The 226,259-nt window shown below is 63.7% G+C and carries 213 protein-coding genes, 1 other RNA gene and 5 pseudogenes (1 of these 219 running past the window's edge); 91 read left to right on the top strand and 128 right to left on the bottom strand.

Features of this window, described 5'->3' with window-relative positions; genetic code table 11:
* Positions 1-753 carry the 5' portion of a sodium:solute symporter family protein gene (locus HNO52_RS01080; protein WP_232090470.1) on the bottom strand. Its footprint begins 702 nt before the window's first position, so only the first 753 of its 1,455 coding nucleotides appear in the window; its start codon is at positions 751-753; its stop codon lies off the left edge, out of view.
* A 269-nt stretch (positions 754-1,022) separates the two neighbouring features.
* On the opposite strand from HNO52_RS01080, the gene HNO52_RS01075 reads away from it, so the two are divergent.
* Positions 1,023-1,907, top strand: coding sequence for a LysR family transcriptional regulator (locus HNO52_RS01075; protein WP_197567251.1), 885 nt, complete (start codon positions 1,023-1,025; stop codon positions 1,905-1,907).
* A gap of 13 nt (positions 1,908-1,920) precedes the next feature.
* On the opposite strand, the gene HNO52_RS01070 is transcribed toward HNO52_RS01075, so the two are convergent.
* From HNO52_RS01070 to HNO52_RS01010, 13 genes are all read right to left on the bottom strand, one after another.
* A complete protein-coding gene (locus HNO52_RS01070; protein ID WP_197567250.1) occupies positions 1,921-3,129 on the bottom strand; it encodes a M24 family metallopeptidase in 1,209 nt (402 codons plus the stop codon).
* Positions 3,130-3,149: 20 nt separating this feature from the next.
* Entirely contained in the window at positions 3,150-3,461 is a 312-nt protein-coding gene (locus HNO52_RS01065; protein ID WP_197567249.1) for a hypothetical protein, read from the bottom strand.
* 222 nt (positions 3,462-3,683) lie between these two features.
* Positions 3,684-4,670 (bottom strand): GTP 3',8-cyclase MoaA, encoded by a 987-nt coding sequence (gene moaA, locus HNO52_RS01060; protein WP_197567248.1) that lies wholly within the window; start codon positions 4,668-4,670, stop codon positions 3,684-3,686.
* Positions 4,667-5,062, bottom strand: a complete 396-nt coding sequence (locus tag HNO52_RS01055) for a putative zinc-binding protein (protein ID WP_197567247.1) — start codon at positions 5,060-5,062, stop codon at positions 4,667-4,669. Before HNO52_RS01055 ends, moaA begins: the two co-directional genes overlap by 4 nt.
* Before the next feature lie 43 nt (positions 5,063-5,105).
* On the bottom strand, positions 5,106-5,849 hold the full coding sequence (locus HNO52_RS01050; RefSeq protein ID WP_197567246.1) for a Crp/Fnr family transcriptional regulator: 744 nt from the start codon (positions 5,847-5,849) through the stop codon (positions 5,106-5,108).
* Positions 5,809-7,050 (bottom strand): molybdopterin molybdotransferase MoeA, encoded by a 1,242-nt coding sequence (locus HNO52_RS01045; RefSeq protein ID WP_197567245.1) that lies wholly within the window; start codon positions 7,048-7,050, stop codon positions 5,809-5,811. Before HNO52_RS01045 ends, HNO52_RS01050 begins: the two co-directional genes overlap by 41 nt.
* Entirely contained in the window at positions 7,047-7,628 is a 582-nt protein-coding gene (gene moaB / locus HNO52_RS01040) for a molybdenum cofactor biosynthesis protein B (protein WP_197567244.1), read from the bottom strand. The genes HNO52_RS01045 and moaB overlap by 4 nt, the downstream gene beginning before the upstream one ends.
* Before the next feature lie 14 nt (positions 7,629-7,642).
* Positions 7,643-8,461: a peptidylprolyl isomerase gene (locus tag HNO52_RS01035; RefSeq protein WP_197567243.1), complete on the bottom strand. Its 819-nt coding sequence runs from the start codon at positions 8,459-8,461 to the stop codon at positions 7,643-7,645.
* Positions 8,462-8,669: 208 nt separating this feature from the next.
* Positions 8,670-9,347 carry a respiratory nitrate reductase subunit gamma gene (narI, locus tag HNO52_RS01030; RefSeq protein ID WP_197567242.1) on the bottom strand — a complete coding sequence of 226 codons (678 nt, stop codon included), beginning with the start codon at positions 9,345-9,347 and terminating at the stop codon, positions 8,670-8,672.
* Between the two features lie 12 nt (positions 9,348-9,359).
* Positions 9,360-10,130 (bottom strand): nitrate reductase molybdenum cofactor assembly chaperone, encoded by a 771-nt coding sequence (narJ, locus tag HNO52_RS01025; RefSeq protein ID WP_197567241.1) that lies wholly within the window; start codon positions 10,128-10,130, stop codon positions 9,360-9,362.
* Complete coding sequence (narH, locus tag HNO52_RS01020) at positions 10,123-11,709, bottom strand: nitrate reductase subunit beta (RefSeq protein WP_197567240.1); 1,587 nt, start codon at positions 11,707-11,709, stop codon at positions 10,123-10,125. Before narH ends, narJ begins: the two co-directional genes overlap by 8 nt.
* Positions 11,706-15,461 (bottom strand): nitrate reductase subunit alpha, encoded by a 3,756-nt coding sequence (locus tag HNO52_RS01015; protein ID WP_197567239.1) that lies wholly within the window; start codon positions 15,459-15,461, stop codon positions 11,706-11,708. The genes narH and HNO52_RS01015 overlap by 4 nt, the downstream gene beginning before the upstream one ends.
* Positions 15,462-15,658: 197 nt before the next feature.
* Positions 15,659-16,942, bottom strand: a complete 1,284-nt coding sequence (locus HNO52_RS01010) for an MFS transporter (RefSeq protein WP_197567238.1) — start codon at positions 16,940-16,942, stop codon at positions 15,659-15,661.
* Between the two features lie 199 nt (positions 16,943-17,141).
* Here HNO52_RS01010 and HNO52_RS01005 point away from each other — a divergent pair, with 199 nt between their 5' ends.
* From HNO52_RS01005 to fnr, 6 genes are all read left to right on the top strand, one after another.
* Positions 17,142-19,034, top strand: coding sequence for a histidine kinase (locus tag HNO52_RS01005; protein ID WP_197567237.1), 1,893 nt, complete (start codon positions 17,142-17,144; stop codon positions 19,032-19,034).
* A 6-nt stretch (positions 19,035-19,040) separates the two neighbouring features.
* Complete coding sequence (narL, locus tag HNO52_RS01000) at positions 19,041-19,709, top strand: two-component system response regulator NarL (RefSeq protein WP_197567236.1); 669 nt, start codon at positions 19,041-19,043, stop codon at positions 19,707-19,709.
* 284 nt (positions 19,710-19,993) lie between these two features.
* Positions 19,994-21,625: an MFS transporter gene (locus HNO52_RS00995; RefSeq protein ID WP_197567235.1), complete on the top strand. Its 1,632-nt coding sequence runs from the start codon at positions 19,994-19,996 to the stop codon at positions 21,623-21,625.
* Positions 21,626-21,694: 69 nt separating this feature from the next.
* A complete protein-coding gene (locus HNO52_RS00990; protein WP_197567234.1) occupies positions 21,695-22,153 on the top strand; it encodes a universal stress protein in 459 nt (152 codons plus the stop codon).
* A gap of 55 nt (positions 22,154-22,208) precedes the next feature.
* The gene (locus tag HNO52_RS00985; RefSeq protein WP_197567233.1) at positions 22,209-23,708 is read left to right on the top strand and encodes an MFS transporter; all 1,500 of its coding nucleotides are present in this window, start codon (positions 22,209-22,211) and stop codon (positions 23,706-23,708) included.
* A 258-nt stretch (positions 23,709-23,966) separates the two neighbouring features.
* Positions 23,967-24,749, top strand: coding sequence for a fumarate/nitrate reduction transcriptional regulator Fnr (gene fnr / locus HNO52_RS00980; protein WP_232090465.1), 783 nt, complete (start codon positions 23,967-23,969; stop codon positions 24,747-24,749).
* Between the two features lie 56 nt (positions 24,750-24,805).
* On the opposite strand, the gene HNO52_RS00975 is transcribed toward fnr, so the two are convergent.
* Together HNO52_RS00975 and groL are read right to left on the bottom strand one after the other, a co-directional pair.
* Positions 24,806-25,315 carry an Hsp20/alpha crystallin family protein gene (locus HNO52_RS00975; protein WP_197567232.1) on the bottom strand — a complete coding sequence of 170 codons (510 nt, stop codon included), beginning with the start codon at positions 25,313-25,315 and terminating at the stop codon, positions 24,806-24,808.
* A gap of 192 nt (positions 25,316-25,507) precedes the next feature.
* On the bottom strand, positions 25,508-27,130 hold the full coding sequence (gene groL, locus HNO52_RS00970) for a chaperonin GroEL (protein WP_197567231.1): 1,623 nt from the start codon (positions 27,128-27,130) through the stop codon (positions 25,508-25,510).
* Between the two features lie 311 nt (positions 27,131-27,441).
* Here groL and HNO52_RS00965 point away from each other — a divergent pair, with 311 nt between their 5' ends.
* The 3 genes from HNO52_RS00965 to HNO52_RS00955 are packed head-to-tail and all read left to right on the top strand — an operon-like array spanning position 27,442 to position 28,746.
* A complete protein-coding gene (locus HNO52_RS00965; protein WP_197567230.1) occupies positions 27,442-27,879 on the top strand; it encodes a DUF4870 family protein in 438 nt (145 codons plus the stop codon).
* Entirely contained in the window at positions 27,872-28,453 is a 582-nt protein-coding gene (locus tag HNO52_RS00960) for a cytochrome c oxidase subunit 3 family protein (RefSeq protein ID WP_197567229.1), read from the top strand. The genes HNO52_RS00965 and HNO52_RS00960 overlap by 8 nt, the downstream gene beginning before the upstream one ends.
* 2 nt (positions 28,454-28,455) lie before the next feature.
* The gene (locus HNO52_RS00955; RefSeq protein WP_197567228.1) at positions 28,456-28,746 is read left to right on the top strand and encodes a hypothetical protein; all 291 of its coding nucleotides are present in this window, start codon (positions 28,456-28,458) and stop codon (positions 28,744-28,746) included.
* Positions 28,747-28,816: 70 nt separating this feature from the next.
* Here HNO52_RS00955 and HNO52_RS00950 read toward each other — a convergent pair whose 3' ends face one another.
* The 16 genes from HNO52_RS00950 to HNO52_RS00875 form a co-directional block, all read right to left on the bottom strand.
* The gene (locus tag HNO52_RS00950; protein ID WP_197567227.1) at positions 28,817-29,047 is read right to left on the bottom strand and encodes a hypothetical protein; all 231 of its coding nucleotides are present in this window, start codon (positions 29,045-29,047) and stop codon (positions 28,817-28,819) included.
* A gap of 12 nt (positions 29,048-29,059) precedes the next feature.
* Positions 29,060-31,003 (bottom strand): nitric oxide reductase activation protein NorD, encoded by a 1,944-nt coding sequence (locus HNO52_RS00945; RefSeq protein WP_197567226.1) that lies wholly within the window; start codon positions 31,001-31,003, stop codon positions 29,060-29,062.
* A gap of 14 nt (positions 31,004-31,017) precedes the next feature.
* Positions 31,018-31,833, bottom strand: a complete 816-nt coding sequence (locus HNO52_RS00940) for a CbbQ/NirQ/NorQ/GpvN family protein (protein WP_197567225.1) — start codon at positions 31,831-31,833, stop codon at positions 31,018-31,020.
* Positions 31,834-31,888: 55 nt separating this feature from the next.
* Positions 31,889-33,235, bottom strand: a complete 1,347-nt coding sequence (locus HNO52_RS00935; RefSeq protein WP_197567224.1) for a cbb3-type cytochrome c oxidase subunit I — start codon at positions 33,233-33,235, stop codon at positions 31,889-31,891.
* Between the two features lie 38 nt (positions 33,236-33,273).
* A complete protein-coding gene (locus tag HNO52_RS00930) occupies positions 33,274-33,726 on the bottom strand; it encodes a c-type cytochrome (RefSeq protein ID WP_197567223.1) in 453 nt (150 codons plus the stop codon).
* Between the two features lie 254 nt (positions 33,727-33,980).
* Complete coding sequence (locus tag HNO52_RS00925; protein WP_197567222.1) at positions 33,981-34,304, bottom strand: carboxymuconolactone decarboxylase family protein; 324 nt, start codon at positions 34,302-34,304, stop codon at positions 33,981-33,983.
* Between the two features lie 100 nt (positions 34,305-34,404).
* Complete coding sequence (locus HNO52_RS00920) at positions 34,405-34,797, bottom strand: SirB2 family protein (RefSeq protein ID WP_197567221.1); 393 nt, start codon at positions 34,795-34,797, stop codon at positions 34,405-34,407.
* Between the two features lie 30 nt (positions 34,798-34,827).
* A complete protein-coding gene (locus HNO52_RS00915; protein ID WP_197567220.1) occupies positions 34,828-36,030 on the bottom strand; it encodes an NnrS family protein in 1,203 nt (400 codons plus the stop codon).
* 88 nt (positions 36,031-36,118) lie between these two features.
* On the bottom strand, positions 36,119-37,633 hold the full coding sequence (locus HNO52_RS00910) for a nitrite reductase (RefSeq protein WP_197567219.1): 1,515 nt from the start codon (positions 37,631-37,633) through the stop codon (positions 36,119-36,121).
* Positions 37,633-38,484 (bottom strand): uroporphyrinogen-III C-methyltransferase, encoded by an 852-nt coding sequence (cobA, locus tag HNO52_RS00905; RefSeq protein ID WP_197567218.1) that lies wholly within the window; start codon positions 38,482-38,484, stop codon positions 37,633-37,635. Before cobA ends, HNO52_RS00910 begins: the two co-directional genes overlap by 1 nt.
* Before the next feature lie 79 nt (positions 38,485-38,563).
* The gene (gene nirJ / locus HNO52_RS00900) at positions 38,564-39,775 is read right to left on the bottom strand and encodes a heme d1 biosynthesis radical SAM protein NirJ (protein ID WP_197567217.1); all 1,212 of its coding nucleotides are present in this window, start codon (positions 39,773-39,775) and stop codon (positions 38,564-38,566) included.
* Between the two features lie 29 nt (positions 39,776-39,804).
* A complete protein-coding gene (ahbB, locus tag HNO52_RS00895; RefSeq protein ID WP_197567216.1) occupies positions 39,805-40,353 on the bottom strand; it encodes a siroheme decarboxylase subunit beta in 549 nt (182 codons plus the stop codon).
* A complete protein-coding gene (locus HNO52_RS00890) occupies positions 40,328-40,810 on the bottom strand; it encodes an Lrp/AsnC family transcriptional regulator (RefSeq protein ID WP_197567215.1) in 483 nt (160 codons plus the stop codon). The genes ahbB (HNO52_RS00895) and HNO52_RS00890 overlap by 26 nt, the downstream gene beginning before the upstream one ends.
* On the bottom strand, positions 40,807-41,325 hold the full coding sequence (ahbB, locus tag HNO52_RS00885; protein WP_197567214.1) for a siroheme decarboxylase subunit beta: 519 nt from the start codon (positions 41,323-41,325) through the stop codon (positions 40,807-40,809). The genes HNO52_RS00890 and ahbB (HNO52_RS00885) overlap by 4 nt, the downstream gene beginning before the upstream one ends.
* Positions 41,322-41,807, bottom strand: coding sequence for an Lrp/AsnC family transcriptional regulator (locus HNO52_RS00880; RefSeq protein WP_197567213.1), 486 nt, complete (start codon positions 41,805-41,807; stop codon positions 41,322-41,324). Before HNO52_RS00880 ends, ahbB (HNO52_RS00885) begins: the two co-directional genes overlap by 4 nt.
* 60 nt (positions 41,808-41,867) lie before the next feature.
* On the bottom strand, positions 41,868-43,598 hold the full coding sequence (locus HNO52_RS00875; protein WP_269476071.1) for a nitrite reductase: 1,731 nt from the start codon (positions 43,596-43,598) through the stop codon (positions 41,868-41,870).
* Positions 43,599-43,960: 362 nt separating this feature from the next.
* Here HNO52_RS00875 and HNO52_RS00870 point away from each other — a divergent pair, with 362 nt between their 5' ends.
* Both HNO52_RS00870 and HNO52_RS00865 read left to right on the top strand, forming a co-directional pair.
* Positions 43,961-44,332, top strand: a complete 372-nt coding sequence (locus HNO52_RS00870) for a c-type cytochrome (RefSeq protein ID WP_197567212.1) — start codon at positions 43,961-43,963, stop codon at positions 44,330-44,332.
* 4 nt (positions 44,333-44,336) lie between these two features.
* Entirely contained in the window at positions 44,337-45,539 is a 1,203-nt protein-coding gene (locus tag HNO52_RS00865) for a cytochrome D1 domain-containing protein (protein ID WP_197567211.1), read from the top strand.
* Positions 45,540-45,579: 40 nt separating this feature from the next.
* On the opposite strand, the gene HNO52_RS20955 is transcribed toward HNO52_RS00865, so the two are convergent.
* From HNO52_RS20955 to HNO52_RS00855, 3 genes are read right to left on the bottom strand one after another with little or no spacing between them, the layout of a single operon-like run.
* Positions 45,580-45,846 (bottom strand): cytochrome P450, encoded by a 267-nt coding sequence (locus HNO52_RS20955; RefSeq protein WP_232090722.1) that lies wholly within the window; start codon positions 45,844-45,846, stop codon positions 45,580-45,582.
* Between the two features lie 5 nt (positions 45,847-45,851).
* The gene (locus HNO52_RS20950; RefSeq protein ID WP_232090462.1) at positions 45,852-46,139 is read right to left on the bottom strand and encodes a cytochrome P450 family protein; all 288 of its coding nucleotides are present in this window, start codon (positions 46,137-46,139) and stop codon (positions 45,852-45,854) included.
* A 26-nt stretch (positions 46,140-46,165) separates the two neighbouring features.
* Positions 46,166-46,609, bottom strand: coding sequence for a MarR family winged helix-turn-helix transcriptional regulator (locus HNO52_RS00855; protein WP_197567210.1), 444 nt, complete (start codon positions 46,607-46,609; stop codon positions 46,166-46,168).
* A 99-nt stretch (positions 46,610-46,708) separates the two neighbouring features.
* Between HNO52_RS00855 and HNO52_RS00850 the strand changes: the two genes are divergently transcribed.
* Both HNO52_RS00850 and HNO52_RS00845 read left to right on the top strand, forming a co-directional pair.
* Positions 46,709-47,272: a Yip1 family protein gene (locus HNO52_RS00850; RefSeq protein WP_197567209.1), complete on the top strand. Its 564-nt coding sequence runs from the start codon at positions 46,709-46,711 to the stop codon at positions 47,270-47,272.
* A gap of 69 nt (positions 47,273-47,341) precedes the next feature.
* Positions 47,342-47,905: a YIP1 family protein gene (locus HNO52_RS00845; RefSeq protein ID WP_197567208.1), complete on the top strand. Its 564-nt coding sequence runs from the start codon at positions 47,342-47,344 to the stop codon at positions 47,903-47,905.
* 38 nt (positions 47,906-47,943) lie between these two features.
* Here HNO52_RS00845 and HNO52_RS00840 read toward each other — a convergent pair whose 3' ends face one another.
* The gene (locus HNO52_RS00840) at positions 47,944-48,651 is read right to left on the bottom strand and encodes a succinate dehydrogenase iron-sulfur subunit (RefSeq protein WP_197567207.1); all 708 of its coding nucleotides are present in this window, start codon (positions 48,649-48,651) and stop codon (positions 47,944-47,946) included.
* A gap of 32 nt (positions 48,652-48,683) precedes the next feature.
* Complete coding sequence (locus HNO52_RS00835) at positions 48,684-48,917, bottom strand: transmembrane sensor/regulator PpyR (RefSeq protein ID WP_197567206.1); 234 nt, start codon at positions 48,915-48,917, stop codon at positions 48,684-48,686.
* A gap of 303 nt (positions 48,918-49,220) precedes the next feature.
* On the opposite strand from HNO52_RS00835, the gene hmpA reads away from it, so the two are divergent.
* Complete coding sequence (gene hmpA / locus HNO52_RS00830) at positions 49,221-50,393, top strand: NO-inducible flavohemoprotein (RefSeq protein ID WP_197567205.1); 1,173 nt, start codon at positions 49,221-49,223, stop codon at positions 50,391-50,393.
* A gap of 155 nt (positions 50,394-50,548) precedes the next feature.
* Here the strand turns inward: hmpA and HNO52_RS00825 are convergent, their stop codons facing one another.
* From HNO52_RS00825 to HNO52_RS00810, 4 genes are read right to left on the bottom strand one after another with little or no spacing between them, the layout of a single operon-like run.
* A complete protein-coding gene (locus tag HNO52_RS00825) occupies positions 50,549-51,028 on the bottom strand; it encodes a cytochrome c (RefSeq protein WP_197567204.1) in 480 nt (159 codons plus the stop codon).
* Between the two features lie 25 nt (positions 51,029-51,053).
* Positions 51,054-54,182, bottom strand: a complete 3,129-nt coding sequence (locus HNO52_RS00820; protein WP_197567203.1) for an efflux RND transporter permease subunit — start codon at positions 54,180-54,182, stop codon at positions 51,054-51,056.
* A complete protein-coding gene (locus HNO52_RS00815) occupies positions 54,179-55,519 on the bottom strand; it encodes an efflux RND transporter periplasmic adaptor subunit (protein ID WP_197567202.1) in 1,341 nt (446 codons plus the stop codon). Before HNO52_RS00815 ends, HNO52_RS00820 begins: the two co-directional genes overlap by 4 nt.
* The gene (locus HNO52_RS00810; RefSeq protein WP_197567201.1) at positions 55,516-56,133 is read right to left on the bottom strand and encodes a TetR/AcrR family transcriptional regulator; all 618 of its coding nucleotides are present in this window, start codon (positions 56,131-56,133) and stop codon (positions 55,516-55,518) included. Before HNO52_RS00810 ends, HNO52_RS00815 begins: the two co-directional genes overlap by 4 nt.
* A gap of 154 nt (positions 56,134-56,287) precedes the next feature.
* On the opposite strand from HNO52_RS00810, the gene ubiU reads away from it, so the two are divergent.
* The 9 genes from ubiU to HNO52_RS00765 all read left to right on the top strand — a co-directional run bounded on the left by ubiU (position 56,288) and on the right by HNO52_RS00765 (position 64,414).
* Complete coding sequence (gene ubiU, locus HNO52_RS00805; RefSeq protein ID WP_197567200.1) at positions 56,288-57,283, top strand: ubiquinone anaerobic biosynthesis protein UbiU; 996 nt, start codon at positions 56,288-56,290, stop codon at positions 57,281-57,283.
* 8 nt (positions 57,284-57,291) lie between these two features.
* Positions 57,292-58,206: a U32 family peptidase gene (locus HNO52_RS00800; protein WP_197567199.1), complete on the top strand. Its 915-nt coding sequence runs from the start codon at positions 57,292-57,294 to the stop codon at positions 58,204-58,206.
* Positions 58,207-58,235: 29 nt separating this feature from the next.
* Positions 58,236-58,988: an anaerobic ribonucleoside-triphosphate reductase activating protein gene (locus tag HNO52_RS00795; RefSeq protein ID WP_197567198.1), complete on the top strand. Its 753-nt coding sequence runs from the start codon at positions 58,236-58,238 to the stop codon at positions 58,986-58,988.
* 18 nt (positions 58,989-59,006) lie between these two features.
* On the top strand, positions 59,007-60,152 hold the full coding sequence (locus HNO52_RS00790) for an AraC family transcriptional regulator (RefSeq protein ID WP_197567197.1): 1,146 nt from the start codon (positions 59,007-59,009) through the stop codon (positions 60,150-60,152).
* A gap of 203 nt (positions 60,153-60,355) precedes the next feature.
* Complete coding sequence (locus tag HNO52_RS00785; protein WP_197567196.1) at positions 60,356-60,955, top strand: DUF6448 family protein; 600 nt, start codon at positions 60,356-60,358, stop codon at positions 60,953-60,955.
* A gap of 253 nt (positions 60,956-61,208) precedes the next feature.
* Positions 61,209-62,939, top strand: coding sequence for a ribonucleoside triphosphate reductase (locus HNO52_RS00780; RefSeq protein ID WP_197567195.1), 1,731 nt, complete (start codon positions 61,209-61,211; stop codon positions 62,937-62,939).
* A gap of 58 nt (positions 62,940-62,997) precedes the next feature.
* Positions 62,998-63,159 (top strand): anaerobic ribonucleoside-triphosphate reductase, encoded by a 162-nt coding sequence (gene nrdD / locus HNO52_RS00775; protein ID WP_197567194.1) that lies wholly within the window; start codon positions 62,998-63,000, stop codon positions 63,157-63,159.
* A gap of 132 nt (positions 63,160-63,291) precedes the next feature.
* Positions 63,292-64,041: an anaerobic ribonucleoside-triphosphate reductase activating protein gene (locus tag HNO52_RS00770; protein ID WP_197567193.1), complete on the top strand. Its 750-nt coding sequence runs from the start codon at positions 63,292-63,294 to the stop codon at positions 64,039-64,041.
* A gap of 127 nt (positions 64,042-64,168) precedes the next feature.
* A complete protein-coding gene (locus tag HNO52_RS00765) occupies positions 64,169-64,414 on the top strand; it encodes a hypothetical protein (RefSeq protein ID WP_197567192.1) in 246 nt (81 codons plus the stop codon).
* 3 nt (positions 64,415-64,417) lie between these two features.
* Here the strand turns inward: HNO52_RS00765 and cdd are convergent, their stop codons facing one another.
* From cdd to HNO52_RS00730, 7 genes are all read right to left on the bottom strand, one after another.
* Complete coding sequence (gene cdd / locus HNO52_RS00760; RefSeq protein ID WP_197567191.1) at positions 64,418-64,846, bottom strand: cytidine deaminase; 429 nt, start codon at positions 64,844-64,846, stop codon at positions 64,418-64,420.
* Positions 64,843-65,571, bottom strand: coding sequence for a purine-nucleoside phosphorylase (gene deoD / locus HNO52_RS00755; RefSeq protein ID WP_197567190.1), 729 nt, complete (start codon positions 65,569-65,571; stop codon positions 64,843-64,845). The genes cdd and deoD overlap by 4 nt, the downstream gene beginning before the upstream one ends.
* A 10-nt stretch (positions 65,572-65,581) precedes the next feature.
* A complete protein-coding gene (locus HNO52_RS00750) occupies positions 65,582-66,847 on the bottom strand; it encodes a phosphopentomutase (RefSeq protein ID WP_197567189.1) in 1,266 nt (421 codons plus the stop codon).
* Positions 66,844-68,217: a thymidine phosphorylase gene (gene deoA / locus HNO52_RS00745; RefSeq protein ID WP_197567188.1), complete on the bottom strand. Its 1,374-nt coding sequence runs from the start codon at positions 68,215-68,217 to the stop codon at positions 66,844-66,846. Before deoA ends, HNO52_RS00750 begins: the two co-directional genes overlap by 4 nt.
* A complete protein-coding gene (gene deoC / locus HNO52_RS00740; protein WP_197567187.1) occupies positions 68,217-68,990 on the bottom strand; it encodes a deoxyribose-phosphate aldolase in 774 nt (257 codons plus the stop codon). Before deoC ends, deoA begins: the two co-directional genes overlap by 1 nt.
* A 40-nt stretch (positions 68,991-69,030) precedes the next feature.
* The gene (locus tag HNO52_RS00735; RefSeq protein ID WP_197567186.1) at positions 69,031-70,302 is read right to left on the bottom strand and encodes a NupC/NupG family nucleoside CNT transporter; all 1,272 of its coding nucleotides are present in this window, start codon (positions 70,300-70,302) and stop codon (positions 69,031-69,033) included.
* A 228-nt stretch (positions 70,303-70,530) separates the two neighbouring features.
* Positions 70,531-71,439, bottom strand: coding sequence for a glycosyltransferase family 2 protein (locus tag HNO52_RS00730; RefSeq protein ID WP_197567185.1), 909 nt, complete (start codon positions 71,437-71,439; stop codon positions 70,531-70,533).
* Between the two features lie 395 nt (positions 71,440-71,834).
* Between HNO52_RS00730 and HNO52_RS00725 the strand changes: the two genes are divergently transcribed.
* Positions 71,835-72,590, top strand: coding sequence for a DeoR/GlpR family DNA-binding transcription regulator (locus HNO52_RS00725; RefSeq protein WP_197567184.1), 756 nt, complete (start codon positions 71,835-71,837; stop codon positions 72,588-72,590).
* Between the two features lie 77 nt (positions 72,591-72,667).
* On the opposite strand, the gene HNO52_RS00720 is transcribed toward HNO52_RS00725, so the two are convergent.
* From HNO52_RS00720 to norR, 7 genes are all read right to left on the bottom strand, one after another.
* Positions 72,668-73,426 (bottom strand): ribonucleoside-diphosphate reductase, encoded by a 759-nt coding sequence (locus HNO52_RS00720; RefSeq protein WP_197567183.1) that lies wholly within the window; start codon positions 73,424-73,426, stop codon positions 72,668-72,670.
* Between the two features lie 51 nt (positions 73,427-73,477).
* Positions 73,478-75,589, bottom strand: a complete 2,112-nt coding sequence (locus HNO52_RS00715) for an adenosylcobalamin-dependent ribonucleoside-diphosphate reductase (RefSeq protein WP_197567182.1) — start codon at positions 75,587-75,589, stop codon at positions 73,478-73,480.
* A gap of 38 nt (positions 75,590-75,627) precedes the next feature.
* Positions 75,628-76,110, bottom strand: a complete 483-nt coding sequence (gene ubiT, locus HNO52_RS00710; RefSeq protein ID WP_197567181.1) for a ubiquinone anaerobic biosynthesis accessory factor UbiT — start codon at positions 76,108-76,110, stop codon at positions 75,628-75,630.
* A 409-nt stretch (positions 76,111-76,519) separates the two neighbouring features.
* Positions 76,520-77,287, bottom strand: coding sequence for an ABC transporter permease (locus tag HNO52_RS00705; protein WP_197567180.1), 768 nt, complete (start codon positions 77,285-77,287; stop codon positions 76,520-76,522).
* A 2-nt stretch (positions 77,288-77,289) separates the two neighbouring features.
* A complete protein-coding gene (locus tag HNO52_RS00700; protein ID WP_197567179.1) occupies positions 77,290-78,270 on the bottom strand; it encodes an ABC transporter substrate-binding protein in 981 nt (326 codons plus the stop codon).
* Positions 78,267-79,043 (bottom strand): ABC transporter ATP-binding protein, encoded by a 777-nt coding sequence (locus tag HNO52_RS00695; RefSeq protein ID WP_197567178.1) that lies wholly within the window; start codon positions 79,041-79,043, stop codon positions 78,267-78,269. Before HNO52_RS00695 ends, HNO52_RS00700 begins: the two co-directional genes overlap by 4 nt.
* Positions 79,044-79,131: 88 nt before the next feature.
* Positions 79,132-80,655: a nitric oxide reductase transcriptional regulator NorR gene (norR, locus tag HNO52_RS00690; RefSeq protein WP_197567177.1), complete on the bottom strand. Its 1,524-nt coding sequence runs from the start codon at positions 80,653-80,655 to the stop codon at positions 79,132-79,134.
* 142 nt (positions 80,656-80,797) lie between these two features.
* Here norR and ytfE point away from each other — a divergent pair, with 142 nt between their 5' ends.
* Both ytfE and HNO52_RS21200 read left to right on the top strand, forming a co-directional pair.
* Positions 80,798-81,454: an iron-sulfur cluster repair protein YtfE gene (ytfE, locus tag HNO52_RS00685; RefSeq protein WP_197567176.1), complete on the top strand. Its 657-nt coding sequence runs from the start codon at positions 80,798-80,800 to the stop codon at positions 81,452-81,454.
* 75 nt (positions 81,455-81,529) lie between these two features.
* Positions 81,530-82,651: a methyl-accepting chemotaxis protein gene (locus HNO52_RS21200; protein ID WP_197567175.1), complete on the top strand. Its 1,122-nt coding sequence runs from the start codon at positions 81,530-81,532 to the stop codon at positions 82,649-82,651.
* A gap of 69 nt (positions 82,652-82,720) precedes the next feature.
* Here HNO52_RS21200 and hemN read toward each other — a convergent pair whose 3' ends face one another.
* Entirely contained in the window at positions 82,721-84,106 is a 1,386-nt protein-coding gene (gene hemN, locus HNO52_RS00675) for an oxygen-independent coproporphyrinogen III oxidase (RefSeq protein WP_197567174.1), read from the bottom strand.
* A gap of 111 nt (positions 84,107-84,217) precedes the next feature.
* A complete protein-coding gene (locus HNO52_RS00670; protein ID WP_197567173.1) occupies positions 84,218-85,429 on the bottom strand; it encodes an NnrS family protein in 1,212 nt (403 codons plus the stop codon).
* A gap of 51 nt (positions 85,430-85,480) precedes the next feature.
* Between HNO52_RS00670 and HNO52_RS00665 the strand changes: the two genes are divergently transcribed.
* The 11 genes from HNO52_RS00665 (at position 85,481) to HNO52_RS00615 (ending at position 95,867) form a co-directional block, all read left to right on the top strand.
* Positions 85,481-85,921, top strand: coding sequence for a YbaN family protein (locus tag HNO52_RS00665; protein WP_197567172.1), 441 nt, complete (start codon positions 85,481-85,483; stop codon positions 85,919-85,921).
* A gap of 42 nt (positions 85,922-85,963) precedes the next feature.
* Positions 85,964-86,410, top strand: coding sequence for an Rrf2 family transcriptional regulator (locus tag HNO52_RS00660; protein ID WP_197567171.1), 447 nt, complete (start codon positions 85,964-85,966; stop codon positions 86,408-86,410).
* Between the two features lie 103 nt (positions 86,411-86,513).
* Entirely contained in the window at positions 86,514-86,825 is a 312-nt protein-coding gene (locus HNO52_RS00655; RefSeq protein WP_197567170.1) for a c-type cytochrome, read from the top strand.
* A gap of 304 nt (positions 86,826-87,129) precedes the next feature.
* Complete coding sequence (gene nosR / locus HNO52_RS00650) at positions 87,130-89,277, top strand: transcriptional regulator NosR (RefSeq protein ID WP_232090459.1); 2,148 nt, start codon at positions 87,130-87,132, stop codon at positions 89,275-89,277.
* Positions 89,278-89,280: 3 nt separating this feature from the next.
* A complete protein-coding gene (nosZ, locus tag HNO52_RS00645) occupies positions 89,281-91,155 on the top strand; it encodes a TAT-dependent nitrous-oxide reductase (RefSeq protein ID WP_197567169.1) in 1,875 nt (624 codons plus the stop codon).
* A 48-nt stretch (positions 91,156-91,203) separates the two neighbouring features.
* Entirely contained in the window at positions 91,204-92,514 is a 1,311-nt protein-coding gene (locus HNO52_RS00640) for a nitrous oxide reductase family maturation protein NosD (protein WP_232090457.1), read from the top strand.
* Positions 92,511-93,446 (top strand): ABC transporter ATP-binding protein, encoded by a 936-nt coding sequence (locus HNO52_RS00635; protein WP_197567168.1) that lies wholly within the window; start codon positions 92,511-92,513, stop codon positions 93,444-93,446. Before HNO52_RS00640 ends, HNO52_RS00635 begins: the two co-directional genes overlap by 4 nt.
* Positions 93,443-94,267: an ABC transporter permease gene (locus HNO52_RS00630; protein ID WP_167115694.1), complete on the top strand. Its 825-nt coding sequence runs from the start codon at positions 93,443-93,445 to the stop codon at positions 94,265-94,267. The genes HNO52_RS00635 and HNO52_RS00630 overlap by 4 nt, the downstream gene beginning before the upstream one ends.
* A gap of 27 nt (positions 94,268-94,294) precedes the next feature.
* On the top strand, positions 94,295-94,879 hold the full coding sequence (locus HNO52_RS00625) for a nitrous oxide reductase accessory protein NosL (RefSeq protein WP_197567167.1): 585 nt from the start codon (positions 94,295-94,297) through the stop codon (positions 94,877-94,879).
* 65 nt (positions 94,880-94,944) lie between these two features.
* Complete coding sequence (locus HNO52_RS00620) at positions 94,945-95,487, top strand: hypothetical protein (RefSeq protein ID WP_197567166.1); 543 nt, start codon at positions 94,945-94,947, stop codon at positions 95,485-95,487.
* Positions 95,487-95,867, top strand: a complete 381-nt coding sequence (locus HNO52_RS00615; RefSeq protein ID WP_197567165.1) for a DUF6164 family protein — start codon at positions 95,487-95,489, stop codon at positions 95,865-95,867. The genes HNO52_RS00620 and HNO52_RS00615 overlap by 1 nt, the downstream gene beginning before the upstream one ends.
* A 59-nt stretch (positions 95,868-95,926) precedes the next feature.
* Here HNO52_RS00615 and HNO52_RS00610 read toward each other — a convergent pair whose 3' ends face one another.
* The 9 genes from HNO52_RS00610 to HNO52_RS00570 form a co-directional block, all read right to left on the bottom strand.
* On the bottom strand, positions 95,927-96,463 hold the full coding sequence (locus tag HNO52_RS00610; protein WP_197567164.1) for a hypothetical protein: 537 nt from the start codon (positions 96,461-96,463) through the stop codon (positions 95,927-95,929).
* A gap of 86 nt (positions 96,464-96,549) precedes the next feature.
* Complete coding sequence (locus tag HNO52_RS00605; protein ID WP_197567163.1) at positions 96,550-96,897, bottom strand: cupredoxin domain-containing protein; 348 nt, start codon at positions 96,895-96,897, stop codon at positions 96,550-96,552.
* Between the two features lie 25 nt (positions 96,898-96,922).
* On the bottom strand, positions 96,923-98,596 hold the full coding sequence (locus HNO52_RS00600) for a NapC/NirT family cytochrome c (protein WP_232090455.1): 1,674 nt from the start codon (positions 98,594-98,596) through the stop codon (positions 96,923-96,925).
* Between the two features lie 163 nt (positions 98,597-98,759).
* Positions 98,760-100,370: a cytochrome D1 domain-containing protein gene (locus HNO52_RS00595; RefSeq protein WP_197567162.1), complete on the bottom strand. Its 1,611-nt coding sequence runs from the start codon at positions 100,368-100,370 to the stop codon at positions 98,760-98,762.
* A gap of 263 nt (positions 100,371-100,633) precedes the next feature.
* Positions 100,634-101,398, bottom strand: coding sequence for a Crp/Fnr family transcriptional regulator (locus tag HNO52_RS00590; protein ID WP_197567161.1), 765 nt, complete (start codon positions 101,396-101,398; stop codon positions 100,634-100,636).
* Positions 101,395-102,318: a c-type cytochrome biogenesis protein CcmI gene (gene ccmI, locus HNO52_RS00585; RefSeq protein ID WP_197567160.1), complete on the bottom strand. Its 924-nt coding sequence runs from the start codon at positions 102,316-102,318 to the stop codon at positions 101,395-101,397. The genes HNO52_RS00590 and ccmI overlap by 4 nt, the downstream gene beginning before the upstream one ends.
* On the bottom strand, positions 102,315-102,800 hold the full coding sequence (locus HNO52_RS00580; RefSeq protein WP_232090447.1) for a cytochrome c-type biogenesis protein: 486 nt from the start codon (positions 102,798-102,800) through the stop codon (positions 102,315-102,317). The genes ccmI and HNO52_RS00580 overlap by 4 nt, the downstream gene beginning before the upstream one ends.
* Positions 102,797-103,360, bottom strand: a complete 564-nt coding sequence (locus HNO52_RS00575) for a DsbE family thiol:disulfide interchange protein (protein WP_197567159.1) — start codon at positions 103,358-103,360, stop codon at positions 102,797-102,799. Before HNO52_RS00575 ends, HNO52_RS00580 begins: the two co-directional genes overlap by 4 nt.
* Positions 103,357-105,357: a heme lyase CcmF/NrfE family subunit gene (locus tag HNO52_RS00570; protein WP_197567158.1), complete on the bottom strand. Its 2,001-nt coding sequence runs from the start codon at positions 105,355-105,357 to the stop codon at positions 103,357-103,359. The genes HNO52_RS00575 and HNO52_RS00570 overlap by 4 nt, the downstream gene beginning before the upstream one ends.
* A gap of 389 nt (positions 105,358-105,746) precedes the next feature.
* Here HNO52_RS00570 and HNO52_RS00565 point away from each other — a divergent pair, with 389 nt between their 5' ends.
* On the top strand, positions 105,747-106,268 hold the full coding sequence (locus HNO52_RS00565) for a peptidylprolyl isomerase (protein ID WP_269476084.1): 522 nt from the start codon (positions 105,747-105,749) through the stop codon (positions 106,266-106,268).
* An 82-nt stretch (positions 106,269-106,350) separates the two neighbouring features.
* Here HNO52_RS00565 and dsbG read toward each other — a convergent pair whose 3' ends face one another.
* The 4 genes from dsbG to hemE all read right to left on the bottom strand — a co-directional run bounded on the left by dsbG (position 106,351) and on the right by hemE (position 110,857).
* Entirely contained in the window at positions 106,351-107,139 is a 789-nt protein-coding gene (dsbG, locus tag HNO52_RS00560; RefSeq protein ID WP_232090445.1) for a thiol:disulfide interchange protein DsbG, read from the bottom strand.
* A 92-nt stretch (positions 107,140-107,231) separates the two neighbouring features.
* On the bottom strand, positions 107,232-109,124 hold the full coding sequence (gene dsbD, locus HNO52_RS00555) for a protein-disulfide reductase DsbD (protein ID WP_197567156.1): 1,893 nt from the start codon (positions 109,122-109,124) through the stop codon (positions 107,232-107,234).
* 265 nt (positions 109,125-109,389) lie between these two features.
* Positions 109,390-109,782: a VanZ family protein gene (locus tag HNO52_RS00550; protein WP_197567155.1), complete on the bottom strand. Its 393-nt coding sequence runs from the start codon at positions 109,780-109,782 to the stop codon at positions 109,390-109,392.
* Positions 109,775-110,857, bottom strand: a complete 1,083-nt coding sequence (hemE, locus tag HNO52_RS00545; RefSeq protein WP_197567154.1) for a uroporphyrinogen decarboxylase — start codon at positions 110,855-110,857, stop codon at positions 109,775-109,777. Before hemE ends, HNO52_RS00550 begins: the two co-directional genes overlap by 8 nt.
* Positions 110,858-111,024: 167 nt before the next feature.
* Between hemE and ribA the strand changes: the two genes are divergently transcribed.
* The 3 genes from ribA (at position 111,025) to HNO52_RS00530 (ending at position 113,783) form a co-directional block, all read left to right on the top strand.
* Positions 111,025-111,660, top strand: a complete 636-nt coding sequence (gene ribA / locus HNO52_RS00540) for a GTP cyclohydrolase II (RefSeq protein ID WP_197567153.1) — start codon at positions 111,025-111,027, stop codon at positions 111,658-111,660.
* A gap of 36 nt (positions 111,661-111,696) precedes the next feature.
* Positions 111,697-112,368 (top strand): PAQR family membrane homeostasis protein TrhA, encoded by a 672-nt coding sequence (gene trhA / locus HNO52_RS00535; protein WP_197567152.1) that lies wholly within the window; start codon positions 111,697-111,699, stop codon positions 112,366-112,368.
* Between the two features lie 554 nt (positions 112,369-112,922).
* Positions 112,923-113,783 carry a dienelactone hydrolase family protein gene (locus HNO52_RS00530; protein WP_197567151.1) on the top strand — a complete coding sequence of 287 codons (861 nt, stop codon included), beginning with the start codon at positions 112,923-112,925 and terminating at the stop codon, positions 113,781-113,783.
* Between the two features lie 1,416 nt (positions 113,784-115,199).
* Here HNO52_RS00530 and HNO52_RS00525 read toward each other — a convergent pair.
* Positions 115,200-116,099 (bottom strand): LysR family transcriptional regulator, encoded by a 900-nt coding sequence (locus HNO52_RS00525; RefSeq protein WP_197567150.1) that lies wholly within the window; start codon positions 116,097-116,099, stop codon positions 115,200-115,202.
* A 146-nt stretch (positions 116,100-116,245) separates the two neighbouring features.
* Here HNO52_RS00525 and HNO52_RS00520 point away from each other — a divergent pair, with 146 nt between their 5' ends.
* The 10 genes and pseudogenes from HNO52_RS00520 (at position 116,246) to HNO52_RS00480 (ending at position 128,171) form a co-directional block, all read left to right on the top strand.
* Positions 116,246-117,307 (top strand): tartrate dehydrogenase, encoded by a 1,062-nt coding sequence (locus HNO52_RS00520; protein ID WP_197567149.1) that lies wholly within the window; start codon positions 116,246-116,248, stop codon positions 117,305-117,307.
* Between the two features lie 161 nt (positions 117,308-117,468).
* On the top strand, positions 117,469-118,596 hold the full coding sequence (locus tag HNO52_RS00515; protein WP_197567148.1) for a glycerate kinase: 1,128 nt from the start codon (positions 117,469-117,471) through the stop codon (positions 118,594-118,596).
* 225 nt (positions 118,597-118,821) lie between these two features.
* On the top strand, positions 118,822-119,841 hold the full coding sequence (locus tag HNO52_RS00510) for an IS30 family transposase (protein WP_197565507.1): 1,020 nt from the start codon (positions 118,822-118,824) through the stop codon (positions 119,839-119,841).
* A 15-nt stretch (positions 119,842-119,856) separates the two neighbouring features.
* Positions 119,857-120,753 carry a TAXI family TRAP transporter solute-binding subunit gene (locus HNO52_RS00505; protein WP_232090441.1) on the top strand — a complete coding sequence of 299 codons (897 nt, stop codon included), beginning with the start codon at positions 119,857-119,859 and terminating at the stop codon, positions 120,751-120,753.
* Between the two features lie 86 nt (positions 120,754-120,839).
* Complete coding sequence (locus HNO52_RS00500) at positions 120,840-123,002, top strand: TRAP transporter permease (RefSeq protein WP_197567147.1); 2,163 nt, start codon at positions 120,840-120,842, stop codon at positions 123,000-123,002.
* A gap of 93 nt (positions 123,003-123,095) precedes the next feature.
* Complete coding sequence (gene eno / locus HNO52_RS00495; RefSeq protein ID WP_197567146.1) at positions 123,096-124,397, top strand: phosphopyruvate hydratase; 1,302 nt, start codon at positions 123,096-123,098, stop codon at positions 124,395-124,397.
* Positions 124,394-125,851, top strand: a complete 1,458-nt coding sequence (gene pyk, locus HNO52_RS00490; RefSeq protein WP_197567145.1) for a pyruvate kinase — start codon at positions 124,394-124,396, stop codon at positions 125,849-125,851. Before eno ends, pyk begins: the two co-directional genes overlap by 4 nt.
* Before the next feature lie 21 nt (positions 125,852-125,872).
* Positions 125,873-126,730, top strand: a pseudogene (locus HNO52_RS21380) (NAD(P)-binding domain-containing protein).
* A 3-nt stretch (positions 126,731-126,733) separates the two neighbouring features.
* A pseudogene (locus tag HNO52_RS21375) lies at positions 126,734-126,871 on the top strand (transposase domain-containing protein); the annotation flags it as partial.
* Between the two features lie 247 nt (positions 126,872-127,118).
* Positions 127,119-128,171, top strand: a complete 1,053-nt coding sequence (locus tag HNO52_RS00480; RefSeq protein ID WP_197567144.1) for an IS481 family transposase — start codon at positions 127,119-127,121, stop codon at positions 128,169-128,171.
* Positions 128,172-128,276: 105 nt separating this feature from the next.
* Here the strand turns inward: HNO52_RS00480 and HNO52_RS00475 are convergent, their stop codons facing one another.
* On the bottom strand, positions 128,277-128,768 hold the full coding sequence (locus HNO52_RS00475; RefSeq protein ID WP_197567143.1) for a hypothetical protein: 492 nt from the start codon (positions 128,766-128,768) through the stop codon (positions 128,277-128,279).
* The gene (locus HNO52_RS00470; protein ID WP_197567142.1) at positions 128,765-129,145 is read right to left on the bottom strand and encodes a hypothetical protein; all 381 of its coding nucleotides are present in this window, start codon (positions 129,143-129,145) and stop codon (positions 128,765-128,767) included. The genes HNO52_RS00475 and HNO52_RS00470 overlap by 4 nt, the downstream gene beginning before the upstream one ends.
* Here HNO52_RS00470 and HNO52_RS00465 point away from each other — a divergent pair.
* Positions 129,144-130,163 (top strand): IS30 family transposase, encoded by a 1,020-nt coding sequence (locus HNO52_RS00465; RefSeq protein ID WP_197565507.1) that lies wholly within the window; start codon positions 129,144-129,146, stop codon positions 130,161-130,163. The genes HNO52_RS00470 and HNO52_RS00465 overlap by 2 nt on opposite strands.
* Here HNO52_RS00465 and HNO52_RS00460 read toward each other — a convergent pair.
* The 4 genes from HNO52_RS00460 to HNO52_RS00445 form a co-directional block, all read right to left on the bottom strand.
* Positions 130,157-130,846: a hypothetical protein gene (locus tag HNO52_RS00460; RefSeq protein ID WP_197567141.1), complete on the bottom strand. Its 690-nt coding sequence runs from the start codon at positions 130,844-130,846 to the stop codon at positions 130,157-130,159. The two genes, HNO52_RS00465 and HNO52_RS00460, sit on opposite strands and share 7 nt — an antisense overlap.
* 278 nt (positions 130,847-131,124) lie before the next feature.
* On the bottom strand, positions 131,125-133,032 hold the full coding sequence (gene dxs, locus HNO52_RS00455) for a 1-deoxy-D-xylulose-5-phosphate synthase (RefSeq protein WP_197567140.1): 1,908 nt from the start codon (positions 133,030-133,032) through the stop codon (positions 131,125-131,127).
* Between the two features lie 36 nt (positions 133,033-133,068).
* Entirely contained in the window at positions 133,069-133,959 is an 891-nt protein-coding gene (gene ispA / locus HNO52_RS00450) for a (2E,6E)-farnesyl diphosphate synthase (RefSeq protein WP_197567139.1), read from the bottom strand.
* Positions 133,943-134,239, bottom strand: a complete 297-nt coding sequence (locus tag HNO52_RS00445; RefSeq protein ID WP_197567138.1) for an exodeoxyribonuclease VII small subunit — start codon at positions 134,237-134,239, stop codon at positions 133,943-133,945. The genes ispA and HNO52_RS00445 overlap by 17 nt, the downstream gene beginning before the upstream one ends.
* A 198-nt stretch (positions 134,240-134,437) precedes the next feature.
* On the opposite strand from HNO52_RS00445, the gene serA reads away from it, so the two are divergent.
* Entirely contained in the window at positions 134,438-135,688 is a 1,251-nt protein-coding gene (gene serA, locus HNO52_RS00440; protein ID WP_197567137.1) for a phosphoglycerate dehydrogenase, read from the top strand.
* A gap of 60 nt (positions 135,689-135,748) precedes the next feature.
* Here serA and HNO52_RS00435 read toward each other — a convergent pair whose 3' ends face one another.
* Positions 135,749-136,423, bottom strand: coding sequence for a Fe2+-dependent dioxygenase (locus HNO52_RS00435; protein WP_197567136.1), 675 nt, complete (start codon positions 136,421-136,423; stop codon positions 135,749-135,751).
* Positions 136,424-136,572: 149 nt separating this feature from the next.
* Between HNO52_RS00435 and HNO52_RS00430 the strand changes: the two genes are divergently transcribed.
* A complete protein-coding gene (locus HNO52_RS00430) occupies positions 136,573-137,721 on the top strand; it encodes a 4-helix bundle domain-containing protein (protein WP_197567135.1) in 1,149 nt (382 codons plus the stop codon).
* Between the two features lie 154 nt (positions 137,722-137,875).
* Here HNO52_RS00430 and HNO52_RS00425 read toward each other — a convergent pair whose 3' ends face one another.
* Positions 137,876-138,214: a hypothetical protein gene (locus tag HNO52_RS00425; RefSeq protein ID WP_197567134.1), complete on the bottom strand. Its 339-nt coding sequence runs from the start codon at positions 138,212-138,214 to the stop codon at positions 137,876-137,878.
* Between the two features lie 75 nt (positions 138,215-138,289).
* Positions 138,290-139,027, bottom strand: a complete 738-nt coding sequence (locus HNO52_RS00420; protein WP_197567133.1) for a maleate cis-trans isomerase family protein — start codon at positions 139,025-139,027, stop codon at positions 138,290-138,292.
* Between the two features lie 151 nt (positions 139,028-139,178).
* Between HNO52_RS00420 and HNO52_RS00415 the strand changes: the two genes are divergently transcribed.
* Positions 139,179-140,087, top strand: coding sequence for a DMT family transporter (locus HNO52_RS00415; protein ID WP_197567132.1), 909 nt, complete (start codon positions 139,179-139,181; stop codon positions 140,085-140,087).
* 225 nt (positions 140,088-140,312) lie between these two features.
* Here the strand turns inward: HNO52_RS00415 and HNO52_RS00410 are convergent, their stop codons facing one another.
* Positions 140,313-141,551 carry an amino acid deaminase gene (locus HNO52_RS00410; protein ID WP_197567131.1) on the bottom strand — a complete coding sequence of 413 codons (1,239 nt, stop codon included), beginning with the start codon at positions 141,549-141,551 and terminating at the stop codon, positions 140,313-140,315.
* A gap of 120 nt (positions 141,552-141,671) precedes the next feature.
* Between HNO52_RS00410 and HNO52_RS00405 the strand changes: the two genes are divergently transcribed.
* The 3 genes from HNO52_RS00405 to HNO52_RS00395 all read left to right on the top strand — a co-directional run bounded on the left by HNO52_RS00405 (position 141,672) and on the right by HNO52_RS00395 (position 143,960).
* The gene (locus HNO52_RS00405; protein WP_197567130.1) at positions 141,672-142,463 is read left to right on the top strand and encodes an enoyl-CoA hydratase; all 792 of its coding nucleotides are present in this window, start codon (positions 141,672-141,674) and stop codon (positions 142,461-142,463) included.
* Positions 142,464-142,614: 151 nt separating this feature from the next.
* A complete protein-coding gene (locus tag HNO52_RS00400; RefSeq protein ID WP_197567129.1) occupies positions 142,615-143,460 on the top strand; it encodes an IclR family transcriptional regulator in 846 nt (281 codons plus the stop codon).
* Positions 143,457-143,960 carry an Lcl C-terminal domain-containing protein gene (locus HNO52_RS00395; protein WP_197567128.1) on the top strand — a complete coding sequence of 168 codons (504 nt, stop codon included), beginning with the start codon at positions 143,457-143,459 and terminating at the stop codon, positions 143,958-143,960. The genes HNO52_RS00400 and HNO52_RS00395 overlap by 4 nt, the downstream gene beginning before the upstream one ends.
* A gap of 35 nt (positions 143,961-143,995) precedes the next feature.
* Here the strand turns inward: HNO52_RS00395 and HNO52_RS00390 are convergent, their stop codons facing one another.
* From HNO52_RS00390 to HNO52_RS00375, 4 genes are read right to left on the bottom strand one after another with little or no spacing between them, the layout of a single operon-like run.
* Entirely contained in the window at positions 143,996-144,505 is a 510-nt protein-coding gene (locus tag HNO52_RS00390) for a MarR family winged helix-turn-helix transcriptional regulator (RefSeq protein WP_232090435.1), read from the bottom strand.
* Between the two features lie 34 nt (positions 144,506-144,539).
* Positions 144,540-145,835, bottom strand: coding sequence for a TRAP transporter large permease (locus tag HNO52_RS00385; protein WP_197567127.1), 1,296 nt, complete (start codon positions 145,833-145,835; stop codon positions 144,540-144,542).
* Complete coding sequence (locus HNO52_RS00380) at positions 145,832-146,383, bottom strand: TRAP transporter small permease (RefSeq protein ID WP_197567126.1); 552 nt, start codon at positions 146,381-146,383, stop codon at positions 145,832-145,834. Before HNO52_RS00380 ends, HNO52_RS00385 begins: the two co-directional genes overlap by 4 nt.
* An 18-nt stretch (positions 146,384-146,401) precedes the next feature.
* Entirely contained in the window at positions 146,402-147,457 is a 1,056-nt protein-coding gene (locus HNO52_RS00375) for a TRAP transporter substrate-binding protein (protein WP_197567125.1), read from the bottom strand.
* A gap of 400 nt (positions 147,458-147,857) precedes the next feature.
* Here HNO52_RS00375 and HNO52_RS00370 point away from each other — a divergent pair, with 400 nt between their 5' ends.
* The 10 genes from HNO52_RS00370 (at position 147,858) to HNO52_RS00325 (ending at position 158,460) form a co-directional block, all read left to right on the top strand.
* Complete coding sequence (locus HNO52_RS00370; RefSeq protein ID WP_197567124.1) at positions 147,858-148,826, top strand: MBL fold metallo-hydrolase; 969 nt, start codon at positions 147,858-147,860, stop codon at positions 148,824-148,826.
* 93 nt (positions 148,827-148,919) lie between these two features.
* Positions 148,920-150,632 carry an FAD-dependent oxidoreductase gene (locus HNO52_RS00365; RefSeq protein WP_197567123.1) on the top strand — a complete coding sequence of 571 codons (1,713 nt, stop codon included), beginning with the start codon at positions 148,920-148,922 and terminating at the stop codon, positions 150,630-150,632.
* A complete protein-coding gene (locus tag HNO52_RS00360; protein ID WP_197567122.1) occupies positions 150,619-150,840 on the top strand; it encodes a DUF2783 domain-containing protein in 222 nt (73 codons plus the stop codon). The genes HNO52_RS00365 and HNO52_RS00360 overlap by 14 nt, the downstream gene beginning before the upstream one ends.
* Positions 150,841-150,856: 16 nt before the next feature.
* Complete coding sequence (hmgA, locus tag HNO52_RS00355) at positions 150,857-152,164, top strand: homogentisate 1,2-dioxygenase (protein ID WP_197567121.1); 1,308 nt, start codon at positions 150,857-150,859, stop codon at positions 152,162-152,164.
* 84 nt (positions 152,165-152,248) lie between these two features.
* Positions 152,249-153,268 carry a fumarylacetoacetate hydrolase family protein gene (locus tag HNO52_RS00350; RefSeq protein WP_197567120.1) on the top strand — a complete coding sequence of 340 codons (1,020 nt, stop codon included), beginning with the start codon at positions 152,249-152,251 and terminating at the stop codon, positions 153,266-153,268.
* Between the two features lie 32 nt (positions 153,269-153,300).
* Complete coding sequence (gene maiA / locus HNO52_RS00345; RefSeq protein WP_197567119.1) at positions 153,301-153,945, top strand: maleylacetoacetate isomerase; 645 nt, start codon at positions 153,301-153,303, stop codon at positions 153,943-153,945.
* Between the two features lie 309 nt (positions 153,946-154,254).
* Positions 154,255-154,893 carry a hypothetical protein gene (locus HNO52_RS00340; protein ID WP_197567118.1) on the top strand — a complete coding sequence of 213 codons (639 nt, stop codon included), beginning with the start codon at positions 154,255-154,257 and terminating at the stop codon, positions 154,891-154,893.
* A 162-nt stretch (positions 154,894-155,055) separates the two neighbouring features.
* Positions 155,056-155,739, top strand: coding sequence for a FliH/SctL family protein (locus tag HNO52_RS00335; protein WP_197567117.1), 684 nt, complete (start codon positions 155,056-155,058; stop codon positions 155,737-155,739).
* A gap of 295 nt (positions 155,740-156,034) precedes the next feature.
* Positions 156,035-157,249, top strand: coding sequence for a multidrug effflux MFS transporter (locus tag HNO52_RS00330; RefSeq protein WP_197567116.1), 1,215 nt, complete (start codon positions 156,035-156,037; stop codon positions 157,247-157,249).
* Between the two features lie 2 nt (positions 157,250-157,251).
* The gene (locus HNO52_RS00325) at positions 157,252-158,460 is read left to right on the top strand and encodes an MFS transporter (RefSeq protein WP_197567115.1); all 1,209 of its coding nucleotides are present in this window, start codon (positions 157,252-157,254) and stop codon (positions 158,458-158,460) included.
* Here the strand turns inward: HNO52_RS00325 and HNO52_RS00320 are convergent.
* The gene (locus HNO52_RS00320) at positions 158,455-158,850 is read right to left on the bottom strand and encodes a SpoIIAA family protein (RefSeq protein WP_197567114.1); all 396 of its coding nucleotides are present in this window, start codon (positions 158,848-158,850) and stop codon (positions 158,455-158,457) included. The genes HNO52_RS00325 and HNO52_RS00320 overlap by 6 nt on opposite strands.
* An 83-nt stretch (positions 158,851-158,933) precedes the next feature.
* On the bottom strand, positions 158,934-159,116 hold the full coding sequence (locus HNO52_RS00315; protein ID WP_197567113.1) for a DUF1127 domain-containing protein: 183 nt from the start codon (positions 159,114-159,116) through the stop codon (positions 158,934-158,936).
* Between HNO52_RS00315 and HNO52_RS00310 the strand changes: the two are divergent.
* Positions 159,109-159,759: pseudogene (locus HNO52_RS00310) on the top strand (aminotransferase-like domain-containing protein); the annotation flags it as partial. The gene HNO52_RS00315 and the pseudogene HNO52_RS00310 overlap by 8 nt on opposite strands.
* Before the next feature lie 72 nt (positions 159,760-159,831).
* On the opposite strand, the gene HNO52_RS00305 reads toward HNO52_RS00310, so the two are convergent.
* The 3 genes from HNO52_RS00305 to HNO52_RS00295 form a co-directional block, all read right to left on the bottom strand.
* Positions 159,832-160,278: a hypothetical protein gene (locus HNO52_RS00305; protein WP_197567112.1), complete on the bottom strand. Its 447-nt coding sequence runs from the start codon at positions 160,276-160,278 to the stop codon at positions 159,832-159,834.
* A 116-nt stretch (positions 160,279-160,394) separates the two neighbouring features.
* A complete protein-coding gene (locus tag HNO52_RS00300; protein ID WP_197567111.1) occupies positions 160,395-160,613 on the bottom strand; it encodes a DUF2783 domain-containing protein in 219 nt (72 codons plus the stop codon).
* 1 nt (position 160,614) lies between these two features.
* The gene (locus tag HNO52_RS00295) at positions 160,615-162,309 is read right to left on the bottom strand and encodes an FAD-dependent monooxygenase (protein WP_197567110.1); all 1,695 of its coding nucleotides are present in this window, start codon (positions 162,307-162,309) and stop codon (positions 160,615-160,617) included.
* Between the two features lie 105 nt (positions 162,310-162,414).
* Here HNO52_RS00295 and HNO52_RS00290 point away from each other — a divergent pair, with 105 nt between their 5' ends.
* Complete coding sequence (locus tag HNO52_RS00290) at positions 162,415-163,200, top strand: LuxR C-terminal-related transcriptional regulator (protein ID WP_197567109.1); 786 nt, start codon at positions 162,415-162,417, stop codon at positions 163,198-163,200.
* A 97-nt stretch (positions 163,201-163,297) separates the two neighbouring features.
* The gene (chrA, locus tag HNO52_RS00285) at positions 163,298-164,650 is read left to right on the top strand and encodes a chromate efflux transporter (RefSeq protein ID WP_232090433.1); all 1,353 of its coding nucleotides are present in this window, start codon (positions 163,298-163,300) and stop codon (positions 164,648-164,650) included.
* A gap of 4 nt (positions 164,651-164,654) precedes the next feature.
* Here the strand turns inward: chrA and HNO52_RS00280 are convergent, their stop codons facing one another.
* From HNO52_RS00280 to HNO52_RS00270, 3 genes are all read right to left on the bottom strand, one after another.
* Complete coding sequence (locus HNO52_RS00280) at positions 164,655-165,080, bottom strand: hypothetical protein (protein ID WP_197567108.1); 426 nt, start codon at positions 165,078-165,080, stop codon at positions 164,655-164,657.
* Positions 165,081-165,244: 164 nt separating this feature from the next.
* Positions 165,245-166,300: a TRAP transporter substrate-binding protein gene (locus HNO52_RS00275; protein WP_197567107.1), complete on the bottom strand. Its 1,056-nt coding sequence runs from the start codon at positions 166,298-166,300 to the stop codon at positions 165,245-165,247.
* A gap of 80 nt (positions 166,301-166,380) precedes the next feature.
* On the bottom strand, positions 166,381-168,726 hold the full coding sequence (locus HNO52_RS00270) for a cytochrome P450/oxidoreductase (RefSeq protein WP_197567106.1): 2,346 nt from the start codon (positions 168,724-168,726) through the stop codon (positions 166,381-166,383).
* A 192-nt stretch (positions 168,727-168,918) separates the two neighbouring features.
* Here HNO52_RS00270 and HNO52_RS00265 point away from each other — a divergent pair, with 192 nt between their 5' ends.
* From HNO52_RS00265 to HNO52_RS00255, 3 genes are all read left to right on the top strand, one after another.
* The gene (locus tag HNO52_RS00265) at positions 168,919-169,596 is read left to right on the top strand and encodes an IclR family transcriptional regulator (RefSeq protein WP_197567105.1); all 678 of its coding nucleotides are present in this window, start codon (positions 168,919-168,921) and stop codon (positions 169,594-169,596) included.
* Between the two features lie 82 nt (positions 169,597-169,678).
* Entirely contained in the window at positions 169,679-170,707 is a 1,029-nt protein-coding gene (gene pyrB / locus HNO52_RS00260; protein ID WP_197567104.1) for an aspartate carbamoyltransferase, read from the top strand.
* 179 nt (positions 170,708-170,886) lie between these two features.
* On the top strand, positions 170,887-171,534 hold the full coding sequence (locus HNO52_RS00255) for a hypothetical protein (RefSeq protein ID WP_197567103.1): 648 nt from the start codon (positions 170,887-170,889) through the stop codon (positions 171,532-171,534).
* A 54-nt stretch (positions 171,535-171,588) separates the two neighbouring features.
* Here the strand turns inward: HNO52_RS00255 and ruvX are convergent, their stop codons facing one another.
* The 4 genes from ruvX to gshB are packed head-to-tail and all read right to left on the bottom strand — an operon-like array spanning position 171,589 to position 174,570.
* The gene (ruvX, locus tag HNO52_RS00250; protein WP_197567102.1) at positions 171,589-172,047 is read right to left on the bottom strand and encodes a Holliday junction resolvase RuvX; all 459 of its coding nucleotides are present in this window, start codon (positions 172,045-172,047) and stop codon (positions 171,589-171,591) included.
* Positions 172,047-172,619 carry a YqgE/AlgH family protein gene (locus tag HNO52_RS00245; protein WP_197567101.1) on the bottom strand — a complete coding sequence of 191 codons (573 nt, stop codon included), beginning with the start codon at positions 172,617-172,619 and terminating at the stop codon, positions 172,047-172,049. Before HNO52_RS00245 ends, ruvX begins: the two co-directional genes overlap by 1 nt.
* Before the next feature lie 28 nt (positions 172,620-172,647).
* Entirely contained in the window at positions 172,648-173,559 is a 912-nt protein-coding gene (locus HNO52_RS00240) for an energy transducer TonB (protein ID WP_197567100.1), read from the bottom strand.
* A 33-nt stretch (positions 173,560-173,592) separates the two neighbouring features.
* Positions 173,593-174,570, bottom strand: a complete 978-nt coding sequence (gshB, locus tag HNO52_RS00235) for a glutathione synthase (RefSeq protein WP_197567099.1) — start codon at positions 174,568-174,570, stop codon at positions 173,593-173,595.
* Positions 174,571-174,755: 185 nt separating this feature from the next.
* Here gshB and HNO52_RS00230 point away from each other — a divergent pair, with 185 nt between their 5' ends.
* A complete protein-coding gene (locus tag HNO52_RS00230) occupies positions 174,756-175,301 on the top strand; it encodes a VOC family protein (RefSeq protein ID WP_197567098.1) in 546 nt (181 codons plus the stop codon).
* Between the two features lie 24 nt (positions 175,302-175,325).
* Here the strand turns inward: HNO52_RS00230 and HNO52_RS00225 are convergent, their stop codons facing one another.
* The 15 genes from HNO52_RS00225 to HNO52_RS00155 all read right to left on the bottom strand — a co-directional run bounded on the left by HNO52_RS00225 (position 175,326) and on the right by HNO52_RS00155 (position 189,066).
* Positions 175,326-176,072, bottom strand: a complete 747-nt coding sequence (locus HNO52_RS00225; protein ID WP_197567097.1) for a CvfB family protein — start codon at positions 176,070-176,072, stop codon at positions 175,326-175,328.
* A 102-nt stretch (positions 176,073-176,174) separates the two neighbouring features.
* On the bottom strand, positions 176,175-177,752 hold the full coding sequence (locus HNO52_RS00220) for an aldehyde dehydrogenase (NADP(+)) (RefSeq protein ID WP_197567096.1): 1,578 nt from the start codon (positions 177,750-177,752) through the stop codon (positions 176,175-176,177).
* A gap of 84 nt (positions 177,753-177,836) precedes the next feature.
* On the bottom strand, positions 177,837-178,592 hold the full coding sequence (locus tag HNO52_RS00215) for a FadR/GntR family transcriptional regulator (RefSeq protein ID WP_232090432.1): 756 nt from the start codon (positions 178,590-178,592) through the stop codon (positions 177,837-177,839).
* A gap of 60 nt (positions 178,593-178,652) precedes the next feature.
* Positions 178,653-179,450 carry an NAD-dependent epimerase/dehydratase family protein gene (locus HNO52_RS00210; protein WP_197567094.1) on the bottom strand — a complete coding sequence of 266 codons (798 nt, stop codon included), beginning with the start codon at positions 179,448-179,450 and terminating at the stop codon, positions 178,653-178,655.
* A gap of 28 nt (positions 179,451-179,478) precedes the next feature.
* Positions 179,479-180,342 (bottom strand): amidohydrolase family protein, encoded by an 864-nt coding sequence (locus HNO52_RS00205; RefSeq protein WP_197567093.1) that lies wholly within the window; start codon positions 180,340-180,342, stop codon positions 179,479-179,481.
* A 4-nt stretch (positions 180,343-180,346) separates the two neighbouring features.
* Positions 180,347-181,483 (bottom strand): mandelate racemase/muconate lactonizing enzyme family protein, encoded by a 1,137-nt coding sequence (locus tag HNO52_RS00200; protein WP_197567092.1) that lies wholly within the window; start codon positions 181,481-181,483, stop codon positions 180,347-180,349.
* Between the two features lie 36 nt (positions 181,484-181,519).
* A complete protein-coding gene (locus HNO52_RS00195; RefSeq protein WP_197567091.1) occupies positions 181,520-182,800 on the bottom strand; it encodes a TRAP transporter large permease in 1,281 nt (426 codons plus the stop codon).
* A 2-nt stretch (positions 182,801-182,802) separates the two neighbouring features.
* On the bottom strand, positions 182,803-183,342 hold the full coding sequence (locus tag HNO52_RS00190) for a TRAP transporter small permease (RefSeq protein ID WP_197567090.1): 540 nt from the start codon (positions 183,340-183,342) through the stop codon (positions 182,803-182,805).
* Positions 183,343-183,402: 60 nt separating this feature from the next.
* Entirely contained in the window at positions 183,403-184,398 is a 996-nt protein-coding gene (locus HNO52_RS00185) for a TRAP transporter substrate-binding protein (RefSeq protein WP_197567089.1), read from the bottom strand.
* Positions 184,399-184,457: 59 nt separating this feature from the next.
* On the bottom strand, positions 184,458-185,375 hold the full coding sequence (kdgD, locus tag HNO52_RS00180; RefSeq protein ID WP_197567088.1) for a 5-dehydro-4-deoxyglucarate dehydratase: 918 nt from the start codon (positions 185,373-185,375) through the stop codon (positions 184,458-184,460).
* A 221-nt stretch (positions 185,376-185,596) separates the two neighbouring features.
* Positions 185,597-186,922, bottom strand: coding sequence for an enolase C-terminal domain-like protein (locus HNO52_RS00175; protein WP_197567087.1), 1,326 nt, complete (start codon positions 186,920-186,922; stop codon positions 185,597-185,599).
* A 46-nt stretch (positions 186,923-186,968) separates the two neighbouring features.
* Positions 186,969-187,133, bottom strand: coding sequence for a hypothetical protein (locus HNO52_RS00170; protein ID WP_197567086.1), 165 nt, complete (start codon positions 187,131-187,133; stop codon positions 186,969-186,971).
* Positions 187,134-187,335: 202 nt separating this feature from the next.
* Positions 187,336-188,064 (bottom strand): 16S rRNA (uracil(1498)-N(3))-methyltransferase, encoded by a 729-nt coding sequence (locus tag HNO52_RS00165; RefSeq protein WP_197567085.1) that lies wholly within the window; start codon positions 188,062-188,064, stop codon positions 187,336-187,338.
* A gap of 11 nt (positions 188,065-188,075) precedes the next feature.
* On the bottom strand, positions 188,076-188,603 hold the full coding sequence (gene secB, locus HNO52_RS00160) for a protein-export chaperone SecB (protein WP_167113074.1): 528 nt from the start codon (positions 188,601-188,603) through the stop codon (positions 188,076-188,078).
* Positions 188,604-188,643: 40 nt separating this feature from the next.
* A complete protein-coding gene (locus HNO52_RS00155; RefSeq protein WP_197567084.1) occupies positions 188,644-189,066 on the bottom strand; it encodes a rhodanese-like domain-containing protein in 423 nt (140 codons plus the stop codon).
* 323 nt (positions 189,067-189,389) lie between these two features.
* On the opposite strand from HNO52_RS00155, the gene gpmI reads away from it, so the two are divergent.
* From gpmI to HNO52_RS00140, 3 genes are all read left to right on the top strand, one after another.
* Positions 189,390-190,958, top strand: coding sequence for a 2,3-bisphosphoglycerate-independent phosphoglycerate mutase (gpmI, locus tag HNO52_RS00150; protein ID WP_197567083.1), 1,569 nt, complete (start codon positions 189,390-189,392; stop codon positions 190,956-190,958).
* A gap of 22 nt (positions 190,959-190,980) precedes the next feature.
* The gene (locus HNO52_RS00145; protein ID WP_197567082.1) at positions 190,981-192,132 is read left to right on the top strand and encodes a murein hydrolase activator EnvC family protein; all 1,152 of its coding nucleotides are present in this window, start codon (positions 190,981-190,983) and stop codon (positions 192,130-192,132) included.
* 71 nt (positions 192,133-192,203) lie between these two features.
* Complete coding sequence (locus tag HNO52_RS00140; RefSeq protein WP_197567081.1) at positions 192,204-193,511, top strand: S41 family peptidase; 1,308 nt, start codon at positions 192,204-192,206, stop codon at positions 193,509-193,511.
* Between the two features lie 9 nt (positions 193,512-193,520).
* Here HNO52_RS00140 and HNO52_RS00135 read toward each other — a convergent pair whose 3' ends face one another.
* From HNO52_RS00135 to HNO52_RS00120, 4 genes are all read right to left on the bottom strand, one after another.
* The gene (locus HNO52_RS00135; protein ID WP_197567080.1) at positions 193,521-194,768 is read right to left on the bottom strand and encodes a UbiH/UbiF/VisC/COQ6 family ubiquinone biosynthesis hydroxylase; all 1,248 of its coding nucleotides are present in this window, start codon (positions 194,766-194,768) and stop codon (positions 193,521-193,523) included.
* A 65-nt stretch (positions 194,769-194,833) separates the two neighbouring features.
* Positions 194,834-196,045, bottom strand: coding sequence for a 2-octaprenyl-6-methoxyphenyl hydroxylase (ubiH, locus tag HNO52_RS00130; protein WP_197567079.1), 1,212 nt, complete (start codon positions 196,043-196,045; stop codon positions 194,834-194,836).
* A 78-nt stretch (positions 196,046-196,123) separates the two neighbouring features.
* A complete protein-coding gene (gene pepP, locus HNO52_RS00125) occupies positions 196,124-197,461 on the bottom strand; it encodes a Xaa-Pro aminopeptidase (RefSeq protein ID WP_197567078.1) in 1,338 nt (445 codons plus the stop codon).
* A gap of 194 nt (positions 197,462-197,655) precedes the next feature.
* Entirely contained in the window at positions 197,656-198,231 is a 576-nt protein-coding gene (locus HNO52_RS00120) for a UPF0149 family protein (protein WP_197567077.1), read from the bottom strand.
* 159 nt (positions 198,232-198,390) lie between these two features.
* Here HNO52_RS00120 and HNO52_RS00115 point away from each other — a divergent pair, with 159 nt between their 5' ends.
* The 3 genes from HNO52_RS00115 to HNO52_RS00105 all read left to right on the top strand — a co-directional run bounded on the left by HNO52_RS00115 (position 198,391) and on the right by HNO52_RS00105 (position 199,571).
* On the top strand, positions 198,391-198,711 hold the full coding sequence (locus tag HNO52_RS00115; RefSeq protein WP_197567076.1) for a cell division protein ZapA: 321 nt from the start codon (positions 198,391-198,393) through the stop codon (positions 198,709-198,711).
* Between the two features lie 36 nt (positions 198,712-198,747).
* Positions 198,748-198,932, top strand: a non-coding RNA gene (gene ssrS, locus HNO52_RS00110) — 6S RNA.
* Between the two features lie 9 nt (positions 198,933-198,941).
* The gene (locus HNO52_RS00105) at positions 198,942-199,571 is read left to right on the top strand and encodes a 5-formyltetrahydrofolate cyclo-ligase (RefSeq protein ID WP_197567075.1); all 630 of its coding nucleotides are present in this window, start codon (positions 198,942-198,944) and stop codon (positions 199,569-199,571) included.
* A 393-nt stretch (positions 199,572-199,964) separates the two neighbouring features.
* Here HNO52_RS00105 and ilvA read toward each other — a convergent pair whose 3' ends face one another.
* On the bottom strand, positions 199,965-201,479 hold the full coding sequence (gene ilvA / locus HNO52_RS00100; RefSeq protein ID WP_197567074.1) for a threonine ammonia-lyase, biosynthetic: 1,515 nt from the start codon (positions 201,477-201,479) through the stop codon (positions 199,965-199,967).
* A 170-nt stretch (positions 201,480-201,649) separates the two neighbouring features.
* Between ilvA and rpiA the strand changes: the two genes are divergently transcribed.
* Positions 201,650-202,324, top strand: coding sequence for a ribose-5-phosphate isomerase RpiA (rpiA, locus tag HNO52_RS00095; protein ID WP_197567073.1), 675 nt, complete (start codon positions 201,650-201,652; stop codon positions 202,322-202,324).
* A gap of 25 nt (positions 202,325-202,349) precedes the next feature.
* On the opposite strand, the gene waaA is transcribed toward rpiA, so the two are convergent.
* From waaA to HNO52_RS00080, 3 genes are read right to left on the bottom strand one after another with little or no spacing between them, the layout of a single operon-like run.
* A complete protein-coding gene (gene waaA, locus HNO52_RS00090; RefSeq protein WP_197567072.1) occupies positions 202,350-203,654 on the bottom strand; it encodes a lipid IV(A) 3-deoxy-D-manno-octulosonic acid transferase in 1,305 nt (434 codons plus the stop codon).
* Complete coding sequence (gene hldE, locus HNO52_RS00085) at positions 203,654-205,084, bottom strand: bifunctional D-glycero-beta-D-manno-heptose-7-phosphate kinase/D-glycero-beta-D-manno-heptose 1-phosphate adenylyltransferase HldE (RefSeq protein WP_197567071.1); 1,431 nt, start codon at positions 205,082-205,084, stop codon at positions 203,654-203,656. The genes waaA and hldE overlap by 1 nt, the downstream gene beginning before the upstream one ends.
* A complete protein-coding gene (locus HNO52_RS00080; protein WP_197567070.1) occupies positions 205,074-206,171 on the bottom strand; it encodes a glycosyltransferase family 9 protein in 1,098 nt (365 codons plus the stop codon). The genes hldE and HNO52_RS00080 overlap by 11 nt, the downstream gene beginning before the upstream one ends.
* Here HNO52_RS00080 and HNO52_RS00075 point away from each other — a divergent pair.
* On the top strand, positions 206,170-206,874 hold the full coding sequence (locus HNO52_RS00075) for a 3-deoxy-D-manno-octulosonic acid kinase (protein WP_197567069.1): 705 nt from the start codon (positions 206,170-206,172) through the stop codon (positions 206,872-206,874). The genes HNO52_RS00080 and HNO52_RS00075 overlap by 2 nt on opposite strands.
* 138 nt (positions 206,875-207,012) lie before the next feature.
* Here the strand turns inward: HNO52_RS00075 and HNO52_RS00070 are convergent, their stop codons facing one another.
* On the bottom strand, positions 207,013-207,738 hold the full coding sequence (locus tag HNO52_RS00070; RefSeq protein WP_232090431.1) for a glycosyltransferase: 726 nt from the start codon (positions 207,736-207,738) through the stop codon (positions 207,013-207,015).
* A gap of 42 nt (positions 207,739-207,780) precedes the next feature.
* On the opposite strand from HNO52_RS00070, the gene HNO52_RS00065 reads away from it, so the two are divergent.
* The 3 genes from HNO52_RS00065 to HNO52_RS00055 all read left to right on the top strand — a co-directional run bounded on the left by HNO52_RS00065 (position 207,781) and on the right by HNO52_RS00055 (position 211,564).
* A complete protein-coding gene (locus tag HNO52_RS00065; protein WP_197567068.1) occupies positions 207,781-208,890 on the top strand; it encodes a glycosyltransferase family 9 protein in 1,110 nt (369 codons plus the stop codon).
* On the top strand, positions 208,887-209,642 hold the full coding sequence (locus HNO52_RS00060; RefSeq protein ID WP_197567067.1) for a glycosyltransferase family 2 protein: 756 nt from the start codon (positions 208,887-208,889) through the stop codon (positions 209,640-209,642). The genes HNO52_RS00065 and HNO52_RS00060 overlap by 4 nt, the downstream gene beginning before the upstream one ends.
* Before the next feature lie 242 nt (positions 209,643-209,884).
* The gene (locus HNO52_RS00055) at positions 209,885-211,564 is read left to right on the top strand and encodes a sulfatase-like hydrolase/transferase (RefSeq protein WP_197567066.1); all 1,680 of its coding nucleotides are present in this window, start codon (positions 209,885-209,887) and stop codon (positions 211,562-211,564) included.
* Positions 211,565-211,582: 18 nt separating this feature from the next.
* On the opposite strand, the gene waaF is transcribed toward HNO52_RS00055, so the two are convergent.
* Positions 211,583-212,626 (bottom strand): lipopolysaccharide heptosyltransferase II, encoded by a 1,044-nt coding sequence (gene waaF, locus HNO52_RS00050; RefSeq protein WP_197567065.1) that lies wholly within the window; start codon positions 212,624-212,626, stop codon positions 211,583-211,585.
* The gene (rfaD, locus tag HNO52_RS00045; protein WP_197567064.1) at positions 212,623-213,588 is read right to left on the bottom strand and encodes an ADP-glyceromanno-heptose 6-epimerase; all 966 of its coding nucleotides are present in this window, start codon (positions 213,586-213,588) and stop codon (positions 212,623-212,625) included. Before rfaD ends, waaF begins: the two co-directional genes overlap by 4 nt.
* A gap of 99 nt (positions 213,589-213,687) precedes the next feature.
* Here rfaD and glyQ point away from each other — a divergent pair, with 99 nt between their 5' ends.
* The 4 genes and pseudogenes from glyQ to HNO52_RS20920 form a co-directional block, all read left to right on the top strand.
* Positions 213,688-214,704, top strand: coding sequence for a glycine--tRNA ligase subunit alpha (gene glyQ / locus HNO52_RS00040; RefSeq protein WP_442907087.1), 1,017 nt, complete (start codon positions 213,688-213,690; stop codon positions 214,702-214,704).
* Positions 214,704-216,770 carry a glycine--tRNA ligase subunit beta gene (gene glyS / locus HNO52_RS00035; protein WP_197569045.1) on the top strand — a complete coding sequence of 689 codons (2,067 nt, stop codon included), beginning with the start codon at positions 214,704-214,706 and terminating at the stop codon, positions 216,768-216,770. Before glyQ ends, glyS begins: the two co-directional genes overlap by 1 nt.
* 164 nt (positions 216,771-216,934) lie before the next feature.
* On the top strand, positions 216,935-217,486 hold the full coding sequence (gene gmhB / locus HNO52_RS00030; protein ID WP_197567063.1) for a D-glycero-beta-D-manno-heptose 1,7-bisphosphate 7-phosphatase: 552 nt from the start codon (positions 216,935-216,937) through the stop codon (positions 217,484-217,486).
* A gap of 144 nt (positions 217,487-217,630) precedes the next feature.
* Positions 217,631-218,446: pseudogene (locus HNO52_RS20920) on the top strand (IS110 family RNA-guided transposase); the annotation flags it as partial.
* A 51-nt stretch (positions 218,447-218,497) separates the two neighbouring features.
* Here the strand turns inward: HNO52_RS20920 and HNO52_RS20915 are convergent.
* The 5 genes and pseudogenes from HNO52_RS20915 to dnaA form a co-directional block, all read right to left on the bottom strand.
* Positions 218,498-218,959 (bottom strand): annotated as a pseudogene (locus HNO52_RS20915) (reverse transcriptase domain-containing protein); the annotation flags it as partial.
* A gap of 771 nt (positions 218,960-219,730) precedes the next feature.
* Complete coding sequence (gene gyrB / locus HNO52_RS00020) at positions 219,731-222,151, bottom strand: DNA topoisomerase (ATP-hydrolyzing) subunit B (RefSeq protein WP_197567061.1); 2,421 nt, start codon at positions 222,149-222,151, stop codon at positions 219,731-219,733.
* A gap of 3 nt (positions 222,152-222,154) precedes the next feature.
* Positions 222,155-223,279 (bottom strand): DNA replication/repair protein RecF, encoded by a 1,125-nt coding sequence (gene recF, locus HNO52_RS00015; RefSeq protein WP_197567060.1) that lies wholly within the window; start codon positions 223,277-223,279, stop codon positions 222,155-222,157.
* Positions 223,280-223,366: 87 nt separating this feature from the next.
* A complete protein-coding gene (dnaN, locus tag HNO52_RS00010) occupies positions 223,367-224,470 on the bottom strand; it encodes a DNA polymerase III subunit beta (RefSeq protein ID WP_197567059.1) in 1,104 nt (367 codons plus the stop codon).
* Positions 224,471-224,539: 69 nt separating this feature from the next.
* On the bottom strand, positions 224,540-226,015 hold the full coding sequence (dnaA, locus tag HNO52_RS00005) for a chromosomal replication initiator protein DnaA (protein ID WP_197567058.1): 1,476 nt from the start codon (positions 226,013-226,015) through the stop codon (positions 224,540-224,542).
* Between the last annotated feature and the right edge of the window lie 244 nt (positions 226,016-226,259).

Here is a 226,259-nt window from a genome sequence, read left to right as displayed (position 1 = left end):
GTAAGGCAGCACCAAGAAGACAGTACCGATAGAGTCACCATAATGTGCCCCCGTCGTGGGATTGAGCAGCTCGGGATCGATGGCATTAAGTGATGCCTCCCAAGTACCGAGATCCACGGAGGTAAGTATTTGCGCCATAATAATGATCGCAGCCAAGGCCATACCGCAGACCATGACCGTATCGGTCCAAGCAACTGCGGCAAGCCCCCCTAGCATGGTATAGATAATGATCACCGAGACCATCAAAAAGGCACTTTGGTTGAGCTCGATGCCCAGCCAGCTTGCTCCGAGAAGACCTACAGCCTTGATCTGGCTGGTCAAAAAGACAAGCAGCAGCAAGATGGTAATAAAGGCAGCCACACCTTGCAAAACCCGCCCCATAGCACAGCCACCATGGATCTGGGCAATATACTCTGGGATAGTATTACTCCCCATCTCGATGGCACGCTGCTGCAGGAAGCGGGCGAAGTAGAGCACGGCGATCATCATCGCTGGCGCAAAAAAGAAATTCCCCAGCACCTCGATGGCACCGAACTGGTAGGTTACCCCTGGGGAGCCCATAAAACCCCAGCCACTGAAGCCAGTGGCTACAATGGTGCCGGCCGCCACAAAGGCGCCCAGTGACCGCCCCGCTACCAGAAAGCCCCCTTCATCGCTCTTGTTCATGTAGCGTGAGGAGAGATAGCCCAGATAGATCAGCAGACCGAATGTCAGCAATAACAGGCTCCAATTGAACAGCTTATAGGCGTCCATGGTCATCTCCTCATTGAGCCATTGCTTGATTTTCGCTTGAGCTCCCTTCGGAGATAGGCGGCGCCTGAATGAAGCAGCATATAGCAGGTTAGCATCAGAAAGGTGGTCAATACCCAGGAATTCATTTATACACCTCTTGTTCTTGGTCGACAGGAATGGCTCCCTGCCCATGCGTTGCCATCCATGATGTTCTCAAGGTATTTTAGGCTCTCAAAAGCTGCCAATTTGTAACGCAAATACCCCCATTAATCACAGCAATGGCTCATGGCATGAAGAACATACCGACAGATCTGCTACGCACCTTTGTGACCATAAGGGACCTTGGCGGTTTTACTAGTGCCGGCGAATTTCTTGGCCGCTCACAACCTGCCATAAGCCTGCAAATTAAAAAATTGGAATCACTGCTGGATACCAAGATTTTCCTGCGAGGAACAAGCTTGGATCTCACAGAAGATGGAGAGTATCTCTATCAGGCAGCCAAGCAGATCCTGGAGATCAATGACAAGGCCATAACCAAGCTCAGCGGAGAGAACGTGTCAGGCCGGGTCAGACTTGGCATACCGAATGATTTCGAGCTTGCCTTCTTGCCAAAAGCCCTGCGTAATCTGGCGAGAACATACCCAAACATAGCTGTCGAGGTCGACTGTGACATCAGCAAGGTGATATTTCAGCGTTACCAGAAGCACCTCTATGATGTATGTCTGGTCATGGAGCCGGAGAGGAAGGATGAAAATAGGGATATCCGTGATTACAGGATCGACCAGTTAGCCTGGGTAATGAGCCATGGCAACCTGACCGATTCGGAATTTCTTCCGCTGGTCACCTACCCTCAAGGCTGCATCTACCGGGCGATGCTGGAGAGTTCACTGACGCAGGCAGGTACGCCCTACCGCATTGCCTATACCAGCCCCAGCTTGCTGGGGATCATGTCGGCGGTCGAGGAAGGGCTGGGACTGACGGCAATGGCTTCATCTGTGGTGCCTTCTCACCTTTCGAAGGCGACTGAAATGGAGCGCCTGCCACGCCTCGGCTCCGTTAGCATTGGGCTTTACTATCGCGAGCGGGAACTAAGCGTGGCAACCCGGCACGTTCTTGACTTCCTACGTGCCGGGTTAGCCAATCTGGCACCGCCTCCCATGCTAGGGAGTCGATAACCTTGCTCTGCGGTTATCTGACGATATTGTGCTCCGGCCCATATGGAAACCCGGTGATGTTCTCGGCTCCGTGCTCGTTCACCACCAGGATGTCGTGCTCACGATAACCCCCGGCTCCCGCACGGCCTTCCGGCACCATGATCATCGGTTCCATGGAGACCACCATGTTAGGTTCGAGCACGGTCTCGATGTCTTCACGCAGTTCCAGGCCCGCCTCCCGGCCATAATAGTGGCTCAGAGTGCCGAAGGAGTGGCCATAGCCGAAGGTGCGGTACTGGAGCAGGTCATGCTTGGCAAATATCGCGTTGAGCTCGTGGGCGATGTCACAGCAACGAACACCGGGCTTGATCAGCTCCTGCCCTCGCCGGTGAACCTCGCAGTTGGCCTCCCAGAGTCGCAGGTGCTCGTCGGAAGCGTGCTCGCAGAACAGGGTGCGCTCGAGGGCCGTGTAGTAACCGGAAATCATCGGGAAGGTGTTCAGGCTCAGGATATCCCCGGACCGTACGCGACGGCTGGTCACCGGGTTGTGGGCACCATCGGTGTTGATCCCCGACTGGAACCAGACCCAGGTATCCATCAGTTCGCTGTTCGGGTAGGTCTTGGCAATCTCCCGCACCATGGCCTGCTGGCCGGCCAGCGCCACCTCGTACTCCGGGATCCCAGCAGTAATGGCGTCACGCACGGCCACACCACCCACGTCGGCGATGCGAGCGCCCTGGCGAATCAGTGCAATCTCTTCGGCCGACTTGATCATGCGCATCTTCATGGTGGGCACGCCGATGTCGACCAGCTCCACCTCGCCAAGCGCAGCCAGCAGCTTCTGCTGGTTCTGCAGGGTCAGATGATCGAACTCGACGCCGACACGCTGCTTGCCCTCACACAGTTGCCTGACGGCCTTGAAGAAGTTGTCCTTCTGCCAATCGGTGTAGACGATGTTGTCGCCCAGGCGGTTGCGCCGATAGGGCTGGCCACCATCGATATTGGCGGTTACGGTGGTAAAACGATCCTGGGTCACGATCAACCCATAATCACGGCCGAACTTGCAATAAACGAAGTCACTGAAGTAGTTGATGTTGTGATAGGAAGTGAGCACCACGGCATCGACTTGATTTGCCGCCATGTACTCCCTTAGCCGAGAAAGACGCGCCTGCATCTCGGCATCGGAAAACGTCGGCACGACCTTGTCGCCGTTGGGAATTTCGATCAATGATGGGAGTTGCATCTTGTTGTCTCCTTCGTATTTCAAGCGACATGTGTCGCAGGTTTTGAACCGACTCTTATCGTCATTCCGGTCTCGCTTTCCTCACGCAGTTCGCCGAACTGCATGATGGAAAACCGATATCTCTCTTTTAGGATCTTGACCATGCTCATGACATGGTTGAATTCTTCATCTTCGGCAAGAAAGTCAATGCCGAAAATTCTCATGCCAAGGCAGGTCACCTCATAGGTTTCCACCACGCGCAAAAAAAGGGTGACACTGCGCTTCAATTCACTGGCGTCTTTTGAATCCTCGGAATCAGACACCACTCTCAGTACCAATCGCCAATGTTTCATTCGCGCTCTCCATCCGTCATTGAGGAATATGGCCAGCCGGGGTCGACATCACCAATGACTAGTGCAAATAGAGGTATTGGCGAAGGTAATGCCCGCGACAGCATGGGCAGAGCTGCCTGATGAGATGACATAAAGGCCGGGCGAAGGAAGGCCCGAACAGTTCATGATTAGACTGTCCGGGCCAGAAGCAGCAGGTGGACGGCCAAGGGGGGAGCTGGCCTTTCAGCCCCCGGTCATGTTCATGAAGCGGACGACCTGGACGTCGCCGTCGGTGGTGAAGTGGTGGCGCTCGGGCTTTTTCTGCATGGCGGCGACGATGGCGGCCTTGAGCCGTTCGAGGTCGCCGGGGTGGCGCCGCATCACGGCGCGCAGGTCGACAGAGTGTTCGTTGCCCAGGCACAGCAGCAGGCGGCCCTCGGCGGTCACTCGTACGCGGTTGCAGGCGGCGCAGAAATTGTGGCTGTGCGGCGAGATGAAGCCGATGCGCGAGCCGCTGTCGGGCATGCGAAAGTAGCGCGACGGCCCCAGGGTAGTCTCGGTGGTGGGCAGCAGCGCGTGGCGCGCTTCGATCATGGCGCGTACTTCGTCGCTGGAACAGAAGGTCTCGGCGCGGTCATGGCCGATGTTCTGGCCCAGTGGCATCTCCTCGATGAAGCTGATGTCCACTCGCTCCTTGCGGGCGAAGTCGACCAGGTCGAGGATCTCATCGTCGTTGCGCCCCTTGAGGATCACCGCGTTGAGCTTGATGCGCTCGAACCCGGCGGCGCGAGCGGCGCGAATGCCGTCGATGACACTGGCCAGGTCGCCGGTACGGGTCAGGGCGCGAAAGCGCTCGGGCACCAGCGAATCGAGGCTGACGTTAAGGCGCCTGAGCCCGCCCTCATACAGCGCACGGGCGTGCTTGGCGAGCCCGGCGCCGTTGGTGGTCATGCCAAAGTCGCGCAGCCCCGGCAGCGCGCCGAGTTCGGCCACCAGTTCCTCGATGCCGCGGCGCACCAGCGGCTCGCCGCCGGTCAGGCGGATCTTTTCCACACCCAGCTCGACGAAGGCCCGCGACAGAGTCGCCATTTCCTCCAGCGTGAGCAGCCTGGCGCGAGGCAGGAAGGTCATCTCCTCGGCCATGCAGTAGACGCAGCGAAAGTCGCAGCGGTCGGTGACCGACAGGCGAACGTAGCGCACGGTGCGGCCGAAGCCGTCGATCAGGCTCATGCGTTTTCCTCGGCATCCATGGGCAGCCGGGCGATCAGCTCGCCGACCTGCTCGGCCACCTCATGGACGGCTTCGTCGTCGTAGCTCTGGCCGCGGCGTTTGCGAAAGCCCTGCTCGTAGAGCTTTACGTGTTCGGTGGCGACTACGCCCGCCTTGTCCAGGCAGTGCTTGACGCAGTGCATCTGGCAGCCATCGATGGCGACGATGGGGCGCCCGGAACGTGCGATGCGAACCAGCCCCGGCACGCCGCCGCCTACGCCGGCGATGCAGGACATCTCGGCGATGCCCGCATGATCGAGCCGCACCGCCACGTTGTTGGCCAGCTGCGCCACGTCTGAGCAGCCGGAGCAGGAGTAGAGCAGGGTACGCGGTTTGTTCACGGTTCGGGACATGGAGCCTCCCTATGTACGACTTGCGGAGCGACGTGTCATTGGCTCAATCGTCGACCAGCATGGCGTCGCGTAGCTTCTGTTCGTCGAGCACCGTCAGGCGCTGGCGATCGATACCGATCACGCCGCCGTCGCGCAGTTTGGCCAGCAGCCGCGACAGTGTTTCCGGTGTCATGGCCAGTTGAGCGGCCAACCAGCGCTTGGGAATTGACAGGCGAACCACTCGCGGGCTCTTGCTACGCCCCGCCGGTAGCTGGCGCAGGATGTAGCTGACCAGCCGCGACATGGCATCGGCCTGGGTCAGCAGCGCCAGGTCCTCGAGGCGCTCGGTGAGTTCCAGCGCCAGGCGGCTCATGAACTCGGCGCGGCAGGCCGGCTGACGGTCCATGATCTCGCGGCAGCGCTTGGCGGGAATTGCCAGCACGTGAGTGCGGCGCAGCGCCTCGGCAGAATAGAGATAAACGCCGGCGCTGGAGACCATGCTCAGCTCGCCCAGGGTGCCGCCGCGCTCGACGCAGCGAATGGTGGCCAGGCGACCGTCGCCGGCACCGCGCGCCAGGCGCACCGCGCCGTTGATGACGATGTAGAGCCAGTGGGCCGGGGAATCCTGGCGGAACAGCCACTCTCGGGTCTTGAGCGACTTGAGTTCGGAATCCTCGAGCAGCTCAGTGACTTCATCGTCGTTCAGTTCGCCCAGCCAAGGCACACCGTGAACCAGCTCGCGGAGTTGCTTGGGCTTGAACAGCAGGTCAGTCGTCGAACTGTCCGGCGGGCAGATAGGGGTATTCATGACCTTCCTCTACGTCGGTATCGGCGGCTATCATCAGGTAGCCGTGCGCTTGGCTGGCGGCATGCAGCATGTGGGAGCCCTGCCCGCCGGACAGCAGGGCCAGCGGTTGGCCAGCCTGCCAATCGATGACGACACGCAGCAGCTCACGCCGCCCCGGACTACCCCGCCGCGAGAAACCGGCGCGGACGCGATACTGCTGCAAGGGCCCGACGTTGCGGCCTTGGCAACCTTGCACAAAGGGCCTGGCCAGCAGGTGCCATCCCACCAGCGAGGCCACGGGGTTGCCCGGCAGGCCGATCAGCGGCACGCCCTCGGGCGAGCCGTCGTCCAGGTAGCCGAAGGCGAACGGCTTGCCAGGCTTGATCGCCACGCCATGGAACCAGAGCCCACCCAGCTCATCGAGCACGGGCCGCACATGATCCTCTTCACCCACCGAGACGCCGCCGGTGCACATCACCAGGTCGGCGCCGTCGCGGGCGGCGCTGAACGCCTCGCGCAAAGCTGCGGGGTCGTCGGCGATCACCCCCAGGTCGAGCACGTCGCAGTCGGCCTGCTCAAGCAGCGCCTTCAGCATCACCCGGTTGCTGTCGTACACCAGCCCCGATGCAAACGGCTCACCCGGTTCGATCAGTTCATCGCCGGTGGAGATCAACGCCACCTTGAGGCGCGGCAGAGCCGGCACCTCGGCGATACCCTGGCTCGCCAGCAGCGCCAAGGCCGCAGCATTCAGGGTCCAGCCCGCCGGCAGCAGGGGATCGCCTTCGCGGTACTCCTCGCCGCGGCGGCGTATGTTGGCACCCAATCGAGCCTCGCCGATGATATGCACCCGCCCGGCCTCGTCCAGCCGAACCCGCTCCTGGGGCACCACGCAGTCGGCCCCTTCGGGTACCGGCGCACCGGTGAATATCCGCGCACAGCCGCCCTCGGGCAGCGTTTGCACGCCGGCTCCCGCCGGCACTCTCGCGACGACGGGCAGGCCGGCATCGCCGAGTTCCGCCAGCCGCAGGGCGTAGCCGTCCATCGCGCTGTTGTCGACGCCGGGCATATCGAGCCGTGCCGCCACGTCGCGTACGAGCACCCGGCCGGCGGCCTGCTCCAGCGCTATCAGTTCTTCCCCCCGCACCGGCTCGGCCGCGGCGATCATGCGCGCCCGGGCCACCTCGAGATCGAGCAGGCCCTTGGCAAGGGTGCCACAGCTCATGCATGCACTCCTTGACCGTGATCAGGTAATGGCGCTTCGCGCGAGCCGCACGCCTGGTGCTCGGGCATGACCATGGCAACGAAGTTGCACGGCCGGGTGCGCGCGTCGAGCTGGCTTTCGAGAATGCCGTCCCAGGCAGTGGCACACGCCTTGGGCGAGCCGGGCATGGCGAAGATCAGGGTGCGGTTGGCCACACCGCCCACCGCCCGCGACTGCACGGTGGAGGTGCCGATGCTGTCGAAGGAGAGCTGGCGGAACAGCTCACCGTAGCCGTCGATTGCCCGATCGAATAGCGGCAACAACGCCTCGGGCGTGGTGTCGCGTACGGTAAAGCCGGTACCGCCATTGACCAGGATCACCTGGATGTCGTCGCGCACCACCCACTTGGAGACCACCGCCCGGATGCGGTAGATGTCGTCGGGCACGATGCGACGCTCGACCAGGACATGGCCGGCCTCGGAGAGACGCTCGCTGAGCAGATCACCGCTGCCGTCGCGGTCGAAGCCGCGGGTATCGGAAACGGTCAGCACGGCAATACCGAGCGACACGAAGCGGGCGTTGGCGTGAACATGGGACATGCGTGGGCTCCTGTTTATTGCATCAACGAGCTGGCGCTATCGTCGTCGAGCGTAACTCCCTCGACACCGATCTCCTCTTCCAGCGCCAGCAGGTAGTGACGCAAGGCGCGTCGAGTCGCCTGCTCGCGCAGGGTATGTAACACGCGCTCGGCCACCTGCTCGAACGGCAGGCGCTGGCCGCCGCTGCGCTCATCGATGCTGACCAGGTGCCAGCCGTAGCGCGAGGCCAGCGGACGGTCATGCAGGCCTTGCGGCAGGTGCTGCAAGGCACGGTCGAGCTCGGCCACGGTCTGCCCTTGAGCCAGCCAGCCCAGCTCGCCGCCTTCGCTCTTCGACGGGCAGGCGGAGTGGCGCATGGCGAACTCGGTGAAGCGCTCGGGAATGTTCTGTAGCTCCTCGATCAGCGTCTCGCCCAGGCGGTACTGGGCGTCACGCGCTTCGGCATCGTCGGGCGCGGCGGCCAGCAGGATATGGCGCACGGCAATGCGGGTCGGCTCGCTGAAGCGCTCGGGCTCGGCGTCGAAGAAGCGGCGACAGGCCGCCTCCTCCGGCTCCGGCACATCCAGCTCCTGCTCCAGCAGGGCGGCGATGGCGGCATCGTTGTCGCCTTCGTCGTCGGTATCGGCCACCAGACCGAGCTCGACGGCGCGCTGGCGCAGCAGCTCGCGAACCACCAGGGCGCGCGCGGCCGAAAGCTGTGCCTCTGAGGCGGTCGCCGCCGGGTGGTACTGCATCTCGCGGGCGATGCTGTCCTCGTCGATGGCCTTGCCGCCGACCTTGATGGGCGGCGGAACGGCGCGGCCCGGCAGCTGTTCGATCTCGATCATTTGCATGGTGCGGATCCTCTAATACATGACATAAGCGGCTGTATAAGCTCGGGGCTGTTCCGTCGGCAGGCCTGTGAGGAGGCGCTGTGAACCCATCCCTGGGCGCTACTTTTGCCATCCATGGCAAAAGACCTCCTCTTCGGCCGGCCCCCGGCGCCCCTCACGGCTGGCGCCGAGGTTATGAAGCTGAGCGAGCGCAGCCAGCTTTATCCACCTAAGCCCGGCGGCGGACGATCTGGTAACGCCTAGTGACATAGCCCATCGGCGCGCTCCACACGTGCACCAGGCGAGTGAAGGGGAATACCAGCACGATGGTCAGGCCGACCAGGATGTGCAGCTTGTAGATCCAGCTGACGCCCTCAAGGTGCGCGGCGGCACCGCCCTGGAAGTAGACGATCGATTGCGCCCAGCCGGAGAACTTGAGCATGGCGCTGCCGTCCAGGTGCCCCAGGGTGGGCAGGATGGTGAGCAGCCCCAGCGCCACCTGCAGTACCAGTAGGCCGATGATCACGGTGTCCATGGTGGTCGAAGAGGCACGCACGCGCGGGTTGGTCAGGCGGCGATGGAACAGCATGGCCCCGCCCACCAGGCACATCACGCCGGCGATGCCGCCGATCACCACCGCCATGACCTGCTTGGCGCCGGGGGTGATGAAGGGCTCGTAGACCCAGTGCGGGGTCAGCAGGCCGACCAGGTGACCGAAGAAGATCACGATGATGCCCACATGGAACAGGTTGCTGGCCATGCGCATGTTCTTCGACGACAGCATCTGGCTGGAGCCGGTCTTCCAGGTGTACTGGCCATGGTCGTAGCGCATCAGGCTGGCGATCAGGAAGACACTGCCGGCCAGGTAGGGGTAGAGCCCGAACAGCAAGGAGTTGATGTAGTTCATGACAGGTCTCCGTTAACGTTTCTTGGCGGCATCGACAGGGTCGAGGATGCGAACCGCCTCACCTTGGATCGCCCGCTTGCGCTCGGCCAGGCGCCGTCCCTCGGCGGACTGCAGAGCGCAGTCCTCGTCGGACTTGGCAGAGAAGCGCACTGCCTCCTCTTCCCATACCGCGTCCAGCGCCTCGGGAGTGTCGTCGCGTGTCTCGCCGACCACGGTTTCTCGCTTGGTCTCGACGTCATCCTCGGCGCCGATCAGTGCCAGCAGCGCACGGGTAACCAGGGCCTGGTCGGCGCCGCGCTCTTCCAGGCGCGCGGTGAGCAGCGCTAGGATGTGGCGGATCTCGCCCAGCCAACGACCGATCTCCTCCTCGCTGCGAGTGGAGAGGTACTCCAGGAACAGCGGCAGGTAGTCGGGCAGTTCGCGGGCATCGAGTTCGAAGCCCGCAGCCTTGTACTCTTCGATCAGGTCGACCATGGCCTGGCCGCGGTCGCGCGATTCACCGTGCACGTGTTCGAACAGCAGCAGCGAGTGGGCACGGCCCTTGTCGAACAGCGCCACGTAGTCGGACTGCAGCTCGAGCAGGTCGGCCTCACTGATGCGCTGGCACCAACTCATCAGGTCGGCCCGGAGCGCCGCCGGCAGGCGGCGCTCGGCGTCGAGCGCCTCGATCAGATCGCCCGCGGCTTGCTGCAGCGCCTCGGTGGGGTAGTCGAGCAGCCGGGCCAGCACGCGCAGGCTGCGCATGCCGACGACGGGTTCGATTCTCAGCGCTGCATCAGCCATGGTGAGTCTCCTTGCCTTGTTCATCGCGCCGCCCCCCGCTCTGTGTCTTCGGGTCGAAGACGTCGACCGGTTTGACCAGCGCGCTGGTCTGCTTGCGGCCGTTGAACAGGCTCGGCTTGCTCTCGCCGTGGCAGCCGTCACCGAAGCTGAAGCCGCAGCCGCCGCGCTCGGGGAAGGCTTCGGTAGCCATCTCGCGATGGCTGGTGGGCACCACGAAGCGGTCCTCGTAGTTGGCGATGGCGAGATAGCGGTACATCTCCTCCACCTGGGCTTCGGTGAGCCCCACGGCATCGAGCACCTCGGTGTCGTGCTTGCCTTCGACGTGCTTGTTGCGCATGAAGACGCGCATCGCCATCAGCCGCTTGAGCGCCAGTACCACGGGCTCCTCCTCACCGGCGGTGAGCATGTTGGCGAGGTAGCGCACCGGGATGCGCAGCGACTCGATCTTGGGCAGCACGCCGTCGTACTCGACCTTGCCGGCCTCGGCGGCCGACTGGATCGGCGACAGCGGCGGCACGTACCAGACCATCGGTAGGGTGCGGTACTCGGGGTGCAGCGGCAGCGCCAGCCCCCAATCCATGGCCATCTTGTAGACCGGCGAGGCCTGGGCCGCGGCGATCACGTTATCGGCAATGCCGTCACGCTTGGCCTGGGCGATCACCTCGGGGTCGTGCGGGTCGAGGAAGATCTCGCACTGGCGGTGGTAGAGGTCGCGCACGTCCGGCGAGCTCGCCACTTCCTCGATGCGATCGGCATCGTAGAGCAGCACGCCGAGGTAGCGGATGCGGCCCACACAGGTCTCGGAGCACACGGTCGGCATGCCCGCCTCGATGCGCGGGTAGCAGAAGATGCACTTCTCGGACTTGCCGGTCTTCCAGTTGTAGTAGATCTTCTTGTACGGGCAGCCGGAGATGCACATCCGCCAGCCGCGGCACTTGTCCTGGTCGATCAGGACGATGCCGTCCTCCTCGCGCTTGTAGATCGCACCGCTGGGGCACGAGGCCACGCAGGTAGGGTTCAAGCAGTGCTCGCACAGGCGCGGCAGGTACATCATGAAGGTGTTCTCGAACTGGCCGTAGATGTCGGCCTGCACCTGCTCGAAGTTCTTGTCCTTGCGGCGCTTGGCGAACTCGGTGCCGAGGATCTCCTCCCAGTTCGGACCCCATTCGATCTTCTTCATTCGCTGGCCGGAGACCAGCGAGCGCGGCCGTGCCACCGGCTGGTGGTCGCCCTGCTTGGCGGTGTGCAGGTGCTGGTAGTCGAAGTCGAACGGCTCGTAGTAGTCGTCGATCTCGGGCAGGTCGGGGTTGGCAAAGATGTTCGCCAATACCCGCCACTTGCCGCCGATGCGCGGCTCGATCTTGCCGTCCTTGCGACGCATCCAGCCGCCCTTCCACTTGTCCTGGTTCTCCCACTCCTTCGGATAGCCGATACCGGGCTTGGTCTCGACGTTGTTGAACCAGGCGTACTCCAGACCTTCACGGCTGGTCCAGACGTTCTTGCAGGTGACCGAGCAGGTGTGGCACCCGATGCACTTGTCGAGGTTGAGGACCATGCCTACCTGGGAACGAATCTTCATTTCACGGCCTCCTGAACGCTGTCGTTGCCCTCGCCGTCCAGCCAGTCGATTCTCTTCATCTTGCGGATCAGGACGAATTCATCGCGGTTGGAGCCAACGGTTCCGTAGTAGTTGAAGCTGTAAGAGAGCTGGGCGTAGCCGCCGATCATGTGGGTCGGCTTGGGGCACACCCGGGTCACGGAGTTGTGCATGCCGCCGCGGGTCTTGGTGACCTCGGAGCCCGGCACGTTCACCTGGCGCTCCTGGGCGTGATACATCATCACCATGCCGGCCTTGACCCGCTGGCTGACGATGGCCCGCGCAGTGATGGCACCGTTGGCGTTGAACAGCTCGATCCAGTCGTTGTCCTCGATGCCGATCTCCTGGGCGTCGGTCTCCGACATCCAGACCACCGGGCCGCCGCGGTTGAGCGTCAGCATCAGCAGGTTGTCGCTGTAAGTGGAGTGGATGCCCCACTTCTGGTGCGGCGTGATCCAGTTCAGCGCCTTGGTCGGGTTGCCGTTGTCCTCCGGCATGGTGAAGCCGGTGATCGTCTTGGTGTTGATCGGCGGACGGTAGACCAGCAGGCTCTCGCCGAAGGCGCGCATCCAGGGGTGATCCTGGTAGAACTGCTGGCGGCCGCTCACGGTGCGCCAAGGAATCAGCTCGTGGACGTTGGTGTAGCCGGCGTTGTAGGAGACGTGCTCGTCCTCCAGGCCGGACCAGGTCGGGCTCGAGATGATCTTGCGCGGCTGGGCGACGATGTCGCGGAAGCGGATCTTCTCCTCTTCCTTGTTGATCGCCAGGTGGGTGTGGTCGCGCCCGGTGATCTTGGACAGCGCGCCCCACGCCTTGACCGCCACCTGGCCGTTGGTTTCCGGCGCCAGGGTCAGGATCATCTCGGCGGCGTCGATGGCCGTCTCGATCTTCGGCCGACCCTTGTGCGGCCCTTCGGTCTTGCGGTAGTTGAGCTTGCCGAGCAGCTCGACCTCGGACTCGGTGTTCCAGGCGATGCCCTTGCCGCCGTTGCCGACGGTCTCGAGCAGCGGCCCAATGGAGGTGAAGCGCTCGTAGGTTTCCGGGTAGTTGCGCTTGACCTCGATCAAAGCCGGCATGGTCTTGCCGGGGATCGGTTCACACTCACCCTTCTTCCAGTCCTTGACCTCGGGCTGGGCCAGCTCGGCGGGGGAGTCGTGCTGGTGCGGCAGGGTGACCAGATCGGTCTCCTCGCCCAGGTGCCCCACGCACACCTCGGAGAACGCCTTGGCGATGCCCTTGTAGATGTCCCAGTCGCTGCGCGACTCCCATGCCGGGTCGGTGGCCGCGGTCAGCGGGTGGATGAAGGGGTGCATGTCCGAGGTATTGAGGTCGTTCTTCTCGTACCAGGTCGCCGTCGGCAGCACCACGTCGGAGTAGAGGCAGGTGGATGACATGCGGAAGTCGAGCGTGACCACCAGGTCGAGCTTGCCTTCCGGCGCTTCGTCGTGCCACTTCACCTCTTCCGGCTTCTGGCCGCCGAACTCGCCCAGGTCCTTGCCCTGGATGCCGTGGCGGGTACCCAGCAGGTACTTGAGCATGTACTCGTGGCCCTTGCCCGAGCTGCCCAGCAGGTTGGAGCGCCACACGAAGAGGTTGCGCGGGAAGTTCTGCTCGTTGTCCGGGTCCTCGGCGGCAAACGCCAGCTCGCCGCTCTTGAGCTGCTGCACGGCGTAGTCCTTGGTCGACATGCCGGCGGCCTCGGCCTTTTCGGCCAGGCGCAGCGGGTTGGCGTTGAGCTGCGGCGCGGAGGGCAGCCAGCCCATGCGCTCGGAGCGCACGTTGAAGTCGATCAGGCTGCCGCTGTAGTCGGCCGGGTTGGCCAGCGGCGAGAGGATCTCCTTGATCTCGAGCTTCTCGTAGCGCCACTGCGAGGAGTGGTTGTAGAAGAACGAGGTGGAGTTCATGTGACGCGGCGGACGCTGCCAGTCGAGGCCGAAGGCCAGCGGGGTCCAGCCGGTCTGCGGGCGCAGTTTCTCCTGGCCGACATAGTGGGCCCAGCCGCCGCCGCTCTGGCCGATACAGCCGCACATGACCAGCATGTTGATCAGGCCGCGGTAGTTCATGTCCATGTGGTACCAGTGGTTCATCGCGGCACCCACGATGACCATGGAGCGACCCCGGGTCTTGTCGGCGTTGTCGGCGAACTCACGGGCGATACGGGCGACCTGCTCGGCGGGCACGCCGGTGATCTTCTCCTGCCAGGCCGGGGTGTAGGGGCGGACCTGGTCGTAGGAGGTGGCACCGTCGTCCTCACCAAACCCGCGGTCGATGCCGTAGTTGGCACACATCAGGTCGAACACGGTGACGGCCAGCACGTCAGTGCCGTCAGCCTTCTTCAGGCGCTTGGCGGGCAGGCTGTGGAACAGCAGCTCGTTGCCGGCCACGTGGTCGAAGTGCTCGTGGGCAATGCCGCCGAAGTAGGGGAACGCCACCTTGGCCACGTCGTCGTGATGCTCGGCCAGGGTCAGCAGCGGCTTGATTTCCGAGCCGTCGGCATCGCGCTCCTCGAGGTTCCACTTGCCCTGGATCTCTTCCTTCTCACCCCAGCGGAAACCGATGGAGCCGTTCGGCACGACGAGGCGGTCGGACAGTTCGTCCCACGCCACGGTCTTCCATTCGGGATTGTTGTCCTGGCCCAGATTGCCTTCGAAGTCGCTGGTGCGCAGCTGCTTGCCGGGCACGAAGCTGCCGTCTTCACGGGCTTCCAGCTCGACCAGGAAGGGCATGTCGGAGTACTTGCGCACGTACTCGGTGAAGTAGGTGCTGGGCTTGTCGAGGTGGAACTCCTTGAGGATGACGTGGCCCATGGCCATGCCCAGCGCGGCGTCGGTGCCCTGCTTGACCGACAGCCACTCGTCGGTGAGCTTGGAGACCTCGGCGTAGTCCGGGGTAATGGAGACGGTCTTGGTGCCCTTGTAGCGCACTTCGGTGAAGAAGTGGGCGTCCGGGGTACGGGTCTGGGGCACGTTGGAGCCCCAGGCAATGATGTAGCCGGAGTTGTACCAGTCGGCCGATTCCGGCACGTCGGTCTGCTCGCCCCAGGTCTGGGGGCTGGCCGGCGGCAGGTCGCAGTACCAGTCGTAGAAGCTCATGCACACGCCGCCGATCAGCGACAGGTAGCGGCTACCCGCAGCGTAGCTGACCATCGACATGGCGGGGATCGGCGAGAAGCCGATGATGCGGTCGGGGCCATACTGCTTGGCGGTGTAGACGTTGGAGGCGGCGATCAGCTCGTTGAGCTCGTCCCAGTCGGCGCGTACGAAGCCGCCCATCCCGCGGGCGCGCTTGTACTGCTTGGTCTTGGCCGGGTCGGAAACGATGGAGGCCCAGGCGTCGACCGGGTCGCCGTGCTGCTGCTTGGCCTCGCGCCATAGCTTGAGCAGCGGCTTGCGGATCAGCGGGTACTTGAGGCGATTGGCGCTGTACATGTACCAGGAGTAGCTGGCGCCGCGCGGGCAGCCCCGCGGCTCGTGGTTGGGCAGGTCCGGGCGGGTGCGCGGATAGTCGGTCTGCTGGGTCTCCCAGGTGACCAGGCCGTTCTTGACGTAGATCTTCCAGCTGCAGGAGCCGGTGCAGTTCACGCCGTGGGTGGAGCGCACGATCTTGTCGTGCTGCCAGCGCTGACGGTAACCGTCCTCCCAGCCACGGGACTCCTCGCGGGTCTCGCCATGGCCGTTGGCGAAAGGTTCACGCGCCTTGCGGAAGAAATTCAGCCGATCTAAGAAGTGACTCATGGTCGATCTCCAGGCTCCTTGATGTGATGCGTGGCCGCCCGGGCCACCCCGCCTGCCGTGTCGCGCGACGTGTTCGACACGATCGTCAGGCAGGTACTTGAAAAGGATTCTGGGGTATCGAAACGCGGATTACTGCCCGGTTACCTCCATATACACCCCGTCTACCCACAAGGTGATAGGCGGCCCGGAGAAAGGGGTTAATCCCCTCTGGCAAGGCGCCGGGAGCGGGCGCGACTGCTCACTTCCCAGAGCATCACCAGCATGCACACCGCCAGCGCGGCGTAGAGGAACATGAAGCCGGCGGTGCGCACGCCGACCCACTCGTTGCCGAGCACGAACATCAGCGGCAGCAGCGCGGCGAACAGCCCGCCGAGGGCCAGCGCCAGCCCGCCCGAGCGCACCATGTCGTCGCCGTGGTCGCGGTGGATCAAGCACATCAGGCTGCCCTTGGCGATGCCCATGGCCAGGCCCATGACCGCGAGCAGCGCGGCGAAACCGGCCAGCGGCATGGAGAAGTCCAGTGTCAGATCGCCGTGCACGCCGTGGATCTGCATGGTGAAGTCGGGATAGGAGAGCAGGAACAGGCAGGCCATCACGCAGGCGCTGACCCACCAGCGCAGCTCGCGGAAGTCGCGCCGGTCGGCCAGTGCGCCGCCGAGGATCTGCCCCAGCCCGCCGGGCAAGGTGAAGACCAGCGCCCACAGCGCGGCCGCCATCAGCGAGAGACCGTACTGCGCCATGAGATAGGCGGGCAGCCATAAGGCCAGCGCCACGAAGGCGCCATAGAAGAAGCTGTAGTAGAGCGCCAGGCGACACACCGCGGCCGACGGCAATCCGCCGGAGCGCATCACCAGCTTGGCAGGCACGTCGCGCAGCCCACCGCCCCGGAGCGGATCGTCTTCGGCAAACAGCCACAGCAGCAACGCCACCAGCAGGATCGGCAGCAGGTAGAGCTTGGGCGCCATGGGCCAGCCGTAGGCCTGGCTGATCAGCGGCAGCAGGAAATAAGTGAGCCCCGCGCCGAGCATGCCGGCGCCGTAGAGCCCCAGCGCCAGGCCGGCGTGACGCCGCGGACACAGCGCCGCCACGTAGACCAGCCCTGCGGCCAGCGAGCCGGCGCCCACCCCCAGGCCGGCGCCGGCGAGCAGAAACTCCCAATAATCGCTGGAGTGAGCGATGGCCCACAGCAGAGGACAGATCCAAAGCAGGCAGCCGATCATCACCCGCCGGCCGCCCACCAGGCGTGCCAGCGCCGCCAGCGGCAGCGCCGCCAGTGCACCGGTGAACATCGGCATGGCCAGCAGCACGGCGAACTGCACTTCGCCGAAGCCCAGCCCCTGCTTCAGCTCGATGCCGAGCACGGCAAAAATGGTCCAACTGGCGAACACCAGGGCGAAGGCCAGTGGCGACAGCAGTACGACCACCAGCGAACGATAGTCGACCTGCAGGTCCGCGGCCGGGACGGATTCGGCGGACGTCATGACGGCGGGTCTCGTGGCGTAGTCAAAAGTGATTCTCGATTAGCCATCGACCAGCGTCAAAAGGGCATACGAGGTACCTCTTTGGTAGCAGCCTGGCGAATCTCCCGGTAGGATGCGCCACCGCCCGCTGGGGTATAGTGTCGACGAGGGTATATAGTGTCGACATGCCCCGCCTTCCTGCTGGAGTTGCCCACCGCCGATGAAACTGCTGCAACGCTCACTCGTGGCCCGCATTGTCGCCTCGCTGCTGGCGATCAGCGCTATGGCCCTGATCAGCATCGTGGTGACCATGGCGGTGGCCGGCGGCAGCCGTGGCGATGCCGCGGCGATCAACGTGGCCGGCTCGCTGCGCATGAATACCTACCAGATCGTCGCCGCCCTGCAGCGCTATGAACGCGTCCCTTCGATGGAGCATCAGGCGGCGGTGCACGTGCTCAAGCGCCGCTTCGAGGAGCGCCTGGGAAGCGAGGAACTGACCGGCGCCATCCCCGTTTCCGAGGCCCACGACCTGCGGCGCCAGTACCGCCTGGTGCTGTCGCGCTGGCACAACGAACTGGCGCCCGAGATCAACGAGGCCGTCGACACCCGTTCGGTCAACATCGAGTCGCTCAACCGCACGCTGGACGGCCTGGTGGCCGACATCGACACCATGGTCAAGCAGCTCGAGCAGAACAGTGAGGCCAAGATTCGCCTGCTCAGCGCGCTGCAGATCCTGTTCCTGGGCCTGACCGCGGTGGTGGTGGCCATTGCGCTCTACGACATCCGCCACAACCTGGTGGCGCCGCTGCGCCAGTTGATGGTGCTCGCCGGCGAAGCGGCGCGGCACAACTTCACCGTTCGCACCCGGCTCAAGGGAGAGGACGAGCTGGCCCTGCTCGGCCACACCTTCGACACCATGGCCGAGGAGCTCGGCTCCAGCTATGCGGACCTGGAACAGCGGGTCAAGCGCAAGACCCGGGAGCTCGAGCGCAGCAGCCAGGTGATGCAGGTGCTCCACGACGGTAGCCGTTCGCTCTACGGCGGTGGCAACGACCTGTGCACCAGCGCCGCGCCCATGCTGCGCCGCGTTGCCGAGCTGCTGGACATCGGCCCCATCCGGCTGTCGCTCAACGACCCTCACGCTGATCGCCAGGTACCGATACTCGCCACCCACTCGGCCCGCCGGCCCGACTACTGCCGCGACCACGACTGCCACGCCTGCCTGATCGCCCCCCGCCCCTTGCGCCTCTCCGACACCGAGGATGGCGACTGCGTGCTGCTGCCGGTGAGTGTGGGCGACGAGATGCTGGGCACGCTGGAAGTCTGGCACCCCAAGGAGGAGCGCCTCTCCGACAGCGTGCGGCGCCTGCTCAACGCCCTGGCCGACCAGCTGGCCACCGCGGTCTACCTGCAGCAGCGTATCGAGGAGGAGCAGCAGGTCTCGCTGATGAACGAGCGCACCATCATCGCCCGCGAGCTGCACGACTCACTGGCGCAGTCGCTCTCCTACCTCAAGATGCAGGTGGCGCGCCTGGAGCGCATGCAGGCCAAGGAAGCGCCCCGCGAGATGCAGGCGGCGGTGTTCGACGAGCTGCGCACCGGGCTCAACAGCGCCTATCGCCAGCTGCGCGAACTCCTGACCACCTTCCGCCTCAAGCTCGAGGGTCCTGGCCTGCAGACCGCCCTGCTGCAAACCGCCGAGGAATTCTCCGAGCGCATGGGCGCGCCGGTGGAACTGCACTACGACGTGCCGCCCCACCTGCTCAACCCCAACGAGGAGATCCATGTCCTGCAGATCGCCCGCGAGGCGTTGAGCAATATTCACAAGCATGCCGAAGCGCACTGGGCCGCCGTCACCGTAAAGTTTCAGGAGGCGCGGCTCGTGCTGCGCATCGAGGACGACGGCGTGGGGCTGGAGAATGACGACTCGCCGCCGATGCACTACGGGCTGATCATCATGCGCGACCGGGCGCATACCCTGGGCGGCGAGCTGCGCCTGGCCAACCGCTCCGCGGGCGGCACCTGCGTAGAGGTGGTCTTCACGCCGCAGACGGCGCGCCTGATCACCCGCCAGCCGGCCATCGAATCCACCCTTCACGACCAAGGAAACTGAGACACCATGGGCCAGTCAGTCAACGAGACCCCCGCCAGTATCCTGATCATCGACGACCACCCGCTGCTGCGCCGCGGCGTGGCCCAACTGCTCGAACTGGAGGACGACCTCCAGCTCGTCGGCGATACCGGCGAACCGGAGCAGGGCGTGCGCTTGGCCGCCGAGCTCGACCCGGACATGATCCTGCTCGACCTCAACATGCCCGGCATGGACGGCATCCAGACGCTGAAGGCGCTGCGCGAGTCGGGTTACGCCGGGCGCATCGTGATGTTCACGGTATCGGATCACGAGGAAGACCTGCTGGCGGCCCTGCGCGGCGGCGCCGACGGCTACCTGCTAAAGGACATGGAGCCCGAGGAGATGGTGCGCCAGTTGCGCCAGGCGGCACTGGGACGAATGGTGGTCAGCGAGAACCTCACCGCGCTGCTCGCCGAGGCGCTGCGCAACCAGCGTACGGCGCCAGCCACCCCCGACATCCACAGCCTGACCCAGCGCGAGCGCGAGATCCTGCGCGAGCTGGCCGCCGGCCTCTCCAACAAGCTGATCGCGCGCAAGCTAGACATCTCCGAAGGCACGGTGAAAGTGCACGTCAAGCATCTGCTCAAGAAGCTCAACCTGCGCTCGCGGGTCGAGGCCGCGGTATGGGCCGTGCAGGAAGGTATCGAGGGCAGATAACGAGCGATGGGTAGTGGAGGTTCTGTGTGGATACCTCCAAAGACTCGAAGGCGCCGGCAAGGCGCCTTTTTGTTTGCCCCCATCTTCACCAGCGTTATTTAAAACAAAGAGTTACACAAATACCCCTGCTACCCCTCAAGTGGTATTTCACTGTTTTTTCGGCATTTTCGTCCAGTTTCCCCGGTTACCTGCCCGACGTATCTTTGCTGCAACGAAGCTGAATTGATCCCGGTCAGGACGGATGTCGCAAGGCGGGATCGGTGTAACCACAGAGGGGAAACGTCATGGCTAAATCGAGTGCCGATATCGGCAAGCTCGGCGCCGGCAGACCAAAGAATGCCGACATCGAGCACTGGGACGTCGAAGACGACCAATTCTGGCAACAAACGGGCAAGCGCATCGCCTCGCGCAATCTGTGGATCTCGATCCCCAGCCTGCTGATGGGCTTCGCGGTGTGGCTGATGTGGGGCATGATCACCACGCAGATGCAAAACCTGGGCTTTCCGTTCACGGTCAGCCAGCTCTTCACCCTGACCGCCATTGCCGGTCTTTCCGGCGCCACCCTGCGCATTCCCGCCTCGTTCATGATCCGCATCGCCGGCGGGCGCAATACCATCTTCCTGACCACCGCGCTGCTTATGCTACCGGCCGCAGGTACCGGCGTGGCGCTGATGAACCCGGAAACGCCCTTCTGGGTCTTCCAGGCGCTGGCGCTGGTCTCGGGCATCGGCGGCGGCAACTTCGCCTGCTCGATGAGCAATATTTCCACCTTCTACCCGAAGAAGCAGCAGGGCTACGCGCTGGGCATGAATGCCGGCCTGGGCAACTTCGGCGTCACCACCATGCAGATCCTGATTCCGCTGGTGATGACCATAGGCATCTTCGGCGCCATCGCGGGGAGCCCCATGGAACTGCAGAGTTCCAGCGGTACCCTGATCGGCCGCATCGAGGCAGGCACCGATACCTGGATCCAGAACGCCGGCTTCATCTGGCTGGTATTCCTGGTTCCGCTGGCCTTCCTGGGCTGGTTCGGCATGAACAACATCCGCGACATCACCCCGAACCCCGGCAATCCAGCCGCCGCCTTCGGCAAGATCCTCGGCCTGTACGGCGTGGGCATTCTCACCTCGATCATCGGCGTGGTCGCCCTCGGCTGGCTGAACATGTGGCTCGCCCTGCCGCTGACCATCGGCCTGACCCTGGCCCTGCTGCGCATGATGCCCGGCCAGATTCGCACCAACATCCAGAAGCAGTTCGCGATCTTCTCCAACAAGCACACCTGGTCGATGACGGTGCTCTACATCGCCACCTTCGGCTCGTTCATCGGCTTCTCTGCCGCCCTGCCGCTTTCCATCTCGGTCATCTTCGGCAACATGATGGAAGTGGCCGCCGACGGCAGCATCACTCGCGTGGCCAACCCCGACGGCCCCAGCGCCCTGACCTGGGCCTGGATGGGACCGTTCGTCGGCGCCTTGATCCGCCCGCTCGGCGGCTGGATCTCCGACAAGCTCGGCGGCTCCATCGTCACCCAGGCCATCTCGGTGATCATGGTCATCGCCTCGGCCGCCGTGGGCTACGTGATGATGCTGGCCTACAACTCCACCGACCCCAACCAGTACTTCTGGATGTTCCTGCTGCTGTTCATCGTGCTGTTCGCCGCCAGCGGCATCGGCAACGGCTCCACCTTCCGCACCATCGGTGTGATCTTCGATCAGCAGCAGAAAGGGCCGGTGCTGGGCTGGACCTCCGCCGTGGCTGCCTACGGTGCCTTCATCGCCCCGCGGGTGATGGGTGAGCAGATCAAGATGGGCACCCCGGAACTCGCCATGTACGGCTTCGCGATCTTCTACGCGGTGTGCCTGGTGGTGAACTGGTGGTTCTACCTGCGCCCCAACGCCTACGTCAAAAACCCCTGATGCCGTCGACCGTGCTCCGGTGAAACACCGGAGCACGCCCCCTTACCTTGCCTTCTTCGGAGGGATGTCATGAAAGTCATGATCGCTTATGACGGCTCGCGAAACGCCAAGCTGGCCCTGGCCCAGACCGTCAGCCTGTTTCGCTGCAACGCCCCCACGCTGATCCTGGTCGGCGTGGCCGAGAACCCCGGAGACGCCACCGACGCCAACGAGACGCTGTTCCAGCAGGAGTACGAGGAGATGAAGGCCGCTCTCAAGGAGGGCGCCGATTTCGCCCACCAGGAGGGCTTCGAGGTGGACTGGGTAGTGGCCGAGGGCGACGCGCGCAAGATGCTGCTGCACGCCACCCAGAAGCACCAGCCGGACGTGCTGGTCATCGCCCGCCACAGCAGCAAGCCCGACGGCGGCATCATCGCCCAGTCGCTGAGCTACTTCGTCGACGAACTCGACTACATGACCTTCGGCAAGGTCAGCTCCTTCCTGGCCCGGCGCGTCGAGTGCCCGCTGCTGATCCTGCCAAGCCCATGAACGGGGATCCCGTTTCCCGTGGCTGCCCCAGTTCTTCCTTCAGGATGATACGACCATGAAAGTCGCCGACCTATTCAAGTTCCGCACTCCCGAGGTCCGGGCGCTGCACCTGACCTGGATCGCGTTCTTCATCACCTTCTACGTCTGGTTCAACATGGCGCCGCTCGCCTCGAGCATGCTCAAGAGCGTCGACTGGCTGAAACCGGAAGATCTCAAGTTGTTCGCCATCTGCAACGTGGCGTTGACCATTCCCGCGCGCATCATCGTGGGCATGGCACTCGACCGCTTCGGCCCGCGCCGGGTGTTCTCGGTGCTGATGGTCACCATGTCGATCCCCGCCCTGGTGTTCGCCTTCGGCGACTCCATGACCCAGTTGCTGGTCGCCCGCCTGGTGCTCAGCTCCGTGGGCGCGAGCTTCGTGGTGGGCATCCACATGACCGCGCTGTGGTTCAAGCCCAAGCACATCGGCTTTGCCGAGGGCTTCTACGCCGGCTGGGGCAACTTCGGTTCCGCCGCTGCCGCCATGACACTGCCGACCATCGCCCTCACCTGGTACGGCGGCGCCGACGGCTGGCGCTGGGCCATCGCCCAGAGCGCCATCGTCATGGCCGCCTACGGTGTGTACTACTGGTTCGCCATCACCGACGGCCCCGATGCCAAGGCGCACCGCAAGGCGCGCAAGGCAATGGCCATGGAAGTCAGCAGCTGGGCGGATATGGTCAAGCTGATCATTTGGACCATCCCGCTGGTCGGCGTGCTGGGCATCCTGGTGTGGCGCATCCAGAACCTGGGCTACCTCTCCACCACCGGCGCCATGATTGCCTACCTGGTCATCGCCGCCGTAGTGATCTACCAGGTCGTGCAGATCCTGCGGGTCAACGTGCCGATCCTGAAGAAGGGCGTGCCGGAGGACGACAAGTACTCGTTCAACAGCGTGGCCGCGCTCAACAGCACCTACTTCGCCAACTTCGGTGCCGAGCTGGCCGTGGTCTCCATGCTGCCGATGTTCTTCGAGCAGACCTGGGGGCTCACCGCCGCCGCCGCGGGCCTGATCGCCTCCTCGTTCGCCTTCGTCAACCTGGTGGCACGCCCCATGGGCGGCCTGGTCTCGGACCGCATGGGCAACCGCCGCTTCGTGATGCTCAGCTACATGTTCGGCATCGGCATCGGCTTCGTGCTGATGGGCATGCTCAACTCCAACTGGCCGCTGATCATCGCCATCGCCATCACCATCTTCACCTCCTTCTTCGTGCAGGGGGCGGAAGGCGCGACCTTCGGCATCATTCCCTCGATCAAGCGCCGCATCACCGGCCAGATCTCGGGCATGGCGGGCGCCTACGGCAACGTGGGGGCGGTGGTCTACCTGACCATCTTCACCTTCGTCACTCCGACCCAGTTCTTCTACATCATCGCCACCGGCGCCTTCATCAGCTGGCTGGTCTGCCTGGTGTGGCTGAAGGAACCGGAAGGAGCGTTCGACGAGGAGTACTACGTCTCCTCCGTCGACCGGGCAATCGAGGAACAGGAGGGGTTGAAGGCGCAAGGCCAGTCGTGACTCCCATCGCTGCAGCACCTATACCCGGGCTTATCAGCCCGGGTATTTTTATTCCTTCCAGGGGAACGTAGTTGCCTGCTTCAGGCCATGATACTGTACGATTTGAAGCCTCCTGCTACTGGGTTTGCGTTTTAATGGCAAGGTACAACATTGCGAACCCTAGAATGACTAAAATGATGTAAAAGTTGGGGAATCCAGGCAATGCCTATCTTAGCCCTGAGTATTGCTTATTCTTAGATGATCATAACGAGACACGGATTGGAGCTGGCGATGCATACGGGCGGCGATTCTCGCACACCCCTGCAACTTTATGAATTTCGCAAGGCGTGCAGCTCATGCAGCCTGCGAGAACTCTGCTTGCCGGTAGCCTTATCGGGACTAGACATCGATGCGTTAGATAAAATCGTCAAGCGCAAAGGGCCCTTGCAAAAAGGCGACAAGCTAATCCGCCCAGGTCAACCCATGACCGCTCTTCATGCCGTGCTTAGCGGAAGCCTGAAAAGCAGCACACAAGACATGAATGATGAAGAGCAGATCATCGCTTTCCACCTACCAGGCGAACTAATTGGGCTGGACGCTATCGGCTCTGGCAAGCACTCTTCCACCACCGAAGCGCTAGAGACTACCAGCGTTTGCAGCATCCCTTTCGCAGAACTGGAGGCCCTTGCTCACAAGATTCCAAGTCTCCAGCATCAATTGCTGCGTATCATGAGCAGGGAAATTTTCGATGACCATGAATTGTTGCAAGTGTCACGACGCCCAGCCGAGCAGCGCCTAGCCGTGCTGTTACTCAATTTCAGTCAACGCTTCGGCCGGCGTGGTATGTCGCGGACCCGTTTCCGTCTCCCCATGTCGCGCCAGGATTTGGGCAACTATCTGGGTCTGGCGCCGGAAACCACGAGTCGAATCTTTCGTCGCTTTGTAATTCAAGGTTTGCTGAGTGCAACCGGCAAGGAGATCGAACTGCTTGACCTCCAGGCGCTGCATGGCCTGAAGGAGGAGTCCGGCGGCAATACCGACCTGCATGCCAAGCGTTCCTGATCGTTTTGGCCCGGGGCAGACCGAACGGCGTGGCCCGCCCCGTGCTCGTGCACTCACTATTTGATCTCTAGTTTGCGCCGAGGTGCCTCCTTGACCTTTGGCAGGGTCAGTTCCAGCAGCCCGTTATTGAACGAGGCCTGGGCCTTTTCGGCGTCGACTTCGCAAGGCAGGGCAACCGTGCGCTCCACACTGCCATGCGAGATTTCACACCGATAGTACTCCCCGCTCTCCTCCTTGGACTCCTTGTGGCTTTCACCCTTGATTGTCACAGTACTGTCGGTCACCGAGACATCCAGATCCTCCCGCACCATACCGGGCAGCTCGGCCCGGATCACGACCTCCGCATCCCGGTTGATGACATCGACCTTTGGAATCCGGGGCCCAGCGGCCAGCCGCTCGAGAACCGGTAGATCCCAGCGCAGCGGATGGGCCCAGCCTCGATCGAAGAATCGATCGAACATACGATCCAGCTCGCGAAAAGGCGCCATCTCCTGAGAACGCGTGGAAGACGGTGTGGCAGCATCGCTGGCGGTTGGGGTAATTTCCCTTACTTTTTGCTTGGCCATGGCAGTCGCTCCTCTCAAGGCGTGTGAACACCTCGAACACGGTAAATAGTCGGCAGCAATTGCGACCTTGCTTCCTGCCGTTACCTCCCGGAGGAATAGGCCACGATTGAAGGCTAGGACGGAAACGGCTCGCCGAAGTTGATGCGCATCAACAATCGGTCTTTCTATTTTTGCTCATCCCTGACGCGCAGCTCACCTGTCCAACTCGCCCCTCTCTGGCGGATGGTCTTCCTTCCCTGGCACCTCAGTCATGATGGCTTCCGTGAGCAGCAGGACACTGGCCACCGAGATGGCATTTTCCAGCGCAATTCGCACGACCTTGGTGGGGTCAACGATGCCCGCCTGTACGAGATCGACGTACTGCTTACCCGCGGCATCGAACCCCAGGCTGCCATCGCCTTCAAGCATGCGGCTGACCACCACGCCGCCATCCACCGCGGAGTTTTCCGCGATCTGGCGTGCGGGTGCTTCCAGCGCGCGTTGCAATATGTTGAAGCCGGTCCGCTCATCGCCCTCGCAGCCCTTCGCCTCGGCCAACACCGCTGCCGAGCAGCGCAGCAGCGCCAGGCCGCCCCCAGGCACGATGCCCTCGGCCACCGCTGCCTTGGTGGCGCTGATGGCGTCATCCAGCGCCTCCTTGCGTGAGGCCATCTCGGCCTCGGTAGGCGCCCCCACCCGGATCACGGCGACGCCACCGCTCAGCTTCGCCAAGCGCTCCTGCAACTTCTCGCGATCGTAGTCGCTGGATGTCTGCTCGATCTCGCGGCGTATTTGCTGCATGCGTCCCTCGATGGAGGCTCGCTCACCTGCCCCGCCAATCAATGTGGTGCTGTCCTTGTCCACCACGACACGCTCGGCCCTGCCCAGTTGCTCCAGGGTGAGCTCCTCCAGACGTATTCCAAGCTCTTCCGAGATCACCTGGCCGCCGGTGAGCGCAGCCATGTCCTGGAGCATGGCCTTGCGGCGATCACCGAAGCCCGGCGCCTTGATGGCGACACAGCGCAGCACGCCGCGCAACTGATTGACGATGAGCGTAGCCAGCGCTTCGCCTGAGAGGTCTTCGGCAATCAACGCGATCGGTCGATCCGCCTTGGCGATCTGCTCGAGTAGTGGCACCAGATCCTTGAGCGAAGCGATCTTGCGGTCTGTGAGTAGGACGAAGGCATCCTCCTGCACGGCCTTCATCTTCTCGGCATCGGTGACGAAGTAGGGAGAGAGGTAACCGCGATCGAACTGCATCCCCTCGACCACTTCGAGCAGGGTCTCGGTTGTCTTGGACTCCTCAACGGTGATGACCCCCTCATCGCCGACCTTCTCCATGGCCTCCGCCACTAGTTCCCCAATGAAAGGGTCGTTATGGGCCGCGATGGTCGCGACCTGACTCCTGGCCATGCCGGTTTCTACCGGACGCGACATACTCCGCAGCGCCTCGATGGCCGCTTTGAGTCCCCGTTCCAGGCCTCGCTTGATGTCGATGGCACTGGCACCGGCCACCACGTTGCGCAGACCGTCGGCAAAGATGGCATGCGCCAGAATGGTGGAGGTGCTGGTCCCGTCCCCTACCGTGTCGCCTGTCTTCACCGCGGCCTGGCGTAGCATCTGCACACCCAGGTTCTCCTCGGGATCCTCCAGATCGAACTCCTTGGCGATAGTGACCCCGTCATTACAGACGAGGGGCGCACCCCACGGCTTCTGAATGAGCACGGACTTGGATTTGGGCCCGAGCGTGATGCGTACCGCATCGGTGAGTTGCGTTGCCCCGCGCAGAATCTTCTCGCGCGCCGGCGAGCGAAACAGGATCTGCTTGTGTGCCATGATGATCGCTCCCTCAGGGCGACGGTCGCCCTGATCACGATTTCACAGAGTGCGCCGGCCGTATCGAAGCGCAAGCGCCCGAGTTTCCCCCTAGATCACATGGGTGTTATGGGTTGAATTCATTCAGGCACAGCTTTCAAGACGGCAAGTTGCTCAAGATCAAGAGGGCGACATTCCGCCGCTCCCATTCCCTACTGAAACGGTCGGGCATTGATCTACGACAAGGATGTTTTCGCCAGGGTGCGGCACAGTGGGACAGACCCGGCGGGCGAAGCGATACGCCGGCCATCCAATCACACCAGGAGGTGGCCATGACCTCGAATACCGCGACCTTCCCCCCGAGCGCAGCACAGAGCGACGAGCGCGGCACCAAGCTCGCCGCGGTGATCTACGTTCTCTTCCTCGGCAGCATCATGGCGGTGGTCACGGCCCCGGCCGGCGTGCTGGTGGCGCACCTGCGCCGGCGCCACGTGGCCGACTGGGTCGCCACTCACCTGCAGTTCCAGATCCGCACCTTCTGGCTCGGCATCGTCGGCGCGGGAATCTGCCTGGCGGCGTGGCAACTGCTGGGCGTGGTGGGCGCGCCCACCTGGGCGCCGTGGACGCTGGGCTACGTCTTCTTCACCGCCTGCCTGATCTGGATGGTGGGTCGCTGCGGGGTGGGCATTCACCGGCTGATGGCGGGTCGCGCCATCGACGCCCCGCGTAGCCTGTGGCTCGGTGGCGCCCACGTGAGCCTGCATGACTGAAGGCAACCCGTCGCGCCCCCTGCCCAACCCGGGCTGGGGGCCGCTCTCCGCGCTTCCCGGCAACCCGCTGATGTGGGTGCTGATCCTGAGTGAGATGGTGGTGTTCACCGCCTTCTTCGCCCTCTATGCCTGGCATCGGGCCGGCGACGTCGCCGGCTTCAACGCCGCCCAGCAAGAACTCGACCCGCTGATGGGCGGGCTCAACACCCTGGTACTGCTCACCAGCGGGCTGTGCGTGGCGCTCGCCGTGGAGGCGATCAGCGCTTGCCGTCGCCGCCGGGCGCGCCAGTGGCTGGCGATGAGCATGGGACTCGGGGTGCTATTCTGCGTCATCAAGGTCGTCGAGTATGGCGGCAAGTTCGCCGTGGGCATCACGCCGGAGACCCATCTCTTCTTCGGCTACTACTACGGCCTGACCGCCTTTCACTTCGCCCACGTGCTGTTCGGCCTGGGGCTGCTGGCGCTGGTCACCTGGCGCACCTCGACCGAGAACGTCGAGACGGCGGCGGCCTTCTGGCACATGGTCGACCTGATCTGGATCTTGCTCTACCCCTTGATCTATCTCCTGAGGTAACCATGACCGCACTCCCCGGCACCCGCCGCCTGGTGATCACCTGGTTGACGCTGATGGCGCTGACGCTGGTGGCGATGTTCTCCGCACGGCTGGACCAGGCCAGTTGGGAGCCGCTGCCGCTGGCCTCGGCACTGCTGGTGCTCGTCGCCACCGGGTTCAAGGCCCAGCGGCTGTTGATGATCTATCTCAACCTGCGCGCGGCGACGCCGGCCTGGAAGGGCACCTTCGTGGGGCTGGTGCTGTTGACGCTGGCGCTGATCGGCGCCGGTTATGCAGCGCCGCGGCTGATCTGAGCCGCAGTGGAGCTGAACGACATCGCCCGGCCATTCGGCCGGGCGATGCGTTACTGGCTTTCGCTTGCAGCTAGCGGGGAGGTCGGTCGCGGGTCGACGAGTGCGGAAGCGGCGGCGGGTTGCGTGCCCAGGCTTCCAGCACCCGGGCCAGGCGCATCATGCCGTAGACGATGAAGGGCACGAGCAGCATCAGCCCTACCCCCCAGTCGCGGTTGTTGATCAGCCAGGCGACCGGCAGCACTACCGCCAGGCCGATGGCGAGCCCAATGGTGACAGCGATGGCGAGACGCGGGTTGGTCATGGCCTAGACTCCTCAGGAACCGATGATCTGGCGATAGATACCCGGCAGCGCCAGCGACAGATGCTCGGGCCGGTTGACGATGGCATAGCTGCCGCGACCGAACAGGTGCGGCACGTAGCGGTGGCCCTCGCTGTCGACGGTGACGCCGAATACCCGAACTTCCTGTTGACGCGCCTCGAGCACGGCCCGGCGGGTGTCCTCGATGCCGTAGCGGCCCTCGTAGTAGTCGGTATCGTTGGGCTTGCCGTCGGTCAGCACCAGCAGCAGGCGGTGACGGTTGGGGCGCTTGGCGAGTTCCTGGGTCACATGGCGGATCGCCGGCCCCATGCGTGTGTAGTGGCCCGGCTTGAGCGCGGCGATGCGCCGCCCCACCCGATCTCCCATGGGTTCGTCGAAGCTCTTCAGCGTATTGACCCACACCTTGTGGCGGCGGTGCGAGGTGAAGCAGTGGATGGCGTAGTCGTCGCCGCAGCCGGCCAGGCCATGCCCCAGCACCAGTAGCGCTTCTTTCTCGACGTCGAGGACGCGCCGGTCCTCAAGCCAGGCCTCGGTGGAGAGCGAGACATCGATCAGGATCGATACCGCCAGATCGCGGGCCTGCTGGCGCGCCGCCATGTAGAGCCGGTCGCTGGATTCGCCGGTGGCCGCCAGATCGCAGCGCGAGCGGATCACCGCGTCCATGTCGAGTTCGGTGCCGTCGAGCTGGCCACGCAGGATTTCGCGCCGCGGGCGCAGCGCCTCGAATTCGCGGCGCACCTTGCGGATGCGACGCCGCGTGGCCTCGTCGGGCTCCCACTGCTCGCCCTCCTCGCTCTGCACGTCGCTCAGCACCACGCAGTGGTCAGGCAGGTAGATCTGCTTGCGGTGGTGCCACTCGGGATAGGTGTAGCGCCCGCTCAGGCGTCCGCCGCAGGCCTCGTCGGGCGCCAGGTCGAGGTCGAGCTTGAGCCGCGAGGCGGCCTGCTTGCGGTTGGGGCTGAGCACGATCTCTTCCATCTGATCGGCGGCCTCCTTGGCCGTCTCCTCCTCCTCGTCCTCGACGTGACGGTTGAGGTTCACCATCTCGGCCCAGGAGAGCATCTTCTCCGAGGCGTTGAGCATCAGCGGGTCGTCGCGGTCGGCCTGGTCCTGCTCGCGGCGTTCGGCCTTGCGCTTGCCGCCGTCGTCGGCCTGCTGGTCGCGCCGTACGGCGATGTCGGAGTCGTCGTCGATGGCCTCGCGCTCACCCTCACGCGTGCCCAGCGCCACCACATCGCCCCACAGCGGCACCGGCAGCGGCGGGCGATAGCCGCGCGGCGCGTGAAAGTCGTCCAGCGGCAGGCTGGGGTCGAGAATGGCGTCGTGCATGGCGAGGGCCCAGCCCGCCTGGGGCGTCGGGCCGCCGAGCTCGGCGAGCAGGGCCGCTTCGAGCGCGGCCTCCATGGGCGGCAGGCGCTTGCGCGATGGGCGCACCGCGAGCAGTGCCCGGCACAGGCGTGCATAGCGTTCGATCAGACCCGGAAAGCGCTCGAGTACCGCCTGGGTGGTGCGGCGGGCTACGCGCAGTACCTGCAGGTCGCGCTGCAGCGGGTCGTCTCGCCTGCTCGGAAGCTGGCCCAGGGCGAGGTACGCGGTCAACCACAGGTAGAGGTCGCGGTTGAGTTCGGCACTGGGGAACAGGGCGATACGCGGCGGCAGCAGCAGATGCTCCTCGTCGCGGCGGGCTTGATCTAACGGCTCCTCGTCCAGGCCGAGGCGCTGGCGCAGCGACAGGCGGTGGCTGGAGTTGCGCCGGGCGATGGCCGCCACTTCGACGCCGGCCTCGCCACCCCCGCAGCGGAAGAACACGCCGAGCAGGGCACGCAGGTCGTCGAGGCGTACTGCGGCCTCGGGGTGGTCCGGGTAGCTGACTGCACTGGAGGCCCAGCGGTGCCAGCGGCGACCGACGAACTCCTCGACCTCAAGAAAGTCCAGCATACATTGTCTCCCCTTTACCCGAACGTGGCCTTGATCGCTTCCATCAGACCCTGCTGCACGTACTGGTCGTCCGATAGCGGCTCGACCAAAGTGGCGCAGGCGGCATCGAGGATCGGCATGCCGGCGTTGATCAGCGTGGCGCAGTAGACCAGCAGGCGCGTAGAGACGCCCTCCTCCAGATCCTGCCCCTTCATGGCGCGCAGGCTGGCGGCGAGGTTGACCAGCGCGGCGCAGCGGTCGTAGGCCAGGCCGCTTTCGCGGGCGACGATCTCGCACTCCACCTTGGGCGGCGGGAAGTCGAACGACATCGCCACGAAGCGTTGGCGGGTGCTCGGTTTGAGCGACTTGAGAATGTGCTGATAGCCGGGGTTGTAGGAGACCACCAGCATGAAATCGTCGGGTGCCTCGAGCAGCTCGCCGGTACGCTCCAGCGGCAGCAGCCGGCGGTCGTCTGTCAGCGGGTGCAGCACCACGGTCACGTCCTTGCGCGCCTCGACCACTTCGTCGAGGTAGCAGATGCCGCCCTCGCGCACGGCGCGGGTCAGCGGGCCGTCGACCCAGCGGGTCTCGCCACCCTGAAGCAGATAGCGGCCGGTGAGGTCGGCGGCGGTCAGATCGTCGTGGCACGACACGGTGAACAGCGGCCGGCCGAGCTTCGCCGCCATGTGGCTGACGAAGCGCGTCTTGCCGCAGCCGGTCGGTCCCTTGAGCAGCAGCGGCAGGCGCTGCTGGTAGGCCTGCTCGAACAGGGCGCATTCATTGCCGACCGGCTCGTAGTAGGGCAGCTCCTGCTCGAATTGTTGGGCGGAAGCGGTAGCGATATGGGACATGGGCGTCACTCCGGGAAGGCTCGATGGGGCGTTTGTGCGCCCCATCGAGTAACGGTCACTCGGTGGCGGCCAGGGGCCGGCTGGAAGCAGGCACTTGCTCGCGCACGGGACCGAAGAACGAGTAGATCAGCATGATGGCAGCAACGGTCACGGCCACGCCGGTACCCAAACGCATTATGTAGAACAGGTCGAGCTGGCTCTGCACCTGCATGAAGTTCATGCCCAGTACCCGCTGAAGGTGCGTCTGCACGACACCGGCGAAGGTCAGGGTAAAGGTCATGAAGCACATGGCTGAGGTCATGATCCAGAAGCCCCACATGTTCAGCACCTGGTTGTAGGGCTGGCTGCGGCGGATCTGCGGCATGGCATAAGTGATGATACCGAGGACCAGCATCACGTAAGCGCCATAGAAGGCCAGGTGGCCGTGGGCGGCGGTGAGCTGGGTGCCGTGGGTGTAGTAGTTGATGAACGACAGGGTGTGCATGAAGCCCCACACGCCGGCGCCGAAGAAGGCGATGGTCGGGCAGCCCAGTGCCCACAGCATGGCAGCCTTGTTGGGATGGTTACGGCTGCCCTTCCAGAACATGTAGAAGGCGAACACCACCATGGCGAAGAACGGGATTACCTCGAGCGTCGAGAAGATGCTGCCGATGGGCTGCCAGTAGCTCGGCGCGCCGATCCAGTAGTAGTGGTGGCCAGTGCCCAGCAGGCCGGAGAACAGCGACAGACCGACGATCACGTAGAGCCACTTCTCGATGACCTCGCGGTCGACACCGGACATCTTGATCAGCAGGTAGCCGAGCAGCGAGGCCATGATCAGCTCCCACACGCCCTCGACCCACAGGTGCACGACCCACCACCAGTAGAGCTTGTCCACCGCCAGGTTGGTTGGGTTGTAGAAGGCGAACAGCCAGAACACCGCCGCCAGCCACAGGCCCAGCATCAGCACCAGGTTGATGGCCGTCTTGCGACCCTTGAGCAGGGTCATGCTGGTGTTGAACAGGAACATCAGGAACGAAATGGTAATCAGCACCTTGACCCAGAACGGCTGCTCGAGGAATTCGCGGCCCTCGTGAATGCCGAACTGGTAGCCCACCAGTGCCGCTGCGCCAGCGAAGGCAAAGATCGCCAGTTGCACGTAGGCGAGCCCGGGGCTGTGAATCTCCCGTTCGGCCTCTTCCGGCATCAGGTAGTAGGTGCTGCCCATAAAGCCGATCAACAGCCACACGATCAGCAGGTTGGTATGGCTGACGCGCATGATGTTGAATGGCATCAGCTCGGCCATGAAGTGGGGGGCTATGTAGACAGTCGCCGCCAGCAGGCCGAAGACGATCTGCAGTGCGAACAGTGCCATGGCCACGGCGAAGAATGGCAGGGCCACCTTCTGGGTTTCGTATTTCATCGGTATCGTTCTCCTTGCCTCAACCCGGGTTCACCGCATCAGCCGGCGGGGTGCGGGGGCCAGTTCTGGTCGTCGATGGAATCGGTCCACTCGAGGAAATCGATCAATCCGGTCATCTCCTCGTCAGTAAGATCGAAGTACGGCATCTGGCGACGCCCCGGTGCTCCGGTGGGCTGGGCACGCATCCAGGCAGTTATTGCCATGCGTGCGCCTTCCGGGTTGTTGTGGCCGCCATAGCGCTCCCAGACGTTGGCCAGTTCGGGAGCGAAATAGGCGCCCTCGCCCATGATGCTGTGGCAGTTGATGCACATGTTCTCTTCCCACACGTGCTTGCCGAGTTCGACGGACTCGGTGAGCCCCCCTTTGTCGGTGGATTTGGTCACCATGTACCAGTGGCTGTGTGCCGTCAGTGCGGTGAACAACAGGAAGAAGAACAGCGAACCGCCATAGAAGATATTACGGGCCGCCGCCTTGGTGAGGCCTTCGGTCATGGCCATCCCCCCTTGCTAGTTTTGGCTTGCCTACGGGACCTGCGACCGAGGTCGGCGTCCCACCCTTTATTAAAGATGTATTTCCAATGCATGTTTAGGTTATCAGCTACGAGTGCCTCCAGACATTGACGTCGGTCAATGCGAGGATGAAGAAGCGCGAAAGCAGCGCAAATAGCGGGCTCAGGCAGCCTGCGTCCGAATGACGCAGGCGGGCGAGGCATCCTCCGAACGGCTAGGCGTATTGCCTGCGCTCCCTAGCGCCTGGCGTCAGTGATGTCCTCGATCCAAGTCAACGCCGCCACCCCGGCCGGCAGTCCCAGGGTCGGGATCGCCAGCATGGCCACCTGTTTCAAGGCTTCGGGCTCGATGCCCTCCTCCATGGCGCGACGCATGTGAGAGTGCACGGCCCCCTCGGAGCCGCCGCCCACGGCCAGTGCCAGCTTGATCAAGCGCCGCGTGCGGGCATCCAGCGGACCGGACTCGGCGCAGGCCTTGCCCAGCGAGGCGAATGCGCGCCACACCTCGGGATAGTCATCGGCCACCTTGCCGGCGCCGGAGGGAAGATCGTGGTTGGACATGCTGCCGTTCCTCGTTCTTATTGCTGAATTTCTACACGTGCGCCTCAGTATAGAAGTTCATTACCGCAAGGAAAGGGAGCATTCCGTTTCATGAGAGACGCTAAGTCGGCAAAAAGAAAAGAGGATCCTTTGTGAGCGCCGTTCCCAGCATGTAGCAAAAGACGACAACTGCAGCCAAGGCCGCCAGAGCGCGGGTGAAAGGCGTATGCCCGCGCTTGATCGCCACCGTGCCCAGCAGGATGTAGCCGAACAGGGCCAGCAGCTTGGCGGCTAGCCAGGGGTGCTGGTGCGGCCACATCGACAGCATCACCATCAGCGTGAGGCCCAGCACCAACAGCAGGGTGTCGTTGACGTGGGGCAATATCCTCACCCAGCGCCGCTGCAGCAATGTGATCTCGCGCACCGACCACCAGGCCCGGACGAGGAAGAAGGCAATGCTCAGCACCGCGGTGGTCATGTGCAGGTGCTTGATCAATGCATAGTGTTCGATCATCGACTGGCTCCGGTTATCCCTTTCGCCCGTTTAGCCCTCTTGGCCATCCACACGAGCGCTCAATAGCGGCAGCGTATAGTGAAACAGGAAGATGAGATAGGCGATACACCAGAACAGGATGCTCAGGTTGTAGATCCAATGGGAGATCTGCGGGAAGGCGGCGAGTATCGGCGAGCGCAGCAGGGCAGCAGCGAACATCAAGCCGAGGCCCACTCCGATGCCCGGCAGGGTACGAATCACGCGCCCCGTATGGCCGAGCGACACTCGCGCCATCATCGCCAGCATCATGGAGCCGATGCCGCCGATGGCCAGCGCATGCACGGCGAGTTCGACGCGGAAGGCACCCAGCAGCGCCATCGACCACATCGCCAATCCGACCGGGACGAAGGCGTAGCTGAGGTGCAGCCCCCAAAGCAGCGGCTCGTGCAGCGTACGGTGCCCTTCCCAGCGCGCCAGCCGCACCGCGCTTGCCAGCGCCGCCACCAGCATCACCGATGCGTGCAGTGCAGCGGGCAGCGCCACGCCGGCGAGCGTCAGCAATTGCAGGAGTACCACCGCCAGTACCGAAGCAAGAGTCAGCTTCTCCAGCTTCGGGATAGGCGCCAGCTGCGGCCGCCCCAGCTTGCGCGAGGTGAAGAAAGGGATCACCCGGCCGCCCAGCAGCACCATCAACACAGCGATCAACAGCACGGCCAGGTAGGCCCCTTCGCGGATCAGCTCGACCTTGCCCAGGGCAACGCCGAGATGCATGGCCAGGTTGGCCGTGGCCAGCAGCAGCAGTACCGGCACGAACATCAGGTTGCGCCACAGCTTGGCGGCTACTACCAGGCGCGCCATGATCAGCGCAGCCAGCGGCAAGAACGCCAGGTCGATCGTCGCCAATAGCCAGGTCGGCAGGCCCGAGGGATACGCCAGCAGCAGCCGCGCCGCCAGCCACAGCGCTACCAGGCCGAGCAGCGGCGCACCACTCACACTCTTGCGACCGGTCCAGTTCTGCACCGCGGTCAACAGGAAGCCGACCACCACGGCGGCGCCGAAGCCGAAGATCATCTCGTGCTGGTGCCACCACATCAGCCCGCCGTGGGGTCGCAGCAGGATATCGCCGTGCCAGAACGCGAACCACACTACCATCGCCAGCACGCTGAACAGCGAGGCCAACAGGAAGAACGGGCGAAAGGCCAGCTGCGCGATGGGCAGGCGCGGCTGGCGGTCGACGGGAGGAGAAGTGTTCATGGCGTATACCCGACTTGAATGCTAGGACAAAGCCATTATGCGGGCACACACCGGGTGCCGTCATGACAAGTATCAAGAATGCTTCTTTTTAATGACTCGTGCCTTCCTCGTACTGGGTCTTGTTCCACACATTGTACTTGCCTGAGGGCTTGTTCATCGGCATGCGTCCCAGCTCTTCCAACGTATTGGCATCGAGCCACAGCAGGTAGCCGTCTTCGTCCCAGATACTCAGCAGCAGCGTCTCGCCGCGACGGTCGAACTCGACGTGAGCGGCGGTCTTGCCCGGCTCGGGCACCAGCGTCTCGACGATCTTCAGGGTCCGCTTGTCGATCACATGGATGCGGTCGTGGTTGGGGCCGAAGAAGACGTCCACCCAGGCGTAGGGCGAGTTGGCGTGGCTGCGCATGAAGAAGCCCGGGCCATCGGTCTCGATCTGGGCGATCGGCGACCAGTCGGTCATGTCGAACACCGACACCTGGCCGCGATCGATGTGCGGCATCGCCATTACCCGGCGCCCGTCGAGCTCCCAGGTGATCCCGGCACCCAGGTGCGGCATGCCTTCCAGCGGCAGGTCGGCGACCTTGGCTTCACTGTCCAGGTCGAACACCTGACCGCCCTGGCCGCCGCGGGCCGCGCCCACCAGATAGCGGTACTCGGGATCGAAGAAGAAGTCGTCGAGGTAGTCGGGCGCGGCCATGCGGTGCAGGGCGAAATCGCCGACCAGCGGCTCGTCGCCCTCGGCCAGCTCCTCGGGCCAGCGGATCTCCCACACTTCGGGGATATCCTTGAGCGCGACGACGAAACTGTTGCGCGGCGGTGCGGTGTAGACGGCGCTGACCCGCGAAGTGTCGCCGTCGAGTCCCTCCACCGGAATGGATGCGATCAGCTCGAGGTTGCGTGCGTCGAGCAACACAACGGAGTGTGGCAGGTAGTTGCCGGCCAGCACGTAGCGTCCGTCGGCGGAGACGGCGATGTTGCGCATGTTGATACCGGCGCGCACCTCGGCGGTGACCTCCAGGTTGTAGATGTCGTACTTGGTCACCCAGCCGTCGCGGGAGCCGAAGTAGACGTAGCGGCCGTCGGGCGAGTACTTGGGTCCACCGTGCAGGGCGTAGCGGCTGGGGAAGCGAGCGATGCGCTCGAAGCGATCGCCGTCGATCAGGCTGACATGATGGTCGCCGATCTCCACCACCAGGAACAGGTTCATGAGGTCCTCCACCTCGAACACCGGTTCGTCGGGCAGCGTACCGTAGTAGTGATTGACCACGTGGCTGGCCAGGATGTCCTCAGCGGTCCAGTTCGGTGCGACCTCGGGCGGCTCGTAGATCCACTCGGCAAGTGCCTCGACCTCGGCCAGGCCGAGCAGTTCGCCGTAGGCCGGCATCTGCGTGGCCGGCCTCCCTTCGCGAATCACCTCAACGGCCTCGGCCGGCTTGAGCCGGGAGAGGTTGTCGGGCAGCAGCGCGGGGCCGATGCCACCCAGCCGGCCGACGCCATGGCACGCCGAACAGTGCTGGTTGTAGAGCATGGCGGGGTCAGCTGCGTCGGCCCAGGCCGGCAGGGCAAATCCCAGCAGGGCACAGAGCAACAGTGTGGGCCGCATCACAGTGCCAGCCTCCTCGCATCGAGGCTATCGGCAGCGAGGCGGGTGAGCCGCGTCATGCCCGGCGCCAGGGTGTCGGCCAGGCGAACTACCTCGCCCACCACGATCAACGTCGGCGGCTTGAGCGCTTCGCGCTCGATCGCTTCCTCCAGGTCGCCCAGTGTGGTCAGCACGTGGCGCTGCTCGGGGGTCGTGCCGCGTTCCACCAGGGCGACCGGATGGTCCGCCGGCAGACCGTGGCGCTGCAGTTCTCGGCTGATCAGGGCGGCATTGGCCAGGCCCATGTAGAACACCGCGGTGTGATGCGGCACCGCCAGCGCGGACCAGTTCAATGCCAGTTCTCCGTCGGCCTTGGCATGGCCGGTAACGAAGGTCACGCTCTGGGCGTGGTCGCGATGGGTCAGCGGAAAGCCCGCGTAGCTCGAGCAGCCCGAGGCCGAGGTGATACCAGGCACCACGCGAAAGCTGATACCGCACTCGATCAGGTGCTCGGCCTCCTCCCCGCCGCGGCCGAAGATGTAGGGGTCACCGCCCTTGAGCCGCAGCACACGCCTGCCTTCCCGGGCCAGCTTGACCAGCAGGGCGTTGGTCTCCTCCTGGGGCAGCGAGTGATGGCTGGAGGCCTTGCCCACGTAGTAGCGCTTCGCCTGCGAACGCGCCATGGCCAGCACTTCCTGCGACACCAGCCGGTCGAAGACCAGGCAGTCGGCCTGCTGCAGCAGCGACAGGGCGCGCAGGGTCAGCAGGCCCGGGTCGCCCGGCCCCGCGCCGACGATGGCGACCTCGCCGGGCGCCAGCGGTGCCTCGTCGAGGGCAAAGCCCAGGTGTCGCGAATGGCTATGTATGGTCATGGTCGGCCTCTCCCCGAAGCGTCAACGCGGTCTTGCAATCTTTTTTGTGGCAACACTCTTTCATGTCGGCGCTTTTCCATCAGAGCTCAACGGCCTGGATGGCGGAGGGCGCGGTCACGCGACGCTCTCGGCCTGCTTCGACGCCGATCTCTTCGTTGCTGAGGTAGCAGCCGGGGTCCTCTTCCCAGGGATCGCCGGTGACCTTCCATGCCCGCACGCGGGTGTTGCCGTTGCAGATGGAAAGAAAGCGGCACTCCGCGCAGCGACCCTTCAGCGGCCTGGGGCGCTGACGGAAGCCCTGCATCAGTTCATCCTGGGTATCGCGCCATATCTCCGAGAATGGGCGATTGCGCACGTTGCCGAGGTCGTGATCCCACCAGAAGGTATCCGGGTGCACCGTGCCCAGGTTGTCGATATTGGCAATATGCTCGCCCGAGGCATTGCCGCCCCAGTTGATCAGACGCCGTTCCAGCGCATCGGCGCGGTCGGGGAAATGCTCGCGGGCCCACATCAGCAGGAAGGGGCCGTCGGCGTCGTTGTTGCCGGTGACGTACTCGCGCTCGATGCCGCTTTCCAGCTCGGCCCGGCAGTGGTCGAACAGCCGGGTCATGGCGTCGCGGGTCATCTGGTACCAGGCGTCCTGCTTGCGGTGGCGGTGGCCGCGCCCGCCGTAGTTGAGGTGCGAGAGGTAGAACTTGTCGACGTCGTGCTCGGCGATCAGCGCCAGGATGTCGTCGAGCTGCTCGTAGTTCTGCTGGGTCAGGGTGAAGCGCAGCCCCACCTTGATGCCGTGCTGCTTGCACAGCTTGACGGCGTGCATAGATTCGCGGAACGCGCCCTGGCGGCGGCGGAACTCGTCATGGGTCGCTTCGAGGCCGTCGATGCTGATCCCCACGTAGTCATAGCCGCACTCGGCAATGCGCGCGATGTTGCTCTCGTCGATCAGGGTGCCGTTGGTGGAGAGACCGGTGTAGATGCCGAGCTGCTTGGCGCGCCGGGAAATCTCGAAGATGTCCGGACGCATCAGCGGCTCGCCGCCGGAGAGGATCAGCGCCGGCACCCGAAACCTCTTGAGGTCGTCGAGGACGCGGAAGACCTCCTCGGTGGAAAGCTCGCCCTTGAAGTCGATGTCCGCCGACACCGTATAGCAGTGCTTGCAGGTCAGGTTGCAGCGTCGGATCAGGTTCCAGATCACCACCGGACCGGGGGGCTTGCGGGCGGGCCCCAGCGTTTCAAGACCGGGAGGGTTAGGCTCGAGCAGCGACTTGACGTAGCGGGTGACACGGAACATGGAAACCTCCTCTGGGCGCGGCGTCAGCCTCAGCGCGGCCGGCCGGACGAGCGGGCAAGCCGCAGGCCGGTCTTCTTGAGAATGCGTGAGCTGTACAGGATGCGATGGTCGCGGCAGGCATCGCCGAGCCGCTCGCGCAGCGCCTCGGCCTGCTGCTCCACTTCGCCCTGGCTGCGCCCGTGCAGCATGGCGAACAGGTTATAGGGCCACTCGGGCAGGTGACGCGGGCGCCGGTAGCAGTGGCTCACGCCGGGGATCCCGGCCACCTCTCGCCCCAGGCGCTCGACATGGGCATCGTCGACATCCCATACGGTCATGCCATTGGCCACGTAGCCCAGGCGGTAGTGGTTGGGCACCGCGGCGATGCGCCGAATCACGCCGCTGTCGATCATGCGCTGCATGCGTGCGCGTACCTCGTTTCCGGCAAGGCCAAGCGGTTTACCCACTGCGCTCCAAGGGTCCGGCACCAGCGGCAGACCGCCTTGTGTGGCCAGTACGATGTCGCGGTCGAGTGGGTCCAGGCCATCCACGAAGCCTGCAGCGGGTGCCGGTTCAGACGGGCAGGTGGAGACGGACATGGAATTCCTCCTGCTTGGGCATGTTGAAGACGGCCAGACCGGTGGCGGCCTCGATCGCTTCGATCACTTCGGCGATGCGCTGCGGCGTTTCGGTGGCCAGCACGAACCACATGTTGAGGCGATGCTCGCGGCGGTAGTTGTGGGCCACCTCGGGGAAAGCGTTGACCTTCTCGGCCACTCGTTCGAAATCGTCTTCCGGCACCTCGAGGGCCGCCAGCGTCAGGCCGCCGCCCAGGCGTTCGGCGTGATACATGGGTCCGAAGCGGCTGAGCACCCCGGCCTCCAGCAGCCGCTCCAGGCGGTAGAGCAGTTCCCCTTCGGAGAGCGAGAGCTCGGCGGCAACGGCGGCATAGGGCGACGGCACCAGCGGCAGCCCCTCCTGCAGGCGGTTGACGATGCGGCGGTCGGCTGCGTCCAACTCGGCCGGTTCGGGCCGGTGGGCACGGGCAACGTTCATGGCTGATCCTCGCGGGTATAGCGGCCACCGCACTGCTTGTAGGCCTTGAGACTGAACAGCACGCGGTGAGGGATGTCCTGCAGCTCTTGGCGCTCGATAATGTCGCCCAGCACCGCCAGCACACGTTCACGCCGGGTTCCATGGATCATGCAGAACAGGTTGTAGGGCCACTCGGGCGAGCAACGCCGACGGCGATAGCAGAGCGTCACCGCAGGTTCCGCTGCCAGGCGGCGCCCTACCTCGGCCACGGCAGCATCGGGCAGGTCCCACACCACCATGGCGTTGGCGCGGATGCCCAGGGCGTGATGGCGAACGACCAATCCCATCCGCTTGATCAACCCCTCCCGCTGCCAGCGCTCGACCCAGGCCAGTACTTCGGCCTCGCTCATGCCGCACTGCTCGGCCAGCGCTTGCCACGGTCGTTCGGTCAGCGGCAGGCCACCTTCTAGCAGAGCCCGCAGCCGCTGCGGGTCGACCTCACCATGGGTATCGCGATGCGGTGACGTCAGGCTCATGGCGCCTCCAACTCGGCCCAGGGAATGGGGAAGCCGAGATCGATGTGATAACCCTCGACCATCGGCAGGCGCAGCAGCGGCTGGCCCAGTTCCTCTTCCAGTGCCTCCAGGCGCGCCTCGAGCTGCATTACATCGGCGGCCGTCATCACGAACCAGAGGTTGTAGTCGTGCTCTCTTGCGTAGTTGTGATTGACACCCGGCGAGCGATTGATCGCCGCCGCTACCGCATCACGCTCGGCATCGGGCACCGCTACTGCCGCCAGCAGGCTGGCGCCGGCCCGAGCATGATCGAATACCGGCCCCACCCGGCTGAGCACTGCGCGCTGCTGCAGGGACTGGAGACGTTCGACGACCTGGGCCTCGCTCGCGCCCAGGCGTTCGGCCATGGCGGCAAAGGGGCGCTCGCATAGCGGCAAATCGCGCTGGTAGGCATCGATGAGGCGGCGGTCCAACTCATCGAAATCGGGAATTTGACAAGGCATTGGCCCAGCTCACTTGCTAACGGCGAATGGCGGCGGACCAGGGCCCGCCGCCGGTTCAGGTCAGTAGATATCGTGCTGCGTGTTGTAGACGTTAAACTTGCCGGTCGGAGTGACCAGACGCTCGTCCTTGATCACCGCCTCCAGCTCGCGGGTCTCATCGTCGATGACCACAATCGCGGATGTTTGATTCATGGTGTTCCACACCGAGAACCAAACCTCGTCGCCGGCCCTGTTGTACTCGGGTTGGACTACCCGTTTTGGCCCTTCACCCAGGTCCGCCCACTCGGCGATCGGTAACACCTCGTAGCCGGCGTTCAGGTCGTTGATGTCATAGACCGCGACACTCTGACTGATCGCCTCGTTGGGATTGAGAGCAGTGTCGACGTAGAGGTTCTCGGATTCCGGGTGGGTCTTGACGAAAAGCGAACCGCCGCCCTGGCCTTCCAGTGTGCGCACCACTCTCCAGGCGTTATCTGGATGTCCTTCCGGGTCGGTGCCAATTAGCGAGATGGTGTTATCACCTAGATGGCTGGTGACCCACACCGGCCCGAAATCGGGGTCGACGAAGTTGGCTCCGCGTCCCGGGTGTGGGGTCTGGCCCACATCAACGATCTGCTCAAGCTCACGCTCCTTAGCGTCGATGACCACGATCTGATTGGACTCGTTGGCAGCGGTGAGGAAGTAACGGCCCGAAGCATCCCAGCCGCCGTCATGCAAGAACCGAGAAGTGGCAATCTCTACTATGGAGAGGGCATTAAGATCCTCATAGTTGACTAGCTGGACCTTGCCGGTTTCCTTGATGTTGACGATGAATTCGGGGTGCTGCTCAGACCCCACGATGGCCGCTACGCGTGGCTCCGGGTGATACTCCTGTTCACCCACCGTCATGCCACGAGTACTGACGATCTTCAACGGCTCCAAGGTCTGGCCATCCATTATCACGTACTGCGGAGGCCAGTAGGCACCGGCAATGGCGTATACGTCTTCATATCCTTCATATTTGGAAGTCTCTACGGAGCGCGCTTCCATGCCAATCTTGAGAGTGGCTACGATATCCGGCTCTTCCATCCACAAGTCGATCATGTCGATCTTGGCGTCACGACCGATGACGAAGATGTAACGACCTGAGGCGGACATGCGAGAGATGTGCACTGCATAGCCGGTATCGAGCACCTTGACGATTTCCTTGGTCCCACCGTCAATCAAGGCGACCTGACCGGCGTCACGCAGGGTGACAGAGAACAAGTTGTCGAGGTCCAGCTGATTCATCTTCTCGGTGGGGCGATCCTCTGGTGGAACGATCACCTGCCAAGTATCCATCATCTGGGCCAAGCCGAACTCCGGCGGCACCGGCGGCTCATGCATAACGTACTTGGCCATCAGCTCGACCTCTTCCTCGGTGAGATCACCCGAGGTTCCCCAGTTGGGCATGCCAGCCGGAGAACCATAGTTTATGAAGACCTTGAGATACTCAAGGCCACGCTCCTGGGTGATGTCGATGGTCAGTGGCTTGCCGGTGGCGCCCTTGCGCAGCACACCATGGCAGCCAGCGCAGCGCTGGAAGTAGATCTGCTTGGCCTGCTCGAACTCGGCCTCGGTCAGGTCCGGCGCCCCGGGGGTGCGAACCACCCTGGCGGAAGCTGGGTCAACAGTTGAGGGCGTACCTTGATAGGCACTCTTGGCCTCATCGATATCCTCATGGCCATCCTGAGCTTTAGCCGCGCCGATGCCCAACGCACCTATGCTCACCGCCACCGCCAGAGATTTGAGATAACAGTTCTCGCTCATCATCGTTCTACCTCTGTCATGATCCTTGAGTGGGCTGTCGCCAGGTCATGGTCGAGTCGTTGCTGACTTTGGCCGGATGGCTACCCCAAATGGGACTGCCGGATGCTTGATGCCCCAAAGATTGGCTTATTAACACGTATAATTCATGCATATTTAACGAGCTTTGCGCTGCTTTCCTTTGCAAGGTTGACCTGTGTCAAAGGGCCTCCGACTTACCTCCAAAGAGACATTGCGAGCCTGTCAAGATCATGCTTCTCGGGCCATTCATGCCAACGCTTTGACCCCCGTCAAGGCACGCCCGAGTGCCAGCAGAGACACTGATATCAGCCACAACACTTGGTACCGCCACGCCCCGAGGAGATTGCATGCCTATGCCCGCCTTCAACCTTTTGCTGATGCTGGCGTTCTGCTGGTTCCCGGTGGCAGTTTTGGCGGACGGCACGCTCTCCACCGAGCGCAAGGAGGAACTCGAGACGCTTCTCTACCAGGATTGCGGTTCCTGCCACGGCATGACCCTGCGCGGCGGCCTCGGCCCGTCGTTGCCGCGCGACCGTATGGCGACCTTCAGCCGCGAGGCGCTGGCCCACATCATCCTGCAGGGCATCCCCGGCAGTGCCATGCCGGGCTGGAAGGCGCTGATCAGCGACGCGGACGCACGCTGGCTGGCCGAACATCTGCAGACCGACAACCCCCTCGAGACGCTGGCCGCCCCGCCGCGCCCCGGCGAACAGGAGTGATCCTATGCCGCTTCTCCCTTTCAAACCCTTGCTCGTCGCCGCTGCCCTGGCCCTGCTGAGCGTTCAGGCCAGCGCCGAGCCAGCGCCCGAACTGCGCGGCACCGGCGACCTGGGCGTAGTGATCGAGCGCGCCACCGGCAGCGTGGCACTGGTCGACACCACCCGCCGCGAGGTGCTGCGCCACGTCGAAGGCTTCGGCGATCTCTCCCACGCCTCGGTGAAATTCACCCGCGATGCGCGCCACGCCTTCGTCTTCGGCCGCGACGGCGGATTGACCAAGCTCGACCTGCTCACCGGCGAGATCGACGCTCGCATCATCCAGTCGGGCAACAGCATCGGCGGCGCCATCTCGCAGGATGGCCGTTTCGTGGCGGTGGGCAACTATGAGCCGGGCGGGGTGAAGGTCTTCGACACCCAGACGCTGGAGCTGGTGGCCGACGTGCCGGCCGACTACGCGACGCCGGACGGCACCACCGCCCAAGCCAAGGTCGTGGGCCTGGTCGATGCCCCCGGCAATCGCTTCGTCTTCAGCCTGTTCGAGGCCGGCGAGATCTGGACCCTGGACATGAGCGGCGACGAGCCGGTGCTCGACAAGTACCGCGACGTGGGCAAGGAGCCGTACGACGCCCTGATTACCGCCAACGGGCGCTACTACATTGCCGGGCTGTTCGGCGAGGATGGCATGGCGCTGCTCGACCTGTGGCACCCCGAGAATGGCGTACAGCGCATCCTGCCCGACTACGGCCGCGGCGAGGAGCGCCTGCCGGTCTACAAGATGCCCCACCTGGAGGGTTGGGCGATGGCCGGCGATCTCGCCTTCTTCCCCGCGGTGGGGCGTCACGAGGTACTGGTCGCCGACAGCGACGACTGGTCGCTGGTGGGGCGCATCCCGGTGCAGGGCCAGCCAATCTTCGTCATGAGCCGCCCCGATGAGCGCCAGGTGTGGGTCACCTTCGCCCACCCCGACAACGGCCGGGTTCAGGTGATCGATACTCAGAGCCTCGAAGTGGTCGAGACCCTGGCGCCGGGGGAATCGATCCTGCACAAGGAGTTTACCCCGCGCGGCGAGCACATCTGGATCTCGGCGCGGGACAGCGACCAGGTCGTGGTCTACGACACGCACACCTTCGAGGAGCTGGCGCGTCTAACCGCCGAATCGCCCAGCGGGATATTCTTTACCCATCGGGCTCACCAGATCGGGCTATGAACGATGCCGATCGGCCGGCCACAGAGGGCCGGCCGATGGTTCAGCGTGTCACCCTGACGGGTACCGATGAGTAACCACCGGCAGGAAATTTGTTCCGAACCGCCGGTTTGTCGGCTATCAAGGCCAGGTGGAGGGTATCGGCGAGCAGCGCCTCCATGATCAGGCGCAACTCCATGCGCGCCAAGGGTGCACCGGGACAGACATGGATGCCGGCGCCGTAGAGCAGGTTGGTCTGGGGGTCCCGATCCAACCGAAGCTCATCCGGATCGCCAAAGACCGCCTCGTCTCTGTTCGCCGAGCCCCACAGAATCGTCAGTCGCTCTCCGGCGGTATCTGCCGCCCGCCAATCTCTACCGGCTGCCTGGTCACGCGCCGATTGGATATCAGCGGTGCATCCAATCTTAATATCTCGTCGATGGCCGTTGGTAACAGCTCCGGCTCTCCGCGCAGCCTGGCCTGCAACGTTGAATGCTCAGCCAGGTAGCGCACCAGTATTCCCACACTTGCAGCGATGGTACCCAACTCACCCACCGTCCAATCGCGAATGATACTGACGATCTCTGCATCGGCGAGCGGTCGGCCCTGTACCGTCTCGTTCATGATGCGAGTGGTGACATCAGTCGGTACTATTCATCCTGCAGCTCGGGCCAGCCCGGTAACGTGAATTCTTCCTGCAGGTGACGCAGTTCGGGCTGGTGTTCCTGGGCAATCCGCTCCGCCAGCTGCGCCCCCTTCGGCAGTAGGTGTACCTCGCTGCGTCGCCGGTCGTTGCGTCCGGGGCTACGCTGCACAAGGCCGAGCTGCTCGCAGCGATCGACCAGCATCACGGTGCCGTGATGCTTGGCCTGGAGCCGTTCGGCGAGCTCCCCCACCGTGGCCCACTCCCGCCCTGTAAACCCCTTTAGATGCAGAAGCAGCTGATACTGCAGCGAGGTGAGACCATGCTGCTGGCAAATATCTTCGCTGAACCGCAAGAAACAGCGCAGCTGGTGGCGAAAGTGGGAAAGTCGCTCGAAATCCTGCTTGGTCAAGTGGCTGGATACCGCTTCAGATGAATCATGCTCGGACATCGAGCCGCTCTCCGTTACAAGGTGGGTCTTGACATATCCCGATTTGGCGCATAAACAATATCATAACATGATATAAAAATCTCGACTGGGGTGTCCGCCATGAATCTCGCGATAATTCTGCAGCTCCCCTTCACCCGCGCAGGCGGTTGGCAGCAACTGCGTCAAGGACGCCCCTCCATTCCGAAGTTGGTCTGGCTGGTGGTATTGCCCATGTCACTGCTTCCTCCCGTGCTGCTCTATTACGCCGGCACGCACTATGGAGACACCTTCATTGCTGGGTTCGGTGAGCGTCCATGGCGTTACATCACCACGATCCTGTTTCTCGCCGAGCTGCTCACTTTCTTCGTGATGGGATGGCTGATTCATGCAGTGGTCAATAGCGATGACATGTCAATCGACTACCACGATGCTTACTTGCTTGCGGCCCTGGCGCCGTTGCCGCTGTGGTCCGCCTCGCTGGCCCTGCTAATTCCTAGCGTGCTGCTCAATACGTTGGTGGCAATAGCGGCATTGGGGATTTCCTGCAGCCTGATTTACCACGGCCTGCAGGCCCTGTGCCATCGCGAGGATAGCGATGTCGTGGCAATGTCTGCGACCTATACCGTCATGGCTGGCGGTGTTCTGGCCTGGGGGCTGCTAATGGCCATTGTCTGGGCGTATTAATCCCTCTTCAGCGAATGAGCAGCACTGCATGTAAAAACGACACGACATAACACTGGCATAGGCATAACCATGAACATTTCCCTGATTCTGCAGCTTCCCTTCACGCGAGAGGGAGGCTGGCAGCAGTTGCGACGCGAGCGTCCTCCACTCAATGCCTTGATCCTGCGCGTGGTACTACCGCTGTCGCTGCTGCCGCCGGTCATGCTGCACTACGCCATCTACCGGCACGGCGATGCCCTGCTGTCCGGCCTGGCCGATCGCCCCTGGGCAATTATCGCCCCGGCACTGTTCACCGCCGAGCTGCTCACCTTCGTGGTGATGAGCTGGCTGATCCACGGCGTGGCAAATGCCCACCGCCTGCGGCTCAGCTATCGCGATGCCTTCTTCCTGGCTGCCATGGTGCCGCTGCCGCTGTGGTTCTCCTCGCTGACGCTGTTCGTTCCCGACATGGTCTTCATCGTTTGCGGCGTTCTATTGGCTATGATGCTGTCATGCGGGCTGGTCTACCATGGCCTGCAGGCGCTCGCGGAGCGCGAGGATGACGATGTCATGGTGATGTCGGCCACCTACACGGTGATGGCCTTCGGACTGATGGCATGGGGAATACTGTTGGCGCTGGTCTGGGCGCTCTAGACACTAGTTACCGTAATTCGCATCAGGCAGCGTCTTCCTCAGGTTCCGTGTTTCAGCAACATGGCTTTGATTTGACCGATCGCCTTCAACGGGTTGAGCCCTTTGGGGCACACCCAGGTGCAGTTGGCGATCTGTCGACAGCGGAACACGCTGAAGGGGTCATCGAGGTCGGCCAGGCGCTCGCTGGTTGCGGTATCGCGGCTATCGATCAGAAAGCGGTAGGCTTGCAACAAACCCGCAGGACCGATGTATTTAACCGGGTTCCACCACCAGGACGGACAGGCCGAGCTGCAACAGGCACAGAGAATGCATTCATAGAGCCCGTCGAGTTTCTCGCGCTCCTCGGGGCTCTGCAGGCGCTCCCGGGCGATAGCTGGCTCGTTGTTGATCAACCAGGGGCGGATCTTCTCGAACTGGCGCATGAACTGTGCTTGATCGACTACCAGGTCGCGAATGACCGGCATACCAGGCAAGGGACGCAGGATCAGGATGTCGGTGCCGCTCAGTGCCTCGGCGACCGGCGTAATACAGGCCAGGCCATTCTTGCCGTTGATGTTCAAGCCATCCGAGCCGCACACCCCCTCACGACAGGAGCGTCGATAGGTCAGAGTCGTGTCCTGATGCTTCAGGTATTCGAGCACATCAAGCACCATCGCTTGGCGGAATCGCTCCTCGACCTCATAGGTTTCCATATGCGGCGCTGCGTCGTGTTCGGGATGGTAGCGATAGAGATGGACGCTAAACATGGCTGTTTTCCCTGTCGCCAGGCGAACGCAAATCAATAGGTGAGATGTAGGCGATGTCGGGCATTAATCCGCAGTATGTATCCGATCTTCACCAACGTAGGTCCGAGAATGACCAGTACGTGAGCCAGAACTTGAGCGATCAGCGACAGGCGGCCGTCGATAAGGTAGCCTCCCGCCACACCGACACTCAGCAATACCAGCCCTAGGAGCAGTAAAGCATTCCCCAGGGCATGGGCACATTGGGGGTCATCAAAGTATCGCCGCATATCACTCCTCCTCGTTCCTCTTCCAGGCGCCAACCTTTAACGAACAAAAGAAGTATTTCACATACTTTTTATAGCATAGCCGCCACGCCTCGTCGATCAACCCTGCATGGTTGTGGAATGCGAAGGCCGACCTTTCCCCGGCACTCCTGCCTGGAGTGCCTTTGTAGCAGCCCTCCTGGCTTCTCGACTCCCTGCGATCCCCCATCGATTGGCTTGACTCTGCGGCAATTCGCCTCAGGTAAGCATGCGGCATAACAAGTATTTTATATGCTTATTATAACTTCCCCGACGAAGGAGACCATCATGCTTACCTCGCAGCAGGAGCAGCTCATCGAGGCCACCGCCCCAGTGGTGGCAGAGCACCTTGATGCCATTACCCAGCGTTTCTATCCGTTGATGTTCAAGCGCTACCCCGGAGTGGCCTCGCTGTTCAATGAGGCGCACCAGCAGAGCGGTGCTCAGCAACGGGCCCTGGCCGGCGCCGTATTGGCCTACGTGCAGCTGCGCCAGGATCCCGCCAGGGCGAGGGTAGTGCTGGCCACAGTGGTAGAGAAACACGTGTCGCTCGGCATCCAGCCCGACCAGTACCCCATCGTCGGCGAATGCCTGATGGCCGCCATCGACGAAGTGCTGGGCGATGCCCTGACGCCCGAGATCGCCGAGGCGTGGTCTGCGCTCTACGAGGAGCTGGCCGGCCTATTGATCGAGCTGGAGGAGCAACGCTACCAGGCCTTTGCCCAGCAGCCCGGAGGCTGGCGAGGCTTGCGCCGCTTCCGCATCGCGGCCACCCGGCAGGAGAGCACGGTGATTCGCTCCTTCGTACTCGAGCCGGAGGACGGGGGGCCAGTGGCAGACCATGAGCCCGGCCAGTACATCGGCGTGAGGCTCGGTATCGAGGGCGAGACGCTCTATCGCCACTACAGCCTCTCGGACCTACCGAATGGCCGCACGTATCGGATCTCGATCAAGCGTGAGCCCGAGGGTCGAGCCAGCCGGCACTTTCACGACGTGCTGAAGGTTGGCGACAGCGTGGAGCTTCTGCCTCCGGCCGGGGAGCTGACGCTACAGGGGGACAACGAGCCGCTGCTGTTGATCAGCGGTGGAGTGGGCCAGACACCTATCCTGCCGCTGGCTCGCCAGGCGCTGGCCGAGGGTAGGCAGGTAGTCTATCTTCATGCCGCCATCGACGCCGAGCATCACGCCTTCCGGCAGGAGGTCGCCGCGATGCGCGAAGTACATCCCTCTAAGCTCAAGGTCGTCGCCATACACGAACACGGCGCGGATGCCGACCACTGCGGCCGCCTCGATCGCGAGCTGCTGAGACACTACCTGCCCGCATCCAACTCGCGCTGCTACTTCGTCGGCCCCCAGGGTTTCATGAGTGCGGTGAACCAGGCCTTGGCGGAGCTCGGCGTCGAGGAAGATCGGCGCCACTTCGAGCACTTCGGTCCGTCCCGCCCACTCGATGCAGCATAAAGCTCAGCACTGGCAAGGCGTAAGCCGGCCCCGTAAATGAATACTCATCTACGGGGCCGGTAGTAATACGCCTGGTCACTGGCTGGCGCCCGCTTCAGTTCATGTCGAATCACGCGCCTACGGGGCTCCTCCTACTGTTCGGCCGAGCGTTCCATTCATTCTCCGTAAAAGTGCAACCTGAACTCTTCCTTGAACTCCTGATGACAGGCGAGACAGTGTTTCTGCACCCGAGAAAAGGCTTCAATCACAGCTTCGCCATTCTCCTGACGCGCCTTTTCGCCCATCTCCATCGCTGCATCATGCACCTGCATGTCATGGCTCCGGAACAGAGCAGCATCGGTTCCAACAAAGCGCAAAATGCGTGTCTTTTCGGAGAACGGTGGCTCGGGATGGTCGGCAATTAGGGGCGCGATTTCAGCTATCTCGTCCCAGTTTTCCCGGGATATGGCTTCAACAACATCTCGCATGTTTTCATCAAGCTCACGCATGATGGAGCGAAGCACAAGATCCTCCCTGATACTTTCCTTCTCCATCGCTTCGGAGGGAGCAGATTTTTCTTCAGCAACGAGCCAAGCCGGAAGAAGTGAAAAGACGAGAAGCAGAACTATCCGAGCAAGGCACTTGTATAAATGCATGTTTTCTCCTGATTGTAATGAAAAATTAAAGAGAGTTGCTCCGCGGCGTTTGCTCTGTTGATCGCTCTGATGCCTGAACCCACCCCCAATCGTCGAACAGCACGTAGAGTGCCGGGATCACCAGAAGCACGAGCACGGTGGCGCTGAGCAGGCCAAACACCACCGAGATCACCAGCGGCTTGATGGCCGCTGCCTGGGTACTGGTTTCTGCCAGCAGTGGCAGCAGCCCGGCGATGGTGGTAGTGGACGAGATCAGGATGGCGCGCAGCCGGTCGCGGCTGGCCTGGCCAGCGGCCGCCACCGCATCCAGCCCGCGCTCGCGATGGGTCTTGATGAAGTGGATCAGCAGGATGGCATTGTTGACTACGATACCGGCCAGGGAGGCCGCGCCGATCAGCGACGGCATGGAGAGGTAGTAGTCCATGAGCACATGGCCCCAGATGGCGCCGATGAAGGCCAGCGGGATCGATAGCATGACGATCAGTGGCTCCACGTAGCTGCGAAACTGGAAGGAGAGGATCACGAAGATCCCCACCAGGCCGATCAGCAGCCCTCGGCCGATGGAGCCGCCGGTCTCGGCGGAGCTGGCCACCTGCCCCTCGAAGGAGACCGCCACATTGGGGTGGCGGGCTCGGAAATCCTCCAGCCAGCCGCTGCCGGTGAGGTCATCGACGATAGCCTGGCCGCTGGCTTGGCGTGCATCCACGTTGGCTTCCACGGTGACGGTACGCCGCCCGTCGATACGGGTGATGCGCGCCCATTCGCGTCGCTCCTCGGCGTTGGCTACCACCTCCAGGGGCACCCGGCGCCCACCCGGCAAAGCGATGGTCAGGTCCACCAGATCATCAAGGGAGCTTCTGTCCTCCTCGGCCAGGCGGATCAGCACTTCGATCTCGTGATCGCCGATGCGCTGGGTATCGGCAATCTCACCCAGCAGCGCCGCGCGCAGCTGGCCTGCCACCTCCTCGGCGGAGAGCCCCAGACCGTGAGCACCCTCGGCCATGGAGAAGGCCAGCTGGGTCTTGCCCAGACGCAGGTCATCCATGACGTTGTAGACGGCCGCGTAGCCCTCGAGATGGCCACCCAGCTCCAGCGCCGCCGCCTTCATGGCTTCTAGGTTCTCCCCGGCCAGGCGCACTTCTACCGGCACCCCGGCGGGGCCGAAGCCGGGTTCCTGGATGATAAGCCGCTGCAGGCCCTCGATCTTGCCGATAGCCTCCCGCCATGCCTCGGTCAGCGTATCGAGGGTGACACTACGTCGCTCGGCGGTGAGCAGGTCGACACTGACGGTGGCCACATGAGGGCCCGCCTCTCGGGCGCTGAGGTTGTGGTTGAAGCGCACCTGTATCGCCTCGACCAGGGAGGCACCCTCCGGCTGTTCGGGTGAGTAGCGCGCGTCCAGCTCGCGCATCGCCGTCTCGATCCGCTCGGCCACCGCCTCGGTGCGCGCCAGGGGCGTCCCCTGGGGCATCAGGATGCGCGCCTCCAGCACGTCGCCATCGATATCCGGCATCGCCTCACTACCCACGTGCCCCCCGGCCATGAAGCCGGCGGAGGCCAGAATCACCGTCAGCAGCAGGCCCAACACCGCATGCCGAAAGCGGATCGCCCGGTCGGCCAGCCCCCCGATGGCCTCGCGGAAATTTGCGAAATATCGCTCGAAGGCGGCCCGAAAGCGGGAGTCGTGACCATCGCCCAGGCTCCCCACGCTGCCTTTGAGGTGGTGAGGGAGAATCCAGAACGCCTCGATGAGGCTCGCCATTAGAGCTGCGATCAGCACTACCGGCAGCACCTCCAGCACTGCACCCAACTCCCCGGCCAGGAAGGAGAGCGGGGTGAACACTGCTACCGTGGTAAGAAATGACGAAAGCACCCCGGGCAGCACCTGGCGGGTTCCCTCGACCACTGCCTCCAGCGGCGACTTCCGGTGCAAGGCATGAGAGGCGATGTTGTCGGTGATGACGATGGCATCATCCATGACGATACCGATGGCCATCAACAGCGCCACCAGGGTGATCATGTTGAGCGACAGCCCGGTGAACGCCATCACAGCGAAAGCGCCCATGAAGGCAGCCGGCAGACCCAGCACCGCCCACAGCGCCAGGCGGGGGCGGAAGAACAGGCTCATCACGAGCACTACCAGTACCAGGCCCATCAAGCCGTTATCCACCAGCATCCGCAAGCGGTCTCGGACAATGCTGGTCGCATCCTGGGTCAGCGTCAGCGATATACCGCCGTCGAAGCGATGACGCTCGTCCTCGAGCAGCGACTCGAGCCGCTCCTTGACCGTCAGGGCATCTTCACGCAGCGCCTTGCTCACCTCCAGCACCAGCGCTGGCTCGCTGTTGAAGCGAAGCGTCTCTTCCGCGCGCTCACCGGCCTCGGTGATGGTGGCCAGCTCACCCAGAGTAAGCTCACCACCTCCGGCGTCAGAAACTACCACCAGCTCGGCCAGTTCGGTCATAGAGCGGCGCTGGTCGGTAAAACGCAGCAAAACATCGCGATTGGCCGTTTCCAGCGTGCCCAGCGGCAGATCCAGGCTCTGAGCGGAGATGCGTTGCGCCAGCTCCCGAGCCGAGAGGCCATGTTGGCCGAGTACTTCGCGGGGCACCTCGACCTGCCATTGGCGCTGGGACATGCCATGGATTGCCACGTCCGCCACGCCGGACAGCGCCATGATGCGCTCTTCCAGGCGCAGGGCGTACTCCTCGAGCTGACGAATGGGCATGTCGGCGGTTACTGCGACTGCGGCGACCAGGTCGCTGCGGTGCAGTTCGCGCACTACTGGGGGCTCGGCCCGTGCTGGCAGCTCAGTGATAGCACCGACTTCGGTATCGATCTCGCTCATGAAGCGTATGGCATCGCCACCGGCCTCCATGGTTGCGGTGGCGCTGGCCAGGTTGTCCTGGGCCACGCAGACAAACTCATCGAGGAATTCCACGCCCTTGACGGCATCGAACAGGCGCCGGCAGATTGCATCCTCGACGTCGGCGGCGCTGGCCCCGCGGTAGACCACCTCCACGGACACCTCAACCGGCCGATAATCGGGGAAAGTCTCGCGCTTGAGGTTGGGAGCGGCGAACAATCCGGCGGCCAGCAGCAGGATCAGCAGCAGGTTGGCAGCGGTGGGATGCCCGGCGAACCAGCGAATCATGGCCGCTCTCCCGACGATGTTTCACCCCGGGCCAGGGCGGCCAGGCGTGCCTCGGCAGCATCGTCTCGACGCACGGAAAGCGCCACTCCCTCGATGGCCGGCTGCAGGTCATCGAGGATTACGCGCTCCCCCGGGACCAAGCCCGCCTCGATAACCGCCAGCCCCCCCTGCTCAAAAGCCACGGAGACCGGGCGTCGCACCAGGCGACCCTGCTCGTCAGCCAGATAAAGCTCACCCTGATGGAGCGCCGACGCCGGCACTACCATCGAGGCCTCGGGACCGGGGGCCGTGAGCCGCACCCGGGTATACATATCGCGCTGCAGAGGCGGGCGATCGGGAGGCCGTGCACCTCGCCAGGGATGTTCGACCCTGACGACTATTCGCACGGCGCGGGTGGCCGGGTCGAGGCCGCTGGCCACGCGCACCACCCGGCCTGTCCAACCCACACCGGGCGCTCCGACCAGCTCCAGCTCCGCATCGATTGCATCAAGGTCGATGCGCTCGCTCAGATCCAGGGAGCCGGGCTCGAGCTCGGCCGGCGCCACACTACCCAGCAGGCGTCGCACCATGCTGAAAGGAAGCCTTGCCTCCACTTCGGCAGCTGCCAAGCTATCCGCCTCGAATAGGCTCTGGCCCACACTTACGAACTGGTGTAGCTCTACGTTCACTTCACTCAGACGCAAGTCGTAGGGCGCAACGAAACGGGTATCCGCCAGGTCACGGCGCGCCTGGGCCAGTCGAACCGATGCCCGCTCGCGCTGGGCCGGCAGCAAGGCCAGGGCATTCTCCAATGTGGCTACCGCCTGGCGCTGCCCCACCGTGCTGCGGCGCTGAGCATCACGTTGAGAAGTGGAGACAGAACCGGTATTCGCCAGGCGCTCGATTCGGGAAAGCTCCTGCTCGGCGAGATCAAGTGCCTGGCGTTCAAGGTCCAGCAAACGCCGGGTATTGGCCTCCTCTGCGTCTAGCTGAGTCAATTCCGCCTCGGCTTCAGCGATGGCCAGCTCATAGCGACTCGGGTCGAGGGCCAGCAGCAGGGTGCCCTTGCGCAATAGGGCACCGCTCTCCAGATGTGAATGACGTTCCACCACTCGGCCCGAGACGTTGGCCACCGCCTGCCAGGTCTCGGCGGGGCGCGCCACGCCATGGCCGCGCGCTTCGAGGCGGAACACCTGCGGCTGTGCCTCGATCACCGCCACCGCCTTAGGGGCAGGTGGGGATTCACTGTGCTCCGGGGTCTGACGGTTGAACACAAACATCACAAGAAGCACTACGCCGATGACCAGGCCAATGGCAACCGCCAATACACGCACCAGACGTTGAGCCAGGCCTGTCATGGGTGCGTACCTCGCTCTTTCTGGATGCCATTACAGTAAAGGTCGAACGCTCCTTGGGCCTGCTCGGTTATATGGTTCATGGTGCCGATCATCAGCGACTGCACGACCAGGCCCTGTATGGTGCCGATGAACTGCGTGGCTGCCGCCTCGACATCCAGCTCTCGAGGCAGTTCGCCGGCTTCCTGTGCCTCGATCAGCAATTTCTCGATCCGCTCACGGTAGAGGAACAGCAGTGAGCGAACCATACGACGGGCTGGTGTCGGCCGGGCATGCTGCAGTTGCCCCATCATAAGCCGAGGCACACCCGGGTGATCGACAATGAAGGCGATATGGGCATGGAACATTGCCTCAAGCGCAGCCAAAGGACTATCTGCCGAGGCAGCGGCTCTATCCAGCCGCTTGATTATACGCTCGGCTATCCGGCCGATGACCGCCTCCCAGACCGCGTCCTTGCTGGGAAAGTGGCGGAACAGTGCACCTTGGGTGACCTGCATGTGTTTGGCGATGCTGCCGGTCGTGATATTGGCGGGATCATCCTGCGCGCTCAATTCGATGACCGTATCGACAGTACGTTCCCGGCGCTCTTCGGCGGTTAGATTGCGTTTTCCTGACATTTCCGGCCTCGCAAGATAGTAACTAATTACTATCTTATACCGCGATTCCCCTCCCCCGCCAGGAATATCCCGCCTCGCCATGACCCTCATCAAAAGCCGCCGCTCCATAGTCGACTAGCATGGTCGGGTTTATCCAGACTGCGAGGAGAGCGACATGGAGCTCGTCTGCCCGGCCGGCAACCTGCCGGCCCTGAAGCGGGCGGTGGATGAAGGAGCCGATGCCGTCTACTTCGGCTTCCAGAACGCCACAAACGCCCGGCAGTTCGCCGGCCTCAACTTCACCGACAAACGCGCCCGCGAAGGCATCGACTACGCCCATGCCCGCGGCAAGCGAGTGTTCTGCGCCATCAATACCTACCCGCAGCCCGACGGCTGGGTCCAGTGGACCCGCGCCGTGGACCAGGCCGCCGAGCTCGGCGTCGACGCCCTGATCATGGCCGACATGGGGCTGCTCGATTATGCCGCCGGGCGCCATCCCGACCTCGCCCGTCACCTCTCGGTACAGGGCTCGGCGACCAGCCATGAGGCGCTGCGCTTTTATCACGATCAGTTCGGCATCAAGCGCGCCGTTCTGCCGCGGGTGCTCTCCATTACGCAGGTGCGCGACCTGGCCAAGCAGAGCCCGGTGGAGCTCGAGGTGTTCGCCTTCGGTAGCCTGTGCATCATGGCCGAGGGGCGCTGCTACCTGTCGTCCTACCTGACCGGCGAGTCGCCCAACACCCGCGGGGTCTGCTCGCCGGCGGCCCACGTGCGCTGGGAGGAGACGCCGCAGGGGCTGGAGTCCCGGCTCAACGGCGTGTTGATCGATCGCTACGGCGACGGCGAGCGCGCCGGCTACCCCACCCTGTGCAAGGGACGTTTCGATGTCGGCGGCGAGACCTATCACGCCATCGAGGAACCCACCAGCCTCAACACCCTGGAGCTGCTGCCGGAGCTGCGCGAACTGGGTATCAGCGCGGTGAAGATCGAAGGGCGCCAGCGCAGCCCGGCCTACGTGTCGAAGGTGGCCGGCATTTGGCGCCAGGCGCTGGACCGTCTGGAACGCACGCCCGAGCGCTTCCACCCCGACCCCGCCTGGATGGCCGGCTTGGGCGAAGTCTCCGAGGGCGCCACCACCACCCTGGGCGCCTACGAACGCCGCTGGAAATAGGAGGTTTCATGTCATCCGATTCCCTGCAGCTCGCCCTGGGCCCGGTGCTTTTCTACTGGACCCGCGAGCGCTACACCGACTTCTACCGCGAAGCTGCCGACTGGCCGGTGGAGATCGTCTATATGGGCGAGTCCGTCTGCTCGCGACGGCGCGACATGAAGCTCGACGACTGGCTCGGCATCGGCCGCGAGCTGGCCCAGAGCGGCAAGCAGGTGGTGCTGGCAAGCCAGACCCTGATCGAGTCCGAGGCCGACCTGCGCGACCTGCGCAAGCTGTGCGACAACGGTGAGTTCACCGTCGAGGCCAACGACCAGAGTGCGCTGCAGCGCCTGGCCGCCGCCGGCCTGCCCTTCGTCGCTGGCGCCGCACTGAACCTCTACAACCCGGCTTCCATCGGCGTGATGGCACGAGCCGGCATGCGCCGCTGGCAGGCGCCGGTGGAGATGTCGCGCGACGATCTCGACCGGCTGCTCGCCGACTGCGCCGCCGAAGGGCTCGATAAGCCCTGCGAGGTGTTCGCCTACGGCCACCTGCCGCTGGCCTGGTCGTCGCGCTGCTTCACCGCACGGCGCCACCAGAAGCCCAAGGATCGCTGCCAGTTCGTCTGCCAGAAGTACCCCGAGGGCTTGACGCTGCGCTCCCAGGAGTCCAAGGAAGTCTTCACCTTGAACGGCATCCAGACCCTCTCCGGTGCCTGCCAGGACCTGCGCCATGAAGTCAGCGACATGGCCGCGATGGGTGTGGCGGTGGCGCGCCTGAGCCCGCGTGCCGAAGGCATGGCCGAGGTGGTCGCCGCTTTCGACGCTGCGCGCCGCGGCGAGCTGCCCGCCGCCGACCCACTGGCGCTGGTCGAGGCCGAGTTCTGCGACGGTTACTGGCACGGCCGCCCGGGCATGGACAACACGCGCCTGCCCATTCCCTGACTGCTTCCCAGCCACCTCCGGAGGTCGCCATGAACCTGATCGCCACGGATGAGATCCCGATATCCATATCGTTGGACGGCATCCGCCTGCCGGTGGCGGGCATGACCCAGTTGACCACCCTGGACTATCCGGATCACCTGGCCTGCGTAGTGTTCCTGCAGGGCTGCCCGCTGCGCTGCGGTTACTGCGACAATAGCCAGCGGATGCCACCGCGACGCGGCGCCGAGTGCGAATGGCAGGCGGTACGGGAGTTTCTCGAGGAGCGCCGGGGGCTACTCGAGGCGGTCATCTTCAGCGGCGGGGAGCCAACGCTGCACAATGCTCTGCCAATCGCCATTCGTGAGGTTAAGGCAATGGGCTTCAAGGTGGGCTTGCACACCGCCGGCCCCTACCCCGCACGACTTTCAAGCTTGCTGACGCACCTCGACTGGGTGGGGCTCGACGTAAAGGGGCGCGGGCGCGACTTCGATCGTATCTGCGGGCGGTCGGGTATCTGGCAGCGCAACAGCCAGAGTCTGATAGCGCTGCTCGAAAGCGGCGTCAACTTCGAGTGCCGTACCACCGTCCATTGGCGCGACTTTGATCTGGCCGACGTGGAGCGTCTGGCACTGACCCTGGCCGACTGCGGCGTGCGCCGCTACGCCATCCAGGTGGCCCGTACCCTCGACTGCCTCGACCCGACCTACTGCCAGCCGGTCCCAGGCGCCCCGCCTCGGGCCATGCTCGCCGGGCTGGTCAAGCGCCTGGCGCCCAACTTCGAACGCATCGAGCTGCGCGAGTAGGCTGGCCGGAGTGACACAATGTACTTGAGCGTGGCCGACATCCTGCTAATGACCAGTATCCTGCAATCGCTCGTGCTCGCCGGCTTCCTGCTAACGCCTGAAAACAGCCATTTACTGAGCAACCGCCTGCTGATGGCGACAGTGCTTGCCTTTGCTGCAGGCTTGGCCGAAGTCTTCTTTTACAGCACGGGGCTGGCGCAGCGTTTCCTCAACCTGGCCTATCTGGGCACACTGATCGGCCTGCTGCAAGCGGGCCTGCTGTTCCTTTATGCAAAATCTCTGATGTATCAGGACTTTCGCCTGACTCCAGGGCACTGGATCCATACCCTTCTGTTCTGGATCGTCGGTGCCATCTTCCTGGTCGGGTACTACCTTCAACCGGACGAACTGAAGCGTCAGATCCTGATGGAGCGCGATCATCCGGGAATATTGACCTCACCGCTCCTAGCAGTAGCGATCCATCTGGTCTTTCTCGGATATCTGATTGCCACTATTCGCGAAATCACGGCTTTTGGCACAGGCGTGATGCAAATATTCTCCAACATCGAGAACAAGCAGCTGGCTTGGCTACGTGCTCTGTTGCTGGGCTATACAGCCGTCTGGAGTATCAGCTTGGTCTATTGTCTTTCGGCGCACGTGTTCAAGAGCAGCGCCAGCGTATGGTGGGTATCGATAGTGGGCGGGGTAACGGGCTTTCTGTTCATCAACTATTTGCTCCTTCACGCCCTGCGACAGCCCATAGTGTTCTCGGGCCTCAGTGCTGAAGAGTCCCGCTTGCTAACCAGCGGCAAGGAAATGACAACGGACCAGCTGGCCAATGCCGACCTGCTGATGAGGCTCAAGGATCATATGCAGCGCACCTCACCCTACCTCGACGCCAATCTGACCGTTCAACAGCTATCTCGACAGCTCAATGTGCCCACACGGGAACTGTCACGCGCCATCAACCAGGGGTTGGGGAAGAACTTCTTCGAATTCGTCAGCGATTACCGTATCGCCGAGGCGCGCAGGCGCCTGACTGCCGACACCCACCAGACCATACTACAAGTCATGTACGACTCCGGCTTCAACTCGAAGTCGGTCTTCAATACGGCATTCAAGAGAGCGACAGGCATGACGCCGCGCGAATATCGTGCACGACAATTGGCTGCTGACGGCGAGTGACCGGACCGACCGGCAATAGAGGAAGTACGACTTCTTGCCGCCACAGAACAGAACCCACAAGTATTTGATTTCAGCAATTCTTTTCGTTTTCTTGAAAGCGTTCGAGATCGCCTTGGCGAACGATTCGAATCCCCCGACTCCGTAGCATGAAGGACAGCCGAAGCACACAACCGGCTGTAACCCTTGAACCAAGGAGACCCATCATGACCTACCTTCGCCTACCCCTGCGTAAGACGCTGCTCGCCCTTGCCACTTCCTCCGTCTTGACCCTGGCCCTTGCTGCCCCCGCAATGGCCCACTGCGATGCCCTCGACGGTCCGGTCATCTCTGAAGCCAGAACTGCGCTCGAGTCGGGTGATGTCACCCCGATCCTGAAATGGGTTCCTGCCGAGGACGAGGCCCAGGTCAAGGCCATCTTCGACAAGGTCCTGGAAGTGCGTCGCAAGGGCGGAAGTGCCCGTGAACTGGCCGACCGACAGCTCTTCTCCGAACTGGTGGAAATTCATCGTGCTTCTGAGGGAGCCCCCTTCACCGGGATCAAGCCGGCCGGAGAGATCGACCCGGCAATTCAGGCCGCCGACAGTGCGCTCGAGGAGGGAAGTATCGACGCCTTCCTGGCGCGTATCGTAGAGAAGTTCGAGCACGATGCTCGCTCCGCCTTCGAAGCGACCCTCGCGGCGAAACGCCAAGCAGACAACAGCACCGAGCAAGGCCGGGAGTTCGTCAAACAGTACGTACAGTATGTTCACTATCTCGAGGACGTACATAACGTCATCACAAGTATCAATGGGCATGGCCACTAGGGAACTACTGACGGCTAGCAACGGCTAACCGACCTATCGGAAGCCCAAATCACCTTATTCGACGCTGCTCGCAATGAACGCCTTACCGGCCGTCTTCGAGTCCCGCCCTGTGGCGGGGCTCGTCGTTAGCGATACCGGCAATTCGCCGTTTTCTGATCTGGGTCATTCCCTCTCGCTGTCGAAGGCACTAGCCTGCACACACCATATGTTGTGTATAGAAACACTAAACAGCAGCACATATAGGGAGATAACGGTGAACGCCCCCATTCGCCAGGCCGGCCCGCGCCGCATCGACGTCGCCTCGACCGTCAACGAATACCTCGAACGCGCCGACTGGCGCGTGCACGCCAACGCCAACCAGGGCTACTCCCTGGGTGGTCTGATCCTCAACGTCTCGGGCAAGCTGATCGCCAACTACTGGCTCGACGAGGTCTATCCGGCCGAAGTCGGCGCGGCCCACCGCGAAGGCGACCTGCACATCCATGACCTCGACATGCTGTGCGGCTACTGTGCCGGTTGGTCGTTGCGCCAGCTGCTGATCGAGGGCTTCAACGGCGTACCGGGACGCGCCGAGAGCGACCCGCCGCGCCACCTCTCCAGCGCGCTTGGGCAGATGGTCAACTTCCTCGGCACGCTGCAGAACGAGTGGGCCGGCGCCCAGGCCTTCAGCTCCTTCGATACCTACCTGGCCCCCTACGTGCGCAAGGACGCCCTCGACTATCCTGCGGTGAAGCAGGCGATCCAGGAGTTCATCTACAACCTCAACGTGCCATCGCGCTGGGGCAACCAGACGCCCTTCACCAACCTCACCTTCGATTGGGTGTGCTCGGCGGACCTGCGCGACCAGGTGCCGATCGTCGGCGGCAAGGAGCTGCCGTTCACCTACGGCGAGCTGCAAGCCGAGATGGATCTGATCAACCGCGCCTACCTGGAGGTGATGGAGGCCGGCGACCGCCAGGGACGGGTGTTCACCTTCCCCATCCCCACCTACAACATCACCCCGGATTTCGACTGGGAGAGCGACAACGCCGAGCGGCTGTTCGCGCTGACCGCCAAGTACGGCCTGCCCTACTTCCAGAACTTCCTCAACTCGGACCTGGAGCCGCACATGGTGCGCTCCATGTGCTGCCGCCTGCAGCTCGACCTCTCCGAACTGCTCAGGCGCGGCAACGGCCTGTTCGGCAGCGCCGAGCAGACCGGCTCGCTGGGCGTGGTGACGCTCAACTGCGCGCGGCTGGGCCATCGCTTCGCCGGCGACCGGGCGGGGCTGCTCGAAGAGCTGGACCGGCTGCTGGCACTGGCCCGCGACAGCCTGGAGCTCAAGCGTGGGTGTATCCAGCAGTGGATGGACGAGGGGCTCTACCCCTACACCCAGCGCTACCTCGGCACCCTGCGCAATCACTTCTCGACGCTGGGCGTGAACGGGTTCAACGAGATGGTGCGCAACTTCACCGACGATCGCTACGACATCACCACCCCGGAGGGGCGCCAGCTCGCCCTGGAAGTGCTCGACCATGTACGCGCCAGAATGCAGGAGTTCCAGGCCGAGACCGGTCACCTCTACAACCTGGAGGCGACCCCGGCGGAGGGCACCACCTACCGCTTCGCCCGCACCGACGCCGAGCGTTACCCCGGCATCCTTCAGGCCGGTACGCCGGAGGCGCCCTACTACACCAACTCCAGCCAGCTGCCGGTGGGGCACACCGATGATCCCTTCGAGGCCCTGATTCACCAGGACCCGCTGCAGACCCGCTACACCGGCGGCACCGTGCTGCACCTCTACATGCGCGAGCGGCTCTCCAGCGCCACCGCCTGCCGCAAGCTGGTGCACACTGCGCTGTCACGCTTTCGCCTGCCCTACATCACCGTAACGCCGACCTTCTCGATCTGCCCGGTGCACGGTTACCTGGCCGGCGAACACGAGTTCTGCCCCAAGTGCGACGAGGCACTGCTGGCAAGACGCGCCGCGGCCAGTCCGGCCTGAGCGCATTCTCAACCGCTGTGCTTCACACAGCATTTAAACCACCGCAAGGAGCCAACCCATGACAAACATCGAGACCCTGCCCACCGAACAACGCCAGCGCTGCGAGGTGTGGACCCGCGTAATGGGCTACCACCGCCCGGTCAGCCAGTTCAACGTCGGCAAGCGCGCCGAGCATCGCGAGCGTCGCCACTTCACCGAGCGGGCCGCCCTGACGTCCTGAGACATGCCACTGCCTGACGCTGCCGGGCTTCGTGCCCGGCACGAGCCCTCAGCTAGGTGAAAGAGCCCCTCAGCTAGGTGAAAGAGCCCTCAGCTAGGTGAAAGAGCCCCTCAGCCTGGTAAGGAGTTTCTTATGATCGCCACCGACCTCGACTCGTCCTTGCTTGCATCAGTCGACGGCATTCGCCTGCCCATTGCCGGCATGACCCAGATGACCACCCTGGACTATCCGGATCACCTGGCCTGCGTGGTGTTCCTGCAAGGCTGTCCGCTGCGCTGCGGCTACTGCCATAACGGCCATATGATGCCGCCGCGGCGCGGTGACGAGCGCGAGTGGCAGGCGGTACAGGAATTTCTCGAGGAGCGCCGGGGGCTGCTCGAGGCGGTGGTCTTCAGCGGCGGCGAGCCGACCCTGCACAATGCCCTGCCGGCCGCCGTCGCCGAGGTGAAGGCGATGGACTTCAAAGTCGGCTTGCATACCGCCGGACCCTACCCGGCGCGACTCTCGCGCCTGCTGCCGAGTCTCGACTGGGTGGGGCTCGACGTGAAGGGGCGCGGGCGCGACTTCGACCGCATCTGCGGGCGGCCGGGCATCTGGCAGCGCAACAGCCAGAGCCTGACGACGCTACTCGACAGCGGGGTCGACTTCGAATGCCGCACCACCGTGCACTGGCACGACTTCGAGCTGGCCGACGTGGAGCGCCTGGCCCTGACCCTGGCCGACTGCGGCGTGCGCCGCTATGCCGTCCAGGTGGCGCGCACCCGTCAGTGCCTCGACCCGGCCTACTGCCAGCCGGTGGAGAACGCCCCACCGCGGGCCATGCTCGCCGGGCTGGTCAGGCGACTGACGCCGCACTTCGAGCGTATCGAACTGCGCGAGTGAACCAAGCCGATGGCAACGTCATATCGCATCTTTAGGAACTTGGAAACTGTTACTAGAGTTACTAAAAAGACGTCACAGACATGGACTACCCTGATAGGGAATCCATGAGCCGTATGAGGAGATGGATATGCTCAACAAGCTGGGTATCGCCTTGTACTTTCTGTTCTGGGCAGCAGCCATCGTCGTGATTTTTGCCTTGGCTGCCGGGCTGTTCTATCTGGTCGCCATCGATCAGTATCCCCTCAGTTGGGACTTTGTCTCGGGCAGCTTGTTCTTTATCATCCTTGCGGTCATCTTCTTGGTCTGTGCCCAGGTATCGAGGCACTATTTGGCGGATAGAGGATCATCGCCACCTGACAGCAAGGTATCGTGAACTTCAGTAGCTGAGATTCTCCGGCCCGAAGGCATCGGGTAGCAGTTCGTTGATCGTATAGCGCTTGAGCAGGCTGCCCTCGGCGTCGAGTACCTGGATGCGGGTATTCTCGTCGGCGAATTCGCGGATGCGCTGGCGACAGTCTCCGCAGGGCGAGCAGAGATGCTCGCCGGGGCCGATGACGTAGACGCTGTACAGGCGACGCTCGCCGGCGCTGACCATGGCAGCAATGGCCGACGCCTCGGCGCACAAGCCCTTGTAGTGGGCAACCTCGACGTTGGCGCCGAAGAAACGCGCGCCGCTTTCGCTCTCGACCATGGCGCCCACCGGGTGACGAGAGTAGGGCGCGTAGGCGTTGCCGCGCGCCGCGATCAGCGCGGCGACAATGCTCGGGTCTATGCCCGGAACTGTATCCGGATCGATGTTGCTCATGCCGCCCCCGCCGCGTCGTCGCGCAGCACCGCTTCCAGCGCCACCTCGACCATCTCGTTGAAGCTGCGCTCGCGGGCTTCGCTGGGCAGCGACTCGCCCTTGAGAATATGGTCGGAGACGGTACAGATGGTCATCGCCCGACCACCGAACTCCGCCGCTACGCCGTAGAGCCCCGCCGCCTCCATCTCCACGCCGACGATGCCGTAGCGCTTCATCAGCGTGAACAGCTCCGCCCGGGGGTTGTAGAACAGGTCCGCTGAAAACAGGTTGCCCACTTTTACCGACACGCCCTGGGCCGCAGCGGCATCCACCGCATGGCGGGTCAGCTCGAAGTCGGCGATGGCAGCAAAGTCGTGGCCCATGAAGCGGGTGCGATTGACCGCCGAGTCGGTACTCGCGCCCAGGCCGATCACGACGTCGCGCACCGCCACGTCATCGCGCACTGCACCGCAGGAACCGACCCGGATCAGCCGCTTCACGCCATAGTCGGTGATCAACTCCTTGGCGTAGATGGAGACCGAGGGAATGCCCATGCCATGGCCCATCACCGAGATCTCGCGGCCGCGGTAGCGGCCGGTGAAGCCGAGCATGTTGCGCACGCTGTTCACCTCGCGCGCATCCTCGAGGAAGTTCTCGGCGATGTACTTGGCCCGCAGCGGGTCGCCGGGCATCAGCACGGTGTCGGCGAAGATGCCGCGTTCGCCCTGGATATGGGGAGTCGCCATGTCGAGGCTCCTATGCAGCGAGAGGGTCGGGGTGGAGAGGGCCGGGTTGAAGTGGAGAAGCAAGGAAGCTCGTGCCGTCGGCCATGGGCGCAAGGCCCAGATGGGCCGCCAGGCTCTGGCCGATATCGGCGAAGGTGTCGCGGTCGCCGAGCGAGCCGGACGCGAGCCCTGCGCCCACTGCCAGTACCGGCACCCGCTCGCGGGTGTGGTCGCTGCCGTGCCAGGTGGGGTCGCAGCCGTGGTCGGCGGTGAGGATCAGCAGGTCGTCGTCGCGCAGTTTGGCCAGCAGCTCCGGCAGGCGCGCATCGAAGGCTTCGAGTGCTGCGGCGTAGCCGGCCACGTCGCGGCGGTGGCCGTAGAGGGTGTCGAAGTCGACGAAATTGGTCATCACCAGCGAGCGCTCGCCGGCCTCGCCCAACGCGGCCAGGGTGGCGTCCATCAGCGCATTGTGGCCGCTGGCCTTGACCGTGCGCGTCACCCCGCAGTGGGCATAGATGTCGGCGATCTTGCCGATGGCGATCACTTCGCCGCCGTCGCTCTCGAGATTCTGCAGCACCGTGGGCGCGGGCGGTTCGACGCTGTAGTCGCGCCGGTTGGCGGTTCGGGCGAAGTCGTCGGCATTGCGACCGACGAAGGGCCGTGCGATCACCCGGCCGATATTGTACGGCTCGAGCAGGTGCCGGGCGGTTTCGCACAGGGCGTAGAGCCGCTCCAGGCCGAAGGCCTCCTCGTGGGCGGCGATCTGGAACACCGAGTCGCCCGAGGTATAGACGATGGGTTTGCCGCTGGCCACGTGCTCCTCACCGAGCCGGGCGATGATCTCGGTGCCCGAGGCGTGGCAGTTGCCCAGCACGCCGGGCAGCCCAGCCTCACGCTCGAGCGCCTGAAGCAGCTCGGGCGGGAAGCTGTCCTCGAGATCGAAGAAGTAGCCCCAGTCGAAACGCACCGGCACGCCGGAGATCTCCCAGTGGCCGGAAGGGGTGTCCTTGCCCGAGGAAATTTCCCGGGCGTGGCCATAGGCGCCGGTCACCTCGCTGGGCGGCGTTACGCCTTCGGCCCAGGCACCGCTACTCTCACGGTGGGCATGGAACAGCCCCAGCCGCGCCAGGTTGGGCAGCACCAGCGAGCCCTGGCGTTCAGCGCCATCGCACTGCCCGCGGGCGCAGGCGGCGGCGATATGGCCCAGGGTGTCGGCCCCGGCGTCGCCGAAGTCCACCGCATCCGGCGCTCCGCCGATGCCGAAGGAGTCGAGTACCAGCACGATGGCACGGGTCATGGCGCCTCCCGACGAATTACGTCTTGGATGAGTGTAGGCGGTGTGACATCAGCGGTCGCGACGTCGTTCACTTCGATGGCCGCGCGCAGTTGTGCAGCGGCGCGCTCGGCATCGGCTTCGCTTCGCGCATGCACCCAGGCCAGCGGGCGCTCGCCATCGACCGCCTCGCCGATGGCAGCGATGCCGGTCAGCCCGACCGCGGGGTCGATGGCGTCCTGCGGCGCACGGCGTCCACCGCCCAGCGCTACCACGGCGAGGCCCACGGCGCGGGTATCCATTCGCGCGATGCGGCCGCTACGCTCGGCATGCACGGGGCGAACGATGGGCGCCTGGGGCAGGTAGCGGTCGTAGCGTTCGAGTATATCGTTGGGGCCGCCCAGGCCCGCCACCATGCGCGCGAAGCGTTCAGCGGCGGCGCCCGAGGCGAGCCGTTCGTCGAGCATCGCCAAGACCGCCTCGCGGCTTGACGCGAGCCTGCCGGCCAGCAGCAGTTCGGCGGCAAGCTCGCGGGTCACCTCGAGTAGGCGTCCGCCCCGCTTTTCGCCCGTCTGTTTACAAGTCAACAGCGCGATGGCCTCGCGCACCTCGACGGCATTGCCGGCGCAGGGTGCCAGCGGCTGGCTCATGTCGGTGAGCAGCGCAGTGGTCGGCGTGCCGGCCCGACTGGCCACCTCGGCGATCGTCTCCGCCAGTTCCCGTGACTTCTCCAGGGTGGGCATGAAGGCGCCGCTGCCGGTCTTGACGTCCATCACCAGGGCGTCGAGGCCGCAGGCGAGCTTCTTGCCCAGTATCGAGCTGACGATCAGCGGCAGCGACTCCACCGTGGCGGTAACGTCGCGGATGGCATAGAGCCGCCGGTCGGCCGGCGCCAGCTCGGCGGTCTGGCCGACGATGGCTACGCCGACCTCGCGCACAAGTCGGCGAAAGCGCTCCCGCGAGGGCGCGATGTCGTAGCCGGGAATCGCCTCGAGCTTGTCCAGGGTGCCGCCGGTGTGGCCCAGGCCGCGGCCGGAGACCATCGGTACGCAGCCGCCGCAGGCGGCGACCCACGGCCCCAGCACCAGCGAGACGAGATCGCCCACTCCGCCGGTGGAGTGCTTGTCGAGCACCGGCCCGGGCAGGTCCAGTTCCGGGCCGAGGCCGCGCCATGCCAGCACTTCGCCGGAGTCACGCACGGCCTCGGTCAACGCCACCGTCTCGGCGGCGTTCATGCCGTTGAGGTACATCGCCATGGCCAGCGCCCCGACCTGCGCATCGGAGAGGCTCTCATCGGCAATACCGCCCACCAGTTCACGGATCGCCTCGGGCGAGAGCGCCTCGCCGTCGCGCTTGGCGCGGATCAGTTCCTGGGGCAGTGCTCGGGCCGGCATCAGTAGCCCTCCACGGGCCCCTCGCCCTCAGCAACGCCGAGGGTTTCGAGCAGGCTGCCGAGCAGGCCCGAGGCGCCAAAGCGGAAGTGCGCCGGAGTGATCCACTCAGCCCCCATCACCTGCTCGGCGAGCTGCAGATAGGCGGCGGCATCCTCAGCGGTGCGTACGCCGCCGGCGGCCTTGAACCCCACGTCGCGCCCGCTCGCCTTGATCGCGGTGAGCAAGATCTTGGCCGCGTCCAGGGTCGCATTGACCTGCACCTTGCCGGTGGAGGTCTTGAGGAAGTCGGCGCCGCCGTCGATGGCGAGCATGCCGGCTCGGTCGATCAGCCCCGCCTGCTTGAGCTCGCCGGTTTCCAGAATGACCTTGAGCACGGCGTTACCGCACTCGCGCTTGCACGCCTCGACCAACTTACGGCCGACATCGGCATCGCCCGCCATCAGCGCACGGTAGGGGAAGACCACGTCGACCTCGTCGGCGCCCGCGGCAATGGCCGCGCGGGTCTCGGCGGCGGCGCGTTCGATATTGGCCTCGCCATGGGGGAAGTTGGTCACCGTGGCCACTTTCACCTGGCCGTCCAGGCCCTGCTCGGCCAGCGCCTCACGAGCGGTATCGATGAAGGCCGGGTAGATGCACACCGCCGCCGGATGCCCCACCGGCGTATTGGCACGAGCACACAGTTCGCGAATGCCGGCATCGCTGTCGTCGTCGTTGAGGCTGGTGAGGTCCATCAGCGTCAGGGCCTGGCGCGCGGCCCGCTGCAGTTCGGTCATGGCATTACCTGTCGAAGCAAGAACGATTCCATGGCAGCCATCAGATCACGCCCCCCAAGGAGAGGAAGAACCCGGCGATGGCCGCCGACATCAGATTGGAGAGCGTGCCGGCCAGCACCGCCTTGACGCCGAAGCGGGCAATGTCGTGGCGCCGGCTCGGGGCGATGCTGCCCAGGCCGCCGAGCAGGATGGCGATCGACGAGAGGTTGGCGAAGCCGCACAGGGCGAAGGAGAGGATGGCGACGGTATGCCCGCTCATGGCCTGGCCGGTATTGACCACCATCGACGTGCCTTCGATATAGGGCGACAGATTGATGAAGGCGACGAACTCGTTGACCACCAGCTTCTGGCCGATGAAGGAGCCGGCCAGTGTCGCCTCCTCCCAGGGTACGCCGAGGACGAAGGCGAGCGGCGCGAACAGCCAGCCCAGGATCAGCTCCAGGCTCAGTTCCTCGACGCCGATCCAGCCGCCCACGCCGCCGAGCATGCCGTTGATCAGCGCGATCAGGCCGATGAAGGCGAGCAGCATGGCACCGACGTTGGCCGCCAGGCGCAGCCCCGAGGTAGCGCCGGTGGCCGCTGCGTCGAGGATGTTGACCGGCTTGTCCTCTTCCTCGATGACCTGATTAGCCTCCTCGGCGTCGTCTACCGGCTCCTGGGTCTCGGGCATGATCAGCTTGGCGAACAGCAACCCGCCGGGGGCGGCCATGAACGAGGCCGCGACGAGATACTCCATGGGAATGCCCAGCGCCGCGTAGCCGGCCAACACCGAGCCGGCCACCGAGGCCAGCCCGCCGCACATCACCGCGAACAGCTGCGAGGGGGTCATGCGGGCGATGAAGGGGCGTACCACCAGGGGAGCCTCGGTCTGACCGACGAAGATGTTGGCGGTGGCCGAGAGCGATTCGGTGCGCGAGGTGCCCAGCGCTTTCTGCAGTGCCCCGCCGAGAATGCGGATTATCCACTGCATGATGCCGATGTAGTAGAGCACGGCGATCAGCGAGGAGAAGAAGATGATGACCGGCAATACCTTGATGGCGAAGACGAAGCCGATGTTCTCGACGTCGGCCAGGCCACCGAAGAGGAAGTTGATGCCGTCGTTGGCGTAAAGCACTACTTGGCTGACGCCGGCGGAGATGGTCTGCAGCACCGCCTGGCCGAACGGCACGTAGAGCACGAAGGCGCCGATACCGGCCTGGATGGCGAAGGCGCCACCCACGGTTCGCAGGCGAATGTCGCGCCGATTGGTGGAGAAGACGAGAGCGATGGCGATCAACGTCGCCATGCCGACCAGGCTCATGATGGCGGTCATGGAGGGTCCTTCCGTTCGTGCTGGGTGGCCGCGACAGGGGGCGCACCTGGTTATAGTAGGAAATGCACTGAGGTCGCGCGAAAATGTTAAATATATAACATTTATTGTGACAATTCCAACATTCAGCCGCCCAGACGCAACGAAGCCGCCAAGCAAAATGCGTGGCGGCTTCGTCGACGTGATCATAGAGGAAACTTGTCAAATGACTGGGCTTCTCCAGTCATAGGTTTACTTCGAGTGGTCCAGCAACCGCCGGGACCAGGCGTGTGGCAAGATTAACCGCAACAGTAGCGGCCAGTGTTCCGAAGTCATACCTGATAGGCGAAGTGCCCCAAGCGTGGGGCGTACAGGGTACCCCCACCTCTTATTCTCCATTCCCCAGTCAAGCAATTTGCGATTCACAGCCGCTAGTAGCCAACGCCACTCGCGTCGAGTGAGTCGCTTTCGATACGTGCCGGGAAGATCCCGGGCCGGATGAGGCGGCAAGATGTTACCCCAGCGCAGCCCACCCTCGGCCTCTTGCCAAAGGCTGGTCACGGTATCGTCGTAGTGGATCGCATCGAGTTCACAGAGCGCCTTGAGCCAGAAATAGTCTTCGCCTCCGTGAGAGTACTGCTCGGGAAACCCACCTAATGCCAGGAAGCGCTGGCGTCGCAGACAAGCAGCATAGGGATGAATGAAATCTTCATGAGCATAGGCCGCTAGCGCATCCAGCCGACCCAGTACGCCTTGCGGGAGCGGGGACACCTTGATCAAGCCTCGCTGTCCGCTCATACACTGATAGGCATTGATAAACAGTTCTATATCGGGATGTCGGGCCATTGCCTCGGCCATGCGTGACAAGTGATCGAAGAGCAGCAGATCCCGTGCGTTAAAAAACATTAGCCAATCACCTATGGCGATCCGCGCTCCATCATTACACGCCACGAGAGGACCTGCGTCATAACGGGAGTGCAACAACTGCAACCGCCCCGCACGTTCGTGACGGAGCAGGAGCTCCAAGGAGCCATCCGTTGACCCTTCGTCGACCGCGATCACTTCGATATCCTTGAACACTTGGCGGAACAGGGACGGGAGTGACGTTTTCAGGTTTTGCGCTTCGTTATAGACGGGTATCACTACCGATATCAAAGGCATGCCATAACATTCCCTGCTCCAATTCAAGTTAATGCGGCAAGGACATTCAGGTTACAGTGGAGGTGTTCGCGTGCTGTCTGATTTTGTCGCCAATACAAAGCTGAAAATCTACTAGCAAAAAGTGATGAAACAGCTAGTGCCTAGGCCTCCATCAGGTTGAGTGGCCTAATACATTGCCCCGTTTAGCCAAAAAGCAAGCAGTGCGCGGCAGACTCTCTGTGCGTCTCGAACTTCTCCATCGCACAGAGCCGGGTGATGTTTTTTTCGGCAGGCGTATTCCCCTGCTTGAGGTGGGGTGGAAAAACCTCATCGCCTGGCTCAGCATAGGCCGGCCGAAGCGATCTTAGCGTACTTCGAAGCCAGGCTCTTCGAAGCAAACAAGGTGGGAGCAGCGAATGAACGACCGCAGCGCCATGCGTTTGGCCCGTCTTCAGCAGGCGCTCGCCGTCGGCGGTACCCTCCATCTTCGTGAAGCCGCTCGCCTGTGCGGTGTCTCGGAGATGACCATTCGCCGCGACGTGGCCGCTAGCGACGGAGCCATGACCCTGCTCGGCGGACGCCTGATACTGGCGAGCAATCCGCACTATGTGCCGGCCTACGATCTCGACAGTCAAAAAGACAGACATGCCCTGGCCAAGCGCCGCCTGTGCGAGCGGGCTACCGGCTTCATCGAAGATGGCGATACCCTGTTCATCGACTGCGGCACCACCCTGCTACCGCTGATGGGCATGCTTGCTGCCCGCGAGCGGCTCACCGTGGTGACCTATGCGCTCAACGTAGCCAATGCAGCCAGCCTGATACCGGATCTGCGCCTGGTGCTGCTGGGCGGCCTCTATCATGCCACTTCGCAATCCTTCGGCAGCGACGACATGAGTACAGCGATCAAACGCCTGGGCATCAATCGCGCCTTCATCTCGGCGGCCGGCGTTCACGCCGAGCGCGGCGTGAGCTGCTTCCACTTCCACGAGGTGGCACCCAAGCAGGCCGCCATCGCCTGTGCCGAGCAGCGCCTGCTGGTGGCCGACAAGAGCAAGGTCGGCCAGGTCCGCCCCGCCTACTTCGCCAAGCTCAACGACTTCGACGTAGTGATCACCGACGGCGACATGGCACTGAAGCCGGAGAGCGGCGGCCCAAGAATCGTCGCCGCCTGACACCCAGACACGACAAAGCCGGACCAAGTCCGGCTTCGTGAGGGATATGGCCGAGCGCAGCCAGTTTTCGTCCAAGCCTAGCCGCACTTGGACCAGCCGCAACCGGCATAACAAGTGGGGCAGCCATCCATCATGATCAGCTCGCCGCGACACTCGGGGCAGTGCCCCACCACCGTGGGACCGTCCCCCTTCCCCGTCTCCGACGCCTTGGCCTGAACCTGCTGCTCGGCGCGGGCCTCCTCCTCGGGGGTGGGCGGCTGCCAGGGATGACCGTGCGCCAGGCGATGGGCGTAGCGGCTGACCAGCTCCTCCGCCGGCACCTGGTTGCCATCCTGATCGAGGAAGCCGCGCCGGTAGAGGATCTGCTGGATCGACCAGGCGATGGCGGCAACTTCTGAGTCGTGGAACATCGGCTTGCCCCAGCGGTTCATGCCGCAGCGTACCAGGCCCTTGTCCCAGGCCACCTTGCGCAGGTCGGCCACCGCCTGGGTGACGTAGCCGCCGCGGGCGGCCAGCGACAGGCTACGCATGGTAGCTGTGATCCACTGGTGCTCGCTGGAGAGCTGGCCGGAGGGGAAGAAGAACTCCACCGGGCGCTCGATCACCACGCGCTTGCCGTCGAGTACGCCTTCAACCGGCATGAACGACACCAAGAGGTAGACCTTCTTGCGGCCCTCGGCGCCGACGTAGGAGATTTTCTCGGAAACGGCCTCCAGTGTTCCTTCCGGGCGCGAGGGAATGCGCACCGTGAGCGGGTTCTCGTCGGCCAGCGGCACCTCTTGCACCGCCTTCTTGACGCTGTAGGAAACGATCTTGGACTTGATTTCGACGGCCATCAGTAGGCTCCTTCAATACTTGTCTTCACGACGCAGAAACGAATCGAGCGGTTACCACTTTCCATAGGTACCCTCTTTCAGTGCGTCATAGAGATTGGCCGCGTTGTGCTCCTCGCCGTCGTAGACCACCTTTTCGTCGCCGGTAAGCTCCAGCGTCTCGCCGTTCTCGAGTTCGAACACGTAGGTGGTGTTCTTGAGATCGTCCTCGCGCACCAGTACGCCCTGGAACGCCTCCGGGTTGAAGCGGAAGGTGGTGCAGCCCTTGAGCTTGCTCTCGTAGGCATCAAGGTAGAGATCCTTGAACTGCTCGAAGGGAAACTCGGTGGGCACGTTGACCGTCTTGGAGATCGCCGAGTCGACCCAGGCCTGGGCTGCCGCCTGCACTGCCACGTGCTGCGTCGGGGTCACCGCGTCCGCGGTGATGAAGTAGTCGGGCAGGTCGCTCTCCACCGCATCGCCGGCAATGAAATGGCGGTAGGCGGCGAGCTCGAAGGAGACCACTTCCACCTGCTCCTTGGTCTTCTTGCCCGACTGGATCACGTTACGGAAGTAGCGGTGCGAGAACGACGGCTCGATGCCGTTGGAGGCGTTGTTGCCCAGCGACAGCGAGATGGTGCCGGTCGGCGCGATGGAGCTGTGGTGGGTGAAACGCGCACCGTGCTCGGCCAGCGCCGCGACCAGTTCCGGCTCCACCTCGGCGACCTTCTGCATGTAGCGACTGTAGCGTGCGTGCAGGATCCGCCCCGGCACCTTGTCGCCGATCTCGTAGCCGTCCTTCGCCAGCTCCGGGCGCTCGCGCATCATCTTCGGCGTGATCTCGAAGTCCTCGGCCAGAACCGGCGCCATGCCCTTCTCGCGGGAGAGCTCGAGCGCCTGCTTCCAGCCCTCGATGGCCAGATTCCGGCTCACCTCCTCGGTGAAGGCGAGCGACTCGGGCGAGCCGTAGGGAATCTTGAGCATGGTCAGGGTCGAACCGAGGCCGAGGAAGCCCATGCCGTGGCGGCGCTTGGCCTCGATCTCGCGGCGCTGGCCCTCGAGCGGTAGACCGCTGATCTCGACCACGTTGTCGAGCATACGAGTGAAGATCGCCACCACCTGGCGGTAGCGCTCCCAGTCGAATCGCGGCTTCTTGCCGAAGGGGTCGATGACGAAGCGGGTCAGGTTGACCGAGCCGAGCAGGCAGGCGCCTTCCGGGGGCAGAGGCTGCTCGCCGCAAGGGTTGGTAGCGCGGATCTCCTCGCAGAACCAGTTATTGTTCATGCGGTTGACCTGGTCGATCAGGATGAAGCCCGGCTCGGCGAAGTCGTAGGTGGAACGCATGATCGTATCCCACAGCTCGCGCGCCTTGATCACCTCGACGATACGACAGGCCACGCGCCCCTCGGCGTCGACGCTGTAGCCCTCCTCGATCACCGGCCAGTCGCGATAGATCAAATCCTCGGGCTTGACGTCCTCTTTCTCGCCGGCGTGCAGCGGGAAGGCCAGCGGCCAATCGGTGTCGTTCTTCACCGCTTCCATGAACTCGTCGGTGATCAGCAGGCTGAGGTTGAACTGGCGTAGCCGGCCGGCTTCGCGCTTGGCCTCGATGAAGCTGCGCACGTCGGGGTGGCCGACGTCGAAGGTGCCCATCTGCGCACCGCGGCGACCGCCCGCCGAGGCCACCGTGAAGCACATCTTGTCGTAGATATCCATGAACGCCAGCGGGCCGTTGGTTCCGGCGCCGGCACCGAACACGAAGGCGCCCTTGTGGCGCAGAGTAGAGAACTCGTAGCCAATGCCGCAGCCCGCTTTGAGCGTCATGCCGGCATCCACCACCGAGGAGAGAATGTCGTGCATGGAGTCGCGGATGGTGCGCGAGACGGTGCAGTTGATCAGGCTTACCGCCGGCTTGTAGTCCTCGGCGCCGGCGTTGGACATGATGCGCCCGGCGGGAATGGCACCGTGCTCCAGCGCCCAGCGGAACCTGGGCAGCCACTCGGTGGCCTTGTCGCCTTCCACCGCGGCCAGGGCGCGCGCGACACGGTCCCAGGTCGCTGCCACGTCCTTGTCGACGGGGCGTCCATGACGATCCTTGAGGCGATACTTGGAGTCCCAGATATCGCGTGAGGGCACTTGCATAGGCACCTCGTTGGATGTCTTGACGGCCTTGGTGGAAGTACTCATGCAGGGGATCTCCAGTAAGGGTCAAAAGTTCAAATCGTTCAACGTTCCTGGCGTGCCATGCGTTCGAAGCGCACCAGCCATTCTCCGAGCCGGCCCTGGGCCAGCCCTTCCTCGCGGCCATCCAGCAGGTTCTTGACCATCAGCCCGAGCTCGGTGTCGCCCTCGATCACCAGCCGGCGCTGGAAAAACAGCGCGTCGGGATCCTCGCGCCGGGTCGCCAGGCACAGGAATTCGCGCCAGCCGCCGCGAATGGTGGCCTCGCCCGCCTCCGAGCTGAGCCTGAAGCGCTCCTCTTCGAGGGTCAGCGTCAGGATCATGCCCAGATCCTCGACATGCAGCGAGATCCGCCGCCCCTCGAGCGCATCGAACTCGCCCTCGGCCAAGGGTTCGGCGAAGGTGCGATTGAGCAGCGGCTCGATCAATTGGCGCTTCAGCGTGAGCGGCACGCGCGGGTCGATGGCGCGAATCAGGCGGATCGGGGCGGGCGGACGTGGCAAACGCGACAGGGGCAGCGGAAACATAGCGACTCTCCGAAGGAGCGAACCAGTGGATTCGGCGCGACCACAGGCCGCGAAACCGTCCATCCTAAGCCCGACGCCGCCCATCTGCACTGATATGCGTCAAGCTCGTGCCAGTGCCCCCGACCGGGGCCTTGGCTACCATATATAGCCAAGCCTGGCGGATCAAGCACCACATCTAGACTTTATTTTAAACGGTAGCGCTTGCATTTCGGTAACTGCCTGATCCCCAAGCGCCAGTATCGGGAAGCTGGCACGGCGATAGGCAAGGATGGCAGCGAAGCGTTGACGAAGGTGGCACGAAGGCAGAGTCTCAAGAAATGCCGGGACGACGGAAAGCGGCCGGAGCGCTGCGATGCGACGCTCCGGCACGTGCCGGCAAGAGGCTCTTCACAGTGATCTCAGTGACTGATCAAAGGTACTGATAGCGAAGAAGGCGGTACTTGATGCGCTCGAGGATGACCTGGTCGATCACCGCCGCGAGCACGGCGATGACCAGAATATTGGTCATCACGCCGGTCATGTCGGCGATCTCGCCCGAGTAGGCCAGCGACTTGCCGAGCCCGGCGCTGAAGCCGACGATCATTTCGGCCGAAATCAACGCACGCCAGGCGTTGCCGAAGGCGAGCTGGGCGCCGGTGATCAGCTCCGGCGTCACCGCCGGGAAGTAGACGCGCTTGAGCATCTGCATGCGTGACGCGCCCATCACCCGCGCGGCATCGATATGTACCCGCTCGACGCTTTCGGTGGCATTCATCACGCTCAGCGCCGTGGGGAAAAAGGCGCCCACCGCCACCACCACGATGATCGGCAGGTTACCGAAGCCCATCAGGATCAGGAACAGCGGTACCCAGGCGATCGAGGGGATCGACTGCAGGATGATGATGGCAGCCTTGAGAGTGCTGCGCACCGCATTCAACGTCCCGCCGACCAGCCCCAGTACGATGCCGGCCAGCAGGGCCGCGCCGTAGCCCGCCCCCAGCCGTCCCATACTGTTGCTGAGCCCGTGATAGAACTCGGCACTGCCCAGCTCACGCCACAGGCGCACCAGCGCCACGGGCACGTCGGGCATCAGGAAGCTCGGCAGGAACCAGGCGGCCACCTGCCAGAAGAACAGGATCAGGACGATCGCCAGTACGTAGGCCCGCTTGCTGGCCACGCCGGTCGCGGTATTGCCCATGCTCACAGTTCGCGCTCTTCCTGCCAGGAGAGATCCAGCAGTGCATCCACGTCGAAGGTCTCACCCTCGAGAATGCCCTGGGCCTGCATGATCTCGGCCAGCTCCTTCATGCGCCCGATGTCGTCCTCGGTCAGCTCGGCGCTGAAGTTGTTGGTGGCGATGGCCTGAGCGATCACCTCCTCGCTGGGCACCGTGCTGCCGTCACGCGCTTCGATCACCTCGTCGTTGACGAAGTAGTGGGTGATGTAGGGCGCAGCCTCCTCCGGTGAGCTCTCGAGCATGTCGATTGCCTCGCGCTGAGCATCCATCGCCGCCCACAGCACATCGCGACGGTTCTCCAGCGTCTCGGCGGAAGTGATCACCACCATGCACGGGAACGGCCATACCTCACCGATCTCGTAGATCTCCTTGACCGGCGCCTGAAGCTGGGCGATGCGCGCATAGGGCTCGAACAGGAAGGCGGCGTCCACGCGCCCGCCGGCCAGCGACTGGACCGCCACCGAAGGCGCCACGCCCATGATGTTGAGGTCGTCGGGGCTGAGCCCGGCATCGGCCAGGGTCACGCCCTTGAGCACGATGTCCGCGGTGCTACCCTGCTTCTGCGATGCCAGGCTCTTGCCGGCCAGATCGGCCACCTCGTCGATGCCGGCGTCCTCGCGGGCCAGCAGCGCATGGTAGCCACGCTGGGCGCCGCCGACGATGCGCAGGTCGGCACCGCGGCCGGCCCAGGTAAAGGCATTGGAGAAGCCAAGCACGCCGAGGTCGAGCTGGCCGCCGACGATGCCCTTGATCAGGTCGGTACCCGAGCTGAATTCGATCAGCTCGGCATCGAGTCCGTACTTCTCGTAGAGCCCGGCCTCCTGGGCGAGCATCACCTGGGCGTCGTCCATCACGCGCACATAGCCGACCCGGAGCGGTTCGTTGGCGAACAGCGGAGCGGCCAGCAGCAGAGACAGCAGGGGAGCGATGAGCCAACGTGTCATTGCACGTCTCCTTTCTCGGTTTGACGTTCGGTTTCCTGAGCCTGCGTATCGATGCCGAGCAGCGATAGCACCTCCCGGCGAATCCCGGCGAAGGCCGACAGGTCATGGGTTTTGGGGATGTGACCGAGGGTGATTTCCTTGAGCACTCGTGCCGGGCGGTGGCTGAAGACCAGCACGCGGTCGGCGAGATAGAGCGCCTCGTCGACGTCGTGAGTGACCAGCACCACGGTTGGGCGCTCCTCCTCGATCAGATCCTTGAGCACGCTCTGCAGCGTCAAGCGGGTCAACGCATCGAGGGCGCCGAAGGGCTCGTCGAGCAGCAGCACCTTGGGCCGGGCGATGAAGGCTCTGGCCAGGGCGCAGCGCTGGCGCATGCCCCCCGAGACCTGATGCGGGTAGTAGGCCTCGAAGCCGTCGAGCTTGACCCGCGCCAGCCACTGAACGGCCAGTTTATGGGCTTCGCCCGCCGGCCGCCCTTGGAACTCCAGCGCAAGGGCAACGTTTTGCCTGAGCGTCATCCACGGATAGAGCGCATGCTCCTGGAAAACCAGGGTGCGCTCGGGCGCTGGCCGCTCGACCGAACGACCGTCGGCTTTCACCTGGCCCCCGGTCGCGCTCTGCAGGCCCGCGACCATGTGCAACAGCGTCGACTTGCCGCAGCCGGACGGACCGACCAGGGCAACGATTTCGCCGTCGCGAATGGTTGTGTCGAAGGTGTCGATCACCTTCAGGTCGCCGAAGGACTTGGTGACCCGTTCGAACTGAAGCTGCATATGAGCGTCCGGAACAACTATATATTCAAAAATGGAATACTAGACAGTTCAGTATATAACCATTTTGCCGATCTTGAAAAGCCGAAGGCTACTTTATTCCCAGCCGGCGTGCCAGCTTGTGCAGGTTGCTTGGGTCGACGTCGAGCCGCCTGGCAGCTCCCGCCCAGCTGCCGTCGCAAGCCGCCAGGGCCGTGCGTATGGCGTGGCGTTGCACCTCGGCCACTTGCGCCTTCAATGCCGGCCCCGCGGCAGTGGTCTCGGGCACAGCGGGCTGCGCTACGCCGCCCACAGACCTCACGGCGGGAAGGTCGAGCCACTCCGGTACAAGGGTGACGATGTCGTCACGCCGCGCTCCGTGGCCCAGCGCCTTGATCGCCGCACGGCTGATCACGTGCTCGAGCTCGCGGACATTGCCGGGCCAGGCGTAATCGAGCAGAGCCGTCTCGGCCGCCGGCGCCAGACGCAGGCTGCGAACGCCCAGCCGGGCGCGGTTGATCTCGAGGAAGTGACCGGCCAGCACCAGCACGTCGCTGTCGCGCTCGCGCAGCGGCGGAATCGCCACCGGGTAGACCGACAGCCGGTGATAGAGGTCGGCGCGAAAGTGGCCGTCGCGCACGCCGTCGGCCAGATGCCGGTTGGTGGCGGCGATGATGCGCACGTCGACCCGCCGCGGGGTGTCCTCGCCCAGGCGCTGGATCTCACCGTTCTGCAGCGCACGCAGCAGCTTGGCCTGGATCGGCAGCGGCAACTCACCCACCTCGTCGAGAAACAGGGTGCCGCCGTCGGCGGCCTCGAAGCGCCCCGCCCGGTCGGCCGTGGCTCCCGAGAAGGCTCCCTTGACGTGACCGAACAGCTCGCTCTCTGCCAGCGTCTCCGGCAGCGCCGCGCAGTTGACCTGAACCAGCGGCTGCTCACGGCGCGGCGAGCGTTGGTGCAGGCGACGAGCAAACAGCTCCTTGCCCACGCCGGTCTCACCGCTGAGCAGCACCGGCAGGTCGGACTCGCCCACCACGTCGAGCTCGTGCAGCAAGCGTTGCAGTACCGCACTGTGCCCGAGAATCTCGCCTCCCTCTCCTGGCGCTGAAAGAGTGGGCACGCCCTGGCGCGCCATCCGCAGCGCACGCACTTCCTGCTCCAGGCGAGAAACGCGCACCGCGGCCTCGACCAGCAGGGCATAGCGCTCCAGCAAGAGACCGGACGCCTCGTCGAAAGTACCGGCCACCAGAGCATCCAGGGTCAGCACGCCCCAGGGCTCCCCCTCGACGTGCAGGCTGATACCCATGCAGTCGTGCACATGCAGCGGTTCATCCGGCTGTTGCTCGACCAGCCCGTCGTAGGGATCGGGCAGTGTCGAGTCCGGCGGGAACAGCGTCGAGCGGCGGCTGGTGAGGATGGTGGCCAGGCGGGGATGACGGGCCACGTCGAAGCGCCGCCCCAGCGCCTCGCGTACCAGGCCGTCCACGGCCACCGGCGCCAGCACGTCGTCCTGCAGCCGCAGCAGGCACACCGCGCCGCAGTGAAACCCCTCGCGCAAGGTACGTACCAGGCGCTGCAAGCGCACAGCGCTGGGCAGGTCGGCGGCGAGATCGGCAAGAAGCGAGTGATCGAGCATGGTTTAATTTACCCAGCAAAGGTGTAATTAACCTTACCCGACTAGGGTATTTTTCACCACTGACTAACTTAACTGATTGAAATAAAAACCTTGGCACGGCGATTGCTTAGACAGGAAGACATCATCATTAGAGGAATATCGTATGAGCCTGCTGGAACAGTCCGTTGGACGCATCGCCCTTTCGCTGCCTGGCGCCACCCGTATTTTTCATACTCACAGCATCGACTTCTGCTGCGGCGGGCGCATCAGCCTGAGCCAGGCCGCCGAGCGGGCCGGCCTGCACGTTGACAAGCTGGTGGCCGAACTCGAAGCGCTACCGGCCGTCAGCAGCGAGCAGCGCGACTGGCGCGAGGCCAGCAACGACGAGCTGATCGACCATATCCTCACCCGTTATCACGACGTGCACCGCGAGCAGCTACCTGAGCTGATCCGCATGGCGCGCCGGGTCGAGCAAGTCCACGGCGACCACGACAGCTGCCCCAACGGGCTTGCCGACCTGCTGCTGGTGATCTATCAGGAGATGGAGAGCCATATGCAGAAGGAGGAGCAGATCCTCTTTCCCATGCTGCGCCGTGGCCTGGGCGCCCAGGCCCAGGGGCCAATTGCGGTGATGCGCCATGAGCACGACGACCATGGCGAGAACCTCGAGCAGGTGATGCGACTGACCAACGACATCACCCCGCCCAAGGGGGCCTGTACCACCTGGCGCGCTCTGTATACCGGTCTGCGCGAGTTCCGTGAAGACCTGATGGAGCACATTCACCTGGAGAACAATCTGCTGTTCGAACGGGCCGTCTGACATCGGTTCGTGCCGCCGCCCGCTTTGCCGGGCGGCGTTTTTCCCGCCTCGACACCCCTGCGTAAAGGAGTCCCCATGCGCTTCTGGAAACGCGCCCCAACCTCAGCGAGCGCCGCCTCGCCAGACGACGCCGCCACACCGCTCGACGAACGCGACCGGATGCAGGCGAGGATCGATACCCTGGAAGCCGAGCAACGGCTCCACCAACACCTTTTCTCCAACCTCACGGGCTTTGGCGACTCCATGGTCGCACTGCGTGAATCCTTTTCCGAACTCTCCGGCCTATTGGTGGACAACCAGCGCATCACCGATCATACCGCCAGCGAATCATTGCAGAGCCAGGAGGCGCTCAACGCCATAATCGACGCACTGCGAGCACTCAATCAGCGCATCGGCCAAGCCGCCGAGGATGTCTCCTCGCTGCGAGGCGACGCCGATCGCATCGGTAATTTCGTCCACCTGATCGAGGAGATTTCGCTACAGACGACGCTTTTGGCCTTCAACGCCAGCATCGAGGCCGCCCGCGCCGGCGATGCCGGGCGCGGCTTCGCCGTGGTCGCGACCGAGGTACGAGAATTAGCGACTCGTACCGGTTCCGCGACCGAAGAGATCGGCAGCCTCACCGGCAATATTCTCGGCCAGACTGGCAGCGTCGATGGCAGCATGCACCACAACGCCGGTGAAGCCGAGCGTTTGAGTTCCGAAGCCAATCGAGTGATGCAACGCACCGAACAGTTGCTGCACCTGACTCAGGAGAGCAGCCAGGCGTTGGCTTTCTCGGCCATGCTCAGTGAGGTGGAACTGGCCAACCTGGAAGAGCTCGAGGTCAAGCTGGAGGTGTATCGCATTTTGATGGGACTATCAGCGAAGACCGCAGCGGAACTCCCGGACGAAACCCAGTGTGCTCTGGGCCGTTGGTATTACGAGGGTACCGGTAGTGCCCGCTTCCATAGCGACGAGGATTTTCAGGCGCTCGAAGCGCCCCACCGGGAGGTGCACCGCCAGGCGATCCAGGCCGTGAGCCTGTTCCATGCCGGCGAGACCGAGGAAGCGATGCAGGCCCTGGCCAGGATGGAGGCGGCCAACCTCGATGTCATGAAGCGGCTGCGCTATATCATGCGCAAGTATCGGCCCCGCAAGGATAGCCATGCGGTCATGCCCCAGGAGAAGGCCGCCGCGCTTCACGCACCTGCCTGAGCGACAAACACTGGCAGAGCGCGGAACGGTGCCCCGCAGGGCGCCGTCCTCATCTGGAACCAGGGCAAATCACACCGTGCGCGAGAAGCGGCCTTCGTGCGGCGTCAGGTAAGCATCGAAGGCCATCGCCATGTTGCGCATCATCAAGCGGCCGGCGGGTAGCACTTCGATGGTGTCGTCGCGGATCGTCAGCAGGCCGTCCGCCTGCATCTCCTCGAGTTCGTCGAGGGCATCGGCGAAGTAGTCGCGGAAGGCGATGTCGTGGCGCGCTTCGATGGCGTCGAAGTCGATGCGGCCGTGGCACATGAGGGCATTGATCACATCGCGGCGCAGGCGGTCATCGTCGTTGAGGCGATAACCGCGCATCACCGGCAGCCGTCCACTCTCAAGGCGCGCCTGGTACTGAGCGGTCTCCTTGACGTTCTGGCTGTAGCTGTCGCCGACCTTGCCGATGGAAGTGATCCCCAGGCCGATCATGTCGCAGTCAGCATGGGTCGAATAGCCCTGGAAGTTGCGCTGCAGGGTACCGTTCTCCTTGGCCAGGCTCAGCTCATCGCCAGGCAGGGCGAAGTGGTCCATGCCGATGTAAACGTAGCCGGCCGCGGTCAGGCGGCGAATGGTCAATTCCAGCAGTTCCAGCTTGCGCTCGGGCGGTGGCATGTCCTCGGGGCGGATCAACCGCTGGGCCTTGAACAGCTCCGGCAGGTGGGCATAGCTGTAGGCGGCGATGCGATCAGGGCGCAGGGCGATGATCTTGTCGAGCGTCGCATCGAAGCTTGCCACCGTCTGCAACGGCAGGCCGTAGATCAGGTCGACGCTGACCGACTGGAAGCCGGCTTCGCGCGCCGCCGCCACCAGTTCGACCACCTGCTCCTCGCTCTGCACGCGGTTGACCGCCTTCTGCACGTCGGGGTCGAAATCCTGTACGCCGAAACTCAGCCGATTGAAGCCGAGCTCGTGAAGCTCGTGGATCTGGGGCGGCGTGACCGTGCGCGGGTCGACCTCCAGCGAGAACTCGCGTTCGGCGGCCTCGGCGAAATGGAAGGCCTCGTCGAGGGCCGCCATCAGCTCGCCGAGCTGGGCATTGCTCAGGTAGGTGGGCGTGCCGCCGCCAAGGTGCAGTTGGGTCATGCGTCGACTCTCGTCGAACAGCTCACCCTGCACGTGGATCTCCTGCTTCAGCCACTCGAGATACTCGGCCGCCCGTTCGGTGTTGTGAGTGATGATCTTATTGCAGGCACAGTAGTAGCACAGGCTCTTGCAGAACGGGATGTGCACGTAGACCGACAGCGGCTTGGGCGCGGCGACGCGGTTGCTGCGCTCGGCAGCGGCGCGATAGTCGTCCTCGGCGAAGGCCGCATGGAACTGTGGCGCCGTCGGATAGGACGTATAGCGAGGGCCCGGACGGTCGTACTTCTCTACTAGCGGGCGATTGAACAGCAGGTCGTCTTGCATGATCGGAACAGCCTCTTGAAACGTCGGCATGGCAAGCCAGGCCTCATGCCCGACAGTATGACATTCGGCGAGAGATAGCGTCTCGACAGCTCGCCTTTCTATTGTCCGGGGTCAAGTCTCGCTTCCCGGGCCAAGTGAGTTAGCCGAGCCAAGTCTGCCGGCAGGCAACCGCTCGGGGATCCGGCCCAACCACGCGGTCAGGCGCCAGGCCACCAGCAGCCAACCCAGGCTCCAGGCTGCTGCCGAGCACCACAGCAGTGTCAGCCAGGCGCTGCCAGCCTCGATCGCCCACAGCCGCAACACGGCAGCGGTAGCGAACAGTCCGGCCAATGGAAGCAGCGCCCATTCGCTCTCGGGGCGCTGTTTCGCTCGTGAGATGACGTGACGCAGCATGATACCGCTGGCAAGCGTACCCAACGCCCCCACGGTAAAGGCGTGCAGCGCCGTGCTGGCGTGTTCCGGCGCCCACCAGCGGTGCGCCAGCAGCAACAACCCGATGGCAATCCAGGCATAGCCCAGCATCAGTACTTGCAGATCGGGTCTTGCCGCACACCGCGCCGGTTCCCAGCGCAGAATACGCCACAGCACCAGCAGCGCTGCCGACAGCGTCAGCAACGCGGCCAGGGGATGCAGCGCCTCCCACGGCGCCAGGAAGGCCGCCATTCCCAGCAGCACGATCAAGGCCGCCTCGATCCGCGGCTGCACACCAGCGCCAGCCTGCCGAGACGCTTTCATCAGGTGCCCATTGACCGCCGGCGCGATGACGCGCCCGCCCATGAACATCATCAGCAGCACCAGCCACAGCACGCTCTGATGCATCAGCGGCGTTGTGCTCGGCATGTCGTCGAGATAGCGCCAGGTCAGGGTCACCACGGCCAGCAGGCAGATCAACCCCAGCAGCGGCGAGAGCAACCGGTTGCGCCATTTCTTGGCGGCTATGAAGCGCGGCACCAGGCGTGCGGCCACCCACAAAGCGAATACGCCATCGGCCAACGAAGCCACTACCGCTCCAGGCCAGTCCAGCACCCCAAGCCGCCCTACCAGCCACAGCGACACCAGCACGAGGAGTTGCCGCCGCGGAACGGGCCCCAGCAAATAGCCGGCGATTACCGCCAGGGCAAAACCGAACAGCATCTCGCGAGCATGGGCGGCCGGCGATGCCAGTTGCACCAGCTCCCAACGGTGAAACAGCGCCAGCAGGGAGAGCGGCACCATCAGGGCGGCATGCAGTGCCGCCAGCGGGAACAGCCAGCGCCAGGCGGGCAGCCGGAGAGAACTGGAGCCGGTTGCAGCGACACCGGACTTGGCAAGAACGTTAAACATGTATATAAAATACTACTTAGTACCATCGTTGGAAACCGCCGCGAGGGAGCCATGAGAAACGGAGCCACGAGGAACAACGCTTCACGCCTGGCCTGGCTCACCCTGGCCTATGGCAGTATCGGCCTGGGTGCCGTCGGCGCCGTGCTCCCGCTGCTGCCGACTACCCCGTTTCTGCTATTGGCCGCCTGGGCGGCGCCCAAGGCCTCGCCGCGCCTGGCACGCTGGCTCTGGCAGCAGCCACGGCTGGGCCCGATCCTGCAGGCCTGGCAGCATCAGCGTGCCGTTCCCAGGCGGGCCAAACGTACGGCAGCGATGCTGCTGGCGCTGAGCTGGTCGATACTATGGTTAAGCGGCATGACTGGCCATGTACTGGCCGCGACGGCAGCGATCTTCTGCTGTGTGACCGCTTTCGTCTGGACGCGACCCGATGCCACACCCCTCGGCGGCGGACGCCACGAGGTGAGTAGTACTGCTATGATAAGAAGGCTTTAGCGTACTTAAATTGATGCTTATCAAGCCAATACTGGACTTGCCATGCACCTGACCCGCTACACCGACTATGCGCTGCGCGTGCTGATCTTCCTCGCCGTCAAGGGCGAGAAGCGCTCCACGATACATGAAATCGCAGAAAGCTTCGGCGTCTCGCGCAACCACCTTATGAAGGTGGTGCAGGACCTCAGCCACCGCGGCTACATCACCACCATCCGCGGCAAGAACGGCGGGCTGTTGCTCAATCGACGACCGGAAGAGATCACCCTCGGCGGCCTGGTAAGGGACACCGAGCACGAACTTGGCTTGGTGGAATGCTTCCGCGACAGTAACGACTGCGTCATTACGCCGGCCTGCCGGCTCAAGCCGATTCTCAATGAGGCCATGGATGCCTTCATGGGCGTTCTGGATCAATATACGCTGGCCGACATGCTCGGCAGGCGCCAGCCACAGCTCGCCCGTTTGATGCAGATTACTACCAGCCCCGTCTGATTGTGCCAAGATTCGTTTTGGCGTGTATCGAGACCGGACGCCAAACGGATTCCTTGCGCTCAGTACTGGCAAGACCGTGAACTAAAAGCATCTGGAGAAAACCATGACGAAAATGATTGCCGCCCTGCTCGCCGGTGCCGCAACCCTGGCCGTTACCGCTTCCGCTCAGGCGGAAGCCGACGGCGAGGCCGTTTACAATCAGGCCTGCATGGCCTGCCATATGACCGGCGCCGCCGGTGCCCCGATCCGTGGAGATGAAGCCGCCTGGGCACCTCGCGTGGAGAAAGGCATCGACACCCTCTATACCCACGCCATCGAAGGTTTCAATGCCATGCCGCCCAAGGGAGGCCAGATGGGCCTGAGTGACGAGGAAGTCAAGGCTGCGGTCGACTTCATGGTCGAGCCGGTCATCTAAACCCAGCGGCTCAGCAACGGTTGGCGCATGCGTGCGCCAATCTGACAGGGTGCCATGCCGTGAATACGCCATGGCGCCCTGTATTTCGTTTCCCCCAACCTCCCCGAATCACCCTTCCCCTCCTTCTCGCCACCCTACCTCCTTGGGATTACTCCCTTAGGCTCCGCTCCCCTCCACCTGGCTCATGACCCACGTCAATTTCCGCTTCAGGAGCAGCTGGCATGATAGGACCCAACGACAAAAGACATATTTTAAATACCTGTTAATCGAGCCTGTATTGGCCGTACAGGTGCGGAAACAAGGAATGCCCATGCCTATCCGGCGCAGCGCCCCGTCTCCCCTGGCTCTTACCTGGCTGATCGGTCTGCTGATGCTGCTCTTGCCCCTGCCGGCCATGGCCATCGAGCTAGGGCAGGTTAGCCCCGGCTTTCCCCAGGCGGCTCAGCTAACCGATACCGAAGGCAGCCTTCCCATCATGACGGTGCAGGACGACGCGGGAGAACCGCTGGGTTACGTCTTCGAAAGCGTCGATATTGCCCCCATCCCCGCCTATTCGGGCAAGCCGGTCAACCTGCTGGTGGGTATCGACCTGGAAGGCCGCATCGTCCTGGCGGATATTCTCTCTCACGAGGAACCCATCATGCTGGTGGGCATCCCTGAAGAGAAGCTGGAAAGGTTTGCCGATGCGCACATGGGCGCCCACGTCAACGACCGCTTGAAAGTGGGCGACAACCTGGATGCCATTTCCGGAGCTACCGTGACTGTCATCGTGGTCAGCGATACCATCCTGCGCGCGGCGCGCAAGGTTGCCGCCGAGCAGGGTCTGATCACCGACCCCTCCGCTGCGCCTCCGGCCCGCGTGCTCAAGGACGTCTATACGCCTGCCGACTGGGAGACGCTCACCGGTGACGGCACCATTCGCCGTTTCCAGCTGACCCACGGCGAAGTGGACGAGACCTTCGTCGGCACGCCCGCCGAGAATTACCTGCATACGCCGCAGCCGGCGGATCGTACCTTCATCGAGATGTTCTATACCTACCTCAACCCGCCTACCGCTGGCCGCAACCTGCTGGGCGATACCGGATACGAGCAGTTGATGACTGAACTCGACGAGGGCGAGCACGCCATTGCGGTGATGGGCCGCGGTGACTACTCCTTCAAGGGTTCGGGCTACGTGCGCGGCGGCATCTTCGACCGCCTGGAGCTCAGCCAGGGCAATACCACCGTCAGCTTTCACGACAGCGACCATATCCGCCTGGGCAGCCTCGGCATCGCCGGTGCACCCGACTTCGCCGAACGCGATATTTTCATCATCCGCGAGAATGCCGCCTTCGACCCGGGCCGGCCGTGGCAGCTGGAACTGCTGGTGCGCCGCGCCTCGGGCCCGCTGGACACCGAATTCAGTCGCTTCAGTGCCGACTACAGCGTTCCCGAGTCCTATATCGAACGACCCGAACCGCCCAAGGAGGAGGCGATCTGGGTCCAGGTGTGGCGCGACAAGGCGTTCCAGATCGCCATCCTTGGCGCCGGCCTGGTGGTACTCACCGGGATCATGCTGTTCCAGGACGTGCTGGTGCGCTACCCGCACATCATGCGTCCGCTGCGCCTTGGCTTTCTGGTCTATACCTTGGTGTTCATCGGTTGGTACTCGCTGGCGCAGCTCTCGGTGGTCAATGTACTCACCTTCACCAATTCTCTGATCACCGGCTTCAGTTGGGGGTCGTTCCTGATCGACCCGATGATGTTCATCCTATGGTCGTTCGTGGCGGTGAGCCTGCTGCTCTGGGGCCGCGGCGTGTTTTGTGGCTGGCTGTGTCCGTTCGGCGCGCTGCAGGACCTGGTCAACAAGGCCGCGCGCAAGCTCGGCGTCAAGCAGTACGAACTACCCTTCGGCCTGCACGAGCGGCTGTGGGCGATCAAGTACATCATCCTGCTGGCACTGTTCGCCGTCTCGCTGCATTCGCTGGGCACCGCCGAGCGCTACGCCGAGGTAGAGCCGTTCAAGACCGCCATTACCCTGCGCTTCCAGCGCGAGTGGGGCTTCATGCTCTACGCCCTGGGCCTGGTCGCGGTCTCGGCGTTCACCCACAAGGCCTACTGCCGCTACGTCTGCCCGCTGGGCGCCGGGCTTGCCATTCCCGCCCGCCTGCGCCTGTTCGACTGGCTCAAGCGTCACCGCGGCAGCTGCGGTACGCCCTGCCAGATCTGCGCCAACGAATGCGAAGTGGCCGCCATCCATCCCGACGGCCGCATCAACGCCAACGAGTGCCACTACTGCCTCGACTGCCAGATCACCTACCACGACGACCGCCGCTGCCCGCCGATGATCAAGCGCCGCAAGCGCTACGAGAAAGCGGCGCGCGTATCGGGCGCCAAGGACCACGTCGAGATTCACGAACCCGCCAATGCCGTCGACCGGCTGCAGCGTATTCCGACCCACCAAGAGGACTGAACCATGAGTGACAAGAAGCAGATCGAGAACCTCGGTCGCCGGCATTTCCTGCGCAACAGCGCGGTGACCGGTGTCGCCGGGGCCGGCCTGGCCAGCGGTTTCGGCGCCAGCGCGCTGATGAGCAGCCGCCAGGCCCAGGCTGCCGCGGGCGCCGAAGGAAGCGTGGCACCGGGCGAACTCGACGAATACTACGGCTTCTGGAGCGGCGGCCACTCCGGCGAGGTGCGCGTGCTGGGCGTGCCCTCCATGCGCGAGCTGATGCGCATTCCGGTGTTCAACGTCGACAGCGCCACCGGCTGGGGCATCACCAACGAGTCCAGGCGCATCCTGGGCGAGTCTGCGCGTTTCCTCAACGGTGACAGCCACCATCCTCACGTCTCGATGACAGACGGCCGCTATGACGGCAAGTACCTGTTCATCAACGACAAGGCCAACACCCGCGTGGCGCGCATCCGTCTCGACATCATGAAGACGGACAAGATCACCACCATCCCCAACGTCCAGGCGATCCACGGCCTGCGCCTGCAGAAGGTGCCCCACACCAAGTACGTGTTCTGCAATGCCGAGATGCCGATCCCGCAGATCAATGACGGCCGCGACCTGGAGAACCCGGAGAACTACTGGACCATGTTCAACGCGGTGGACGCGGAGAGCATGGACGTGGCCTGGCAGGTGATCGTCGACGGCAACCTCGACAACACCGACGCCGACTACACCGGCCGCTTCGTCGCCTCCACCTGCTACAACTCGGAAAAGGGCATGACGCTCTCCGAGACCATGCGCGCCGAGCGCGACTGGGTGGTGGTGTTCGACGTCGAGGCGATAGAGGCCGCCGTCGCCGCCGGCCAGTACGAGACCCTGGGCGACTCCCCGGTGCCGGTGCTCGACGGCCGCAAGGGCTCCCAGCTGACCCGCTATATCCCGGTACCCAAGAACCCGCACGGCCTGAACACCTCGCCGGACGGCAAGTACTTCATGGCCAACGGCAAGCTGTCACCGACCGTGAGCATTATCGCGATCGACAAGCTGCCCGAGCTGTTCGAAGACGCCATCGAGCCGCGCGACACCGTGGTCGGCGAGCCCGAGCTGGGCCTGGGGCCGCTACATACCACCTTCGACGGTCGCGGCAACGCCTACACCACGCTGTTCATCGACAGCCAGATAGCCAAGTGGAACATCGAGGACGCCATTCGCCACTACAACGGTGAAGAGGTGAACTACATCCGCCAGAAGCTGGACGTGCACTACCAGCCCGGCCACAACCACGCCAGCCTCACCGAGTCGCGCGACGCCGACGGCAAGTGGCTGGTGGTGCTGTGCAAGTTCTCCAAGGACCGCTTCCTGCCGGTGGGCCCGCTGCGCCCCGAGAACGACCAGCTGATCGATATCTCCGGCGAGGAGATGAAGCTGGTTCATGATGGCCCGACCTACGCCGAGCCGCACGACTGCATTCTGTTGCGTGCCGACCAGGTCAATCCGGTACGCCTGTGGCAGCGAGACGACGCCTTCTTCGCCGAGACGGTCGCCATGGCTGAGGCCGATGGGGTCAATGTCGAGCGCGATAACAAGGTCATCCGCGACGGTAACAAGGTACGCGTTTACATGACCTCCGTCGCCCCGACATTCGGCCTGACCGAGTTCAAGGTCAAGCAGGGCGACGAAGTCACCGTGGTGGTCACCAACCTCGACCAGGTGGAAGACCTGACCCACGGCTTCTGCATGGTCAACCACGGAGTCCAGATGGAGATCGGCCCGCAGCAGACCGCCAGCGTCACCTTCGTTGCCGACAAGCCCGGGGTGCACTGGTACTACTGCAACTGGTTCTGCCACGCCATGCATATGGAAATGACCGGCCGCATGCTGGTCGAGAAGGCCTGATCGCCCTCGGGGCCGGGCATGCCCGGCCCCGAGACTTTGGAGAAACGTATGACCCGACGACCGATAATCGGCGTCCTGACCCTGATTCTGACCGCCTGGCTGGTAATGCCGGGCGAGTTGCTGGCCGCCGATTGGCGGGCCAGCCCGGGCGAATCGCTGCAGACGCTGGTGGATCGCGCCAGCGCCGGCGACCGCCTGCTATTGCCCGCGGGCCGCTACCCCGGCCAGTTGACTATCGACCGCTCGCTCACCGTAAAGGCCGAGCCCGGTGCCGTAATCGATGCCGGCGGCAGCGGTCACGGCGTGATCCTCGAAGCCCCCGGCAGTGTGATCGACGGCCTCACCGTCGAGAACTGGGGCCGCGACCTCACCGCCATGGACAGCGGCATCCTGGTGGAGAGCGCCGCCACCGGCAGCGTCATTCGCCACTCGCATCTCGAAGGTCCCGGTTTCGGCATTCGCCTCGATTCGGTGAACGAGGTCGAAGTGCTGGATAACGTCATTCGCGGCGACACTTCGCTGCGCTCGCAGGACCGCGGCAACGGTATACACTTGTTCAATGTGCGCAACGCCCGGGTGGAAGGCAACGAGATCCGCGACGTGCGCGACGGCATCTACATCGACACCAGCAGCCAGAGCCTGCTGCGCCGCAACGTGATGCGGGACCTGCGCTACGGCGTGCACTACATGTACGCCCACGACAATCGCCTGGAAGAGAACCTGACCCGCAACACCCGCACCGGCTACGCGCTGATGCAGTCGCGCCACCTGACGGTTCTCGACAACCGTTCCGAGGGTGACCTCAACTACGGCATCCTGATGAACAACATCACCTACTCCACGCTGCGCGGTAACCGAATCAGCGGCGTGCGCCAACCGTTGGACGCCAGCGGCGAGGGAATGGTCAGCGGCGCCGAAGGCAAGGCACTGTTCGTCTATAACGCCCAGTTCAACCGCTTCGAGGGTAACCGCCTGGCAGAGAGCGACATCGGCATCCACCTGACCGCCGGCTCCGAGGAAAACAGCGTGGTCGGCAACGCCTTCGTCGACAACCGCCAGCAGGTGATGTACGTGGCCACTCGGACCCAGGAGTGGTCGGAGGAGGGCCGCGGCAACTACTGGAGCGACTACCTGGGCTGGGACCTGGCCGGCGACGGCTTGGGCGATACGCCCTACGAACCCAACGATGCCATGGACCGCTTGCTGTGGCGCTACCCTGTGGCGCGGCTGCTGATGCACAGCCCCGCGGTGCTGACCCTGCGCTGGGTGCAGCGCCAGTTTCCCGTCTTCCGCCCCCAGGGCGTGAAGGACAGCGCCCCCCTGATGACAGAACCCGACTTCGGAGACACCGACTCATGACCGCGGTGATCGAATTCCACGGCGTGACCCGACGCGACGGCGACGTGGTACGCCTCGATGCCCTCGACCTCACGGTCAGCGAAGGCGAAGTCCTCGCCCTGCTCGGCCACAACGGCGCCGGCAAGACCACTACCATGAAGCTGATCCTGGGGCTGCTCTCGCCCAGTGAAGGCTCGATTTCCGTACTCGGCGGCGCCCCCGATGGGGCTCATGCCGAGACGCTGCGGCGCCGACTGGGGTACCTGCCCGAGAATGTCAGCTTCTACGAACAGCTCAGCGGCCGCGAGGTACTGGAGTTCTTCGCCCGGCTCAAGCGCGTCGACCGGCGCCAGGTGGGCCAGTTGCTCGAGCAGGTCGGCCTGGGTGCGGCGGCCAAGCGCCGCGTCAAGACCTACTCCAGGGGCATGCGCCAGCGTCTGGGCCTGGCCCAGGCGCTGCTCGGCGAGCCGCGCCTGCTGCTGCTCGACGAACCCACCACCGGACTCGACCCCGCCGCCACCCGCGATTTCTACGAGACGGTGCGCAGCCTGCGCGAGCGCGGCTGCACGGTGCTGCTCTCATCCCACGTGCTGCCTGGCGTGGAGCCCTACATCGACCGCGCGCTTATCCTCGGCGGCGGTCGTCGCCTGGCGCTGGGCAGCCTCGAGACCCTGCGTGCCGAGGCAGCGCTGCCAACGACCATTCGCGCCCGCGGCCGGCTGGAAGGCGCCGACTGGAAGCAGCCCTGGAACGACGCGCGCATCCAGGCCCGGCCGCTCAACGGTCACGAGGTGTCGCTCTCGGTGCCGGCCGACGCCAAGCTCGCCGTGCTGCGACACCTCACCGCCCAGCCCGGCGTCGAGGACGTCGAACTGCTGCCGCCCACGCTGGAACACCTGTATACCCATTTCTCCGCCGGGCTCGCGCCCCGTGAGCGAGGAGACGCCCAATGAACGCCATTCTGACCCTGGCCGGCAAGGAATTCCGCGACGGCATGCGCAACCGCTGGGTGCTGGCCATCACCCTGGTGCTGGCCCTGCTCGCCGTGGGCATCGCCTGGTTCGGCGCCGCCGCCAGCGGCGGGCTGGGCTTCACCTCGCTGGCCACGACGCTGGTCAGCCTCGCCACCCTGGCGGTGTTCCTGATCCCGCTGATCGCCCTGCTGCTGGCCTACGACGCCGTGGTCGGCGAGCAGGAAGCAGGTACCCTGCTGCTGCTGCTCACCTACCCGGTCAGCCGCAGTTCTCTGTTGCTGGGCAAGTTCCTCGGTCACGGCCTGATTCTTGGCAGCGCCACGGCGCTCGGCTTCGGCATTGCCGGCGTGGTAATCGCGGTGGGCGCGGAAGGGGTGGCGCTGGGCGAGCTCGCTGCCGGCATGGGCCTGCTGATCGCCAGTAGCGTGCTGCTGGGCTGGGTGTTCATCGCCTTCGCCTACCTGATCAGCGTGTGGGTGAGCGAGAAGGCACGCGCCGCCGGCCTGGCGCTGGTGGTGTGGTTCCTGTTCGTGCTGGTGTTCGACCTGGGGCTATTGGCGCTGTTGGTCAGCGTCAAGCAGGGCGGCGACTGGCTGCCCTGGCTGCTGCTGCTCAACCCCACCGAGCTGTTCCGCCTGATCAACCTGGCCGGCTTCGAGGCAGCGCGCAGTTATACCGGCCTGACCTCCATTGCCGTGGGTGGTGCCTTCCGCCCCACCGTCCTGCTGCCGCTGTTGATGGCCTGGGTGCTGGTGCCCCTGGGTCTGGCGCTGCTGCGCTTCCGTCATCGCTCGGCCTGAGCCCGCTTTTCCTATCGGAGGAAACTGATGTCCCGCTTCCTGCTGCTTCCCCTGCTCCTGCTGTCGCTGCTGCTTGCCGGCTGCGGAGAGTCGGAGCCCGTCGCCCTGGCCGCTGCCGAGCCCATCGAGTCCGGCGACAGCTGCCACGTATGCGGCATGCTGATCAGCGAGCACCCCGGCCCCAAGGGCGAGGCCTTCCTCGACAAGCAGGGCTCGGCGCTGAAATTCTGTTCCACGGCGGAGCTGTTCACCTTCCTGCGCCAACCGGAGAACGAGACCCGCCTCTCCCACGCCTACGTGCATGACGTCGCCGCCGCACCCTGGGCCACGCCCGACGACGAGGCCTTCGTTCTCGCCAGCGAGGCGTGGTATGTGGCGGGTCACGACCAGCGAGGCTCCATGGGCCACACGCTGGCCTCGTTCAAGCAGCAGAGCGACGCCGAGACCTTCCGCGCGGAGCACGGCGGAGAGCTGTACGCCTATGCCGACATCGACCTCGAACTGCTCGCCCGCCTGAGCCGCGGTGAGCTGGGCGGCGATGAGGCGATGGGCGACATGGCTGGCCACGGCAGTGATTCTGGCGCGATGCATGCCACCAGCGGGACACACTGAGCCCGGCGGGACAGCTTTACCGCTTCGTGCTAGGCTCGGGCGCAGTTCACTCCAGAGGCCCCCGCATGCGCTCGATCGTCCCGTTCGCCCCCGTATTGGTCGGCCTGGCCCTGGCCGGCCCGGCCTCGGCCACCAACTACAACGTCAGCGATGCCGAGCAGCACGAGAACTGGCACTCCGTGGTGTTGACGCTAGGCGAGGAGCGCCATTTTCGCGCGCTTGAGCAGACCAGCTACAGCGACTCGATCCTGAGCTTCAACTACACCGCCGGCGTGTGCGATCTGCCGTGGCTCGAAGTGCGCGTCGAGCTGCAGGAGCACCAACCCGAGAGCCGTGTGGCCAACCTGGTGCCCGGCGACCTGCGGGTGGATCACGAAACCATCCACAGCGGCATGGCGGAGTTCATCACCCAGCGCGGCGACCGCGGCTTCTACGTCAATTTCTATCTCGATACCCAGGACCAACTGACCGACGAGATGCGTGGCGGCGAGACACTGCGGCTGCGCCTGGACCGCGGCGACGGGGACTACTGGTTCATGAGCTTCGACCTGGCGGGGGCCGAAGCCGCCATTTCCCGCGCCGAGCGGCTGTGCGAGGCGGCAGGCTGATGGCGACATTGCTGTTTCGGCTGGCCAACGTCACCGAGGAGGAGGTCTGGGAAGTGCGCCGGCTGCTCGACGAGCACGGCTTCGACACCTACGAGACCCAGGCCGGTTTCTGGCGCCTGGGGGTCGACGCCATCTGGCTGCGCGACCCCGCGCAGCTGGAGGCGGCACGCGAGGTGCTCGAACGCTACCAGGCCGGGCGGCAAGCGCGCGCTCAGCAGGAGCATGCCGCCCGCGTCGCGCAGGGAAACGCACCGACCCTGTGGCGTCGCCTATGGCAGCATCCCGTGCAGATGCTGCTGGTGGTGTTGGCGGTACTGGCCATTCTGGCCCTCACATTGGCGCCCTTCCTCGGACTGATCGAGCGCATCGGCAGCGACTGAGCGCTTGACGGAAAAGCGAAACGGCCGCCAGCAGGCGGCCGTGACAGGTTCTGCGGCTCTCAACGAAACCGCTGCGTATCCAGGTACTCCACCGACAGGTAATCCTCGAAGGTCCACAGCCGCACGAAGCGTCCTCGATGGTCCGCCTCGTCGCCATCGCCACCCCACACCATCAGGCTCTGGGGCGTTTCCGGCATCTCCCCCTGGAGCTGCTCGAACCACCAGGCGGCCATCTCCTCCTCCCAGGGTTCACCGTGGTTCGCCACGAGCCGCTCGATGACCCGCTCGCGCTCTGCCACGTCGGGATGGAAAGTCACCACCAGTGCCAGAGCGTCGTCGCCGGCCGGGAACACGTAGCGCAAGTCGGTCTGCGGTGCGTCCTCGTCCTGCAATTCGCCATCGATGAGGCGGTCGCCCTCCTCGGTCTCGAAGCCGGCAAGGTTGACCACGGCGGCGTCGCGGTCAAGCTCGGTCATGACCTCGCCGTATGACATCCCGAACTCGGCGCTGCGATAGCCCGTCGGACCTTCCGCTGCCAGGGCCGTGGTAAAGGCCAGAGCGGCCAGGCTACCGCCGAGCCAGGCTGACGCTTGCATGTATCGTCTCATTGACGCTCCTCTAGCATGAACGGCTGCGAGTGCGGCCAAGCCGGCGTTCGCAGCGAATGTCGACATGTTCCCGATCATTCAGCCGGCACCACCGTGATCACCCCCTCCATGTCGCGATTTTCGTGCGGGCGGCAGTGGTAGGGGTAGGTGCCGGGCTCGTCGAAGGTGCGCTCCCAGCTCTCCCCAGGGAACAGCCGCTCCGAGCCCTGTTCCTCATCGGCAAAGTAGACGTCGTGGCTGGTACGCTTCTCGGCATTGACCCAGCGCACCGTGGCACCGGCCGTCACCTCGAGTTCGGCGGGGTGATATTCGTAGTCGCGCATCTCCACTTCGGTCACATCGTCGCCGGCCTGCACCACCCCGCTCAGCAGCAGGGTGGCCAGGGCGGTCGCGCCGAATGTCAGTCCGATACTCTGTCGCATGAGCGTCTCCTCCCCGGCCGGCGCGTCAACGAGTGACGCGCGTGGCATTGATCTCCACCATGTCTTCGCCGAAGGTCTCTTCCGGAGTCTCGGCGCCGAAGGCGAGGCCGTACTGGAAGGAGACGTGGTGGAAGCGCGAACCGGCATGGTCGTCGTGCAGCGCCACGTTGAGGCTATAGAGACTCGACAGGTCGAGCGGCTTGTCGCCTTCCGTACCGGTCTTGAGTGCCCGGGTCAGGTAGGCGGTCCACACCCCGTCCTGCTCTTCGGCGCTGAACACGATGGCCTGGCTATCGCTGAAGTGCCGCTCGTCGAGGACATAGCCCGACTCGACCGAGCTGTCGCCGCTGTTGTAGCGCGCCAGATCGAGGTAGACGCCGCCGTCGAGGAGCTCCTGAATCTCGGCTTCCTCCTTGAGCTTGTCCCAGCCGCCGCGCGCCGCGCCACGACGCCCTTTGATCTCGATCTCGGTGCGGCTCTCGGCGAGGTACTTGGTGACACCGTTGCCACTGGTCAGATCGAGGCGTTCGGCCAGATCGCTCGCCACCAGCGTCGCGGCATCCGGGGCATCCGGCATGTAGGCCGAATCGTGGTGACAGCTCGCCCAGCAGCCCCCCTGCTCGGCCAGCTCGACGCGCTCGTCGGAGAGGCCCACGGTCAGCTTGAAGGGGTTGTTCGGGTCCATCATGCCGCCGTCGACGAAGGGTAGCGGGGCATGTTCGCCCTCCTGCCACTGAAACTGCATGTAGAGGTACTCGTCATCGAAAGCGGCTTTTACGCTCATCGGCACGTGGCCTCGCTTGTCGCCGAGGTCGAAAGTCTCGATCTTCTCGCCGGCGACGGCCAGCGCGCCGATATCCGCCTCTTCGCCCTGGTGGCACCAGATGCAGCGGTCGCCGAACTTGACCGCCCGGCCGCCGCCATGCTCGCTGCCGTCCTGGATCCATTCGATGGAGGCCTGGCCGGGCAGAAAGAGCGTCAGGTCGGTGGCCGGTACCGACTCCCAGTCGAGCGATGCGGCCAGGTTCTCGTCGACCGTGGCGGCCTCACCGAGATCCTCGCTTTCCAACGGTACCTCGGTGGCCTCGGCCTCTTCCGCGACTTCGACGACGTCGAAGCGACCCGCCCAAACCGGTGACTCATCCCACGCCTCAGGCAACTGGTGAGCGATGCCTTGGTGGCATTCGATACAGGTCATGCCCTGTTCGAAGGCACGGGCGTGCTCGCGTGAGGCGCGGGCGGCCTGCTGTTCCAGATCCATCGCCGACCAGTCGTGACAGTTGCGGCACTCGCGCGAATCGGTGCGCAGCATCGAACGCCAGACGTTCTCGGCCAGGTGGAGACGTTTGGCCTCGAACTCCTCCTCGGTGTCGATGGAGCCCAGCATCCAGTGCCACACCTCGCGGCTGGCCTGGATCTTGCGGATCATCTTCGGCCCCCAGGCGTCCGGCACATGGCAATCCGAACAGATCGCCCCCACGCCGGTGGCGTTCTGGTAATGGGGACGTTCCTGGTATTCCTCGTGAACCCAGTTCATCTCATGGCAGGAGGTGGTACAGAAGGTATAGCTGTTGGTGGCTTCCATCACGGTGTTGAAACCGCCCCAGAATATGATGCCGGCAATAAAGAAGAGCACGGCGGCACCCAGCGATGCCCCCAGGATGGTGATCTTGCGCCAATTGCGTGGACGCTCCCCCATGGTCTTTCTCCCCAATGTCATGATGCGAGTGCTTGCCCTCGCCTGCCGCCGCCCTGGTCGTGGCTGTTCGTTTCGGCCCCTTCACCAGGCGCTTCGCTCGATGCAAAGTGTCTGGTGAAGGGGCCGGGGTTCCCCATGGGGCCCCCGGCGGTTACGGCTAGGATCAGCCGACGTGGTTCTTGCGGTTGTAGACGTTGAACTTACCGGTCGGCGTGTTGAGGCCCTCGACGACCGCCTTGACTTCCAACGTCTTGTCGTCGAAAACGACGATGGCGCCATCGTTCTGGTGACCGTCGCCGCGCGCCCAGATGGAGACCCATACCTCGGTGCCGGTCTGGTCGTACTCCATGTGCACCGCCACGGCATCGTGCTCCAGCGGCCGGTCGGCAACGTGGATCGGCGTCAGCTCGCGGGTCTCCTTGTTCATGACCATGACCCACTGGTTGACGTCGGGCTCGGGGTGCATGGCCTGGTCGATCCAGACATTGTCGGAATCGGGGTGGGTGCGCACGAACAGCCCCGGGCCGTCGGTCTCGATCTGGTCGCAGATCTGCCAGGCCTGGTCGGGATGCCCTTCGGGATCGTTGCCCCAGAAGGTCAGCAGGCCTTCACCCAGGTGAGTGGTGCCGGCCACGGGACCGCACTCGGGATCGACCCAGTTGGCGCCCGGGCCCGGGTGAGGCTTGGTGCCGGTCTCCAGCATGCTGACCAGCTTGCGCGTCTCGGTGTCGATGAAGACCATCTTGTCGCTCATGTTGGCGGCAATCTGGAAGTAGCGACCTGTGGGATCGAAGAAGCCGTCGTGCAGGTACTCGGCGGTTTCCATCTGGTCGATGCGCAGGTTGTCGATGTCGCTGTAGTCGACCTGCCAGACCTGACCGGACTCCTTGACGTTGACCAGGAAGGTCGGTGCGTGCGGGGTGTTGTAGAGCGCCGCAACGCGAGCCTCGTTCCTGAAGTTGCCCTCGGTGTCGTAGCTGCGGGTGGAGACGACCTTGAGCGGCTCCATGGTCTCGGCATCGGCGATCACGAAGTGCGGCGGCCAGTAGGAGCCGCCGATGACGTACTTGTCCTTCCACTCGCCATAGTGGGAAACCGCCACGTCGCGGGCGTCATAGCCGATGAACACTTCGGCGGTGACCTGGGGCGGGTTCATCCACAGGTCGATTTTGGAGAGACGGCCGTCACGGCCCTGGACGTACCAGAAGCGACCGTCGGAGCTCTCCTTGGCCACGTGTACGGCATAGCCGGTCTCGACCTCGGTGACCAGCTCCTTGGTGTCGGCGTCGATAATGCCCATGGCGCCACGGTCACGCAGGATGGTGACCATGAAGTTTTCCCAGTTCAGATCGTGCTGGGGCTCGGTGGGCAGATCCTCCGGTGCGACGAAGACCTGCCAGCGCTCCTTCATGTCGGCCAGCGACATTTCCGGCGGCTGGACCGGGTCGTGCTGGACGTACTTCGAAATCAGCGTGATGTCATCCTCGGAAAGAATGCCATCGAAGTTATTCATGCCGCCTTCGGTCCCCAGCGTGATGATGCTCTCCAGACGACGCTGACCCAGCTCCTGGGTGTTCTCGGGCAGCAGGTCGGGGCCGGTCGCGCCATTACGCGTGGTGCCGTGGCAGCCGGCACAGCGCTGGAAGTAAATATTGCTGGCGTGATCCATTTCTTCAGCGGACAGCTCCGGTGCCGCGGCCTGGGCGGTTCCCACCATGGCCGCCAGCGGGAAGCTGAGGGCGAAGATCCCCTTGCTCAAAGCTCTCTTGTGCATAACACGTGCCTCGCTTGGTTTCCCCTTCGGGTAGTGGCTGGCGGGTGCCCGGCATGACCTGTTCTTCTGCGTGCTAGCGACCATGAGCTTGAGCTACCCCCCACCTGCCGCCATTAGTAGCAATTTTGCTTTCCGCCTCACTTGACCACTGTCAATTGATGCATCCAGGAGTTGACTTATGTCAGAGGAGAGGAAAAGAAATCACGGCCCGCTGGGCGGACCGGATCGAGAGGGGAACAAAGGGGGCGGTTAGTGGGCGGGACTTAGCGACACGGGCGCGGCGCGGCGGCACACGGCGAACCCAGCGCCGCGCTTGGCAAAGGAGTGAGTAACGTTTCCTCGGCGGCGTTGGCGAAGCGCCGCAGTGCGGCGATGTCCTCCACGTGCACGCAGTTGCGCTCGCAGCTGACGCCGACGTCGCGTAGCCGCGCCATGGCCCGCGAAAAGCTTTCCGGCTTCATGCCCAGCCGGCCGGCGATCAGCAGCTTGTCGCAGGGCAGGCAGACGGTGGCCTGGTCGACACCCACGGGGCACAGCGAGACGATGAAGGCCGCCAGGCGCTGGTAGGTGGGCTGCAGCGTGAGCTGGTCGAGCTGGCGCACCAAGGAGCGCAGCATGCCGGAGAGGTTGGCGAGCATATTGAGCGCCAGGCCGTGGTTGCGCTCCAGGGTGGTGAGGAAGTGGTCGGCAGGAAACACCAGCAGCCGGGCATCCTCGGCCACCGCGGCGTTGACCGGAAATCCCAGGCGGTCGAACATCGCCGCCTCGGCAAAGGATTCCCCGCGGGTGAACAGCCCCACCATGCATTCGTTGCCGTCGGGGCTCTCGCGGAACAGCTTGATCCAGCCGCCTAGCACCACATAGAAGCGATCCGCCGGTTCGCCCTTGCTGAACAACAGCGCGCCGCGACGGTAGCTGCGCTCCACGGCGCCGTCGGTGAGCAACGCCAGGGTCTCGTCCTCGAGCCCGACGAACAGAGGTACCTGGCGCACGGCTTGCAGCGCCTCACGGCTCAATGTCTTCATCATGTCTCGCTCCTTGCCGACGCCCCGCCGGGGAGGCTGTCGTCGGCCTGGTCAAGCTGGCCGAGATTGCCGCGGATCACCTCGACTCCGGGGGATTCCGGCGGCAGCAGTACCAGCAGCCGCTGCCAATGGTTTCGCGCTTCGTCCGGCGAGTTCTGCTGCAGCGCCAGGGTGCCGGCCAGCCACAGCGCCTGGATGTGATCGGGATCGAGCGCCAGGGCGCGCTCGATCAGGCCTTCGGGCTCACCGGCCAGGCCGCCGTGTCGCTCGGCCAGGACGTCGGCATAGCGTGTCAGCAGGTCGGGGTCCTGGTCGCCACCGTGGCGCATCGCCTCGCGAAAGGCGCGCTCCGCCGCCGGCAGGTCGTCGAGGAACACCAAGGTGCGGCCCAGCAGTACCCAGCTCCCAAGGTGGGTTGGGTCCTGCGCCAGGCGCCCCTGCAGCTGCTGCGCCAAGTGCTGGAACTCACGCTGCAGGGCGGCTTCGGAGGGCGGTTCGGTCTCGGGGACGGATGCCGAAGTCCCCGCCGGCAGTTGGGTGGCGAAGACTTCTTCCGCATGCCCCACCGTCAGGTAGAGACCGATGGCCATGAACGGCAGCAGTGCGATACTGACCCAGGCGGCCACCAACGGCACGCGCGCCGAGCCAATCCCCTGATTGCCCTGAGGTTCATCGCTGTCGACGGCGCCGCTATCGAGCAGCTCGCGCTCGAGATCGGCCAGGGCGTTGTCGTACTGGGCACGGGTCAACAAGCCCGCCGTCATGTCCTGTTCGAGTTCGCGCACGCGGTCGCGGTGAACGACCAGATTGGTCGCACGTCGCGACGGGTTCTCCGCGCGTGGTGCGCGCAGCAGAGGGGTGACCACGAAGCCCAGCGCTACCAGACACAGGCCCAAGGCCAGCAGCAGGAATGTTCCGTTCATCGTAGCCTCCCGGCGTCATCGCCATGGCGAAGTCGATCGAGCATGGCCCGCTCCCGTGCGCTGAACTCGGGACACTGCGCCATGCGCCGACGACCCGCGACGATACGCCACCAGATCAGACCGCCGCCCAGCAGCAACAGGAAGGGACTGGCCCACAGCAGCGCGGTATTGGCCTGCAGCGCCGGCCGATAGCGCACGTAGTCGCCGTAGCGCTGTACCAGAAATTCGACGATCGCCTCGGCGTCGTGCCCGGCCAGGGTCATGTCGTAGACCCGGCGACGCATGTCGGCGGCGAGCTCGGCGTTGGATTCATGGATGGTCTCGCTCTGGCACACCGTACAGCGCAGCTCGCGCACCAGGGTGTCGTATTGGCGCTGCTGGGCCGCGCTGCCGAACTCCAGTGGCTGGCCGATGGCCAGTGCCATGGCAAGCCCTGCGGGCAGCAGCCAGACGAGCAACAACCAAATCATGCGTTGGATCATGATTGCGCCACCCTCCTGACTTCGCTGGCCCGCTGCTCGGCGCGCAGGGTCTCGACCAGCGGCAGCACCTCGTCGAGCAGCAACTGGCGCGTCAATGGCCCGATGCGCTTGTAGCGGATCACCCCCTCGGCATCGAGCACGTAGGTTTCCGGCGTGGCATAGACGCCCCAGTCGATGCCGGCGTCTCCCTTGGGGTCGTAGGCGATGGTGCGATAGGGATTGTCGCTGACGCTGAGGTAGCGTAGCGCCGCGTCGCGCTCGTCACGGTAGTTGAAGGCATGGATCGGTATGCCACCGCGCGCGAGCTCCATCAGTAGCGGCTTCTCGGCACGGCAGGTGCTGCACCACGTGGCCCAGACATTGACCAGCGTTACCTCGCCGATGAAGTCCTGCTCGGTAAGAAGACGCTCGGCATCCTCCAGCGACTCCAGCGTGAACGGCGGTGCCGGCTTGCCCACCAGCGGCGAGGGCAGGTCGCGGCTGTTCAGGCCCAGGCCAACGAACAGCAGCCCGAGAAGGGCGCTCGAGGCCGCCAGCGTAATCAGCATGCGCAGTTTCATTGGCTTGCGATCTCCAAGGGGTGGCTGGCCGCAGGCTGCCGCTGCATGCGGGACGAGCGATTGGCGGCCAGGCGATAGCGCTTGTCGACGGCCGTCAGCAGGCCACCCAGGGCAAGCAGGATGGCGCCGAACCACATCCAAACCATGTAGGGCTTGTAGTAGAGCCGGAAACTCCAGGCGTCGCCCTCCAGCCGCTCACCCAGCGAGACGTAGACGTCGCGAGTAACGGCGCGATGCAGCGAGGCTTGGTTCATGGGCGTCTGAGCGTGGGTGTCGTAGTAGCGCCGCTGTGGCTGCAGCAGGGCGACCGGGCGACCCTCGCGAGTCACCTCGACGGTGGCCTGGTCGGCCTCCCAGTTGCCACCACGCACGCTCGCCATGCGCTGCAGGGTGAAGTCGAAACCTGCCACTGAGGCGCTCTCGCCCGGGGCCAGGCGCACGTCTCGCTCGACCTCGTAGGTGTTGACCATGGCGATCGCCACCACCACCAGCGCCAGCCCCACGTGGGCCAGGTGCATACCGAGAAAGCTCGGGCGCAGGACCCGCCTGAGCCGGGTCGGCCAAGGCTGCCGCGCGGAACCCAACCGCTTGCGCACGTCGAGCAGCGCCGTCAGCACGATCCAGACGGCCAGCATCAGTGAAAGCGCGGTCATGGGGTACCAGGCACCGAGCGCGAGTGGCCACAGCCCGCCGGCCACCACACTGACCAGGAGTGCCCAGCGCAGCTGGCGGAAGGTCTCCCTGGGATTCGCCTGCTTCCAGGCTACCGCCGGGCCGAGGCCGACAAGCAGCAACAGCGGCAGCATCAACGGGGCGAAGACGCTATCGAAGTAGGGCGGGCCCACCGAGATCTTGCCCAGGCCGAAGGCATCCAGCGCCAGCGGATAGAGGGTGCCGATAAACACCGCCGCACAGGCCACCGTCAGCAGCACATTGTTGGCCAGCAGCAGCGACTCGCGCGAATACCCGGCGAAGGCACCGCCGAGCCCTACCTTCGGTGCCCGCCAGGCGTAGACCGACAGCGCACCGAGCAGGGTCAGGCTCAGCATGCCGAGCAGGAACACACCGCGCTCGGGGTCGGTGGCGAAGGCGTGCACCGACGTGATAACGCCGGAGCGGACGATGAAGGCACCGAGTACGGTCAGCGCAAAGGTGACGATGGCAAGCATCAGGGTCCAGACCTTGAAGCCGCCGCGCTTCTCGGTCACCGCCAGAGAATGGATCAGCGCCGTTGCGGTGAGCCAGGGCAGGAAGGAGGCGTTCTCCACCGGGTCCCAGAACCACCAGCCGCCCCAGCCCAGCTCGTAGTAGGCCCACCAGGCGCCTACGGCGATGCCCAGGGTGAGAAAGACCCAGGCCACCGTGGTCCAGGGCCGTGACCAGCGCGCCCAGGCGCTATCGAGCCGGCCCCCGAGCAGCGCGCCGATGGCGAAGGCGAAGATCACCGCGGTCCCCACGTAGCCCATGTAGAGCAGCGGCGGGTGCAGGATCATGCCCGGATCCTGCAGCAGCGGGTTCATGCCGCGCCCGTCCACAGGCCCCGGAATGACCCGCTCGAAGGGGTTGGAAGTGAATAGAGTGAAGGCGATGAAGCCCACGCCGACCATGCCCAGCACCGCCAGCACCCGGGCCAGCATCTCGCGAGGCAGCGACCGGCTGAACAACGCCACGGCAACACCCCACGCTCCCAGCAGGAACACCCACAGCAGCAGCGAGCCCTCATGGCCGCCCCACACGGCGGTGATGCGATAGCTCAGCGGCTGGCCCAGGCTCGAGTGGCCGGCCACGTAGCGCACCGTGAAGTCGCTGACCACGAAGGCCCAGATCAGCACGGCAAACGATAGCGCCAGGAAGACGAACTGGCCGCTGGCCAGGAAGCGAGCGGTGCGCATCAGGCGGGCATCGCCTAGCTGGGCACCCACCAGCGGCAAGACGCTCTGGGCCAGCGCCAGGCATAGCGCCAACACAAGCGCAAAGTTTCCGAGTTCCGCCACCATGGGCCGGCACCTCCCGCATTCCGGCACCGCGCCTGGGCGAACTGCCGGTCACTGAAGAATATTCATGACCGAGGCAAGCGGAGCTGGGTGGGGTGATTCGGTACTGCCTCGGCCGGTATGCAGGCATGGTCCGGCTATCGCTTTAAAAAAACCATACCCAGTACTTCTTTTCCCAGGCGGGTTGTGATCCACGTCAAACAATCGGGTGTGGCCGGATGTCACGCCCGGGATCGCACGGCGAAAGCCTGACAGCGAGCGCAACTGAACGTAAGCTAGGCACACCCTTTTCACCACGCCATTCATTACCGAACATTCATCGCCGAACATTCAGGAGCTCCTCTGTGCTGAAGCGAACCCTGCTTTCTCTGCTCGCCGCCGCCAGCCTGCCGCTGGTTGTCGCTCATGCCAACGCGGCCGACGTGGTGCTGCAAACCAATCACGGCCCCATCGCCATCGAACTGTTCGAGGAGCAGGCGCCCAAGAGCGTCGAGAACTTCCTCACCTACGTGGAGGAAGGCCACTACGACGGTACCCAGTTCCATCGCGTCATTGACGGCTTCATGATCCAGGGCGGTGGCTTCGACAAGGACTTCCAGCAGAAGCCGACCCGCTCACCGATCACCAACGAGGCCGACAATGGCCTGCGCAACGAGCGCGGCACCCTGGCCATGGCACGCACCGGCGACCCGCACTCGGCTACCGCGCAGTTCTTCATCAACGTCAACGACAACGGCTTCCTCGACCACCAGGGCACCCACTCCGGCCAGGCCTGGGGCTACGCGGTGTTCGGCCGTGTGGTGGAGGGCATGGACGTGGTCGACGCCATCAAGCGGGTGCCCACCGGCAGCCGCGGCCCGTTTCAAGACGTGCCGCGCGAGCCCGTAATCATCGAGCGCGCCGAGCTGCAGTGATCACCTAGCTACCCGCGAAGGCAATAGCGCCCCGCCATCCGGAGATGGCAGGGCGCTGCCGGTTGTTTAACCCTTCAGTGCGTTACTGCGATGTCTCGACAAGTTCACCCATCATTTCCTGAAGCTTTTCAGCTGAGGGTGCTCCCCTGACACGACGAATGTTCTCCCCGTCCCGATAAAACGTGACCGGCGTGGCGAAGAGCTGCGCGTCACGCATGAGTCGATTATTTTCAGTGACCCATTGCTTGCTCTCGTCGGTAATGTCGCCGTCCGGCATCGCTCCCGTCCGATAGTGCTCGGCAACCGCTGCACCGGGGTCCTCAGCGCTGAGCAGGGCGGCAGCCTTCTCGGGACTGTCCGCCATGAGAATTCCCACCATCACGTGGCGGACCTGAACCTTGCCGCTTTCGATCCAGGGCTGGGCGTCCTCCCAGAACTTGCGACAATAAGGACAGTTGGGATCGCTGAAGGTGTAGATCACTCGCGGGGCGTCAGGATCGCCATCGCGGATCCAATGATGATCGGCCATCTTTTCCCAGAGCTCGGCGTTTTGAGATCCGTTGACGATCTGCTCCAGTGCTTCTGCCGACACATCACGGCCCTGGGCGTCGATCAACGTTCCTACCAGCGCATGCTCGCCATCGGGAGTCAGGTAGGCCGCAATGGCCTGACCACGCGCACTGCCGGCATAACCCTTGAGCCCACCCGGGGCGTCGAATTCGCCCTGGATCGTAAGCCCCTGCTGCTCGAGTTGCTCGATGGGCGCGGGCCAGTCGGTAGCGAAGGCCGATCCACTCATGGCCAGCGCAAGGCCGGTACCGATGCCCAACACGAGTCGATGCGAAATGCCATGCTGTTTGTAGTCTTGCACGTTTCTTTTCTCCATCCAGTGATAAGAGGTGATTACCTGTGTCGCGGAGGCGCTGGGGTATGGCGGGGAAAGCCCCAAACGCTGCCAAGGCTTCATGCATCGCTCCCATCGTTGCGCCGAGTCCCCTTCCTGGCGCGGTCGTAGCGCTCGAGGAAAGTTTCAGCGTCCAGTTCACCGATGATGCGTTCGCCGCGACGCTCCTGTCCGTCTTGACCGAACCACATCAATGTCGGTGGGCCGACGACGCCAAAGTTCTGCATGATGGCCTTATCTTCAGCATCGTAAGCGGTGACATCGACCCTCAACCGCTGCACGTCCTGCAGTTCGGTCTGGACTGTGGAGTCGCCAAAGACTTCCTGCTCGATCACTTCGCAGGAAACGCACCAGTCGGCGGTAAACTCGACGAGCGTCATCTGCCCTACATTCGAGGCCATCGCCACGCGTTCTTCGAGTGATGCCAGATCGGCGACTTCATCGAATTCAAGCGGCTCGCTCGCTTCCGATGCGACAGCCGTGCCGTCGCCAATCGGGGAATAGACATCCAGCGGACGCCAGGGATCGTCCGCTCCACCAGCGGCCCCGATCAGGATCAGTGCACTCCACAAACCAATGACCGCCGCGCTGGCGTTGCCGGCCTGAGGCAACGGACCCGCGCTGGCATTGCGTGCCAGCGCTCGCATCGCCACGGCAAAACAGAGCCCCAACGCGCCCCACAGCCCCAACACGATGGGCTCGGGTAAGATGCGCTCAACGAACCAGATCGCCATGCCCAGCAGGACGAAGCCGAAGGCGCCGCGCACGCGTCCCATCCAGGCACCAGGCTTGGGCAAAAGCCGATTGCCCACGGTGCCGATGAGAATCAACGGCGCCCCCATGCCCAGGCCGAGTGCCAGCAATGCCGTACCGCCGAGCCAAGGATTACCGCTTTCCGCGATAAACAGTAGCGCGCCGGCCAGCGGCGCGGTCATGCAGGGTCCGACGAGCAGTGCGGAAAGCACGCCCATGGCAGCGACACCTTTCAGTCGCCCGCCACGCTGGCGAGAGAGGCCCGCATCAAGGCGCTGGCGTATCGCGCCGGGCAGTTCCAGTTCAAACAAACCGAACATTGCCAGCGCCAGCACGACGAACAGTGCCGAAAACATGCCGATGAACCAGACATTCTGGAACAGAATCTGCAAGTTGGCGCCGGCCAGCGCGGCGGCGACGCCCAAGGCAGCGTAGGTGACTGCCATGGGCAGCACATAGGCGAGAGAGAGCATGAGCCCGGCCGCACGCCTGGGAGTGCCCTGCTCGCGTTGACCAATGATCAGGCTCGAGAGGATGGGTATCATCGGCAGCACGCAAGGGGTGAAAGTCAGCAGCAGCCCCATGCCGAAGAAGAGAGCCAGCGTCCAGACTGCATTGCCGTCGGCAAGCCGAGCGGCCAGGCGCTGATCCTCAGCCTGACCGTTCGCTGCTGCGAGATCCGGTGAGTCACTCGCACTGGACGCAACCGGACGGGCCGTGCCGGTATCGGAAGTACTCATGTCGCCCGCACTGCTGGCTTCGGCAGTTTCGAGCTCGAAGGTTCGTTGCTGCGGCGGATAGCACAGGCCAGCATCGGCGCACCCTTGCCAACTCAAGGTGATCGAATCTTCACCTTCGAGTGTGGCCTGCATTGTCAGTGTGTTGCGATAGACCTCTGAGCGACCGAAATATTCATCTTCGATCGTCTCGCCTGCGGGCAGGTCGAGCGGTAGTTCGCGCCCGTCGGCTTCCACGGCGAGGCGGTGACGGTAGAGGTAATATCCGGGCTCGATCTGCCAATCGATGGTCAACGCCTCACCGTCCTGGTTCAGGGTTGGCTGGAAAGCTTGGTCGGGCGGCAGGAAGTCATCTTGCTGGCCGAACAAGCCTTGCGCCAATGCCTCGCTCGCCAAGCTGAGGCTCGACAGCACGACCAACAAGAGGATATGCACGATCCCTGCCGCCATTCGATGTCGCATGAACTTCTCCCGTTGAGTCACCGACTGGCGGGGCTATTCAAATCTAGAGAGATACGCCAGTTGCCAATCGGGACATGCCAGTGCCGATATATTCCACTTAAGACTATCAATATGAAATTAAGTGAACATGACCTGGCGTGAACAAACGAGAACGATCCAATCCCGCTACCGCGTGAGTACAGAAGCCCATCGCAAAGGCGCCTCGCCACCCGAAGGTAGAGAGGCGCCTATGTCAGATTCGCCGCGTTGCCGCCGGCTTTTTAGGTCAGTCGCGCTTGATCAGAAAGCGGCGGCGAACATACAGCACCAGTACGGCCCCGGCCGCCCCCAGGCTATTGGCCAGGATATCGGCCCAGTCGCCGCCACTGCGCCCCGGCACCGGGACCTGCAGGTATTCGATGCAGATGCCGTAGAGCGCCACGGCGATGAAGGTGCGCACCAGCGGCAGCCCCGCCAGACCGGCCAACCCCGCCAATCCGGCATAGCCGACGAAGTGGTTGAGCTTGTCCCACGGCAGGCTGTCGGGCATTTCGTTGCCCGGTGTCAGGCTGCCGAGGGCAATGACCACGGCAGCCACAACGGCCGACACCGCCCACAGGCGGTGTCGCTTTCTATCCTCCCCCCAGGCCAGCCGCCGCAGCCAGCCGGGTTCAGGCATTGTGATGCTGGATGGCACGGTGGTAGCGCGGGCTCAGCTCGTGCAGCGCCTCCATGAAGGCGGTGACGTTGTCCGGGTCGGTGAACTGGCTAATGCCGTGGCCCAGGTTGAACACGTGGCCCGGCCCGTGGCCGTAGCTGTCGAGGACACGCCCCACCTCGGCGCGGATGGCCGCCGGACGCGCGAACAGCACGTTGGGATCGAGGTTGCCCTGCAGCGCCACCTTGTGACCCACCCGGGCGCGGGCGTCCGACAGCTCGGTGGTCCAGTCGATGCCCACGGCATCCGGGCCCGCCAGGGCGATATCCTCGAGCCACTGGCCGCCGTTCTTGGTGAACAGGATCACCGGCACGCGACGCCCCTCGTGCTCGCGGATCAGCCCGGCGACGATCTGCTCCATGTAGCGCAGCGAGAACTCCAGGTAGGCCGGCGTGGAAAGCGCCCCGCCCCAGGTGTCGAAGATCTGCACTGCCTGGGCGCCGGCACGTATCTGGGCGTTCAGGTAGTCGGTCACCGCAGTTGCCAGGGTATCGAGCAGGTCGTGCATCGCGCTGGGCGTGTCGTAGAGCATGGTCTTCACGTGGCGGAAGTCCTTGCTCGAGCTACCTTCCACCATGTAGGTGGCCAGGGTCCAGGGGCTGCCGGAGAAGCCGATAAGCGGCACTCGGCCGTTCAGCTCACGGCGAATGGTCGATACCGCACGCATCACGTAGTCGAGGTCGCGCTCGGCATCGGGCACCTTGAGCGCCTCGACATCCTGCGCCGTGCGCACCGGCTTACGGAACTTGGGCCCCTCGCCCGTCTCGAAGTAGAGCCCCAGCCCCATGGCGTCGGGAATGGTGAGGATGTCCGAGAACAGGATGGCGGCATCCAGCGGATAGCGCTCCAGCGGCTGCAGCGTGACCTCGCAGGCCAAGTCATGGTTGCGGCACAGGTCCATGAAGTCACCGGCTTCGGCGCGGGTGGCGCGATACTCCGGCAGGTAGCGGCCGGCCTGACGCATCATCCATACCGGAGTGCGGTCTACCGGTTGACGCATCAGGGCGCGCAGAAAGCGATCGTTCTTGAGATCCATGCAGGCAGTCATCCACAGGAAATGTCGGCCCATTGTAGCGCATCATTTTTCGCGCGGCTTGACCCGGGCCAAGATCGATGTCGGCGCACATTCGTGAGCCCCGCCCCCGTTCCTGTTAGAATGCGAGATTCACTTCCGGCATCGCCGTGGTCTGACCGAGGTACCCCGTGACCATTCGATTCATCGCCGCCTCCCGGCTGCCCACCCCCTGGGCCACCTTCACCATGCACGGTTTCGAGGACGAGGCCACCGGCAAGGATCACATCGCCCTGACGCTGGGCGACGTGGCCGACGGCGAGCCGGTGCTCGGCCGGGTGCACTCGGAGTGCCTGACCGGCGACGCGCTGTTCTCCATGCGCTGCGACTGTGGTTACCAGTTGCAGGAAGCACTCAAGCGGATTGCCGATGAAGGCCGCGGCGTGCTGCTCTACCTGCGCCAGGAGGGCCGCGGCATCGGCCTGCTCAACAAGATCCGCGCCTACCACCTGCAGGACCAGGGTGCCGATACCGTGGAAGCCAACGAGCAGCTCGGCTTCGGCGCCGACATGCGCCGCTACGATCTCTGCGTACCGATGCTGGGACATCTGGGCATTTCGAGCCTGCGGCTGATGACCAACAATCCGCGCAAGGTCGACGCCCTGACCCAGGCCGGCGTCACTATCGCGGAACGCGTGCCGCTGACCACGGGTCTAAATCCCCACAACGAGCAATATCTCTCCACCAAGGCCGGCAAGCTGGGCCACATGATGGTGCTCGGCGACTTCACTCAGGCCAGCGACGTGGATATCGAACGCAAGCCCTGAGCCGACACGGCATCGGGGCGCCCAGACGGAGACGCCATGCCACAGACGGGAAGCCCCGGCGGCCATCGCCACCACCTGGTCGAGGAGCTGCTCAACAGCATCAGCCACGGCATCGGCGCGGCGCTGAGCCTGGCCGGCGTGATCGTGCTGCTGGTACTGGCCAGCATGGCTGCCCACGTGGATCCGTGGAAGATCGTCGGCATCAGCCTCTACGGCGTGACCCTGGTACTGCTCTACACCGCCTCGACGCTCTACCACGGCGTTCGCCATCCACGACTCAAGCGTGCTTTCCAACAGCTGGACCACTGTGCCATCTACCTGCTGATCGCCGGCACCTATACGCCCTTTCTGCTGGTCAACATGCGCAGTACCACCGGCTGGACGCTGTTCGCCATCGTCTGGAGCCTGGCGCTGGCCGGCATCGCCTGCAAGCTGGCCTGGCCTCACCGCTTCAGCGTGCTGCGGGTGGCGATCTACCTGGTCATGGGCTGGCTGATCGTCTTCGCCGGCGACGAGCTGAGCGCCAGCCTGCCCACGGCCGGCATCGCCCTGCTCGCTGCCGGCGGCATCACCTATACCCTGGGCGTGATCTTCTTCGCCGTCAGCGCGATTCCCTTCAACCACGCCATCTGGCATCTGTTCGTGCTGGGCGGCAGCACCTTCCACTACTTCGCGGTCTATGCCGCGGTGCTGCCGTCAGGGAGCTGAGCCGGCGTAATCCACCGTTACTGCCGAAGCCGCTGCGAGCGCAAGTCACCTTCCTTGAAGCCATTTCTAAAAAGAACCAACACTTTTTCATGCGAATTTGATCCAGGTTAACGTCAGAGACGGTCGAGGGTTGGCACAGTAAAGGCGTACTGAGCACGGAGGCTCAGCCAGGGACGACGAGTCAGGACGACTCATATCCAGGGACGCTCGGGTCGGAAGGATGCCCGAGGCAGAGGTAAGGAAGCGAAGATCCAGCCCGGCCGCAAGGCCGGGCTTTTGTTTGGGCTCTCGTAGCCAGCCAATCAGCATAGGCACGCCATAGCGCAAGCCATTCCTCTTACAGTAGCTCTTCGCTTGCCGCCGATGCTGGCTGTCGTGTGCCGCGTGCCCATCCCCAGCCGACGGCGATTTCGACCTCTCGGAGCCCTTCCATCTGAAGGGCCTCAGGCAGTAGCGGTGTACGCGGGCCTACGAGGGCAGCTATGTTAGTAAAAGGTGGGACTGGCGTTCCCTGCCGCCGAGACCCGACAAAGAATAAGCAAGGAGAGCTTCATATGCGCACACTTTTCACGTTCTTGTGCCTGATAGCTTGGTTGCTGACAGGCTCGGCAATCGCCCAGGAGGTCAACCCTCCGGCAGCATCCGAAACCGACCCCGAGTCGGAATTGCTCACGGCCTGGGGACCGCGCGTCGAAAGCGAGGTGTTCGAATATACGACCGGAGGCGAGACCTACCAGGGCTACCTGGCACGCAACGTCAATGATGAGAAACCACGGCCGGCCGTACTGGTGGTGCACGAGTGGTGGGGGCTCGACGATTATGCTCGCACACGCGCCGACCAGCTCGCCGCTCTCGGCTTCGTGGCATTGGCGGTGGATATGTACGGCGGTGGTCAGGTCGCCACGCATCCCGACCAAGCGGGCGAATTCTCCTCGGAAGTTTTGCAGGATTGGCCAGCCGCTCGTGCCAGGTTCGAAGCGGCCATGACCCAGCTAAGCCAACACCCGGCCGTGGCTGATACCGGCATGGCGGCCATTGGTTACTGCTTCGGCGGCAGCGTCGTCATGAACATGGCATTGTCCGGCATGCCGCTCGAGGCCGTTATCAGCTTTCACGGCGATCCCACGCCGGCTGTCCCTACTCCCGGGGAATTCAGCGGTGCAGTACAGATCCATACTGGCGGCGCGGACTCGCTCGTCAAGCGTGAAACCCTGGCAGCCATGGCGCTTGCGCTCAAGGCACAGGGCGCCGATGTCGATGTCATTACCTATCCCCAGGCCCTCCATGGCTTCACCAACCCCGGCGCCGACGCGCTGAGCGAAGAACATGGCTTGCCGATTGGCTACAATGCCGCCGCCGACGCCTCCTCCTGGCAGGCTGCGCTGCTATTGCTGGACAGTACCCTCAATCAATAACTGCTCTGCTTGCCTCAACAGCAGCTGCGCCCTCCCCTCATTGACGGCTTGAGAGCGCGGGAGGCAGCTCGCGCGGCAAGCCGTCAATCATCACGAATCTTACGCACGACACTCGACACCACCGATACCCCTGTGAGCCTGGCCGCCCCGCGGCCACTGGCAAGCTGCTGCGTGCCCGTCCGATGACGACAGGGAAGCACTGGGCCGCACCGGGCCCGACCGACGGGAGGCCGAATCGAACATCTTGTAAGCCATGTCTTACAAAATTTATCGGCAATATCTTACACGCCGCTTGCGCCAGGTTAACGTCACAAGGCTGCCCTAGTTGGCACACTAGAGGCGTACTGAGCACGGAGGCTCAGCCAGGGACGACGAGTCAGGACGACTCAATCCAAGGACGCTCGGGTCGGAAGGATGCCCGAGGAGGATGTAAGGAAGCGAAGATCCAGCCCGGCCGCAAGGCCGGGCCTTTCGTTTCCGCTCCACCGGCTGAGCGCAAAGCCATGCTCTTAAGCATTTGTGGTTCTAGTTACGCTTAATCAAACGGCAAGCCTTATCTAGCCAATAATGCGATATCACAACAAAGACTGCTAACGGCCAAGAGCGGACGATCAGTGTTCTTGTGCGTGTGATCAACGGCCTCGATGACATGCTGGGCAGCAACATTTGCATCCATCAACTCTTCCGCCAAACTTCGTTCGTGCAGCCGCTGTCGCCGGGCCGCAGGAAGCATGGATACCCAAAGGCAGACGGTTGTGGTCGGCTGGGGGATGCGGACATCCAGTCGTATGGATTTCGTGATTTCCATTCTTGTCTGTATTCGTATTCGCGTAGTAACGTGGCATTCATTCTCACCTTTTCTATCTAGTGGCGAATGGCGAAGAATGCAGTTTCAGTCGTGGCGTCATATCCACACTGCAGCGCCAGCTGTTGCACTATCTTCATCAGCATATACTAACATTCCTTATTCGGCCAGAAGCGGCCTTACAGGTGATTCTGATTAACATTGAAGGCAGCGGTACTCTTTTACGCGTTACGCGCCAGCGGACGTGATTTGTTAAGTTGCTGCGATATAACTTCACTCGCAATATTTTTTTGCCAAGTGATTGGAGGGAATGAATCTTTCTTTTTCAGCGCGTATCGGTTTGCATAATCTCAGAAAATATTTGCACTTTCTTCAATCATCTACTTTCCTAATTTCTTTGAAAAGCGCCCAGCGCTATAACTTCTTCCGGCGATGAATGCGTTTAGCCTGCTGATGTTACAGGCCATCATGATGAATTGGCAGGGTGGCCGCAAGGCGCAAGGTCACGGCCGGCTATCGATACAGGGTGTCGAGCTTGTTGACCTTGAGCACTGAGTCGCTAGTTTGAATTCAAATGTTGAAAGCATTCAGCAGTCGATAGTTTAGAGTGCTTATTTTTGAAATGGAACTATTTTCATTTTTTTAGCTAGGTGGTCGATGAATAGTCGTATCCGGGCTGGGAGATTTTGGCTATAAGGGTAAACTGCATAAATATCAGCATTTGGTAGCTGGTATTCACTAAGTAGTCTTATTAGCTGTCCTTCTTTTAAGTGATGATAAATATCCCATTCGGCACGGATGGCTATGCCATGACCTCGCAATGTCCAGCTCAATACGCTTTCCCCATCATTCGAACTTAATGTTCCCCTTACGCGCACATGGTGCACTTCATCATGTTTGCTGAAGCTCCAGTTGCCATATGTGTCCTCGTTTTGCCTGAGAATAATGCAGTTATGATCAGATAGTTCTCGAGGGTGCTTAGGTTCTATGTGTCTATTCAGATAAAGGGGTGAAGCACAAACAAAACGTTGATGAGATGCTATCTTCTTGGCATGTAAACCAGAGTCAGGGAGTGAGCCAAACCGAATGCCAACATCAAATGAGTTGGCTATAAGGTTCAGTGGCTGGTCTGAAAGGTGGAGCTGGCACTCCACTTTTGGATATTCTTCAATAAAATCAGCTACGAATCTCGAGACGTACTTTCTACCAAACCCGAAAGGTGCATTGATGCGAATCAGCCCCTCTGCTTCGTCACTTTCCTGCTTCAAAATATAATTCATCTCTTCGATCGTAGATGTGACTTTTTTTGCATATTCCAGATAAATATTGCCGTTGGGTGTCAGGCTCATGGCGCGGGTTGATCGCGTAACAAGTTGGCACCCGATATTTTTCTCAATGTTGGCGAGCCGCTTGCTGGCAGCCGCAGGGGTAATGTCCAGCTCCCTTGCCGCCTTAGAAATACTTCCTGCCTGGCAAAGAAATATAAAGAACTCGAAGTCTGTGCTCGACATGAGTGTTAACCCCAGGGTTGTTTCTGAATTAACTCACAGTATATTGCATGCCGGTATGCGTGTCACCTAGTGTCGGGAGGGCAGACGGGATGTTTCCAGGCAAGAGAAAATACAGAGTTGATAAACATCAAGTAGGAGCTGTCAGTATGCGTAGTCATCGTGTAGCCGTCATTCCGGGAGACGGGATTGGCCTTGAGGTGATCGAGGCAGGAAAGAAAGTGCTGGAGGCACTGGCGCAAAAGAGTGGTGATTTTACATTCCAGTTCGAAGATTTTGACTGGAGCTCTCAGCGTTATCTTGAGAAAGGCGAATATATTCCCGAAGGTGGACTGGAGAAGCTGGCAAAGTTCGACGCGATTTATTTTGGTGCTGTTGGCAGCCAGGATGTTCCCGATCATGTTTCGCTCTGGGAGTTGCGGCTCGCGATCTGTCAAGGCTTCGATCAGTATGCGAACGTGCGTCCCGCCCGGGTGCTTCCAGGCGTCAATAGCCGGCTGAAGGGGGCCGAAGAAATCGACTGGGTCATCGTCAGGGAAAACAGTGAGGGGGAATACTCCGGCAACGGGGGGCGGGTGCACCAAGGGCATGCCGAGGAGGTCGGTACCGAGGTGTCCGTTTTTACTCGCAAGGGCATCGAGCGTATTCACCGTTTTGCATTTGAACTCGCCCAGAGTCGTCCTTGCAAGAAGCTCACCCTGGTCACCAAGTCCAATGCTCAGCGCCATGGCATGGTGCTTTGGGATGAGGTCTTTTTCGAGGTCGCCAAGGAATTTCCGGATGTGGACATTGATCGTGAGCTGGTCGATGCGGTGACCACCCGGATGGTGCTGAAGCCCGAGACGATGGATGTCATCGTAGCCACCAACCTGCATGCAGACATCCTGTCTGACCTCGCCGCCGCCCTCTCGGGCAGCCTGGGTATTGCACCGACCGCCAACCTGAATCCGGAGAAGACCTTTCCGTCCATGTTCGAGCCCATCCATGGGTCGGCCTTCGATATCGCCGGGAAGGGCATCGCTAACCCAGTGGGATCCTTCTGGACCGCGGCCATGTTGCTCGACCACCTCGGAGAAACCACGGCCTCCGAAAGGCTAATGGCCGCGATCGAGCGGCTGACTGCCTCCGGCCTGCAGACGAAGGATCTGGGTGGTTCGGCGACCACGCGCGATGTCACCCAGGCGATCTGTTCCGATATCGAACAGCAGTAGTCGTGTGTGCCAGGGGTTACAAGAGTGGCGTTTGGTGATAGCCCCCGCTTCAGGTTGGCCGGTCTGCTTGGGTACATCCTGTCAAACAGTACCGTGCACTGACACGAGCCGGCCAAACCGGGAACGATATGTTCTGAACTCCTCGACAGGGACTTAATTACATGAAGATCGTCATCGCTCCTGATAGCTACAAGGGATCCGTGTCGGCGCGGTTGGCTGCCGCCACCATGGCGGAAGGAGTCTTGCGGGCTTTGCCTGATGCCGAGGTAGTGCAGTGCCCGATGGGAGATGGTGGCGAAGGGACGCTCTCGGCTCTCGTGACGTGCACGGGGGCTGAGGTGCGTTACGCAGAAGTTCTCGATGCCTATGGAGAACTCAGGCGTGCCGCCTGGGGATGGAACCCTGGAACTCTGACTGCTTATCTGGAGCTGGCTGAAGCCTGCGGATTGCAGTGCTTGGACATCTCAAAACACTCGATTCTGGACAGTACCACCTATGGCGTCGGGCAGCTTGTCAGAGAGACCCTTGATGCAGGGGCGAGATCGCTTGTCCTGACGCTTGGCGGTAGTGCAACGAACGATGCCGGTGCAGGAATGATGGTCGCTTTGGGTGGCCGCCTGCTTGATCGAAACGGTCTTGAGTTACCACTCGGGGCCGGCAATCTGACCAAGGTCGATAGGGTCGATCTTTCTGGCTTAGATCCACGTCTAGAAGACTTGGATGTCATGGCTGCTGTCGATGTCGATAATCCGTTGCTCGGACCGAATGGAGCGAGTTCGATTTATGGCCCTCAGAAGGGAGCCACTGCCATGGACGTGAAGTATCTGGACGACGCATTGGAAACCTTTGCTGCCAAAGTTGCCTCCGCAGCCGGGGCTGATTACAAGGATTATCCTGGCGCAGGCGCAGCCGGAGGAATGGGGTATGCCGCCAAGGCTCTGTTCAAGGCGACACTCAAACCCGGGATTCAGGTTGTCATGGAGCAAGTTGGTTTTGAACGAGCACTCGATGGCACTGATCTGGTGATCACCGGGGAGGGCCGGTTGGATGGTCAGAGCCTGGCAGGAAAGACCCCTTTGGGTATCTCCCGGGTGGCCAGTAAAAAAGGGATTCCTGTAGTGGTTATTGCCGGTCAGCTAGGTGATGGATGGCGCGCTAGCTATCAACATGGAGTGACAGCGGCGTTTTCGTTGACTGATGGCCCAATGAGCCTTCAAGAGGCCGTCAATAACTCTTCTTTGCTGTTGGCCGATCGGTGTGAGGCCGTCGCAAGGTTGTACTCTTTCTAATTTATATTGGGAGGTGGTTGTTATTTATTAAACAAATAGTTACTTATTTTTAACAAACACAAGATATATGGAGTATGCGCCATGAGATTCTATAAAATTGCAGCCGCAGCCCTGTGTGCAAGCGTCGCCGGTGGAACCTTCGCTGAAGTAGAGAAACATGACTGGCCAAACAGGGCGGTCTCAATGACGAAGTGCAACACCTGACCCATCAGGTATCGTGTTGCCATGCCTCATTGCTATCGCCACCTCACTGCTGAAGACCGAGCCGCCATCATGATGATGCGAACCACCCACTCGATCCGGGCCATCGCCGCTCACTTGGGGCGCGCGCCAAGTACCGTGTCACGGGAGCTTGCTCGCCATACGGTCGATGCCAGCAGAGGCTACGATGCCAGCCTGGCAGGCTATAGAGCTCGGTTGGCGCGTCACCGGCCACGTCAGCAACCAAAGCTGCATCCCGGCAGCGAGCTATTCGATTTAGTCGCCTATCTGCTGCGCCAGTACTGGTCACCGCAGCAGATCGCCAGCACACTGTCACTCATGTTTCCTGATGATAATCGCCGCCAGGTCTCCCACGAGACCATCTACAACGCGCTCTATGTGATGCCCCGAGGCTCTCTCAAGAAAGAGCTCATCGCCTGCTTGCGGCAGGGCAACGGCAAGCGTCGGCCGCGCAGCCGGGGTAAAGACCGGCGTGGCCAGATCCCGGACCTGGTTAGCATTCATATGCGGCCGCCCGAGATCGAAGACCGCCTGATGCCCGGCCACTGGGAAGGTGACCTGATCATGGGAGCCAACAACCGATCCGCTGTCGGCACGCTGGTGGAGCGCACCACGCGCCTGGTGATACTGGCCAAACTGGACGGCACGACGGCCACCGCCGCTGCCATCGGGTTCAGCGACAAGCTGAACGAGGTCCCACGCGCCTTGCGGCTCTCCATGACCTACGACCAGGGCAGGGAGATGATGCAGCATGCCGAGATCACACAACGGACCGGGACGGCCATCTATTTCGCCGATCCCCATAGCCCGTGGCAACGAGGCTCTAACGAAAATACCAACGGTTTGTTGCGGCAGTACCTGCCGAAGGGCACGGACCTGTCGGTCTATAGCCAGGAAGAGCTCGATGCCATTGCGGATTCCTTGAACACACGACCGCGCAAGACATTGGACTGGCGAACGCCTCTGGAAGTCTATTCCGAGGTGCTCAAGAAATCGGTCGCTGGACCGGGCACCCTTCAATAGTGTTGCGCTTGGAACTTGAGACCGCCCAGTCTGTCCATTGCGACCGGCAGCCAGGGCGCTACCTACTACATTTATGGTTCGGGGTGGGGAAACCTGGTCGGCGAAGAAACCGGCTCGACATTCGGGGCTGAGGTCACCGGTGGCCCGGTGCAGAACGTGACCCTCGTCCAGATGGGAGAGAGTGATTTCGGCATGGTCACGACAGGCCCTGCTTATCAAGCATGGAAAGGCAACAGCGAATTGGCTCCCGGTGTCGAGCATACCGATATTCGTGCCGTCTTCCCGATGTATCAAACTGCCTTGCAGGTCATAGCCCTAGAGGGGTCAGGTATCGACTCGATTTCTGACTTGGATGGCAAAACAGTCGGGATCGGTCCGGCGGGGGGTACCGGTGATATGTACTTCCCCCAGTTGTTCGACAAGCTGGGCATCACTGTTGAAGCTCAGAACGGTGGAGCTGCGGATCAAGCTGGACAAGTTCAGGATGGATTGATCGATGCTTTTGCCTTCGCTTCGGGTATCCCCGTATCTGCCTTCAGCCAACTCGAAGCACAGGCCGATGTCAATATCTTCTCCTTCTCGGAAGAGGAAATGGCCCAAGTGCTGGGTGACTATCCAGAACTCAGCCAATCAGCGATCCCAGCATCGGCATACAGCAGCCTGGATGAAGACGTACCGGCCATTTCGCTGTGGAATTTTGCCATCACGAACAAGGACATGTCCGAGTCACTGGTCTATGAAGTGACCAAGACGGTTATGGAAAATCAGAAACGAATGAAGCAGGTGCATGGATCGGCACGTGAGACGTTGCCAGAAAACTTCGTGCACAACACGCTCATTCCCTGGCATCCGGGCGCAGTTCGCTGGTTCGAAGAGAACGGCTACGACATTCCGGAAGACCTGCGTGGCTGATCACCTGAGACATGTGCGCCGGTCGGAAGGCCGGCGCCTTGCAACGTGATTCAACTGGGCAACCGTAACCACAAAGGTGATCTGGCATGACCCAAGTTACCCTAACTGAAGATGCAACAGGAAAGATCGGTAATGAAGGTGTCGCTGACATACCGCTTTCTCACAATGAGCGTGTGCTCTCAGGCATGCTTGGCAAGACAGTGTTTCTTGCTTGCGTGTTTTTTACCGTCTTGCATCTTTATGCGCTCAACATCGCACCCATAGAGACATGGACGTTTCGTATCATTCACGTGGCGGGTGGCCTGGCGATCGGATTTGCCATAACCGCTGCCATGAGTCTGGATCGTAGTGATGGAGCGTCGAAAGTCACCCGCCGAGAGTGGCTGGCACTAATACCCGCTATGCTGGCCCTCGGTTATGCCACTTTCTGCATGCTCTACGCCTGGTTCCTGCGCGAGGCACATGGTGCGGCTCCTGCCAGCTGGATTATGGTGCATTTCAGCTGGTCGTTGTCAGCCGCGGCGGCGATCGCACTTGTTGGCAGTTGGGTATGGCGGAGCTCTAGCCGCTCGATAAACTGGGCAGACCTCATATTGATTGTCGTCTCGACGCTTGTCGCTGCCTATCTAATGCTGGTTCTCGGGCGTTGGCGTATGTCGGCGGGCATGCCCATGGCCAACCAAGCTGACATGATGGTTGCCGCTGTGGGGGTGGCGCTGATCATGGAGCTGACCCGTCGCGTGGCAGGCCTGGCACTTATCATCATCACGTCCGTTTTCCTGGTCTACTCCTTCGCAGGGCCCTTCCTGCCGGGGATGCTTGAGCATCGCGGCTACTCGGCATCGCGCTTCTTCACTTATCTCTACACGGATAACGGGGTGCTAGGTCCGACGACCGCCGTCTCGTCCACTTACATTATCCTGTTCATCACCTTCGCGGCCTTCTTGCAGGCATCGCGTGTTGGTGATTACTTCGTCAACTTTGCCTTCGCCGTAGCAGGGCGTGCTCGCGGGGGGCCAGCCAAGGTAGCGGTCTTTGCCTCTGGATTGATGGGGATGATTAACGGCACCTCCGCCGGCAACGTCGTGGCTACGGGCTCTATGACCATCCCGCTGATGAAGAAAGTGGGGTATCACCCGCGCAGTGCCGGCGGAATTGAAGCGGCCGCCTCCACCGGGGGGCAGATCGTCCCACCGATCATGGGCGCCGGCGCCTTTATCATGGCTGAGGTAACCGGGATTCCCTATACCGACATCGCCATCGCTGCCCTGATTCCTGCTGCGCTCTACTTCCTCTCCATTTTTCTGATGGTAGACCTGGAAGCTCGTCGAGACGGCATGCAGGGTTTGCCTAGGGAGCAACTTCCGGTCTTCGGAAAGTTAATCAAGCAGGTATATCTGTTCCTTCCCATCATCATCCTGATCACCACCCTTTTCATGGGGTATTCGGTGATTCGGGCTGGAACCTTGGCAATGCTAAGTGCTGCAGTAGTGTCTTGGTTCACTCCTCACTGGATGGGGCCTAAGGCACTACTTAATGCGCTTTCGCTCGGTGCGCGGATGGCCATCCCGCTGATTGCTGTTTGCGCCTGTGCTGGCATCATCGTGGGGGTCATCTCCTTGACTGGCATTGGGGCACGTTTCGCCTCCATGTTGCTGGGCATCGCCGATGCCAGCCACCTTTTGGCGCTGTTCTTCGCCATGTGCATCTCGATCCTGTTGGGGATGGGCATGCCCACCACGGCAGCTTATGCAGTGGCCGCTTCGGTTGTGGCGCCTGGTCTGCAGGAAATCGGGATCTCGCCGTTGGTGTCCCACTTCTTCGTGTTCTATTACGCAGTGCTCTCAGCAATCACCCCTCCTGTGGCACTCGCTGGTTACGCCGCAGCGGCAATCTCCGGCACCGACCCACTGAAAACCGCCGTTACTTCCTTCAAGTTCGGTCTTTCTGCCTTCATCGTGCCGTTCATGTTCTTCTATAGCCCGGCATTGCTGATGGATGGCACTGGGCTTGAGATTCTGCGTGTGGCGATTACCGCAGGGGTTGGCATCTACCTGCTGGCGGCCGCCGTCCAGGGCTGGTTCCTAAATGGTCGCGTCAACCCGGCGCAGCGCGCCATGTTGCTTGCAGCGGCGCTATTGATGATTGCAGGGGGATGGATGACTGACCTGCTCGGCGTTGGCATCGGTGTACTGGTGTTTACGTGGCAGATCACATCGATGAAATGCAAGCTCAAGGCCCCCGCGTGACGTGCACATATTTAGAAATGGGGTTGAGGCTGATTGGTAATGTTTCACTCTGCCGTTCTTCTCAGCCCCACACTGACTTTATTGAGGCCCCTCATGTCAACAATTGCTGATATTCGCGCCCTCGAGGTGCTCGATTCACGCGGCAACCCCACCGTGCAGGCCGAGGTGCGCCTGGAGAGCGGTGCCTTGGGCGTGGCCTGCGCACCCAGCGGAGCCTCAACCGGCTCTCGCGAAGCACTGGAGTTGCGTGACGGAGACGAGAGCCGCTATTTGGGCAAGGGCGTGCTGAGGGCTGTGGAGACCGTAAGCACTACCATCCGCGAGCGCCTAGTGGGTATGGACTCTCGGAACCAGCGCGGCCTCGACGACGCCATGCTGGCCCTCGACGGCACCGACAACAAGGCCAATCTTGGCGCCAATGCCATCCTCGCGGTGTCGCTGGCCGCCGCCAAGGCCGCCGCCAACACCAAGGGTGTGCCGCTCTACGCGCATATCGCTGATCTCTACGGTCAGCCGGGGCAGTACCGGATACCGGTGCCGATGATGAACATCCTCAATGGCGGCGAGCATGCCGACAATAACGTCGACATCCAAGAGTTCATGATCCAGCCAGTGGCTGCGGAGAGCTTCCGTGAGGGTCTGCGCATGGGCGCCGAGGTCTTCCACGCGTTGAAGAAGGTGCTCTCGGCTAAGGGCCTTTCCACTGCGGTTGGCGATGAGGGGGGCTTCGCCCCCAACCTGGCCTCCAACGCCGAGGCACTGGCGGTGATCAAGCAGGCCGTCGAGGACGCCGGCTATGCGCTGGGCCGCGACGTGGTCCTGGCGCTGGACTGTGCCTCATCCGAGTTCTTCAAGGACGGCCAGTACGCCCTAGCAGGCGAGGGCAAGGCCTTCGACGCCGCCGGCTTCGTCGACTACCTGGCCGAGCTGTGCGACCAGTACCCCATCGTCTCCATCGAGGATGGCATGGACGAGTCCGACTGGGAGGGCTGGAAGGCGCTAACCGACAAGCTGGGCGACAAGGTGCAGCTGGTGGGCGACGACCTCTTCGTCACCAACACCCGCATCCTCAAGCGCGGCATCGACGAGAAGATCGGTAACTCCATCCTGATCAAGTTCAACCAGATCGGCTCGCTCTCCGAGACCCTGGAGGCCATTCGCATGGCCCAGGATGCCGGCTTTACCGCGGTGATCTCCCACCGCTCCGGCGAGACCGAGGACACCACCATCGCCGACCTCGCCGTGGGCACCTGCGCCGGCCAGATCAAGACTGGCTCGTTGAGCCGCTCGGACCGCGTCGCCAAGTACAACCGCCTGCTGGTGATCGAGAACGAACTGGAATATCCCCACAGGGCTTCACATCAATTCACCGCACCCTTGTTTGGCATCCTATGACTAAATTATTGCGCTCTACTATTCGGCGCACCAAGATCGTCGCCACCCTGGGACCGGCCAGCGACCGCGAGGGCGTGTTGGAAGCGATGATCGAGGCCGGTGTCGACGTGGTGCGCCTCAACTTCTCCCACGGCGCCCCCGAGGATCATCGCCGCCGGCTCACCCAGGTGCGCGAGATCGCCGATCGCCTGGGACGCAGCGTCGCCGCCCTTGGCGATCTGCAGGGCCCGAAGATTCGCGTCGCCCGCTTCGCCCAGGGTGCCGTGACACTCGACGAGGGCGTACCTTTCGTGCTCGACATGGCGCTGGACGGCGCGGCCGGCGACGCCGAGCGCGTCGGCTGCGACTACAAGCAGTTGATCGAGGACGTCAGCGCCGGCGACCGCCTGCTGCTCGACGATGGCCGCGTGGTGCTCGATGTCGACCGCATCGAGGGGCAGGCCATTCACACCCGCGTGGTGGTCGGCGGCAAGCTCTCCAACAACAAGGGCATTAACAAGCAGGGCGGCGGACTCTCGGCGCCGGCGCTCACCGACAAGGACCGTGCCGACCTCAAGACCGCCATCGACATCGGCGTCGACTACCTGGCCGTCTCCTTCCCGCGCTCGGCCGCCGACATGCACGAAGCCCGTGAGCTGCTGGGCGAGGCGGGCCGCGAGATCGGCCTGGTCGCCAAGCTCGAGCGCGCCGAGGCGGTGGCTGACGACGTCACCCTCGATGGCATCATCGAGGCCTGCGAGGCGGTGATGGTGGCACGCGGTGATCTCGGCGTGGAGATCGGCGACGCCCGCCTGATCGGCACCCAGAAGCGCATCATCAAGCATGCCCGCTCGCTGAATCGTGCGGTGATCACCGCGACCCAGATGATGGAGTCGATGATCGAATCGCCCCTGCCGACCCGTGCCGAGGTGTTCGACGTCGCCAATGCGGTGCTCGACGGCACCGACGCGGTGATGCTCTCCGCCGAGACCGCCGCCGGTGATTTCCCGGTGGAAACCATCGAGGCCATGGATCGCGTCTGCCTGGGAGCCGAGCGCGAGCGCATCGCCCAGAAATCCGGCCACCGCATGTATGAAGGTTTTTCGCGGGTCGACGAGACCATTGCGCTGTCCGCCATGTATGCCGCCAACCACCTCTCCGGAGTGGCCGCCATCGCCTGCATGACTTCCTCCGGCTATACGCCGCTGATCGCGTCGCGAATTCGCTCGGGGCTGCCGATCGTCGGCCTGGCCCACAGCGCCATCGCCCAGCGGCGCATGGCGCTCTATCGTGGCGTGGTATCGCTACCTTTCGACACCGGCGACATGACACCCACCGAGCTCAACGAGCGTGCCCTGGCCCTGTTGCAGGAGAAGGGCATTGCCGAGCCCGGCGATCATGTCATGCTGACCCGGGGCGATCACATGAACGCCCACGGCGGCACCAACACCCTGAAGATTCTGGAAGTTCAGTAGCGAGACCAACGGAAGGAAAACATGCGCAAGATCGGTTTCATTGGCCTGGGCATCATGGGCCGCCCATGGCGCGCCATCTGCTGGACGCCGGCCGTGAGCTGGTGACAGTCAAGCGCGGCCCCTTCGATGCCACCCTCGCCGACAAGGGCATGAGCGAGGTGGAGACCCCCGCGGCGGTGGCCGCCGAGGCCGAGGTGATCATCACCATGGTGCCCGACACCCCCGACGTCGAGGAGGTGCTGTTCGGCGAGGGCCTCAGGCTCGGCACCCTGGTGATCGACATGAGCTCCACCGCCCCGCTGGACACCCAGAACTTCGCCCGCTGCATCCACGAGGCCGGCGGTGAGTAAGTCGATGCCCCGGTCTCCGGCGGAGAGGGAGGCGCCATCAACGCGGCGCTGACGATCATGGTGGGCGCCACCCAGGAGGGCTTCGAGCGCGCCATGCCGATCCTCGAGGTGATGGGCAAGACCATCTCCAACATCGGCAGCCACGGTGCCGGCCAGACCTGCAAGGTGGCCAACCAGATCGTGGTGGCACTGACCATCGAGGCGGTAGCCGAGGGCCTGCTGTTCACCTCCAAGGCGGGGGGCCGATGTGGCCAAGGTGCGCGAGTCGCTGCTCGGCGGCCTGGCCCAGTCGAAGGTCCTAGATGTCCATGGCGAGCGGATGATCAGCCGTTCCTTCGACCCGGGCTTTAAGGTCCGCCTGCACCAGAAGGGCCTCAACCTGGCCCTGGACGGGGCACGCAGCCTCAACCTGGCACTGCCAACGCCCAGAAGCTATTCCAGACCTGTGCCGCCCACGGCGGCGCCGACTGGGACCATGCCGGCTTCCTACGGGCCCTTGGAGAAGCTGGCCGATCATGAAATGGTCTAGTGAATGAGTCTGACTCAGTGCGCCAAGCTGAACGGCTATGAGCTCTACGTCTAGATGAAGGACGTGCTCAAACGGCTGCCGACGCAGAAGGCCAGCCAGCTCCACGAACTTCTGCCTCAGAACTGGAAGCCGTGCAACTGATCATACTGCCTCCGGCAGACAGCCGCTAACTGTTCAGAATGGTTGATCAGCATAGGCTAAAATTCAACTTACGGCCAGAAGCGGACATTTAGGAAATACTGATGCAAGGCCCAGCTCAGCGGGCAATTTGAAGTGTGACGGTATTTACCTGACAGTCGGCCGCTGAAAAGCAGAGTGGCCATAGTGCTCCCCGTGGGTTATAGAACGAGTGTCTGACGCTCGGCTGTAACACCATGAGGAAACGACTATGACCACCGAAGAAAAGGTAGCACGTCGCAAGCTCAGTCTCCTAGAACTGGCCAAGGATCTGCAGAACGTCAGCAAGGCCTGCAAGGTCATGGGCTACTCCCGGCAGCAGTTCTATGAGATCCGTCGCAACTATCAAACCTTCGGCTCTGAAGGGCTGATCGACAAGCTCCCCGGGCCACGGGGACCACACCCCAATCGCGTCAGCGAAGAGATCGAAACGGCTATCCTCGAGCACAGCCTGGCCTTCCCCACTCACGGTCCGGTTCGTGTCGCGCAAGAACTGGCGCTACGTGGCATTCAGGTCAGCTCTACGGGCGTCAGAGGCGTCTGGGGACGCCATGACTTGCTGACCCGTCATGAACGCCTTCTGCGGCTCGAGAGGGCCACACGCGAGCAGAAGATCGAGCTGACCGAAGATCAAGTCCGCCACCTGGAGCGGTTCAGCCCTGAGTTTCGTGAACGGCATATCGAAGTCCATCACACCGGCGAGCTGGTCGCTGTCGACACCTTCTTCGTCGGTACGCTCAAGGGGGTTGGCAAGGTCTATCTCCAGTCCGTCATCGACTGCTTCAGCCGCTACGCCTGGGGCCGCCTCTACACCAGCAAACTGCCCATCACGGCCGTGCATGTGCTCAATAATGACGTGCTGCCCTTCTTCGAGGCTCACAACGCCAAAGTCAGCACGGTACTCAGCGACAACGGCCGCGAGTTCTGCGGCCGTAAGGATCAGCATCCGTATGAGCTGTTCCTTCAGCTCGAAGAAATCGAGCACCGCACCACCAAGGTTCGCCGACCGCAGAGCAACGGCTTCGTCGAGCGGTTGCACCGCACCCTGCTGGACGAGCACTTTCGCATCCAGGGGCGCACCAAGTGGTACGAAGCCCTGGAAGAAATGCAGCAGGACCTGGACGACTATCTGGCCACCTACAACACGAAACGGCCGCATCAAGGCCGCAACATGAAGGGGGCGACGCCCTATGCCGTGTTCAAGAAAGGGCTCCCCAAAGAGACGAAGAAGGAACCCAGGAAAACGGCAGAAAACACTGCTTAACTATAGGGAGCCCATGGGGGCATGTGTCAGGTGAATACCATCACTGTACAGGCAATTTAAGCGAAGCGGAAATTGATCCGCTATAGCTGATTGTTATACGGAACTTTACTCATCAATGCCTTCCTGCTTTCGCCTTTCTTGTATTTCATGTTCTATTCTTTCCTTTTGGAGCTCCATTAAAGCTGATGGAAGTTTGAATGAAATAAAGCAAGAAATTGAAGCAATGAACATATATATGTATTCTAGAATCACTTGGGTGGTTGGAAATCTCCCTTTAACCACAATGGATGAAAAAATAAGAAACAAAGTTATCAGATACCCCTTAAACAACCATTTATGCCTGACCAACCTATTATAAGTAAGGTCACTACCCAATCTCGCCATCTGCCATCCACCTGAAGGCAGAGACTTTGGATCACCTATCAGTGTAATTACTGCTACGAGAAAACCAGCGAGAATAGAGAAAACTGTCACTATTACATTAATTGCATCCTGATTCCCATGAATCAAAGGCTGACCAAAATATGAAGCCAAGAAACTCCACAAAACAATGCAAACTCCATACTTGACTTTTTCCTTGTCAAGCTGAGCATTCATTGCTTGAACACACCATCAGCATTCAAGCGCTCATAATATTCTTTCAGCTTTGTCCAAGCTGATTCCTTGCTAAGAGACTTGCCTAGAGTCTTCACTCGGAAAGAATCTGAAACTCTGATTTCCTCAGACGTTATACGGTTATTTGCTCCGGTTATAATTACAAACCCGTTATCATCATCTTTTTCAAATTCTGAAATAACTTGTTCCGCCGTTCTCTCTAATCGCCTCCTTCCGACTTCGCCAAACTTAGGCTCTTTTAAGTGTCTTCTTGCCTCCATTCCATCAAATTTAATTGAAACCTTTATATTAAGATTCTCCTTTTCGGCGGTCTCAATGACGAAGTGCAACACCTGACCCATCAGGTATCGTGTTGCCATGCCTCATTGCTATCGCCACCTCACTGCTGAAGACCGAGCCGCCATCATGATGATGCGAACCACCCACTCGATCCGGGCCATCGCCGCTCACTTGGGGCGCGCGCCAAGTACCGTGTCACGGGAGCTTGCTCGCCATACGGTCGATGCCAGCAGAGGCTACGATGCCAGCCTGGCAGGCTATAGAGCTCGGTTGGCGCGTCACCGGCCACGTCAGCAACCAAAGCTGCATCCCGGCAGCGAGCTATTCGATTTAGTCGCCTATCTGCTGCGCCAGTACTGGTCACCGCAGCAGATCGCCAGCACACTGTCACTCATGTTTCCTGATGATAATCGCCGCCAGGTCTCCCACGAGACCATCTACAACGCGCTCTATGTGATGCCCCGAGGCTCTCTCAAGAAAGAGCTCATCGCCTGCTTGCGGCAGGGCAACGGCAAGCGTCGGCCGCGCAGCCGGGGTAAAGACCGGCGTGGCCAGATCCCGGACCTGGTTAGCATTCATATGCGGCCGCCCGAGATCGAAGACCGCCTGATGCCCGGCCACTGGGAAGGTGACCTGATCATGGGAGCCAACAACCGATCCGCTGTCGGCACGCTGGTGGAGCGCACCACGCGCCTGGTGATACTGGCCAAACTGGACGGCACGACGGCCACCGCCGCTGCCATCGGGTTCAGCGACAAGCTGAACGAGGTCCCACGCGCCTTGCGGCTCTCCATGACCTACGACCAGGGCAGGGAGATGATGCAGCATGCCGAGATCACACAACGGACCGGGACGGCCATCTATTTCGCCGATCCCCATAGCCCGTGGCAACGAGGCTCTAACGAAAATACCAACGGTTTGTTGCGGCAGTACCTGCCGAAGGGCACGGACCTGTCGGTCTATAGCCAGGAAGAGCTCGATGCCATTGCGGATTCCTTGAACACACGACCGCGCAAGACATTGGACTGGCGAACGCCTCTGGAAGTCTATTCCGAGGTGCTCAAGAAATCGGTCGCTGGACCGGGCACCCTTCAATAGTGTTGCGCTTGGAACTTGAGACCGCCTTCCTTTATATCTTTTAATTCTTTATCATTGCCGAATATCGCAGTCAGTTGATCGGCAACAAGCCTTTTAATCCCTGACACCTTTGGCTTTGTTTTATCAAGATGAATCAAGCTTGCCTCATAGAGCGATGCGTCAATATCTACTTCCTTAACACCCTCATCTCGAATCATTTTAAGCTTGCTTGCTTTTGCCACTTTATCTAGCTCGAATGTCTTGGCTATCTCTTTGCTATCACATGCACGAAGAACATGCCATATGTATGTTTCGACAACTTTCTCTCGGGCTCCAGATGGACAAAGTATCACATGATTTCCATTCACATAGACAAAAACATCACCATCCAGATAATCTTTTCCTGCAGGAGCATTCTGAGCAGTAACATTTGAAATTTTTGCAGCTTTATCTTTATCTATTGTAGAGGTCGCTTCGCCGGGAACATATGAGGCTATCTGCAGAAATAATCCATTATCATTTTTGAAGTTAGCCCCCCTGATCTCGGCACCTGAGCCTACCTCGAAAGTCCTTTTCCCTACGGTATCAAGCTCTTTATGAGCATCTTCCAAGAGCTTTTGAATGGTTGCCTTCCCTTGGCTATCCCACCTTGCCCTGCGGTAATAAAATTTCTTGGTTTTTAATTCCGGTTTTTTCCCAGCCACTTAAAATACCTCTGGATTAGTAATTTTGTGCTGATTGGTGGTATCACAGGTATTAGACCGCACGGTCTATGAACGTGCCTGCCGCCTTTCCGGCATGGCCGCTTTGGGTCGATAGCTGCCTTGCCTAAGTATTACCTCGCAACTAACAAGATACACAAAGAAACCTTAATTTATAAGCATCCAAGGCTTTTCTGACGAAAGTAGTATTCAACGTTAATTCAATTCGCAAAAAAACCGGCCTATGAGACCGGCTGCATAGAGAGAACGGAGTTGAAGATTTAGCTCAAACGCGCCCTTATCGCCGCTTCGATACCGGCAGCGTCCAGGCCACATTCGGCCAACAGCTCGGCGGGCTTGCCGTGCTCGACGAAGGCATCGGGCAAGCCCAGGTTGAGCATGGCAACCTTCATGCCTTCGGCGGCGAGCAGCTCATTGACACCGCTGCCGGCCCCGCCTGACACAACGTTCTCCTCGAGGGTGACCAGCAGGTCGTGCTCGGCCGCGGCTGCAAGGATCGATTCGCGGTCGAGCGGCTTGACCGAGCGCATGTTGACGTGGGAGGCATCGAGAGCCTCAGCAACTTCGGCCGCCGGGCCATTGAGGCTGCCGAACGCGAGCAGGGCAATGCGCTTGCCCGCCTTGGCGCCGCTCTCGCGCCGCCGTTCGGCCTTGCCGATCTCCAGCGGCTCGAGGTGCGTGGGGATCTCCACGCCCGGCCCCGTGCCGCGCGGGTAGCGCACTGCGGCCGGCCCAGGATAGTGATAGGCGGCACTGAGCATGGCGCGGCACTCGGCCTCGTCGGCCGGTGCCAGCACTACCATGCCGGGAATGCAACGCAGGAAGGAGAGGTCCATGCTGCCGTGGTGGGTGGGGCCATCCTCGCCCACCAGGCCGGCGCGATCGATGGCGAAAGTGACGTCGAGCCCCTGCACCGCCACGTCGTGAATCAGCTGATCGTAGCCGCGCTGCAGGAAGGTGGAGTATATCGCCACCACCGGCTTCATCGCCTCGCAGGCCATGCCGGCGGCCAGCGTTACCGCATGCTGCTCGGCGATGGCCACGTCGTAGTAGCGCTCGGGATACTCCTTGGAAAAGCGGATCAGGTCGGAACCTTCGCGCATCGCCGGGGTGATACCGATCAGCCGCTCGTCGGCCGCCGCCATGTCGCACAGCCATTCGCCGAAGACATTGCAGTACTTCAATTTCTTCTTGACCGGTACGGCGGGCTTGCTGATTGGCGCCTCGCCATTCTTTTCCAGCTTGGTGATGGCGTGGTAGCCGATGGGGTCGGCTTCGGCGGGCAGGAAGCCGCGCCCCTTGCGGGTCTTCACGTGCAGGAACTGCGGCCCGTCCAGGTCGCGTATGTTGCGCAGGGTCTGGATCAGGGTGGGCAGGTCGTGGCCGTCGAGCGGGCCGATGTAGTTGAAGCCCATCTCCTCGAACAGCGTGGCCGGGCTGACCATGCCCTTCATGTGCTCCTCGGTGCGTCGGGCGAGTTCCAGCGCGCCGGGGAGGCGAGAGAGAACGCGCTTGCCCTCCTCGCGGAAGGTCAGGTAGGGCTTGCTGGAGAGGATGCCCGCCAAGTAGCTGGCGATGCCACCGACGTTCTCGGAGATCGACATCTCGTTGTCATTGAGTACCACCAGCAAGTTGGCGTCCAGGTGGCCGGCGTGCGCCAACGCTTCGAAAGCCATGCCGGCGGTCAAGGCGCCATCGCCGATCACCGCACACACCCGGCGCCTGTCGCCGCGGGTGGCGCTTGCCAGCGCCATGCCCAGCGCTGCCGAGATCGAGGTGCTGGAGTGGCCCACGCCGAAGGTGTCGAAAGGCGATTCGGCGCGGCGCGGGAAGGCGGCCAGCCCGCCATACTGGCGAATGCTGGGCATCGCCTCACGGCGGCCGGTGAGGATTTTGTGCGGGTAGGCCTGGTGGCCAACGTCCCACACCAGGCGGTCATGCGGCGTCTCCAGAGCGTGGTGCAGCGCCACGGTGAGTTCCACCACGCCCAGGCCGGCGCCGAAATGGCCGCCGCTGCGTCCCACGCTGTAGAGCAGGTACGCGCGAAGTTCGTCGGCTACCTGCAGCAGTTGGGCACCGGTCATGGCCCGCAGTGATGCCGGCGTGTCCAGCGAATCGAGCAGCGGGGTCACCGGGCGCTCGACTGGTATTACGTCGTAGAGCTTCATGTGCGATTCGGTCGTCCTGGCTGTCATGCCATATGGCTAGTGGTCGCGCTCGATCATGTAGCGGGCCAGCTGCGCAAGCGGGTCGCCCGCTTCACCCAGCGGCGCCAACGCCACCAGCGCCTCCTCGGTCAACTCGCCGGCCCTGCGGCGGGCGCCTTCCAGCCCCAGCAGGGCGGGATAAGTGGGCTTTTCCCGTGCTGCATCGGCACCCGACGCCTTGCCCAGGGTCTGGGTATCGCCGGTGACGTCGAGGACGTCGTCGTGAATCTGAAAGGCCAGGCCGAGCGCCTCGGCGTATCGTTCCAGCGCCGCGACACGGGGGTCATGTTCATCCACCGCCGTCAGCGCGCCCATACGTACCGCGGCGCGAATCAGCGCACCGGTCTTGTGGGCATGCATGGTGGCCAGGGCCTCGACGTCAGGGTGGCCGCCAACGGCGGCCAGGTCCAGTGCCTGGCCGCCGACCATGCCGTCGCGGCCGGCGGCCGTGGCCAGGGTGAGGATCAGCGCGGGCAGGCGCGGATGAGCGGCACCGGCGAGTACCTCGAAGGCCAGCGTCTGCAAGGCGTCGCCGGCGAGTATCGCCGTGGCCTCGTCGAAGGCGCGGTGGACCGTGGGCTGGCCGCGGCGCAGGTCGTCGTCGTCCATGGCCGGCAAGTCGTCGTGCACCAGCGAGTAGGAATGGATCAGCTCGACCGCGGCAGCCGGCGCATCGAGCGCCTCATCGGAGGCGCCCAGTGCTCGCCCGGCCAGGTAGACCAGTAGCGGACGCAGGCGCTTTCCGCCCACCAGCAGACCATGGCGCATGGCCTCCTCCAAGCGCGGTGCCGCAGGTTGACGGCGCTCAAAAGCCCGGGCCAGGAAGGCATCGACGCGCGCCCGGTCGGCGGCCAGGAGAACCGCGAGCGAGTCAGCGTTCACTATCATCCTCCGCAGCCGGGGCATCGAAGGGGGCGAAGTCAATGCTGCCGTCGGGACGCTCGATCAGGGTACGCACCCGCAACTCGGCCTCGTCCAGGCGACGCTGGGCATCGCGGGTCAGGCGCACGCCCTGCTCGAAGGCGGCAAGCGAACCCTCCAGCGACAGCTCGCCGGACTCCAGCTGTTCTACCAGCCGTTCCAGTCTCTCCACGGTCGCCGCGAAATCGACTTCGGCGTCCTCGCTCACCGCCATCTCGCCCGCCGCTTGCTTGTCACGTTCGGCCATGACACCTCTAACTCGTCGCCGCTGTTTTCAGGAGCCACAGTATACACGCACTGCCCCGGGGGTCGTCTGCCTGCGCCGCGCAACGTGCAGCGCCCTCATCTTCGCGACGCAGCATTTTCATCTTAGTTGGTAGCGATTGTGTTAACATGAGCGCCCTGTTTCCAGCACGCGGCGCACCAAGAAGGGGTTGATTCGACCATGGCCAAAACGTCCCTGGACAAGAGCAAGATCAAGATCCTGCTGCTCGAGGGCGTCCACCAAAGCGCGGTGGACAATTTCCTGAATGCCGGTTACACCAATATCGAGCACCTGACCACCTCGCTCGACGAGGCCTCGCTGGTCGACAAGATTCGTGACGTGCACTTCCTCGGCATTCGCTCGCGCACCCAGCTCAACGAGCGGGTCTTCGCCGCCGCCGAGAAGCTCAGCGCCGTGGGTTGCTTCTGCATCGGTACCAACCAGGTCGACCTCAATGCGGCGCTTACGCGCGGCATCCCGGTGTTCAACGCCCCCTACTCCAACACTCGCTCGGTGGCGGAGCTAGTGCTGGCCGAGGCCATCATGCTGCTTCGCGGCATTCCCGAGAAGAACGCCCGCGCCCACCAGGGCGGCTGGCTCAAGAGCGCCAAGGCCTCCCACGAGGCCCGCGGCAAGACGCTGGGCATCGTCGGCTACGGCAACATCGGCGCCCAGCTCTCCGTGCTGGCCGAGTCGCTCGGCTTCAACGTCATTTTCTATGACGTGGTGACCAAACTCGGCATGGGCAATGCCAACCAGGTGGCAAGCCTCGAGGAACTCCTGGCCCGGGCCGATGTGGTCAGCCTGCACGTGCCCGAACTGCCCTCCACCAAGTGGATGATCGCCAAGGATCAACTGGCGCTGATGAAGCCCAGCGGCATCCTGATCAACGCCTCCCGCGGTAGCGTGGTGGTGATCGAGGACCTGGCCGAGGCACTCGCGGCCGGTCGCCTCTACGGTGCCGCCATCGACGTCTTCCCGGTGGAGCCCAAGGGCAACGACGAAGAGTTCGTCAGCCCGCTGCGTGGCCTGCCCAACGTGATCCTCACGCCGCACATCGGCGGTTCCACTCTCGAGGCCCAGGAGAACATCGGCATCGAGGTCTCCGAGAAGATGATCACCTACTCGGACAACGGCACCACCGTCACCGCGGTCAACTTCCCCGAGGTGGCACTGCCGGCTCACCCGGACAAGCACCGCGTCCTGCACATTCACGACAACGTGCCGGGTGTGCTCTCCGAGATCAACCGGGTGCTCTCCGAAAGCGGCATCAACATCTCCGGCCAGTACCTGCAAACCAACGAGAAAGTCGGTTACGTGGTCATCGACGTGGACAAGGCCTACGGTGAGCAGGCACTCGAGGCGCTGCGCAAGGTCGAACACACCCTGCGCGTAAGGGTGCTCTACTCCGAGACCAATTTCGAGGATTGACGGCCAACGTCGCCATGCTCCCGGATCGCCGCGCTCAAGCGCGGCGTTCTTTTGTCCGGCTCAGATTTCCGCCCACATCCGCAGCAGATTCGCCAGGCTCTTGGACAGCATATCGAAGGTCTGCGTCTTGCCGTTGGCTTCGAACTCCTGTCGGCGAGTGGTATCCAGGTCGAAGAGAATCTCACGCTGTTGCGGGTCGCGAACCTGGCTCTGGGCCCAACCCACGGCGGCGAGACGCTCGCCTCGGACCACCGGTTCGACCCGGTGGAGCGTCGATGAAGGATAGAGGATCAGGCCACCGGCTGGCAGCTTGTAGGTCTGCTCACCCGCCGTCGAGTCGATTAGCAGTTCGCCGCCGTCATAGCTTTCCGGCTCACTGAGAAAAAGGGTGAAAGACAAGTCGGTTCGCATGGCGCCCTGGGGCGTGGCCATGACGGCATCGTCGACATGGTTGCCGTAGGTCATGCCCTCCTGATAACGGCTGAACATGAGCGGTTTCATGCGCCGTGGACGCGCCGCCATCTGGAAGAGCGGGTGGGCCTGGAGCGTCTTGGTGAGTTCCTGGCGTAACTCGCCAATTTCGGGCAATCGCCCATCGGCCTGCTCGTTCTGCTTGACCGTGCGAGCATGCCAGCCGGCAGTCTCCCGACCATCGCGGAAGTCCGTGTCGGCCAGGATGGTTCTGACGCGGGACAACAACTCTGGTGAGACAGCCTGGTCGATGCAGAGGATCATGGAGGCGCTCCAGTCGGACGAGAAATCAGCGTTGAGTATAACGAATCGCAAATCGTTTGCGTTAGGCTTTACAAGTCGGCAGCCTATAATGGCCTGGCGACGGCCCCGTGGCCGAGCCCCCTGATAAACGCAATCGACTAGGAGTCGACATGACCAATAATACCCGCACCAAGCTCTGGGTTGGCGTAGGCACCAGTGTTCTACTCGGCACCAGCTCGGCGAGCTGGGCCGAATTCGAAAGCCCTACCGATTATACCCAAGCCCCCGATACGCTTCTGCTGGCCAGCGCCGACCATGGCGGTGAAGGTGGTGAGGGCGGCGAAGGTGGCGAAGCCGGCCACGCCCAGGGTGGCGAAGGTGGTGAAGGTGGTGAAGGCGGAGAAGGCGGCGGCGCATCCGACCCCTACGCAGTCTTTGACTACCTGAATGAGTCCGCCGCTGGTGAAGGTGGTGAAGGCGGTGAAGGCGGTGAAGGCGGCCAAGCCCATTCCAGCTCCGAAGGTGGCGAAGGTGGCGAAGGCGGTGAAGGCGGCCAAGCCCATTCCAGCTCCGAAGGCGGCGAAGGCGGCGAAGGCGGCGAAGGCGGCGAAGGCGGCGAAGGCGGCGAAGGCGGCGAAGGCGGCGAAGGCGGCGAAGGCGGCGAAGGCGGCGAAGGCGGCAATGTCGATGCCAGCAACCCCGGCGTCTACTACACCAACCTGGCCATGATGAAGGGGCACCTGTTCGTCGCACGCGATCTCTTTCAGGAGGGCGAGAAGACGGCAGCCCAGCCGCACTTCGGCCACCCCATCGAGGAACACTACGAGCCCTTGGAGCTGGCTTTCGAGGAGCGTGGTGTCGAAGACTTCAAGAGCACGCTGGAGGCGCTGGTCGAGGAAGCTCGCGAGGGAGAGGAGTGGGACGACAACGCCGAGGCCTACGCAGCGGCGATGGAGGCCATCGACTCTGCCATGCAGGACGTAGACGAGGCGCTGCGTAGCGACGTGGCCTTCCAGAGCCGCGTCCAGCTGGCTCTGCTGCGTCAGGCAATGCACGAGTACGAGGAAGCCATCAAGGACGGCCAATTCGTCAATGTCGTCGAATACCAGGATAGCCGCGGGTTCGTGCAGGTGGCCAAGTCGCTGCTCGAAAGCCACTCCGACCTGTACGACAGCGAAAGCTTGGACGAACTCCAGGCAGCCTATACGGAGACGCTGACAGCCTGGCCCTCGGCCGTGGCACCGGAGACACCGGCCATGACGCCCGGCGAGCTCTCGGCCAGCCTGTTCAAGCTCGAAGCAGAGCTTGGCCAGTACTGAGCTCATCTGCCAATAGGGAGGGGCCAAAGGCTCCTCCTGGCTTCCCTTCGAGCAGCGAGCGCTTGCGACTGACTTGAGTGGCATGTCATGAGATGGCATGACGCCTACGCTGTGCGGGAGTCGTCGCGATGCTGGGAGGTGCCGTTCGAAGCGGCTACAGAGGCTTAATGTCGATCACATAGCCGATGATCGGATAGCCGGCTTTCTTCGCGGCCTTTTCGGCCTCCAACTGGGCTTCCAGCTTGGAGATGCTGGTGGAGCGGTGTTCAAAGACGGTGTCGGTTTCCAGTTTGCGCGTTCTCACCGCGAGCCGGACCAAGTGTCCGGTCTTGTAAGACTGGGCGGATTGATGGTCGACCGGCTTCGTACGCTTCTTCCCAAGGCTCTTGTCACCGGGCAGATCGGGTCTTGGCGAGGGCTCGTGCCCGGGTTTCAGAAAGGCATCGATCTCACGCCTGACGCTCTGCTCGAACTCACTCAGTTCGTCGCTCATTCGTCCTCCAGTGACAAAATTTTCCACTCCGTTCGGAACATAGCAAAACTCCTCGTTTATATTGCTTAACCCAGGTTATGCCGCTTCGCGCAATACCTGGAGATAGCGAACCGGGCCACCACTGCGCTGCAACAGTCTCAGCCCCGCCCATAGACTCACCTGATTGGCCGTGAGCACCGGGCGTCCGGCCTCCCGGTTCATCGTTTCTACCAGCTCGAGGGTATTGATCGCCGTATCGGGAACCAGGATCGGGTTGTTCGATTCGTGCCCCTGGGCATAATCACGTACGGTCGCGACGATATCGAGCCGGTGAGAATCCGCCGCATAGGGACAATCCAGCACACGAACGTTTTCCACTGTCACGTCGCTGTCGCACAGAAATTGAACCAACTGTTCGGTGACTTCCGCCGGATAGGGACTGAGCAGGTCGACCCGACGCTGGCCGAGAGCTGCCAGGGCATCTCGAAACGCCAGCGCGGTGCTGGTGGTGGGTACCCCCAGCCACTGCGAAAGCTCACGGGACTGGGCGAGAGACCACTCCAGCCCGCCAATGAAACTGCCGCTGGTACAGGCCCACACCACGGCCTGGGCGCCCTTGTCCCTGACCAGCGCCTCACCTGCCGCAGCCAGGCGATCGGTAGCCCCGAGGGCCATCAGGGCAGTGTGCTCATGGTGGCCGTCGCTGAGTATCTTTCCCACCTCGATGGCGGGCAGCGCCTCGCCGGGGCCGGGACGCTCGCTCAGTCCGTACCATTCATAGTCGGGGGGACCATCCTCAGGCAGCAGGATACCCAGACATTGTGCGTTTTGCATCGGTACCTCTTCGTGGTCAATGCCTCATGGCTTGTATGGCTGAGTTATCGTAGCCGGGCCTGCGCCAGGCTTGCCGATTCGACGCGGTAGTTCTTGTTATGCTAATGATTACTTTCCGAAGCATCCCGCATCGATCTCAGGGAAGACCCGCATGCCAACTGCCGCCGCCTACCTGATCGTAGTGCTGGTTTGGGCCACCACGCCACTGGGCATCAAGTGGAGCGCCGAGGCGGGCGCACCGGTCGGCAGCGTGATGCTGCGCATGCTGATCGCCTTTTTGGTGGGGCTGGCGATTCTGCTGCTGATGCGTCGAAGCCTGCGCAGGGACCTTCGTGCCATGAAAAGCTACGCAGCCGCGGTACCCGGGGTGTTCGGTGCCATGGCGCTTAGCTATCACGCCTCGATGTCGCTGCCTTCCGGCATGATGTCGGTGATCTTCGGCATGGCGCCTCTGATCTCAGGACTGATCCTGCAACTCATGCCCGGCGCCGTGAAGCTGCGCCGCTGGCACTGGTTCGGTTGCATTCTCGGCGTGGCGGGCCTGGCCGTGGTATTCGTCGACAGCCTGGTGTTGGGCAGTGACCAACTGCCAGCCCTGCTGATGATGCTCCTGGCCGTGACCTTGTTCAGCGGCAGCGGCATTACCGTGCAGCGCGTGGCTGCAGGCCTCGGCCCGCTGGAGCAGACCCTGGGGGCGCTGGGCTTGAGCCTGCCGTGCTTCTTCCTCCTATGGCTGGCCAGCGGCGAACCCTTGGCGGTGCCGCTCAGTGTACGCGGGCTGTGGGCGGTCCTCTACCTGGCGCTGTTCGGGTCGCTGCTCGGCTTCCTCTGCTATTTCCTGATCCTTTCGCGGCTTACCGCCGCCACTTTGGCACTGGTCACGTTGATCACCCCGATACTGGCGCTGGGTCTCGGCATGACGCTCAACCAGGAGCAGCCCTCTTCCTCGATGCTGGTCGGTGCGGCGCTGATCCTGGTGGCGCTCGGTGCTTACCTGTTCGGCGACAGGCTGGCGCGGCTCAAGGCCGCCCGCGAGCGAACGGCCGAACTGGAGCGATGAATCCATCTGGCTTAGGCTTTGCTTGAAAAGTCGGCGAGCGAAGGCCAGACAAGGCAAAAATCAGCGACAAATCGGCAGGAAAGCCGATTTTGGCAGCTCCGCTGCTCGAAGAGCGAGCGACAGGGATGACGCGAGTCCAAAGACGGAGTTTACGTGCTGTAAATGAGTACTTTGCGCTGATTTTTAACGCCGTATGGCCAAGCGAAGACAGTTTTCAGGCATAGCCTAGAAACAGGTCTGCATCACCTCTACCACCTCGAGCCGCTCGTCGACGCGGCAGATCCGTCGCCATTTGTCGAAGGTCAGGCAGGGGTGGGAAACGCCGAAGGCAACGATGTCTCCCACCCGCACCCTGCCGTTACCGGCGCCGGGCTCATCCTCGTCCGCGGGCAGTTGGACGAAGGCGTGCTGGTCCATCAGCTTGGTCAAGCGCCAACCCTCCACAGGCAGCAAACGGCCTCGCTCGTCGCCCTCGCGGTAGCGCCGCAGCGGCTCGGGCAACTGGTCGTGACCGATGTCACGCTTGCCCATGCCGATGATGGCAAGCCCCGGCTCGGGTAGAGACAACACCTGGGCGAATATCTCGAGTGCCGGCTTCAGCCCGCGCTCGATCTGCGGCTGCCGTCCCAGAAGCTCGCGCTGGGCCTGGCGGTAGATACCGTGATCGTGCACCACGTAGCAGCCAGGACGCAGCACCGGCACGAACCGGGCGCCCAGCCGTGCTTCATGGAATACGCCGGCGATCAGGTCGTACCAGGCCGAGCCGGACGCCGTGATGAGCGGCTGCGGCGTCTCGATCAGGGCGTCGCGCTCCAGCCCTTGAGCCGCCTCGACCAGTTGCCAGGCATAGGCGCGCACGGCTCGCTCGGGCTCGTTGCCGTGCACCACGCCTTCGTAACCCTCCAGCCCGGACAGCACCAATGCCTGCTCGCTGTCGATGCGCTCGGCCAGCGCCATCACCTCGTCGGTATCGCGACAGCCGCAACGTCCTCCGGGCATCCCGAGCTCTACCAATACCTTGAGGCGCAGGCCGCGGGCGGAGAAATAGTGTGCCAGTTGCTCGACGTTGGCGATGCTGTCGACCACACAGTAGAAATCGGCACCGGCTTCAATCAGCTCGGCGGCAATCGCCATGTTGGCCTCGCCGACGAGCTGGTTGGCCATCAATAGACGCTGGACGCCATGGCGGAAGGCCGCGCGGCACTGAGGGGCGGTAGCCAGGGTGATGCCCCAGGCACCCGCGGCGAGCTGGCGCTGGAACAGTTCGGGGCACATGGTGGTCTTGCCGTGAGGCGCCAGGCGCGCTCCATGGGCTTCGCAGAATCGCTGCATCCAGGCCAGGTTATGGGCCAGCGCCGGCTCGTGGATCACCGCGGCAGGCAGGCTGACGTCGGCCAGCAGCCGGTTGCCCGACTGCGGCATACCCTTGTGCAGATCTTCATGGTCAGGGATCGAATCGCTCATGCTTCGCTCTCGCTGGGTGGGCTCCGGGCAGCGGGCCACACCGTCTTTGGTCGCAGGGCTGACGAAAAACGTGCTCGACAGGCTAGGCTGGTGGCGGGCACGTTTCTACAGGATACGACAATGACCACAACCGTCGACGAACGTCCGGTAATTCGTCGCGATCAACGCGGCGTCGCCACCCTCACGCTGAATCGTCCGCGCCAGTTCAACGCGCTGTCGGAAGAGATGCTCAAGGCACTGGGCGACGAGCTCGCCCGCCTGGCCAACGATGACTCGGTACACTGCGTGGTCATCGCCGCCGAGGGGCGCGCCTTCTGCGCCGGGCACGACCTCAAGGAGATGCGCGCCAACCCCGACAAGGCCTATTACCAGGAGCTGTTCGCTCGCTGCGGAGAGGTCATGCAGCGCATCGTTCACCTGCCGGTGCCGGTGATCGCCCGGGTCCAGGGGCTGGCCACCGCCGCCGGCTGCCAACTGGTGGCCAGCTGCGACCTGGCGGTCGCAGCCAGGTCGGCTCGCTTCGCGGTGTCGGGCATCAACGTCGGGCTGTTCTGCTCGACGCCCGCCGTGGCGCTGTCGCGAAGCATCGGCCGCAAACGCGCCATGGAAATGCTGTTCACCGGCGAGTTCATCGACGCCGACCAGGCACTCGAATGGGGGTTGATCAATCGCGTGGCCGACGACGCGACGCTGGACGAGGCGCTCGCCGAACTCACTGCCAGCCTCTGCGCCAAGAGCCGCGTGGCGCTGCGTACCGGCAAGGCATTGTTCCAGCGCCAATTGCAGATGCCGCTGAATGAAGCCTACGCCTTCGCCGGCGAAACCATGGCCTGCAACATGCTGGCCGAGGACGTGGCCGAAGGCATCGATGCCTTTGTCGGCAAGCGCGAACCCCGGTGGCGCCATAGTTGATGAGGTTGTGGCAGGACACCGTGTAGAAAAGTCGCGGCACAAGAACTGTGGAAGGCATTTCCGCAATCGAGACAAGCCGGCAGCGAGGCGGTATCCTGTCGCTGACCTTCGCAGAAAGGTTCGCCAGGCCATTAGTAGAGGAAATACGCAGGTGAGTGAAGTCAAACGTAGAACGGCGGGGCGCCCTCCCGGCCCCGGCAAGAGCGCCAGCGGCCACAGCCAGTCGCTGGTGCGCGGGCTCACCCTGCTCGAGCGGCTAGCGGCCACGCCGGGCGGTCTGGCACTGTCCGAACTGGCCGAGATGGTCGATCTGGCGCCCTCTACCACTCACCGCCTGCTGCAGGCGCTGCAGGGCCAGGGCTTCGTCACCCAGGACGGCGAACTCGGCGTGTGGAAGATCGACGTCAAGACCTTCCGCATCGGCAACAGCTTCCTTGAGGCGCGCGACTTCGTCGCCACCAGCCGGCCCTTCCTGCGTCGCCTGACCGCCCAGACCGGTGAGACCGCCAACCTGGGCATTCGCGACGGTGCCAGGGCCGTGTTCCTGGCCCAGAGCGAATCGCCCCAGATGATGCGCATGATCACCCGGCTCGGCTCGCGCGCACCGCTGCACGCCTCGGGAGTGGGCAAGGCACTGATGGCCTGGCTGCCCGACGACGAGTTCGAATGGGTGCTGTCCGAACGCGGTCTCGAGCGGGTCACCGAAAATACCCTGCACACACCGGAGACGCTGCGGGCCAACCTTGCCGAGGTGCGTCGACAAGGCTTCGCCTGCGACCGCGAGGAGCATGCCATCGGGCTGCACTGCGTCGCTGCCTGCGTGCATGACCAGCATGGCACACCGTTGGCGGCAATCTCGGTGTCGGGGCCGGTAGCGCGTATTCCCGAAGCGCGACTACTGGAACTGGGTGAGCTGGTACGGGAAACCGCCGCCGAGATCACCGCCCGCCTTGGCGGCCGTGTGCCCAGCGCTCAACAGCAGGCTGCGGAAGCGTGAAGCGAGCCGCTCTTGCCGTGCTGATGGTGACCCTCGGCACACTCGGCCAAGGGCACGCCAGCGAACGCTTTCGTTTTCCCGTCGAAGACCGGGTCGCGGATACTACGAAGGGGCTGGTGTGGATGCGCTGCAGCCTGGGCCAGGCCTTTCGCGACGGCCGCTGCCAAGGCGAAGCGGAACGCCTGCCACTGAGCGGTGCCGAGGCGCATGTCGACGCCTTTTCCACGGCCGACTGTCCTTGGCGATTGCCGCGCTTTTTCGAACTGCGCAGCCTGATGCAGGCAAGCGACGCAGAGGGCATGGCGATCGACGGCAGGGCGTTTCCCGATACGCCCTCCGGCTGGTACTGGAATCAGGTCAGCGCCGGCGGTCATTCGCAGCAGGACTGCTTCGTCGATTTCGGCGGCCAGGGCCGAACCCGCTGCAACATGGCCGGTCAGTTTCTTGTGCGCCCGGTCATGGACGCCAGCGCAGCTTCTCCCGCCTGCCTCGCTCGCTGAACAAGAATCGACTGCCTACCGCCGCCCTCGAGAGGTCAGCCTATCCGCTCCAGCTGTCGCTCGAGCTTGCGCATCACGTTGAGCAGGTCGCGATACTCGCCGGCGGTGAGGGTCGCCACCAGCTCCGCCTCCCAGCCTTGAGCCTCGGGGATCAGCTTGGCCAACAGCGCCTGGCCGGCGGCAGTGAGGTGAAGGTCCTGCTGTCGCTGGTCCTCGGGGGCGGGCGTGCGACTGATCAGGCCGCGCTCCTCCAGTGCCTGGATGGCCCTCGATACACGGGCCTTGTCCATATTGGTATAAGTGCAGACCTTCTTCGCCGTCAGCTCGTCGCAGTGGCTGAGCCAGGCAAGCACCCGCCACTGCGCGATGTTGAGCTGGTAGCGCTCCTCGTAGAGTTCGGCCAGCGCCTGGCTGATGCGATCGGCCAGGCTGTTGAGCCGGTAGGGCAGGAACTGATTGAGGTCCAGCTCCGGCTTTGTCGATGGTTCGGCCAGACGCTCGTCACCCTCCTTGGTGAGGCCGGCCTGGCGCTCTTCCGTGTTCATCTCTGGGACTCCTCACCCTACGCTGGGCAGCGTTTCAATACAGCAGTTGCGGCAGGAACAGCACGATACCCGGGAACACCAGTACCAGCAACGCGCGCACCATTCCGGCTACCCAGAACGGCGTCACCCCGCGGAAGATCGTGCCCGTAGAGACGTCCGGCAGTACCGCCCGCAGCACGAACACGTTCATCCCCACCGGCGGTGTGATCAGGCTGATCTCGATCACGATCACCACCAGGATGCCGAACCACACCAGGTCGAAGCCGAGCCCCGCCACCACCGGGAAGAATACCGGCACGGTAAGCAGCAGCATCGACATGCTCTCGAACACGCAGCCGAGCAGCACGTAGATGGCGAGTATCACCAGGATCACCATGAACGGGGCGATGTCGAGCCCACTGACGAACGCCAGCAGCTCGTTGGGCAGCCCCGCCCGGTTGATGAAGTTGGCGAAGATCAGCGCGGTGAGCACTACGGCAAACAGCATGGCGGTGGTGCGCACGGTGTCCATCAGCACGTTCATCAGCACCTGAACGGTCAGTGCGCGACGCAGCAGGGCGATGATGAAGGCGCCCATGGCGCCGATGCCGGCGGCTTCGGTGGGGGTGAATACGCCGAGGTAGATGCCGCCGATTACCAGCACGAACAGCGCCAGAGTGTCGCCCACGCTCTTCAGCGCCTTGAGGCGTTCGGGCCACGCGACCTTCTCGCCGGCGGGGCCGGCGTCGGGGTCGCGCCACAGTACCCACTGCACCGAGCCCAGGTAGAGCACGATACCCAGGATGCCGGGAATGAAACCGGCGGCAAACAGCTCACGGATGCTGGTTTCGGTGAGAATGCCGTAGATCACCAGCATGACGCTGGGCGGGATCAGGATGCCCAGCGTGCCGCCGGCGGCGATGGAAGCCGAGGCCAGGGTGTCCTTGTAGCCGTACTTGCGCATCTGCGGCATGGCGACTCGGCCCATGGTGGCGCAGGTGGCGAGGCTCGAGCCGCAAATGGCGCTGAAGCCGCCGCAAGCGACGATGGTGGCCATGGCCTGGCCGCCCTTGCGGTGGCCGAGGAAGCCGTTGGAGGCACGGAACAGGGCGTCTGACAGGCCGGCATGCGACACCAGGTTGCCCATCAAGATGAACAGCGGGATTACTGACAGTCCGTAGTCCATGGCGGTATCAATCACCCGCCTCGCGGCCATCGATTCGGCGGCGCTCCAGTTGCCGGTGAGATAGTAGAAGCCGACGAAGCCGACGATGCCCATGGCGAAGGCCAGTGGCACGCGCAGAAACGCCAGGATCAGCAGGGCGGCGAACCCGTAGAGTGCTTCTATCACGTATCACCTCCCGGGTTTTTCTCCGGGCTGAGTGGGCCGCCCCGCTCGACCATGCCGAAGCCTTCGAGCAAATAGCGCACCGCACGCAGCAGCGTCAGCAGAGCGGAAACGGCCAGCATGGCTGCAATCAGATAAATCAGGTAGCCCACCGGAATGCGCAGGAACTCGGTCACGTCACCCCACTGGAAGGCTCGCGCACCCAGCGCCCAGACGCGGCTTGCCATGACCCACAGCGCGGCGGTGACGATCAGATTGACCAGCAGCTGGCGAATCCAGATCAGCCGCGCGGGAAAGATCGTGTCGAGCAGGTCGACGCTGACGTGCTCCTCGCGCCAGCACACCACCGGCAGCGACAGAAACACCACCGCCGCCAGCATCAGTTGGGTCAGCTCGACGGTGCCGAGAATCGGAGAATTGAAGAAGAAACGGCCGGCAACGTCCGCCGTGGTCAGCAGCATCATGGCAAAGAGGGTGGCACCCGCCACCCCCTCCAGCCCCAGCTGCATGACCCGACCGACACGCTGCCAACGGGTCGACAGGCTGGTCATGATTGGCTCCTGATAGGGTTACTGCTGCACCACACGCGAAGCGATGCTCTCTTCCTCGGCTGCCACGTCGAGTCGTTCGCGGAAGAAGCTCAGTGCCTCGCGGGCGTCGACCTCGCCGCGGCTGACCTTGTCGGCCCACTCCTCGATCAACTCGTCGGTGACGTCCTTGAGCATGGCGATATCTTCCTCGGAAGCCTGGGTGAAGGTGTTACCCAGCTCCTTGGCGAATTCGACGCCGCGCTCATCGGAGACATCCATCATGTAACCGAACAGGCGTGAGAGTTGCTCGCCCGATACGCTCTCGATGGCCTCGCGGTCTTCTGCCGACACGCGATCCCACACCATCGGGTTCATGATGATGGCGAAGCTGCCGCGATAGAAACCACCGTCCACCGTCAGGGTGTTCGGCAATACCTCGGCGACGCGGAAACTGCGCAGTCCCTCGAGGGTCAGCATGGCACCGTCGATGACGCCCTGGGAGGCGGCCTCGTAGACACCGGTGGGCGGCAGCGCCACGCCGGTCACGCCGATGGCATCGGCCAGGTCGCTCATCAGGCCGCCGCCGGTGCGCAGTCGCTTGCCCTCGAGCTGGTCGAAGGTGTCCACCTGTTCGGCAGAGAAGATCTGACCCGGCCCGTGCACACCGACGGCCATGACCTCGAGGCCGCGGTGCTCGTTGCCCTGGGCGAGATGCTCTTCGAAAGTGGTCCAGTAGGCGGACGAGGCGGCTTCGGACGAGAATTCTTCGAAGGTGGGAAACTCCGGCAGCTTGGTCAGCTCGAAGCGGCCCGGCATGTGGCCGTGGAAGATCCAGCTGGCATCCGCGACCCCGTCGGCCACCAGCGCCATCTGCGCGGAGGGCGGGCCCAGATCCTCGGTGACCTGCAGCGTCACCCGACCTTCGGTGGCTTCCTCGATCCATGCCTTCCAGGTGGGCCAGACAATGGTGTTGATGCCATGGTTGGGCCCGCCCCAGCTGCTGACGTTGAGAGTGGTCTCGGCCATGGCCGACGTGCCGAAGCCAAGGCTTAGCGCTGCCACGGCGCCGATCATGAGGCGATTGGTATTCTTCATTGCGTGCTCCTGGTCGTCACGGGAGGCGTGCTCGCGCCACGTTGTGAACCTGCATTGTTGTATTGCGACTGAGGCTGTATCGCGGCTGAGCGCTCACCGGCAGAGGAAGCAAGAGTGCGACAGCCTGTCGTTTCACGCTGTCACCATGCCGCCAGTTAATCTCCCCTGCAACTAATTTGGCGATAACCGGCATTAGACTTAGGTATGAATTCTTCAAAAAACCCATGATCTCTGGCAAATTTTTGCCAATTCATCCGCCTTTGTTTTACCGATTGGTCCGTGGCTTGCTGGACTTATAGTTTCAATTACAACTATGCTGCAGCCATTCCCGAGCTACCACGGACCGTAATCTGGCCAGTGCGTCCTCAGTGTGACGCGCCCTGACGAACCCGGAGGAACCATGAGCAAGAAATTCGCTTCCCACGCCGATACCGAAGAGAAGCAGATCAGCTTCACCAAGCTGGCGGAAGGTCTTTACGCCTACACGGCCGAGGGCGATCCCAATACCGGTATCGTCATCGGCGACGACAGTGTGATGGTGATCGACACCCAGGCCACACCGATCATGGCCCAGGACGTGATCCGCCGCATCCGCGAGGTGACCGACCTGCCGATCAAGCACGTCGTGCTGACCCACTACCATGCCGTGCGCGTGCTCGGCGCCTCGGCCTACGATGCCGAGAACATCTACGCCAGCCAGCATACCTACGACCTCATCGTCGAGCGCGGTCAGCAGGATTACGAATCCGAGGTCGGCCGCTTTCCGCGCCTGTTCCAGGGCGTCGACTCGGTGCCCGGCCTGACCTGGCCCAACATCGTGTTCCAGCAGGAATTGACGGTGTACATGGGCAAGCGCGAAGTGCGCATCATCCACCTCGGCCGCGGCCACACCAAGGGCGACACCATCGTCTGGCTGCCCGAGGAGAAAGTGATGTTCTCCGGCGACCTGGTCGAGTACGGCGCCACCCCCTACACCGGTGACGCCTATCACGAATACTGGCCCGCCACCCTCGATCGCTTGCAGGCGATGCAGCCACAGAAGCTGGTACCGGGCCGCGGCGAGGCACTGCAGACCCCCGAGCAGTGCCAGGAAGCGATCCAGGGCACCCGCGACTTCCTCGCCGATATGTACGAGAGCGTCAAGGCGGGCAAGGCCGCCGGCAAGTCGCTCTCCGAGTGCTACTCCGAGACCTACGCCAAGCTCAAGCCCAAGTACGGCCACTGGGTGATCTTCGACCACTGCCTGCCGTTCGACATTACCCGCTGCTACGACGAGGCCGGCGGCGAATATCCCGATCCGCGTATCTGGACCGCCGAGCGCGACACCGAGATGTGGCACTCGCTGCAGGAAGCCGTCGAAAACCAGTAACACATCGCCACTACTCACCTTGCCGAAGCCATTACCTGGCGAGCGGCGCCGGGGGCAGGCCCTGCCCCCGGAGCGGCCGCGGTCGGAGGAAGCATGCCAACCACTTATAACAATCCCGTCTACCCGTATCGACGCCCGCCGGAGCTCGACAGCAGCGAGGTGCGCCACTGCCCGGTGGTGATCGTCGGCGCCGGCCCTACCGGCCTGGCCATGGCCATCGACCTGGCCCAGCAGGGCATCGAGAGCGTGGTGCTTGACGACAATAATACCGTCAGCGTCGGCTCGCGGGCGATCTGCTTCGCCAAGCGCACGCTGGAGATCCTTGACCGCCTGGGCTGTGCCCAGCCGATGGTCGACAAAGGCGTGACCTGGCAGCGCGGCCGCGTGTTCTTCCAGGAGCGTGAGGTCTACGACTTCGACCTGCTGCCGGAGGAGGGCCACCGCATGCCGGCCTTCATCAATCTGCAGCAATACTACTTCGAGGAGTATCTGGTCGACCGCGCATATGCCCTCAGCGACCTGATCGACCTGCGCTGGAAACACAAGGTGGTCGAGGTCGACAGCCGCCCCGAGCAGAGTGCCGTGCGGGTCACCACCGAGGATGGCGACTACCGCCTGACCTGCGACTACCTGCTGGTGGCCGACGGTGCCAACAGCAAGATCCGCGACATGCTGGGCCTGGAGAGCAAGGGCCAGATATTCCAGGACCACTTCCTGATCGCCGACGTGATCATGAAGGCGGATTTCCCCACCGAGCGCTGGTTCTGGTTCGACCCGCCCTTCCACCCCAACCAGTCGGTGCTGCTGCATCGCCAGCCGGACAACGTCTGGCGCATCGACTTCCAACTGGGCTGGGGTGCCGACCCGGAGGAGGAGAAGAAGGAGGAGAACATCCGCCCGCGGGTGCAGGCGATGCTCGGCGAGGACGTCGAGTTCGAGCTCGAGTGGGCCAGTGTCTACACCTTCCGCTGCCGCAAGATGGACGACTATATCCACCAGCAGGTGTTCTTCATGGGTGATGCCGCCCATCAGGTCTCGCCGTTCGGCGCTCGCGGCGCCAACGGCGCGCTTCAGAGCACCGAAAACCTGGCCTGGAAGCTGGCCCGGGTGCTCAAGGGCCAGGCGCCCGCGGCGCTGCTCGCCACCTACAACGACGAGCGTCAGCACGGTGCCGCCGAGAACATTCTCAACTCGACCCGCGCCACCGATTTCATCACACCCAAGAGCCGCGTCAGCCGGCTGTTTCGCGACACCACCTTGGAACTGGCCGAGCACTACCCCTTTGCCCGCCGCCTGGTCAACAGCGGCCGGCTGTCGATGCCGTGCCGCTACGACGGCTCGCCGCTCAATGCCCACGAGACCGAGGGACTGCCGCTTGAGCTACGCCCCGGCAGCCCGGCCAAGGATGCCCCGGTGCGGCTGGCGGGCCGGCCGGCCTGGCTGCTCAACCAACTGGGCGATCGTTTCGTGCTGCTGCTCGACGGCCGCGTCGACAGCGACCGGGCCGAGGCACTCAAGGCAGAGCTCGAGCCGCTGCTCGAACGCCATGCCGATCTCGAGGCGCTGATCGTCGGGCCGGCGCCCCACGCGCTGGCCGAGTTGCCGCGCAGCACGCTGATCGAGGACGCCGAGGCGCTGGTCGGCGAGCGCTACGGTCTGACCGGCGGCGCTGGCTACCTCATCCGCCCCGACCAGCACGTCACCGCCCGCTGGAGCGAGGTAACGGCCGGCGCCGTCGATGAGGCGCTCGAACGTGCCCTGGGCCGCCAACTTGATGTCGAGGAGGTCCGTCATGCCACGGCTTGAGCTCAACCCCAACTTCACCGACCCGGATGCCTTCTACGCCGCGCTGACCGACCTGCATCGCGAGTGCAGCGAAGAAGAGAGCGAACGCATCAATGCCCGGCTGATCCTGCTGCTGGCCAACCATATCGGCGACCAGCAGGTTCTCGAAGAGGCACTGGCCATCGCCGGCCGGGCCGCCGGATCGATTGACAGGCAAATAGACGAATAACGAGAGGGACCCTCCCATGACGACCGAACTCGAGTACCAGAGCGGTTTTCGCAACCACTTCGCCAGCGAGGCGCTGCCCGGCGCGCTGCCGGTAGGGCAGAACTCGCCCCAGAAGTGCGCCTATGGCCTCTATGCCGAACAGCTCACCGGCTCGGCTTTCACCGCGCCGCGTCACGCAAACCTGCGCAGCTGGCTCTATCGCATCCGGCCTTCGGTGGTACAAAGCGAGTACCGCCCGCTGGGCGAGAATCGCGTGGCTACCGCACCGCTGGCCAAGCCTGCCGCCGACCCCAACCAGATGCGCTGGGACCCGCTGCCGATGCCCGCCGAGCCCACCGACTTCGTCGACGGCCTGCTGACCATCGCGGTCAACGGCGACGCCGGCACCCAAGCCGGCTGCGGCGTGCACGTCTATGCGTTCAATCGCGACATGACCGAGCGCTTCTTCTACAACGCCGACGGCGAACTGCTGATCGTGCCGCAGCAGGGCAGCCTGCGCCTGCGCACCGAGCTCGGCGAGCTCGAGGTCAAAGGCGGTGAGATCGGCGTCATCCCCCGGGGCATGAAATTCCAGGTGCGTCTGGCGCAAGGCAGCGATGCCGCCCGCGGCTACATTTGCGAGAACTACGGCAGCCCACTGGAACTGCCCGGCCTCGGCCCCATCGGTGCCAATGGCCTGGCCAACCCACGCGACTTCCTCAGCCCGGTGGCCGCTTACGAGGATCTCGAAGGCGACTTCGAGCTGGTGGCCAAGTTCTCCGGCCGCTTCTGGGCCACCAGGCTCGGCCACTCGCCGCTCGACGTAGTGGCCTGGCACGGCAACTACGCGCCCTACAAGTACGACCTGGCCAATTTCAACACCATCAATACGGTGAGTTTCGATCATCCCGATCCGTCAATCTTCACCGTGCTGACCTCGGCCTCCGATACGCTGGGCATGGCCAACATCGATTTCGTGATCTTCCCGCCGCGCTGGATGGTGGCCGAGAATACCTTCCGCCCGCCCTACTTCCATCGCAACCTGATGAGCGAATTCATGGGCCTGATCCACGGCGAGTACGACGCCAAGGCCGAGGGCTTTCTGCCCGGCGGCGCCAGCCTGCACAACTGCATGTCGCCCCATGGCCCCGACGCCGACACCTTCGAGAAAGCCTCGAACGCTGAACTGACACCGCAGCGCCTGGATGCGACTCTGGCCTTCATGTTCGAGAGCCGCTACGTCTACCATCCCACCGAGGCAGCGCTGAACGCGGACATTCGCCAGCGCGACTACGTCGACGTGTGGTCGACGCTGCGCTCGCACTTCGATCCCAATCGGCCTTGAGCACCACAACGCAGCCCTGAGCCAGCCCGAACCATCCGGATGGGGCCGCCGAGCCCCGCCCCTGACGAAAAGGATTCGACGAAGATGAAACTCGCTACCCTCAAGAACGGCCGCGACGGCGAACTGCTGGTGGTCTCGCGCGACCTGAGCCAAGCCGTCTCCGCCGCCGACATCGCTGTCACCCTGCAGCAGGCGATCGAGAACTGGGACGCCGTGAGCCCGAAGCTCGAGGCGCGCTACGCCGAGCTCAACGACGGCAGCGTCGCGGGCGCCTTCACGCTCGACCAGAACCAGCTGCACTCGCCGCTGCCGCGCAGCTACCACTGGGCCGACGGCTCCGCCTACCTCAACCACGTCAAGCTGGTGCGCCAGGCGCGCAACGCCGAGATGCCCGAGACCTTCTGGACCGACCCGCTGATGTACCAGGGCGGTGGCGACAAGTTCTTGGCCCCCACCGAGGACATCGAGGCGGTCAGCGAAGAGCACGGCATCGACTTCGAAGGCGAGATCGCGGTGATCACCGACGATGTGCCCATGGCGGTGACGCCCGAGCAGGCCGCCGACCACATCAAACTGATCATGCTGGTCAATGACGTCAGCCTGCGCGGCTTGATCCCCGGCGAGCTGGCCAAGGGCTTCGGTTTCTTCCAGGCCAAGCCGGCCTCCGCCTTCTCGCCGATCTGCGTCACTCCCGACGAACTGGGCGACGCCTGGCAGGAGGGCAAGGTTCACCTGCCGCTAACGGTGCACCTCAACGGCGAGAAATTCGGCGAGCCGGAAGCCGGGCCGGACATGATCTTCAGCTTCCCGCAGCTGGTCGCCCATGCTGCGCGCACTCGCTACCTGGGCGCCGGTGCCGTGGTCGGTTCGGGCACCGTCTCCAATCCCGATCCCGATGGTGGCCCCGGAAAGCCTGTCGCCGACGGCGGCGTGGGCTACAGCTGCCTGGCCGAGGTGCGCATGGTGGAGCAGATCCTGCACGGCGCGGCCAAGACACCCTTCATGCGCTTCGGCGACCGGGTGCGCATCGAGATGTTCGACCGCCAGGGCAACAGCATCTTCGGCGCCATCGACCAGCAGGTAGTGGCCTACCAGCCAAAGTAAGCCAGCCCAAGTAAACGGCCAGAGAGGCATATATGACCACGCTTTACGGCTATTTCCGCTCCTCGGCGGCCTATCGGGTGCGTATCGCGCTCAACCTCAAGGGCCTGGCGTACGACCAGGCGCCGGTCAACCTGGTCAAGGGTGAGCAGCGCGGCGAGGACAACCTCGCCCGCAACCCCCAGGGGCTGGTGCCGGTGCTCGAGACCGACGACGGCACGCAGTTGACCCAGTCGCTGGCGATCTGCGAGTACCTCGACGAACGCCACCCCGAACCGCCGCTGCTGCCGGCCGACGCCGAAGGCCGCGCGCGGGTACGCTCGCTGGCACAGCTCGTCGCCTGCGAGATCCACCCGCTCAACAACCTCAAGGTGCTCAAGTACCTGGTCCATGAGCTGAAGGTGAACGAGGAAGCCAAGCTGGCCTGGTATCGCCACTGGGTCGCCGAGGGCTTCAGCGCACTGGAGGCGCGGCTGGCAAATGAGCCCCGGACCGGTACGTTCTGTCACGGCGACAGCCCGACCCTGGCCGACATCTGCCTGGTGCCCCAGATATTCAATGCCGAGCGCTTCGAATGCGATCTCACGGCCTACCCAACCCTGCAACGCATCACCGAAAACTGCCGCAAGCTGGAAGCCTTCGCCAAGGCCGCCCCAGGGGAGCAGCCGGACGCGGGCTAGCCCAGCGCTATCTCGCATGCTATGACGAACCGCCCCCAACCGCTCGGAAATGGTTGGGGGCGGTTTGCTTTTTAGGCTGAGTAGCAAATTTTTAATATTAAGTTAATTAAAAATATCGCACTTATGTGGCGCAGCGCCCTTGCTCCCCATCAAACCCAAACAAAAGTCCACAAATAAATACTTTTCCTTTTTTCTCCCTTACGAAAATGACAGCTAGCTTGACTGATGCATGCCTTGTTTATCCAACTCGACTTGGCATACCCAGAGAATTAACGCGCTTTAATTAAACAACTTCTAAAGGAGTTAGAAATGTTTAAAAAGCTGCTAATTACTACTGCCGTATCGGCTGCGCTGGCGACGAGTGGCGTTGCCTTCGCTCAGCAATCGAACCAAGGCAATCAGTGGAATGAAACCCAGCGCTACCAGCAGCAGGGTCAACACAATCGCTGGGATGACAGCAATCGCTACGGCCAGGGCCGCCAGGATCACCGCTGGGATGACCGCGACCGCTGGGACGATCGTAATCGCTACAACCAGGGCCGCCAAGACGACCGTTGGGATGACCGCGACCGCTGGGACGATCGCAATCGCTACGACCAGGGCCGCCAGGATGACCGCTGGGACGACCGCAACCGCTGGGACGATCGCAATCGCTACGACCAGGGCCGCCAGGACGACCGCTGGGATGACCGCGACCGCTGGGACGATCGCAATCGCTACGACCAGGGCCGCCAGGATGACCGCTGGGACGACCGCGACCGCTGGGACGATCGCAATCGCTACGACCAGGGCCGCCAGCGCCAGGACAACCGCTGGGATGACCGCGACCGCTGGGACGATCGCAATCGCTACGACCAGGGCCGCTGGGACGATCGCAACCAGGGCCAATTCAACCAGGGCCGGCAGGACAATCGCTGGAGCGGCCAGGATCGCTATCGCTCCGATTGAAATCGGCAGTTAAACGTGTAGCACAGCCTTTTATCTCAAGCTGCGCTGCCATATGGCGATCTTTGCATATAAGAATTCATCGGAGGAAACATGTTTAAAAAAATGCTTATTACCGCTGCAGTCTCCACAGCTCTCGCTTCAAGCTTGAGCTGGGCACAGCCAATGGAGAGCCGAGGCGGCTATGGCTATGATGACCGGCAGACTTACCAGAGCAGCCAGCAGTGGGACGACAGGGGCCATCAAGGCAGGAATGATCCCGGTTACGACAGACAGCGAGGCTCGACTTGGGACGACCGCGAGCGTCAGGAGTACCGGATCGATAGTCGGATGCGGGATGATCGGGAACGCCAGAACTACCGCAACGATAGCGATTACGGTCGCGATCAGGGTGGCCACTGGGACGACCGCAACCGCCAGCAGTACCAAGGCGAACGTTTCGGAGATGAGCGCGACCGGCAGAGCCAACCCTGGGATGACCGGCAGCAACGTGGCGCCGACGATCATGGCCAGCAAGCTCACCGCCTCTTCATGCAGGGCTATATGGAAGGCAAGATGGAAGGCCTGCAGGAAGGCGCCATGAGAGGCTATCGCCAAGGCTTCGTAGAAGGGCTTCAAGAGGGCCGGAACGAGCAGAGCGGCAGCCAGGGTGGCTTCTCGGGTGGCAGCCGTCAGGACTCCCCGAATCGGAGCCAAGAGCTCAACTCGCAGGACCCGGCCAGCACGCTGAGGAATAGTCGTGACGCGACCGATTCCGAAGATACCGGAAGCACGGGAAACACCGACTCGAATCGCTCGGCACTCGACAACCAGGAGGATGAGGACACGACTGATAGCGAATCGAACTAACGGTAAAGACGAAGGAATGCCGAGGGGAGCGGGTTCGCTCCTCTCGGCACCTGCGCCTCCCATTGCGGCATACCTGATCTCGTCATGGTGCAATTTTTTCCTCCCTGCCGTTTCCCATCATGAGCCGTGCACGACCTGTGTTATGGTTTCATTTGAAATCACTTTGGGAGTGAGCAGAGCACCCGCAAATCATTTCGGCTACAATAAGCAGGCTAATGACTGGCGCCACATCCGCCCGTGAAGGATGGTAAATCGCCTGACGGTCATTGAACGCCTTTCTCCTGGAGACATCGATGTGCTGAGGCTGAAGTCCCCCGCTACGGTGATCACCCTTGCGGCGCTGACCGCACTGGGCCCACTGGCGACCGACATGTATCTGCCCGCCATGCCGGCGATGGCCGAGGCGCTCGATACCGGTCCCGACCAGATCCAGTTGACGCTAAGCCTGTACATGGCCGGCTTCGCCGTGGCACAGCTGTTCTGCGGCCCGATTTCCGACCGTTTCGGCCGCAAGCCGGTCATGGTCGCCGGCTTCGGCCTGTTCCTACTGGCGAGCCTGCTGTGCGCCTTCGCCCCCAGCATCGAGTGGTTGCTGGCCGGTCGCTTCCTGCAGGCTCTGGGCGGTGCCGCCGGCCCGGTGCTGGGGCGTGCCGCGGTACGTGACATTCATGGCCCCATCGAAGCCGGACGCGTGCTCTCTTACATGGCGAGCACCATGGCGCTTGCCCCGGCGCTTGCTCCCATCGTCGGGGCCGGCCTGCTGCTCTTCTTCGGCTGGGAATCGATCTTCCTGCTGCTGACAGTGTATGCCGCGGCAATGTTACTGGTGCTTGCCTTTCTCATGCCGGAGCCGCTGGCGCGGGAGAATCGCCAGTCGGTGCATCCTGCCACCATCCTGCGCAACTACCGCATGCTGCTCGGCCAGAGCGCCTTCATGGGCTATACGCTGGTCAACGCCAGCGGCTTCGCCGGCCTGTTCGCGTTTCTGTCCGGTTCCTCCTTCGTGCTGATCGAATTCATGGGCATGTCGCCCTTCGGCTACGGGATTGGCTTCACCTTGATCGTCGCCGGCTTCTTCAGCGGCACCCTGGTCAGCGGCCGCTACAGTCACCGCCTGGGTCGCGATCGCCTGCTGTTGCTGGCCACGGCGATCTGCGCCTTGGCCGGTACGATCATGGCGGGCCTCGCGGCGGCAGGCGTCTACACGCCGTGGGCGGTGATCGGTCCGCATATCCTGTTCCTGGTCGGCTTCGGTATCGTGATGCCCCAAAGCATGTCCGGCGCGCTGGCGCCCAACCCACAGTGCGCCGGCTCCGCCTCCTCGCTGTTCGGCTTCCTGCAGATGACCATCGCCGCCCTTGGCGGGGCGCTGGTCGGTCGGTTTCATGACGGCACCTCGCTGACCATGGCCATCTCCATCGGCCTCGGCGGTGTGCTTTCCCTGGTGGCTTACCTGTTACTGGTACGTCCGGCCAGCCAGGCGGCCGCCGCCAGCCAGGCACGCTCGTAGCGATGAGCGAGACCGCCCCTCCCCGCCTGGTCATCCTGCTGCTGGCCCTTGCCGGCTTCGCCAGCATGGCCTCGATGCGCGTCACCGATGCCATGCTGCCAGCGCTGTCACAAGCCTTCGAGCGGCCGGTAGCCGAAGTGGCGCAGAATATCACCCTGTTCGCCATCGCCTACGGCTTGATGCAGCTCGCCTACGGCCCGATGGGGGATCGCTTCGGCACCCTGCGGGTGATCGGCCTGGCCACCCTGGCCTGTGCGCTGGGCGCGCTGGGCTCGGCGCTAGCCGAGTCGCTACCGCTGTTGCTTGCCTTCCGCACACTGAGCGGCGCCACCGCCGCCGCCATCATTCCACTCTCCATGGCCTGGGTCGGCGACAATGTCTCCTACGAGCAGCGCCAGGTAACGCTGGCGCACATGCTCTCAGGCGCAGTGCTGGGACTGATCAGTGGCCAGGTGGCGGGGGGCTTCCTTGCCGATACGTTGGGCTGGCAAACGGCGTTCGGCCTGCTGATGCTGCTGTTCCTCGCCGCGGGCGGGCTGCTGCTCGAGGCGCTGCGACGCCAGCCGGGCCTGTCGCCACTCAAGGCCGGCCAGGGCCGTATCGCCTTCTTCTCCCGCATTCGCGAAGTGGTTCTGATTGCCCGTGCCCGGCGCATCCTGGCCCTGGTGTTTCTCGAAGGCATCGCCGCCTTCGGTGCCCTGGCATTCGTCGCCAGCCACCTCTATACCCGGCTGGAGGTTTCGCTGACCCAGGCCGGGTTGATGGTCGCGCTGTTCGGCGTGGGCGGACTGATCTTCGCGGCCCTGGCGCGAACGCTGGTGGCTCGATTGGGCGAGCCGGGCCTGGCGGCGGGCGGCGGCGTGCTGATGGGGCTCGGCTTCATTGGGCTGGCGCTGGCGACGCAGCCTGCCCTGGCCACTACCGGCGCTTTCTGCGCCGGCCTTGGCTTCTACATGATGCACAGCACGCTGCAGATCAACGCCACCCAGATGGCGCCCGCCATGCGCGGTACCGCCATGGCGGTGTTCGCCGGCTGCCTGTTCCTCGGCCAGTCGGTGGGTGTCAGCCTCGGCGGGCTGATGCTGCGCTTGGCCGGCAGCGCGTGGCTGCTGATCTCCGCCGGGCTGTGGCTGCTCGTCCTGGGGCTGATCTTCGCCTGGCTGCTGCGCCAGTGGCACAGCGAGCAAACGGCGGCTACTGCACTGTCATAATCCGCCGTTGATCAGGTCGCTGCGGAAACCGGCAACCCAGCGCATGGCCTCCTCCAGCTCACCGGCATGGAAGAGGCGTGCTTCGGTATTGGGAAACAGCTTGCCGGCCAGCTTGGTGGTCGTCTCGATCCAGCGCTTGTCGGCGATCACCGCGGCACGCCTGAAGCGGTGATACTCGCCCAGCTTGCTCATGGCATAGGCCAGGTCACGCAGCAGGGCGCCGGCCGTCATATGATCGAAGTCGGTCATGTCGGCCAGTACGCCGATATGCTCGTTGTACTCGAGCTTCGACTCGATGGCAGGGATCAATACGTCATAGTCCGCGCTGTGCAGCGTGCCCGAGATACGGAACGCCGCGACGAACTCGGGAGCAGGTAGTGTCTCGATCATGACTGGCTCCTCCTTGGCTGCCGGGTCACTCGTCTGCTTACCCTTAGGTTGCCCGCGCCGCCCCGGGTTCCGCGTCATGCCGGCTATTGACGCCAGAACGGTTTGCTCACCTCACGCTTGACAGTATCCCGATCCAACCCGATGTCGGCCAGCAGACGGTCGTCGAGATGGCGCAGATCGCAGCGGGTCCGGTGGCGCTGCTGCTGCTCCCTGATCAAGCGGGACAGATGGACGAACGGCTGCTGATGCTGGGGCGCGCGCGGCATTCCCGACCTCAATGCCGCCAGCCTGCGCCCCCTGCACCGCCAGCTGAGTACTTTGTATCGGCATGTGGCAGCCCATGGGCTCAGCTAAGACAGCCTGCAGGGCAGCCTCGAACTATGTCGTCAGGTCGTCAGGCTGGCCGACAAGTCAGGCTGCTTGCTGCATTCCGACGACGTATTAATCACCACCGGCTGCCAGGAAGCACTCTCGCTCCCACTGCGCACCCTGACCGAGCCCGGCGACGTGGTCGCGGTGGACTCGCCGAGCTTCTACGGCACCATGCGGATCCTCAAGGCGCTTGAGATCCCCATCGACCCGCGCAGCGGCATCAGCTTGGAAGCGCGGGAGCTGTCGCTGGAACAGTGGCCGATCAAGGCGATCCAGGTCACACCCACCTGCAAAAACCCGCTCGGCTATAGCAAGCGCGCCTTGGTCGCCCTGGCCCAGCGTTTCGACGTGGCCATCGTCGAGGACGACATCTATGGCGATCTCTCCTTCGACACGCCCAGGCCGCGCACTCTCAAGAGCTTCGACGGGGATGGCCGGGTGCTGCTGTGCAGCGCCTTCTCCAAGACGCTGGTGCCTGGGCTGCGGGTCGGCTGGACGGCGCCGGGGCGCTACCGCGACCAGGTGCTGCACAGGAAGTAAAGCCGGCGCCAGGCGAGTCGGCGAGGCGGTAACGGCGCTGTCCGGCCAGAAAGCATCGGCCTGAAGCGCTTAACTGTCTTGCGACCGGATTGCCCAGTCTTCGAGCACCTCGGCATTGGGACAGAATTCAAGACACTCCTCCCACAGTGCATCGTGACGTAGCGCCAGCCAGCAGTTCTCGACCCTGGGGCAGGCGCTGCAGACGGTCCGCAGAGAGTGGATGGCGGGGTCGCGACTAAAGGCGGCCGGATCGAGGCCGAAGCGTCGCATCATCTCGGGCAGCAGGGAGGTAGCAGGGGAAAAAGCCGCCAGCTCCCGACCGGCCAGGCTGCGTGCGATTGCCTGCTCCAGCGAAGGACTCATGGAGTGCGCCAGGTCATGGATGAGCACGCTCAGTGCCTTAGGCTCACAGCACCTGAGCTCGAGCAGTGCCCGTTCACCTTCGAGAAATGCGTGTAGCTGTTTCTCGTCACCTGGCGGCGGGCGTGACTCTTGGGGTGGTCGAGGTTGACTCATCAGGGCGTTCCTCTTACAGCCAATTCTTACCCTAGCCTCTATGCCGCATCTCGCCTTGACCCCGCTCAATTTTTCGCCAATGAAGTAAGTCCTCGCTTACTCGAAGCTCTCGGCCATCAAGCGGAAACGTCCGCAATACCCCGCCGTGCCTCCTCGATGGCCGCCATCACCCGTGCGACGTCGCCTGTGCGGTGGGCCAGCGCCAGCGCCAGCTGGGCGAGAAAGAGCCGTTCCTGCGACTCGGGCAGCGCGTCCAGGGTCTCGGCCAGATGCTCGTAGACCCTCTCGAGGTCAGCAAAAGGCAGTGTCATATCGCTCAGTGTCGTATCGCTCATCTCATTCTCCTCCCAAGGCAGTTGTGAGGGCGGCGTCGAGGTCGCCGGAAGCGAGGCGTTTCCAGCGCGCCGCTACGTGGCGATCGGGACGCACCAGGTAGGCGCAGCCCGGCTCGGCGCCATAGGCCTCGAACAGGCTGCCATCCCGATCGAACAAGGCTCCCTCTGCACCCGGTCCGCGGGCCACGCGCAGCAGCTCGATGGGCTGGCCCTGGAATTGCAATGCGGCCAGGCGATCGGCCAGCTCGGCGTCGACACGGCCATCCACGCTGAAGTGCAGCAGGGTGAAGCCGCTGCCCAGGTGGTCGAGCAGGAAGTCATCCTCGCCCAGGCGACGATTGAACAGCGGCGCTCCGGGGATCGGCCCGTCGGCAAAGTCACCACTACCGGCCAGCGTCAGCGGGCTCTCAGCGTAGGTATAGGGCGTGACCTGGCGCGGATTGGCGAAGCCGCTGGCGTAGTCGTTGGCAAGCGCCAGCGTCAGGGCGGCATCGCGCATCAGCCGGTAGCCGCGGCTCGGCGGGGTCATGAAGCGGGTGCTCTTGCCGGCGTTGGCGAAGACGTCCAGGGTGGCGCCGCGCCGCTCGGGGCTGTAGCTGTCGAGCAGCCGCTCCGGCGCCCGGCCCTGCAGTACCCAAGCCAGCTTCCAGCCGGCGTTGGCGGCGTCGGCCAAGCCGTTATTGAGCCCTCGCACGCCGAAAATCGGCACCAGGTGAGCGCTGTCGCCGATGAACAGCACCCGGCTATGGCGATAGTCGTCCAGCGCCAGGGTGTGGGCCTTGTAGAGGCTCCACCACTCCAGTTCCCACGCCTCGCTTTCACCCAGCACGTCGCGCACGATCAGGTCGACCCTGGCGCGAATGTTGGCCTCCTCTACCGCCGCTTCAGGATCCTCATCGGGACCCAGCTGGTAGTCGATGCGCCAGATGTCATCGGGCTGCTTGTGCACCAGGATGGTGGTGTCGGGAAGGGCACGGGAGTGGAAGAAGGCCCGCCGCTCGGTGGGGAAATCGGAGCGCAGGCGAATGTCGGCGATCACGTAGCGCCCCTCGTAGGCCTCGCCGTGCAGCGCCTGGCCCAGCGCCTTGCGCACCACGCTGCGGGCGCCGTCGGCGGCCAACAGGTAGTCGCATTCGAGGCGGTAGTCGCCCTCGGGGGTGGTCACGTCGAGGGTGACGCCGCTTGCGTCCTGGCTCACGCTGGTCACCGGGCTCTGCCAGCGCAGCTCGACAAGCCCGCTCTCGACAAAGCCGCTCATTGCGACCTTGTCGATCAGGAACTGCTCGATGTACTGCTGCTGCAGGTTGATCATCGGCGGGAAGCGCTCCTGCTCGGAGTGGGGCATCTCGAAGCGAAAGATCTCGCGGTCGCGGAAGTAGGTGCGCCCCCGGGTCCAGCCCAGGCCCTTCTCCACGAAAGGTGCGTCGACATCGAGCTGCTGCAGGATCTCGAGACTGTGGCGGGAGACGCAGATCGCCCGCGAGCCGTCGTTGACGGTGGCCTTGTCGTCGAGTACCACGCTCTCGATGCCGTGGCGCGCCAGCTCCAGCGCCGCGGTAACGCCCACCGGGCCGGCGCCGACAATGGCTACGCGATGACGTATAGAGTTGCCACCCAGCTCGGGGGGACGAACGAAGGGAAAGTGGGGATAATCGAAGTAGAGCGAGTCGGTCTCGGCGCGTCCGGCGGGTCGCATGGGCGGCTCCTGTCAGTATTGTTGTCTACTGACAGACTATCGCGAAGACGACATGCCGACTGTCCCGCAAAAGCGGGGACAAGGCGCTTGCAGGTGGAGGATGAAATGGCCGCAGTGAGCGATGAGCAGAGCGCCGACTGGCCGAGCCTGATGCCGGCCGTGGCGGAGTGCGTGGCTCGGCTGGGCGAGGCGGGCTTCGACGAGGCGCTGCTGACCCTGCTGCGTCGGGCGGTGGGCATCGAGCAGTGCATGGTATTCGCCTTCGATGGCCGCGACGAGGTCGACTGCCTGCTGGCCGATAACCAGCGAGCACCGCAGGTGGCCGGCCGCTTGGCCGAGCTCTACACCGGCGGCCTGTTCCGCCAGGACCCCAACTATCAGCGTTTGCGCCAGCTGATGGATAGGAACAGCGAAGATACAGCCGCCGAAGTTACCCCGATGCAGGCCGGGGCGATGCCGGAAGCCTACCGCAGCCACCTGTTCGCCTTTCCCGATCTGATCGACAAGGTGGCGCTCACTCTGCCCGGCGAGCAAAGTGTCTACTACCTCAACCTCTACCGCGGCAGCGCGGCCGGCCCCTTCGAGCGCCAAGATCTGGCACGGCTCGACGCCCTGGCCCCGCTGCTGGCGAGCCTGATCCGCCGCCACTACGATCAGGCCCGCCCCGACTCACCGCAGCGACCCAGCGCCGAGGAAGTCGCCATCCTTGCTCCGCTCTCCGAACGCGAGCGCCAGCTCTGTCTCTACCTGCTGCGGGGCCATACCCTCAAGACCGCCGCTGCCGAACTCGATATTGCGCTCTCCACGGCCGAGACCTACCGCAAGCGCGCCTACGCCAAGCTCGGCGTACCCTCCAAGGCGCGGCTCGTGGCGCTGTGTCGGCGACGGTGAATACGGTAGCCACACGACTCCGTCATTTTCTGCCGTTAGGATAGGCTTGCCTTTGACTCGAGCCCTGTCCTGACTGGAGACAGCATGCCGCCCCCCCTTGCCCCATGGCGTTCCCTTCCGCGAGGCCGTTCACGTCTGGCTGCGCATTGCGCTACTCAGTTTCGGTGGCCCGGCGGGACAGATCGCCGTGATGCATCGCATCCTGGTGGAGGAGAAGCGCTGGATCGGCGAGAACCGTTTCCTGCATGCGCTCAATTACGGCATGCTGCTGCCGGGGCCGGAAGCACAGCAGCTGGCGATCTACATCGGCTGGCTGATGCACCGCACCAAGGGCGGGCTGCTGGCCGGCACGCTGTTCGTGCTGCCCGGTTTCATCAGCATCCTGGCGCTCAGCTACCTGTATGCCGCGCTGGGCAATGTGGGCCTGGTGGAAGGGCTGTTCTTCGGGGTCAAAGCGGCGGTGCTGGCCATCGTCGTCAACGCGGTGGTGCGCATCGGCAAGCGCGCCCTGCGCAACGGCGCCATGCTGGGCATCGCCGCGGCGGCCTTCGTGGCGATCTTCTTTCTCGATATTCCCTTTCCCTTGATCATCCTGGGCGCAGCGCTGATCGGCTTTGTTGGCGGCAAGGCCGGTTCGCCGCTGTTTCGGGTCGGCGGCGGGCACGAGGGAACGGAATCTGGTGGCCTTGCCGACAGCGATTCGCTGCTGGGCGCCAGGCTGCCCGACCACGCGCGGCCCAATCGCGTCTGGTCGTTGAAGATTTCGGTTATCTGTCTGGCCTTGTGGCTGACGCCGGTGGCCGTGCTGCTGCTGACCCTGGGATCGGATAACGTCTTCAGCCAGATCGCCACCTTCTTCAGCCAGATGGCGGTGGTGACCTTCGGCGGTGCCTACGCGGTGCTGAGCTACGTGGCCCAGGCGGCGGTACAGCGCTACGGCTGGCTGGCACCGGGCGAGATGCTCGACGGCCTGGGCATGGCCGAAACCACGCCCGGCCCGCTGATCCAGGTGGTGCAGTTCGTCGGCTTCATGGGTGCCTTCCGTGATGCCGCCCCCCTCGATCCGTGGTTGGCCGCCACCCTGGCGGCGCTGCTCACCACCTGGGTCACCTTCGTGCCCTGCTTCCTGTGGATCTTCCTCGGCGCACCCTATGTCGAACGATTGCGCGAAAACGCTGCACTGAGCGGTGCCATGACCGCGATCACTGCCGCGGTGGTGGGCGTGGTGCTCAATCTGGCAGTGTGGTTCGGCCTGCACGTGGTGTTCGCCGAGGTGGGCAAGTGGCGCGGCGTGGGGCTGCGCCTGCAGATACCCGACGTCGCCAGCCTGGACGTGGCCGCCCTGGCCCTCTCGGTGGCCGCCCTGCTGGCGATCTTCCGCTTCGGCGTCGGCATGCTCAAGGTGCTCGGCGCCTGCGCCCTGGCCGGCGTACTGTTGTCCCTGCCGTAGGATGTCAGGCCGTCTCGGCCAACCGCTCGAAGGCCAAGGCATTGGGACAGAAGGCGCGACACTCGTCGACTCCGGCATCCCGACGCATGGCACCCCAGCAATGACCGGCCACCGGGCAGGCGTTACAGTTGCCGCGCAGGCTGGGGTAGCTGACATGCTCGGTAACGCTCTCCTGGTCGAGACCGAAGCGCTGAAGCATGGCCGGCATCAGGGTTTCGGCCGGCACGAAGGCGCGATAGCCGCCGCGGTCGAGATGGCGTGACATCTCACGCTCGAAGGTGGGTTCCAGCGGCGTCTCCAGATCCTTGAGCATCTCGCTGTAGACCTGCGGCGATTCCGCCTCGATCTCGCGGACCATCCGCCGTGTGGAGGCGCGATAGCTGCCTTCGCAGAGACGGTTCCACCATGAGTTCCTGGGTGCCTGGTTCATGCTGCCTCTCCTTCCCGTTACGTTTTCCGCAGTATCGTTCTCCTATCGCTGGGCAGCATTGACGGAGGTCAAAATAGTTTCAACTGAAACTTAAATTACTCTTGCCATAACGCAGCGAGCACGGCCGGGGCCGTGCTCGCATGCGTGGGGAAAAAGGGCGCGGTTTACGCCTCGGGATCGATCACCTCGTCGGGCGACAACCCCTCCTCACCCTCGGCGGCGTCGAGCTGTTCGTAGAAGTAGGCGTGGGCGGCCTCGCCATCGACACCCCTGGCGCCGGCCGCTTCCATCCAGACCCCCGGCAGGTCGTCGACCATCTGCTGGAAGCGTTCGATCTCCTCGGCGGGCAGTTCGATGAAGGTATTGCCCTGCTCTTCGGCAAATTCGATGCCGCGTACGTCGACCACGTCCATCATGTAGCCGAACAGCCGCGAGAGGCGCTCACCTGAAACCTCCTCGATCGCCGCGCGGTCCTCCTCGGAGAGCGAGGCCCAGGTGTCGGGGTTGATCACAAGAGAGAAACTGCCGCGATAGAAGCCGCCCGGCATCTGCACCGTGTAGGGCAGCACCTCGGCCAGGCGGAAGCTCTTGAGGCCTTCCAGGGTGAGCATGGCGCCGTCGATGACGCCCTGGGTCGCTGCTTCGTAGGTACTGGCCGGCGGCAACGCCACACCGGTGAGCGCCAGCGCTTGGGAAATATCTCCCATCACGCCGCCACCGATGCGCACGCGCTTGCCATCGAGATCGTCGAGGCTGTCGATCGATTCGTTCAGGAACAGCGAGCCCGGGCCATGCACGCCGACGCCGATCACCTCGACGCCGCGATGCTCGCCGGCCTCGGCGAAGTATTCGTTATGGGTGCGCCAGTAGGCCACCGACGCGGCCTCGGAGGAGAAGTCCTCGAAGGTGGGCAATTCCGGCAGCTTGGTCAGTTCGAAGCGTCCCGGCATCAGGCCGTGGAACAGCCAGGTGACGTCGGCCACCCCGTCGGCGATCAGCTCCATCTGCGAACCCGGCGGGCCCATGTCGTGGACCACGTTGACGCTGACGCGACCCTCGGTGGCCTCTTCGACCCACTTTCCCCAGGTCGGCCAGACGATGGTATTGACGCCGTGGTTGGGGCCGGCCCAGGTGCTCACCGTCAGCTCGGTGGCAGCGGCCCCCTGGAAGGCACCCAGGGAGAGCGCGGTCAATGCGGTCAGTGTCGCGAGTCTTTTCATTGTCGTTCCTCGTCAGTCCCGTTTGTTTGTCAGGGTTGGCGTACTTGGGTTATCGCCATGGTGCAAAGTAAACGCCAGGGTCAGAGGGCAAGCTTGAGCTTTTTTCCCTTCGCCCTCGAACAGCAACTCATCAGGCGGTCCTGGCCGGCACGCTCGGCGGTGGTAAGCACCTTGTCGCGGTGGTCGATTTCCCCCTCCACGACATCGACCTGGCAGGAGCCGCAAAGGCCCTCCTCGCAGTCGCTGGGCACGTCGACGCCGGCGGCGCGCAGTGCCTGCAGCAGGGTGCGGTCCGGCGCCACCTCGACGATCAGCTCGGAGTCGGCAAGCTCGACCTCGAAGGCGTGTTCATTGGCCGGGTCCAGCAGTGCGCCCTCCGCCGAGAAGTGCTCCACATGCAAGCTGCCCTCCGGCCAATGGCTGGTGCCGGCCTGCAGCGCCGCGAGCAGCCGCTCGGGGCCGCAGGCGTAGAGCAGCGTGTCCTCGCCAGGCTCGGCAAGCAATCCGGCGAGGTCGAGCCGTTTGCCCGCGTCCTTGCGGTAGAGGTGCAGCGCCTCGCCGTGATCGCGATCGAGCCGCTCGATGAAGGCCATGCTGGAGCGAGAGCGGCCGGCGTAGTGCAGCTCATACGACTTGCCCAGCCGCTTCAAGCGGTCGGCCATGGAGATGATCGGCGTAATGCCGATGCCGCCGGCAATCAACACGTAGTGCTCGGCAGATTCATCGAGGCGAAAGTGATTCTTGGGCCCGCGCAGGCGCAGGGTCATGCCCGGCGTGAGGTGCTCGTGGATCCAGGCCGAGCCGCCTCGCCCCTGGGGCTCGCGCAGCACGGCGATCTGCAACCAGTAGGGATCTTCCATCTCGCCGCACAGCGAGTACTTGCGCACGTACTCCCCCACGATCAGCTCGATGTGGGAGCCGGGGCTCCACTCCGGCACACGGCGTCCATGAGGGTCTTCCAGGGCGACCTGGAGCACACCCTGTGCCGCTTCTTGCATCTTGGCGACGACCATTTCCCGGGCGATGTCCTGGCGCGACGGCGCCCCGACGGGAAAATCGCGCTGGGCGCTGCGCACTGCCGGTTCGCGGCGTTCGGGATTTTGCGCCGGATCCCAGCGCACCCACAGCGCCTCGGGGCCACGGAAGGAGGTGTTGGGCAGGAAGGTGAATTCCTGTTCCTCGAGTTCGAGATGCGGTAGGCGGCGGGTGAACTCCTCGAGGAAGATGCGCATCTCCATGCGTCCCAGGTTCTTGCCCATGCACTGGTGGCTGCCGTAGCCGAAGGTGAGGTGATCGACGGCATTGTCGCGGTAGATGTCGAGCTCGTCGGGGTTCTCGAAGTGGGCCGGGTCGTGGTTGGCCGAGGCCGTGACCATCAGGATCTTGCCGCCCTCGGGAATGCTCACGCCGCCCACCTCGACATCGCGGGTGGCGATGCGCCGCCAGGCCACTACCGAACCGGAGTGGCGCAGGCACTCCTCGGCCGCGGCGGGGATCAGCGCCGGGCTGGCACAAAGCTCGGCCCACACTGCGGGGCGCGAGAGCAACTGACGAAAGGCGTTGGCGGTGGCCAGCGCGGTAGTCTCGTGGGCGGCGACGATGATCGCCATCATCATCGAATGCAGGTAGTTGTCGGTGACCACCTCCGGCTTCTGCCGGTTCTTCTCGATCATGTCGTACATCCAGCCGTGGCCGCTGGGCTGGTCCTGCATCTTCTTGAGCACTTGGCCCGAGTACTGCCAGAACCTGCCGACGCCCTCGGCGACCTCGACCTGCTGCTCCGGCGAGGGCCGCCCCCAGGTATTGAGCGTGTGGGCGACGGAAAAGCGGCGCAGCTGATCCATGTCCTCCTCGGGCACGCCGAGGAAATGCAGCGCCACGGTGAGCGGCACCTCCCAGAACATCTCGGCGACCAGGTCGGCACGGCCACGGTCGACGATGGCGTCGAGTTTCTCGCGTACCAGGCGGCGCACCATCGGCGCGTGGGCCTCGAGCGCCTCTGGCGTGAACGCTTCGAGCAGCTCGCGGCGGCGCGCCATGTGGGCCGGTTCGTCCTCGTTCACCAGGGTGCGGTTCATGCCGTAGTCGTAGCGCTGAAGCACCGTCTGGGCCTCTCGGCTTGCCGGCGTGATCTTCTCCAGCGCGATCGACGGCGAGAAGGTGAGGTTGTCGCGAAAGATCGCCTTGATGTCGTCGTAGCGGCTCACGACCCAGTAGCCGAGCTTGGGGCTGTAGAACACCGGCTCCTGCTCCCGCGACCAGCGCAGCGCTTCGGCGGGGTCGAGCTGATAGGGGCGGTCGAAGGGGTCGAAGGCCGCCGCCCGGGGCGACACGGGGCAGCCGTTGGGTGCCGTGGGTGGCTCTTGAGCGGCGTGGAAGGGGCAGCCGCCCGCGCCGGCCTGGGTCCGATCAATGGCATTTGTCATGGAACCTCCCGCGGGGCTGTCATCCGGAATCGTGGCTGTCATGCGTGGCGGCGCCTTGTTTTACTTTTATCGCACAATTGGTATCGTTCAGCGAACACATGGCAGAACATAGGCAGTTTCGCCGAAGACGTCAATCCCGAGCGACTGCGCTACCTTGCTCCGCCACCCAACGACTCGAGGGCTCACGTTCGAATGGCCACCACCCTGCAAACTCTGGATCGCGGCCTGCACGCGCTGGAACTCATCGCCGAGCACGCCGACGGCATCAGCGTCGCCGAGCTCGCCGAGCGACTGGACGTGCACCGTGCCATCGCCTATCGCATCGTCACCACTCTGGAGCAGCACGGTCTGGTGGCACGCTCCGGCGAGGGCTCGCTGCGGCTGGGTGCCGGCATCTCGCTGCTCGCCTCGCGCTTCGAGCCGCAGCTACGCGCCGTGGCCCAGCCCCTCTTGCAGGCGCTGGCCAAGGCGACCCGAGCCACCGCCTTCGTCTCGGTAGCCCAGGGCGAAGAGTGCGTGGTGCTGCTGGTGGCGGAACCGGAGGAGGGATTGCTACGCGTGAGCTACCGGATCGGCAGCCGCCATCCGCTGAGCCGCGGGGCGGCGGGTATCGCTATACTGGCTGGACGCGCCCCGCGCGACGACGACAGCGAGGAGGTGCGCCAGGCACGTGCCGATGGCTACAGCCTGACCCGTGGCCAGCTACAGCGCGGCGCCGTGGGCGTGGCCAGCCCCGTCGCCACGCCGCAGTTTCGTCCCGGCGTCGAGGCCTGCGTGGGCGTGGTGGCGATGGACGATCTCGATAGCGAACGGGCGATACGCGAAGTGAAGGCTCACGCACGCAGGCTGGCCGAACTGGTCGGTCACTGACGCAAGCCGATTCGGGTCCGTGAAGCTGCAGCCCGGGAGAGTTACACTACCGCCATCCTTCGCTGCCACTTCGAGGCCTTCGATGAGTCCCCACCTGCTCTCCGTCGATTCCCTGTCCCGCGATCGCGTCGACCACCTGATGCGCGTCGCCGCCCGCATGGAGCCCATCGCCCAACGTCGCCAGGTCACGCGGGTGCTGGAGGGGGCCGTGCTCGGCAACCTGTTCTTCGAGGCCAGTACCCGCACCCGCGTCAGCTTCCATGCAGCCTTCTGTCGCCTGGGCGGCAGCGTGTGCGACACCACCGGCTTCACCTTCTCCTCGATGGCCAAGGGCGAGTCGCTCTACGACACCAGCCGGGTGATGAGCGGCTACTGCGACGCCATCGTCATGCGTCACCCCGATCAGGGCTCGGTGGCCGAGTTCGCTGCCGCCACCCACGTGCCGGTGATCAACGGTGGCGACGGCCCCGGCGAACACCCCAGCCAGGCGCTGCTCGACTTCTACACCATCGACAAGGAGTTCAACCGGCTGGGCAAGAAGCTCGCCGACGCGCACGTGCTGCTGACTGGCGACCTCAAGTACGGCCGCACGGTGCACTCTCTGATCAAGCTGCTGTCGCTCTATGCCCCCATGCGCATCACTCTGGTGGCGCCGCCCGGGCTCGAGATGCCGAGCCACCTGATCGATCTGGTCGCCTCCCGCGGCCACCGCGTCGAGGAGCGCGCCAGCCTGGCCGACGACTACGCCGACGTCGACGTGGTCTACACCACCCGCATCCAGAAGGAGCGCTTCACCGCGGAGATGAGCGAGGGCTTCAGCCTGTCGCGCGACTTCACCGTCGACCGCGCCTTCATGGACAAGCGCTGCGGCCGCGACACCATCGTCATGCACCCGCTGCCGCGCGACAGCCGCCCGGATGCCAACGACCTGGACGTGGACCTCAACGGCGATCCGCGCCTGGCGATCTTCCGCCAGACCGACAACGGCATCCCGGTGCGCATGGCGATCTTCGCCACCCTGCTGCAGGTGGAAGCGCTGATCGAGAAGGACCTGCGTCCGGTGCGCTGGTTCGTGCCCGAGCGAGTCGGCGTGGACGACCCCGCCTTGTAACGATGCAGCCAACGCTCGGCATCGCTATGCTGATGACGATCGTGGAATATGCGAAGCTGTGCTGGCAGCCATTGGCTGCCCCCTGGAGGATAAGGCTCGAGAGAGCCAGCTGACGAACGACGATCTCGAATAACAATGGCGTTGCCGCCCAGGCAACCGGTAGAAAGGAGATGCGACGCATGACCCTGGAACGAGCGTACATACTGCTGGCGGTGTTCTACAGCGCCCTGGTGGCGATCGGCGTCATTGCCCTGCTGGTGGGCGGCGGCCCTCTTTGGGGGCTGGCATCGGTCGTGCTGGGTGCGCTGGTAGCGGCCGGCCTGTGGGGCCATACCCTGGGCAAGCCCATGATGAACCCACGCATGTGGCGCCCGCTGGCGGGCATCCTGGTGGCAGCCTTCTTGATACAAATTTTCGCCGTGTTCGCGCTACATCCCCCCGGTGCCGAACTGACCTGGCTGCTGACCGGCGCCATCTTCTCCGTGATGCCGGCAATCCTGCTGTTCCAGTACGGCAAGCGTGACCAGGAAGTGTGGGCTACACCCGAGGAGCTGGAAGGCGGCAAGATGCTTGACGAGCTGCTGACCAGGCAGCGCGAGCTGGTGCTGGAGAAGCAAGAGGTCGACCGCCAGGCCACGGTCAGGCTGACCAAGGCAGGCAATAACTACCGCGCCAGCGTCACCCGCGGACGCGGCACCGAGGTGGAACGCTTCGAGGAGAGCTTCACCTGCCCCGCCACCCTGGCCTTCTTTGTCATCAAGTACACCTGCATCTCGGTGAACGATATTGCCGCGCAGTATGCCGAGGAGCGGGTGCTGACGACCTGAGTTCGCTACTCTCTGACAGCCAGGACCCAACCGGGGTTTTCCCCAGGCCAGCCGTCAACCTCGCGACGGCAGGCCCTCGCGGCGGGCAAACCAGCTCTCCAGGATCAGCACCGCCGCGATGCCGTCGACGCCATCGTCGCGATAGCTCTTGCGCGGGTTGCGCAGCAGCCCCGACTCGCGGGCGACGGCCTTGGCCTCGCGCGTTGAGCCGCGCTCGTCGGCCATCTCGCAGGGCTTGCCGTAGCGGCCGTAGAGGCGCTTGCCGAACTTGCGTGCCCGCGCGCTCATCTCCGATTCGCTGCCATCCATGTTGAGGGGCAGCCCCACCACGAACAGGTCCGGCTGCCACTCCTCCACCAACCGCGCGACCGCGTTCCAATCGGGAATGCCGTCGCGCGCCGGCAAGGGCGCTAGCTGGCGGGCGCTGGCGAGCAACTCGTTACCCACCGCCACGCCGATGCGCCGGGTGCCGAAGTCGAAGGCCAGGATCAGGCGCGCTCCTGCTTCGGCCATCAGGAATGGCCCGCTTCCCGCGACATCAGATTGAGGTCGATACCGAGGATGCCGGCGGCGGCGCCGAGGCGCTGCTCCGGTGGCACCTTGAACAGGATGTCGCCCTGCGCCTCGACGGTGAGCCAGGCGTTGTCCTTGAGCTCCTGTTCAAGCTGGCCCGCTTCCCAACCGGCACAGCCCAGGCACACCAGAAACTCCTCCGGCCCGTTCCCGGCGGCCAGCGCCAGCAGGATGTCCATGGAGGTGGTCAAGGCAATGTCGTCGTCCACCTGGATGCTGGAATCCCAAGGCTCGCTGGAACCGCGATGCAGGATGAAGCCGCGATCCTTGTGGGTCGGGCCGCCGTAGTAGACCGGCGCACTGCGATGCGGGCTCTCCTCGCCGTCGAGCTCGAGCTGCTCGAACAACGCATCCAGGGTGATTTCCAGCGGTCGGTTGACGATCACGCCCATGGTGCCGTTCTCGTCGTGGTCACACAGATAGCTGAGGCTGCCGGCAAAGTTGGGATCTTCCAGGTGCGGCATCGCCAGCAGAAAATGATGTCTCAAGCCTAGGTTTTGCACGGATTGCATGGGACTCCCGGGCGGCGAACCAATGACCCTAGCGCACGCCAAATTGATTACCTTCTCCGAACCGCCAGACGCGGGTGATGGAGAGACTGTCCAGCCCCCCCATGGTGCTATCGAAGGGCCGATAGGGCCCGGCACCGTTCACGGTTGCCAATGCCGCCTGATCGAGTTCGGTATGTCCTGAGGATTGTACCACCTCCGCCTGGCGAAGCTGACCATCGCGTCCGATCACCACGCGAATACGCAGCTGGCCATGCAGGTGGCTCGGAGCGGGATGGACGCGGTTGCCGTAGTCCTCGACGCGTCGGGTCCAGTCGTCGATATAGCGCGCCTCGGCCGCTCGTTGGGCCGCTGTGCGCGGCTGGCCGTCATCCGGCCCGGCTAGGCTGGTGTCGAGCCCCTGCTGGCGGATGCTGCTGGTGGCCTGTGCCAGCAGGTCGCGCCCCGAGGCAGAAGGCGCAGCCGGCGAAGATGACGCCGCCGGAGGCGTACTTTCGCGCGGCTCGGACGGCGGCGTTGCCTCGCTGTCCCGCTCGGCCTCGATAGGCGCTTCTTCGACAGGGACAGGCTCCGGCTCGGTGACGGCACGTTCAGCCGGCTCGGCCTCGGCGGGAGCGGCCGGGTCCAGGGTGCTCTCCGGCGCCTCGAGCACCGGCAGCTCGTCCAGGGGTGCTGCACGCTGCTCGGCGGGTGCCTCCTCGGCCTGTTCGCCGGCCGCCTGCTGATCCGCCTCGGCAATGGCTTCGGCATCATCCGGTGCCTCGGCCGGGCGGGTCACCAGTACCACGTCCAGGCTCGTGCGCTCGGCCGGCGCCGGGGAGAACTGCCAGCTCGCCACAGCGCCGATCAGCGCCAGGTGCAGCAGCAGCGCGGCCGACAGCGCTAGCCAGCGGCGGTAGGGCCGCGTGACCGGGGCATAGTGGATCAGGTCAGAGGCCACCATGGGCGGGCTCGTCCTCCTTGGGTTGCGCGATGCCTAGGTGCGCCGGGCCAGGCACCGCTCGATGGCATCCATCAGCAGGCCGGCGATGTCGGTACCGCGCTGATCATCGATCTCGCGCACGCAGGTGGGGCTGGTCACGTTGATCTCGGTGATGTAATCGCCGATCACGTCGAGCCCGACGAACATCAGCCCCTTATCGCGGATCATCGGCTGGACCTGCTCGATCAACCAGTGGTCGCGGGCGGTCAGCTCGCGGCTGACGCCGGTGCCGCCCGCGGCCAGGTTGCCGCGGGTCTCGCCGGCCATGGGCACCCGCGCCAGGCCGAAAGGCACCGGCTCTCCCTCCACCAGCAGGATACGGGTATCGCCATCCTTGATCTCGGGAATGTAGCGCTGGGCCATGATCTGGCGCTGGCCGCGCTCGGTCAGCGTCTCGATGATGGCGCCCAGGTTCCGACCTTCTGGCTGAACGTGAAAAATGCCGCTGCCGCCCATGCCGTCCAGCGGCTTGAAGATCACGTCCCGGTGCTCGGCATGAAAGTCACGCAGCACCGCCTCGCTGCAGGAGACCACTGTCGGCGTGCAGCACTGCGGGAACTGCTGGGCGAAAAGCTTCTCGTTGCACTCCAGCAGCGCCCGCGTGGGATTGACCACCAGGACGCCCTCGCGTTCGGCGAAGCCAAGCAAATGCACGGCATTGAGAAAGTGCGCATCGACCGGCGGGTCCTTGCGCATCAGGATCACGTCGAGGTCGGCCAGCGACCGCTGCTCCGGTGCGCCCAGCGCATACCAGTCGTCGGGGTTGCGAAAGGCGGTCAGGTCGCGCATGCGGGCGTGGGCGCGTCCGTCGCGCAGGAACAGGTCTTCCTGCTCCATGTAGTGCAGCGACCAGCCACGCTCCTGGGCCGCCCACAGCATGGCCAGGGTGGTGTCCTTCTTGTAGGTGAGGTTGGCGATGGAGTCCATCACCACACCCACCCGCAGGGGTCGTTCGCTCGTCTGTTGGCTCATCGGCACCGTTTCCATCGTGGCACGGGGAAATGAGCGCAGTATGACGCAGGGTCGTAAGCAACACCAAGACGGCTTGACAGGGTACGTCGAGCGCCTCTATTTTAGTTTCAAATGAAACTAAAATAGAGGCTGAAAAAGCCCTGAGAAGTCCCTGGCGCTCCCAGCCCACTAACGCGAGCCCCGTCATGATCAAAATTCAGCAGATCCACCACGTCGCCTATCGCTGCCGCGATGCCAAGGAAACCGTCGAGTGGTACCAGGACAAGCTCAACATGGAGTTCCTGGTCGCCATCGCCGAGGACCGCGTGCCCTCGACCAAGGCGCCCGACCCCTACATGCACCTGTTCTTGGACGCCGGCAACGGCAACATCCTGGCCTTCTTCGAGCTGCCCAACTCACCGGAGATGGGGCGCGACCCGAATACGCCCGAGTGGGTCCAGCACATCGCCTTCCGCGTGGCCGACGAGGCGGCCTTGCTTGAAGCGAAGGAGGAACTCGAACGCAAGGGCGTGGAGGTGGTGGGACCCACCGAGCACGGCATCATCGGCTCGATCTACTTCTTCGACCCCAACGGCCATCGCCTGGAGCTGACCTACGTGAAGGGCACGCCGGAGCAGATGCAGCAGCTCAAGGCAGTGGCGCCGGCCATGATCGAGGAGTGGTCGAAGACCAAACGGGCACCCAAGCATGCCGCCTGGCTGCACGAGGAGGAGTTCAAGGCGCTCGACTGAACGCCGATCGCCGCGAGGCCCGGCCTAGGCCGGGTCGGACGTGGCGCCGGGCACCAGACGGATTCCGTGTGCCTCGATGACGATCAGGCGCTGCTTGTAGAGCCGTCCGATGGACTGCTTGAAGGCGTTCTTGCTTATTCCCAGCCGCGCCTTGATCGCGCTGGCCTCGCTGCTGTCGGAGAGCGGCAGGTAGCCGCCGCTCTCGCGCAACGCCCGGAGCACCTGTTCACCTACCACATCGAGGCGCGCCGGTCCCGGCGGCAGCAGCGAGAGGTCGAGCCGACCGTCGTCGCGTACCCGCTTCACGTAGCCCTTGGCCCGCTGGCCGCGGCGCAGCGGTCGGGTGACGTCGTCGCGATAGAGCAGTCCCCAGAAGCGATGATTCACCACTGCCTTGTAGCCCAGGTCGGTGGCGTCGGCGATGACCAGCTCGACCTCATCGCCCGGCGCCAGCCCCGTCGCCTCGTCCTGGACGAAGCGGTCGAGTTTCTGCGAAGCCACTGGCCGCCCCTGCTGGTCCTCGTAGAGGCGCACCAGCACCCGCTTGCCGGGGGTGGGCCTGAAGCGTTGCTCGCCGAAGGGCAGCAGCACGTCGCTGGGGTGGCCCCAGTCGAGAAAGGCGCCGGTCTCGTTGACCGTGACCACTTCGAGGTAGGCCACTTCACCCACCTGGGCCTTGGGCGCACTCGGCCGTCGCGCGCGCTGACGATCCGATGGGGGCCGAGAGGGATTCGGGCGGCCCTGGCGACGGTCATGAGGGGAAGAGGCCATGAACAGCTCCGCTGGTGGGTGGGGAACCATTATGGCAAAAAGGGAAGGAAAAAGGCGGCCCGAAGGCCGCCAAAAATGATGCACTTCTTACAGGGGTACTGCCTACGCCTCGCGCTTGCCATCCACCAGGCGTGACACACCCCAGGGGTTGCCGTCACGCAGCGGCTCGGGCAACAGGCCCTCGGGCAGCGCCTGGTAGCACACCGGGCGCAGGAAGCGATAGATCGCCGCGCTGCCCACCGAGGTGGTGCGGCTGTCGGAGGTGGCCGGGTAGGGCCCGCCGTGGACCATGGCGTGGCATACCTCAACCCCGGTGGGCCAGCCGTTGGCGAGTATCCGGCCCGCCTTGCGTTCGAGGATCGGCAGCAGCTGTTTGGCTGCGTCCAGGTCGCCGTCGTCCATCTGCAGGGTGGCGGTGAGCTGGCCTTCGAGCCGGCCGGTCACGCGCTTCATTTCTTCCAGGTCGGTGCATTCGATCACCAGCGAGGTGGAACCGAACACTTCCTCCTGCAGCTCGGGTTCCGCGAGGAAAGCCTCGGCGGCGGTGACGTAGAGCCCCGCCCGGCAGGGGTGGGCGGATTCGCCGGCCTGGCCGCGGGCCACTTCCCTGACCTTGCCATTGCCGGAAAGCCGGCCCACGCCCTGCTCATAAGCCGCGTGAATGCCCGGCGTGAGCATGGTCTGGGCGCCACTCTGTTTCACGGCGCCGCCCGCCGCCTCGACGAAGGCGTAGAGCTCGGGGCCCTTGACCGCGATGACCAGGCCCGGATTGGTGCAGAACTGCCCGGCGCCCATGTTGAGCGAGGCGACGAAGCCCTCGGCGATCTGGGCGCCGCGGGCGCGCAGCGCCTCGGGCAGCAGGAATACCGGGTTGATCGAACTCATCTCGGCGTAGATCGGGATCGGCTGCGGGCGGCTTTGCGCCGTCTTCATCAGCGCCGTGCCGCCGCCGCGGGAGCCGGTGAAGCCGACGGCTTGAATGCGCGGATCACTGACCAGCGCCTGGCCGATCTCACTGCCCGAACCGAACAGCAGCGAGAAGACGCCTTCGGGCAGGCCGCTCTTGTCGACCGCACGCTGCACGGCGCGGCCGACCAGCTCCGAGGTGCCGGGGTGGGCGGAGTGGCCCTTGACGATCACCGGGCAGCCAGCGGCGAGTGCCGAGGCGGTATCGCCGCCGGCCACGGAGAACGCCAGCGGGAAGTTGCTGGCGCCGAACACCGCCACCGGGCCCAGGCCGATATGGCGCTGGCGCAGGTCGGCGCGCGGCATTGGCTGACGCTCCGGCAGGGCCGGATCGAGGCGCACGTCGAGCCACTCGCCGGCGCGCACCACGGAGGCAAACAGGCGCAGCTGGCCGCAGGTGCGGCCGCGCTCGCCCTCCAGGCGCGCCCGGGGCAGGCCGGTCTCGGCGATGGCGCGCTCGATGAGTTCGTCACCGATGGCCTCGATCTCGCTGGCGACCGTCTCGAGAAACGTTGCGCGCTCTTCGAGCGACGTCTCGCGATAGCTGACAAACGCCGCTTCGGCGAGCTCACAGGCGCGCTCGACCTCGGCCTTGCCACCGCCCGCGTAGGTGGGCTCGAGAGTCTCGCCGGTGGCGGGATTGACGCCGTTGATGGGCTTGGAACTGCCGCTGACGGCCGCCTGGCCGATCAGCATCTTGCCTTGCAGAGTCATGATGGCTCCTATTCTCCGGTGTCGCGTCGCCAGGAGAGCCGTGAGTTCGGGCTTCCTGGTACTTTTCAGGCTTCTTGGTGCTCTTCAAGCTTCTTGGAATTTGGCGTACATGGTCCGCGCGCGGTTGAGATGCTGGAACATCATTTCGCGCGCCGCTTCGGGATCGCGGGCCAGGATCGCCTCGAGCACGTAGGTATGCTCCTTCTCCACTCGAGCGAGATACTTGTCCGTGGCCGCAGTGTTGATTTCGATACTCATCAGCTTGGCGCGGGGAATCACGCTCTGGCTCAGCTGTTCGTAGAAGACCTGGAAGAAGGGATTCTTGGTGGCGGCGACGATGGCATAGTGAAACCCGTAATCCTCCTCACGCGCCTGGGACTTTGCCGCTCGCGCTGCGATGAAAGCGGCGTGCTTCTCCTCGAGGATGCGACGATCCTCGTCGTCATGCCGCTCGGCGGCCAGCGCCGCCGCCGCCGGCTCGAGATTGAGCCGAAGCTCGAGCACATGGAGGATGTCCTCGACGGTGGTCGGACTTATGCGCTCGGCCGGCATTGCCTCGACGGTGGTCGAGCGCAGCACGGTGGTGCCGACGCCGCGGCGCGTCTCGACCAGCCCCAACGACTTGAGATGGGTGATGGCCTCGCGGATCACCGTGCGGCTGACACCAAAGGCATCGCACAGCCCGTTCTCGGTCGGTAGTTTTTCGCCCACGCTGATACTGCCATTGATGATCAGCGCCTCGAGCTGGTCGGCGACGTGCAGGGACAGGCTTCCCTGGCGTAAAAGCTTTTGAATTTTCAGCGGCTTCGAGTCAGCCTTGAGAATGCACTTGCCCGTCATATCGCCATCCATCGGTCATGGGTCGCCGTCGTTGAGAAGTATCTCGCCACCGGATCGTCGTCAGTCGTCGGGGTGCCCGGAGGTGGCAAACGGCCCGCCCTGGTAGATGACCGCCGGATCCTTGGGGTCGAGATCGGCATCGAGCGCTTCCATCTCTTCGCGCCAAGGCTCCGAGCTGTCCTTCGGCACCCAGCCGAGGAAGGTGGCCTTACTGTTGTCCCACCAGCGTTCGGCGTTGTTCGAGAAGCCGTAAACCACGGTATAGGCCAGGCGCGGCGTGACGATGGCGCGCTGCACCAGTGCGACGAAGTCCTCGGCGCTCAACCAGATCGCCATCTTGCGCGTATCGGTCGGCTTGGGGTGGCACCAGCCGATGCGCACGCTGAGGGTCTCGACGCCGAACTTGTCATGATACAGACACGCCAGGTCCTCACCGAAGCACTTGGTCACGCCGTAGAGCGAGTCGGGCCGACGCGGCACGTCGGCATCGATCCGCTGCGTGCGCTCGTAGTATCCGGTGGTGTGGTTGGAGCTGGCGAAGATCACCCGCGGCTTGCCATGCCGACGCAACGCCTCATACAGATTGTAGGTACCCACGATGTTGGCCTGCAGCAGGCTCGCCCAGGGTTTTTCCACCGAGACGCCGCCCAGGTGCACGATGGCGTCGCAATTCTGGACAAGCGCATCGACGGCTTCGGCATCGGCGAGGTCGCACGGCATGAGCTCCTCATTGTCGGCCGCCTCGCCGAGGTCGGCGATGTCCGACAAGCGCACCGTGCGGGCCAGCTGCGACAGGTGGGGCCGGATGATGCGGCCCATGCCGCCGGCGGCCCCGGTTACCAACAGACGATCGATCATGCGTTCCTCCTTCGAGCGGGTATGAGAGTCAGAAGCCGTACAGGGCGGCGGGGTTGTCGACCAGGATGCGACGGCGGTCCTCGGGACCGGCCCACTCGAGCAACACGTCGAGCTGTTCGGCATCATCCGGGTACTGCTCGCGAGGCACGCCGACGTGAGGCCAGTTCGAGCCCCAGATCACCCGCTCGGGGGCATGGGCGATGACCCGGCGGGCGATCGCGCCCACGTCCTCGTAGCGCGGCCCGCCGGTCACGCTCGCCTCGTAGCCGGCGCAGATTTTGAACCAGGCATTGCCGCGGTCAAGCAGCCGCAGGATGTCGTCGACGCGGCGATCGTCTGCCGCCACCGGCGGCATGAATTTGCCGATGTGGTCGATGATGTACTCGCCCTCGATACGCTGCAGGCCTTCGAGATAATCGTCCAGCTGCTGGCCGTTGAACTGAACCATCAGATGCCAGCCCAGCGGGCGAATCCGGCGTTCGACCTCGAGCATGCTGGCATGCGTCACCGCACCCCCGGGCAGGTTCATGATCCGCGCCCCGCGCACGCCCTTCTCGTGCCAGGCGCGCAACGCTTCGCCAGAGGTTTGCGGTGACACCGCCGCCACACCGCGGGCGGACGTCGTGCCCAGTTGGGTCAGCGCCTCGAGCAGGGCGCCGTTGTCGAGCTGATAGGCGTTCGGCTGGGTGACCACCACCCGCTCCAGCCCCAGGCGCGCCTGCACGCTGGCATAATCCTCCGGCGTCGCCAGCTCGGCGATGCCGGGCCCGCCGGGCTGGGCCTCGAAGCCGGGCAGGTAGAGGTGAATGTGGCAGTCGGTGGCGCCCGGCGGTGTCCCGAGCCGCGGCGCCGGCCCTTCCAGCGGCCGGGAATTGGCAGGTATCGCTGTCACGTCGTCATACCTCCTTGAGGGCGAAGCGGCTGAGCGCCTCGCGGTCGATCTCGATGCCGAGCCCGGGCCCATCGGGAATCGTCACTACGCCCCGGTCGTGCTCGATGGGCGTGGTCACTACCGCTTGGCGGAAAGGGTTGACGGTGCGGTCGAACTCGAGAATCGGCTCGATCGGGCTGCGCCGCGGCGGATTGGGCGGCAACGCCGCCATGAACTGCAAGCTGGCGGCCAGGCATACGGCGGTACCCCACACGTGCGGTACCAGGCGAACGCCGTGCAGCGCCGCCATATCGGCCACGCGGCGAATCTCGCTGAAGCCACCGACACCGCAGATGTCGGGCTGGAGGATGTCCACGGCGCGGGTGGCGAGCGGCTCCTGCATGGCATAGCGGCCGTGCCATGTCTCGCCCCCAGCGACGGGGATCGGCTGGTCGGCGCGCACCGCGCGGTAGGCCGAGACGTGCTCGGGCAGCACCGGCTCCTCGAACCAGTCGATGCCGAACTGCGCCGCTCGCCGCCCCACTTCAACGGCTTCCAGATAATCGTAGCCGTGGTTGGCGTCGATCATCAGGCGCAGCTCGGGACCGATCGCCTCGCGCACCGCCTCGATCACGCGCAGGTCCTCCTCGACGTCGAAGCCGATCTTGATCTTCACCGCATGGAAGCCTTCGCGGCGGTACCCCGCCACTTCACGCGCGATGTCCTCGACGCGATCCACGCCTTCACGGCGAAAGGAGCCGGTGGCGTAGGCCCGCACGCTGGCGCGGAAGCGTCCGCCGAGCAAGATCGAGACCGGCACGCCGAAGTGCTTACCCTTGATGTCCCACAGGGCGATGTCGATGCCGCTCAGCGCGGTGACGGTCAGGCCGCGCTGGCCCTGGTCGCGCAGCCGGTTATAGAGGTCGAGCCAGATTTTTTCGGTCTGCAGCGGATCCTGGCCGACCAGGGCGGCGGCGTAGGCCTGCACGACGGCGGCGTTGAGCTTGGCAGGCCCCAGGCATTCACCCCAGCCCGTAGTGCCGTCGTCGCAGACGACCTCGACAAGGCAGTGCTGTCGCCGGGTGAAGTGCATGGAGGCGCTTTCGAACGCGGTCTCCAGCGCATGGTCGAGGATATGAGTATGTACGGCTGCAATCTTCATACGTTGAGTCCGTTTTACGGTTCGGTCGTCAGGTGCTCAGCGGAACAGCGCAGGCAGCGACAGCGAGACGGCCGGCACATAGGTCACCAGCATCAGGGCGACGAACAGCGCCAGGTAGAATGGCCAGATGGTACGCACGGCCTGCTCGATCTTGATCTTGCCGATCACGCATCCGACGAACAGGCAGGCCCCCACCGGCGGGGTGCACAAGCCGAGCCCCAGATTCATCATCATGATGATGCCGAACTGGATCGGATCCATGCCGAACTGCATGGCCACCGGCAGGAAAATCGGCGTGCAGATCAGGATCAGCGCCGCCATGTCCATGATCATGCCGAGCCCCAGCAGCAGCAGGTTGAGCAACAGGAAGATAACGATGGGGTTGTCGGACAGCGACATCAGCACTTCGGTCAGCAGCTGCGGCACATTGTAGAGCGCCAGCAGATAGGAGAACGCCGAGGCGCAGCCGACCAGGATCATGACCAGTGCCGTGGTCCTGACCGACTGCAGCACCGCGGCCTTGAACGAGGCCCAGCGCAGCTCACGGTAGACCAGCGCAGTGACCACGATGGCGTAGATGGCGCCGAAGGCCCCGGATTCGGTCACGGTGAGGACGCCCGACAGCACCCCGCCGACGATGATTACCGCGGTCATCAGGCCCGGCAGGGCCGCGGCAAGGCTGATGACCAGCGCATTCCAGCCGGGAAAGGTCTCGCCCTTGTAGCCGCGCTTCACCGCCACCAGGTAGGCCGCCACGGCCAGGGTCAGACACATCAGGATTCCCGGTACGATGCCGGCGATGAACAGCTGCGTGACCGAAATACCGCCGCCTGCCGCCACGGCATAGAGAATCATGTTGTGACTCGGCGGAATCACCACCCCGGCGACCGACGAGGTCACCGTGACGTTGACCGCGTAATCGGCGTCGTAGCCCTTCTCCTTCATGACCGGCACGAGGATCGAACCGAGCGCCGACGTATCGGCCACGGCGGAACCCGAGATGCCGCCGAAGAGCATCGAGGAGGTGACGTTGACGATGCCCAGGCCGCCCCGCACCTTGCCTACCGCAGCCGACGCCAGACGCACCAGGCGGGTGGAAATGCCGCCGTGCAGCATCAGTTCGCCGGCAAAGATGAAGAACGGAATGGCCAGCAGGGAGAAGACCGAGATGCCCGACAGGATGCGCTGAAAAGCGACGAACAGCGGCAGCCCCTCGTAGAGAAAGGTCGCGACGGCGGCCAGCCCCACGGCGAAGGCGACGGGCGCGCCTGCCAGCAGGCCGAGAAAGAAGATACCGAACAGAATGGCAAGGCCCATGGTCAGTTGCCCTCGTCAGAGTCGTTGCCGGAGAGTCGCGACACCATATTGGCCACGGCAAACAGCATGATCAGCCCACCGCAGATCACCAGTGGCGCGGCACGCCAGCTCTCGGAGAGGCCGATCATGGGGATCGCCCGTTCGAGGTTGGTCATGACCAGGCCCCAGCCTTGGAACGCCATGAAGGCACCGAAGGTCACGATGAACAGATCGGCGATGTAGCGAAAGATCGTCCTGAAGGGCTCGGGCATTCCCTCGCGTACGAAATCGATGCTCAAGTGAGTATTTCCTCTGACGCCCGATGCCGCCCCCAGGCAGGTGATGTAGACCACGAGCAGCAGGGAAGCTTGCTCCACCCAGGTCGGCGTGTTGTTCAGCACGTAGCGGCCGAACACCAGCCAGCCGAAGATGGCGATAAGAAAGACCAGCAGTACGCCCGCCACCGCCAGGCAGAGATTGGAGATAGCGTCCAGTATTCGGCTTACCCGTTCTCGCAGCTGGGGTGGGTTCACGGCGGCCTCATGGTCAGCGTAAGTTCTCATGGCGTAAGCCTCCTTCCCCCTCGACGCGCCTGACGCCGAGGGGGGACGTCACGGCGAAGCTCAGTTCGAGTTCCGGATGGCGTCGATCAGGCTCTCGAGGTCAGGGTTCTCCTCGATGAAGGCCGCATAGACGGGTTCCATCTTCTCCTGGAAGGGTGCCTTGTCCTCCACTTCGTTGATTTCGATGCCGGCATCGAGCACGATCTGCCGGCTCTCCTGGGAGCCCTCGACCCACAGCTCACGCTGCAGCTCGGACGCCTTGATGGCCTCCTCGCGCACGATCTCCTGATCCTCGGGCGACAACGCTTCCCAGCTTGCCTTGGCGATGCACAGGCACTCGGGGATGATCAGATGCTCGGTGAGAGAGTAGTAATCGACAGCCTCGTAGTGGTTGCTGGATTCGAACGAGGGATAGTTGTTCTCCGCGCCGTCGAGTACGCCGGTCTTGAGCGCCTGGTAGACCTCGCCGTAAGCCATCGGGGTGGCATTGCCTCCGAGGGCCTCGATCATCTCGACGTAGAGGTCGTTGTTCATGACCCGGACCTTCAGGCCCTGCACGTCGTCAGGCGTGTGAATGGGGCGTTCGGTGTTGTAGAGGCTGCGAGCGCCCGAGTCGAACCAGGAGAGGGCGACCAGGTTCTTCTCCGCCAGGGCATCGGCGAACTGCTGGCCGATCTCGCCGTCCATCACCTCATGCATGTGATCGATGCTGCTGAAGATGAAGGGCAGCGAGAGCACGTTGGTTTCATTCACGATGGGACCCATCGGGCCCATATTGAAGTTGGCGAAGTCCAGCGCACCGTTACGGGTCTGTTCGATCGCGTCCGGTTGGTCGCCGAGCACGCCATTGTTGTAGACCTGCAACGTCAGACGCCCCTCGGTCCTCTCCGTCACGCTCTCGGCGAACGACTCGAGCGCCTCGCTATTGGGATAACCCGGCGGGTGAATGTTCCAGCCGCGCCAATCCTCGGCCTGGGCCGGTAGCGACAGCAGCATCACGGCGGCGGATGCGGCAACGGCGCAGAGCTTCTTGTGCTTGATTGATATTGTTTTCATGACGTACTCCTCGATTGTTTTTCTGTTGGGATGGGGTCATAAAGTTAGTTGACTTGGCATCACGGCTGCTGAGCGAGGCCTATGAGTTTTTCCAGCTGATTTCGCTCCTCCAACGTGGGCATTACCAAAGGTGCCCTGACATTCCCGGCCGGTCGGCCGATGATTTCCGCCCCGGCCTTGATCAGGCTGACGGCGTATCCTGCTTTTCGATCCCTGAGGTCAACGAAAGGAATGAAGAATTCATTGGTGATTCGTTTTACGACATCGGCATTGCCAGAGCGGAGTTCACGGTAGAACTTCACTGCCATGTCCGGCACGAAATTGAACACGGCCGATGAATAGGTGTTCACCCCGATGGAAAGGTAGGCCTCGGCAAAAATCTCCGCGGTGGGTACGCCCCCCACGTAGACCAGTCGGTCGCCCACCGTCTTGACGATCTTGTTGAGCAACTGAATATCGCCCTTGCCATCCTTCAGGCCAATCAGATTCGGACAGGCGTCTGCCAGCCGCTGCACCGCGTCGGCCCCAAGCACACCGTTGCCGCGGTTGTAGTAAATGACGTTCAGCGGCGTCGCATCGCAGATCTGTCGAGCGTATTCGACCAGCCCTTGCTGCGGGCACTCGGTCAGGTAAGGCGGCATCAGCAGAATGCCGTCGGCCCCCGCGTCATCGGCAGCCTCGGCAAAAGCCTTGCCGCTCGCCACGCTCAGGCCGGCGCTGGCGATCACGGGCAGCTTGCCGCCAACGGTCTCGACGGCCACACGCACGACGTCCCGGTACTCATCGAGAGACAGGTTGAAGAATTCACCCGTGCCGCCTGCCACGAAGACGGCGGAAATGTCATAGCTGACGAACCACTCCAGGCGACGACGGTAACTGTCGGCATCGAAGCGGCCATCAGTATCGAAATCGGTGATGGGAAAGGACAGCAACCCATCGCCTACGGCTCTCATCACGGCGGCTCTGGAAAACTCCACGAATCGTTCCTCTTGGTAGATTCTTCACCGCTTCCGCCCAGAAGCCAGACGGCTCGAAGAGAGCGATAGCGGTGTTGTTTTATAATACATCATACAACATACAAGCTAATCTGCCGCACCGAAGGTTGCAAGCCAGCCCATGGTCGACTCGACTAAAGTTCAAACTAGATGTGTGTGCCCATGCTGTGTTCTCGTACGGCGCGCTTCTTCACCTCGCGCTTTCAGCGCACCAGCGCCGGCTTCTTGGGATTGAACTCCCAGCCGGGAATCAGGTACTGCATGGCCATGGCGTCGTTACGCTGGGTCACGTCGAGGCTCTGGTAGAGGAGATGGGCCTCCATCAGCTTGTCTTCGTCGACCTGGACACCTAGGCCCGGCGTCGTCGGCACCGTTAGCTTGCCGTCGCGGATGCGGAACGGCTCCTTGGTGATGCGCTGGCCGTCCTGCCAGATCCAGTGGGTATCGATGGCGGTGATCTCGCCGGGGCAGGCCGCGGCCACATGCGTCATCATCGCCAGGGAAATATCGAAGTGATTGTTGCTGTGCGAGCCCCAGGTCATGCCCCACTCATTGCACAGCTCGCCCACCTTGACGGCACCCTGCATGGTCCAGAAGTGGCAGTCCGCCAACGGAATGTCCACGGCGTTGAGCTGCACGGCGTATTGCAGTTGCTTGAAGTCGGTGGCGATCATGTTGGTCGCGGTGGGCAGGCCGGTGCGCTTCTTGAACTCGGCCATGGTCTCGCGCCCCGAATAGCTCTCTTCCTGACCGCAGGGATCCTCGGCATAGCTCAGCAGGTGCTTGATCGGCTCCAGCACCCGCACCGCCTCATCGAGCTTCCAGGCACCGTTGGGGTCGAGCGTCAGGCGCGCCTCGGGGAAAGCTTCGTGAAGGGCGCGAATGCAGTCGGCCTCCTCCTCGCCGCGCAGTACGCCGCCCTTGAGCTTGAAGTCCTTGAAGCCGTAGCGCGCATAGGCCGCCTTGGCCAGGTCGGCGACTGCCTCCGGAGTCAGCGCCTCGCGGCATCGCACCTCGTCCCACTCGTCGCTAGGGTTCACGGGCCGGGGATAGGGCAGATCGGTCTTGGCCGGATCACCCAGCAGGAACAGATAACCCAGCGCCTCGACCTCGTCGCGCTGGCGGCCGTACTGGCCCAGCAGGTCGGCTACCGGCAGTTGCACCGCCTGGCCATAGAGGTCGTACAGGGCCGACTCGATGCCGGTGAGGACATGAACGGCTACGCGCAGGTCGAAGGTTTGGCGACCGCGCTCCTCGCGTCCGTTCTGTGCCAGCAACAGGCGCGCCTGGTTGAGGGTCTGCTTGATATCGTTGACGCGCGACCCCTCGACCAGCGAACGGCACTGCTCGACCCCCTTGAGGATGCCAGCGCTGGAGGGGGCCTCACCGACGCCCTGATTGCCGGCATCGTCCTCGAGAATGACCACACTGCGAATGAACCAGGGCGCATGGCCACCGCTGAGGTTCAACAGGAAGCCGTCGTAGCCGGCGACCGGGACGATGCGCATCTTCTTGATCTTGGGAAACATGAGACATTCTACCTGTGAGTCTTAAAGGAGAGGTCTGGCCTGTGCGTCACGTCACGGGGGCCGGATTGAACAGCGCCGTGATGTTGGCATCGCCGATGGCGATGCATCCCGCGTCGAGGTCGATGCCGTCGGCCACCGTCGAAAGCGGTGACGGAAATGCCAACAGCCAATCGCCCTCGGTATCCACCGCTGCTGCTCTGGAAAGTTTCACGAATGCTTCCCTTCGGTTAATCCGTATCGCTGGTCTGAGCCTGCGACGCGGTTAGATGATGATCTGTCATACATCATACAAATAAAATAATGAATGGCTGTCGTTCCTGCAACGCGCAGCATACAAGAGTAGGCCAAGGTCTTGCAGGCGCCTTGGATGCGAAATCAGCGTTGGTGAATGTCGGCGTTGTCGGTCCGAAGGTTCAGCCCAGATCGCCGAAGCGATACTGCAGCAGTGACAGCGCCACCACCGGGGCGGTCTCGGTGCGCAGGATGCGCGGGCCGAGGGAAAGAAGTGAAAAATCGCAGGCCATCGCGGCCTCGACTTCGCTGTCGGCGAGCCCCCCTTCGGGGCCGATCAGCAAGGCGGCTGAGGCGGGGGCGACGTCCTGTTCGAGAGCGCCTGCCGTACCGGGATGCAGCACCAGGCGCAGCATCTCGCCACGTTCGCCCAGCCATTCGTGCAGTGTGCTGGGTGTATGAACGACAGGTACCACGGCGCGCCCACACTGCTCGCAGGCGCTGGCGGCCACGGCCTGCCAGTGGGCGAGCTTCTTCGCCTCGCGCTCGCCCTTGAGTCGCACATCGCCGTGCTCGGTATAGAGCGGCGTGATGGCGGCGACACCGAGCTCGACGGCCTTCTGGATGGCGTAGTCCATGCGGTCGCCCTTGGAAATCGCCTGGCCCAGGTGCACCGCCAGCGGCGATTCGCCGCGGCCCGCCTCGACGGATTCGATACACACCACCACACGCTTACGGCTCGCCTCGACGATAACCGCCCGGGCCTCGTGGCCGGCGCCATCGAAGAGTCGTACGGGCGCGCCTTCGCCCAGGCGCAGCACGCGCGCCACATGCCGCGCGGGCCCCTCGGGCAGAACGACGTCGCCGCCGACGGTGAAGTCGGCGGCGACGTGGATACGCGGGCCTGACACGCGGCGAGGCCTTACTGAGTGGTCTGCTCGCCCTGCTGCTGGGCCTGTTCGGCCTCGCGCTTCTTCTTCTGGGCGTAGATCGCCTCGAAGTTGACCGGCGCCAGCATCAGGGGCGGGAAGCCACCGCGGTTGACCAGGTTGTCGACGCACTCGCGGGCATAGGGGAACAGCACGTTGGGGCAGAAGGCGCCCAGCGTGTGCTCGAGCTGCGCGCCCTCGATGCCGCTGATGCGGAACAGGCCGGCCTGCTCGATCTCGGCCAGGAAGGAGGTGGTGCCCTCCTCGCTGTGACGAACCTGGGCAGTCACCTTGATCGTGACCTCGTAGAGATCCTCGCCGACCTTGCTGCTGCTGGTGTTCAAGTCCAGGCTGACCTTGGGCTTGAACGGCTGCTGGAAGACCGCCGGCGAGTTCGGTGCCTCGAAGGAGATGTCCTTGACGTAGATGCGCTGAACGGCGAACTGGAGCTGCTGCTTGTTCTGCTGGTCCGCCGCGGCCTGATTGCCGCCGGCGGCGTTCTGGCTGTTCTCTTCGGCCATGGGAAAGGTTCCTTTTGCGTGCTTGCGTCTTGTGTATTGGCTATTTCTTGACCACCGGCAGACCGTCGGCCTGCCACTGCATCATGCCGCCCTTGAGCTTGTGGACCCTCGAGAAGCCGGCCTTGGCCAGCTTGGCCACGGTGATGCCGGATGCCTGGCCACTCTTGCAGACCACGACGATCGGCTTGTCCTTGACCTTCTCGAGTTCTCCCACGCGTTCGTCGATGCGGCTCTGGGGAATATTGCGCGCGCCGGCGATGTGGCCGGCCTTGAAATCTCCCGCCTCGCGGGTATCGACGATGACCGCGTCCTCGCGGTTGATCAGCTGGGTGGCCTGGCTGGAGGATACCCCGCTGGCAGCGCTGTTGCGGACCTCGTAGGCGACCCAGGCGGTCAACACCACGAGGAAAGCGCCCACCAGAAGCGGGTGGTTCTGCACGAATTCGAACAGCTGATCGATCATGGATCCGGCACACTCTTGTTTCGAAAATAGCGAGGATATCGGTAGGGTAGGGCACCCGAAAGGCGAGAGTATACACCATGCGGCAACACCCCGCGGCATGACCCGCCGACGATGAGCCGGGACCATGACGCTCGCCTGACCGTGCGTTATGATGCCGCAAGCCGACTCAAGTCGCGACCCCCGTCGTCCAGGCGCCTGTCTCGAGCGGTCCGGAATCGACGCAGGACCCCGCCGCCACGTTTTTGCAGCAAGCCAGGCAGGTGCGGACAGCCTCCCGGACGGCCCGCTGTCGCGCCCATCACGCTCAAGAGGCCCACATCCCCATGACGACCCAGACCGCCCCACGCCCTGTCGCCCTGATCATTCTCGATGGATACGGTCACAACCCCGACCCCACCGACAATGCCGTGGCCGCCGCGCGCACCCCTAACATGGATCGCCTGTGGCAGGAGCGCCCCCATGCGCTGCTGCACACCGACGGCAAGTACGTGGGCCTGCCCGAAGGGCAGATGGGCAACTCCGAGGTCGGCCACATGAACCTGGGTGCGGGCCGGGTGGTGTATCAGGAACTCACCCGGATCACCAAGGCGATCGAGGACGGTGACCTCGACATCATCGCGGCGCTGACCGACGCCATCGATGCGGCCGTGACCGCAGGCCGTGCCGTGCATCTGCTGGGCCTGCTCTCGCCGGGCGGCGTGCACAGCCATGAGGACCATATTCTGGCTATGGCCGAACTGGCCACCCGCCGCGGCGCCCAGCGCATCTACGTGCATGGCTTCCTCGATGGCCGCGATACGGCGCCGCGCAGCGCGCTGGCCTCCATCGAGCGCACCAACGCCCGGCTCGCCGAGCTGGTCGGTGCCGACAACGGCTTCGTCGCCTCGGTCATCGGCCGCTACTTCGCCATGGACCGCGACAACCGCTGGGATCGCGTCGAAAAGGCCTATCGGCTGCTCACCGAAGGCGTCGGCGAATTCGAGGCCTCCAGCGCCGAACAGGGCCTGCGCGCCGCCTACGAGCGCGGCGAGAACGACGAATTCGTCTCTGCCACCGTCATCCGCGATGGCGAGGGGCCGGCGCCTATCGCCGACGGCGACGCCGCGATCTTCATGAACTTCCGCGCCGACCGCGCACGCGAGCTCACCCGCGCCTTCGTCGAGGACGGTTTCAGCGGCTTTACGCGCCGCGCGCGCCCGACGCTGGCCGGTGGCAGCCTGGTCACGCTGACCCAGTACGCCGCCGACATTCCCGCCCCTGCCGCCTTCCCGCCGGCCGATCTGCACAACACCCTGGGCGAAGTGATGGAAAGCCGCGGCCTGACCCAACTGCGCATCGCCGAAACCGAGAAGTACGCCCACGTCACCTTCTTCTTCTCCGGCGGTCGTGAAGCCGAGTTCGAGGGCGAAACCCGCGTGCTGGTGCCCTCGCCGCAGGACGTCAAGACCTACGACGAGAAGCCGGAAATGAGCGCCGAGGAAGTGACCGACCGCCTGGTCGAGGCGATCGATTCCGGCCGCTACGATCTGATCGTGTGCAACTACGCCAACGGCGACATGGTCGGCCACACCGGCGACTTCAACGCCGCGGTCAAGGCGATCGAGACGGTGGATGCCTGCGTCGGCCGCGTGGTGAAGGCGATCGAGCGCGCCGATGGCGCCTGCCTGATCACCGCCGACCACGGCAACGCCGAGCAGATGGTCAATCCCGCCACCGGCGTGACCCAGACCGCCCACACCACCTTCGAGGTACCGCTGATCTATGTCGGCCCGCGTGCCGTCCGGCTGCTCGACGATGGCCGTCTGTGCGACATCGCACCGACGCTGCTGACCATGATGGACCAGCCGATTCCCGAGGAGATGAGCGGACGGGTGCTGATCGAGCCGGCATGATCGAGCACAAGCCCTGCCTGCCATGACCCGAACCCGTCAGTACCACGCCTTGGGGGCCGTGCTGGTGGCCCTGGCCCTGCTGACGGAGCTGGCCAGCGCCCAGCCCAGCGAACGGGATGCTCGCGAGCGTCTCGACGCCATCGGCAGCGAAATCCAGGCGGTCAACCGGCGCCTCGGCCAGACGCGCCAGGCCCAGGACGAGGCCTCCCGTGAGTTGCGCGACGTGGAAACCGCCCTGGCCGAGACTCACCGCCGGCTGGACGCCATCCAGGCCGACCGCCGCCGCCTCGCCGACGAGATCGACGCACTCGAGTCCGCCCGTGGCGCGCTGCAGGACGAGCGCGCCGAACAGGTCGAGGCGCTCAATGTTCAACTGGATGCACTCTACCGCCTGGGCCTCACGCCACAGCTCAAGTTGCTGCTCAATCAGGACGACCCGGCCCGGCTCGACCGGCTACAGACCTATCTGAATCGCCTGGCTCGGGCACGCAATGAGCGGCTCGACGAGATCGCCCGGCTCGATGCCGAGCTGGCCGAGAATCGCCGCGAACAGCAGATCCGCGGCGAGCGGCTGGATAGCCTGGCCGACGAGCTGGCCGAGCGAAGCGGTGAGCTGACCGAACGCGTGGCCGAACGCGAGCGCCTGCTGGCGGAGCTGGACTCGCGCTACAGCGACGAGCAATCGCGCCTGGAGCGCCTCGAACGCGATCGCAGCGAAGCAGAGCAGATGCTCGAGCGCGTGCGCGAGGAGCTCGCCCGGCTGGAGCGTCCGCCGCCCTCAACGGCCATCGAACGCACCCAGGGCGACCTGCCCTGGCCGGTAGAGGGCAACGTCGCCTCGCGCTTCCGTCGCGACGACGGCGTACACCACAACGGCATCCTGATCGAGGCCCGGGAGGGCACGCCAGTCGAGTCGGTGCATGCCGGGCGCGTGGTGTTTGCCGACTGGATGCGGGGCTTCGGCAACCTGTTGATACTCGATCACGGCGACAACATCATGACCCTCTATGCTCACCTTCAGCACTTCAGCGTCGAGGTCGGCCAACCCATCGCGCGCGGCGACGCCGTCGGCACGGTAGGCAACAGTGGCGGCCATACCACGCCGGCGCTCTACTTCGAAGTTCGCCGTAACGGCGACCCCATCGACCCCCAGGCCTGGATCGCACGCAGATGACGAGAGAGATTTCACAAGGCCCGGACCACGGGATATGCTGGACGGCCTCGCCTCGAAACAGCGGAGTTCGCATGCCTTCACGCCTTGCCCGCCTACTGCCCGCACCACGACGCTTGCTGGCGGCGCTGCTGCCGACGGCGCTGCTGGCCCTGCCCCTCGTGCCTGCCCCGGCCGATGCGCAAACCGAGCCGGCGACGGACGAACTGCCGCTGGAGGATATCCAGACCTTCGCCGAAGTCTTCGAGCGCATCAAACGAGCCTACGTGGAGGAGGTCGACGACAGCACGCTGCTGCGCAACGCCATGCGCGGTATGCTCAGCGAGCTCGACCCCCACTCCGCCTACCTCGACAGCGAAGAGTTCCAGAGCCTGCGGGAGTCGACCGAGGGCGAATTCGGCGGTATCGGCATCGAGGTCGGCCTCGAGGATGGGCGTCTGACGGTGATCACGCCGATCGACGACACCCCTGCCGCACGCGCCGGCCTGCAGGCCCGTGACGTCATCCTGAGCATCGACGGCACGCCCACCGAAGGCCTGTCGCTACAGGAGGCCGTGACCCTGATGCGTGGCGAGGCGGGCAGCGAGATTGACCTTACCATTCTGCGCAGCGGCGAAGATGCCCCCCTCGACGTGACGCTGACCCGAGAGAACATTCGTACCGAAAGCGTGCGCAGCGAAATCCTGGAAAGCGGCTACGGCTACCTGCGCGTCAGCCAGTTCCAGAGCCGCACCGGCGAACAAGTCGACGCTGCCATCCGCCGGCTGGAACGCGACGGCGCATTGCAGGGCCTGATTCTGGACCTGCGCAACAACCCCGGCGGCGTGCTGCAGGCCGCCGTGGCCGTGGCCGACGCCTTCCTCGAGAGCGGCCTGGTGGTGTACACCGAAGGCCGCCTGCCCGATACCCAGATGCGCTTTTCGGCCAGCCGCGAGACGGCGGCCCCCGACGTGCCGCTGGTGGTGTTGATCAATAGCGGCAGTGCCTCGGCGGCGGAAATCGTCGCCGGAGCGCTGCAGGACCAGCGCCGCGGCGTGATCATGGGCACCGAGAGCTTCGGCAAGGGCTCGGTGCAACAGGTCATGCCGCTGGGCAATGGCGAGGGGCTGAAGCTGACCACGGCGCTCTACTACACGCCCAACGGTCGCTCGATCCAGGCGCTCGGCATCGAGCCCGACGTCACCGTCGTACGCGGCCGGGTCGAAGTAACCGAGGGCAGCCGCCAGCTGCGCGAGGCCGACCTGGAAGGCCATCTGCGCTCCAGCAGCGAGGCGCGGACGACCGACCGCGAGCTGGCCGAGCGCCTGCGCGAGGACTACCAGCTCGGTGAGGCGCTCAACCTGCTCAAGGCGCTCAACGTCCTGGAGCGCCGCGAACGCTAGGGCTGCCGCTCAGCGACAGGAGGTCGGCAGCGTTCCTCGCTGGCCGATCGCCTGCTGCATGATCACCCGCTTGACCGGCGTGAGCCGATCGACACCGGAAAGCCCCAGGTTACGCAGCAGTGTCAACGCCGGATGACGGGCCCCGAACAACAGGCGAAAGCCGTCCATCAGCGCCAGCATCGCGGCGTTGTCGCCACGGCGACGGCGCGAATAACGCTCCAACATGCGCAACTCTCCCAAGGGAATACCGCGACGGCGTGCGACGAGCAGTTCCTCGGCCAGCACCGCGGCATCCATCAGCCCCAGGTTCACGCCCTGCCCCGCCAGCGGATGGATGCTGTGGGCCGCATCGCCCACCAGGGCGAAGCCGGTCTGCACGTAATGCTCGGCATGACGCTGGGTCAGCGGCACCGCCAATGCGCGGTCGACGACTTCCACCGCGCCCAGCCGAGCCTCGAAGGCTGATTCCAGTTCACGGCCCAGCGCCTCGGGAGTAAGCGCCGTCAATCGTGCGGCCTCCTCGGGCGAGGTCGACCAGACGATCGAGCAGTAGCGCTCGTCGCCCGCCACCGTCAGCGGCAGGAACGCCAGCGGACCCGTGGCCAGGAAGACCTGGCGCGCCACGCCGCCATGATTGCACTCGGTATGCACCGTGGTCACCACGGCCACATGGCCTGTATCTTGCGCCTGCACCGTGATTCCCGCGCTTTCGCGGAGCGGCGAGTGCGCACCATCGGCCGCCACCACCAGTGGCGCCAACAGCAGACGGCCGTCCTCGAGCGCCACCTCACGCCCCGCAGTCCCCTCGTGCAATCCGGTCACCCGCGTGCCCAGCTGCACGGAGACCGTGTGGAGTTCGGCCAGCCTCCTCTCGAGGGCCGCCAGGATCACGTCGTTCTCGACGATATGTCCGAGCAGCGGCACGCCGGCCTGCTCCGCCGAGAAACTCACCTCACCGCTGCCCTCACCGTCCCATACCTGCATGAAGCGGTAGGGAGTCACCCGGCGTGCCGCCATCCAGGACCAGGCCCCGAGGCCTTCGAGCAGCCGTTGGGAGACCGGCGTCAAGGCACTGACGCGCATCGCCGGTAGCCCCCTTCCCACCGCTTCGGCGGCCAGCGGCGCGCGGCGCGCGTCGAGCAGTGCCACCGCGACTCCCGCCTGACCCAGCAGCGCCGCCAGTGCGGCGCCTACCATGCCACCGCCCACCACGATGACCTCGAAGTGCGTTGTCGGCTGTTCCGCCGTTTTCGTCATTGCTCACTCTCTCGCTCTCGGCCGTCCGCAGCCGGCCCTGTACGGTCCGTGATCTCGATGTCGCCTCAGCGCTCCAGGCCCATGGCTCGGCGTGCCAACCCCCGGCGCAGCGGACCGATCAGGTTGAGCCCTACCAGCCCCGCCGCGCGGGCATGCGCCAGCAGGCCATTATCAACACCGAACAGGCGTACCAGGCCATCGCTGAAGCGGATCACCTGATGCCGATCGACGATGCGCCTGGCCTCGAAGTCACGCAGGGCAAGCATACCGCCGAGCGACTCGCCGCTGGCCAGCGCCTGCTCCAGCGCGGCCACCAGGTCGGTCACACCGCGCAGCGCCAGATTGAAGCCCTGCCCGGCCACTGGATGCAGCGAATGGGCGGCATTCCCCAGCACTGCTAACCCCGGGCGAATGGTTTCCCGCGCCGTGACCAGCGTCAGCGGATAGGCATGCCGACTGCCGACGCGACGGAAGCGCCCGGCCCGGTCGCCGAAGGCCCGCTGCAATTCAGTCAGGAAATCGCCATCGCCGAGCGCCAACCGGGCTTTTTCACGCCCTGCGGTGTGGGTCCAGATCAGCGTCATCTGTTGCCCTGTCAGCGGCAACAGGGCAATCGGCCCCTCCCGGGTGAAGCGCTCGTAGGCGACACCATCGTGGGGCTGGCTCATCTCGACGTTGGCAATCAGCGCTACCTGGTCGTATGGCGCCGAGTCGCTGCCGATGCCCAACTGCTCCTTGAGCCCCGAGCGCCCACCATCGGCCAGCACCGTCAGGCCGGCCCGCAGCGTACAGCCATTGGAGAGAGCGAGTCGATATCCCTCCGCCTCGGGCACGATCGTCTCCACGCTGGCCGGACAGTGCCAATCGAGGGGCAGCTCAGCCAGGCGTCGATGCAGCACGCGTCCCATCCATGCATTGGGAATGACGTAACCCAGTGCCGTCTTGTCGAGTTCGGCCGCGGTGAGCCGGGTCACGCCCAGGCGGCCTCTTTCGCTGACGTGGATACGCAGGATGGGTGCCGCCTGCTCGGCCATCGTCGGCCACAGACCCATGGCGCGAAAGCGCTCCGCCGAGCCTTGGGCAATCGCGCTTGAGCGTGCATCGAAGCTGGGCTGCCAGGGCGCCGCGGTGCTGTCGAGGATGGGAGCCGTCTCGATCACGGCAACCGTCAGGCCGTGACGCTCGATCAACGGGGCCAGGGCGCAGGCCAGGCTGGCCCCCACCAGACCACCTCCGACGATGGCGATATCGACCTGACGCCCGGTCTCCACTGTCATGCGCGAGGGCCGCTGCTACGGCCCGCCATAGCGTAACGTAAATTACGTAATTTCATTAGAAACCACCTCTCTCCCTGCTCATTTCTTCGCCATCAGGGCCTCGATTTCCGTTACTCGCTTGGGCACTTCGGCGGTCAGTACCTCATGTCCTTCGGCCGTTACCACGACATCGTCCTCGATCCGAATGCCGATGCCGCGAAACCGCTGAGGGAGATCCTCGTCGGCCGGGAGGTACAAGCCGGGCTCCACCGTCAATACCATGCCCGGCACCAGCGGCCGTGGCTTGCCCTCGATGCGATAGCTGCCCACGTCATGGACGTCGAGTCCCAGCCAGTGCGAGGTCGAGTGCAGATAGAAGCGCTTGTAGCTCTCGTCCTCGATGCGCGACTCGACCTCGCCCGCGAGCAGGCCCAGCCGGACCAGTCCGGCGGTGAGGTCGCGCACGACGCCCTCGTGCAGCTCGGCCAGGGTGACGCCGGGCCTGACGGCGGCTATGGCGCGTTCCTGGGCCGCCAGCACCACCTCGTACACTTCACGCTGGGCATCGCTGAAGCGGCCACCGACCGGGAATGTGCGGGTGATGTCGCCGGCATAGAGATCGAACTCGGCGCCGGCGTCGATCAACACCAGTTCGCCGTCGTGTAACGGCGCGTTATTCTCGATGTAGTGCAGCACACAGGCGTTAGCACCGCCACCCACGATGCTGGCATAGGCCGGCCCGCTGGCGCCGTGCCAGTGGAATTCATGCTCCAGTTCAGCCTGGAGGTGGTATTCGGCAAGGCCGGGGTGGGCCGTGCGCATGGCGCGTCGGTGCGCCCGAGCCGAGAGCTTGGCCGCGTGGCGCATGAGTTCGAGCTCCGCCTCGCTCTTGGTCAGCCGCTGCTCGTGCAACAGCGGGGCCAGGTCGACGTAGCTCCGAGGAGGTTGTGCGCCGCGGCGAACCCGGGCGGCAAGGCGTGCGCGCACGTCATCGGCCAAGGCCATGGCCTCGGCGTCATCGAGCATCAGGTAGAGACTGGTGCGGCCGTCGAGCAGCGCCTCGAGGTGCTCATCGCGATCGACATTCTCGAAGGCCTGATCGACCGCGTGCACGCGCAAGGCGCCTTCGGCCCCCAGCCTAATGCCTGTCCAGGCCTCCAGGCTCGGATCGCGATCCTGACAGAACAGCACGCTTTCGCCTTCGCTGCGTCCCGGCAGCAGCAACAGCAGGGCATCTGGCTCCGGAAAGCCGGTGAGGTAGTGAAAGTCGCTGTTCTGGCGGAAGGGGTAATCACTATCACGTGAGCGAGTGACGAGCGAGGCGCCGAGCAGAAGCACGGCACTCTCCGCCGGCAGCTGTTTCATCAACGCCTCTCGACGGGCACGGTACTCGTCGTTGCCGATCGGCGCGGGGCGGGGAAGGGGATCGGACAGCATCATGTCTCCTTGCGTGCTCCGGAAATGAAAGTCGTAGGGAAGCGCTGAACAAATCGGCGAGCGAGATGAAGCGCAAGGCGCACGAAGCACAGGAACCGGAGCATATGGGATATATGTGAGGATTCCGACGGTCCGACGCTTCGGCACCGCGCAACGCGGCGATTCGCTCGCGTAGGCATTTGTGCAGTGTTTCCTTAGTGGCGGGTGGGCTCGCTGCTTTCCACCTGCGGCTGCCCGGGGTGCTGCTCGGTGTACAGCAGCATCGCCGCCATGCGGGCATGCTCGGTCAGCGCGAAGAGGTCGTTCTCGTTCTCGGCGCTGTCATCGATATCGGTCTCGATGTCGGCGATTCCGGCGAGGTCATCCACGGCCTCGCGCAATGCCGCGGACCAGTTCTCACGCGGTTCGTTGCCGGCATCGGCGATGACTTCCAGGAAGCCGAGCGTCCACTCCTGCAGGCCACGGGCATGCTCGGCCAGTGAGAACAGCTCGTCGGGCAGCAGTGGCTCGTAGTTGAGAGCGCTGTCGGCAAGGGCTTCCAGGGTCTGGCGACGCCAGGCCAGAAGTCCCTCGGCACTCTCGCGGTCGCGGGGCTGTTCGACACCCAGCCCCAGGCAGACCTCCTCCAGCCAGGCTTCGGCGGTAAGATCGTGCAGCGCCAGCTCGGCGCACAACCGGCCGTCGAGGAAGGCGGGCGATTGCATGCTGCCATGAGAGAGGAAGAGGTCCGCCAGGGTGGAAAAATCCGGACGATCATCGATCGGTGACATGCGAAGAATCCCTTATCGAATAGCGGTGAGTTGCCTCCTGCAGGGCTCGCTGCGTTGACCGCCTGCGAAGGGCTCTCTTATAGTGGACGACTGAATTGATGTGTCCTGTTCCATCGGATGTTAACGCATCGGGCCAACAAGCCGACACCGGAGCCCTCCATGAGCGATGACGCCACTCGCCCCACCGCGCAGGTGACCCTGCTAGGCCGGCACTATGTGTTCGCCTGCAACACCGGCGAAGAGCGTAAGCTGGAACGGGCCGCCCGCTATCTCGATCGGGCCATGCAAGGCATTCATTCCCAGAACAATCTGCTCGGCAGCGAACGCGTGGCACTCATGGCCGCGTTGAACATCACCCATGAACTGCTCGAGGTGCTGGATACGCGGCGCAGCGAGGAGCAGCAGCTCGATCGGATGAGCGAGCGCCTCGAGCAGGCCATGGCAGGTGCGGTGACGGGTAACATAACTTCCACCGAATGACATTGGACCTGCTCGTGAGCTCTGATAGGATGAAGATGTTCCCTGGGGTGTTGGCCAGTCGTTGAAGTCCCTCGAGCCTATGAGCAATACCCAGGGCGGTCATTTGCTAGCCGGACCCGTGTGCATGTCCGTGCGTCGGAAAGCCTGACGGTTCGGCTGCGACCACCCACCTTGAACCAAGGGTTCAAGGGCCAGAACGACAGCGGCACTCTGGGGAACTCCACCTTATCATGCACGCCCTGCACGACCCTCTCGTCAGCGAAGACTTCGCTTCTCGGCGCCAACTGCGCCAGGCGCTGCGCCATCGGCGGCGAACGCTGAGCCCACAGCAGCGGCATCTGGCCGACCGTGCCCTGTGTCGACGCTTACGCCAATTGCCCGAGGTGCGCCGTGCCAGACGCGTGGCACTCTACCTGCCCAACGATGGCGAAATCGACCCCCGGCCGCTGATCCCCTGGCTGACCCGCCGCGGGGTGCGTGTCTACCTGCCCGTACTGAAGCCGCTGTCGGAAAACAGCCTTTGGTTCGTGCATTACCATCCTGGTACCCCCATGCGGCGCAACCGCTTCGGCATACCGGAACCGCAAACGCGCCATGGCGCTCACCGCGCCCGTCGACTGGCGACCTGGGCACTGGACCTGATTCTGCTGCCGCTGGTGGGCTTCGATGATCGGGGCCAGCGCATGGGAATGGGCGGCGGCTTCTACGACCGCAGCCTGGCCTTTACCCGCCGCCCCGGTCCTCGACCTACGCTGATTGGCCTGGCCCACGATTGCCAGCGGGTGGACCGCCTGCCGACGGCGTCCTGGGACGTGCCGCTGGATGCGATCGTCAGTGATATGCAGGTGGTTCGTCCCTGAAATACTCGCCAAGCGGCCGTCGAGAACGGCCTGTAGCAAAACGTGAATACAAAAAAACCGGCCGAAGCCTGGCTTCGACCGGTCCTGATAGTATCTGCTCATGGCACTGTCTGCCGACTCAGCCGCCTGCCAGCGCCTGGGCATAGCCGGTGACCACTACACCAATGCCGAATGCCAGCACCAGTGCCATGACCAGATCGGGCTTACGCTTCATTGTTACCTGCTCCTGACGTTGCCTTGTTTGAACAGCGTCGCAAGGGCCCGCGACAGCGCCGACTATAGGGCCTGTGACGCGTTGATGACAACCGGTTCAAGCAATGATTACATAATGAAACCCAGGCCAATTCGAGGCTTTAGCGTAAGTCGTCGCTTACCAACGGTAACTTCTCACGTTCAGGCCATGAATAGACGGTAGGCGTCGTTATCCGACTCCTTCCAGTAGCGGTAGCCGATCTCGTCGAAGTACTCCTCGACGTGGGAGCGGTCGCCATTGGGTACCTGCATACCAACCAGTACGCGGCCGAAGGCAGCCCCGTGGTTACGGTAGTGAAACAGTGAGATGTTCCAGTCCTGGGGCAGGTGGGTGAGGAAGTTCATCAAGGCGCCGGGACGCTCAGGAAATTCGAAGCGATAGACTTCCTCATCGAAGTGTTCCTTGGGCCGGCCGCCACCGAGATGGCGAATGTGCAGCTTGGCCAGCTCGTTGTCGGTGAGATCGACCACCGGATAACCGGCTTCACGCAGCTTGTCGATCATCAACTGGCGGTCCTCGCCACCTGGCTTGACCTGCACCCCGACGAAGATGTGCGCCTCCTCGGGATCGGCGTAGCGATAGTTGAACTCGGTCACCATGCGCTTGCCGACCGTTCGGCAGAACTTCTTGAAGCTGCCCGGCCGCTCGGGAATGGTTACCGCCAGGATCGCCTCACGCTGCTCGCCGAGTTCGGTACGCTCGGCAATGTGCTGCAGGCGGTCGAAGTTGGTATTGGCCCCCGAGTTGATGCACAGCAGGGTCTGGCCCTCGACGCCGGTCTGCTGGATGTACTTCTTTAGCCCGGCCAGTGACAGCGCACCCGAGGTCTCCGATACCGCCCGGGTATCGTCGAAGATGTCCTTGACCGCGGCGCACATCTCGTCGGCATTGACGGTGATGACGTCGTCGACCAGCTCGCGCATGATCTTGAACGGTACCTTGCCGATCTGCGCTACCGCCACCCCTTCGGCGAACACGCCGACCTGATCGAGCGTCACGCGTCTGCCGGCGGCCAGTGCCGCCTTGAGGCAGGCACTGTCCTCGGCTTCGACGCCGATCACCTTGATGTCTGGACGCAGATACTTGACGTAGGCTGCCACGCCGGCGATCAGCCCGCCGCCGCCCACTGGCACGAAGATGGCATCCAACGGCCCGCTGTGCTGGCGCAGGATCTCCATGGCCACGGTACCCTGGCCGGCGATCACGTCGATGTCGTCGAAGGGAGGAATGTAGGTGTAGCCATGCTCGGCGATCAGCTCCTGGGCATGTTCGGCGGCGGCCGCGAAGGCATCGCCCTTGAGCACGACCTTGGCGCCCCGGGCGCGTACCGCCTGCACCTTGATCTCCGGGGTGATGCGCGGCATGACGATAACCGCCTTGACGCCCATCAGCCTGGCCGCCATGGCCAGGCCCTGGGCATGGTTGCCGGCCGAGGCGGCGATGACGCCCTTGGCCTTCTGCTCCTCGGTGAGCTGCGCCATCTTGTTGTAAGCGCCGCGAATCTTGAACGAATAGACCGGCTGCAGGTCCTCGCGCTTGATCAGAATCTGGTTGTTGAAACGCCGTGACAGGAAGGGGGCCGGGGAAATGGGTGTTTCACGTGCGGCTTCGTAGACGTGAGCCTGGAGGATCTTCTTGACGGTAGCTTCGAGCATCCTGATGTCCCGGAGGAAAGTGGCGCAGAGGGGCGGCAGCGTCTGCTGCACTGCAGAGAACCCCTATAGGTAGCATCTCTGCCGCCTCGCCGTCCAGCGTACGCATCGGCAGCAGGCCTCGCCTGGCCTATAATGGCGCCGCACCCGCCACTCACTGATGCGAGCAAGACATGACCCAGGACGAACTGAAGGACGCCGTGGCCGCCGCCGCCATCGCGGAGGTCGAACCAAGACTCGAGCGCGACACCATTCTCGGCATCGGCACCGGCTCCACCGCCAACCTGTTCATCGACCGCCTCGCTCGGCTGCGCCACGACTTCAAGGGCGCCGTGGCCAGCTCCGAGGCCAGCGCCGAGCGCCTGCGCGGCCATGGTATCGAGGTGTTCGAACTCAACCACGTCGGGACGGTACCTTTCTATATCGACGGCGCAGACGAAGTGAACGCTTACTTGCACATGATCAAGGGAGGCGGTGCGGCGCTGACCCGTGAGAAGATCTTGGCCGCTTGCGCCGAGCGCTTCATCTGCATCGCCGATGGCTCGAAGCGGGTCGAGCGCCTCGGCGCCTTCCCGCTGCCGGTAGAGGTAATTCCCATGGCCCGCTCCTACGTGGCGCGCGAGCTGGTCAAGCTGGGTGCCGACCCGGTCTACCGCCAGGGCGTGGTGACCGACAACGGCAACCAGATCATCGACTGCTTCGAGTTCATGATCGATGATCCGGTGGCCATGGAGGCACGTCTCAACGCCATCGTCGGCGTGGTCACCAACGGCCTGTTCGCCGCGCGCGGTGCCGATGTGCTGCTCTTGGGCACCGAGAAGGGCGTGGAGCGCCTGACACCGGCCTGAGGGTCACACGCCGGTTGGTTGGTCCTCACTTACCCGAGAGCAGGCTCTGCAGGCCAACCAGGGTGCCTGCCAGGGCACCGCGATTGGCCGCCACCACCGCCAGGCCGGCCTCAGCCAGCCGATGACGCTCGGCCTCGTCGAGGAATAGGGTGACCAGAGTGTCGGCCAGCGCCGCACTGCTGGTCACCTCGACCAGTGCGCCACCCTGGCGCAGGGTCTCGGCAATATCGGCGAAATTGTCGAGCTCGGGCCCGGTCAGCACCGGCACGCCCATGGCGGCCGGTTCGAGCAGGTTGTGTCCTCCCACCGGCACCAGGCTGCCGCCGACGAAGGCCAGATCGGCGGCGCCATAGAGCGTGAGCAGCTCGCCCATGGTGTCGCCCAGGTAAACGGCGGTGCGCCCGTCGGGCCATTCGCCGAGCGAGCGACGCGCCAGTGCCATGCCGCGCTCGCGGCAGAGCTCGGCCACCGCATCGAAGCGCTGCGGATGGCGCGGCACCAGTATCAGCAGGGCATTGGCGTAGTGTTGGCGCAGGCGGGCATGGGCCTCCAGCAGTTGCTGATCCTCGCCGGGGTGGGTGGAACCGGCCACCCACACGGGACGTGAGCCCAGGCGTGTGCACAGGCGCTTGCTCGCCTCGCTCGACGCGTCGTCCGGGGTCAGGTCGTACTTGAGCGATCCCACCACGTCGATGCGCGTGGTCGGCATGCCCAGTTCGCGAAAGCGCTCGGCGTCGCCGCGCGACTTGGCGGCCAGCCAGTCGAGCTGGCCCAGGGCCGCCGCCATCAGCGGACGCAGGCGGCGGTAACCACGAAGGGCCCGCGGCGAGAGTCGGCCGTTGATCACCGCCGTGGGCACAGCGCGACGGCGACATGCAGCCAACAGGTTGGGCCAGATCTCGGTTTCGAAGAAAATGGCCAGCGAAGGCTGCAGCCGCGCGATGAAACGGTTCGCGGCACCGGGGAAGTCGAGCGGTACGAAGTAGTGGCGCAGGCGCCCGGAATCGCCGGCTTCGCGTCTCGTCGCGATCAGCGCCCGCACCCGCTCGGCGCCGGTAGCGGTCATGGTGGTCACCACCAGGCAATGGTTCGGGTAGCGCGCAAGCAGCCCCTCGATCAGCGGGCGGGCGGCCTGCACCTCACCCACCGAGGCGCAGTGCAGCCACAGCCGGGGCACACCGGCAGGCAGGCGTGGTATCAACCCGAGCCGCTCCCGACGCAGGTTAGTGAGCGCATGCTCACGCCAGACACGCCACCAGATGAGAGGCGCGAGCAGATAGAGCCCCGCCGAGTAGAGCCAGCGGGGCCAGCGGCGCGACACCGCTGTCATCAACTTTCGCGATCGAGAATGGTGGCGATCATGGCGGTAGTGGACACGCCATCCTCGAAGCCCAGCACCTTCACTTCACCGCCTGCGGCGCGTACCGCATCGCCCCCGGCAATTTCCTCCACGCGATAGTCGCCGCCCTTGACCAGCACGTCGGGCAGCACCGCTTCGATCAGCCGCTGCGGGGTGTCTTCGCCGAACGGCACCACCCAGTCCACCGCACCGAGGCTAGCCAATACCTGCATGCGTCGGGCCAGCGGGTTGATCGGCCGTCTGGGGCCCTTGAGCCGGCCGATGGAGGCATCGTCATTGACCGCCACCACCAGCCGGTCGCCAAGCTGACGGGCGAGCTCCAGATAGGCCACGTGGCCGGCGTGCAGGATGTCGAAGCAGCCGTTGGTCATTACCACCCGCTCACCGCGCAACTGGGCGGCACGCACTGCTTCGATCAGTGGTGCCTCGCCGATGACGCCGAACTCGGCCAGCTTGTCGCCGTGCACCGCAGTGTAGAGTTCGGCGATCGAGAGCGTGGCGGTACCGGGCTTGGCCACCACAAGGCCGGCCGCCAGGTTGGCCAGCGTCATGGCTTCGGGGAAACCGTGACCGGCCGCCAGTGCCAGCCCCAGCACGCCGATCACGGTGTCGCCGGCACCGGTGACGTCGAAGACCTCACGCGCCCGGGTCGGCAGGTGCAGCGGCTCATGGTCGCCACGGATCAGTGTCATGCCCTTCTCGCTGCGAGTAATCAACAGCGCCTCCAGCTCCAGCTCGGCGCACAGCGCCGCGCCCTTGGCAGCCAGGTCGTCGTCGCTGCGGCAGCGTCCGACTACCGCCTCGAACTCGGTCAGGTTGGGCGTGATCACGCTGGCCCCGCGGTACTTGCCGAAGTCGCTGCCCTTGGGGTCGATCAGCACCCGCTTGCCGGCACTGCGCACCAGGGCGATCAATTCCTCGACCCGGTTGAGGGTTCCCTTGCCGTAATCCGAGAGAATGACCAGGTCGCAGTCGGGTAACCCCTGCTCGACGCGCGCCAGCAGCCCCCGAGTATCGAGTTCTTCCAGGCCGTCCTCGAAATCGAGCCGGATCAGCTGCTGGTTGCGGCTCATCACGCGCAGCTTGGTAATGGTGGGAATCCCTGGGCTGCTCTCGAAATAGGTATCGACGCCGGCAGCGTCCATGCGCTCTGTCAGCCGGCGGGCATTGTCGTCGTCGCCGACCATGCCGCTCAGAGCAGCGTGAGCGCCCAGCGAGGCGATATTGAGCGCCACGTTGGCCGCGCCACCGGGGCGGTCCTCGCACTCTTCCACTCGTACCACCGGCACCGGAGCCTCCGGGGAGATGCGGGAGGTGGCGCCCTGCCAGTAGCGGTCGAGCATGACGTCGCCCACCACCAGCACGTGCGCCTGCTCCAGCGCGGTAAGGTCAAGCTTCATCGGGTCGTTCCTCTTCCTTGCATTCGTTCGGTCGTGTCATCAGCGCATCGAATTTGCCGATCACATCCTCGATGCGGATCAGCGTCATGGCGTCGGCATGACGGACACGCTGGCCCCAGTTGATCTCGTCGAGCTCACGGTGCAGGTAGGCGCGCACCGCATCAGGGTAGCGATTGACCACGTAGTCGCGCCATCGATAGGGCGCGGCACGGTCGGGGTTGGTGGTGGCGAACAGCCCTATCACCGGCGTGCCCATGGCATTGCCCATGTGCACCGGACCGGAGTCGGGGGCGATGACCACCCGAGCGCGGGCGATCAGCGCCAACAGTCCCTTTAGCGAAGTAGCACCAATGGCGTCGATCATCGCCTCCGGACGGCTGAGCGCGACGATACGCTCGCCCATCTCCCGCTCCACTGTGCTGCCGCCGCCGGTGAGCACCGTCTCCAGGCCATACTGGACCCAGGCATGCTCGACGACGGCGGCGTAGCCCTCAGCCGACCAGTTGCGAAAATTGCGCAGCCGCGGATTGGCGCAGGGGCTCATCAGCAGATAGGGAGCGTCGCCGGTCAGGGTGTCGGCCTCCTCGAAGGCCTCGGCCGGTACCGGCAGGTTCCATTCGAGCGACAGGTCCTCCACGCCCAGCAGACGGGCGAAGTCGAGAAACGACTCCAGTACATGGGCTCGCGGATGCGGCTCCAACTGGCGGTGGGTGAACCAATGCTGGGCATCCTTGGCCCGCGACTTGTCATAGCCCACCCGCACCTTGGCCTTGAGCCCAAACGAGAGCACGCTGGCACGCAGCGCCTGCTGCATGTGTAGCAGTACGTCGAAACGGGTGGCGGAGAGCTCGCTCCATAGCCGGCGCATGCCGGCCAGGCCGCTGGCCTTGTCGTAGACGACGAATTCGACCCCCGACAGGCCAGCCAGTAGACTGTGTTCCGCCTTGCCGATGATCCAGGTGATGCGAGCGTCGGGCCACTGACGCTGCAGGGCGCGTACGGTGGGCACCAGATTGCACACGTCGCCGAGGGCGGAGAGTCGCAGCACGGCGATATGGCGCGGTTGGGCAGGCAGAGGAAGCTTCATGCACTTGGCAACATGTCGGACGGGAAAGGCTTTCATTCTATATGATGCGGACAGTGTATGTGACGCCGAGCAGGCGCCACAAATCGCTCCGTATCTTTTCGACCCTCAGCATTGGCGCCACGCTGGGCGCGTGGTGGGCGAAGCCCCCGGGCGCGGCAGCAGCCTGTTTGTCGACGCCGGGGGCGAACAGTGGGTGCTGCGCCCCTATCGCCGCGGGGGGCTGGCGGCGCGACTGAGCACGAGCCGCTACCTGTGGACGGGGCTCGAGCGCACCCGGGCCTTTCGCGAACTGCGCCTCACCGCCCACCTCCATGCGCAGGGGCTGCCGGTGCCGCGACCGGTGGCAGCCGGCGTCACTCATCACGGCCTGACTTATACCGCGGCCCTGATCACGGTGCGCATCGAGGGTGCCCGCGCCTTGGCGGAGCGCCTTGGCGAGGCCGAAGCGACGCTTCTCGAACGGGTGGGCGCCACCGTACGCCGCTTTCATGAGGCCGGCCTCGACCACGTCGACCTCAATGCTCGCAACCTGCTGGTGGACGCCCAGGCCAAGGTGTGGCTGATCGACCTCGACCGCTGCCGGCTGCGCGCAGCGGGACCATGGCGCGAGGCCAACCTCGAGCGTCTCGGCCGTTCGCTGGCCAAGTTCGGTGCAAGGGACGCTCTCGCACTCATCCGTCAGGGCTATGCCACCGAGGCCTGACCCGACCTGCCACACCCAGGCCGCTGACAAGTACAACAGTGAGCCCACTAACCGGCATACTCCTCGGTCAGGGTACGCACATGTGCCCGAACGTCGAAGAGGCGTTCCGCCCTCGCTCTCGCCGCCCGGCCCAAGCGCTCACGCAGAGGCGTATCCAGCCCAAGTTCCGCCATGGCCTCGGCCCAGGCCTGCGGCTCCTCGGGCGCGGCGAGGCGACCGCAGTCGGGCCAGCCCCTCCAGCCAAAGCGCTTGGCCCTTGCCTGGCGTCAGCCGGCCGGGGAGGCCTATCGCCACTTGGCCAGGCGCCACTCCCAGCGTGTCGCGCAGCGTCTCGCGCGATGCCTCATCCAACTGCGGGGCATAGAGCGCCAGGTCGATGCCCAGGTAAAGCCGCCGGATGCGTTCAGCAGGCAGCGGAAAGGCTGCCAGGTTGCGCACGCGCGTCGCCTCGCTGATGGCGAACAGCCGCGTGACGCGACCGTAGGCCCAACGATGATAGAGATCCTTCTTCGGCCGGGTCACGCCCATGTGGTCGGTGAAGAAGAGCTTGAGCCCCGGTCGCAGGCTTGCCAACAGCGCCCCCAGGCGCAGGTCGCTGGACTTGTGGCAGTGCACGACATTGATGGCGTGGCGCTGAAGATAGGCCAGCACGCGCCCCACCTGTAGCAGCGCCCGGCCCCGTGAGGCCATCGTAAGCGGCTCGATGCCGGCGGCCGACAGGCTTTCAGCCACTCGCGAGCCGGCCAGCACCAGACCGTGGGGCTCCCACCCCTGACGTTGCAGCTCGGGTATAATCCGCGCAGGATACATTTCGAGTCCGCCCCAGCCATCCGAGAGGCAGATGTGCATGACCTTGTGCGACAAGGCTGTCTCCTTGTGTCGATCAACCGGGGCTCGGGAGCCCAGATGATGCCTTCTTCCTCCGTGGCCGGTCGCCACGCAACGGATCCGCCACTGCATATCCTGGTGGTGCGCAACGACAAGCTCGGTGACTTCATGCTCGCCTGGCCGGCGCTCGCCTGCCTCAAGGCCGGCGCTCCCGAGGCACGCATTAGCGTACTGGTGCCGAGCTATACGGCACCGATCGCCCGGCTGTGTCCCTGGATCGACGAAGTGATTCTCGACCCCGGCGACGCCGCCGGTAAAGAGGAACAGCGCAAGCTGCTCGCACGGCTGCGCAGTGAGCGCTTCACGGCCATGCTGACGCTGTTCTCCACGCCACGTATCGGCTGGCTGGGCTGGCGCGCCGGCATTCCGCACCGCCTGGCGCCTGCCACCAAATGGGCGCAGCTATTCTACAATCATCGCATCGTTCAGCGCAGGTCGCGTTCGGCCAAGCCGGAATACCAGTACAATATCGAACTCGCCGAGGCACTGCTAAAGGCCTTGGGACGCCAGCCCAGGCCGTGCCCATCGCCACCCTACTGGCCGCTGGCGCACGAGGAAGTGAAGGCTCAACGCCAGGCGATCTGCAGCGAACTAGATCTCGATGATACGTACCCTTGGCTGTTCCTACATGCGGGCAGTGGCGGCTCGGCAGTCAACCTCTCGCCGACCCAGTACACCGAACTGGCGATCCGCGTCGATTCTCGGCTGGCAGAAGAAGAGATCCGCCCACACTGGCTACTGACCGCCGGCCCCGGCGAGGAGCCGGCCGCTCACGAATTGAGTGCCCAGTTGAGCGCTGCGGGACTACAGGCGAGAGTACTCCCACCACGCCAGGGCTTGGGCGATTTTGCCCTGACGCTTGCTGTGGCCGACCTGTTTATCGCCGGTTCCACTGGACCGCTACACATCGCCGGCTGCATGGACATTGCCACCGCCGGATTCTATCCCGCCCATCGTTCGGCTACACCACTACGCTGGCAGACCTGCAACCGGGCCGAGCATCGACTTGCCTTCAGTCCTGCTGACGATTCTGATGAGCGAAACATGGCCAGCATCAGTATGGCCAGCGCGGCCGAACGAATCGTCCACTTACTCTTATCGCACAATTTCCGACAGGCCTCACCATGACCTCCATCACTGGTATCGTCATCACGCTCAACGAAGAGAAGCGTATCGGCGATTGTATAGACTCCCTGCGATCAGTATGCGACGAGGTAATCGTTGTTGATTCTCGTAGTCAGGACGGCACGGTAGCGATTGCCGAAAGTAAAGGAGCTACTGTCCTGTTACAGGACTATCTGGGCGATGGGCCACAGAAGGCTTTTGGCGTGCCTCATGCAAGCAACGACTGGATACTTGCTCTCGATGCCGATGAAAGGCTGGATGAGGATGCCATCGACGCCATCCGTCGCTTGTCTCTCAATGATCCTTCGGTAGCCTACAGCTTCCGAAGGCGCAACTTTTGTGGCAAGCATTGGATTAAGGCAGCTGGATTCTATCCTGACGAGGTTGTCAGACTCTACAACCGGATACATTCGGGCTATTTGTCAAAGAAGGCACACTCCTCGGTTAAATCTCCCAAAACCGAAGATACCGGCGCCCATATAAGACATTTCACCTATGATAGCTTGTCTCATTGGATCAAGCGCATCGATCAGCTATCAACCAGAGATGCCTGGGCCATGAAGGAAAAAGGCATTCCGCCGTCTGGACTTCGGCCCGCCATGCATGCCTTGAGTGCCGTTATTCGTAAGCTTGTGTTGAAAGGCGGGCTGCTCCAAGGTAGCGATGGCTTGACTGTAGCCATGACAACCGCCTTCCATGCCTATATGAAATACGCCAAGCTAAATGAACTTTATGAAAACGAAGAAGCCAAGTGAGTTTTAGTGTCAATCATCTAACGGTGCCTCTCGAACACCACACCCGAACCTAGATATACCAGCAAGCAAGTGTTACAGCCAGGGTCATCGACCACTCCTCGTCGGTTCGGCGGCTGGCCAGTTTACTGTCGCAACCACGAGGCCAGCAAACCCGGCGACAGACTGCCTGCGCCGCGATTCGTGGTGCAAGGCAAGCCGAGCTTGGTAAGCTGGTGAACGAAACCAATGGAAGAATCCACCCAATGTCGATCCCATCCACGCTCCTCGAGCTGGCTCGCCCGCGCTGGCTGTCGCTGTTGATGATCGGACTCTGCCTGGGCTATGCCGTCACCGTTCTTACCCGGATGCCCCAGTGGATGCTGCCCCTACCGGCACTTGCTTGGCTGGGACTGGGCGCCCACTTCCACTGGGGCGCACCACGCTCGGCACCTGGTACCTCGCTGAGTCGCCGGTGGCCCTGGGCACTGCTGCCCATCGCCCTGTGGGGGCTTTATCTCTACCTTGCCGAGAGCTTCGGCATCGTCGACCTGAGCGCGGTATTCTTTCACTTGCAAGCCGGCATGGCCGACCACGGTGGGGTCAGCCGCATCGGTGCGGCGTTCTTCTACACCCTCTCGATGATCATTCTACTGGCTTCGTTCACCTGGCTGATACGCCATGACCATCGCTGGCGCCGCGGCGAACCGCTGCTGGCCATCTTGCTGCTGGTGAGCAACCCCCTGTTGTATGGCGTGGGCCAGCGCGGTGCCGCCATCGTCACCAAGCCCGGCGCCTGGCTAGAACGCCAATACGTCGAGCCGATCCTTCTCGAAGCGCCCCGGGATCCGCCCAACCTGTTGCTGCTGTATCTGGAGAGCATCGAGCGTACCTATGCCGACCGCGAGCGCTTCGGCGACGCCTATGCCGAGCTGGACGCCATCGGTGAGCATGGCCTGGTTTACGAAGGTATTCGTCAGGTCGACAATACCGGCTGGACCATGGCCGGCATGATCGCAAGCCAATGCGGCGCACCTCTCATGCCGGCCGGCCTGCTGCACGACCGCCAGTTCTCGCCACTGGACAAAGTCGTGCCCGGCGTCGACTGCCTCGGCGACCTGTTGTCGGCTCAGGGCTACCAACTCACCTACATTGGGGGCGCCAGCGTCAACTTCGCCGGAAAGGGCCTGTTCTACGAAGGGCATGGCTTCGATACCGTACTGGGTCGCGAGGAGCTGCAGCCCCTGCTCGACGATCCCGAGTACGTCAACAATTGGGGTCTCTATGACGACTCGCTCTTCGAATTCAGCCTGCAGGAGCTTCGCCGCCTGAATGCCGAGGGAGGCCCCTGGGGCCTGGTCAACCTATCCTTATCGGGCCATGCGCCTTATGGCTATCCCGCCCAGGCTTGCCTCGACCGCCAGGGGGAGTTCGACGGCAACGACATCCTCTACTCTGTGGAATGTTCGGCCTGGCTGGCCCGGGATTTTCTCGCCCGGGCCGAGGCCGAGGGCCTGCTCGACAACACTGTCGTAATCGTTGCCAGCGATCACTTGACCATGCGCGTATCGGCTTGGGAGCAACTGATCGAGGGCGATCGCGAGAACACCTTCATCCTGATGGGGCCCGGCATTCCCCAAGGTCGGCAGAAGCGCGAAGCCTCCATGGTGGATGTCTTCCCCACCATTCTCGAGGCGATGGGCTATACCATCGATTGGCATCGCGCCGGTCTCGGAGTTTCGCTGCTTTCGGACGAGCCGACCCTGCTCGAGGAGCATAGCAAGGAGTTCTTCAATGACCGTATGCGCGAGGAGATCGTGCTGCAGGAACGTCTCTGGGAGGGGCTGGCACCGCCTAGCCAGGAGCTCGAACCGGAGGTGCCCCAAGAGCAGATCGTGGAGACCCCGGAAGATGCCATCGGTGAGGAACCTGCAGCGGTACAGTAGCCACCTGCCGCAGGCTGCTCAGACGCGTGCGATCACCGCCGTGCTCGCCGCCAGCAAGGCGGCGAGCACGCGCTGGGGCGAGAGCTGCACTAGGCAGTTGGTATGACCCAATGGGCAACTACGTTCGAAACAGGGTGAGCAGGAAAGGCCCAGGTAGTGAATCTCGGCGCTGTCGGTCAGCGGTGGCGTATAGGACGGTGACGATGAGCCGTAGATTGCCTGCACCCGGGTCCCTACCGCGGCGGCCACATGCATAAGACCCGAATCGTTGGTGACCACCTGCTGGCAGTCGGCAAGCAGGTCTACCGCATCTGCCAGGCGGGTCTGGCCACAAAGGTTGTGCACCTGTGCCTGGCTCTCGGCGATTGCCTCACCCGCGGCGGCGTCCTTGGGGCCGCCCATTACGCGCACCTCGAAGCCCTCCGCGGTCAAGCGTCCGGCAAGCTCGCGAAAGTGCCCCAGAGGCCACTGCTTGGCTGGGCCATACTCCGCGCCGGGCATCATGCCAATGGCTGGCCGCCGCCCCAATTCCAGTCTTGCGTGCAGTGCTGCCAGGTTGGCGGAATCGATACGAAGACGTGGCCGAGGGATGGCAAAATCGCCTCGCCGGGCCTCTTCTGCCGGCAAACCTAGCGCCACGAAGCGCTTGACGGTCTGGTCGAGCCGCGCCTTGTCGAGTTCGCGCCGCTCGTTGAGCAGCCCGTAGCGCTGCTCGCCGGTAAAACCCACCCGATGGGGAATGCGCGCCAAGAACGGCACCAGGGCCGACTTCCACGAGCGCGGCAGCACGATGGCGGTATCGAAGCGTCCACGCAGCTGTCGCGCCAGGATGCGACGAGCCCCCCAGCCAAACTCACCGTGACCGACGTCCAGGGTCGCCACCGCGTTGACCTCCGGCATGCGCTCGAGAATTGGCTGTGACCAACCCGGCGCCACCACGCCGATATGGCTCGGCTGGCGCTGCTTGAGCGTCTTGAACAGGCTCTGCGCCATGACCATGTCGCCGACCCAGGAGGGTCCGACCACCAGGATACTGGATTCCGGCGTGGCCGCCTGGTTCATCCCTTGGCCCCGTCCAGCCAGGCGAGATAGGCCTTCACTCCCTCGGCCACGGTGCGGAACTCTCGGTCGTAGCCAGCCTCGCGCAACCGCGAGATATCGGCCCGAGTATAGCTCTGGTAGCGCCCCTTGAGTTCGTCGGGGAAATCGATGTACTCGATTCGGCCGCGGCCATGGTGGGCAATCACCGCTTCGCCGATGGCCTTGAACGGCTCGGCACGCCCCGAGCCGAGGTTGAAGATACCGGACCGTCCGGGGTGGTCGAGGAACCACAGATTGACGTCCACCACGTCACCGACGTAGACGAAATCGCGACTCTGCATGCCGGCATCATAGCCGTCCCAGGCACCGAACAGCCGGAGATCCTGTCCCGCGCTGACCTGGGTATGGTTATGGTAGGCCACGCTTGCCATCTTGCCCTTGTGCTGTTCGCGCGGTCCGTAGACGTTGAAGTAGCGAAAGCCCACCACCTGGCTGGTCAACTCGTTCCAGTGCTGGCGCACGTACTGGTCGAACAGCAGCTTGGAATAGCCGTAGACATTGAGCGGCTTCTCGTATTCGGGCTCTTCGCGGAACACCTGGCTACCCCCGTAGGTGGCCGCCGAGGAGGCGTAGAGGAAGGGAATCCCCTGCTGCTGGCAGAAGTGCAGCAGCACCTTGGAGTACTCGAAGTTATTGTCGAGCATGAAGCGTCCGTCCCACTCGGTGGTGTCCGAACAGGCGCCCTCGTGGAAGATCGCCTCGATCGGCGGCAGGCGAGCAGGCTCGCCTCGTAGCACCGCCTCGATACGTGCGCGCAAGTCGTCCTTGTCGAGGTAATCGCCAAGGGTGCAGTCCGCCAGGTTGACGAACTTGGTCCCGTCGCGCAGGTCGTCGACCACCAGTACGTCATTGCGCCCGCGCGCATTGAGAGCCTTGACCAGATTCGAGCCGATGAAGCCGGCGCCACCTGTCACTACGATCATTGTGAACCTCACTGGGGCGCAGCTGCTGCGCCTATAACCGATGTGCCTGTGATTGTATACTTGACGCCTCGTGAATTCATGGCCAACGGTGCTTCCGCAATGACTCCCTCGCCAAACCCGTCGCAGACGCTCTCGACATCCCCGTCGACCTCGGCTCCAGGGTCGACGTCCGACGCGACCACGTTCCAAGGCCTGATACTCGCCCTGCAACAGTACTGGGCCGAACAAGGCTGCGTGGTGCTCCAGCCGCTTGACATGGAGGTCGGGGCGGGCACCTTCCACCCCGCCACCTTCCTGCGCTCCATCGGCCCGGAAACCTGGAATGCCGCCTATGTGCAGCCTTCCCGGCGCCCTACCGACGGCCGCTACGGCGAGAACCCCAACCGCCTTCAGCACTATTATCAGTTCCAAGTGGTGATGAAGCCCTCCCCTGCCGACCTGCAGGAGCGCTTCCTGGGCTCGCTCGCTCGCCTCGGGCTCGACCCGCTGGTGCATGACATTCGCTTCGTCGAGGACAACTGGGAGTCGCCGACCCTCGGCGCCTGGGGGCTCGGCTGGGAAGTCTGGCTCAACGGCATGGAGGTGACCCAGTTTACCTATTTCCAGCAGGCGGGCGGGCTGGAGTGCTACCCGGTCACCGGCGAGCTGACCTATGGCCTTGAGCGTATCGCCATGTACCTGCAGAACGTCGACAGCGTCTACGATCTGGTCTGGACCATCGCACCGGACGGCTCCAAGGTCACCTATGGCGACGTCTACCTGCAGAACGAGCGCGAACAGTCGGCCTACAACTTCGAGCATGCCGACGTGCCGGCGTTGTTCAAGGCTTTCGACCATCAGGAGCGAGAGTGTACCAAGCTGCTCGAGGCCAACCTGCCGCTGCCCGCCTATGAGCAGGTACTCAAGGCCTCGCACACCTTCAACCTGCTGGATGCCCGCCACGCCATCTCGGTGACCGAACGTCAGCGCTTCATCCTGCGCGTACGCACCATGGCTCGCGACGTGGCCCACGCCTACTATGCCTCGCGCAAGGCTGCCGGCTTCCCGCTGGCTCCCGAGGCGCTGCGTCAGGGACTGCTGGCCCAGGACATGAACGCCGAACAGGGAGACGCATGATGGCTGCCAATACCTTTCTGATCGAGCTGGGCGTCGAGGAGCTACCGCCGAGCGCTATCGATTCGCTCTCGGATGCGCTCGCCGGTGGCATTCGCCGCGGGCTCACCGAGGCCGAGGTCAGTTTCGGCGACGTTCGCGCCTATGCCACACCGCGCCGCCTGGCTGTGCAAGTGGCCGAACTGGCCGACAAGCAGCCGGACCGCGCGGTGGAACGTCGCGGCCCGGCGCTCGCCGCCGCCTTCAAGGACGGTCAGCCGACCAAGGCCGCCGAGGGCTTCGCGCGCTCCTGTGGCGTCACCGTAGCAGACCTGATCCATCTGGAGACCGACAAGGGCACATGGCTTGGCTATCGTGAGCAGCAGCAGGGCGAGGCGACGATCCGACTGCTGCCGGCCATCGTCGACCGGGCCATCGCGACCTTGCCGGTGCCCAAGAACATGCGCTGGGGCGTGTCCCGAATCGAGTTTTCGCGCCCCGTACATTGGCTGGTCATGCTTTACGGAAACGAGGTGATCGAGGCCCAGTCGCTGGGGCTGACTGCGGGTCGTACCACTCGCGGACACCGCTTCCACGCGCCCGAGCCCATCGAACTGAGCCATGCCGACGACTATCTCGCCGCCCTCGAGCAGGCCTGGGTGCTGGCCGATCGTGAGCGCCGCCGCGAGCGAATCCGCGAGCAGGTGCTGGCCGAGGCGGAGGTTCAGGAAGCCCAGGCGGTAATCGACGAAGAGCTGCTCATTGAAGTCAGTGGACTGGTCGAGTGGCCGGTGGCATTGGCCGGCAGCTTCGACGAACGCTTCCTCGAAGTGCCGGCGGAATGCCTGATCTCATCGATGAAGGCAAACCAGAAGTACTTCCATCTGCTCGATGCGCAGGGGCGACTCAAGCCGCAGTTCATCACCATCGCGAACATCGACAGTCAGGAGCCACAACGGGTCATCGAAGGTAATGAGAAGGTCATTCGCCCACGCCTCGCCGATGCTGCCTTCTTCTACGACACCGACCGCAAGCAGCCACTTGCGGCACGCCTCCCCGGTCTCGCCAACGTGGTGTTCCAGCAGCAGCTCGGTACTCTCGCCGACAAGGCGCATCGTAGTGCGGCCGTCGCAGCCTTCATTGCCGGCCGCATCGGCGGTGACGTGGCGTTGGCGCGTCGTGCCGCCGAGTTGGCCAAGTGCGACCTCGTCACCGAGATGGTGCTCGAATTTCCCGAGCTGCAGGGCATCATGGGTCGCTACTATGCCACCCATGACGGGGAGCCCGGCGAGGTGGCACAGGCCCTGGAAGAGCAGTACCTGCCGCGCTTCGCCGGCGATGAGATTCCTGCCTGCCGCACCGGCCAGGCCCTGGCGTTGGCCGACCGGCTCGACACCCTAACCGGCATCTTCGGTATTGGTCAGCGTCCCAGCGGCACCAAGGACCCCTTCGCTCTGCGCCGCGCCGCCATTGGTCTGCTCAACATCCTGATCAAGGGCGAACTGGATCTCGACCTGCGCGAACTGCTCGAACTCGCTGCGGCACAGCACCAGGAGCTGCCCTATGCCGAGGGCTTGGTCGAGGATGTGCTCGGCTACATGCTAGACCGCTTCCGCGCCTGGGGTCAGGAAGAAGGCATCCCGGCCGAAGTGTATCTCGCGGTGCGTGCCCGGCCCGTGACCAAACCTCTCGACTTCGCCCGTCGCTTGCGTGCGGTGCACGCGTTCACCCAGCGCGAGGAAGCTCTTGCCTTGGCGGCGGCTAACAAGCGGGTCTCCAACATCCTCGCCAAGCAGGCCGACGATGCCGGTGGCCAGATCGACCGGTCATTGTTGCTGGAACCCGCCGAGCAGGCGCTGAACGATGCCGTCTCATCCAGCTCCGAGCAAGTCATGCCGCTGTTCTCTGCAGGACGCTATCGCGAAGCGCTGGACATTCTGGCTGGGCTGCGCGCCCCGGTGGATACGTTCTTCGATGAGGTCATGGTCATGGCTGACGAAGATGCCATCCGGCGCAACCGCCTGGCGCTACTGGCCGCTCTCCAGGCGCTATTTCTCGAGGTGGCGGACATCGCCCTGCTACAGCAATAAGCTATACCCCTGCGCGACCAACCGGCCGGGACTCTCCCGGCCGGTTTTTTATTTGCTTCTGGCGTTTCACGTGAAACATGACACATCCTGGCGAAGCCCGTCTTGGCAGCGCCTGTTTCACGTGAAACACTTCTCCTATCTCCGAATCTGTTCATGGTGAGTCAATGGCCGAGGCAACCCGACTCGTTATTCTCGACAGGGATGGCGTCATCAACCTGGACTCAGACGACTATATCCGGTCGCTGGACGAATGGATCCCCTACCCTACCGCCATCGAAGCCATGGCACGCCTGTCCCGTGCGGGCTGGGCCGTTGCCATCGCCACCAACCAATCCGGAATCGCGCGAGGCTACTATGATGAAGCCACCCTGGCATCGATGCACACCGAGCTCGAAAGGCGGGTCAACGAGGCGGGAGGTGCAATCACGCATATCGCCTACTGCCCGCATGGACCCGATGAAGGGTGTTCCTGTCGCAAGCCTTTACCCGGGCTTCTGGCTGAAATACGCGACGTGTTACGGCTGCCTAACTTGGAGGGAAGCTGGATGGTGGGCGACAGTCTGCGCGATTTGCAGGCTGGGGAATCGATGGGTTGCCATACAGTTCTTGTGCGCACCGGAAAAGGACGCAGGACCGAGACAAAGGGGACAGGTATCGGTAAGGCATTAATTTTTGACGATCTTGCTGCCTTCGTCGATTGGTTACTAAACCCATAGAACAAGACAGGCGCTAATCGGGTAGGGGCCGGGGTTGCCCCCGGCGCCCTCCCACACCACCAATGGGATGAGTCCTCCCCACCCTACCCCGGCGCCGATGCGCCACACTGAGAGGGTGAGGCTATCTGCTGAGGAGCGCATCCCATGAACATTTCACGCGTTGGTGTCGATATTGCCAAATCCGTCTTTCATGTCCACGGCGTCGATCGTCATGATCAGGTCCAATGGCGCGGCAAGTACCAGCGTGACAAGTGGCTGGACGCCATCGTCAAGCGCGTCCCCATGGGGGCCGAGATCAGTATGGAGGCGTGTGCCTCCGCCCACCACTGGGCCCGCGAGCTGCAGGCGCGCGGCTATCACGTCAAGCTGATCGCCGCCCAGTTCGTCAAGCCCTACGTCAAGAGCAACAAGAACGATCGTGTGGATGCCGAGGCGATCTGCGAGGCCATGGGCCGCCCCCACATGCGCTTCGTCGCCGTCAAGTCGGTCGCCCAGCAAGATGTTCAGGCGGCGCATCGCATCCGCAGTGAACTGGTTCAGCAGCGTACCGCCAAGGCCAACCAGATTCGTGGCCTGATCGGCGAGTACGGGCTGGTGGCGCCCACCGGCATCGGCCAGCTGCGAGTAGCCTTGCCACGCTGGCTGGAGGATGCCGAGAACGGCCTGACTGATGACTTCCGTGTCTTGTTGGCAGGCCTCGCCGAGGATTTGCGCCACCTGGATGCGCGCATTGTCACGGTGACAGAAGGCATCGAGTGCCACGCCCAGACCGATCCCATCGCCAAGCGGCTGATGACCCTGCGTGGCGTCGGCATACTCACCGTCACCGCCAGTGCGTTGGCCAGCGCTCTGGGCGATGCCCAGGCTTTCAAGCGCGGGCGCGATTTTGCCGCCTCCCTGGGCCTGACACCAAGACAGCATAGTACCGGCGGTCGCGACCGCCTGCTGGGCATCAAGCAGGATACTGGCCAGCAGCGGACTCAGCGGTCCGCCTTGGGGCGTACCCTGCCGGCGCGGCGTGGTCAGGCCGTGCTGGAACATCCCGGCTTCCAGGTAGCGGCGGATCAGGCGCAGCACCCGCTTGTCGCGAACGCGGCGCGCGACCCGCGCCATCAGCAGATCGTGGTTCACTCGGTCGAAGAAGGCTTCCAGGTCGAGGACGACCACCCAGCGGTGGCCGGCAGTGACATGGGTCTTCATGGCCGAGACGGCCTGCTGGGCGCTGCGCTTCGGGCGGTAACCGTAGCTCGATTCGGAAAAACCCGGATCGAAGAGCGGCGTCAGCACCTGCAGCAGCGCCTGCTGGATCAGCCGGTCGGTGACCGTGGGGATGCCGAGCTGTCGCGTCCCGCCCTTGGGCTTGGGGATCTCGACGGCTCGGATCGGGCTGGGGTGGCACTCTCCGACCAGCAACCGCTCACGCAGCGTCGGCCAGTACTGTTTCAGGTGGTCGGCCAACGGGACCACCGTCATGCCGTCGGCACCCGGTGCGCCTTTGTTGGCGACCACCTTACGGTAAGCCCGCGCCATGTTGGCCTTCTCTACCGCGGCCTCCATGAGCGGGTCGGGCTCCGCTTTCGTCCACGATGACGACGCCGGAACCGTCTCGACGCCCACCGGCCGGGGCTCGGGGTTCCGCCCCTGCCCCTCTGGGTGGGTGGCGGTATCAGCGCCAGCTTCGGTCTTCATGATCGATCCTCGAGACGTCATCGCCTACTCGCGGTTCCTCATGTTCGGCCCTTGGTGCCGTGGTGAATCGGCACTTACTATGGCCTCTGCTGACGTCTGATAGCCCATCCCGTCGCCTCTCGACGCCGGTAGCACCGTGGCAGACCACCAGACCTCCCAGGGTAAGACGCGCGACCTTCCCGCTTATGCCTGTCGGATTTACGCCATGGCGTTCCGTGCAAGTATTGGGCTTTAGTGACTCTTGACACCTCACCCCGCCATGCCGCCTTGTATCCGCTTCCTGTTCGTCAGGCCAGCGTTTTGCCTCAGGCTTCCTTCAGATTCCCCCTCGCGGGAGACACCCTTGCCGTCGGCTAGCACTTCCCCTTGCCGGGCGTGCAGGGGGACTTTCACCCCCAAGTCATCCCGAGACACCACTCTCGGGAACAGCGCCAGTCAGGCGCTGCGCGCCATGCCTGGCGCACATGAAGAAAAGCCGACCCGCTATGGGTCGGCTTTCTTATAGGTCAAGAGCTTACGTGACAAAAAGGTGTTTCACGTGAAACACCGCGTCCTCTAGACGTCCAGATTAGCTACCAGGGCATTGCTCTCGATAAAGGCGCGGCGCGGTTCGACCTCATCACCCATCAGGGTGTTGAACATCATGTCGGCAGCCACCGCATCCTCGATCGACACTCGTAGTAAACGACGTGTTTCGGGGTCCATGGTCGTTTCCCATAGCTGGTCCGGGTTCATCTCACCCAACCCCTTGTAGCGCTGCACCGAAAGGCCTCGCTGGGCTTCGGCCATCAACCATTCGAGCGCCTGATAGAAAGTGCCAACCGACTTCTTACGCTCGCCACGAGCGATATAGGCCCCCTCTTCGAGCAGGCCTTCCAATGTTTCTCCCAGCGCCGCCATGGCGCGATAATCAGCGCTGGTGAAGAAGTCGATCCCCCAGACGTAATCGGAACTGACACCATGCGCGGTGAGCGTTACCGCCGGCAGGAAGAGTTCACGCTCAGCGTCTTCCTCGAGGCGGAAGGTATAGCGTGGGCCGCCCTCATAGGCCACCAACGCGTCCATCTCCTCCTGCAGGTAGGCGATCCAGTTCTGCATGGTAACGCGATCCTTGAGACTCTCTTCGCCTTCGAGATGAGCAGCGTGCACTACCTTGCGCAGCACCTCGTTGGGATAGACCCTCGACAGACGATCGATACGCTTCATCACGTCGCGGTATTGTCCAACCAGCGATTCGAGCTGTGCCCCGGTGACCGGAGGTGCATCCGGGTTGACGTAGAGCCTGGCACTATCCATGGCCGTCGTGGTCAGGTAATCGATCAGTGCCTGCTCATCCTTGAGGTACGTTTCCTGCTTGCCACGCTTGATCTTGTACAGTGGCGGTTGGGCAATGAAGACGTGACCACGCTCGATCAGCTGCGACATCTGGCGGAAGAAGAAAGTCAGCAGCAACGTGCGAATATGCGAACCGTCAACGTCGGCATCGGTCATGATGATGATCGAGTGGTAGCGCAGCTTGTCGGGGTTGAACTCCTCGCGGCCGATACCACAGCCGAGAGCAGTAATGAGCGTGCCCACCTCGGCGGAAGAGAGCATCTTGTCGAAGCGCGCCTTCTCGACGTTAAGAATCTTGCCTTTGAGCGGAAGAATCGCCTGGGTGCGACGGTCCCTGCCCTGCTTGGCGCTTCCACCGGCCGAGTCGCCCTCGACTAGGAACAACTCGGAAAGACTGGGATCCTTCTCCTGGCAGTCGGCAAGCTTGCCCGGCAGGCCAGCGATGTCCAAGGCTCCCTTGCGCCGAGTCATGTCGCGCGCCTTGCGCGCCGCCTCGCGAGCGCGTGCGGCGTCGAGCATCTTGTTGACGATCGCCTTCGCCTCGTTAGGCTTTTCGATCAGGTAGTCAGAAAACAGTCGCCCCATCTCCTGCTCGACCGCGGTCTTGACCTCTGAGGAGACCAGCTTGTCCTTGGTCTGGGAGGAGAACTTGGGATCCGGAACCTTCACCGAGATGATGGCCGTAAGGCCTTCACGGGCATCGTCGCCCGACGTTGCCACTTTGGTCTTCTTCAGCAACCCCTCGGCTTCGATGTATCCGTTCATCGTCCGTGTCAGGGCGGCACGAAAACCGGCCAGGTGGGTACCGCCATCCCGCTGCGGAATATTATTGGTGTAGCAGTAGATGTTCTCGGTAAACGAATCGCTCCACTGCATGGCCACTTCGACCACTACACCGTCCTCGCGCTCGGCCTCGAAGTGGAACACCGGGTTGAGTACGGTCTTGTTAGTGTTAAGGTGGTCGACGAATGCCTTGAGGCCGCCCTCGTAGTGAAACAATTCCTCCTTCCCGCTGCGCTCGTCCATCAGGCGAATCGCCACACCGGAGTTGAGAAACGAGAGCTCGCGCAAGCGCTTGGCCAAGATGTCGTAGTGGAACTCTATATTGGCGAAGGTATTCGATGACGGCTTGAAATGGACGCGGGTGCCGGTCTTTTCGGTTTTCCCCACCACGCCAAGCGGTGCCTGAGGCACGCCATGACGGTAAATCTGTTCATGGACTTGTCCTGCCCGCCATATCGTCAGCTTGAGCTCTTCAGAAAGCGCATTGACGACCGACACGCCAACGCCATGCAAACCGCCCGACACCTTGTAGGAGTTGTCGTCGAATTTACCGCCAGCGTGAAGCACCGTCATGATGACTTCCGCCGCCGACACACCCTCCCCTTCATGAATGTCGGTGGGAACACCGCGGCCGTTGTCGCTGACAGTGATCGACTCGTCCGGATGAATGATCACTCGTATTTCGCTGCAGTGTCCGGCCAGGGCTTCATCGATGGAGTTGTCCACCAGCTCGAACACCATGTGGTGAAGACCTGTCCCGTCATCGGTATCGCCGATGTACATGCCGGGACGCTTGCGCACGGCATCCAGCCCCTTGAGGACCTTGATGCTCGATGAGTCGTAAGCTTGCTCGCTCATTGACTACTCCGTCGTGAAGTCTATCTGTGCCTGAGGCACTAGCTGCCCTGCTCCGGACGAGGCTTGTTTCACGTGAAACATCGTCATTGGCGTGTGGGATTGCCATGGTCCCACGAGGGCATCGTGTTCGACACTAGTGATGAAAGCCTGGCAGCGCATGGATTCCAGCAGTCGGCAAAATACACGACGATGCTCGGCATCCAGCTCTGCGGGTAAATCGTCTACCAAATAGAGACAGCTGCGCCCTGTCGATTGCTCTAGCAGTCGCCCCTGGGCCAGTTTTAGCGCACTGACTACCAGCTTTTGTTGGCCTCGCGACAGCACCTCAACGGCAGGGCGACGCCCCAGCCGGATGCGCATGTCGGCGCGCTGGGGGCCATTCTGGGTAAACCCCATCTGCTGGTCCGTCGTCCGGCCCTGTTCAAGCACCTCACGCAAGGAGCGCTGCTTGTCCCAGCCGCGAGAATAGCGCAGGCTCAAATCGGGCAAATCGATCAAGCGGCCGAGCGTCTCCTCGAATACGGGAACGAAGCTCACCATCCACTCGCGTCTCAGGATATCGATCCGTTCGCCCCAAAGTGCCAGCTCCTGCTCCCACGCAGCCAGGCTATTGGCATCCATTCTACCATGTCTGAGAAGCGCATTCCGATGCTTCAGCGCTCGCTTGACGCGGCGCCAGGCATCGTAGAAGTCGTGTTTCACGTGAAACACCCCCCAGTCGAGGAACTCCCTTCGGCCGGCCGGAGCCCCCTCGAGAAGACGGAAGGCATCGGGATTGACCAGCTGCAAGGGAAGAGCTTCGATCAACTGCGCCAAGCGCGAAATCCGCTCTCCCTTCATGCGCATTTCCATCTCCGCCACATCGCGCGCACGACGAACCCCGACCGGCAGCGGAGGGTCGCCGGCCAGGCGAGCAAACAGCGTCATTTCCTCGGCGTCATGGGAGATGGCATGTTTTAGCTGCCGTGTGCGGAAGGAGCGCCCCATGCCAAGGATGTGAAGCCCCTCGAGCAGGCTGGTCTTGCCGCTGCCATTGCGCCCCACGATCAGGTTTATACCGGGGCTCGGTGTAAAATCGAGCATGCCGAGATTTCTCAGGCCGGTAAAAGCGAGACGGTCGATCAGCATACAGCGAGATGCACAGCTAGGTGACACCCGGCCGGGTCACGATCGTGGTACGGCCAGGTGTGATGGAAGGCAAGCAGAACGGTCGCCTCACAGGCGCATCGGCATGACGACATACAGGGCATCGCCCCCGCCGGGCTCTTCCAACAAGGCGCTACTGTTCGAATCGGCGAGAGTCATCTGCACCCTATCCTCTCCAATAACACTAAGAACATCAATAAGATAGCCAACATTAAAGCCGATCTCGAGAGAGTCGCCACCGTACTCTACGGCTACGTTCTCCTCAGCCTCCTCCTGCTCGGGATTGTTCGCCATTACCTGAAGGTTGCCCTCCTGGAGATGCAGACGGACACCACGATACTTCTCATTCGAGAGAATGGACGTGCGTGATAGCACCTGACGCAGTTCGGCACGCTCGGCAATGAAGACCTTGTCGCCTCCACGCGGTACTACCCGCTCGTAGTCGGGGAACTTGCCGTCGACTAGCTTGGAAGTGAAGGTGAAATCGCCGGTATGGGCACGCACATGACTGGCACTGAGCGTCAATGTCACCGGCTCGTCGCTGTCATCCAACAGGCGTACCAGCTCGAGTACGCCCTTGCGCGGTATGATCAGCTTGCGCGCTGGCTCCACTTGGATCTCTGCCGGGCGAGAACATACGGCCAGCCGGTGACCGTCGGTGGCCACGGTACGCACCAGGTTGGAACGCAGCTCAAGCAGCATACCATTCAGGTAGTAGCGCACGTCCTGCTGGGCCATGGCAAAGGAGGTGGCATCGATGAGATGCTTGAGCGTCCCGCGTGGCAGGCTAAGCTCAACATCGCCCGCACTATCTTCAATATTCGGGAATTCAGCGACCGGCAGGGTCGAAAGGGTAAAGCGGGAACGCCCGCTACGCAGCACGGCGCGTCCTTCCTCCAGGCTGAACTGCAGTTCGGCCTGGTCGGGCAGCGACTTGCAGATGTCCATCAACTTGCGGGCCGGCACGGTAACGGCACCCGGTGCATCGACCTGTGATGCTACCGTGCGTCCGATCAGTTCGACCTCGAGGTCGGTGCCGGTAAGGGCTACCTCGTCCTGATCGACCTGGATCAGCACGTTGGACAGCACCGGCAGGGTCTGGCGTCGCTCCACCACGCCAGCCACCAGTGCCAGCGGCCGTAGCAGCGCTTCGCGGGTAATGGAAAATCTCATGTCGGCTCCACGTCTAGTCCTGTAGATGGGTGTCGGGCATTGATGTCAGACGTCAAGGCGAACGAGCCGTCAACTGGTCAACAGCCGCAGCAGGTTCTTGTAATCCTCACGGATATCAGCGCTCTCTTCCTGCAGAGCCTGCACCTTGCGACAGGCATGCAGTACCGTGGTGTGGTCTCGCCCACCGAAGGCATCGCCGATTTCAGGCAGGCTGTGATTGGTCAGCTCCTTGGCCAGCGCCATGGCGACCTGACGCGGTCGCGCCACCGAGCGCGAACGCCGCTTGGAGAGCAGGTCGGCCAGCTTGATCTTGTAGTACTCGGCAACGGTGCGCTGAATGTTGTCCACGCCCACCTGCTTGTCCTGCAGCGCCAGCAGATCCTTCAACGACTCGCGAATGAAGTCCTGGGTGATCGGCTTGCCCATGAAGTGAGAATCGGCAATGACCTTCTTGAGCGCCCCCTCCAGCTCGCGCACGTTGGAGCGAATCTTCTGGGCAATGAAGAAGGCGGCATCGTGCGGCAGGTCCACCTTGGCCTGGTCTGCCTTCTTCATCAGAATGGCGACACGGGTTTCCAGCTCGGGCGGCTCGATGGCAACGGTCAACCCCCAGCCGAAGCGCGACTTGAGACGCTCCTCGACACCGCTGATCTCCTTGGGATAGCGATCAGAGGTGAGGATCATCTGCTGGCCACCCTCGAGCAGTGCATTGAAGGTATGAAAGAACTCCTCCTGGGAGCGCTCCTTGCCGGCAAAGAACTGGATATCGTCGATCAACAGCGCGTCCACGCTGCGGTAGAAACGCTTGAAGTCGTTGATGGCGTTGAGCTGCAGCGCCTTGACCATGTCGGCCACGAAACGTTCGGAGTGCAGGTAGACGACGCGTGCATTCTCGCGCCGGGTTGCCAGCGCGTTGCCCACCGCGTGCATCAGGTGGGTCTTGCCCAGACCGACGCCGCCATACAGGAACAGTGGGTTGTAGGCGCCTCCCGGGTTCTCGGAAACCTGCCGCGAGGCGGCCCGCGCCAACTGGTTCGACTTGCCCTCGACAAAGGTCTCGAAGGTAAACGTAGGATTGAGGCCGCTGTTGTGTTTCAGGCTGCCTTCGACCTGTACTTCGCGATCCCCGCTCGGACGACGCCCCGAGCCGAGCCCCTCTTCACGCAGCTGGTCAATTTCACGCTCGTCGCCGATATCTCCTCGCGGTGGAACTTGCACGGCCGGCGCCAGGGGAGAGTGAGGGTTGGCCGATACCGGGGCTCCCAGGTCTCGTGGCTGTGGCTTGACCGCTGCCGCCCTGCGGCTTCCGACTGTCAGCACTACCCTTGGCGGTTTGGCTGGGGCCAGATCCCGGAGCAGTTCGTTGATGCGCTTGGCATACTTGTCGCCAACCCAATCACGAACGAAGCGATTGGGTGCCAGCAGGCGCAGCTCGTTGGCTTCCCCCTCTTCGGCTTGAAGCGGGCGAATCCAGGTATTGAACTGCTGTGCATTCAGCTCGTCCTGCAGGTAATCCAGACACTGTTGCCAGAGAGCAAGAGACACTCGACCTCACCATACCCGTTGATGCATGACCGGCCATTGTATCCTTCGCCTGGCGGGTTATCCACATGCGGTTCGACACCAGACAACCCTGTGGAAAAGCGGCTCTGCAGCAGGCTCTCGACAGTCTGGCTGCGTGCCTTGGATTCGCTTCTTCAACCGCCCCTGATGCGCAGGACTTACCAAACGCTTTTCCACAGATCATGCCCCAACCTATGTCTTTGATCTTTCATTAATCAAATAACTT

The sequence above is a fragment of the Halomonas sp. MCCC 1A13316 genome (genome assembly GCF_014931605.1).
Lineage (GTDB): Bacteria > Pseudomonadota > Gammaproteobacteria > Pseudomonadales > Halomonadaceae > Halomonas.
This window is presented reverse-complemented; position numbering and strand designations above follow the sequence as displayed.

Excerpts from the sequence above, each read along its gene's own strand:
- eno (WP_197567146.1), top strand. The coding sequence starts at position 123,096 with ATGTCAACAATTGCTGATATTCGCGCCCTCGAGGTGCTCGATTCACGC.
- HNO52_RS00715 (WP_197567182.1), bottom strand. The coding sequence starts at position 75,589 with ATGAGTACTTCCACCAAGGCCGTCAAGACATCCAACGAGGTGCCTATG.
- HNO52_RS01015 (WP_197567239.1), bottom strand. The coding sequence starts at position 15,461 with ATGAGTCACTTCTTAGATCGGCTGAATTTCTTCCGCAAGGCGCGTGAA.
- ahbB (WP_197567214.1), bottom strand. The coding sequence starts at position 41,325 with ATGAGCCTGACGTCACCGCATCGCGATACCCATGGTGAGGTCGACCCG.
- HNO52_RS00795 (WP_197567198.1), top strand. The coding sequence starts at position 58,236 with ATGAACCTGATCGCCACGGATGAGATCCCGATATCCATATCGTTGGAC.
- HNO52_RS01005 (WP_197567237.1), top strand. The coding sequence starts at position 17,142 with ATGAAACTGCTGCAACGCTCACTCGTGGCCCGCATTGTCGCCTCGCTG.
- HNO52_RS00525 (WP_197567150.1), bottom strand. The coding sequence starts at position 116,099 with ATGTCGAGCACAGACTTCGAGTTCTTTATATTTCTTTGCCAGGCAGGA.
- HNO52_RS00275 (WP_197567107.1), bottom strand. The coding sequence starts at position 166,300 with ATGAAAAGACTCGCGACACTGACCGCATTGACCGCGCTCTCCCTGGGT.
- HNO52_RS00185 (WP_197567089.1), bottom strand. The coding sequence starts at position 184,398 with ATGAAAACAATATCAATCAAGCACAAGAAGCTCTGCGCCGTTGCCGCA.
- HNO52_RS00080 (WP_197567070.1), bottom strand. The coding sequence starts at position 206,171 with ATGAAGCTTCCTCTGCCTGCCCAACCGCGCCATATCGCCGTGCTGCGA.
- HNO52_RS01065 (WP_197567249.1), bottom strand. The coding sequence starts at position 3,461 with ATGAAACATTGGCGATTGGTACTGAGAGTGGTGTCTGATTCCGAGGAT.
- deoC (WP_197567187.1), bottom strand. The coding sequence starts at position 68,990 with ATGACCGAACTGCAGCGGGCCGCGCGCCAGGCCCTGACGCTGATGGAC.
- HNO52_RS00430 (WP_197567135.1), top strand. The coding sequence starts at position 136,573 with ATGACCAATAATACCCGCACCAAGCTCTGGGTTGGCGTAGGCACCAGT.
- HNO52_RS00695 (WP_197567178.1), bottom strand. The coding sequence starts at position 79,043 with ATGCAGCTTCAGTTCGAACGGGTCACCAAGTCCTTCGGCGACCTGAAG.
- HNO52_RS00320 (WP_197567114.1), bottom strand. The coding sequence starts at position 158,850 with ATGATCGAGACACTACCTGCTCCCGAGTTCGTCGCGGCGTTCCGTATC.
- HNO52_RS00215 (WP_232090432.1), bottom strand. The coding sequence starts at position 178,592 with ATGACGGGCAAGTGCATTCTCAAGGCTGACTCGAAGCCGCTGAAAATT.
- HNO52_RS00815 (WP_197567202.1), bottom strand. The coding sequence starts at position 55,519 with ATGACAGGCCTGGCTCAACGTCTGGTGCGTGTATTGGCGGTTGCCATT.
- HNO52_RS20950 (WP_232090462.1), bottom strand. The coding sequence starts at position 46,139 with ATGAACGAGACGGTACAGGGCCGACCGCTCGCCGATGCAGAGATCGTC.
- HNO52_RS00155 (WP_197567084.1), bottom strand. The coding sequence starts at position 189,066 with ATGATCGATCAGCTGTTCGAATTCGTGCAGAACCACCCGCTTCTGGTG.
- HNO52_RS00620 (WP_197567166.1), top strand. The coding sequence starts at position 94,945 with ATGCGCTCGATCGTCCCGTTCGCCCCCGTATTGGTCGGCCTGGCCCTG.
- HNO52_RS00115 (WP_197567076.1), top strand. The coding sequence starts at position 198,391 with ATGAGCGATGACGCCACTCGCCCCACCGCGCAGGTGACCCTGCTAGGC.
- waaA (WP_197567072.1), bottom strand. The coding sequence starts at position 203,654 with ATGACAGCGGTGTCGCGCCGCTGGCCCCGCTGGCTCTACTCGGCGGGG.
- glyS (WP_197569045.1), top strand. The coding sequence starts at position 214,704 with ATGGCTGCCAATACCTTTCTGATCGAGCTGGGCGTCGAGGAGCTACCG.
- nirJ (WP_197567217.1), bottom strand. The coding sequence starts at position 39,775 with ATGTTCCGTGTCACCCGCTACGTCAAGTCGCTGCTCGAGCCTAACCCT.
- HNO52_RS00210 (WP_197567094.1), bottom strand. The coding sequence starts at position 179,450 with ATGATCGATCGTCTGTTGGTAACCGGGGCCGCCGGCGGCATGGGCCGC.
- gpmI (WP_197567083.1), top strand. The coding sequence starts at position 189,390 with ATGACGACCCAGACCGCCCCACGCCCTGTCGCCCTGATCATTCTCGAT.
- HNO52_RS00175 (WP_197567087.1), bottom strand. The coding sequence starts at position 186,922 with ATGTTTCCCAAGATCAAGAAGATGCGCATCGTCCCGGTCGCCGGCTAC.
- HNO52_RS00800 (WP_197567199.1), top strand. The coding sequence starts at position 57,292 with ATGTCATCCGATTCCCTGCAGCTCGCCCTGGGCCCGGTGCTTTTCTAC.
- HNO52_RS00835 (WP_197567206.1), bottom strand. The coding sequence starts at position 48,917 with ATGCGGCGATACTTTGATGACCCCCAATGTGCCCATGCCCTGGGGAAT.
- HNO52_RS00615 (WP_197567165.1), top strand. The coding sequence starts at position 95,487 with ATGGCGACATTGCTGTTTCGGCTGGCCAACGTCACCGAGGAGGAGGTC.
- HNO52_RS00955 (WP_197567228.1), top strand. The coding sequence starts at position 28,456 with ATGACCGCACTCCCCGGCACCCGCCGCCTGGTGATCACCTGGTTGACG.
- pyk (WP_197567145.1), top strand. The coding sequence starts at position 124,394 with ATGACTAAATTATTGCGCTCTACTATTCGGCGCACCAAGATCGTCGCC.
- HNO52_RS00145 (WP_197567082.1), top strand. The coding sequence starts at position 190,981 with ATGACCCGAACCCGTCAGTACCACGCCTTGGGGGCCGTGCTGGTGGCC.
- HNO52_RS00865 (WP_197567211.1), top strand. The coding sequence starts at position 44,337 with ATGCCGCTTCTCCCTTTCAAACCCTTGCTCGTCGCCGCTGCCCTGGCC.
- HNO52_RS00530 (WP_197567151.1), top strand. The coding sequence starts at position 112,923 with ATGCGCACACTTTTCACGTTCTTGTGCCTGATAGCTTGGTTGCTGACA.
- HNO52_RS00375 (WP_197567125.1), bottom strand. The coding sequence starts at position 147,457 with ATGAAGAATACCAATCGCCTCATGATCGGCGCCGTGGCAGCGCTAAGC.
- HNO52_RS00770 (WP_197567193.1), top strand. The coding sequence starts at position 63,292 with ATGATCGCCACCGACCTCGACTCGTCCTTGCTTGCATCAGTCGACGGC.
- HNO52_RS00820 (WP_197567203.1), bottom strand. The coding sequence starts at position 54,182 with ATGATTCGCTGGTTCGCCGGGCATCCCACCGCTGCCAACCTGCTGCTG.
- HNO52_RS00425 (WP_197567134.1), bottom strand. The coding sequence starts at position 138,214 with ATGAGCGACGAACTGAGTGAGTTCGAGCAGAGCGTCAGGCGTGAGATC.
- HNO52_RS01010 (WP_197567238.1), bottom strand. The coding sequence starts at position 16,942 with ATGACGTCCGCCGAATCCGTCCCGGCCGCGGACCTGCAGGTCGACTAT.
- HNO52_RS00360 (WP_197567122.1), top strand. The coding sequence starts at position 150,619 with ATGCCACGGCTTGAGCTCAACCCCAACTTCACCGACCCGGATGCCTTC.
- HNO52_RS00265 (WP_197567105.1), top strand. The coding sequence starts at position 168,919 with ATGGCCACCACCCTGCAAACTCTGGATCGCGGCCTGCACGCGCTGGAA.
- HNO52_RS00055 (WP_197567066.1), top strand. The coding sequence starts at position 209,885 with ATGTCGATCCCATCCACGCTCCTCGAGCTGGCTCGCCCGCGCTGGCTG.
- HNO52_RS00225 (WP_197567097.1), bottom strand. The coding sequence starts at position 176,072 with ATGGCCTCTTCCCCTCATGACCGTCGCCAGGGCCGCCCGAATCCCTCT.
- nosZ (WP_197567169.1), top strand. The coding sequence starts at position 89,281 with ATGAGTGACAAGAAGCAGATCGAGAACCTCGGTCGCCGGCATTTCCTG.
- narI (WP_197567242.1), bottom strand. The coding sequence starts at position 9,347 with ATGAACTACATCAACTCCTTGCTGTTCGGGCTCTACCCCTACCTGGCC.
- HNO52_RS00605 (WP_197567163.1), bottom strand. The coding sequence starts at position 96,897 with ATGCGACAGAGTATCGGACTGACATTCGGCGCGACCGCCCTGGCCACC.
- HNO52_RS00550 (WP_197567155.1), bottom strand. The coding sequence starts at position 109,782 with ATGCCTGAACCCGGCTGGCTGCGGCGGCTGGCCTGGGGGGAGGATAGA.
- HNO52_RS00325 (WP_197567115.1), top strand. The coding sequence starts at position 157,252 with ATGAGCGAGACCGCCCCTCCCCGCCTGGTCATCCTGCTGCTGGCCCTT.
- HNO52_RS00520 (WP_197567149.1), top strand. The coding sequence starts at position 116,246 with ATGCGTAGTCATCGTGTAGCCGTCATTCCGGGAGACGGGATTGGCCTT.
- HNO52_RS00255 (WP_197567103.1), top strand. The coding sequence starts at position 170,887 with ATGACCCTGGAACGAGCGTACATACTGCTGGCGGTGTTCTACAGCGCC.
- HNO52_RS00945 (WP_197567226.1), bottom strand. The coding sequence starts at position 31,003 with ATGCTGGACTTTCTTGAGGTCGAGGAGTTCGTCGGTCGCCGCTGGCAC.
- HNO52_RS00635 (WP_197567168.1), top strand. The coding sequence starts at position 92,511 with ATGACCGCGGTGATCGAATTCCACGGCGTGACCCGACGCGACGGCGAC.
- HNO52_RS00655 (WP_197567170.1), top strand. The coding sequence starts at position 86,514 with ATGACGAAAATGATTGCCGCCCTGCTCGCCGGTGCCGCAACCCTGGCC.
- nrdD (WP_197567194.1), top strand. The coding sequence starts at position 62,998 with ATGACAAACATCGAGACCCTGCCCACCGAACAACGCCAGCGCTGCGAG.
- hmpA (WP_197567205.1), top strand. The coding sequence starts at position 49,221 with ATGCTTACCTCGCAGCAGGAGCAGCTCATCGAGGCCACCGCCCCAGTG.
- nosR (WP_232090459.1), top strand. The coding sequence starts at position 87,130 with ATGCCCATGCCTATCCGGCGCAGCGCCCCGTCTCCCCTGGCTCTTACC.
- moaA (WP_197567248.1), bottom strand. The coding sequence starts at position 4,670 with ATGAGCCTGATCGACGGCTTCGGCCGCACCGTGCGCTACGTTCGCCTG.
- secB (WP_167113074.1), bottom strand. The coding sequence starts at position 188,603 with ATGGCCGAAGAGAACAGCCAGAACGCCGCCGGCGGCAATCAGGCCGCG.
- HNO52_RS00350 (WP_197567120.1), top strand. The coding sequence starts at position 152,249 with ATGAAACTCGCTACCCTCAAGAACGGCCGCGACGGCGAACTGCTGGTG.
- ahbB (WP_197567216.1), bottom strand. The coding sequence starts at position 40,353 with ATGTCCGTCTCCACCTGCCCGTCTGAACCGGCACCCGCTGCAGGCTTC.
- HNO52_RS00625 (WP_197567167.1), top strand. The coding sequence starts at position 94,295 with ATGTCCCGCTTCCTGCTGCTTCCCCTGCTCCTGCTGTCGCTGCTGCTT.
- HNO52_RS00315 (WP_197567113.1), bottom strand. The coding sequence starts at position 159,116 with ATGCCGCGCGCGCCCCAGCATCAGCAGCCGTTCGTCCATCTGTCCCGC.
- HNO52_RS00725 (WP_197567184.1), top strand. The coding sequence starts at position 71,835 with ATGAACGACCGCAGCGCCATGCGTTTGGCCCGTCTTCAGCAGGCGCTC.
- HNO52_RS00930 (WP_197567223.1), bottom strand. The coding sequence starts at position 33,726 with ATGACCGAAGGCCTCACCAAGGCGGCGGCCCGTAATATCTTCTATGGC.
- HNO52_RS00465 (WP_197565507.1), top strand. The coding sequence starts at position 129,144 with ATGCCTCATTGCTATCGCCACCTCACTGCTGAAGACCGAGCCGCCATC.
- HNO52_RS00245 (WP_197567101.1), bottom strand. The coding sequence starts at position 172,619 with ATGCAATCCGTGCAAAACCTAGGCTTGAGACATCATTTTCTGCTGGCG.
- HNO52_RS00950 (WP_197567227.1), bottom strand. The coding sequence starts at position 29,047 with ATGACCAACCCGCGTCTCGCCATCGCTGTCACCATTGGGCTCGCCATC.
- HNO52_RS01070 (WP_197567250.1), bottom strand. The coding sequence starts at position 3,129 with ATGCAACTCCCATCATTGATCGAAATTCCCAACGGCGACAAGGTCGTG.
- HNO52_RS00390 (WP_232090435.1), bottom strand. The coding sequence starts at position 144,505 with ATGAACACGGAAGAGCGCCAGGCCGGCCTCACCAAGGAGGGTGACGAG.
- HNO52_RS01075 (WP_197567251.1), top strand. The coding sequence starts at position 1,023 with ATGAAGAACATACCGACAGATCTGCTACGCACCTTTGTGACCATAAGG.
- HNO52_RS00825 (WP_197567204.1), bottom strand. The coding sequence starts at position 51,028 with ATGCATTTATACAAGTGCCTTGCTCGGATAGTTCTGCTTCTCGTCTTT.
- HNO52_RS00665 (WP_197567172.1), top strand. The coding sequence starts at position 85,481 with ATGAGAAACGGAGCCACGAGGAACAACGCTTCACGCCTGGCCTGGCTC.
- HNO52_RS00870 (WP_197567212.1), top strand. The coding sequence starts at position 43,961 with ATGCCTATGCCCGCCTTCAACCTTTTGCTGATGCTGGCGTTCTGCTGG.
- hldE (WP_197567071.1), bottom strand. The coding sequence starts at position 205,084 with ATGAAGCTTGACCTTACCGCGCTGGAGCAGGCGCACGTGCTGGTGGTG.
- ilvA (WP_197567074.1), bottom strand. The coding sequence starts at position 201,479 with ATGCTCGAAGCTACCGTCAAGAAGATCCTCCAGGCTCACGTCTACGAA.
- HNO52_RS00700 (WP_197567179.1), bottom strand. The coding sequence starts at position 78,270 with ATGACACGTTGGCTCATCGCTCCCCTGCTGTCTCTGCTGCTGGCCGCT.
- HNO52_RS00935 (WP_197567224.1), bottom strand. The coding sequence starts at position 33,235 with ATGAAATACGAAACCCAGAAGGTGGCCCTGCCATTCTTCGCCGTGGCC.
- HNO52_RS00705 (WP_197567180.1), bottom strand. The coding sequence starts at position 77,287 with ATGGGCAATACCGCGACCGGCGTGGCCAGCAAGCGGGCCTACGTACTG.
- gshB (WP_197567099.1), bottom strand. The coding sequence starts at position 174,570 with ATGAGCCAACAGACGAGCGAACGACCCCTGCGGGTGGGTGTGGTGATG.
- HNO52_RS00595 (WP_197567162.1), bottom strand. The coding sequence starts at position 100,370 with ATGCACAAGAGAGCTTTGAGCAAGGGGATCTTCGCCCTCAGCTTCCCG.
- HNO52_RS00840 (WP_197567207.1), bottom strand. The coding sequence starts at position 48,651 with ATGTTTAGCGTCCATCTCTATCGCTACCATCCCGAACACGACGCAGCG.
- HNO52_RS00370 (WP_197567124.1), top strand. The coding sequence starts at position 147,858 with ATGAGCAAGAAATTCGCTTCCCACGCCGATACCGAAGAGAAGCAGATC.
- HNO52_RS00610 (WP_197567164.1), bottom strand. The coding sequence starts at position 96,463 with ATGCAAGCGTCAGCCTGGCTCGGCGGTAGCCTGGCCGCTCTGGCCTTT.
- HNO52_RS00575 (WP_197567159.1), bottom strand. The coding sequence starts at position 103,360 with ATGAAACTGCGCATGCTGATTACGCTGGCGGCCTCGAGCGCCCTTCTC.
- HNO52_RS01035 (WP_197567243.1), bottom strand. The coding sequence starts at position 8,461 with ATGCAAATGATCGAGATCGAACAGCTGCCGGGCCGCGCCGTTCCGCCG.
- HNO52_RS00750 (WP_197567189.1), bottom strand. The coding sequence starts at position 66,847 with ATGACCCGTGCCATCGTGCTGGTACTCGACTCCTTCGGCATCGGCGGA.
- HNO52_RS00075 (WP_197567069.1), top strand. The coding sequence starts at position 206,170 with ATGCACTTGGCAACATGTCGGACGGGAAAGGCTTTCATTCTATATGAT.
- HNO52_RS00120 (WP_197567077.1), bottom strand. The coding sequence starts at position 198,231 with ATGTCACCGATCGATGATCGTCCGGATTTTTCCACCCTGGCGGACCTC.
- hemN (WP_197567174.1), bottom strand. The coding sequence starts at position 84,106 with ATGCAAGACGACCTGCTGTTCAATCGCCCGCTAGTAGAGAAGTACGAC.
- dsbD (WP_197567156.1), bottom strand. The coding sequence starts at position 109,124 with ATGCGACATCGAATGGCGGCAGGGATCGTGCATATCCTCTTGTTGGTC.
- dxs (WP_197567140.1), bottom strand. The coding sequence starts at position 133,032 with ATGAAGCTCTACGACGTAATACCAGTCGAGCGCCCGGTGACCCCGCTG.
- deoA (WP_197567188.1), bottom strand. The coding sequence starts at position 68,217 with ATGCCGGCCCGAGCACTGCCCCAGGAACTGATCCGCGCCAAGCGCGAC.
- norR (WP_197567177.1), bottom strand. The coding sequence starts at position 80,655 with ATGCTCGATCACTCGCTTCTTGCCGATCTCGCCGCCGACCTGCCCAGC.
- ruvX (WP_197567102.1), bottom strand. The coding sequence starts at position 172,047 with ATGGCCGAAGCAGGAGCGCGCCTGATCCTGGCCTTCGACTTCGGCACC.
- ispA (WP_197567139.1), bottom strand. The coding sequence starts at position 133,959 with ATGATAGTGAACGCTGACTCGCTCGCGGTTCTCCTGGCCGCCGACCGG.
- HNO52_RS00640 (WP_232090457.1), top strand. The coding sequence starts at position 91,204 with ATGACCCGACGACCGATAATCGGCGTCCTGACCCTGATTCTGACCGCC.
- rpiA (WP_197567073.1), top strand. The coding sequence starts at position 201,650 with ATGACCCAGGACGAACTGAAGGACGCCGTGGCCGCCGCCGCCATCGCG.
- rfaD (WP_197567064.1), bottom strand. The coding sequence starts at position 213,588 with ATGATCGTAGTGACAGGTGGCGCCGGCTTCATCGGCTCGAATCTGGTC.
- HNO52_RS00985 (WP_197567233.1), top strand. The coding sequence starts at position 22,209 with ATGAAAGTCGCCGACCTATTCAAGTTCCGCACTCCCGAGGTCCGGGCG.
- moaB (WP_197567244.1), bottom strand. The coding sequence starts at position 7,628 with ATGTCCCATGTTCACGCCAACGCCCGCTTCGTGTCGCTCGGTATTGCC.
- HNO52_RS00580 (WP_232090447.1), bottom strand. The coding sequence starts at position 102,800 with ATGATCCAACGCATGATTTGGTTGTTGCTCGTCTGGCTGCTGCCCGCA.
- HNO52_RS00295 (WP_197567110.1), bottom strand. The coding sequence starts at position 162,309 with ATGCGACCCGCCGGACGCGCCGAGACCGACTCGCTCTACTTCGATTAT.
- HNO52_RS01055 (WP_197567247.1), bottom strand. The coding sequence starts at position 5,062 with ATGTCCCGAACCGTGAACAAACCGCGTACCCTGCTCTACTCCTGCTCC.
- deoD (WP_197567190.1), bottom strand. The coding sequence starts at position 65,571 with ATGGCGACTCCCCATATCCAGGGCGAACGCGGCATCTTCGCCGACACC.
- HNO52_RS00785 (WP_197567196.1), top strand. The coding sequence starts at position 60,356 with ATGACCTACCTTCGCCTACCCCTGCGTAAGACGCTGCTCGCCCTTGCC.
- HNO52_RS00305 (WP_197567112.1), bottom strand. The coding sequence starts at position 160,278 with ATGAGTCAACCTCGACCACCCCAAGAGTCACGCCCGCCGCCAGGTGAC.
- ytfE (WP_197567176.1), top strand. The coding sequence starts at position 80,798 with ATGAGCCTGCTGGAACAGTCCGTTGGACGCATCGCCCTTTCGCTGCCT.
- HNO52_RS00380 (WP_197567126.1), bottom strand. The coding sequence starts at position 146,383 with ATGACCAGCCTGTCGACCCGTTGGCAGCGTGTCGGTCGGGTCATGCAG.
- ubiH (WP_197567079.1), bottom strand. The coding sequence starts at position 196,045 with ATGACAGTGGAGACCGGGCGTCAGGTCGATATCGCCATCGTCGGAGGT.
- HNO52_RS00910 (WP_197567219.1), bottom strand. The coding sequence starts at position 37,633 with ATGCGGCCCACACTGTTGCTCTGTGCCCTGCTGGGATTTGCCCTGCCG.
- narJ (WP_197567241.1), bottom strand. The coding sequence starts at position 10,130 with ATGGCTGATGCAGCGCTGAGAATCGAACCCGTCGTCGGCATGCGCAGC.
- HNO52_RS00915 (WP_197567220.1), bottom strand. The coding sequence starts at position 36,030 with ATGAACACTTCTCCTCCCGTCGACCGCCAGCCGCGCCTGCCCATCGCG.
- HNO52_RS00190 (WP_197567090.1), bottom strand. The coding sequence starts at position 183,342 with ATGAGAACTTACGCTGACCATGAGGCCGCCGTGAACCCACCCCAGCTG.
- trhA (WP_197567152.1), top strand. The coding sequence starts at position 111,697 with ATGCCACAGACGGGAAGCCCCGGCGGCCATCGCCACCACCTGGTCGAG.
- HNO52_RS00410 (WP_197567131.1), bottom strand. The coding sequence starts at position 141,551 with ATGAGCGATTCGATCCCTGACCATGAAGATCTGCACAAGGGTATGCCG.
- HNO52_RS00940 (WP_197567225.1), bottom strand. The coding sequence starts at position 31,833 with ATGTCCCATATCGCTACCGCTTCCGCCCAACAATTCGAGCAGGAGCTG.
- HNO52_RS00065 (WP_197567068.1), top strand. The coding sequence starts at position 207,781 with ATGATGCCTTCTTCCTCCGTGGCCGGTCGCCACGCAACGGATCCGCCA.
- cobA (WP_197567218.1), bottom strand. The coding sequence starts at position 38,484 with ATGACCATACATAGCCATTCGCGACACCTGGGCTTTGCCCTCGACGAG.
- HNO52_RS00925 (WP_197567222.1), bottom strand. The coding sequence starts at position 34,304 with ATGTCCAACCACGATCTTCCCTCCGGCGCCGGCAAGGTGGCCGATGAC.
- HNO52_RS00135 (WP_197567080.1), bottom strand. The coding sequence starts at position 194,768 with ATGACGAAAACGGCGGAACAGCCGACAACGCACTTCGAGGTCATCGTG.
- HNO52_RS00990 (WP_197567234.1), top strand. The coding sequence starts at position 21,695 with ATGAAAGTCATGATCGCTTATGACGGCTCGCGAAACGCCAAGCTGGCC.
- hmgA (WP_197567121.1), top strand. The coding sequence starts at position 150,857 with ATGACGACCGAACTCGAGTACCAGAGCGGTTTTCGCAACCACTTCGCC.
- cdd (WP_197567191.1), bottom strand. The coding sequence starts at position 64,846 with ATGAGCAACATCGATCCGGATACAGTTCCGGGCATAGACCCGAGCATT.
- pepP (WP_197567078.1), bottom strand. The coding sequence starts at position 197,461 with ATGCTGTCCGATCCCCTTCCCCGCCCCGCGCCGATCGGCAACGACGAG.
- HNO52_RS00475 (WP_197567143.1), bottom strand. The coding sequence starts at position 128,768 with ATGAATGCTCAGCTTGACAAGGAAAAAGTCAAGTATGGAGTTTGCATT.
- HNO52_RS00420 (WP_197567133.1), bottom strand. The coding sequence starts at position 139,027 with ATGCAAAACGCACAATGTCTGGGTATCCTGCTGCCTGAGGATGGTCCC.
- hemE (WP_197567154.1), bottom strand. The coding sequence starts at position 110,857 with ATGGATCTCAAGAACGATCGCTTTCTGCGCGCCCTGATGCGTCAACCG.
- HNO52_RS00850 (WP_197567209.1), top strand. The coding sequence starts at position 46,709 with ATGAATCTCGCGATAATTCTGCAGCTCCCCTTCACCCGCGCAGGCGGT.
- gmhB (WP_197567063.1), top strand. The coding sequence starts at position 216,935 with ATGGCCGAGGCAACCCGACTCGTTATTCTCGACAGGGATGGCGTCATC.
- HNO52_RS01045 (WP_197567245.1), bottom strand. The coding sequence starts at position 7,050 with ATGAGCTGTGGCACCCTTGCCAAGGGCCTGCTCGATCTCGAGGTGGCC.
- ccmI (WP_197567160.1), bottom strand. The coding sequence starts at position 102,318 with ATGAACGGAACATTCCTGCTGCTGGCCTTGGGCCTGTGTCTGGTAGCG.
- HNO52_RS00600 (WP_232090455.1), bottom strand. The coding sequence starts at position 98,596 with ATGGGGGAGCGTCCACGCAATTGGCGCAAGATCACCATCCTGGGGGCA.
- HNO52_RS00445 (WP_197567138.1), bottom strand. The coding sequence starts at position 134,239 with ATGGCCGAACGTGACAAGCAAGCGGCGGGCGAGATGGCGGTGAGCGAG.
- HNO52_RS00670 (WP_197567173.1), bottom strand. The coding sequence starts at position 85,429 with ATGTTTAACGTTCTTGCCAAGTCCGGTGTCGCTGCAACCGGCTCCAGT.
- HNO52_RS00890 (WP_197567215.1), bottom strand. The coding sequence starts at position 40,810 with ATGAACGTTGCCCGTGCCCACCGGCCCGAACCGGCCGAGTTGGACGCA.
- HNO52_RS00765 (WP_197567192.1), top strand. The coding sequence starts at position 64,169 with ATGCTCAACAAGCTGGGTATCGCCTTGTACTTTCTGTTCTGGGCAGCA.
- narH (WP_197567240.1), bottom strand. The coding sequence starts at position 11,709 with ATGAAGATTCGTTCCCAGGTAGGCATGGTCCTCAACCTCGACAAGTGC.
- HNO52_RS00335 (WP_197567117.1), top strand. The coding sequence starts at position 155,056 with ATGGAGAGCCGAGGCGGCTATGGCTATGATGACCGGCAGACTTACCAG.
- HNO52_RS00480 (WP_197567144.1), top strand. The coding sequence starts at position 127,119 with ATGACCACCGAAGAAAAGGTAGCACGTCGCAAGCTCAGTCTCCTAGAA.
- HNO52_RS00280 (WP_197567108.1), bottom strand. The coding sequence starts at position 165,080 with ATGAACCAGGCACCCAGGAACTCATGGTGGAACCGTCTCTGCGAAGGC.
- glyQ (WP_442907087.1), top strand. The coding sequence starts at position 213,688 with ATGACTCCCTCGCCAAACCCGTCGCAGACGCTCTCGACATCCCCGTCG.
- HNO52_RS00415 (WP_197567132.1), top strand. The coding sequence starts at position 139,179 with ATGCCAACTGCCGCCGCCTACCTGATCGTAGTGCTGGTTTGGGCCACC.
- HNO52_RS00720 (WP_197567183.1), bottom strand. The coding sequence starts at position 73,426 with ATGGCCGTCGAAATCAAGTCCAAGATCGTTTCCTACAGCGTCAAGAAG.
- HNO52_RS00510 (WP_197565507.1), top strand. The coding sequence starts at position 118,822 with ATGCCTCATTGCTATCGCCACCTCACTGCTGAAGACCGAGCCGCCATC.
- HNO52_RS00515 (WP_197567148.1), top strand. The coding sequence starts at position 117,469 with ATGAAGATCGTCATCGCTCCTGATAGCTACAAGGGATCCGTGTCGGCG.
- ubiT (WP_197567181.1), bottom strand. The coding sequence starts at position 76,110 with ATGTTTCCGCTGCCCCTGTCGCGTTTGCCACGTCCGCCCGCCCCGATC.
- HNO52_RS00195 (WP_197567091.1), bottom strand. The coding sequence starts at position 182,800 with ATGGGCCTTGCCATTCTGTTCGGTATCTTCTTTCTCGGCCTGCTGGCA.
- HNO52_RS00470 (WP_197567142.1), bottom strand. The coding sequence starts at position 129,145 with ATGGCAACACGATACCTGATGGGTCAGGTGTTGCACTTCGTCATTGAG.
- dnaN (WP_197567059.1), bottom strand. The coding sequence starts at position 224,470 with ATGAGATTTTCCATTACCCGCGAAGCGCTGCTACGGCCGCTGGCACTG.
- HNO52_RS00365 (WP_197567123.1), top strand. The coding sequence starts at position 148,920 with ATGCCAACCACTTATAACAATCCCGTCTACCCGTATCGACGCCCGCCG.
- HNO52_RS21200 (WP_197567175.1), top strand. The coding sequence starts at position 81,530 with ATGCGCTTCTGGAAACGCGCCCCAACCTCAGCGAGCGCCGCCTCGCCA.
- HNO52_RS00855 (WP_197567210.1), bottom strand. The coding sequence starts at position 46,609 with ATGTCCGAGCATGATTCATCTGAAGCGGTATCCAGCCACTTGACCAAG.
- HNO52_RS00240 (WP_197567100.1), bottom strand. The coding sequence starts at position 173,559 with ATGGTGGCCTCTGACCTGATCCACTATGCCCCGGTCACGCGGCCCTAC.
- pyrB (WP_197567104.1), top strand. The coding sequence starts at position 169,679 with ATGAGTCCCCACCTGCTCTCCGTCGATTCCCTGTCCCGCGATCGCGTC.
- HNO52_RS00140 (WP_197567081.1), top strand. The coding sequence starts at position 192,204 with ATGCCTTCACGCCTTGCCCGCCTACTGCCCGCACCACGACGCTTGCTG.
- HNO52_RS00340 (WP_197567118.1), top strand. The coding sequence starts at position 154,255 with ATGTTTAAAAAGCTGCTAATTACTACTGCCGTATCGGCTGCGCTGGCG.
- HNO52_RS00975 (WP_197567232.1), bottom strand. The coding sequence starts at position 25,315 with ATGGCCAAGCAAAAAGTAAGGGAAATTACCCCAACCGCCAGCGATGCT.
- HNO52_RS00590 (WP_197567161.1), bottom strand. The coding sequence starts at position 101,398 with ATGATGAAGACATTGAGCCGTGAGGCGCTGCAAGCCGTGCGCCAGGTA.
- HNO52_RS00875 (WP_269476071.1), bottom strand. The coding sequence starts at position 43,598 with ATGATGAGCGAGAACTGTTATCTCAAATCTCTGGCGGTGGCGGTGAGC.
- HNO52_RS00630 (WP_167115694.1), top strand. The coding sequence starts at position 93,443 with ATGAACGCCATTCTGACCCTGGCCGGCAAGGAATTCCGCGACGGCATG.
- groL (WP_197567231.1), bottom strand. The coding sequence starts at position 27,130 with ATGGCACACAAGCAGATCCTGTTTCGCTCGCCGGCGCGCGAGAAGATT.
- HNO52_RS00300 (WP_197567111.1), bottom strand. The coding sequence starts at position 160,613 with ATGAGCGATACGACACTGAGCGATATGACACTGCCTTTTGCTGACCTC.
- HNO52_RS00960 (WP_197567229.1), top strand. The coding sequence starts at position 27,872 with ATGACTGAAGGCAACCCGTCGCGCCCCCTGCCCAACCCGGGCTGGGGG.
- HNO52_RS00845 (WP_197567208.1), top strand. The coding sequence starts at position 47,342 with ATGAACATTTCCCTGATTCTGCAGCTTCCCTTCACGCGAGAGGGAGGC.
- waaF (WP_197567065.1), bottom strand. The coding sequence starts at position 212,626 with ATGAACCAGGCGGCCACGCCGGAATCCAGTATCCTGGTGGTCGGACCC.
- HNO52_RS01050 (WP_197567246.1), bottom strand. The coding sequence starts at position 5,849 with ATGAATACCCCTATCTGCCCGCCGGACAGTTCGACGACTGACCTGCTG.
- HNO52_RS00435 (WP_197567136.1), bottom strand. The coding sequence starts at position 136,423 with ATGATCCTCTGCATCGACCAGGCTGTCTCACCAGAGTTGTTGTCCCGC.
- HNO52_RS00270 (WP_197567106.1), bottom strand. The coding sequence starts at position 168,726 with ATGACAAATGCCATTGATCGGACCCAGGCCGGCGCGGGCGGCTGCCCC.
- HNO52_RS00735 (WP_197567186.1), bottom strand. The coding sequence starts at position 70,302 with ATGACCGCCATCATGAGCCTGGTCGGCATGGCGACGTTGATCGCCATC.
- HNO52_RS00790 (WP_197567197.1), top strand. The coding sequence starts at position 59,007 with ATGTACTTGAGCGTGGCCGACATCCTGCTAATGACCAGTATCCTGCAA.
- HNO52_RS00405 (WP_197567130.1), top strand. The coding sequence starts at position 141,672 with ATGACCACAACCGTCGACGAACGTCCGGTAATTCGTCGCGATCAACGC.
- HNO52_RS00230 (WP_197567098.1), top strand. The coding sequence starts at position 174,756 with ATGATCAAAATTCAGCAGATCCACCACGTCGCCTATCGCTGCCGCGAT.
- HNO52_RS00965 (WP_197567230.1), top strand. The coding sequence starts at position 27,442 with ATGACCTCGAATACCGCGACCTTCCCCCCGAGCGCAGCACAGAGCGAC.
- ubiU (WP_197567200.1), top strand. The coding sequence starts at position 56,288 with ATGGAGCTCGTCTGCCCGGCCGGCAACCTGCCGGCCCTGAAGCGGGCG.
- serA (WP_197567137.1), top strand. The coding sequence starts at position 134,438 with ATGGCCAAAACGTCCCTGGACAAGAGCAAGATCAAGATCCTGCTGCTC.
- HNO52_RS00995 (WP_197567235.1), top strand. The coding sequence starts at position 19,994 with ATGGCTAAATCGAGTGCCGATATCGGCAAGCTCGGCGCCGGCAGACCA.
- HNO52_RS00810 (WP_197567201.1), bottom strand. The coding sequence starts at position 56,133 with ATGTCAGGAAAACGCAATCTAACCGCCGAAGAGCGCCGGGAACGTACT.
- recF (WP_197567060.1), bottom strand. The coding sequence starts at position 223,279 with ATGCTGATCGACCGTCTCGCTTTTACCGGCCTGAGAAATCTCGGCATG.
- HNO52_RS00660 (WP_197567171.1), top strand. The coding sequence starts at position 85,964 with ATGCACCTGACCCGCTACACCGACTATGCGCTGCGCGTGCTGATCTTC.
- HNO52_RS00200 (WP_197567092.1), bottom strand. The coding sequence starts at position 181,483 with ATGAAGATTGCAGCCGTACATACTCATATCCTCGACCATGCGCTGGAG.
- HNO52_RS00920 (WP_197567221.1), bottom strand. The coding sequence starts at position 34,797 with ATGATCGAACACTATGCATTGATCAAGCACCTGCACATGACCACCGCG.
- HNO52_RS00730 (WP_197567185.1), bottom strand. The coding sequence starts at position 71,439 with ATGCCTTTGATATCGGTAGTGATACCCGTCTATAACGAAGCGCAAAAC.
- HNO52_RS00880 (WP_197567213.1), bottom strand. The coding sequence starts at position 41,807 with ATGCCTTGTCAAATTCCCGATTTCGATGAGTTGGACCGCCGCCTCATC.
- maiA (WP_197567119.1), top strand. The coding sequence starts at position 153,301 with ATGACCACGCTTTACGGCTATTTCCGCTCCTCGGCGGCCTATCGGGTG.
- gyrB (WP_197567061.1), bottom strand. The coding sequence starts at position 222,151 with ATGAGCGAGCAAGCTTACGACTCATCGAGCATCAAGGTCCTCAAGGGG.
- HNO52_RS00570 (WP_197567158.1), bottom strand. The coding sequence starts at position 105,357 with ATGGTGGCGGAACTCGGAAACTTTGCGCTTGTGTTGGCGCTATGCCTG.
- narL (WP_197567236.1), top strand. The coding sequence starts at position 19,041 with ATGGGCCAGTCAGTCAACGAGACCCCCGCCAGTATCCTGATCATCGAC.
- HNO52_RS00500 (WP_197567147.1), top strand. The coding sequence starts at position 120,840 with ATGACCCAAGTTACCCTAACTGAAGATGCAACAGGAAAGATCGGTAAT.
- HNO52_RS00105 (WP_197567075.1), top strand. The coding sequence starts at position 198,942 with ATGCACGCCCTGCACGACCCTCTCGTCAGCGAAGACTTCGCTTCTCGG.
- HNO52_RS00220 (WP_197567096.1), bottom strand. The coding sequence starts at position 177,752 with ATGACTCTGCAAGGCAAGATGCTGATCGGCCAGGCGGCCGTCAGCGGC.
- HNO52_RS00290 (WP_197567109.1), top strand. The coding sequence starts at position 162,415 with ATGGCCGCAGTGAGCGATGAGCAGAGCGCCGACTGGCCGAGCCTGATG.
- HNO52_RS00060 (WP_197567067.1), top strand. The coding sequence starts at position 208,887 with ATGACCTCCATCACTGGTATCGTCATCACGCTCAACGAAGAGAAGCGT.